The following is a 230686-nucleotide window of genomic DNA, read 5'->3' on the forward strand; positions in this document are numbered from 1 at the left end:
GCAGCGTGCTTGCCGAACGCAAGCCCTCAACGAAATTCCCCGTCGGCTTCGGACGGGTCATTAACATCTTTTGCATGATCGCAGTCATTGTCGTCTCCATCATGGCCTATGAAACGATCAAAGAAGGGTTTCACCTGCTGACGCATCCGGCTCACGCCAGCCATTTCTGGATCAACTTTGCCGTTCTGCTCATAGCCATTGCCGTGGACGGCGTCGTCTGGGTGAAAGCGATGAAGGAAATTGTGCACGAGACAAGAGTCGAGGCCAAAGGCTTGGCGGTCTTCGCCGCTTCGTTCAAGCACGTGGGACGTGCCGCCCCTCCAACCCGCCTTGTATTCTATGAAGATCTGGTAGCAACGCTCGGCTCTGCGCTGGCGCTGATCGCGGTTCTCGTCTCTACCTTCACAAGCGTGCAGGTGCTGGACGGAATCGCTACCATCCTGATCGGCTGCCTGATGATCGGCGTCGTGTTTAAGGTAGGCTACGACAACATGGTGGGGCTGATCGGCGTCGCCGCACCGAAAGTTATTGAGGATAAGATTGCCCAAGTGATTCTGTCCGATCCCCATGTAACGGATATTAACAAAATGCGGATTATTCAAGAAGGCCGGTTCTACCATGTGGAGGGCTACATTGAATTGACCAAGGGGCTCTCCCTCGCGGATGCCGATGATATCAAATTTCGGGTCCGCGACCGGCTGCTGAACGATCCGGACATTTCCGACGTCATTCTGGGCATTATCGAAGACAATGGGATTCAGGACTGGAAGAAGCCGGAGGCGGGCGGGACACCCCCGCTTTTGCAAAAATAATTCCGTACTCACCATTAATTTTGTATGGGCCGCAGGAAGCTCCTGCGGTTTTTTGTGCTGATTTAACAAAATCGCATTGAAACTATACCGTCCAGACGGTATAGTAATGAAATGAAATTCAATCGGAAGGAGCCTTGCAGACAGACTATGACCATGGAACGTGCCCCATTGAATAAACGCGCTGCCATTCTGAAAGCCGCTTGTCAATTCGTCCGCGAGAAAGGCGCAGCCCAGCTGACGCTGGAAGCGGTCGCCAAGGAAGCCGGCGTCAGCAAAGGCGGGCTGCTCTACCATTTCCCCTCCAAGGAAGCTCTCATCCAAGGGGTCATGGAGGATTTCCTCGACCGGTTCGATCGGGAAACCGAGCTCGAGTCGGTCACCAACGCCGCGCTGTCCGTTAACCGGTGGGCCCAGGCTTATATGATTAAGACCTTCCAGCTGTCGAAGGATGGACCTCGACATGAACTCGGCCGTGATCGCGGCCGCAGCCCTGAATCCGGAGCTGCTCCAGCCGATCAAGGACCGCTATGAGATTTGGCAGCGCCGGCTGGAAACGACGGAATCCGATCCTGTCGCCGCTACCGTCACCCGGCTTGCCTCAGACGGGCTATTTTTCTGCGAGCTGTTCGGCTTTGCGCCCTTAACCGAGGAGATGAAGGCCGACGTTCTGAATTACATGATGAACCTTGTTACCAGGGAGAAGGAGTGAGCTATGGCTTGGCTGTATGTCATTATCGGAGGATTGGCCGACGTGGGCTGGGCTACAGGTCTCGCCCTGACCGACGGCTTTACGAAATGGGTTCCCAGCGTGCTGACGCTGGCTTGTATCCTGCTGAGCTTCTATCTCTATGCGCAGTCCTTAAAGCGGCTGCCCGTCGGAACGGCTTATGCCGTATTTACCGGCATCGGAGGGGCGGGAACGGTCATCGTTGGAATGCTCTTCCTGGGGGAGCCGAGAGACGGGCTCAGGCTCTTATTTATCGGCCTATTGATCGGGGGCATTCTTGGTTTGAAGATGGTTACCCCGAGCGAGGGCAATCCGGGTTCCGGCCAATCCCGGCGGGAGGGCTGATACCGACATGTCATGGATTTTTCTGATTGCTGCCGGATTTATGGAAGTCATCTCTGTCATTTTCACTAAACAATCGAACGGCTTTACGCGTTGGAAGCCGACGCTGGCCTGGTTCGCCGCCCTCGGATTAAGCTTGTACTGCCTCTCTATGGCTCTGCTGGACATCCCGATCGGGACGGCGTACAGCATCTGGACAGGCATAGGCGCCGCCGGCGCATCCGTTGTCGGCATCTTTGCCTATGGCGAATCCCGCGATCCGAAGCGGCTTGCCTGCATTGCCATGATTATCGCGGGTGTGATCGGCTTGAAGCTGACCGGCTGATCTCCCGGCCGCGTTCGGTTGAAGGCGGACGTATTGCCCCTCATCCCCTCCTCTCCATGCGGAGGCGATTATATAAAATAAGGCATCCCGCTCCGACAAGGGAGGGGATGCCTTATTTAACGTTCTAAAAGATTCGCACCGTTAACCTGCTTCGCTGCCGGTCGGCTGCGTTACAAGCCGAAGCTCGATACCGGAGGGATCGTGGACTATCCAGGCTTCCGCTTCCTGGTGAACGGGAACGCCTGCGTTCCGAAGCTGCGCCAAAGTGTTCTCCAGCGGCTCCGCTCCGGCAAAGGCCACTGTGAAATAAGCCAGTCCCGCCGCGTGCGCCGGTGCCAGGGGCGCACCTGCGCCAGCCCAAACGTTCAGCCCGATATGGTGGTGGTAACCGCCGGCGGAGATGAACAAGGCGTTGTCCGCATAACGGGAAACTACATCGAAGCCGAGGACTCCGCTGTAAAACGACTGCGACTCCGCAAGTCCGCTCACATGAAGATGAATATGACCAAGCTTCGTTCCCTTAGGCAGGCCGTCCCACGGAGCTTCCTCCGCTTCGACGAGCAGTCCATCCCGGTCCAGCGGGTTCGTAGCCATCAACACATGCCCTGCCGCATCATACTGCCAGCTGGAGCGCGGACGATCGGCATAAATTTCGATGCCGTTATTATCCGGATCGGCAATGTACAGCGCCTCGCTGACGAGATGGTCGGAGCTTCCGATATGAATTCCGGACCGGATCAGGTTCCGCAGCGCAAGTCCGAGCGACCTGCGGTCAGGCAGCAGAAGGGCAAAGTGATACAGCCCCGCAGCGCTCCTTCTCGGCAGCTTCACCGCGTCCGGGAGCTCCTCCAGCAGCACCAGAGGCTTGACGTCATCCGCCGTCAGCGCGGCGGTCACGGCCGTTCTCTCCAGTACCCGAAGACCTACAACTTCCTCGTAAAAAGCGATAGAGTCGTCCAGACGGCTCACTTTCAGCTTCACCTGACCGATCTCTGTTTGCGGATCCAGCTTGTAAGTCATGGGAACCTCCTCCTCCTGATGGCGGCACCGCTACGCAGACTCCCCGCGGTCTCGATGACAGCGTAAATCGGGACATAGTCTCGAGCCGACAGTCAGCGATGGGTTACAGCTCATCCGTTGGCGTTACGCCACAGTTTATTTAGTTACTTTTTGTAACTAAGTATAATTACATGCTTTATTTATGTCAAGTAACTCCTGTGCGACATTATTACTATGTTAGCTCACCGACTTTTGATATAATAAAGTAAGCGAGGTGATTATTATGGACGCATCAACCTTATGTCCCCGTTTTGAGAAAGGCATGCAAATACTGAGCAAACGCTGGTCGGGACTGATTATTCATCAGCTTCTTGCCGGGCCGCAGCGGTTCTGCCATATGGAAGCCGCGCTGCCGAGCATCAGCGGAAGGCTGTTGTCGGAAAGACTCAAGGATCTGGAGTTGGAGGGGATCGTCAAGCGCGATGTTTTCCCGGAAACTCCTGTACGTATAGAGTATTCTTTGACGGAGAAGGGCCGTGCGATCGAGCCGGTCATCCGGTCGATTGAAGCCTGGTCGCAGGCTTATGTGGAGCCGGAGGAAGCCTAAGCTTAGCACGAGGCCACTGAAAAAGCCGTCGCTGCGAGTACGGAGCCTTGTTCCGATCCGCTGTTATCCCTGTATTTCTCCGGTTATATTCCGCACCTATTATTTCACAAAGAATCGACCTCGCCGCATGCGCGGAACAGGGTCGATTCTTTGTGCTGCCGTCAGGCTCCGAAGTGTTCCCGGAACCAGGCTGCCGCTGCATCCGCCTCACTCTGGGAAAGCTGGTGTCCGAAGTTTTCCCACTGTACGGTGACTTGCGCTCCCGCCCCTTCCAGCAGCGATTTCAGCTCCTCCGTCTCTTGAGGGGAGCAGATCGGATCGTTTCTGCCTGCTCCGATGAAGCAGGGTACCGCGCCAAGCTCCGGCAGGCCGATTCCTCGCCGCGGCACCATCGGATGGTGGAGAATCGCTCCTCTAAGCACGTCAGGGCAGTGAAACAGCAGGCTTGCGGCAATGTTCGCTCCATTGGAATAGCCGACGGCCACGAAGTTGGTGCGGTCAAGCCGTGCTCGACGGCGGCATGGTCCAGGAAATCGCTCAGCTCCTTCGTGCGGAAGACCAAGTCCTCTTCGTCGAACACCCCCTCTGCCAGCCGCCGGAAAAACCTCGGCATCCCGTTCTCCAGCACGTTCCCCCGAATGCCGAGCACCGGGGAGCCCGGGGAAATCCGCCGCGCCAGCGGAAGCAGATCCCGCTCCGTGCCGCCAGTTCCGTGCAGCAGCACGAGGACCGGCGCGTTCAAGTCGGAGCCTTGTTCAAATAGATGCCTCATGTTATTGATCCTCCTTCAGTACACGCACCTCAAAAGGCTCCAGGTTCTCTACGATTTGCGGACGGTTGGCTTCGAACCATGCGGGAAGCATCAGCTTTTCGCCCAAGTGCTCCGGCTCCTCATCTCTGGCAAAGCCCGGAGGATCCGTTGCGATCTCGAATAAGATGCCGCCTTCCTCGCGGAAATAAATCGCATTGAAATACTGCCTGTCGACAATCGGCGTCGGTTGGAAGCCGTTCTGCTCCACATGGCTTCTCCACTGCGCATGATCCGCATCGTCCTGTGCCCGCCATGCTATATGATGCACCGTTCCCGAGCCGCCAATCCCATAGCCCATCGGCGTCACGTTCAAATCAATCACATTACCGAGGTCTCCCGTCGATTTAAACCGCGTATAGGCTCCCTCCTGTCCGACCCTGCTAAGCCCCATCACGTGCTCTAGCAGATGCGCCGTGCGGGCAGGCGCGGTACTGTACAGAATCGCTCCCCCGAACCCTTTGACCGCCTTCTCCGCAGGCACGCCGCCGAAGGACCATTGGCTTTGCGGGCCTTCCTCCCGCGCGACGATCTCCAGCTTCAAGCCGTCTTTATCTTCAAATTGCAGATAGGCTTCACCGAACCGCTCCGTACGCTCGAAGGCAATAGCGAATTTGCGCAGCCGCTCCGCCCAGAAATCCAGCGTCCCTGCAGGAACGACATACGTTGTGATGCCGACCTGCCCTCCTCCGATACGTCCTTTGCGCGAATGCGCCCAAGGAAAGAACGTAATGATCGTCCCGGGACTTCCCAGCTCGTTGCCAAGATAAAGGTGATACACTTCCGGAGCGTCGAAGTTGATCGTTTGTTTAATCAGCCGCAATCCGAGCACCCCGGCGTAAAAGTCTACCGTATCCTGCGGATTTCTTACAAAAGCCGTAATATGGTGGATGCCTGCCGTATGTTTAGTCATGTATTCCATCTCCCTTGTCATTTGATTGATTTATTTGAACGTACCGTAGCTGACGAACTCGCCGGTCGGCTTGCGGTAGCCGCGCGGTCTTTGATTGGATGTATCTTCTTTGCCCAGCGTAATCATCAGTGCGGGGATATAGTCTTCCGGGATATGCAGCGCCTCGCGGAGAGCCTCCGGGTCAAAGCCGATCATCGGGCAGCTGTCCCAGCCCTTCTCCTTGGCAATCAGCATGAACAGCATAGCGGATAAGCTTGCATTGCGGATCGCTTCCTCCTGCTGGAACGCCTCTCCTCTGCCCTCATAGAAGTCGAGCACCGATCTGACCGTAAGATCGTACTCCTGCTGATTCATGACCCCAAGCGCCAGAAGGCCTTCGTGGATCCGGCCAACGTCTTGATAGGCGTTCTTCTTGCCAAGTACGATAATGACGGCTGAAGCGGTCTGCACTTTATACTGCTTATGGGCGGCCTCGTACATCTTCTGCTTCAGCGGCTGCTCCTTCACAACGACATAATGCGTATGCTGCAGATTAAAGGCGGAAGGAGCAAACTTAACGAGATGAAATATTTCTTCCAATTCTGTATCAAGTATCTCCACGCCGGGAATAAATTTATTAGCGGACCTGCGTGCTTTCAATAAGGATTCGAACTCTGTCATTTTCATGCGCCTCCTGCAATTCATTTGTCTAATATTAAAGAATCTTAAATTTAAGATATAAGGGAAAAATGGAAGCAGCTCTTTTCAATCCCCAGTGAGCTACTTGTATGTTTCCTGTGCGTGTCTGCCCAGCTTCTTGAGCAGCCGGCTGGCCGCCTGCTTCTCCTCAGATGTCAGCCCTTCCACGGCTTTAGCGATCACCTCGGCATGCTTAGGGAAAACATCCTCGATAAACTGCTTGCCCTGCGCGGTAATCTCCGCATAGACGAGACGCCGGTCTTCCGTCGAAGCTTTCCGCGAAACGTACTGCTTCTTCTCCAGCTTATCGACTACATAAGTGATGTTGCCGCTGCTCATCAGTACTTTTCCGCCGATTTGCTGAATAGGCTGAGCTCCCTTGTGGTATAACAATTCGAGAACCCCGAATTCAGTCCGGTTCAAGCCGTGCGTCCGAATATCCCGGTCCGCATGCGCGTTGACCCATTGGCTTGCCCGCGAGAGCGCAATATACAGATCCAATGCTTCATCCCTTGGGGTCGTCATCGTGTTCCCTCCATCCGTCTATCGTTATGTCGATCAAATATCTTAAATTTAAGATACTTTATTTGTATCTAAATGTCAAGCGGCATTTTTTCAGAATATCTTCAGTTAACATTCAGCCGCTGCTCAGGTTCCTCCCGCCTAAATCATGTACATTAATAACAAGGAACTACATTCATTGTTTAGGAGTGAGAGCTTGAATATCTCATCTGCATCTTCCGGCACTTCTGCCGCATATTCATCGAACAGCCAGGATACCGCAGCGTTGGAAAAACAAAAGGCTCAGCTTCAATCTCAGCTGGATAAAATCAAAGACAGCAAAGAGGACGAACAAACGAAGAGCAAGCAGACGCAGCTCATTCAGAATCAAATTCAACAAATCGAGCAGCAAATCGCCAAGGCCCAAGGGAAATCAAGCAGCACTGCCTCTGCTTCGCAGCAGCCGCAGGCCTCGCCACCGGCAGCCGATCCGCGTCTCGGCAAGAACACTGCCTCCGGCGACCAAACTATCGACATTCGCATCTAATTCAAATATAGAGAGAACGGGCCGCCCGTTCCGGATATGAAAACGCGTTCGAATTGGCGCATGCCTAAGCATCCGCCTCCCTTTCAACCCAAAGAGCGGGTGCCGCCTGTCAATTAGGCGCACCCGCTCTTTGCGATTTGTGGCAGGGATCACTAACTAAAATAAACGCAGATCCGGTTCCCGCCTACCGTCTCGATCGGAATATCCATATCGTACACTTCCTTCAGCACAGCCGAATCGATGATTTCCTCCATAGCGCCTTCCTTAATGACCCTGCCGTTCTTCAGCGCGACTATGTAGTCGGAGTAACAGGAAGCAAAGTTAATATCGTGAATAACGATAATTACCGTTTTGCCCAGCTCATCCACCAGCCGCCGCAGCACCTTCATAATCTGTACGGAATGCCGCATATCCAGATTGTTGAGCGGTTCGTCCAGCAGCACGTACTCCGTGTTCTGCGCAATAACCATCGCGATATAAGCCCGCTGATTCTGCCCGCCGCTCAGCTGATCCAAATACTTATGCTGCAGCTCCTCCAGCTCCATATAAGCGATCGCTTCGTCGACATGCTTCCAATCCTCTGGCGTCAGCTTACCTTGAGAATACGGAAACCGCCCGAAGGAGACGAGTTCTCGAACCGTAAGCCGAACGTTGATATGATTAGACTGCTTCAGGATGGAGATCTGCTTGGCGAGATCCGTGCTTTTGCATTGGCCGATCTCCCGGCCCTCGATATAGACCTCTCCGGCATCCTTGTTCGTCAGACGGCTGATCATCGAGAGCAGCGTGCTTTTGCCTGCGCCGTTCGGACCGATAAACGAGGTGATCTTGCCTTTACCGATACTTAAGGACACGTTATCGACGACGCTTTTGCCGCCGTATGTTTTGGTTAATTGTCTGACTTCAATCATGATTTGTTCTCCCTCAGCAGCAAATATAGAAAGTACAATCCGCCGACCAGATTCACGATGACGCTCAAGGTTGTCGTGAACGTAAACACTCTTTCCACAATAAGCTGGCCGCCGACCAGCGCGATAACGCTCAGCAGGATAGAAGCGGGAATAATCAGCGAGTGCTTGTACGTCCGCATGAACTGGTAAGTCACGTTGGCCACCAGCAGCCCCAGAAACGTAATCGGCCCGACCAGCGCCGTAGCGACGGAGATCAGCGCAGCGATGATCAGCAGCATCCTTTTGATGACATAATGATAATCCACGCCCAGGTTGACCGCCTGATCCTTACCGAGCGACAGTACATCCATATATTTGGCGAACCGGGAGTAGTATGCCGCAATAATGAGCACTACGACGAAGCAAATCGTGGTGAGCTGTCCCTGCACCTTGTTGTAGCTTGCGAACATTTTGCCCTGCAGCACCAGAAACTCGTTCGGATCGATCAGCACCTGCATAAAGGTGGTCAAGCTGCCGAGCAGCGTTCCCATAATGATACCGACCAGAAGCAGGTGGTAAATATGCCCGCCTTCCCGCTTGAACATCATCTTATACAGCAAGCCCGCGAACAGCATCATGAGAAACAGCGTCATCGCGAAGTTCAGATTGTTGTCCACCAGCAGCTTCGTGCTCGAACCGAATACGTAGACGACAGCCGTCTGCACAAGCATGTACATCGAATCCAGTCCGATAATGTTCGGCGTCAAAATTTTGTTGTTCGTAATGGTCTGGAAAATAACGGTGGAAAATGCGATGCAGGCTCCTGTCAAAACCATCGTAGCGATTTTCCAGGCTCTGCGGGGAAGCACATAGTCCCAGTTGCCGCCGGCATTGATCGTCAGGAAAATAGCGATGACCGCCAGTGCCAGTATGGAAAGAAAAGCAAGCTTTGTCTTATACGTCATATGCTTTTCTCCTCAACAGTAAATACAGAAATATGGCGCTTCCCAGCACGCCGACGGTCAAGCCGATCGGAATTTCGTACGGAAAGATGATCACCCGTCCCAAAATATCGCAGAACAGAACGAACAGGGCGCCGAGCAGCGCGGTATGCGGGAGGTTCTTCTTCAGATGGTCGCCGTTATACATCGTGACGATATTCGGAATGATAAGCCCCAGGAAGGGAATCGTGCCCACGGTCAGCATGACAACCGATGAGACCAGGGCGACGATAATCAGACCCAGATTGACTACCTGCTTGTAGTTCAATCCCAAATTAACGGAGAATTCTTCGCCCATCCCCGCTATCGTAAACCGGTTCGCATACAAATAAGCGATGATAACGACCGGGATGCTGATATACAGCAGCTCGTAGCGGCCTTTCATCGTCAAAGCGAAATTGCCCTGCATCCAGGAGGACAAATTTTGGATCAGATCGTATTTATAAGCGATAAACGTCGCAAACGAGGTCACGATTCCCCCGAACATCAAACCGACCAGCGGAATAAAAATCGTGTCTTTGTACTTCACCTTGTCCAAAATTTTCATAAACACAAACGTGCCGAGCAGGGCGAATACGAAGGCGACAAGCATCTTTTGCATCGTCGTCGCGTTCGAGAAAAACAACAGCGAAACCAGAATCCCGAGCCTCGCGGAATCGTCCGTCCCCCCTGTCGTAGGAGAAACGAACTTGTTGCGGGTCAGCTGCTGCATGATCAGCCCGACAACTCCCATGCTGACGCCGGCGATCAGAATGCTGATCAGCCTCGGGAAGCGGGAGATGAACATGACCTGAAGCTGATCCTGATTCATCCGGAACAGATCCCAGGGGGAAATATCTTTCGCCCCGATAAATATGGATACTATAGATAATAGGATAAGTATGACGAATAGGCCTCTAAGTTTCATTGTTAAGCATTCGTCCCATCGATAACCGTAAGCCGTTCGGCTGCAGGCACTCTCGGCTGCGCCGGCGGAATCTTGGCCGGATAGCCCAGATGCAGGCTTCCGATAATTTTCTCTCCGGGGCCAACGCCCAACGCTGCGCGGAATTCCGGGTTATGCAGCAGCGGGTACGTTTCCCAGACGAGTCCAAGCCCCTGCTCCCATGCCAGCAGGCTGAAATTGTGAATGATGCAGCTGGTGGACGCATAATCCTCTTCCCACACCACGGGATGCGTGTTTTCATTCATCACGACGGCGACGAACATAGGCACGGACATGAACCGGTTGTAAAACTTTTGGCCAAGCTCCTGCGCATTGGCAGGGTCCCGCTTCTCCGCTCCGGCCCGGGCAACGCCGGCCAGCTTCCGGCGTCCTTCGCCGTGCACAACAACAAATCTCCACGGCTGCGTCAGCTTATGGTTCGGCACCCATACGGCCGCGTCCAGCAGCTCCGTTACAAGCTCCAGCGAAACGGGACGGTTCATCGAATTGATGCACCGAACGCCTTTCCTTCATGAGTTGGGCTAGCTCCATCGATGAAAAACCTCCTATGTGTCTTCGAAATGACTGAAAAATGCGTTTTCAGCTGTCTCCTCAGGACAAATTTTCCGTACTATATAATGAAAGTGAGAATCATTATCATCTTAATTCATTTTACACAATCATCCCGGTACTGGAATAGACATTTCTTTGAAGCGCATGGATTTTTCTTGACCCGTCCGGAGGCAGCGAGGGACAACCAAGTGCCCCGCATTACCCGATCAGCTGATCGACGAATTGATTCATCAGCCTCTCGTAGAATGACGCATTATATAAAAGCGGCTCCTCGTGACGGATGAAGATACAGCGCTTCTGCTGCCGGCTTCGCTTGAGCTGAAGCCACTCCTCCTCCATCTGGATGCAGTCTTCATCCGAAACCGAATCCGGCGCCAGAATAAGAATGTTATTACAGTCCAGCGAGGCTACCTCGGCAAGCGACTGGACGTCCAAAAAGGTGATCTGCTCGGCCGACGCGGGCGCCTTAACCTGCAGCTCATCGTAAAACAAATCCTTCATCTTGATGCGCTGCAAGCCGTACACCCGATAAAACGGCTCGAAGGCGCTGACGACGAGAAAAGGCTCATCGCCCAAATGCTCCCGCAGGTGCCCTCTGGCATGCTCGACCTTCATCTGGAAATACGCCAGCCACCATTCGGCCACCGTCGGGATTTGCAGCCTGCGGCTGATCTGCAGCAGACGCTCCTTCCAAGAATAGCCCTTCCATTTGATCATGACGACCGGAGCGATCTGCGACAGCGTATTATATACCTCATCGGCTACCGGCGAGGTGAAAATAATACCCGGCCTGCTCTGTTCGATCCGTTGGTAGTACTTGTCCTTGTGGGGATCGCTGAACCATTCCCTCTGCAGCTCCAGCACCGGCGTCAAACCGAGCACCGCCAAATCGCCGCGGAAGACCGGGCACAGGTTGGCTACCCGCGTCTTGGCGCAGGCCGCGTATTCTGTGGGCGACAGCCCCATATGCTTCTTGAACAGCCTGCTGAAGTACAGCTCGTCGGAGTAGCCGACGGAATGGGCCACCTCCATGATCGAAGCGGGAGCATTCGCAAGAAGACGCAGCGATTCATTCAGCCGGGTATTCGTCAGAAATTTAAGGGGGCTGAGCCCGGTGTGCTTTTTGAAGACCTGGTAAAAGCGGGTATAGCTGGAGCCTGATAAGAGGGCAACCTCTTCGATATCGAGCTGCGCGCTGCAGTGCTCCAGAATGCTCTGCTTAATCTGCGTCACATAATCGGTCAGGTCGTCATCCGTTACCTTCGGCTTCTCCAGTACGGCCATAAATTCCGATGCGATGGCGTAAAGATACGACTGCACCTGGAAGTAAAGCGAAGGCTCGGGATGCCGCTGCTGCCCCGCTTGAAGCAGATCCTGGATCCAGCTGCGGCCCGCGGCATCCGGAACCGGTAGAACCGGAGGCTTGGAGTATCTGAAGCAGGCGCATGGAAGGGAGAGCCCCCCTCAGCATCCGTGGCTTTGTCGAACTGAAAGCGGATTTGAATGACCTGCGCCAATTGTTTATCGCTGTTATGGATCGTGCACACACAATCCGGAGGAATATAAAAAATTTCGCCGTAGGCGACCTTGGCCGTTCGCTGCTGCGTACCGGCCTTTATCGTAATTTTGGCGGAGCCCTTCAACACGTAGCCGAACCCCGCATAGGCGCCGTTTAGGATGTCGAAGCTCAGCTGCTTCTCGATTTTGTAATCCTGGGTATCCAGATAATGAAGTGAAAGCCCGTGGGGGGATTGAGCCGAATTCATAGACTCCGCTCCTTTCCCTGTTATAGAATATGAAAATTATAATTGATAATGATTTTCATTAGCAAGGGAAAATTGTTTTTGTACCGCTGGAAATAAAAGCAATATCCCGTGGCCGGCGCTTAAAGCAAAAGGGCTCTCCCCGCCGTACGGCGGAAGAAGAGCCCTTGTATTTTATAGGTTAGAATTTGTATGCCGCTAAATATCCTTATACCCGACGAACCGTTTGTTTTGTTCGCACCAAACCCGGAATTTGAGCGATTTCAAGCTCGTCTTGAGGGTAATCGTTTGAACGTCCCGCAGCGAAGCATTCGCATTATGCGCCGATTCCAAGTAATAATTGGGCACTCGCGGGCTTAAATGATGAATATGATGAAAGCCGATATTGCCGGTAATCCAATGCAGCAGCCGCGGCAGATTGTAGAAGGAGCTGCCCTGCAGGGCCGCGCTCACATAATCCCATTCCTTCTCTTCCTCGTAATACGTCTCCTCGAAGGTATGCTGCACATAAAATAGCCAGATTCCGAGCATACCGGAGACGAAAAACACCGGCCCCTGGACCAGCAAAAATTCCTGCCAGCCGAGCAGCCAGCTTAAGCCCCCGGCTCCGCCCGCGATGCTCAAATTCGTTACATACGTATTCAGACGCTCTTTCCACCCTGCACGCTTGCGGTTAAAGCGGTAATCGATAAGAAAAATATAGATCGGACCGATAACAAACATGACGAACGGATTGCGGTACATCCGGTAGGCGAACCTGCGGAGCCTGGAAGCGGAAACGTATTCCTTGACCGTCAGCGTCCAAATGTCGCCGACGCCTCTTTTGTTCAGATTGCCGCTGGAAGCGTGATGAACGCTGTGACTGTATCTCCACTGGTGATAAGGGCAGCAGGTCAAAATCCCGGTAATCGTTCCGATGATTTCATTGGCCGTACGGCTTTTGAAAAACGATTTGTGGCAGCAGTCATGAAAGATAATAAAGATGCGGATCAAAAATCCGCCTGCCAGCAGCGTAAGAGGCAGTGTAATCCAATAGGATACGGATAGGCTTAAATAAGCCAAATACCAGAGTACGGCAAAAGGAACGAGCGTATTGACCATCTGCCAAATGCTGTGCCTCCTGCGGGGTCTTTCATACGGTGCGATGTCCGTTCTCCATGCACCGGCCGCTTCTAAAGTCATGCTTGCAATCTTCCTCTCTAAGTCAAAGCCTTTGTTATTTGAATCCATTAATATTTAATGGACTCAACTAAGTGTAAAGGATACGCTCCCAAATGGATACGCCCATCTTTTAACTGCAAGGGGAGTTCACAAAGAAAACTTATTTGGCCCCCGGCTGCGGCCGGCTCCATCTCCCTCCTCCGCCCTGCCCGATCCCGGCCGCAGTCCCTGCCAAAAAGGGGAATAGATGAACCGGGCAGGGTTAACCTAATTATACCCGGTTCCTTTTCCCCTCTGACGGCACTTGCCAACGGCATTTGCAGTGTAGCTGCCAAGCAAGCAAAAGCTTGAAGGTATTGACGAAGGTCGTATAATGATTTCTGAAAGCGCTAAAGCTGCCGGTGCGCATTCGAACAAGCGCATGCTGTAAAAGCGAGGCTGTGCCTTCAGTCCTCCGGGCTGTGCCGGCCGGCGCTCAATCGCTTGCCTGATCTATACTTCCGCCGAAGAAAGGATGTCCCTGCGACATGAATATATTGATTATCGAAGATGATCCGAGCATCCAGATGCTGCTCAAGCTGAGCCTGGAGGTCGAAGGCTTCCGGCCGGAGGTGGCCGGTTCGGTCGCTGCCGGGCTGGAAGCGCTGAAGGGCCGGAGAACCGATCTAATTTTGCTGGATCTGATGCTGCCGGACCAATCGGGACTTGAGCTTTTGCAAACGCTTCAGCAGCAGTACCCGATGATCCCTGTCATCGTATTGACAGCCAAAAACGAAATGAACGATAAAATACTCGGCTTTCAGCTGGGCGCCGACGATTATTTGACCAAGCCGTTCGAAACGCGCGAGCTGATCGTCCGGATCCGCGCCGTGATGCGCCGGATGAAGGCGCCGGCCGTATCGGAGGATACGCTGCGCATCCGCGATATCGAAATCGATAAGACGGAGCGTTCGCTGAAGCTGGCGGGGAACCTCATCAAGACGACAGGCAAAGAATTCGACTTTCTATGGCTGCTGTGCAGTCATCCGAAAAAGGTGTTTACCCGGGAAGAAATATTGGAGCAGGTATGGGGCTTCGAATATTACGGCCAGACGCGGTCGGTCGATATGATGGTGAACCGGCTGCGGGAAAAAATGAAGCCCTACGACCATTTGGTCGCCACCGTGCACGGCATGGGCTATAAGCTGGAGGGATAATTATGGGGCTGCGCAACAAGCTGTTTCTTCAGCATACCGTCACGATCGTGATGCTGCTGGCCGCCATGTATTTTATCGTCAACTATACGCTGAGCAAAAGCATGATCGAGCGCGATACGCAGACGCTGAGCCAATACTACGCGCTGCACCGGATCGAGGCTCTAAAAATTGTTAATGATAAGAAAATTAATATCGACCAGCTTTTTTCCGGGGCCTATGCCCCGCTGCTTGCCTCCCATCTGGCGGCGAACAGCAACTTCCAGGTGCAGCTGTTTACGCCGGATGAAACGATTGTCGGCAACAGCGGCGATAAAGAAAACCTGCTGAAGCGGGGCGATATCGAGACCGCGCTGACCGGCAAGACCGCCACGGTGCTGACCGAGGCGGACGATACGCAGTATTTGATCTATGCCGCCCCCTTATGGTACGAGGGCCGGATCGTCGGTGGGTTCCGGTATTTGCTCGATTTGAAGCAGCATGTCGAGACGCTCGTGCAGATGCGCTATTGGTTCATCGGGGTGGCCGTCGGATGCCTGCTGATCTCTCTGCTGGCCAGCTATTCGTTCTTCTCGATTCTAACGAAGCCGCTGCATGACCTGAAGCAGGCGCTGAAGCTCGTATCGGTCGGCGATTTCAGCAAAAAGATCGTCGTCAACAGCCAGGACGAGGTCCGCGAGCTTGCCAAAGACTTCAACCATATGTCCGATGCGCTGCAGCGGCATATCGATATGCTCCATTACGAGCGCGGAAAGCAAAAGACGTTCTACGACAACATGACGCACGAGTTGAAAACGCCGCTGACGTCGATCATCGGCTTCTCGGATCTGATCGCCAAGATGAACCGGCCGGACGATATCCGCACCTGCAACAGCTATATCCGCAAGGAAAGCGGCCGGCTGCTGCACATGGTCGAGGATTTGCTGCAAACCTCGCTGAAGGGCGACGAGGCATGGAGCATTCGCCTGGAGCGGGAAGACCTGGCGGCCGTGATCGCGGACAGCCTGCGCATTCTGGAGCCGACGCTGCAGAAGTCGTCGATTGAAACGACGGTACGGCTCGTGCCATGCGAGGTGTATATGGACTCCCAGCGCACGCAGCAGGTATTATTTAATGTCATTAACAATGCCATTAAGCACAGCGAATGCACCCATCTCCACGTGCAGCTCGATTTGTATGAAGGACAAGGCCGCGTCCGGATCGCCGACAATGGCCGGGGCATTCCCGAAGCCGACAAGGCCGGCTTGTTTCTGCCGCCTGCGCAAAAGCAGGACCCGCGTGATCTCCGCGCAGTCCCACGGGCTCGGCCTGCCGCTGTGCCGGCAGCTGATGGAGCTGCAGGGCGGCAGCATCCGCATCGACAGCGGCGAGGGCCGCGGCACCGAAGTGCAGCTGCTGTTCAGCATGAAGCCTCTGCGGGTCTAAGCAAAGGCTTCTTCCCGGCGGCGGACGGCATGTGAAAGCGCTGTTACAAAATTGATACAAACTTTCGATTTTTTTGAGATAAAAGGAGGTTAAAGTAAATGCCAGAGGAGAAGAAAGGGCTTTCATGGTTTCGTCTTATTCTGCTGCAAGTCGTTGTCGGCTGCATACTCATCGGCATTTGCGCCTATGCTTTTCGCATTCCTGTGGACGAAGTGCACATCGTGCCTCCGCAGCAGGACAGCCGTGAAATGTTTGCCGGCGTTCCCATGCGAGTCGATGTCACCTACCCGGGTTTAGGCACGATCTCGATCGACGATCCGAAGGAGCTGCTGAAGCTGAAGGCTTCGTTCTCCGGGCTGCTTGCTTCCGGCAAGCAGAATCCGCAGAGCAAGCAGCCCCGCCTGCTGCTTACAGGCTCGATCGCCTACCTGGATCAGGAGGACATCCCGTTCCAGATCGAGACCAATGCGTTTCGCTTCGGCGGAGAAATGGTCAATTCACTGAATGTGAGTGCCGATATCCGCAAGCTGCAGAGCACGCTGATCGATAAGACGCTGACGTCTTCGACGATCGGTTCGGCCATCGAGACGGCCGGCAATGAGGTGTATTCCCTGCAGCAAGGCGAGCTCACGCCCCTGCCGCAAGCGGAGCGGGCCAGCCTGACTGCGCAGGTGCAGTCGGCCGTCCGCGTCATCGATTTCAGCCGCTTCGATTTTCTCGCTGAGCAGCCTGACGCCCACTACGTGATTCAGCTGTCGGGCGACGGAGGGGCCAAGAAGCACTGGCTGCATGTGGATCGCTTTAACAACGCTTACATCGTCGTATTCGATTTACTGGATGAGACCAACCAAAGAGCCTATTTCAAACTTAACGAAGCCTCTTAACACACGTTGAAGGGACGGTTTGAAGCTATGGCCAGACAGAAAAAGAACAACTCGGTCATCATGGTATCCGTTATTGCGGTCGTATTGATCGCGGCATTTTTCATGTACAAATCCGGGGTTTTCGGAAGTAAATCGCAAGGAAAGGTCACCGTTTATTCCATTTTCCAAGAGGAAGAAGCGCGCAAGATTCTGGACAAATTCAAGGCGGAGACCGGCATTGAGTACGATATTCTCCGCTTGCCGAGCGGCGAGGCGGTATCCCGCGTTCAGAACGAAATGGGCAAGCCGCAGGCCGATTTCCTGATGGGCGAGCCTGCCGATTCGCATGAGGTGTTGAAAAAAGCGGGCGCGCTGGAAGCTTACGTTTCCCCTAACGCATCGGACATTCCGGACAATATGAAGGACAAAGAAGGGTACTGGACGGGCTTCTACTTGAACCCGGTGGCTATCGGCATCAACGAGCAGCGCTGGAAGGAAAAGTACGGCACCGCTCCTTATCCGCAATCGTTCAAAGAGCTGCTCGACCCTAAATTCAAAGGCGAAATCGGCATGTCCGACCCGGCCACGTCCGGAACCGCTTACACTGCCGTAGCCTCGCTGGCTCAAGTATGGGGCAAGGATGAAATGCTCAAATATATGGCGCAGCTGCTGCCTAACATGAAAGAGCGTCCGAAATCCGGCATCGAGCCGATCCAGAAGGCAGCCAAGGGAGAGTACACGATCGGGATCACTTTCCTCGGGGATCAGTTGAAAATCAAAAACCAAGGCAATCCGATTGTCAGCATCGTGCCGGAAGCGGCAGGCTATGAGGTCGGCGGTCTGGCTATCGTGAAGAACGGCCCTAACACCGCTGCCGCCAAGAAGCTGATGGACTACATGCTGACGAATGAACCGGGTACATTGTACTCGCAGTCCGCTTATGCGGTATCTGTGAAGCCGTCCGTACCGGTGCCTCCAGGCGGAATCGACATCAAGACAACGAAGTACAACAAGACTTACAGCCTGTGGACCGCAGCCGAGCAGCGTAAAGCGCTTCAGGATGCTTTGAAGGATTTGAAATAAAACAGTCCCTCGGATCAGGCATTGCACGGGCATGCGCTCCTTCTATTCAGGCGCAGCCCGGCAATGCCTGTCTATGAAAGAAAAGGAAAGGTGGTATTTCACCCCCTATGAAAGAAAAAACCGGCATCGGGGAGTCGATCGGCAGGCTCGTCAAGGATCCTTCTTCGCTCCTGCTCGTGTTGATCAGTTTTGCACTCTTATTCTTATTCGTCATTTATCCGCTCATCTTCGTCGTCTTCATTCCAAGCGGCGAAAATTGGATCACCTTCTTCAGCAAAGGCCGCTACGGCACCGCGCTGGTAAACACGATTGTCAGCTCCACCCTGTCCGCCCTGACGGCGACGGTGTTCGGATTCATCTATGCTTATGCGATTAACTACAGCAGCATTGCAGGCAAAAAGTTTTTCCGCTTCATCGCTTTCCTGCCTTTGCTGGCTCCTTCGGTCATGAGCGGTCTCGCCTTCCTGCTGTTGTTCGGACGCGGCGGCATGGTCTCGCAATGGCTGAAAGCCTGGTTTAACATCGAGCTCGACCTGTACGGGCTGCCGGGACTGTGGATCGTGCAGACGATCTCTTATTTCCCGCTCGCCTACATGACGATTACCGGCGTGCTCCGCTCCATTTCGCCGAATCTCGAAATTGCGGCGCAAAATCTCGGCGCGAGAGGCTTTACGCTGTTCCGCACCATCACTTTGAAGCTTGCGCTTCCGGGCGTGGTCAACGCTTTCCTGCTTGTGGCAATCAACTGCTTCGCGGATTTCGGCAATCCGAAGCTGATCGGGGGCAATTACTCCCTGCTCGCCGTCGAAATTTACGGTGAAATTCTCAATAACGAGCCGGGACTGGCGTCGGTGATGGGGATCATTCTCGTCATCCCTGCGCTGATCGTGTTCTGGATACAGAACAAGCTGCTGTCCAAGGGCTCTTACTCGACCATCACGGGCAAGCCGGTGTCCGGATTGAACCGGATGACGACATCCCGCAAAACCGATATGCTGCTTTTTGCTTTCAACAGCTTGATGTCGATTTTCATTATCGCAATGTTTGCGATTACGATCTTGTTCGCCTTCACCAAAAACTTCGGACGCGATAACACGTTTACGATGGATCATATCATGAAGGTCGTGTTCAATCCGTCCTCGCCGGCGGTACTGAACAGTCTGGTTTTATCGCTGATCAGCTCGCTTCTGGCCGTAGCGTTCGCGCTCGTCCTGGCCTATATCATTGTGCGCAAGCCGTTTCCAGGCAAAGGGCTGCTTGATTTTACCGCCGTCCTGCCGATCGCCCTTCCGGGCACGTTCGTCGGTCTCGCTCTGATCGTCGCTTTCAGCTCCGGCCCGATCATCCTGCAGGGCTCCGCCGTTCTCATCATTGTGGCGATGCTGCTCAAGCAAATGCCGGTCGGCTACCGCGGACTCACCGCTTCGTTCAAGCAGGTGGACAAATCCATCGAAGAAGCGGCCACCAACCTTGGCGCGGACAGCCGCAAAACGCTGACGACCATCGTCTTCCCGATGCTGCAAAAAACCGTCGTAGCCAATTTCGTCTACGCGTTCATGAAAAATATGAATACGCTGAGCACGATTGTCTTTCTGATTACGCCAAAATGGGTCGTCGCCGCCGTTTCCATCTTCAACTATGCGGAAACCGGCACCTACTATTGGGCCGCAGCCGTCGCCGTAGGACTGATGGCCGCAACGCTCGGAACGCTCGGCGTGATGAAGCTGATCTTCCGGTCCAAAGTAAAAATATTCGATTTCTAGATAGAGGGAGTGGGCATAATGAGCACACAGGTGCTGCTTGATCTCAAGAACGTGAACAAAGTGTTCGGACATAATCACGTGCTCAAACACATTGACTTGCAAATAGAACGGGGGAAATTCATTACGTTTCTCGGTCCGAGCGGCTGCGGGAAAACGACCCTTTTACGCTCGATCGCAGGCTTTTACACGATAGATGAAGGCGAAATCCAAATCGACGGCAAGCGGGTGAACGATCTGCCGCCGTATAAACGGGGAACGCCGATGGTGTTCCAGGAATACGCGTTGTTCCCGCATATGACCGTATTCGATAACGTCGCTTACGGGCTGGATATTCAAAAGCGCCCGGAGGCCGAGGTGCAGGAGCGCGTTCAGGCGGCTCTCGCCAAGGTCAAATTGACCGGACTGGAGGAGCGCTATCCGCACCAAATGTCCGGAGGCCAGCAGCAGCGCGTAGCTATGGCCCGCGCGCTGGTTATGAACTCGCCGATCATTCTGCTCGACGAGCCGCTCAGCAACCTGGACGCCAAGCTGCGGGAGGAAGTGCGGGTCGAGCTGCGCAGTATCCAGCTGGAGCTCGGTCTGACCGTAATCTACGTGACGCACGATCAGCTGGAGGCGCTATCCATGTCCGATTATATCGTCGTCTTCAACAAAGGTGCGATCGATCAGTACGGAACGCCCCACGAGATTTACTATAAGCCACGCACACGCTATGTCGCGGACTTTATCGGCACGACCAACTTTGTCGAAGCGACCGTCCGGGAGACGTCCGGCACTTCGGCGACCGTAACCTACGGCGACCACGGCCACAGCGTGACCGTACAGACCGATGAGCAGGTAGCTGCCGGCGAAAAGGTGCTGCTGAGCATTCGTCCCGAGTCGCTGCGGATCAATCAGCCGGAAGCTGGCGACTTCGTCGTCAAAGCCGTCGTCAAATCGTCCATGTTCCTGGGCGAGAAGGAACGGTATTTCCTCGCAGGCTACAATGGGACCGAGTGGATTGTCGATGCCTACGATATCGGCCACACGTCCTTCGAGGGCAATGTGGAAATCCGCGCGGCAGCGGACAAAATTCATTTGATCAAAGACGACGGCAGCGCCTAAAATAAGCGGCAGGGCTCCTGCGGCGCCGGATTGGAACTTGAACGTCATTCAAAATCCCCCCACAAAGTGGGGGTCATGCTTCGAAGCGGATTCAGGTACTTTGCGGGGACCCCGAAAACATATAAATTCCGATATGTAAAAAAAAAGGAAAACAACCGTTTTCCTTTTTTGGCGTTGCCGGCGGCGGAAGTGCTGGAAGCCCGCATACGGCAGGCGCTGCCGCGCAGGCTTCGGTACTTACTTACGTTTCAGAATCATCGATCATAACAAGGAGGCGGTTGGCATGTGGAAAAAAGGCATCATCATTCTGGCCCTGCTGGCCTGTGTCTTCATAGGCTATCCCTTCTACACGGCCCAGACAAGCAGCCAGCCGCTGAAGGTATATGTCGTGTTTCAGGAGGATGAAGGGCGGGCGCTGCTCGAGAAATTCAAGAAGTCGACGGATCAGTCCTACGAAATGATCCGTATGTCCAGCGGCGAAGCCAGCTATCATCTGATCGCCATGAACAAAAGCGGAATCGATGTCGTGCTCGGGGGCCCGGCGGATTTGCATGAGCAGCTGAAAAACAACGGGAAGCTGCTCCGCTACGCCTCCCCGATGCGGGATAACATCCCTGCCCAATATAAAGATAAGGATGGCTATTGGACAGGAATTTATATGGGTGCGCTGTCCATTGGCGTCAATCAGACGATATGGCGGCAGGACGCCCAGCTGGCCTCGCTGCCGCTGCCTCAGCGGTACGAGGATCTGCTTCGCCCCGAGCTGAAGGGCAAAATCGAAATCCCGGACCCGGAAACGTCCGGCACAGGCTATACGCTGCTGGCTTCGCTGGCCCAGCAGCGGGGCGAGGATGAGGCCGTCCGCTTGATGCTGGAGCTGAAAAAACAGAGCTCCTCCACCACCTTCTCCGGCATTACGTCCGCCCAGCGGCTGGCGGTCGGCGATGTGGCCGCCGTCGTCAGCTTTCTTGGCGACCAGCTTCGCTTCACCAATTCAGGCTACGACATCCGGTCGTATATCCCGCCGCAGGCGGGCTGGGAGATCGGCGCGGTGTCCGTGCTCAAGGGCGGGAACAATGCGGACGCGGCGAAGAAGCTGATCGACTTCGTCCTGTCTCGCGAGGTGCAGACGGATTACATGAACACCGCATTCTCCTTCCCCGTCCTGCCGGGCATTACCGTCCATCCGCTGCTGTCGCCGGTCAAGCTGGAAAACCTGCTGGCGACCTACCGCTTCGATGTCGCGGCCCAGCACCGGGAATCGCTGCTCGGCAAATGGCGGTCAGCGAAGGAATAATAGCTTGCAGCTGCCGAACCCCCGTCTCCTTCTTCCGCAGCCCGGGCTGGGAAAGAAGCTGCGGAGCTGTCGGGAAAAGAGCAGGGCCCGTGTCAGGAGAAGGAATAAACTCTCCTGACACGGGCCCTTAGCGAATCTGCGGATGCCAAGGACCGCAGCTTCGTCCGCTGCCGCGCGGCGCCGTAACGCGGCCGGGATTCGCGCGCGCCGCGGCATCCCGAGCGCAAGGCTGCGCTCGCTTAAGCTTAGCCTGCAATAAACGCATGCAGGCGTTCTTTTTGCAGCAGATGATGCCGGTAATGCATTTCGACCAGCGCGAACCATTCTTCGGCGTTCATACCGCCGAGCCTCGGATGGGCGACCTTCACGTGCGCCGGTATGCTACCCAGCTGGGGTTCAAGCTCTCCGGCGCGGCGAAGCACCGCCTGAAGTCCCTCAACCAGCTGGCGCTTGCTTTCCGCCTGAGCGGGGTCGGGCCGTGCGGAGGCCGGCACCACAATGCGGACCGGCGGAAAGCCGCCCATGGCGAACACCGCCTCCCCGGCCTCGTTTTTGACCGGCATCTCTGCTGCGGAGAGCACTGCTTCTTCACTTAAGGCGCGGCACTTGTCCACATTGGCGAGCTGCAGGTGATTCGCCGTCTCGATGAGGTGCACGTACATTTGCCCGAGCGACCACGCATCCTTCGCCGGCTTCCGTCTCAGCTGTTCATCGCTATAGTTGTCGAGCTCCTCAATATAATGACTTGTCCATTTCTCCAGGCTTTGCAAAACTTCGGTTGAATTCATCCGTAACCACGGCTCCTTTTATATGAAAGATAGCCCTAGTATACGAGACCGCTGCTGACAGCAGTATGTCAGTAGTGTTTGAACATTTTTTCCGCTTCGTCCCGAAGGCGCTGCCGCAGCGATTCCGGCTCCAGCACGACCGCATGGGCTCCCCAGCTCAAGATCCAGTACAGCACCTCCTCCGGCCGTCGGACCCTCAAGGTGACGAGCAGCCCTTCAGGGATATCCTCCATCGACTCCATATAAAAGCTGCCTGCTTCTCTTACCCGCTCCGCCGCTTCGAAATCGAATAGTACCTTCACTGTCATCCCGCGGTCATCGGCAGGGGCATAATGCGCAAGCTGAAAGCCGTCGGGCAGCTGGAAGCCGTCGGCCAATACCGTAAGGCCGCTCATCCGGGATACGCGGAAATGGCGCAGCGCCTGCCGCAGCTCACAGTAAGCAAGCAGCATCCAGGACCCCGCACAAAAATAAGTCCGTAAGGAGCCGCCTCGCGGACGCTGTGGCGCTCTTCATTTGCAGCGGCTATGCCTTTGGCGTAGTGAAAGCGAATCTTCCGCCGCTCCAGGATGGCATCGCGCAGCGCCGCAAAGTTCTCCGCCTCCTCCCCTTGATTCGCCGTCTCGACCCGTGCGCCAAGCAGACGGATCGCCGCCCTTACCCGCTCCGCCTCCGTGCGAGCGTCTGCCGGCAGCGCCCCCTCGATCTTCCTGGCCGCATCCGCCGCCTTAGCCCCGTAGATCCTGTCGAACTGCTGTCCTACGAAATCCGTACCGACCAGCAGCGCTACCGCTTCCTCTGCCGTAAAGCGCAGAGGCGGCAGGAAATATCCCTCCATCAAGGAGTATCCCGTCCCCGGAGCGCCGATAATCGGGACTCCCGCCTCGCTGAGCGCCTGCATATCCCGGTAGATAGTCCGAACGCTCGTCTCGAAGCCTGCAGCCAAATCCTCGGCACGAAGCGTCCCTTTACGCTGCAGCTCCAGCACAATAGCCAGCATACGGTCTGTTTTGTTCATATGTCCCCGCTTCCCGGAGCCTCACCCGAATGATTTCCCCTTCGGTATTGCATCCTATTTCTTATAAATGTGCAAAAAACTGGACCCGGGTCCAGCTGCTTACGCGACCCTGGTACATGTCGCCTATCCTGTGATAACGCTATACTTGCTCTAGCTATGCAATTCAATTCCAAGGAGGCTTGGGAACCATGCAAGATGTCATCATTTCCGTCGCCACCCTGATCATGACGCTGCTTGTCGCAGGTATTGTCTACACTTTCGCCAAACGGGGCTCCATCCGGCTCACCCTGCGCCAAAAAAACGTTTGGCTTGTGCTGCATATCTTCTTCGTCATCATCTACTTCGGAGGTCTGCTCGGCTCTCTGCTGCTCGCCTGGACGACTCACTTCACGTCCGACCGCTCTCTGATCGCAGCCGCACATACGTTCATTCCGTATTGCGACCATTTTATGATTATTCCCGGCGCCTTCGGCTGCCTCATTACGGGAATTTGGCTGTCCGTCCGAACGCAGTGGGGCTTAACCAAACATTATTGGGTGATCGCGAAATGGGTTGGCAATATGGCGATTATCGTCTTCGGCGGCTCGCTGATGCGGATATGGATCAGCCGGACGCTGCAAACGTCCTTAGATCCGGCTGTGCCCCCTTTGCAAAACCCGGCCTATCTCGAATACCGGCTTTGGCTGACGTCAGGGCTTGTATTCAGTCTCGGCGTTCTGTTGTTTCTTGTGGTCATTTCCTATTTCAAGCCTTGGGGCAAACGGGAGAAACGCCGGCAAGCCTAACTATGCTTCGCACGGCCCCTCCCCGCTTGCCGCCGCTATTTTTAACCGGCTCGTTCGCACGCACATACGATACGCAGCTCCATGGCAGCTTCTTCTCTGCTAACGGCAGCCTTAACTCAACACCTTCGGAATTCGGCGGGAGAACGGTTCTTGTGATTGCCATGGAATAAATCGGGATTATTGTATCAAAAACGAGCTTTCCAATAAAGGCTTCAGCAAACTCCGCATAGCGGCACCAGGATACCAGCCGTCACAAGAGCGGTCACAGGTGATAGCTGTCTCGTCATTTATAGGTTATACCTATAATATTCATCTTTTTTATATATTTCAATAACATCCTTCCGTCCTGCTACAATAAGCATATGAACTCTCGTAAGACGCGTTTTTTATTTGGAGGAGGGGTTATATGAACCGGTACCGTTCGGTCAAAGAACAGTTTGATGCCGTAGCTACTGAGTATGATCAGCAGAGAAGACATTTGATTCCTTGCTTTGATGATTTTTACGGGATGGCGCTGAGTCTGGCGGACAGTCCGAAGGAACAGCCGCGTATTCTCGATTTGGGGGCGGGTACCGGGTTGTTCTCCGGCATGATCCTGCAAAAATATCCCGACGCCCGCCTCACGCTGGTCGATTTAAGCGACAGCATGCTGAAGGTCGCCCGTGAAAGGCTGAAGCCGTACCCCCATGTGGAGTTTATTACGGCCGATTATTCCAGCTGTTCGTTCCCGGACTCGTACGATATCGTGATTTCCTCGCTGTCGATTCATCACCTGACCCACCCGGCCAAAAGATCGCTGTTCCAGACCGTTTACAGCGTGCTTGCGGATGACGGCGTATTTGTCAATGCCGATCAGGTGCAAGGCCGCACGCCCGAAACGGATGCGTACTATCGGAAGCGCTGGCTGGAAGCCATCGGGCAAAGCGGTCTCCCGCAAGAAGCGATCAATGCCTCGATCGAGCGCCGGAAGATCGACATTAACGCCACGCTCGAGGACCAGCTGCTGTGGCTTGAGCAGACCGGCTTTGCGGAGGTCGACTGTATGTACAAAAGCCTCGACTTCGCCGTATTCTATGGAAAGAAGCCGATGAATCGCTAAAAGCTTTGCTTCCGGAGCCAGCCCAGATTCACCAAGACACGCCTGACGATTCGATTCATTTGGGTTTGATTCGCTTGGGTTTAGGTACGGTTGAGTTCGGTATAGTTGAGTTCGGTTGATTCTGCACGGTTGGATTCAATGCGGGGCAGCAGGTCTACGTAGTGGTTCTTCATCACGGTTCGGCAGTCCTGTCAATCCGGGCCTGCTCCCGAGAGGACGGCCTGCTCCTCAACCGGGCTAAAGCATACAGGGTCCCTTAGCAAAAATAAGCCCGTCGCAGCTGCTTCCAGCCGTGACGGGCTTATGCTATTTTGGCGGCAGACGCCTGGAGAAGACGCCTGTATGGGAGGCCACTGAAAAAGGTATCGCTCCGAGTACGGAACATTCTTCCGATCGCTGTTGTCCCTGGATTTCTTTGATTATATCCCGCTTGTAGCGGTTGAAATCCAAGGACAAAGGCGAACGCTTTCGCTTCTACAGAACGATTCCGCACTCTCCGCTAGTTTTTTAGTCGCCTCCTGTATGGCCGTCTTTTTTTTCGCGGCAGCAAGAACGCTCCCGCAGCTGCCTCCTGAATCCGGCCGCCGCTATGTCATCGCTTACAGCTTATGCTCGCCTGTGCTTTGGAAAAACTCAAGAATTTCCCCGTTTAGGCCTTTGACGAAAGCAATGCGGACAGGCGTCGGCGGAAACTTGCCCAGCACCGTATCCTTCGGCTCTATCGTCACCTCGGCACCGGCCGCCACGGCAGCCGCTACAGCCGCGTCTACATCATCGCTGCGGAAAGCCACATGGAAGAAGGCCCCTGCCGGCGGCTGCTCCTCCGTACCTCCGGCGAACACTTCCAAATAGTTGCCGTCGCCTGTATCCAGCAGAACAATGCGCTTGTCGCCCTCGCCCCAGCTGTTGGCTTCCTTAAAGCCCAGACCCTCAGTGTAAAAACGGACCGTCGCTTCGAAATCATACGCTCTCAGCGCCAGATGATGAAAGCCGCCGCCGCCGATTTTTGCATTGTTGCCCATTCGTTTGCCTCCTCTTGCATCGTGAATGATTTGTCCTTATTCAGTATATCTGAATTGAGGAGCCAGCGGAATGAGTTACATGGAAGTAACTTAGTATTGCATTTCTAGGGACTGAGCCCTGCCGGGATGAAAAAAGGGTTGAAGTTGACTCCCCATTGATTTACACTAGTTATTGTTCTTTATTAAGAACAATAAAAGGAGGAAGTTGCGTTGATTCATTCATTAACGTCCTTTCGTTTTGCTGCTGCTTTCATGGTGTTTTTATATCATGTGAAGCTGTTTCCCCAGTACGAGCTCGGTACGGCCGGCGTCCAGTTTTTCTTTGTCCTGAGCGGCTTCATCCTCGCCTGGAACTATCACTCGAAATTCAAGTCCTTCGATAATGCAAACATTTACAAATTTTACAAGGCCCGATTCGCCAAAATTTATCCCGTTCATCTGCTGACCTTCCTCCTTGCCGCTCCCCTGGTCATCCTGTATTTTCACCCCAACGGCCTCTACATGCTCAAGCTCGCCTTCATGTCCGTCATTAATCTGCTCTTGATTCAAAGCTACATTCCCAATGAAGGAACCTACTTTAATTTTAACGGCGTTTCCTGGACCTTATCCGTTGAAGCTTTATTTTACTTGAGCTTCCCCTTTCTGTTACGGCTCATGATTAAATGGAAGACAGGAGGACAGGCAGCCGCCTCTTTGACGGCGATCTTCCTGCTGTGGCTGCTTTTATTTTGGCTGAACAGCTACTTAAATGAAGCGAAACCGTTCTCTGCCTGGCTGCTGCACATTTTCCCTTTTACCCGGCTGTTCGAATTTTCCACAGGCATGGTGCTCGGACTGCTGTTTGTCGAGAGGACGGGCAATCCTCCCCGGCTGCAGCTGCTTAACGTATTGGAATGGGTTGGCTTAGCCGCGTTCTTCGGATTACTGATCGCCTCCAAATATATGCCTGCCGGGATGGTTCGAGGCGTTTATTTTGTGCCTGCATGGTGCTTGTTCATCTACGTATTCGCTTTTCAAGCCGGGACGGTATCCAGACTGCTGTCTCATCGGCTCTTCGTTTATTTAGGCGAAATCAGCTTCTCGTTCTATATGATTCACCAGCTCGTTATTCGGTACGCACAGCTTGTTCGGCTGGATAGTCCGCTCGGTATCTTTGTCTGCTTCGCCATTTCGCTCCTTTTAAGCGCAGCCATTTACCGCTGGTATGAAGAGCCTCTGCGTAAAAGAATCCGTTTCGGCTCCCGCAAACGTCCCCAAGCCCCCGCCAATCCGCTGCCGGTGGAATCGGCCTAGCCTGTCCCTAACGGCCTCAGGCAACAGCGCCTGCTTGCTCCAGCTAAAGATATGGCCTTGATCACAGTAAGGCCGCTGAAAAAGTCCCGCTGCGAGTACGGAACATTCCACCGATCGCTTTCGCTTTTACAGAACGATTCCGTACTCTCCGCTAGTTTCAGTGGCCTCGACCACAGTCAGGGTCTTTTTTATGCGCAAACTGCCCTGATAGGGCAAAATTCCGCCCCCTTAATGGTATAATAAAGGCATTTCATACGGGACTCGGCCATAAAGGAGACGGAAGATGAGGGTACTCACGCTGCAAGCTTTTAATAATGACAATAAGATGTTCAGGATTCCCTTTCAGCCCGGCAAAAACATTTTGCAGCTGGCCAACGAAGGCATCGCAGACCCAAGAAGGGACGGTATCCCTTTCTTATGCAACAAAGGCGTCTGCCGGAGCTGCACCGTTCATATTACGGATCCCTGCGGGCTGCTGGCCGAACCGACGAAAAACGAGCAGCGCGCGCTGGGCGTCGGCCGAACCACAATTGCGTCGGGCTACAGGCTGGCCTGTACGAGTTTTTTTAAGGATGACTCGACCTTGACCGTCACAGACGAAATCGAATAAACCGGACCCCGTCTGCCAGCTAATCCATAAAAAGTTACCAAAATAAGAACAGGTGTTCTATTTCGTCCGAATATATGATAAGATAGGATGTAAGAAATCCATTTGTGAAGGAGTTTTGAGCCATGTCCCACAGCAGCGCAGCCGCTCGTCTTCAGGAAATTGTCTACGTCTTTCCAAGCCACTCGGAATGCGAAAAACGATGGAATCGGACGTTCGGCGCGCTGCTGAGCGGCATTCCCCGGTATACCGGTTCAGTTATTTCGCCTTTGCCGCCTCAATCGCTCCCGTCAATCTCCTTCCGGACGGCCGATGTCCGGCTTCCAAGCATCTTCTTGCGAACAGCCGCGTCCATCGAAGCCGCCGCCGGGAAAGTATCCATTTCCAGCAAGGATATGCCGCCTGCCGCTGCCGGCCTTCTTGATCGAGAGGACGAGGCATCCGGGGCGGTTTCGGAGGATGTTCCCGGGGATGCTTCCTCAGTGAATCATACGGGTCCTCTGTCCATGACGGTCCTGTACTCGCTTCTTAACGGGCATATTGCCGACTTGGATCACGCGGGAGTCAATCTTCCAAGCAGGGACATGGAAGAGGAGCAATGGGAGGCGCTCATGCGAAGCCTGTCCCGGATCACGAACTTGTACCGCTATCCGGGCGAGGCTTGGCCTTTTATTATTCCTGCCACCGAGCAGGAATTTCGTGATGATATTTCCGAATTGCATGCTGTACGTATGCCCAAATTCGAGTGGGTATATGACGGATATGCTTCGCTGCCTGTATTTCAGTTCGCTCTGGTCACGGATTTCACAAGAGCGGAGCTGGAGGCGCGCTTTCCCGCCCCCAGCGGCTTCTCGATCCCGGGACTTGAATCTATTTTCCGGTCCGTGCATGTCGATTCCCCTTGGCGCGAAGCTTTGTCGATCCGCGTCGATCTCTACTACAAACGACAGCAGGAGACCCCAACCGATTGGGAGACAGGCGCCTGGCTCGTTCAAGAGGGCGGCCGTATAAACGGCTAGAAGCCCTGCCGGCAAGCATCAGCGGCCCAAACAACGATCCCACTTCTGTACCGCAGAAGCTTGAGGTTGTTCTTTGTGCTGCCGCAAAATCAGGATTTTAAGCAAAAATTAAGTGAATAAATAGACGCAATCGGTTATACTCAATAGGTATAAAGTTACATATATCGACAACTTTTCGCTTATTTCGCTCATTTCACAGATGCTAGGGGAGATCGGCATGTTCAATATATTGTGGCATATCATTGGTATCGGCTTGTTTTTATCGGGGCTGTTCTTCTCGCTTAAACCGCTGTTCGTCGGACAAAGCAACGATCAGTAACAGGAACGCTCCATCTATCCCGCCGCTTATACCGTCTGTATTTTGATTGACGGCTTAAGAAGTCCCGCACGCAGAACCAGTTGACCGGTCTCTGTCCGGGCTGCGGATGGGACTCCGCTCCTTTTCCTGTCAGCCTCAGATGCACGGGGAAACCGGTCACTGTTTCCTGTCTAGCCTTCGGGCGGGAGCCGGATCGATCCCTGGCTTGGCCCGGTAGCCGGGCATATAAATAACCGCAGCGGCCCGGCGTGAAAGCCTGGGCATGCTGCGGTCTTTGCCGCGCTCTACGCGCGGCCTGAGAGCGTAACGCCCGTCACGCAGCGATCAAAGCACATCCTGATGCGCCGTATACAGACGTATACTTTTCAAATGAAAATACAAATGCCTCGGCCGAATGTCTCTTATGAGCCTCTTATGGCTTAGGATTTACCGCTCATGGTTTATGGCCTTTAACGGCTGTCAGCGGCAGGCCGTGCACGGCCTGCAGATTTGCCAATCGCTTCAATACGATGCATACTTACGTTTGTCGGGTGCATCTTCTACAGCTCTCCTGATAGCCCCTTGCCCAGCAGGCTTGCTATTTCCTGCGCTTAGCGATTTCCTCGGTAACGATGAACGCCAGCTCTTCATTACCGAACAGGGACAGTACGCCAAGTACGGTATCGTCGGCGATGTCGCCCGCTTCCTCCTTCGGCACGGTCAGCTCAAGCGCCTGCATTAAAGGCACATTGTTCTCCTGCTGAGGATAAGCTCTGCGGTACAACGCCTCCGGGTCAAGCCCGTGATTGATGCACCACTGGGCGAAGACGAGAATCATCATATTTTCTTCCTGCTGATAGTTGCGGATAACCGCTTCCTCCAGCTCTTTGTTACGATTGCTGCTCACGTATGAAACGCCCCTTTACACAATTCCGAATGATGAACGGAATCATTATATCGAAAGTCCGGGTGATTGCACAAATGATCATTATGAATGAAAAAATTAAAGCCTCGGAGGTTCAACTCACCGGCGTAAACGGCGAACCGCTGGGCATTGTCCCTACCTCCGAAGCGTTGGCGATGGCCAAAGTGCTTAAGGTCGATCTCGTCTGCGAATCGCTGCTGAGCAGTCCGCCGCCGTGCCGGCTGATCGGACGCGGAGCCGCAAAGCAGGCGGCCCAGCAAGAAAAGCAGCAGGAGCGCAAACGCGAGCGGCCGCTCAAAGTAAAAGAACTTCGCCTGACGCCGCATATCGAAGATCACGATTATGAAACGAAGAAGGACCAGGCCGAGCGGCTGTTGAAAAGCGGGGATGCCGTCCTGCTGAACGTGCGCATCCAGGGCAAGGAAGGCGCGCAGGCCAAGGAGCTGCTGGAGCGGCTGCTCCGCGACCTGTCGCATTGCGGAGCCAAGCAGTCCGGCATTCAGCTGAGCGGCAAGCAGGCCGCCGTGCAGCTGAATCCGAAGGCGCTCTAGCTGCATCAGGCAGCCGAGGCATTACCTGCAGCGAGCAACGCAGCCGAAGGTGCTTGGCAGCTGACCGTGCTTTGCACACACGGCCTATTGCCGCCATCGGCAGTACTGAAACGAGCTACCGGGAGGCTATCCGGAAGCACAGCTGTGCCTGTAAGCTGCGGCTTCAGGCAAACTGATCCCGGTACTCCTGCGGCGTCATGCCGAAATGCTTTTTGAACGCATGGTTGAACGAATGCGGCCTCTGATAGCCGAGCTGGGCCGCAATCTCGTAAACCTTGTCCTGGCTGTGCTTGAGCAGGTGCTCGGCTCTCTCCATCCGCATCGTATGGATATAGTCGCTCAGATTGTCCCCCGTCTCCACCTTATATATTTTGGATACGTATACCGGATGCAGGTGCACATGCTCGGCAATCGTCTGCAGCGAGACGTCATCCGCTATCTTATGCTCGATAAACCGCCGGATCTCGTTGATAAGCACCGTGCGGGAGTCTTTCGTCTCCTGGTCCATATCCTCTTTGATCCGAAGCAGCGCGCGCATCGACCACTCCCGCAGCTGATGGACGGAGCGGAACGGATGTCCCTCCGTCAGCTTGTCGTAATCCGAGCCGATCAGCTCGCTCAGCTGCTTGCCGTTTTTGTGGGCGATGTACGCGTAGGCGGAGGCTATGGAGAAATAAGCCTCCAGCAGATGCTCCTGCGACTCCGGGTACGCTGTCTCCAACTGTTGGAACATACCCGTGAGCTTATCGCCGATCTGATCCCAACGCGCGGCTTCCAGCAGATGGATCAGCGTCGGCGGCTCATACAAGCTCGGCAGCGACTGGATTTGCGTCTGCACCGGATCGTCGTCCAGCCGCATGAACAGCTCCTGCTCGCTGCCGATCCGCCGGCGGAAGGCCGCGACGGACCGGTCGTACAGTGCCGTCAAATCGTCCGGGAACCGTCCGCTGCTGCTGACGAGGATCGAAATTTTGCCTTTCAAGTAGGTTTTGACGGCCTGCTGAAGAGAGGACGCCGTCCGCTCTACCCAGGGAATGCCCTCTTTCCCTTCCGCCTCCTGCTTCTCCAGCAGAAGGAATACCAGATACTCATGCGTATCCTTCGTATGCCACGTATCGAAGCGTTCGCCGAACAGCTCCTCCACCATATTGCCGATCGCATATTCCATCAGGGACAAGCTGTGCGGGTCGTATTGGAGGAAATACTCCTCCAGACGCACCATCATGATCACAAAAGGACGCCCATGCTCATCCGAAAGCTCCAGCATCTGCATTTTCTCGCGCAGCGACGCTTCGGCAAATTTACGGCCCTGGAGCAGGTCCGTAAGCAGGTTCGCCCGCAGCAGCGATAAATTTTCCTTCAGCGTATAGGTCAGCCGCTGCTTGGAGAGCACCTCCTCCCATTCCCGCGTCAGCTTCTCCTTCACCCGCCGGACCGTCTCCACGAGATCCTTCTCCGTGACCGGCTTCAGCAAGTAATCTTCCGTCTGGTATTGGATCGCTTCCTTGGCATAATTAAAATCGGAATAGCCGGACAGCAGAATACATTTCGTCTTCTGCCACCGGCTGTCAATTTCGGCAATAAGCTGCAGCCCGGACATGCCGGGCATTTGAATATCCGTGATGACGATATCGATCGAGAACTGCTCCAGCAGAGCCAGCGCTTCTACCGCCGAATACGCCTTATATACCTGATCGATCCCCTCGGCCTTCCAATCGATAGTGGTAGAAAAGCGCTCTACGACATGAACCTCGTCATCGACGAGCAATAGCTGTACCATGATGTCCCTCCCTGCTGTACGAATGTCTGCCCGCTTGCGCATGTATCCTGCTCTGCACCATTCGAGGATCGCCGCGGCTCTCGTTCAGCTGCATAAGCGCTGCCAATCACCGTAGGGATGCCCGCATTCGGCCAATCAGCCTTGCTCCCGCCCCGGCTCCGGCAGCAGCTGCCGGTTCCGGTTCCAGGTCAGCATGACCTGCAGTCCCCCGCTCTCCGCCTTCTGGAAGGTCAGCTCCGAGCCTTCACCGAATTCGTAGTACAGCCGGTGATGCACATTCCACGTGCCGCAGCCGATCTCTTCACTCATCGGCTGCTTTAGCCGCGCACGCAGCTGCTCCAGCTCCGTATCGGACAGACCCTTGCCGTTGTCCTCTACGACGAGACGGTTCCACTGCTCCGACTGCTCGCCCGTGATCCGGATGCGTCCGCCTCCCATCCGCGCTTCGATCCCGTGCACGATCGCATTCTCGACCAGCGGCTGAAGGATCAGCCGGGGAACGGTCTCCTCCAGCATCGATTCCGGCACCTCCATCTCGTAGGACAGCCGGTGCATCCGCAGGTTCTGAATGTTTAAGTAGCTGCGCACCATATCCAGCTCATCCTTCAGCCGGACGGACTGGTTCTCGACCCGCGTTGTGTAGCGGTAAAACTCCGCAAGATTTTGCGCCATCGCCACGACGGACTCCTTGTCCTCCATCTCGGCCGAGTTAATAATGAAGAACAATGAATTATATAGAAAATGCGGGTGAATCTGCGATTGCAGCTGCTTCAGCGTCGCTTCGCGCGAGCGGATTTTTTCCGCGTAGACGTCTTCCACCAGCACTTGGATTTGTCCGGCCATTTCATTGAAATGCTGGATCAAATAATCAAACTCATTCTTGGAGCGGTATTCAATGCGCGCCGACAGGTCGCCCCGCTTCATTTTTTGCACGCCCCGGATGACCTGCACCAGAGGAATCTGCACGTGCCGGTACAGCAGGAAGGAGCCGAGCACGCTCAGCGCGAGAAGCATCCCCATTGAGATATAGAACAGCTTGCTTGACTTGGTAATCGGCGACAATATTTTCTGCACCGGCACATAATCGATCAAGTACCAGCCGAGCTGCGACGACTTCACCGAGCTGACCAAATACTCCTGGCCTCCGATCACGATCTCCCTTTGCTCAATATCGCCCAAAGGCACGTCCCCCAATTGATGGAGAAGCTGCTCCACCATCGCCTTGGAAGACGTGCTGTTATAGATCGGACTGTACCCCGGAGCATACAAAAAGGGATCGCTCTGCTTATCCTTCTTATAAATATCCAGCAGATCGCTTATATTTTGCACCGGAAACCGGACTTCAAATACCGCATTCGCCTGCCGCACGCTCTTGGCGTTAGCCGGCTCCGTAATTTCCCGGATAAACGTGCCCATCACCGTTCCCCTGGAGCTGTCCGTTCCATACGTCCAAGCCGAGTGAATCGGGCCGTCCCAGGCCCAGATGCCGGTGCCGTTCATATAAATACTGGAGGAGACGACCTTCTTCTCCCCCGGAATGACAATCGTCAGATCGTTCGGACCAGCCGCTGGAGACGCTTTGCAGGCCGAGCTTCTCGGTCATGCGCGCCTCCGCCTTCATCCGGTCGGGCATGGAAGCGCCCGGCTTGTCGATAAACTCCCGAATGTACGGGTCGTTCGCAAGAATGACCGGAAACATCGATAAATTATCGATATTGGTATCGAGCTGATGCAGGAAGAACGACAGCTGATTCAGATTCGAGGATTGAATTTGATCCTGCACGACCTGACTCGTCGTCCGGTTGGAGAACGTATACAGCAGCAGGACAGGCAGAAGGAGCACGAAGAGCACGATCACCATTTTGCTGAACATATTTAATCTGTATGGCAGCTTCATCTTCCTTCACTTCCTTCCTGCTGCAACGATGGGCCGTTTGATTCTGCACATTCAGTTATTTTACCCTTTAACCGCCCCTGCAGCCAAGCCGCTCACGATATAGCGTTGAGCCAGCAGAGCGATAATCAGCACCGGCAGTGTAATAATGCACGCGGCAGCCATCAAGGCGCCCCAGTTGATTTCGGAGTAGGACATAAAGTTAAATACCGCGATAGGCAGCGTCTTCGTCTTGTCTCCCGCCAAAATAATCGAGAACATAAAGTTGTTCCAGGAGAATATAAACGACAGCAGCGAAGACGTAATGACGCCAGGTCCAGGAGATCGGCAGAATGATGCGCGTAAACACTTGATGGTGCGTGCAGCCGTCGATCAGCCCGGCTTCCTCGATTTCGGTCGGCAGCGCCTCGAAGAACGAGATCATAATCCAAATAATGAACGGCAGCCCGACGAGCATATGACTCAGAATAAGTGCGGTGTACGTGTCGACCAGATTGATTTTGGAAAACAAAATAAACCATGGAATCAGGAACGTAATGCCGGGAATAATCCGTGCCACAAGAATCACAAGACCCAGCTTGTGCAGATGATGACGCGCAATCGCGTAAGCGGCCGGCAGACCCAGAATCAAGGAAAACAGCGTCGAGCCCAGAGCGACGATCAAGCTGTTCCAAATAAACTTCATGAAGTCGTATTCTTTAAACACGCTGGTGTAGTTTTTCGTTGTCGGGGTGAAGATGAAGAACTGGTCCGTCGACATGATCTGCGCCTGCGTTTTGAAGGAAGCGAGCAGCATCCAGAGAAACGGGAAAGCAAAGACGACCAATACGACGAAGGTCAGCACCGAGTACAGCAAGTTGATCCCTTTACTTTGTCTCATGAAGCTCCCTCCAATCGTTTGCGCATCCAGATCATGAACAAGGTCAAAGCCATCACAATAGCAAAGAAAATAACGAGCAGCGAGGATGCCATCCCCAGCTTAAAGTACTGGAAGCCCAGCACGTAACCGTATAAATTCAACGTTTCCGATGCAAAATTCGGCTCCGCCCTGCGTGGTGGCGTAAATAATATCGAACGTCTTCAGCACATCGATCAGCCGCAGCATCGCTGCAACAATGATCGTCGGCCGCAGCAGCGGCAGCGTGATCGAGAAAAACTTCGTCCAGCGGCTTGCTCCGTCCACATCCGCCGCTTCGTAGGGATCCGTGGGCAGTGTAGCCAAGCCTGCCATCACAATCAGGGCAATCATCGGGGTCCACTCCCAGACGTCGATAATGACCAGCGAAGGGATGACCTGGGAGGTAGAAGCCAGCCACAGCAAAGGCTCGAATCCGAGCGACTTCAGCATCAGATTCGCGACGCCGATCGTCGGCTCGTAGATCAGCATCCAAACCAGCCCCATCGCTACGGGCGTAGCCACCATCGGCAGCAGGAAAATGGTCTTGACGATATTTTTGCCGCGGAACTGCCTGGACAGCAGCACGGCGATGGCGATGCCCAGCACCACCTCGAATACCAAGGCTGCGATAGTAAAGTAGAAGGTCGAGCCTACCGCGTGCCAGAACCGCTCATCCTTGAGCAGCTCCAAATAATTGCTTAAGCCTACCCACTTGGGCGGCGTCGTTGCCGACATGCTCCATTCGTAAAAGCTGATCCGTACCGTATAGATGATCGGAAACAGCATCATCAGCAGTACGAACAATACGGCCGGAAGCGTATAAATCCACTTCAGGTTTCGGTCGAACCAGTTGTACCGCATGAACGTTCACCCTTTCTTTGTGCTTGTGCCGGATCTTGATGAAAGGCGAGCATCAAAAGGGCCATTCATGGAATGACCCTTCCGAATGCCTTGCGGGCCGGGCCCGCCGTCATTTACATTATTGCAAGAACATTATTGCAAGAAGCTCCGCTTACTTCGTTTTGTCTTTGTCAATAATCGTCTGCAGCGCCTGGTTCGCCTTATCCGCAACCTCTTGGATATTCGTTTCTCCAGCCATTACCTTCTGCACGATCTCGCCCACTGCGTCGCGGGCTTCACCTACGCTGATGACCGTCGGACGGTCATGGTCTACCCCGCCTTTGGCGCTTTCTTTAATAACCGGCACCAGCTCCGCCGGGAAGCCTGTCGTGCCCTCCGGCTTATCCCATACGGATGCGCGGGCGCCCGGATTACCTTTTTGCTGCGTTTTCAGGACAATATCCTTGCTGGTCGCCCATTTGATAAATTCCCAAGCCGCGTCCTTGTTGGCCGCTTTGGAGTTCATCGCCAGTCCCCAGGAAGTAATGTTATAAGGCTTGGAACCCGTCCTTGCCCGCAGGGAACGGCGCAAAGCCGACCTGATCCGCAACCTTCGATTTCTCCTTATCCGTCGCATTCTGATAAATCGAGTTCGCATCCGTGTAGAACGCGACCTTGCCTTGAGCGAAAATACCGATCGCCTGCGGCCACGACATGTTCAGCACGCCCGGAGGACCGTAATCCTTCAACAGCGTCCCATACGTCGTAAACGCTTTAACCGCTTCCGGCGTATTGATCGTCGCTTTGTCGCCCTTCAAGAAATCGCCGCCCTCGGAATAAAGGAACGAGGATACCTGGGTTACGAGCGGCGAGCGCTGGCCTCTGGCCACAAAGCCGTACATTTCATTTTTCGGGTCATGCAGCTTTTTGACGGCGGCTACCAGTTCATCGAGCGTTTTCGGCACGCTGATGCCCGCTTTTTGCAGCAAATCTTTACGGTAGTATAAAATTTCCTGCTCCGTAATAATCGGAATGCCGCCAAGCTTGCCATCCACCGTAGCCGTACCGACAGCCGATTTGGAGAAATCGTTGAAGTCGTACGCCGCGTCCTTCTTCGCGTAATCGTCCAGCGGCTGTACCCAGCCGTTCTTGTAGAACAGCTTGCCTTCCTGCAGCGGGCGGTACATGAACACATCCGGCGTCGCCGAGCCCGAAGTAAACTGCACGGTCAGCTTCTGCGTCAGCTGATCCTCGAAGAAGCTTTGGATATTGACCTTCATGCCCGTAGCCGCTTCGAATTCCGGCAGCAAAGGCTTAATCGCTTCTCCCCAAGGGTGGTTGGCCGTAACCAGGGTAATGCTTTTGCCTTCGAACGGCTTGCCTGCCGCAGCCTTATTTCCGGCTTCCGCCGGCTTCTCGCTTGTATTTCCACAGCCTGCCGCAAGCGAAGCTGCCATCATCACGACGGTTCCTGCACCAAGTACGCGCTTCCAAGATTTTTTCATAGCGACCTCCCGAAGTCTTTAATCTGTTCATAAGCTGGTTGTTACTTTTTCTATAACCAGCTTACTTCATGCGGCACCCGGTTGATATAACGAAGATTCAACATTGATAACTACGCCTGAAGGATTTTACCGTGCTGCACCGTTTGCCTGCCGCTCCTTCCTATAGGAAAGCTTCTCGAGGCCCGGCATTCGCCCATGCCATTAGGGCATGCGCCGCATTTACTAAGTGTAGGCAATCTCACTGTATTGAATCCCCCAGGAAAGAGTGGATCGAATGAGACTCAAACCGAAGTTATTTCTGAAACGGCCCATCACCCACAAAGCTCCGCGGAGAAAGCGCGTCCTGGTATATAAAAAAACCATAGTCGGCCAGCGCCTTCCCGTCGTTCGCAGCAGAAACGTCTCCAAGCAAAAAAGCCCGGCACGGCCCAGGCTGTTCTCTACCGGTATACTGCGAAGAAATCCGAACACCAGCTTCGCTCTGGTGGATGTCATGAACCTTGGTTCGGGCACGATCAGCGATATCGCCGTTCAGGTGTTCGACTGGTCGAGCGGCACGGCCGTTCCCCTGAACGTCAGCCCGTGCGAGCTGCCGGTCTGCAAAGTTACGCTGTCGCCCCGAACCTCGGACTTCCTGTATGCCGACGTATCCGGGGTCGAGTTCAAATACGAGGTGCGCATCTCCCTGCCGCGGCACGCCAATGTGCTCCTGAACGTGACCGGCGTGAGCGCTGCCCCCTTCACTCCGCAGGTCGGGGATAACGTTCTCCAGCATAATCTGGTGGAGATTCGTAACTGACTTCCGTCCGGTTCATATATTCGATATGCTTGAAGCCCCAGCCGCACATATCTTTCAGCACCGTACCTAACGTTCTGCCATGGTCCGAAAGCGAGTATTCGACCTTGGGCGGAATCTCGTGATATACCTTTCTTTCAATGAGGCCGTCGCGCTCCAGCTCACGCAGCTGATTCGTCAGCATTCCCTGCGTGATCTGGGGAAGCAGTCGCCTTAGCTCCCCGAACCGCTGCGTCCCCTCATACTGCAGGATGAACAGGATCAGCGGCTTCCATTTGCCTCCGATGATCTGCAGCGTAGCCAATATCCCCTGCGTCGTTACATCGAATTCGCGTGTCTTCTCAGCCATCTCCCTCACTCCTTCACAATTGCTTCTCCGTACACCTTACCAAAGTACCCTGATTTGCAAAAGTACTATTCTTTTTCGTACCTAGTACGATGGAACGTACTATCCCTGTGCATACAGGCAGCTGCCATGAGTACGTTATACAAGACTAAGTACGTACAAACAGCGTACTTTTCAAGCGTTGCTTTCCGCATCATAATGGGGGTTGAACCTTTGAACCTTATTTGAAAGGATGACCCTCATGAAAACAATGGTTATCATTGCCCACCCCGACTTAAACCATTCCCGTGTCAATCGGAACCTTCGCCCAAGCGCTGCAAGGCCGCGAGAACATAGTGGTCCGTAATTTGTATGAACAATATCCGGACTGGCATATGGATGTCGCCGAAGAACAGCGCCTGCTGCTGCAATATGACCGGATCGTATTTCAATTCCCTTTTTACTGGTACAGCTGCCCGCCGCTGTTGAAGAAATGGTTCGACGATGTGCTGACCTTCGGCTGGGCTTTCGGGCCCGGAGGCGACCATTTGAAAGGCAAGCAGTTTATGGTTGCCACAACAGCCGGAGGAACGGATAAAGCGTACCGCTCAGGCGGCGACAACGGCTTCACCATCAGCGAGCTGCTGAGGCCGATTCAAGCTACGCTGATCAAATGCGGCGGCATTTATCTCCCTGCCTTCATCACCTATGATGCAAATCAGGGCAGCGAAGAATATATCGCCCGGGAGGCCGCCAAGTATGCGGAGCATATTCAAGCTTCCGCAGGCGCCTGGCTCATTAATCCGGACAAGCAGCGGCGCACAGGCTTGGCAAGTGTTCACTGCAAAAGCAAAGAGGGAGCTTCCTTGTGAAAGGAGACTCCCTCAATTTAACCCCCTTAAACCTCTGCGCTTACGGCGCTTCGTGATAGCCTTTTTCTCCAAAGGGCTGTATACGCTCAAGCCACTCCGCATGGAGCTTCTTCAAATCATCCTTGGGATCGTAGAATGCCCCCGCCCCTTCCTTGATCTTCATAACCTCCAGAACTTCAATAACAAAAGCTTCCTTGCCGAAAGCTTTCCACTCCTCCTGAAGTTTCCGGTTGCGGTGCGAGCCCATGTCGAGCATAAATTCCTGTCCGTTGATCGTCTTTAAATTCATCGAGCTTTCGATAAACACTTTTCCGTTTACCTTGTTCCTTACCTGATAAATACCCGCCTCGATTTTTATTTCCTTGGCCTGCTGCTGCAATTCTTTTCTGCGGTTCATCCTGTCTCACCCCTATATTATTTTAGGACAATAATCATTATTAACTATTATTATATAGACATAATATAATTTTGTTTGGATTTTATCAAGTTCTACTTATTCCCTTCCCTGCAGGCCCGATCCATGCCTTCCATTAGCGAAGCCTTCTTTCCCGCAAACAGCAAAACAAGCCTATCCCCGCCTCTTTCCGGCAGAAATATGCTTGTTTTCATTTGTCCCCGTTTATGCCGAGCTCCCCGCTGCCCATGTACATCCGGCCGCAATCAGCTTGCGCATCTCCGGAGAGCGGAGCGACGCCTCGTTATGACCGCTCCTAAGCGCGGCCAGCCGGCCTTTGCCCATATGCCGTATCCATGCGGCGGGATAAGCTTCGCCGGCCGGCCAGCCGATAGCGCCGTTTGAGCTCCGCACGGGATGCATTCGCCTGCTCTTCCCCTACCAAGGCAGCGGCTCTCCGGTTTCCGAGTCAATGTAGGCCGGCCTTCCATCGGCCCGCTTGAACTGATCGCATCGCTCGATAATGCCGAGGATGTTCGCCGCGGCCTGATCCGGCGTCAGCTTCGCCTTCGTATTCAGCTCCCCGTGCATATAGCTCTGCACCCATCCGGGATGCAGCAGCAGCAGCCGGAGCCCCTGATCCTTGAACTGGTTGTAAATAAGCGCCGACTGCATGTTCAGCGCCGTTTTGGACATACAATAGCCATACCAGTTCTGCCGGTAGCATTGGCCGATGCTGCCCGCCTCCGAAGAAATGTTGGCAAGCACCGGTCGGTCACTGCCCAGAAGCAGACCGATAAACGCCTGTGCCACGCGAAGCGGTCCCAGCGTATTCACATTGTAGACCTGCTGCATTTCCTGAAAATTCAGCTCATCGTGCAGCGTCGCATCGATATCTCCAAGGATGCCCGCATTGTTGATGACCAGGTCGATCCGGTCCGTCTGCGCCTGTACCTCCGCCGCCGCGGCCTTGACACTCGCATCGTCTCCGATATCCAGCGGAATCAGCCGCAAGCTGTCCTTGTACTCGGCCTGCAGCTGCTCAAGCTCAGCGGTTGGGAGCGCATACCGTCCCGCAAAAACACGCCAGCCCCGCTGCAGCAGCGCCCTGGCAAGACCTAAGCCCAGCCCCCTGTCGACTCCGGTAACCCATGCTGTTTGGTTCGTCATCCTTCCATCGCTCCTTCATAATTGGCATTCACAAGAGGAAGCTCCACCCGAACCTCCGTGCCCCGGTTCAGCTCGCTTCGCACCTCGATCCCGCCTTCAAAATGATCGATCAGCTTTTTCACCATAAAGAGGCCGACGCCCTGCCCGCCGCGTTCCACATTCAGCTTCTGATATTTGACGAACAGCATGCCGAGCTGCGCTTCACTCATGCCGATACCCTGATCCTTAAATTCAAGCAGCAGCTTGTCCGCCGACGCTTGCACCCGAAACCGGACCGTCCCGCCTTCCTCGCTGTACTTTATGGCGTTGCCGAGCAGGTTCGAGACAACAAGCCTAAGCCCCATGACATTGCAGTGCAGCTGCTCCTCTCCCGTCAGCTTGAACTCGGACTCCAGCTTAATATTTTGCGTCCGCGCCTTCGTTCCCATCGTATCCGCTACTTCCTGCAGTACAGGCCGGGGGAGGAGCGCGCTTTTTTGCCACAATGCCTCAGAGGTCAGCATTTCTTCCGTATTAATAATATGAGTGATTTCATTGTCTATGACCGTAACATAATCCTGAATATCCCGAAGCTTCTCCCTCGCCTGCTCGCTCGTCACTTCCTTCTGAAGCATCATGGCATACGCTTTGATGACCGTCAGCGGGTTGCGCACCTCATGGGAGACCACATGGGCGAAATCCAGCTTCTGCTTGTATAAATCCACTTCATTCTGATACTGGGCCTGAACCGATAATGAGGGGAACACCACCTTGGGATCCCGGCGGTGCCGGTACAGCACGGAATGCATCAGCTCTTTGTCCGTCATGACATATTCGTGGGATCGCATCAGCCGCGAGCTCAGATTGACGGATACGCGGTCACCCGAATAAGCGCAGACCGTCAGAACCCCCAGCTCGTTCACCGCCTTTTCGCACAGGCATTCATAGCTTTGGAGCTGATTCAGAATATCGTTCTGGTCCGTCCATTCCACATGCCCCCATGCCCGGATAGGAATTTGCTTTTCAATGAAGGGCCGGGTCGCTTCCATAAAATTTTTGTACACATGTTCAAAATGAAACGTTTTGCCGAGCGAGTAAAACTCTTTATAATCGACATACCGGATAAGGTCTCAGCTCCCGCTCGGACACCTGCGCCCTCAGCCTCTGTTTTACGATTTCGTACCGTTCGCGGCTGTCCACATAAATAATGTGCTGCCCTTGTTGAAAGCCGGTAAGCATAAAGGAAATGGCATTATCCAGGTACGCCTCCATCGTTTCATAAAAGTATAAAATGTGCGTTCCGTTAGTCACATGCATATGTTCCGTCAAAGGGATCGTTGAAGCCGCCATAATAACCTCCTTCTGTCTCTGGCCCAAATCGCTTGTTGAATCCATATTGCACCAATATTTGAACACAGTAAAGGGGTAAAGCGGCTTTTTAGAAGACTGCCCTAATTTTTTTGTCAACCGTTCAGTAAACCAGCCGCGGCTCCATTCCTTATCCTGGATTGGGCGGCCGGGAAGCGCTGCCTCTGGAATTAATTAATAAAAGGACATTCGCCCGGATTTGTCGAATGTATTGAGTTGAACGTCGAAATTAATCACATTATTCTTCAATGACAAGGAGGGATTCCGCTTGAATCCGAATCACCGTCTCACTCAACGGCTGACGATGCTTTCCTTGGCCCTGCTGCTTTGGTGTGCCAGTCTCGCCTTACCTGCTCCGCGTGCCGAGGCTTTTACCTACGGCTACCTGGGAACGCCGAAGGACGTTGTTGGCGTGACCAAGCCTACGGTAACTTTTTACTTCGAAACGGACATGACCGGTGCCGCCCCATCCTATTCCATGACCATAGACGGAGTGAGTGTCTCGCCTTCTTTTGATAAAGCCAAAGGCACCTTCTCCTATACCCCGACAAAGGATTTGGCCGCCGGAAGCCATCTCGTCAATATGTCCATCGCCTTCCCCGGCTATAAACCGATTAACGAGTCGTGAACCTTTACGGTCGCGAAGGATGCCCTCAAGCAGTTTACGCCTGCGGGTACGGAGCAGCTCAGCGGCTTGAAAGCCATTAACGATTACAGAACTATTCACGGTCTGCCGGCCGTGAAGATGAACGATAATTTGAACGCCGCCGCTGCGGCACACGCCAAATATTTGGACGCGAATCAAATTTTGCAAAGCGACGGCAGCCAGGAAAGCCTGCACAGCGAAACGGCGGGAAAAACGGGCTTCATCGGCGCGACGCCGCTGGAGCGCGGAGCTTACTTCGGCTACACCTCCAGCATCGGCGAAGACGCGGCCTTAATCAGCGGCAGCATCGGCGACGCGATTGACGCGCTGTACGACGCCCCGTATCACCGCTCCCCGCTGATTGACCCGACGGTCAAAGAAATCGGCATCGGCCGGGTCGGCGACTATACGATTATCGAATTCGGTATGGAAACCGTCAATACGTCGCAGCTGGTTGTCTCTCCGGCCGAAGGCGACCGGTATGTTCCTACAACCTTTGATGGCAATGAACGGCCGGGCCCGCTGCGGGTGCACGGCAATGAAGCCTATCCGGTCGGCTATCCGATCATGGCTCAATACTACGGGGCAGATGTGAAGAACATCAAGCTGCTCAGCGCCGAGCTGACGGACAGCAGCAAGAAGTCCGTCGAAGTGCTGACGAATACGCCGGATAACGATACCGATCTGGCCAAGACCGTAATTGTGCTGCCGCGCAAGCCGCTGCAGGCCGATACCAGCTATCATGTCAAGCTGCGCCTGCAGGTCATGAAGGATAGCAGTACGGTAACGGAGGAAAAGGAGTGGGACTTCACGACGGAGCCCGCTGCCGGAACAGGCAAGCAGAAGCTGCATCTCAATGCGGCCGATTATAAAAAGTACTACGTCACCGCCGCTCCTACCCTGCGCACAGCCAGCTTCGGGCTGGATGACAGCAGCTACCAGGTGGACGGAGTCTCGTTCCCGATGAGACGGACGCCGGTCATCGTCGACGGCTTCTCGTACCTGTACATCCGCGACTTGGCCGCCGCACTCGGGGCCAGCGTCGATTGGGACGAACAGAAACGCGCCGCCATTTATACCAAAGGCAGCCTCAAAGTCACGCTTTATACGGCGGACAGCCGCTATGAAGTGAACGGCCAAGTAAAAACGACCGATACGCCCGCAAGGCTGATCGGCGAAAACACGATGGTTCCGGTTCGGCTGCTGGCCGAAGTGCTGGGCGCAAAGGTCGATTATATCGACGCCACCCGCACGGTCAAGCTGACGTACTAAGCTAAGAGCGGCGCCTGCCGCTGCATAAAAATAAACGAACACCCGGGAGAAGTACATCTCCGGGGTGTTCGTTTGCGTCCTGCCGCTGTCCGGCTCCATACTCCATGGAGGCTGCTGCAGGGAAGCGAAAGCTTTCACTTGAAAGCAGCGGGGGGGACATGCACGCATTTCAGACCCTGCTGCTGCCCTCGCTGTCACATGTCCAGAACACCCAGCGGCGGCCGGGTGCACAGCTCCCCCTTTAAAAAGCAGGGCCCCAGGGGCATCAAGCCCCCTGCAGCTTGCGATTCTCCGCTTGTCTCCGCGAGCGGGAACGCGACAGCCCCAGCGATGCGGCGGCGGTAGCGGCGGCCACGGTCACGCCGGCGGCGCCGATCCAGCTGATCGATACGAGAGACGCCTGCTCCACAACGACGCCTCCGATCCCCGCCCCGGCAGCCATAGCCAGCTGAAGCACGGAGCTGTTCAAACTAAGCATGATGCCGGACGCTTCCGGCGCCTGCTGGATCAGGTTATACTGCTGGGTCGGGACGGATGAACCAGGCGGCGAAGGACCACAGCATCAGCAGCGGAAGCATCGCGACCGCCGATTGAGCGGCCAGCGAGATCAGCACCAACGAGATCGCATGAAGCAGCATGCCTCCGATCAGCGTGCGGGGAACGCCCCATCTGTCCGTGCTGTAGCCTCCGAACTTGGAGCCGATCAGACTGGCAATACCGAAGGCGAACAGTCCTGCGCTGACCCCCTTCTCATCCATGCCGGTCACGCTGAGCAGGAATGGGGAAATGTACGTGTAGGCGATCGCATAGCCCGCAATCCAAAAGAACGTAATCAGCAAGGCCACCGTGATTCTCGGCTCCTTAAGCAGCGCCAGCTGGCTGCGGAGCGGTACGGGCGCTTCGCCTTCCGTCTGCGGAATCGTGAAGGCTACCGCAAGCATGGCGAGCACGCCGAGCAGCCCGATGCCTCCGAAGATCGTCCTCCAATCGTAGGCCGCGGCGACGACCCGGCCGATCGGCACGCCGACGATCAGCGCCGTCGAGAAGCCCATGACGAGCGTTGCAATGGCGCTGCCCTGCTTCTCCGGCGGAGCCAGCTTCGATGCGACCGTCAGCGCGGTCACGACGAATACGCCCGTGCTGATCGCCAGCACGATCCGCGAGACGATCAGCAACCCGAAGCCCGGGAGCAGCACCGCCATGACGTTGCCGACGATGAACAGTCCCAGCGAATAGAGCAGCAGCTTCCTCCGCTCCATGCGGGCCGTCAGCGCCATAAGAATCGGCGTGCCGAACGCATAGGCAAGCGAGAACACGGTGATCAGCTGGCCCGCCGCGGATAAGGCCACGCCGATATCGGCCGCCACTTTATCCAGAATCCCTGCGATGATAAACTCCGACGTGCCGACCAAGAAGCTGACGGCCGCCAGCATATAAATTTTCCAGGCAGTTGACATGATAGAATTGCCCCTCTCTCCACAACCTATATTTTTATATTTCTAGATTTATAGAAATTAAAACTAAAAAAAGTCCTGCCGCTTCTTTTTCCTTCGTAAAGCGACGAGGCCAAACCGGTTATCGTAACCGATGCAGCCGCTAAGACTCCAGCAAATACGGCGCGTATTTCATGGCGATATCCCGGTTCACGCTGTAATATACATAAGTCCCGTCCTTGCGGAGGTGGAGCAGCCCGCTGTCGGTCAGCTGCTTCAAATGGTGGGACAGCGTCGACCCGGCGACCGACTCCAGCTTGCCCATAATATCGGAACAGCACAGATTGCGTTCCTCGGTCAGCAGCAGAGCAATCTTCAGTCGGGTTGGCTCTCCCAACGCTTTATATACCTTAACCGCCTGACGGACTTCCGTAGTATCCTCCAACATGGCTGGTTCTCCTTTCTGATTCGTTATTTCTAAATATATCGAAATTTAAATTACCACAGTTTCCTGTGGAAGTAAAGAAGTAATTTTCACAGCCTGTCCGTTTCCGCTTGCAGCCTCCACCGCTGTTCATCCTTCTGGAAAGGCCCCGACCGAAACCACGCGCTTACCAATAGTCCGGCTGCTCCTCGTCCGCGATAGCCTGCAAATCGGCAGCCGTAATCTGGATCAGACGGTATCCTCCCGGCTGCTCGGCAAGCCGCTGCGCCTGTTCCTTCATGAATTTGGGCGAGCCCTCCATATCTTCGTCATACACCAGTATGAGACCGTCGGAGTTGCGAAGCAGAAATTTGTTCTTCTCTTTGAACTGCCACGGGCCGTCATACTTGCTCTTCGTCACGCTGTTCATATAATTGGCCCGGCTGACAATACCGCGGTAATATTCCTGCTTCGGCTCGTTCCATTTCTCATCCTGCTCAAGAAAGGGGGTAATGACCGCAAGCTGCAACTCCGGGTAATCCTTCTGCAGCTCCAGCACCGCTTCCGCTGCCCACAGCTCTACACCCCACTGCCCGCTGACGATCACCCACTCCAGCCCCTCGTCCAGCAGGGAAATGAGCCGCTTCTTCACTGCTTTCTTGATCATTTCGATACCCGGGTGCTTCATTGAGAAGATGCCCAGCTCCGAGGCCTTGTAGCCCATTACCAATACCCGATTCACCTTGATCCTGACTCTCCTTGTCTCTATGCCGCGCTATCCCGGCAAATTCGGTCCCGACGTCTGCACCGCATGGCTTCTGGACCAGTAGGCTAGCCCCATCGAGAAAATCAGCAGCAGTCCCGTAATCCAGAATACGCTGTGGATTGAGAAAACACCGCTGATGGCTCCGCCGACCAGCGGCCCCAGCATGCCGCCCAGCTGATTGGCCGTCTGGTTGAGACCGAAAGCGCGGCCGCGGAAATCGGCCGTCGTCGTCCGCACCACAAGTCCGTTCAGTGCAGGAAACACGGCACAGAAGAACGCTCCGTACACAAAGCGGATAATCGAAAAACCCCAAATGTTGTGCACCGGAATTTGCGCCAAATTGCCGATTCCGCCGACGAGCAAGCCGATGATGAGCACCTTCTGGAAGCCGACCTTATCGGCCAGCCTCCCCCACCGGGGAGCGAACAGAATACTCGCGACACCGACCAGCGAGAAGACGATCCCCGCCACAAGCGACGCTTCCTTCACCGAACCGCCGATCTGCACAATATACAGCGGCAGCACCGGTTCAATCGTCATCACCGAAAACTGCGTGAACAGCGTCAGCACCAGAATCATAAGAAACGGCCGGTTGTTCACCGCCATTTTCATCGATTCAAGAATGGAGGTGCGCGTCTTGCTCGGCACGAACTTTTCTTCCTTCACCCATAACACCACGAGCAGCGTGCTGAGCAGAACGAAAACGCCTGCGCTGGCGAAAGCAATCCGGTTATCGAAAATTTTGGAGATGACTCCGCCGAGCAGCGGCCCCATGATGCCGCCCGTCGCCGTGGACGTTGACATCATCGACAGCGCGTAGCCGACCTTATGCTCCGGCGTATTCGTACCGACCAGTGCGATGGAACCTGGAATAAACCCGCTCAAGAGCCCCTGGAGCAGCCGCAGCACCAGCAGCTGATACGGATTCGTGACGAGTGAGGTGAGCAGATAAATAACGCACAGCACGAAGCCTGCACGCACGATCATCGGCTTGCGTCCGTACTTATCCGCCATCGCCCCCCAATAAGGCGAAGATAAGGCCCCCGCAAAAAAAGCGGAGCTGAACAGCAGCCCCGACCACATTTCCGTATGCTCCGTAACGCCGATGTGAATAAGAAATAACGGTAAAAAGGGCACGACCATCGAAAAGCTGGCCGACGTGATAAAGCATCCGATCCATAGGAGCCATAAGTTCCGTTTCCAAGTTTCCATGAGAACCCCCTAAAGCTGTATACTGCACACGTGTGTACTCGCTTGTCTTGTTATGGTAGCACTCCGCTTCCGTTCTGTAAACCTTTACAACCGTTCCCTTTCCGGCAAAAACCTGGATTATCCTGCTTCTTTAACGCTTTAATGAACTTAATCGCCCCCTGTGGTAAACTATTCTCGGCACAGTTTCTGCCCTACCCTATGAGTAAAGGAGTTCTGCCACATGATCGTAGCCGCAGACGGCAGCGGAGACTTCCGCACGGTGCAGGAAGCACTGGACCGCATTCCCGAACACAACGCTGAGGGCGTTGTCATTTACATAAAAAACGGTGTGTACAAAGAAAAAATTCATGTCGAAAAGCCTCACGTTACCCTGATCGGGGAAAGTGCGGAGCAAACGATTCTGACCTATGACGATTACGCCAAGAAAAAGCTCCCGAACGGCGAGGATTACGAAACGTTCCGCTCCTATTCGGTCTTTATCGGCGCGGACGATTTCACGGCCGAGCGGCTGACCTTCCGGAACGCCGCCGGGCGCGGCGGGCAGGTGGGACAAGCGGTCGCCGCTTACGTCGACGGCGACCGGGCCGTATTCCGCGGCTGCCGTTTCCTGTCATATCAGGACACGCTGTTCACCGCTCCTCTGCCGCCCGCTCCGGCCAAGCGTGCGCTTTTCGGGGGCCCCCGGGAGCTGGCGCCCCGGCGGAATACGCGGCAGTATTACGAGCAGTGCTATATCGAAGGGGATATCGATTTCATCTTCGGATCGGCCACCGCGGTGTTCGACCGCTGTGAAATTTTCTCGAAGCGCCGCGAAGGCGCGGAGGACGCCTCGGAGTTCCCGTCCGGCCGCATCCATGGCTGGCTAACCGCGCCTTCAACGCCGGAGGATGTCCGCTTCGGCTACGTGTTCCACGACAGCCGGATCACGAGCGACGCGCCGGCTCAGTCGGTTTACCTGGGCCGTCCGTGGCGCAGCTATGCGAAGGCAGCTTTTCTCAACTGCTGGCTGGGCGGGCATATCGCCGCTGCGGGCTGGGACAACTGGGGCAAGCCGGAGAGCGAGCGTACGACCGCGTTCCGCGAGTACCGGAATACGGGGCCCGGAGCTGACATCGCGGGACGCGCCGCCTGGTCGGGGCAGCTGAGCGAGGAAGAAGCTGAGAGCTATGCTGCAGCCAAGGTACTGGCCGGCAGCGACGGATGGAACCCGCTGGGCTAAGCGGCTGCTGGGCGATGCGTTTCTTTATCCTTGGTTGTATAAGAGGGCTGCCCCAGCATGGAAAGCACCGATTTCGGCATGCCGGCGGGAAATCTGACAAGGGGGTTCGACCGACCGCCGAGCAGTGCCGCAACTCACGAATTCGGATTCGCGCGTACTGGACATCCGGAGACAGGCCCAGTGGAGCAGCCGCTGTGTTATCATAAAAATAGGCTGGCCCGCTAAAGGACACATTTCGAAGACATACTCCAAATCATACGCAAAGACGCCTCCAAACCACGACATACGTGGAAATGGAGGCGTCTTTTTTAAACCTAATTCAGTCAAAGCGGGTACTTCCGAATCACGAGTCGATTCGTGAGACGGCCCTTCTCTGAGACGCAGGTCACTAATCCTTCACCGAGCCCTGCATCAGACCGGCGATAAACTGGCGGCTGAAGATTGAGAAAACGATAATCAGCGGTACGGTAGCCATCAGGGTCGCGGCCATAACCATGGAATAGTCCGTGCTGTACACCCCGTTCATCGAAGCAATCAGCATCTGGATCGTGAACTTATTCTGCACCGAGATGACGACGAGCGGCCAGAGATAATCGTTCCAGGAATTCAGGAACGTGATGATGCCGAGCGTCGCGAGCGCCGGGCGCAGCACCGGAAGCGCTACGCGCCAATACAGGTCGAACGAGTTGCAGCCGTCGATCCGTCCGGCGTTGATGAGCTCGTCATGCAGCACGGAGGCTGCATACTGGCGCATCCAGAAGATCCCGAAGGCGCTCGCCGCGCCCGGAACGATCAAGGCTTTGAGGTCGTTGATCCAGCCGAGCTTCTGCATGATGATAAACTGCGGAATGAGTCCGAGCTGCTGCGGTACCATCATCGTCATCAGCAGGAAGAAGAACAGGAACGGCTTGCCCGGGAATTCGAACTTCGCGAAGGCGAAGCCGGCCAGAGAACAGAAGAACAGAACGAGCAGCGTATGCGTCCCTGCAACGATCAGGCTGTTGCCGAACGAGGTAAAGAAGCCGACATGATCGAGCACCTTGCCGATATTGATCAGCAGCTGGTCGCCCGGAACGAACCGGGGCGGAAAGCGGAACATATCGGCCGTCGTAGCCGTCGACATAACGAACAGCCAGTAGAACGGAAACAGCGACAGGATCGCGCCGATCAGCATGCCGATATGAATGAGCACGGTTCCCGGCGCACGGGACGCCCCTGTCCGGGTTGCGGCTGCGGCAGCTGTGGCAGCGCCTCCCCTGCTGCTTACGGCCGCCTTGGAAGAATCCGCACGCATCAGACGCCCTCCCCTCTCGAGACGAATTTCCAGTTCAGGAAGGAGAACGCCCCGATGATAATGAACAGCATCCAGGCAATCGCGGATGCGTAGCCGAACAGCTGGTTACCGAACGCCTGGTTATACAAGTACAGCACCAGCGTCAAGCCCCCCTTGGTCGCCCCTCCGGTATTGCCGACCAGAATAAGCGGCTCCGTGAACAGCTGCATCCCGCCGATCGTCGAGAGAATGACCGTGAACAGAATGATCGGCTTCAGCAGCGGCAGCGTAATGCTGAAAAACTGCTGCTTGCGGCTTGCGCCGTCAATTGTCGCCGCCTCGTACAAGTCATGCGGGATGCCCTGCAATCCGGCCAAATAAATGATCGCATTATAGCCGGTCCAACGCCAGATGACCATGAGCGAAACCGCCACCTTCACCCAGAACGGGTCGTTGATCCATTCGATACGGGGCAGGCCTAGCGCCTGCAGCACGCCGTTGATGAGCCCGAACTGGCTGCCGAAGAAGGAACCGAAAATAATCGCTACCGCGACGATCGAAGTAATGTTCGGCAGAAAATACACCGCCCGGTAAAAATCCTTGAACCGGACGAACGCCGCGTTCAGCAGAAAGGCAACGACCAATGCCAGAAACAGCTGCGGCACCGTCGACAAAAACCAGATCGCAAAGGTGTTGCCGACCGACTTCCAGAAATCCGGATCGTCGGTCAGCAAATTGCGGAAATTGCGCAGCCCTACATATTCCATCGGGCCCAGGCCGTCCCAGGCATGAAATGCCAAGTACAGCGAGAACAGAATCGGAAACAGGCCAAACACGATAAACAAGATATAAAAGGGCGAAATCATGAGGTAGGGAGCCAGATACGCTCTGAATCCTTTCATCGTATCCACATCCTATTTATTTTTCAATTTGGTCTTGGCCTTCTCGACGAGCGCCCAAAACTCCTTGTCGGGGTCCTTCGATTTATCGACCGAGACCGCCTGCATGCCGTCGCTGATAATGTCTTCCACCGTTTGATAATAAGGACCTTTCCGCTGTACCTTCACGTCCTTGGCCACCTCGGAGAACAGCACGCCGAGCTTCTGGTTGCCCCAGAATTCATAGCCCGTTTCCGTAAATGCCTTGTCACCATACACCGACGGCGTCGACGGGAAGTTGCCGGACAGCTTGAACACTTCGAGCTGCTGCGGCGGAGAGACGAGCCAGCTGATTGCGGTGTACGCTTCCTTCGAGTATTTCGATTCCTTCGGAATGAGCAGGAACGAGCCGCCCATGTTGCCTGTACCTTCCGGAATTTTGGCTGCGCGCCATTTGCCCTTCGTGTCCGGAGCGCGCGTTTCGACGTGGCCTCTGCCCCACGCGGCGGAAATGTATGTAGCGATTTTGCCGGAGTTCAGGGCTGCGGAATATTCCTGCAGCGCGTTCTTTTGGTCATACGTGCCGGCGATGCCCATCTCACGGGCTTTTTTATAATATTCGAGCGCTTTCTTGATCTGCGGATTGGAATCCATGATCAAATTTTCGTCTTTGTCGAAGTAAAGGTTGTCGCCCTGGTCGCGGATCGCGCCGTACAGCTCATACGGATTGGACAGGATGTTCGCTCCGGTCTTCTCCTTCAGCGTCTTGCCCGCGGCGAGGAAGTCGTCCCAATTTTTGATTTTGGCGGATACATCGTTCGGTTCCGAAGGAAGTCCCGCTTGCTGGAACAGGTCCTGACGGTAGTACAGCACCATCGGTCCGATATCCGTCGGCAAGCCCAGCTGTTTGACGCCGGTCGAAGCCTGCTTCCATTTCCATTCGAGATAATCCTTCGCCATATCCTTCGCGCCAAATTCGTTCAGATCGTAAAACTTGTCCGGGTATTTCAGAAACTGGTCGAGCTGCGAAATATCGATCATTGCGATATCCGGCGCTCCCGAGCCGGCCGACATGGCGGTCAGCAGCTTTTTGTGGGCGTCTTCCCACTTGTAAATTTGCGGCACAATTTCGATGTTCGGATGAGTGCGGTTGAACTCCGGTATAATCTTCTCAAACGTTGCCCCCTGCCAAAACCACATTTGAAGCTGTACTTTTTTTCCGTCGCTTCCCCCGGCCTTTTCGTTAGTTGCTGCTCCCTGCGTCCCCGCACCGCTGCTGCACGCACTAAGAAGTACCAGGAGAGAGACCAGCAGCAAGAACATGGACTTGCGCTTCGGCACCCGATTCATTCGTTAACGCTCCCTTCGAAATGTCGCTGGGCTCTAAAAGAAAGCCCTTACAATGAGTATAGGCAAACGGGTATCGCAAGTATATGTAACGCATCTTCGATTTCTTGGACGTATCTCAGGAATGTCCGCAAGTCCGGTAATCGCCCGGCGCCATGCCGATAAACGTTTTGAAAATGCGGCTGAAATACGCCGGATCGCGGTAGCCTACCTTTTCGCAGACCTCGTATATCTTCAGGTTCGTGTCGCGGAGCCACCGTTTGGCCTCCGTCAGCCGGTGCTGCGTCAAATACTGGGTGTAAGTCATACCCGTCTCCTGATGAAACAGGTTGCTTAAATAATTCGCATTGATCTGGTACTGCTGGGCAAAATCGGACAAGTTCACCGTTTCATTCGCGTATTCCTTATGGATGTAGCCTAGCAGCGCCTTGATGATCGGCGGGAATGCCGCCTCCGAGGCCCGCCTCGTCACTTCCGTAAAGCCGAGACTCGTCATGCTGCGGATGTACATCAGCCCAAGGTCGCCGATGTCCCGGGTAAGACCACCATCGCCCGTTTTGACCTCGATGCGCAGCTTCTCCTCCATCCACCGCGACGTTTCCTCCACCTGCCGCTCCCACGCTTGCCCGGCGTCCTCCGCCGCGAACAGCACCACTGTGATCAGCCGGTCCTCCAGGCAGACGGCCGCCGTTCCCAGACGGCTGAACGATTCCTGCGCGCATTCCCGTATGAAATAGCGCACCGAAGCCTCACCTAGCGACCGCAGGTCTTTGGTCGAAAAGGAGACCAGCCGGATCGTCTCGTAGGCGGGAATCAAGCCTTCGTCAAAGGTCGGTACCGGCACGCCCTGCAGCAGATCGTGCATCCGCTTCTCGAGCAGCGCCCGGTTGCGGATGACGTTCACCTGCTCGGACTCTACACGGCGCTTGTATTTGCCGTAGGCCTCGCCGTACACCTCGCGCAGCTTTTCCTTGGACAGCGGCTTCAGCAGATACGCCGCCACCTGATGCTGCATCGCTCGCATCGCATAATCGAATTCCGCGTGGCCTGTCAGCACATATACATCGGTCTGCGGCGAATGCCGCCTCACGTACTCGGCCAGCTCCAGCCCGTCTACCGCCGGCATCCGGATGTCGGTAATAACCAGCTGGACCGGCTGCCGCTTCAGCAGCTCCATCGCTTCCATCCCGTCGGACGCATCCAGCACCTGCCCTACTCCCTCGAACCGGGACAGCGCCCTGCATACCGGCAGACGCACATTCGTCTCGTCGTCGACAACCATCACCGTAAACATCCTCATCCGCCTCCTTCTTCCTGCTGCATGATTTGAAACTGCCGGGTGATCTCCGCCCATACCGCGTCCGGATCCGCTCCGTCGGATTCGACGCGGCGCAGGCCGTCGCGGATCAATTGCTCGATGGCCGCATAATCGTAATCATCGTAGCTTGCCTTGTAGCGGAGCGCCGTGTAGGAATAAATCTGGCCGACCGGCGCGTTATTAAAGAAAGGGTCTTTCACCTGAAGAAACTCCGAAGACGAATAGGATTCCGGCGTTGAAGGAAAATTGCCGCTCGCGATAAACGTGCCCAGCTGCTGCTGCGGTGCCGTCAGCCAGCGCGCCAGCGCATAGGCCGCCTGCGGGAGCCTGCCCGTTCTCGGCATGGCCAGATAGGTGCCCGACAGGTTCGACGGCATGCCCGGCGCCCGGGTCAAATCCCATTTGCCCGCCGTAGCCGGGGCATTCTTCTTCATCACGCCGTGAAGCCAGGACGGCGCGAGAACAAGCGCGAACTTCGCGTGAACCGCCCCTTCCGCCCAAGCGGACGTCTGCGAGGGCAGCCCGGCGCTCAAGCCAAGCCGGTGAAAGGAAATGGCGCGCTCCCACGCTTCCCGCACCCGCGGGCTCAGACCGTTCTCAGCGGGTGCGGCATATTGGCCGTCGTACTGATTCAAATAGCTGAGGAACACATTCGTAATATTATCGAACAGCACAGCGCCCGTGTTCTGCTTAATAATCCGCCCGATCAGCTCCAGATCGTCCCAATCCTTCAGCATAGCGGCCACCTCCTCCCGGTCCGACGGGAGACCCGCGTCCTGCAGCACATCCCGCCGGTAAGCGAGCGCGACCGGCCCAATGTCGACCGGCATCGCATACAGGAAGCCGCTGTCCTTGCTCTCCGCCTGCCTCCACTTCCAGTCCAGGTAATGCACCTTCTCGTCCCCGTATTCGTACAGGTTGTAGAACTGCTGCTGGAACCGTTTCAGCTGCTTGAGCTGCGATGCCTCCAGCAGCACCAGATCCGGCGCGTCGGCCTTCGTTGCAAAAGCGGACAGCACGCTCGGAACCACGTCATCATATTGAAAGATCACCGTCTCCACATCCACCTCGGGATGCTCCGACGCATAGCGCTGCAGGAGCGGCTCCAGGCCGCTCCCGGGCCAGAGCCACACCCGCAAGGCCGCCGAGGCTTTAGGCGCCCTGTTCAGCCCCGGCATCTCCGGCTCCGGGGAACAGGCACTGAGCAGCAGGCTGAGCAGCGTCAGCAGCAGGCACAGCCGCAGCAGACGGAGATGCGGTCGCCGCGCCCGCGGGCCGTAGTGCATCACACTGCAGCCGAGCGGCCTGCGCAGACTGTCTCGCCGCACCCGCTGCCATGTCCGCTGCGGCCGCCGCACGCAGACTGACTGCTGGCCCCGTCCCCTCACATGGATTGATCGTGTGCTTTGCCGCCGCTGCAGACTGTGATCCGTGCATTGCCGCCATTGCCGACAGTGCTCCGCACCTATGCGTCCTACTGAAAAGTAAACGCATTCAATCAAAGCAAACCAATACTCCTGTCCGATGTTAGTAAGCTTACGCAGCGCCATCCTCCCCTTCCCCGCCCAAACGAAGCGTCTTGTCCTCCAGCTCCCGCCATGGGAGCGACAGCACTACCTTCAGCCCGCCAAGCGGGCTCGGGAGCAGCCGAATGCCATGCCCGGCGCCGAAGAACGCCTGCAGCTGCTTGTGCAGATTGCTCAGGCCGATCCCGCTGCCTTTTTTCTCGAAGCCCCGATCGTTATGAATCGACGCTTCCAATAAACGCAGCTCTGCAAGCGGAAGGCCGACCCCGTTATCCTCTACCGAGCAGAGGATGCTGTCCCCCTGCCTCCCGATGCAGACCCGGATTTGCCAGTCCCCCTCCGCTTTACGCTCCAAGCCATGATGGAACGCATTCTCGACCAGCGGCTGCAGCACAAGACGAATGACGCGCTGCTGCTCCAGCCCTTCCTCCACGTCGATGCTTACACTGAACTTGTCGCCGTACCGCGCGCGCTGCAGCAGCAAATACCGGTTCAGCTGCGCCAAATCCTCTCCCAGCGTCACCAGATCCGTAGACGGATGGACGCTGTAATGGAGCAGATCGCTGAGCGCGAGTGTCATCTCCTGCGCCTTCTCCGGCCGCTCGTCCTCAATCGTCCAGTAGATCAGATGGAGCGAGTTGTACAGAAAATGCGGCCGGAACTGAACCTTCAGCGCCACCAGCTCCGCCCGCTGCGCGCTGATCTGCTGCTCTGAGAGCCGCTGCACCACTTCCTCGAGTTCCTGCACCATCGCGTTGTAGTTGGAGTAAAGCTGGACGATTTCCCGGCTGGCAAAAGGCTTATCGAACGGCTGGATGCCCGCCTTGCGAATCCGGTTCATCCCCTCGGCCAACTGACGTACCGGCTTCGTCAGCGTCCAGGTGAAGTACGCCACCAGGGCCAAAGCAATGGCGATGCCCGCTCCCATCGTCAGCAGCGCATGCGCCCACATCTGCGACGCATCGCTGAATACGGCTTCCGGCGTAAAGTAAGCGATAGTCGTCCACCCGCTGTAATTGGACTTCGCATAGGCCACCAGCATCCGCTTCCGGTCCTCGCGCGTCGTCCATTCGAAGAACGGCTGGGCGTTGCCGCCGAATTTGGCGAACAAACCTTGGTCCGCCGCAGTCCCGATTTCGCGGGGCTCCGTCGAATAGACAATGTTGCCGATTGAATCCATCACCTGCACCTTTCGTTCGATCCTCTGTCCGGTCTCGCCGATCAGCCGGCTGATTTTCTCCACCGGAAATACGACGAACTCTTCCCCCAATGAGGTCAGTCGGCGAGGATCCTTCAGCTTGCGTCCTCCGATGATCGCAGGGATTTCCCCATCCCGCCAAGCCGGGCCGTATACCCAGAGCATATGGCCGTCCAGCTCCTCCATTTTCGCATGCCACGTCACCGCACTGACGTCGTCCGCCTGTCTCCAGAACAGCTGCAGCGATTCGTTCGAAGCATAGGCATGACCCTCACGGTCGAATAAATGAATCAGCATATCTCCAGCGATATAGCGGACTTTTTCCGCCAAATACCGGTCTAAATCCGTATCCGCTGGTCTCTCCGTCTTTGGAGGCGGTTCGATGCAACGCTTTCAGCACCTTCTCATCGAAGGCGATCATTTGGGAGGCTTGATCGTACTGCCGCAGCAGCACATCGATTTTGGCGGACAGCTGGTCGACCGACTCCTGCGTATAGTCTGCCGTACGGTTTAACGCAATCCGGGACGTTTGGCGGTAATTGAACCAGTTGGTCAATGCAATGGCCAAAGCGGCAATCAGAAACATCCCGGCCAATAACTGTATAAATATGGGGATCGGTTTACGCCTTCGCAGCCGATTCACCTCGCCTTCACGGTTATTCATCTTCTGACAGGCTGCTTCCTTAATTCTACCTAAGGGCAATTTCTCCCTCCTAGATCATGGAAAATATACCCTCGGAACTAAGAAAACTGGGATTTTTCGACAGTATTCCCACGGCAACGACAAAACGACGCTGTCCGTTCGACACGCGTCTGGTAAACCGTCCTTCTCTTGTGCTACCATTTCGATAGGATGGGAGGGGCCAATTTGACCATGAACTTGAACATGAACAAAACGAAGATCCTGATTATTGAAGATGAAGAAGCAATCTCCGACTTGCTTGCCTACGGATTGAACAAGGAGGGCTTTGTAACGGCTACTGCACGGACGGGAGCTGAGGGGCTGCGGCAGGTCGAGCTTTTCGAGCCCGATCTGCTGCTTCTCGACTGGATGCTGCCGGACATGAGCGGTCTGGACATTTGCAAAAAGGTAACCGCCTCCCATAACCTGCCGCTGATTCTCCTTACGGCCAAATCGGACATTACCGATAAGATCCTCGGCCTGGAATTCGGAGCGGACGATTATATGACCAAGCCCTTCGATGTCCGGGAGGTCGTTGCACGCATTCGGACCATTCTCCGAAGAGTGGCTTCAGCCGACCGGGTTCCCGATTCGACCGGCTCGGCGGAGGATTGCATCCGGCTTCACCATCTCGAAATTAACAAGAGCGAGCGGACGGTTGTAAACCGTCACCGTCATGAACTTATCGAGCTGACCCCCAAGGAGTTCGATCTTCTGCTTACCCTGATCCGCCACCAAGGCAAAGTATTTACCCGGCCGGAGCTGCTCGACTTTGTCTGGGGCTATGAATATGCCGGAGATACGCGGACGGTGGATATCCATATCCAGCGGCTGCGCAAAAAGCTGGACGCGGGCGAGCTGATTTCCACCGTGTTCGGCGTAGGCTACAAATTTGAGAAAACGGCGGATTCCCGTTCATGACCGCAACCATTAAAATCAAATTTTTCATCGGTTTTTTCGTCATCTTTGCCGTTTCCCTGCTGGCATTGAATCATGTTATCGTGCAGATCATCGAAAGCAGCCACGAGAAGATCATGACCCGCGATCTTATCGACCTGAAGAATAACAGCAGCGTCTATGTGAAGCAGACGTTTATGATCAACCATTACAGCAGCGATGAAATTTATTTCGGACAAATGGCCAAGGACATGGTTGAAGAGCTTCGTCGCGTCAGTTCAAGCGATGTGGGCGCATACTCTGTTGACGGGAAGCAGCTGTACTCCTCCAACGAGGCCAAGTTTGCTTCCGCCGCGGCGGACGACCTGGAGCATGCCAAGAACGGGCAGACGGCCTACACGATCCGTTACTCCGAACGTACGGCAGAGGTCTTTTATGCATACCCGGTCGTGATTGACGGCAAAAAGGTCGGCATTTTGCGCTTCGTTAAGGACTTTTCCCTGCTGTACGAGCAGAGCCGGCGCATTCTTGATTTTATTTATTACGCGACCTTGGCCGTATTTGCCGCTGCGTTCGTCTTCTCCTATTTGCTGTCCCGCCATATTACCATTCCGGTTGTCCGTTTAACCCAAGCCACCTCGGAGGTGACGCAGGGCAATCTCGAGATCCGGGTCAACCTTCGCAGGAAAGATGAAATCGGCAAGCTTGCGGAAAATTTCAGCCGCATGCTGGACAAAATCAAGTCGCAGATTCAAAAGATCGAACGGGATCGGGACCGGCTCGAAGAGCTGAACCGGCACCGTAAGCAGTTTTACGACCGCGTGACCCATGAACTCAAAACGCCGCTAACCGCCATTATGGGGTATGCCCGAATGATCCGGGATAACGGTCAGGGCGACGAAGTCTTTTTTAACAAAGGAATGGGCCATATTATCGATGAGAGCACCCGGCTCCAGGAGATGGTTATCAGGCTGCTGGAGCTCTCCGAGGAGAGCGGCGGCGGCCGGGAAGATTTCGAACCGGTCGAAACGGGGCAGATGCTGCAGGAAGTGTGCGATGCCATGAAATTCAAAGCCGAAAGATACGGCAAGACGATACAATGTACGTCCGAGGCCGGCTTGTGGGTTGAGGGGCAGGCGCAGAGACTGCGGCAGCTATGTATTAATCTGCTAGATAATGCGGTCAAATACGGGGATTCGCGTACCGCGATTATCGTCGAGGCCCGGGCCGTTCCCGAAGGCCGTGTGCAATGGACCCTGAGCAACCAGGCGGACGATCTGTCTCCCGGCGAAATCGAGCGTTTATTTGAGCCTTACTCCCGCGTGGGCCGCGGCATGACCGGAGAGCCGGGAAGCCGGGGGCTTGGATTGAGCATCTGCCAAGCGATCGTCGACGAGCATCAAGGCTCCATCCGCATCTCCAGTACTCAGCGGACTTTTACGGTATGTATTCAGCTGCCTTTGGCGGACAAAGCGAGGGATTTGTTATGAGCCATAACCGCATAAAGCCGCTGCTTGTCGTGTCCTTCCTCCTGCTCGCCTTTACGCTAAGCGGGTGCGGCACCGGTCTGACGCCAAGGACGGTCGTCATTCCCGACACCGAAGCGGATTCGGGCCCGGCGCTGCAGGGTGATTTTCAAATCGAGAAAATATACAAGCTGACCGATAACGACCTTGGATATGCACGGATTTGGGGCTGGATCGATCAGGACGAGCTGCTTGGCGAAGCGCCAAGACCTGACCGGTCGAACGAGATTGAGCGCATCGACTATCGCAATAATGCGCATACGACGATAAAGGGATGGAATGAAGCGGCAGAGGTGATCGGCTTTTCCCCTGACGGCCGTTTCGCGGCCTCGTCTGATTATACCGGCGGCGTCGAGCGGATCCGCCTGTTTCAGCTGACGGACGGACAGGAGCTGCCGCTGGGCGGGTCGGCTTCTGGCCGGATGAGAATCACCCCGCTAGCCTGGTCAAGCAGCGGCCGCTATCTTGCCTATGGAGAAGGAACGCGCGCTTCTTCAGCGGGTAATACGCTGACCGTTTACGATACCCAAAGTCTGTCCTCCCGCTCTTACGCGCTGCCTGCAGGAAAAGTGTCCTCAATCCGAATTTCCAACGAAGGCTCCGGCGTTCTGCTCGCAGCTCAAACCGCAAGCCAGTTCATCCTGAGCTACGGACGGCTTGAAGGAGACAGCTGGAACAGCCTTTTCGAGCACAGCCTGAAAATCGATGGCAGCTTCGATTTCATCAATGAAGATCAAATCCTGCTCACAGGGCAGAATGGAGCGCTGCTCGGCTTCGACCGGCGCAATGCAACGACAACCGTGCTGGCGGAGCAGGCCGGAGCCTTCCGGCTTTCACCGGACCGCAGCTATATCGCTTTTACGAAGTGACCGGGAAACCGTCTACGCGGCCAAGCTGCAGGGAAACAACCTGTTGAACGAAAAAGCTCTCTATCAAGGGGCCGATCCCGCCCAGATGGAGTGGAGCCCGGACGGCAAAAAATTACTGATCAACGGCTGGAAGCCGTACGAATCCCGTCCGATGCCATCGGTTCTCTCTCCTTCAGAGAGATCGCCCTTGATCATCGAGCTGAAGTCAGGCTGAAACGGATTGCGAAGCAGCCCGGGTCCCTTTCGAAGGCGCATGTTCAAGATTAGATACACTTTGTTTACAACTTAGAGACGTCCCGGATACATCCTTCCCTTATAAATAAGCAGTAGGCGAAACCACAACCAAGGAAAGGGATGTATTTATGAAAAAAACGATGATCCTCCTGGCAGGTCTCACCCTGTCTCTAACATTAGCCGCTTGCAGCGACAATACTGCCGGCTCTGCTGTCAGCTCGAACAGCGGGAGCGGAGGGAGTGGTGCGAGTGGTGGGGTACAGTCGACCTCCGAGTCGTCAACGACGACGTCAGATACAGCGGGGACAGCGGCAGGCTCCTCAACGGAAGGCGAAGCGAAAACGCAGGATACGACAGCCGGAGCAGAAACGCAAACGGCTGCGGATGCCGGTTCCGCTCAGACCGACACCACCGCTGCCCAAGCCAGTTCGCCGTCTGACGTCACACCGCCGCCCGCGGCATCGCGGGAGAGCGCAGCGGCTCAAGCTCAAGCGGCCGCCGAGCGTTCCGCCGTCTCTGAGCCCCGGCCTGCCGCAGAGCTGCGGGCTGTTCCCGAGCAGCGCTCCGCTCTCCAGCCTTCCTCTGATCGGGCTGCAGCCGCTCAAGCGGCCGCCGAACGCTCTGCCAGAACCGCGCCCCAAGCGGTTTCCCCCGCTGAACCATCCAGACCCGTGCCCGTTCCGGAGCGCGCCGACGCAGTCTCGCAATAATCTATACCTCTCATTAAACGCAAGAAAAGCCGCCATCCCTAGGGACAGCGGCTTTTCTTGCGTATGGCAGCGCTCTGCGTGACAGACGCGCGTTTACGGTTTAGGGGCGAAGGCCCGTCGAACGAAGCCTTCCGCGCCTCCTGTTTATGCTCTACCCGTACATGCATGCTCTATCATCCATGCATGCCTGATCGCTTTAACTTACTCGCCGGAAACCGGCTTTCTCGTTCGATGCCCCGCGCGCTCAAATCCCAAGCGCGCGTTGCAGCACTTCGCAGCGGCCGATCGTCGAACCCGCGGGTACGGAGGCCGGCCTGCTCACGGCGGTCCTAGCGGCTTAAGACTTAGCGCTTCGGCGCCAGCTCGATCGCCTGACGCAGCGCTTCCTTCATGCTCTGCTCGTCGGCAATCCCTTTGCCGGCGATGTCGAAAGCCGTACCGTGGTCTACACTGGTGCGGATGATCGGCAAGCCTACGGTGATATTCACGCCGGCTTCCAGGCCCAGCACCTTGATCGGCCCGTGGCCCTGGTCGTGATACATCGCGACTACGATGTCAAAGTCGCCCCGCGTAGCGCGGAAGAACAAGGTATCTGCAGGCAGCGGGCCGACCGCTTGAATGCCTTCGGCTTGGGCGCGCTGAACGCCTGGAATGACTTTCTCTTCCTCTTCGCCGTAGCCGAACAGGCCGTTCTCGCCCGCATGCGGATTGATGCCGCATACCGCAATTTTCGGAGCGGCGTAGCCCGCTTTTTGCAGCGTTTCGTGAGCCAGGCGGATTACCTTATATACCCGGTCCGGGTTAATCTGCTTCACGGCGTCGATGATGCCGACATGCGTCGTGACGTGAATGACCTTCAGCTTAGGCGCGGACAGCATCATGGAATAATCTTTCGTGCCGGTCAGCTCCGCCAAAATTTCCGTATGGCCCGGGTAAATATGGCCGCCCTTGTGAAGCGCCTCTTTATTCAGAGGAGCCGTGCAGATCGCGTCAATCGCCCCTTGGTTGGCCAGCTCGATAGCCTGCTTCAAATACATAAAAGCGGCATGGCCCGCCTCCGCACTGACAGCTCCGAACGGAAGATCCGCCGGCAGCAGATTCAAATCCAGACAGTCCACAACACCGTGCTCGAACTTGGCTTCCTTCACCGATGCAATGCTTCTTACCTGCAGCTTATCGCCGACGATTTTCGCCGCTCTCTCCAGCAGCTTTGCGTCTCCGATGACGAAAGGCCGGCTTTGCTCATACATTGCCGCATCGTCCAGCGCCTTCATAATAATTTCGGGCCCTACCCCTGCGCCGTCACCCATCGTAATGCCAATAATCGGTTTACTCATGTTCTTGCTCTCCCTTCAATATGCGCATTGCATGTAATAATGATTCCGTATTGCCGAAGGCTCCCGCTTTGGTCACTACAGGCAGGTTGCCTGCTCCGATCATCCTCCCGAGCGGAATGCCCGGCTCCAGCTCAGCCATAAGCTGAATCCCCCGAACGTCCAAATGGCGGCACACGGCCTTCGCCGTATCGCCTCCGGTCAGCACCATGCCCCTCAAGGCATGCCCCGTGCTGAGCTTCGCCGCTACCTCGCCGAGCGCATCCGCGATCGCGTTGGATACGCTGGAAGCATCGAGCCCGACGCTTGCTCCAAGCTCCTGCGCCTGCCGCACCTGCTCCGGAGACGATCCTGCATAGAAGGACACGTCCGAACCGGCACGCAGCGCCTCCGCCAGCAGGGTACTGCAGCGCTTCTTCTCTTGATTGGACTGATCCGGCGAGCTTAACAGCGCCAGCGGATTCAGTTCGACACAGGCGATTCCCTGCTGCTCGTTCACCTTCTGCACCTGTGCGCGCGTTACCCGCGAAATGCTGCCGGCCACCAGCATGACCGGCGCTTTGCCAGACACGAGGCCTGAAGGCTGCCCCTGCTCCTGTGCCGATTGCTCCTCAGCGACGGCAAGCAAATACTCGGCCAAGCCTGCGGAGCCTGCCCACAGATACCGCTCCTTGTACTTTGGCAGCAGCTCGGCGATCAACCGAACGTCCTCGTCCGTCTCGGCATCCAGCACGACCAGCTCGGCTCCCGCCGCAAGGCTTTGCCGGATCCCTTCCTCCAAAGCCGCCATGCTCCCGCGAACGGCCGCCAGCGAAACGCTCACGGCAGTCCGCTTGGACTGCCCCGCCAGCAGCTTGCTGATGTCCGCCTCGGGCACCGGCGTTTTCGGGTCCCTGCCGATCTCCGTTTCATGGATCGGCACCCCGTTCAAATAATGTATGCCGTCTACGGTCGTTCTTCCGATTCTCGGAAAAGCGGGCACGACAATCGCTCCCTCGAAGCCGTAAACGTCCAGAACTGCGTCGAGTTCCTGTCCAAGGTTGCCGCGCAGTGTGGAATCCATCTTTTTATATATATAACGGCAGCCTGTTGCCTTTAAGGCAGCGGCCGCATCCCGGACGCGCCGGTAAGCCTGTTCCCTAGGAACCGATCTGCTGTCCGTATCAATAACCAACGTTTCATCCGAGAAAGACGCTTCCGTCAAGCCGCTCCAGTCAAAAACGACCTGCGCGGGAAGCCCTTTTCTTGCCACTTGAACTCCCGAATCGGAAGCTCCAGTCAAATCATCCGCAATAATCGCCAACCGCAGCAATCCGTTTCCCTCCCTCAACTTGAAAAATAACAGCATGTCCCGACTTGCCTGTCAGGACATGCTTCATTCGGGCTGCTGTTAACGCTTGGCCGTTACGCCGATGCGCTTCGCCCACCATGCCGTTACAATCGGCACGAGAATCGCCGTCACGATAACGCAGGAGGCGACAAGCGCCGTTGCCGTCGGTACGACCGGAGCATAGGCCGCATTTGCAGCCGCTACCGCTGCAGGAACGCCCGCCGCATTGCCCGCCGTAGACGCCGCGGACAGTCCGGCAATGCCGTTCCCGCCGGTCAGGCGGTCCGTAATAAGCAGCGTACATCCGGTGATGACAACAACCCCGATGCCGAGCAGGACGCCGAGCGCGCCGGCCTGCCATACGTTCTGCAAGTTCAAACCGGCTCCAAGCGCAAACGAGAAGAAAGGAACCATCACCGGTACCGCTTTGCTGAAGAACTCGCGCAAATCCTTATCCAGGTTGCCGAGAATCATGCCGACAACCAGCGGCAGGATAGCGCCGACCAGCGTCTGCCAAGGAAATGCAGCCAAGCCGGCCACGCCGAGCGTAATCATACTGAGGAACGGACCTGATTCCAGACACATGATCGAGTAAGCGCCGACATCCTCTTTTTTACCGAACTGCCCCATCAGGGCCATATACAAACCGCCGTTCGTATCGTTCATCGCCGCAACGATCGCCACGACAGACAAACCGGCGAATAATCCGCTTTCAATCATGCCCTCACCGAGGAACTTGGCGGCAATTAAGCCTACGATAACCGCTGTCAGCACTTTCGTCAGAAGCAGCGTACCGCCTTTTTTCACAATGTAAGGGGTTGCTTTAAAGTCAATGGTGGAACCCATACATACATAAAACACAGCCAGAATCGGCAGCGAGCCGGTCATTAACGCACCGGTAAACGAACCGAACGTTTTGGGAATCGACGGAAAAAGCGTGTTAACAATGGCGCCCAGAAGCAAAGGAACGATCATCATCCCGCCGGGAATCCGTTCAATTGTCGCTTTGATTTTCACAAGAAGCCCTCCATGATGTTTTGTATTTGTTTAATTATGCAACAATTTAAAACTTTGCAAGCCTTGCCCATTCATTGTAACAAGGGTCCCGTCGAGTCTCAACTTAAATTATGTTTCTTTTTTAAACATTTTGTTCATTTTTCGCCACAAAGTTGACCGGTTGATGCCGAGCCGTTTACAGGTTTTGGATTGGTTCATGCCTTCTTCCTGCAGCACCTGGCGCAAGATCCGTTCCTCGATCTCCTCATAGGTTCCGCTCAGATCAATCTGCGCATACGAGGCCGTATTGTGGGCGCCGGGATGCTGAACCAGCCGTTCCCATACTTCATTCACTTCTTCCCACTCGGTATAATGCCCTTTGGTCATCAGCAGCATTTCCTGAATCAAGCCTTCGAATTCGGGCAGATTGCCCGGCCAGTCGTAATGGGTCAGCCGCTCCAGCACGGCATCCCGCATGCCTACGATCTGCTTGCCGGATTGGGAATTGTACTCGGCGATCAGCTGTCCGATCATCGGCTCCAGATCCTCCAGATGCTCGCGCAGCGGCGGAACCGCCAGATGTAACTCCCCTACCGCATAAATCAGCTCCTGGCTGTAGTCGCCGCGCTGCGCCAGCTTCGTCATCGCGGTGGAAGAAGACGCGATAAACCGGAAATTCCGGTTGTTGCGGATAAGCTGCAGCACACTCTCCTGCGCAGCCTGGGACAGCCGGTCCGCCCGGTTCAGGCACAGCGTCCCGGCGTAACCGCCCTGCATCAGTCCCGGCGCCCGCGCGGTGCCGAACACAAGCCGGTTCATTTCCTCATCGGCGATTTCGTCGCACGAAATCATATAGAAGCCTTCCTCCTGCCGGCGGCTGGAGGAATGAATGGCTTGGGCGAACATAAATTTGCCGCTTCCCCGCTCCCCCGAAATCCAGATATGCCGGTCGGATTCCGCGAATTTTTTGGCGCGGCTGACCGTTTTTTGCAGCGTCGGGCTTACGCCCGCCAGTTGGGCGAACGTAGCCAGCCGGGATGGAATATAAGCCTCGAACCGCCGCTTGCTGCGCCGGGATTCCAGCGATTCGAGATAAACGAGATAACTCGGCCCCTCATCCGTTTCCTGCATCAAGATGCTGACCTTGTACTGCTCGTCGAACAAATGGATATAATGCTCTGAATCGGACAGCTGTTTGCTCTCGCCGGCCTGCTTGATCGTATTCGCCAAAGCCGGGGAAATCACCACAAGGTTATTCCCCTGCAGCATATCGGCGCTCTGCCTCAGCATCCGGCAGGCCGCCTGGTTCACATAGGCAATTCGCCGCGTCTCATCCAGCGCGACGATCCCCCGGGTATCGGCATCGAGAAGACGCCGGTAAAATCTCATTTTTTCTTGTCCCCTGCGGTACACCTCGTACACCCGGCGGACTTCGCCGAGCGTATCCGAAACCGATTCCCGCCCGGAGGTGACCAAGATTCCCCGGTGGCCCATGGACTGCGCCGTCCGGATCGTCACCATATCTCCGAGCACGACCTGAACGTCCGACTGAAACGCCTGCTGCAGCGCATGGGCGACGTCCGCTTCCCGCTCCACCGCATAGGAAGGAATCGCCATATCCAGCAGGCTGGATACTTCGGCAACCCCGCGGCAGATCGACGGAAAGCCGATGATCGCGACTTTGGCATGGGTGTTTTTCGCCAGCGTCAAAACTCTTAATATATCATACCCGGATACCGGGATATCCACGACCGGAATCTTGGCATGCTCTCGAATGAGCGTAGCCGTACCGCCCCGGCTGACAATGATGTCATAGCCTCTCTGCTCCGCATGCTGAACAAGCGGAACCGCTTCATGCAGGTCGGCTACCTCCACATCCATCTGAATGGCCGGCTCATCGCCCGCAGCTTCAAGCAGCACATCCTTTAAGCCGGGATACGGCGCTATAGCCAATACACGAATATTCATAGGTGTCCTCCAAGACTGTTGCAAAATAGATCACTTTTATCCAGTATACACCATTGAATTGGGAAATACGCCGATAGAACTAAAAAATACCCCGTCTATTGTTCGTTAATACAACGATATTTATTCAGCAAGGACTCCTGTCTGCCGCACGTGCTTTATCCGCCTCCTGCATCGGCTGTAGGCTTGCCGGAGGATAGCAGCTTCCTACGTCTTCTTTGCACTAAAATAACCCCACAAAGTGGAGCTTATGCTTCGAGGCGGACTCAGGTACTTTGCGTGGACCCCGAAATCATATAAATTTTATCATGTCAAAAAAACCTGACGGGACTTCCATCCCGCCAGGCTTTCTTTCCAAACATCTTATTCAAACTTATTAATCCGTATTTATTATTAATGCTCTTAATTATTTACAGCTTACGCGCCTTCAGCATCATATAATCTCCCTGAAAGCTCACGATGCGCCCCTGCTCCGCCACGACGCTAAGCTGCACGCGCAGCGGCTGCGGCCATCCCAGCATAAAAGCCTCCAGCTCCTGCCGGACCGCATCGGGTACACTCATCCGAACGCACCACGAATCGAACAGGAAGGTTTTGCGTGTCTGCACCAGCTGGTCCACCTTCATGCCGGCCAGCTCTATCCGCCGAATCCACTCGGTTTTCTTCCATGCGCGGTAATGGCTCGGGTCTCTGCGCTTTTCGATTTCGTTGTACAGAGCATCCGGCTCATCGGCCTCGGGAGCGACGTTATCCAGCAGCAGGAAGCTGCCTCCGGCCTTCAGCACCCGTGCCGATTCCCGGACGAAGGCGTCCGGGTTCGGAAAATGATGCGCCGCCACCCGGCAGGCGACCATATCGAACGCCCCGTCAGCGAAGCTCAACGCTTCCGCGTCACCCTGCACGTAGCGGACGTTCGTGCGGCCACGGCTGCTCAGCAGCCCTTCCGCCGCCTCCAGCATTTCCGGCGTAAGGTCGAGCGCCGTCAGCTCGCCTGCATGCTCCGCCAATACTAGCGAGGCATGACCGCCCCCCGTTGCAATATCCAGCGCGGCGGCCGGCTGTTCCTGTTGAACCCAAGCCTTCAGCAGCTGAAGATCGTCTCCCTTCGCATGCAGCGGGCTGTCTACATAGCTCGATGCATTGGCCCCGAACTGCAGCCTGACCTGCTCCTTCAAATCCATCGCTCTCGCCTCCATTATTAGTTTCATTAAATGAAACAATATTTTATTTAATGAAATTACAAATTCAGGATACCGCTTTCCTTCCCATTTGTAAATAGGTCTCATTGCAAAAAAAGGGACCTGCGGCAACGGGCTGCAGGTCCAAAATTTTATATATTAAAAAAGGGGGTCGACTATTATTATAGGCCTGTATCATTAAGACAAGATGAAAAACACATTTCATTTGTGTTACAAATTTTAGCAAGGTGCCGGCCCGCTCCCCGTGCCCAGTTTGCGTTCATTTATTTAATGCCGGAATGGATGAAGCTGTTCATAAACTGGCGCTGGAACAGCAGGAAGCCGGCCATCAGCGGCGCAATCACGAGCAGCGTAGCGGCGCTCACTTCCGTCCATTGGGCTCCGATCTCATACGATTGGGCGAAAATAGCCAATCCTACCGTCAGCGGACGGTTTTCCACCGAATTGGTGACAATCAGCGGCCAGACGAAATTGTTCCATTGATAGCTGACCGATACGAGTCCGAAGGCGATATAGGACGGGCGCGCCAGCGGGAAATAAATCCGCCACAGGATACTCCATTTGGAGCAGCCCTCCATCGCAGCGGCTTCGTCCAGCTCCGGCGGAATGGTCATGAACATCTGGCGCAGCAGGAAAATACCGAAGGCGGATGCGAAGTAGGGCAGCATAATGCCAAGTTTCGTATCGAGCAGCTCCAGCTCCTTCAGCACCATATAATTAGGGAAAATCAGCACATCGGCCGGAACCATCATCTGTACGAGAAATAACAACAGCACGATGGGCTTCCCGGCGAAGCCCACCCTGGCAAAAGCGAAGGCCGCCATCGTGGCCGTCACCATCTGAACGCCGAAGACGCAGATAACAATAATGACTGTGTTGAAATAATACTGTGAGAAGGGGGCGGCGAACCAGACCGTCGCAAAATTTTGCAGCGTAAATTCCAGCGAAAAGCCCGGTGAAAGGGCAATTTGTTTAGGACGAAACGCCGTCACCGCCACCCACAGCAGAGGCACCAGCCACAGCAGCGCAAAGAGATAGAGGAACCAGCGCCCCAGTTTCAGCTTTGTGAACAGCACCAGCATAAGATCGCCTTTCTTTCTGCATTAATGATAGTGGATTTTTTTGTCGAGTCCGAGAAAATTCAGCGCGGCGAACAGCAGCAGAACCGCTATCATCACCACTGTCAGCGTTGATGCCGCCCCCTGATCCCAGAAGCTGAAGGCCGTCTCGTAAATGTAATACAGGAGCAGGCTGCTTGCGTTATTCGGCCCGCCCTTCGTCATAATCATGAGATGATCGACAAGCTTGAAGGAATTCGTCAAAGCCACGATCATGACAAACAACGTCGTGGGCATCAGCAAAGGAAACGTAATCCTGCGAAAAATCGTCCAGCGGCCGACACCGTCCACCTTGGCGGATTCATACAGATCGGGCGCGATATTTTGCAGTCCGGCCAAGTAAAAGATCATAAAATAGCCCGCTTCTTTCCAAATGATCATAAATATCATCGCCCACATGACCAGCTGCGGCGAACCGAGCCACGGGAGCTCACCCGCTCCCAGCCATTTCGTCGCCCGGCTCAGCAGCCCGTACTGCGGCGTATAAATGAACAGCCAAATATTCGCCACGGCAATCATCGGAATCATGGTCGGATAAAAAAACGAAGCGCGCAGCAGTCCCGTTCCTCGCATCACCCGGTTGGCGAAAACCGCCATCAGCATGGCCAGCGCTATCGAAGTCGGCACCGTTCCGAGCGCAAACCACAAATTGTTGCCCATCACCTTCCAGAACACCTCATCGTCCATGAGATGAGTGTAGTTGTCCCAGCCGATGAACACCGGCACCGGCACGGCCAGATCGGCTTGATACATGCTGAGCTTGATCGTTTTGGCCACCGGATAGAAGGTGAACAGAAACAGAAATATGAGTGAAGGCAGCAGCAGCAGCCAGGCAAAAGCATTCGTTCTCCAGTGTCTTATCCATCTTGCAGCGCCCAATGAGGTACCTCCTTCATCCTTCACACGCCAAAAGGCCATCGATTATCCATTCATCGCATTAAACATCAACGAGTTAAATCAAAGGGGCGCGGCAGGCGCCCCCTCCCGTCTCGTACCCGCAGTCTTATTGATGAGTCTGCTGTGCTCCCTCAGGCTTTATTTATTAAAAGGAGCCAGCGCCTTGTCCGCTTCCTCCTGCGCCTTCTTCAGCGCCTCCTCCGGCGTCGCGGTGCCGGTCAGGACCGCCTGAACCTGGTCGTTCAGTACCTTCATCACTTTACCGTTGTTGTGCGTGGACAGTTCGGCCGCCGCATACTGCAGCTGATCGCGCGCCACCAGAGCCGCCGGGAAATCGGCCGCATATTTCTTCATCCGCTCGGTGTCGTATGCAAATTTCTTCACCGCCACATACCCCGTGTCGATGCTCCACTGCGCCGCACGCTCAGTTTCGGTCATAAACTTGACGAATTTCCATGCGGCTTCCTGTTTTTTCGGATCGATATCCTTGAAGATGTAAAAGTTGCCGCCGCCCGTCGGGCTGCCGAAGCTTGAATTTTTAGGCAGGAAGCTGACGCCAAGATCGAATTTGGCGTTCTTTTTCACGTTGGACAGGTTGCCTGTCGTGTGGTACATCATCGCCGTCTTGCCCTCCAGGAAATCGGAAGGCACGGTGCCCCAATCGGTTACGCCCTCCGGCATGGACTTGTCCTTGCGGGACAGATCGCTCCAGTATTGGAGGCCTGCGATATTCTCCGGCGTGTTGAACATGACCTTCTTGCCGTCCTCGGTCATCAGGTTTCTGTCGCTCTGCAGCGCGAACGTCTGGAGCATCCAGTAGCCGTAGCCGGTCACCGGAATTTCGAGCCCCCAGGTGCCGTTTTTCGTCAGCTTTTTGGCGTAATCCTTCATTTCCGCCCAGGTTTGCGGAGCTTTCTCCGCATCCAGACCCGCCGCTTTGAACATATCCTTATTGTAGTAAAGCACGATCGTGCTGCGCTGGAATGGAATGCTGTAGGTTTTCCCGCCGGTCTGGGAGTTCGCCATAAACGCCGGGTAGAAATCGGATAAATATTTGTCCCCGCCCTCTTTGGCGATGAAATCGTCCAACGGAATGACCGCATTCATATCAAGCAGGCTGAACAGCTCTGTCGACTGCAGCACAGCCACATCGGGCGGAGTTTTGCCCTGAACGCCCGCCTGCGTCTTCACCGCGGTATCCGCGTAGCTGCCTGTATAGACCGGCTTGACCTTAATGTTCGGATTCTGCTTCGTAAACTCCTGAGCCATCAGCTCGATGGTAGCCGTCAGAGCTCACCCACCGCAATCGGGTAGTAGAAGGTCAGCTCGACCTTCTCGTCCGCCTTCGTCTCCGGCGCAGTCGCAGCCGCCGCTGCGGGCGCAGTCGTCTTGGCTGGGGCCGTGCCGGTTTGGCCGCAGGCCGCCAGGGTCGTGCAGCAAAGCGCAAGTCCGATCATTTTCTTCATCATGAAACGCATGAACATCTCTCCTTATCAAATTTGAATGAGGTTAAGTAACTCCCGCCCGTCTCTGCTTGTTATCACTGTAGCGGATAAGTGTAAACCTGTGATTACAGCCGTGTGAAGCCGGGGTAAAAATCGCTGCCTGCCCGCCAATCTGGCGCCCCTAGACCTCGCAGTCCGTAAGAAGCTCGCTCAGCGTAGCCCACACATAATCCGGCTGAATCGAAGACTGCCGCAGCTCTCCGCCGGAAGTGACGCCGGTCAGCACCAAGGCGGTGCTCAAACCGTTGTTAACGCCGAACAATATATCCGTCTCCAGCCGGTCGCCTATCATCAGGCACCTTCCTGCCGGCAGGCCGCTTGCCTCCAGCACCTTCGCCCCATAATAACGGGACGGCTTGCCGATGACCGCCGACGGCCGCATGCAGCTTGCTGCCTCGATGGCTTTCACGATCGACCAGGTATCCGGGATGATATCCCCCTCTACCGGACAGTACGGATCGGGATTGGCCGCGATCAGCTCTGCTCCGTTGCGTACGGCCTTCATCGCCAGATGCAGCTTCCCGTAGTGAAATTGCTGGTCCATGCCGACCAGGACATGGGTTGCCTCCAAAGCATCTGTCGTATGGCGGATGCCCTGTCCTTCCAGTTCCTCCGTCAATGCCGGTTCCCCCACGACGAAAACGGCCGAGGCCCCCGCCCTTTCCCGCAAATAAAGCGCCGAGGTGTACGCCGCGGTCAAGATTTCTTCCTCATACGCCTCCAAACCAAGCCTTTGCAGCCGATGGCAGCATTCAGCCCGTGTGCGGGTCGTCGTATTAGTCAGAAACCCGATTTGTCTGCCTGCCTGGCGGAGCGCCTCCAATGTTTTCAAAACACCGGGAAGCAGCTGCTCACCAAGCAAAATCGTACCGTCCAAATCAAAAAAATACCCGTCAAATTCCTTCGCAACCGGCAATCTCTGCGCAGCTCCCTTCCGTAGAAAACACAAAAAAACCCTTTATCCATCCGGTAACGCCCAGCCCCGAATCAGGCCAGCTCGTCTCACCGAAATGCATAAAAGGGTTTTCTCCACGTCTCATACCCTTGCATGTTCTTTTTGACTTCTGCTTTAGTATAGCGGCCTTCTGTTATCCCACAGTCAAACCGGGATGAAGATTTTGTAAAGTAACGAATATTTCCAAGGAATTTGAAAAGCTTGCGGAGGGAAAACCGCGATCGGAAGAATGTTCGGTACTCGTAGCGATGACTTTTTCATTGGCCTCCTGCCAATTTGGCCTTGAAATGGTAAAATAGAGGGGATCCAAAGAAAAGGAAAGGAGGGAGCCTGCGATGGACGTCTCCTTCGGCGGCGGATTTCCCCTTATGTTCTCGATCGTACCGGTTTTCATCAGTATCATCTTTATCCTGGTTATTGCAGGTATCGCCTGGAACGTATATCGTTACTTCAAAAATGCGGGGGCGCCCCGCGATTCAGCCTATGCCAAGGTTGTCGCCAAACGGATGGATGTAAGGAATCATGCCAACCAGGATAACACTGCTTTTCCTTCTACAAGCTCCTCACGGACCTACTACTACATCACACTGGAATTCGACGATGGCTCCCGGCGGGAATTTCTCGATGTCAAACGCTTGTACGGGCTCGTCGTAGAAGGAGACACCGGCTACGCGGCCACCCAGGGCGACTGGATCGTCGACTTTCAACGTCAACCGGATAATGCCTGAACTGCTGCCATACGCAAAAAAATCGGCCCGAACCTGATGCAGTTCGGGCCGTTCTTCATTTACAGCTGTAGAGTCTTGCTGTAACTGGTTCTGCTAAAGCCAGCTGACTCACTTCCATTTTAAAGTCAGCAACAATCTAATACTCCATTCAGTTAATATAGCCGGCTTTGCTCAAGAACCGCTTCAGCAGCACGGCTGACTGGGCGCGGGTTGCATGGCTGCCCGGCTCCAGCGTATCGGTCGTCATGCCGTTCAGCAGCCCGGCTTGAAGCGCTGCCGCTATCTCGGCTTGGGCCCAAACGATCCGGTCGGCATCCTTAAAGGAGGCCAGGCTCTCGTCCGTCTTCGCTGAAGTGTTTCCTGTATGGATACCTGCGAAGCTCATCGTCCGGACCATCATCGCAGCCTGCTCCTCACGCGTAATCTCCCGGCCCGGACGGAAAGTGCCGTCCTCGTAGCCCCCGAGCAAGCCTGCTTTGGCCGCCGTCGCTACAGCTTCGGCGTACCAGCTGCCAGCGCTCACGTCGCTAAAGCCTTGGGATGTGTCTGCGGCAGGCATCAGGCCCAGCGCCCGGACAAGCAGCGCCGCGAATTCGGCGCGGGTAATGCTGCGGTCTGCGTCAAACCGTCCCGCATCGACGCCGTCCACAACCAGCTTGTTGGCCAGCAGCTCGACATCCGCTTGAGCCCAATGATCTTCCAGATCGGAGAAGGTCTTATGATTCACTACGATCATAATGAAGCCGCTGCCGCCGCCATCTTTCAAGGCGGCCGTCGTACCGCCGTCCTTTACCGTAAAGACGGCAGGAACAAAGCGCAGCTGGTTCGTTCCGGCAACCAGCTGAACAGCCGTTACCTTATCCGGATCTACAGCCGTTCCCAGCTTGATTTCCCTGGCCGCTGCGTTCGCATCTACGATTATCGCGGCGGATTGCCCCGACTTAGCTACAGCTGCCACTTCAAAGCGAACCGCGTCGGACAACGCCTTGCCTCCGGCTGCCGCAACCAACTGCTGTATAGCCTCGGCATCGGCTCCGCTCGGCTTCTGCAGCGTAAAGCGGATTGAGATATCCTCCAGTCCGGCCCCCAGCTGCTTGGATATAGCATCCAGCTTCAATGCAGACAGCGGCATTGTATAGGCAGCTTGTCCATTGGAGACGGACAAGCTCTTACCGCTCGCTTGAGTGGCGTCCGCAAGACCCGCTGCGGCCAGCTCCACTGTTTCGCCCGCAAAATGCACATGAACCTTATCGTATGTGCTGAAGGATTGCTTCAGCTCATCGGCCCCTGCTGCGCCGTCGCTCGCTGCGATGATTTCGGCCGCCGGAGCCGGTTCCGGTGTCTCTGCCGGCGCTGCGCCGCCGCCATGGCTATGGTTGTTATGGCCGCCAACGGTACCTCCGCCGCCGTTATTTCCTCCATTGCCTCCGTTATTTCCTCCATTGCCTCCGTCGCCGCCGTTATTTCCTCCATTGCCTCCGTCGCCGCCGTTATTTCCTCCATTGCCTCCGTCACCGCCGTTATCTCCTCCATTGCCTCCGCCGCCGCCGTTATCTCCTCCATTGCCGCTATCCGTGCCTTTTACTTCAATGGAAATCGGCTGCGTATAAATATCGTAAGGATTGCTAGCGTCGAACGATGCCGTGTATCTGAGCAGCGCATGCGCCGTGCCCGGTTTTTTGGCCGCTATCTTGGCCCCGCTCACTTCCACGCTATCCTGGCCGTCCAGCAAAATTACGGCCGGCTCTACAGCCGTTTCCGTTCCCTTATACGACTTGACGATTGCAGTCAGATCAGCGCTTCCGTCTGCGGACAGCTCATACTGTTCCTTCCCGGGACGAATGGAAGCCGCCCAATCGGATGCATAGTAGGAATAGTCCGTCGTGATGCCGAAAGCACCCATTTTCATAAATTGAATAAAATCATTTTTCGCGTTCAATGTCCACGGTGAGATGACAAGACCGCGATGCTTCGAGGCCTCCATAAATTTGGGGCCAATTTCGTTATAGCCCGCATTGTACGAAGCATTCAATCCCTGCAGCGCCTTTAACGTCTCGCGCAGCGACTTCTTCACATTCGCTTCATTCGCATACCCGCTGGCCAGCAGGCCGAGCGGCATTTCCGGCATCAGCCCCGCCATTCGCTTCAGCTGATTGGAATCGAACGACATCGTATTGACGATCCCTTCGGCATGCTTGTCCTTCAACAGCTGGACATAAGCGTCTACAGCCTCCGGCGTGGCTGTCTTGATCTCCGCCATCACCATGGCTCCGTACTTCTCGGCGAGCTCGATCTGCTCGTCCATCGTAGGAATTTTCACATCCGGGTAGCCGTCCGGATGCGTCTTGTTGGCATTGAGCCGCTTCAGCTCGGCTAATGTATAATTTTCGATATCGCCCGTTCCGTTCGTTGTACGCTCCAGCGATCCGTCATGGAGAATGACAATGTGTCCGTCCTTGGAAAGGTACATATCGTTCTCAATAAACTCGGCTCCGGCTTTCAAGCCTTCCTCGTTGCTTTCAATCGTATTCTCCGGAGAAGTCGCAGGCATCCCGCGGTGTCCGATAATGAACGGTTTCCGAATCAGCGTTGTTTGATTGGAATATACCTTCAGCGCATCCCACACCGCGGCCGGCGAATCCGCCACGATCCCATTGACGCCCGATGTGATCAGCCGATGCATCGGAACGGAGGAATTGCCGGTTGCCTCCGACTTAGCCCATACCGTCGTCATCCGCTGCTGCAGATAGGCGACGTTTTCCCTCGAGGCAGCGCTTTGCGGCAGCAGCGCAATTCTCGCTTGACTTGCCGCCGTCCTGCCGCGAATGTCCAGCAGTTGGTCCTGCGATACGATTTCAGCGGCGCTGAAATCCATAATGCCGCGAAGGCTCGGATAAGCGGCTCTGGCGCGCTTGATCAGCTCTCCGTTATCCGAGATAACGTCCGCATCCTCCCAGCCGTTGTCTTTCAAAAAGGCCGTCAAGGCGTCTACCGCCGCTTCGTCTTTCACATAGAAAGCAGGGATAATCCGTCCCTCAATGGATCCAAGCAGTGTGTCCAGGCTCGCGATCTCGGTTTGGCCGGACGGATCGGTGACCTTTAGCCCGCTGTTCACATAAACAATGGCAGTGGACGGAAGCGCAGGCTGGCTCAGCTTCGCCAGGTCGTCCGCGCTGCGAATGCCGGTCACGACCGAAGCCGCCATCGCGATTTTCGTATCAGGCTCCGTTACGTCAGCGAAACGCCCATTAGGCACCGGAGGCAGCGGGCCCAGCTGCAGCGTCACGCGCAGGTTGTCCAGCCTCATTTTACTGCCGTCCGCCTGCAGTCCGATTTCTCCTTTCGCATAGGCCGTCGCCGCATCCGTATCGACCGTGATTTTGTTATTAACGGATTCTTGAACCCGGTTGCCATAAGCCTTCACCGTATAATGATACATTTTGGCAGGATCGATAGCTTCGGAATTCGAGCCGCGGTCGATTACGTTCCAAGCATTGGCCGGCGTCCGCTCTGCAAATTCGATCCCGTTGACAGCTGTCGCATCCTGCCTTACGGCCATTTGGTAATAAGGATAGTCGTGGTTCTGGATACGATACATGAGGGAATGCCATCTCGCCGTATTATTCGCCTGCAGATGAGTCACGTCCGCCTCGATTTTGTAATTGCCGAACAATCCGAGGTAGGAAGGCAGCAGCACGCGGGAAGGATTATCCGGCGACGCCAGCGCGTTCATCTCGAAGACGCCGGACTTCACGGCCGCCGCAGCCGGAGTCGTCCCCTGCTTCCTCGTCCAGCCCGCAGGCAGCGTGCCGTCCGGCACGGCATCAAAATTTTCTTCATAAAGCACATATTCCGCATCAGCTGCGTCTTTGGCCACGACCGCAAGCGTAATGGACGCACTGTCCTTCGTGCCCGTGAGCGTATAGATTCCTTTTCGGCTCACGGTAAGCTGTCCGCCGGCTGCAACGGCATCCGGGCTGTCGGAAGTCCAGCTCACCTGATCGCCGCTCACCGTCCCGGTGGTCAAATCGTTGAAATCCGCCTGAAGCGTGACCTTGCTCAGATCAAGTGCTTCGTTGGTTACGGCGAGCAAATAACCATCGTCATGCTTCAAGCCAACCGTCTTCACCCCTGTAAGAGAAGGGGTTACCGTGATTTCCTGCGTCGCTTCCGCATTCGCGTAGACGGCTTTAATCTTCACCTTGCCCGGCTTGAGCGGAACCAGCTCACGGTTCACAATTTTAATGATGCTCTCATCGGCCGAATACAGCTTTATGCGTTCCGCTCCCGGCGATTCGGTTATCCCGTCGGAATAATAGACGCTGCTTGTAACGCTAGCTCCCCCGCTCAATGCTTCCAGCGTGTCAGGCGCAGTAAGGTCGAGCCGGTCAGCGGTAATCCGCGTCACCTTCAGATTGTCGAAGGACACCTTGTTCTGATCGGCCTGCAGGCCTACCTTTCCCCGCTCCAGCAGATTGGAGGTGAAGCTCTTATCCATCAGAAGCGTATAATTCGCATCGTCCTTGGCTTTGATATACTCTTTCACATTGTTATCGAACACCCGGACCTTCAAGGAATAATCCGCGTTCAGGTCCAGCTTCTTCCATGTTCCGGTTACCGGTGTCGGCGAAGCCCAGTTGTTGTCCGGCTTCCGGTAAGCCAGCTCAAAGCTGCCATTGCGCCGGATCGCCATTTGATCGTACGGATTTTTGCCGTTGGCAGGCATACGGAACATGATCGATGCCCATCGGGCGTCGTCGAGCACCTTCTCGAAACGCATATCCGCTTCGATCACATAGTTGTCCCACTGCACCGGCGCCGCAGCCCGGCCCTGCTTCCCGGAGGCACTGCCATCAAAGACCATTCTCCCGTTGCCGTACGTATCTTGAACGACGGTAAACGGCGGGCTTCCCGCATTGACGTCGGAAATCCAGTTAGCCGGCAGCTGGCCTGCGGCTACCCCGTCGAAGTTTTCCTCCAGCAGCACGGGGCTGACGCTTCCGGCGACAGGATTCGCATCGGTCAGATTCAGCACGCCGTACCCCGCTGTATCGTTCCAGAAGGAGGAGGAATGATAGGCGCTCCAGTAGCTTGACCGCTGCTCCGCAGGATCCGCGCCGTACCGGTTCGTCAGCCCGAGCTCCATGCCCAGCTGCTTCTGCAAATTCGGATCGAAATTCAGCATATCCCAAGGAATCGCCACTTCCGCAGCCCATCCCGAAGCTGTCCGGCTGATCGCCCGCAATATTTTTTTCTCGTCCTTGCCGCTGTGCCCGTTCAACGCCGCGCCGAAATGAAATTCCGGCGTGCTCGAATCCGGCTGATACACAAAGCCTGCCTGCAAGTCGTCATTCAGGAACGGAGAAGATTGGTGCAGGGTCGGATCGAGGAAGACGTTCATGTTATCCTGCTCGAACCAGCTGCCGGATCCATTATGTATCAAATTCTTATCGTCCGCCTTGACGCCGATATACAGGTACTGATTGTCCCACAGCAGGCCGAATTTCGATTCCTCAAAAGCGCCCTGACCGACCTGAGCGGTTAGCGGCTGGTCCAATCTCCATAGGCTTTCATCCAATCGGCCGTCGATCACCGGAGCCGTTAACGTCTTGCGGACGTCCAACGATTTCCTCTCATCGGCCGCATACGTTCGGGGCAGTGCCGCTACCGGCTGAAGCAGCCCGCAGATCAATGCCGCTGCCGTAACCAAGCGCAGCGCCTTCGCAGATTTTTTCCTCAACGTTTTTCAGTCCTCTCTTCTCAATGTTAAAACAGGCTGAAGCCATTTCCGCTGCTTGCAAAAGCATCCTCCCGAAGCCTCGTCACCCCCATCCTCTGAACACAACGCAAAAAAACCCTCTATCCATCAAACGGAAATACGCGCCCCATAGGGCTCTCCATTTGCTGCATAAAAGGGTTTTCTCCTCGACTCGTACCCTCGCTATTCACTTGTCTGCTGCAAGGTCTACTTTATCAGCGCATTGTTATCGGAGCGTCAACCTTACATAAAAGAATTGTAAATCTCGGCTATTCCGAATTACGGTGTCCATAAATGCCTGCCGCCCATCGATACGGCGCTGGCGCCTGCCCGCAGCGCGGTCGCAATCTCGCTGTGCTCCTGAATCAGACCGCCTGCAATAATCGGCAGGGAAATGCGGTCCCTCAGCACAGTAATGACTTTGGGGATGAGTCCGGGCATGACTTCGACGGCGTCCGGTCCGCTCTGCTCCACATTCTGAATCCCGTGCTCCAGAGCGGAAGCATCGATAAGAAAAATACGCTGGATAGCTAAAAGTCCGTTCTTTTTGGCGTGCTTGATGAAGTGGCTTTTGGTCGAAATAATGCCCGTAGGCCGGATTCGTTCGGCAATGAACCGCATAACGATCGGGTCGCCGCCCAGCCCGGTAATAAAATCGACGTGCAGGAACACCTTCTTCCCTGCCGCAAGAACCTGGGATACATATTCTTCTACTGTGAACAGGTCGCCGATAAGCAAAAACACCGCAGGCCAATCGCCGCGGCAGGCCGCCGTCAAATCCTCAGGCTTGCGCACGGCTGGAATGATCCTTCTTTCGCCCCAATAATTGTGCAGCTCGTGTTTCACTGTACTGCCGCTCCCCTTTCTCCCCATACAATCATCCTTGAAGCCTGGGCTTCTCTTTCAAATTATCAGATGATTGTTTGTGGAATGTTAAACCCGTGCGCTGCCCCCAAAAATGCATCCGCTTGGCGTACACACACACGCCCTATCCGGCAGCAGTAAGCAGACCCGACGTCTGCTGCCTCTCCCTTTTCTTAACAGGGTGAGGGCTCGGCAGATGGAAATTAAACTTGTGGATAACTATTATTGTGGATATGTTTATAAATGAATTTAAACTTATAGATTGCAAGATTCGATACCCTGTTGATGATGGGGATAATTATGTGGATAAGATACAAATAAGCCTCCCTGGGATTGGAAAAATCGTCTCGATTTGCGCAAGCTGTGTTATTCAACCGGTCGTCTCTCCCCACCCGGTAAATTTGGCGAGATTCGGAAAGCGGGCTTTTAGCGGCACTGCCATCTGTTTACTCGTTCCATGGATGCTATAAACATGTGGATAACTTGTTATGTGAAAATGTGTATAGAGAATAAGCAGCTTATACACATCAAGTTATTTTAGGCTGTGGGGTTTGTGTATAACCGTGTGGATAATCTAAAAAAACCTTTTATGCTATGATAACGGTAACGGCTTTATGGGGAAGGGGGGAAAGAATTGAACTTATTTATATTGGGGGCTTCCGGGCGCGTAGGCTCCTGCATAGCCTCGCTGGCCGCCGGAGACGGCCACCGCCTGAAGCTGCTGGCACGCGACCCGGACAAGATCACCGTAAAGGGAGAGCTTGTTACGGTGATCCAGGGCAATGCGCTGCATGCGCCGGATGTGGAGCTTGGGATGCAGGGAGCGGATGCCGTCATCAGCGCTCTCAGCACCGGCGGATCGGCCGTGCTGTCCGAGAGCATCCCGCTTGTGATCGCCGCCATGAAACGCCAAGGCGTCCGGCGCATCGTCACCATCGGGACGGCGGGCATTCTGCAAAGCCGCGTATCGCCCGAGCTTCTGCGCTATCAGTCCGCAGAATCCAGACGAACGCTGACCCGAGCCGCCGAAGAGCATTGCAAGGTATACGACAGGCTGCGGGAATCGGGACTCGATTGGACCATCGTTTGTCCCACCTATCTGCCGGACGGTGCCTTCACCGGAGTTTTCCGTGTGGAGAAGGCCTGCTGCCGGAGGGCGGCCGGGAAATTTCCGTGCAGGATACGGCGGCATTCGCCTACGAACAGCTTGCCCTGCCGGATTACATCCGCTGCCGGGCCGGCATCGCTTACTGAGCCGCAATTTTCAGGTTGTAATATTTCGTCGAAATCCGTAGGATGTAGATAGAAATAGGAGGATAGCCCTTATTTTATAAAAGCAAAGGAGAAGATCAGCGTGAGCTTAAAAAAAGTGTTAACGATAGCCGGCTCGGATACGAGCGGCGGCGCCGGCATTCAAGCCGATTTGAAAACCTTCCAGGAACGGGACGTTTACGGTATGACCGTATTGACGACCATCGTCACCATGGACCCCGGCAGCGGCTGGTCACACGGCGTGCATCCGATTGCCCTGTCCACGGTGGAAGAGCAGCTGAAAACCGTACTGGACGGCATCGGCATCGATGCAATGAAGACGGGGATGCTCGGTTCGGTGGAGCTGATTGAGCTAGTCGCCCATACGATCAAGACGAAGGGATTGAAACGGGTCGTCATCGATCCGGTCATGGTATGCAAAGGCAACGATGAGGCCCTGCATCCGGAATCGACCGTCGCTTTACGGGAGCTGCTTGTCCCGCTGGCTGACGTCGTGACGCCTAACCTGTTCGAGGCGGCGCAGCTGGCGGACCGTCCGCCGATCCGCACGCTGGAGGATATGAAGGAAGCGGCCCGCATCATTCAAGCGGCCGGCACCAGCTATGTGCTCATAAAAGGCGGGGCCAAGCTGGATCATCCGCAGGCTGTCGATCTGCTGTATGACGGCAAAGATTTCGAGCTGTACGAATCGGCCAAAATCGCAACAGGCTATACGCACGGCGCAGGCTGCACCTACTCCGCAGCCGTCACCGCCGAGCTGGCCAAAGGCAGCGATGTAAAAACTGCGGTGTCCACAGCCAAGGCGTTTATTACCGAAGCGATCCGCAACGGCTTCCCGATCAACCAGTACGTAGGCCCGACCATGCATTCGGCCTTCAGGAAAGCCCAGGCTTAGCCTGCGGCTGGCTGTATGTATAAGCTCTCCATCTATGGGCGAGCCGCTGAAAAGAAGCGGAACATGCGGCATCGTTCCGTCAAAGAGCATGGGTCCCCGATTTCCAACCGCTAAAAGCGGAGAAGCTTAAGGCAATTTGGGGACAGCGGCTGCGCGTCTGCCAAGCAAACGGCTTCCAAAGCAATGACCTTCGGAAGCCCGGGCTTAGTTAGGCTGGATAGAAGGCTTCATACGCGCAGCGAGTGGATTCTCAGCGGCTTCCTCCTTAGGGCGGGAGCTTTTTTCATTTTACGGTATCAGGCTCTGACGGTTCGGTTCGGTCTCGCAGAAGCCCGGCTTATTCGCTTAGTTTAAGAAGCATGATGAATATAAGTATCCTTAGGGATAATCAGGCTGGCTACAAAATATAGCACGACCGTCGTACCGAAGCTGCAGAAGGCTGCGATAATCATCAGCAGACGGACAAACGTCGCGCTGATCCCCAAGTATTCGGCTATGCCGCCGCAAAGTCCGGTGATACGGCTGTTAGTAATGGAACGAAATATTTTTCTCATAAGTTGTGTTCTCCCTTCCAATGTTTCATGTCTTTATTGTAAAGGGAGAAGACATGGAACAAAACGGACCGGCGGCGGTTTTGGAACCTGGCCTTTGGTCGGGGAATCACTCTGACTGCAGTCGGGAGACTCCGGCCGCCGCCTTATCCTGCCATGCTATAAGACAGAGGTACCGCGGGGAGCTCTCGTTTATTTTGATCCGGTATACAGGTCCGGCATCATTTCATCATAGCGGACCGGATCACGGTTAGCCGCCTCATGCGGTTACAGTATGATGCCTTTCCCCTGCCGCAAGGCCTCTCTCGCGTAATAGGCGGCTACGCCGATATCGAACACCGCAAGCCCCATCGGATTGAAAAAAACCGGCTCTTCGGCGTCATAGCCGGACAGTGCGCCGCCGAACAGCGCATCGGCCAATGTGCGGGTGTCGGCCTCCTGCAAGCCGCAGCGCTGATGCAGCTGCTCGATATCGGTATTCTCGCGGCATACCTCGCGCCAGTCGTCCACGATGACGGCCTTGAAGTTAGCCGCATGCTCCGGGATATAATCGCGCAGCGAAACGTTCAGCAGCAGCGCTCCCGCCGCCGGAGCCTCGTCAATATACCGGTTCGCCGAGACGGTGCAGGTCGCGATCACGTTCGAGCCGCGGTAGACCTCACGCCATCCGTCCGCTATGTCGGTGATGCCGCGGACTGCTGCAGGCACACTTTCGGGATCGATGCCGTTCAAGTCGTACAAGGCGATCCGCTCCAGCCTGTCGCCGAGCACATGGATAAACATATCCAGATGCGTCCGGCCCACCGGGCCCCAGCCGATCAATCCGAGCCTGACCTTCTCCGGCTGCCTCGCAGCCAGGTAGGCGCGCAGCATCGTCCCGCTCACCGCAGCGGTGCGCAGGCCGTTCAGAAGCCTGCTGTTCAGAAACGCAAAGGTCTCCCCGGTCGCCGGATCGTTCAGAACGATCGTATTGTGCGCCCGCGGCAGCCCCAAGCTCCGGTTAGGAGGGAAGCTCGCAATCCATTTGATGCCCGCCATCTCCACGCTTCCGCCGACAAAGGCCGGCATCGCAATGATCCGGTTCACCGGGTCGCGGAAGCGCAAATACGGCTTTAACGGCTGAACGCAGTCGCCCTGCGCCTGGATTGCGGTCACCTCTTCAATAATGCCCAGCAGCTTCGTCCAATCGATGCCGATTTCACGGACGGCGTTATCGTCCAGATAAATCATGCTGTCCCTCCGTTCGGGTTCGTCCGGACGATCCGGATCATAGCCCAGCTCCTGCCGCACCCAGTCGTCGTTGTACACCGTATTCAAATACCGCTCGCCGCGGTCCGGCAGGATGGCCGCGCAGACCGCTCCCTTCGCGATCGTTGCGCTGAGGCGGCGGATCGCGGAAATAACGGCGCCCGACGAGGCGCCGGCCAGAATCGCCTCGCGGCGCACCAGGTCCCGGCAGCCGCGGACGCAGTCGAGGTCGGACATGTACAGCACCATGTCCGCCACATCCTGCCGGTGCAGCCCCGGCGTCATTCCGGCCCCGAGGCCGGGAAACCGTCTCGGGCCCTTCGGCCCGCCGAAAATAACGCTGCCCTCCGCATCTACGGCAACGATCTGCGTCGGCCAGCCACGGCTGCGGATATACTCCATGCAGCCGCGGATCGTACCGCAGGAGCTGACGCCGCAAAACAAATAATCGACCGCTCCAAGGCGGTCGCCGATTTCCTTCATCGTCGTTTGCGCATGGGCTAAATAATTGTCCGGATTCGCATACTGATTCGTCCAATACGCATGCGGAATCGTCTGAAGCAGCTCCGCTACACGGCGAATGCGCGCAGGCAGAAATTCGCCGGTCTGCGGATCCGGCTCCGTCACCAGATCGATTTCCCCATGAAAGCTGCGAATAATTTGTTTGTGCTGCTCCGTTGTGCGAGGGTCCACTACGCAGATGAAGCGCACCCCTAAGTAACAGCACAGCTGAGCCAGGCTGATCGCCAAATTACCCGAGCTGGATTCAATCACGACGGTGTCACGCGTAATTTCACCCCGCCTCGCCGCCTCGCGGAGCATATAGAGCGCCGGTCTATCCTTTGCGCTGCCTCCCGGATTCATCCACTCCAGCTTCCCGTATACCTCGAACGCTTCCCCTTCGAACAGACGGTCGAGCCGGACGAGCGGCGTGCCGCCAATGGCCTCCGCTATACCTCCCTCAAGCTTCAAGCTGAGCCCCCCTGTCCGTTTATGCTGTCCGCGTCTTCGTAAGCAATCTTTTTGCTCTTGACGGAGCCCCGGTGCTCCGCATCGTCAAACGTTTCCCCAACGACCTGGATGCCGTCCAAAATACCGGACCGGATCATGATCCCGATTTCGGGAATCCGGTTCTCGACATCATGCCGGATGCCTGCCAGCACCGCCGCGGACAGCGGAGGGCCATAAATATGCAGCGCCAGCGCGTTGCCGTTGATCCGTACACGGACGCTGGCTTCCTTCACATAGCGGAAAACAACGTCCTCAATGTCGTAAATGCTTATTTTTTCGCCGTGCTTGAGATCCGGCCCGATGCGCTTGACCACGCTGTGGAAACTTTGTCTGGGCACGCCGTCCACATCTGTGGTACGAAGGTCTCTGACTACATCGTAGGTGACATAGCGGACCGCCGGGAACGCTTCCCGGACCGTTGAGGTCAGCACGAGCACCCGCTCTTCCTCCGGAAGCGGCTCGAAGTTTCCGTCCAGCGCTTCGGCGGCAATCCCTTCGGCGAAGAGGCCTTCGGCAAATACATACCGCCCAAGCGAATGATCGTAGTAAGCGATGGTGCCGATCTCGATCGAGCCGTACGTGTCCGTGATCCGCTCCGCGCCCAGTCCCAGCTTCTGTGCAGCGCGCTCCTTCCAAGCCGGAGAAGCGATCTCGCCGACCAGGATGACATGCCGGATTCCGTAGGAGGCCGGGTCGCTCGAGGCGAGCAGAATCCGCTCCAGAATCGAAGGCATCGTGTACAGCACCTCCGGCCGAAAGGCAGCCAGGCGCTCCAAGTGATGCTCGATCGGCAGCCGAAACGAGACGGACTCCACCTCCATCCCCAGCCTGCGAAACACCTCGACCGCGGTCGCTTCCGCATGTCCGGTTCCCATATCGGACAATGCGCGGCGGAAGCCGCAATCCCCCAGAATCGAACGAAAGACATCGAGCTTGATCCGAACATAGGCGTCTTCATCCGCAGGAGAATAGCAGATCGACTTCCTTCTGCCGGAGCTGGTGCCCGATGTCTTGTAGCAGTGGACATCCGGCCGCAGCGCCAGCGGCTGATGCTCCGTATAATAATGCTTCTCCAGCAGCGAAGAGGTGACTAGCGGCAGGCTGCTCCAGCGTAGATCCGCAGCCGTATTTCCCTGAAGCCGGCCGCTTAGCTCGGCATACCAGGGAAAATTCCGCTTGATCCGTTCAACGGCCTGCCAGAGGTCTGACAGCTCATGCATTCGCTTTCTTTCCTCTCGATCCGAATTTGCCGGCTCCGTGACGTTCTTTCCGACGCTACATTGTATGCGTTCCTCTTCCTCCGCGTTCGCCTTCTCCTTGCCGTACGTCCGGGAAATAGGCGATTTCCCCGGTTGTCTCACCCCCGGGCACCCTGCGCCGTATGATAGTACGAATACCTATCGTCCGTACGGAAAGGCGGTCTATCTCATGAAGGATATGCGTTCCAATATTTCCAGCAAGCTGTTAAAAACGAGGGTTCTGCTGCGGCACCGCGGGCTGGCGCGGTTCATTCCGCTGACCCGGCTGTTCAGCCGCCAGGTGCTTTATGACATGCTGGAGCGTTACGGCATGGTTTATGTGAAGCCCGATACCGGCTCCCTGGGGATCGGCGTCATGAAGGTCGAGAAGCAGGGGCGCGCGTATCGTTATCAAAGCGGCACACGCATCTTCGCCTTCGCAAGCTTCCCGGCTTTGTTCGAATCGCTCCGGCAGCGGATCGGCCGGCGCAAATATTTGGTTCAAAAAGGAATTCATGTGCTGCGGCACGGCGGACGCCCTTATGACTTCCGGGTCATGATACAGAAAAACCCGGCGCGCCGCTGGGAGCCTACCGGCATTGCAGGCCGTGTCGCGCATCCCCGCAAAGCGGTTACCAACGGGAGTCAAGGCGGAACCATTTTTCCCGCGGGCACACTGCTTCTTCCCCATGCCGGCAGGACCCGGAGTCTGGCTCTGCTTGGGCTGATGAACCGGATGGCCCGCGTCACTGCGGCCCAGCTCGGCCGCGCCTACCCCGCCATGAACGAGCTGGGCCTGGATATCGCCGTCGACGGGCGGCTGCATCCCTGGATTCTGGAGGTCAATACGCATCCGGACCCATGCCCATTTACCAAGCTGCCGGACCAACGGATGATCCGAAAAATCGTCGCCTACGCCAAGAGCTACGGCCGCCGCTACAACCTGACCTGCAATAAAGCGAAAAGAGCCCCGCACCGCAGCCAGTAATAGCCTGCACCAAACCATGCAGGCTTCCCGCCGGAGCCGCGGTCCGGCAAGCCGCTGAAAAAGTCATCGCTGTGCATAAGGAGCGTTCTTATTCAACGCCTGCGAATCCCGAACTCACGTGCCGGTACAGCCATGGCGGCGGCCGAACTCCTCGCTCAGGCTTGTGAAAAGCCTGTTCCTGAAGCCGCTTTGTGATGGTTTACATGCTCGCTTTGTAAGGGAGAGAAGCCCAAGCCGCGTCCGTTTCAGCGCTCAGCCAACCAGCAGCGAGACGAGCCATGTCAATGCTCCTGCAGCCGCAAGGCTGAAGAGAAGCAGCGGCAGGCTTCGCCCTGACGGCCTCTTACGCGGAGAAGAGGCCTCCTCCTCCGGGAGACGCGAGGATTCCGGCAGCTGGAGACCGTGCGCTTGGGTCCGTGTGCCGCCGTAACTTATAGCCGCAAGAAGATACACAATGCAAACGCTGACTCCAAATACGGCCGCCAGATAGACCGGCCGCATCGGCGTGTTCGCCCCTGCTCCCGATAGTGGAGCGGCTGTGCCGGAAACGTCCGGGGCTTTTCCCGCTCCCAAGGCCGCCAAATCGTCCGCCGCCGCGCTGAGCGGCTTCGTTCTGCTGCAAAGCGTCGTCATCAGCCTTCCTTCGTCATCCTGGCTTGCATAAACGAGGTAGTCCTTATTCGGCTGAAAACCATAGCCGCAGCTCGCTTCGCTTAGTGCCGTCCGGACCCGGCTCTCTTGGGCCGGCTCCCCTTTCCAGATACGCTTCACGGACAAGGTCACCGTGACCGGGTCGGCGCTTGAGAAGATCAGCCCCTGCTTCTCTTGAATCGAGATCACCTTGCCCGAAAATACAGCGGCCGATTGCTGTACAGCCTCCTGTACGGACGGCGGCGCCGCGCAGGAGCAGGCGTAGGCCTTCGTAATCGGCAACGCTGCGGAAAGCCCGCTGAACGACAGGAAAATATCATCACGCCAAGCAGAAGCCTTTTCATGGGATCGCCCTCTTTTCCATATGCGGCCTGGTTAGCCGCTTCTTGGGAAGATAGACGATACCCGTCTATTATTTGTTCCGCTTTTCACGAGAAAAAGCAGCTTTGGCTTCACCGCCAAATCCGGTTTTGTCTTATACCAGCAGACAAGCTTATAATAGAATGGAAGGAAATAAAAGGAAGATGCCATCATCGCATGGCAAGCAAGCGCTTGGCTAGCATCCCTGAGTGACGAAGACAGGCGGCATACTGTCAACGAATCACGTGCGCTAGGCGGCCGAACTTAAGGAAGGAGTATCGTGATGAAGGAATCTGTGCAAACGGACAGGCCCAGTCTGGGCGTACTCCATTTGAAGGACAGCGAGACGATCTTCCGGCTTTCCCGGCATGTCCCTTCGCCGGACATTGCCTTTTTCGTCAAGCACTACTGGATCGTCAGCTGGGATTTAACCGGACAGGAGCCGCATCTGCAGGAGGTCGTACCGAATCCGTGCGTCAATCTGGTCGTAGAGCCCGGGAAAACGGCGATTTACGGTCCTGCTAAAAGCAAATTCTCCTACCTGCTGCATGGAAAGGGATTCGTTTTCGGCGTCAAATTCAAGCCGGGAGGGTTTTATCCTTTTACGGGGAAGCCTGTCTCGGAACTGCTTGAACGGCCTCTCAGCCTGCAGGAGGTGTTCGGGGAGGAAGCGGCGGCGGCCGAGTCCGCTATTCTGGCGCAGACCGATGACGAGGAGATGGTGGAGCTGGCGGAACGGCTCATTCGTCCAAAGCTTCCGCCGCAGGACGGGAACATTCGGCTCGTCAATCAAATCATCGACCGTATCAGCCAGGAAGCGGACCTCACCAAAGTGAACCAGCTCGTGGAACAGTTCGGGGTGAACAAAAGAAAGCTGCAGCGCCTCTTCGATCAGTATGTAGGCGTAAGCCCCAAATGGGTTATCAAGCTTTACCGGCTGCAGAACGCAGCCGAAATGATGGACCGGGGGCTGCATCTTGACCGGGCCCGTCTTTCGACTGACCTGGGGTACTTCGACCAGTCGCATTTTATAAAAGACTTCAAGGCCGTTATCGGCCAAACGCCCGAGGAATATGCCAACGCCAAGCGAAGCTCCTCCGGCTAGATGGACGCTTCTCGAAAGGGGCTTGAGGTGATGCGGAGCGGTCGAAAAAGCTGCAGGGGGATCGGAGCATCGCCTCAAGCCCCCTGCCCTGCTTACCTCGCTTCAAGTATCTTTTTCAAGCTATGCAAATCCTGCCCGACCCGGCGGGCGTCATCCGAGAAAACCTCGTCTGTCACACCGGGCAGCTGAAGCAGCGTAAAGACCAGCTCGCTCCCCGCTCCGTTCGGGACGACGCGCAGGGAAATATAATTCTCCAGTTCCGTTCCGCGCCGAGACCCAATGGTCGAGCACACCCCACCGGTTCCTCTCGACGAAGCGGATAACAGCCGGGCCCTCCGGCGTCTCCATCCGGCCTTCATCCCCTGCCACTTGAATCGACAGACAGAAAGAAGTCGCCCAGTCGGGGAAATGCTTCAATTCGTAAATATAATCGTACACCTGCTCTAAGGGGCGATCGATGGAAATTGACAAAATTCGGGACGGATATGTGGAAGTCATTCAGGCTCCTCCTCTCATGCCGCTTAGGCGTACAATACGAAAAATTGCAGCTCATGCCCCAGCTGCTTCAAATAGTTGTACAGCTGGGAACGGTGATGGAACATGTGCGTCACCATCTCGATCAGCCATCGGATCTGCACGGCCCCATGCTCCGCATAAAACGCCTTGGTTGACCGGTAAAGCAGCTCCTCCTCCGGCAGCGAGGTGAAATACCGCTTCGCTTCCTCGAAATGACTTCTCAACCGCAGGGCCAGCGTCTCGCTGTCCGCGACTTCGTCCAAGCTCCGTTCCACTCCTTCAACCTCCTGCTGTGGACTTTCCTTAAGGATCGTCAAGTCCGAGGCCGGAATTAAAGCCAAATGGCGAACCAGCTCCGCCAAGGAGCGCATATTGTTCTGGGGACGGTAATTCCACTGCCCGGGCTCAATCCTCCGGATCAGAGCCTCGCTCGTTCTTACCGCCAGCTCCAGCTCCTCTAACAGCTGATCCCGGATGTGCATCGTTGCGTTCATCATTCAATCCCTCGCTTTCTGATTCGCTTAATGTCAGTATACAGGGACTACACGGTTCCCGGCTTGTACAAATCGGACATACTTCGGTATTCCGCCTGCGCCTTCCCCGGCGTTTCCCCGTAAAAGCGGCGGAATTCACGGATAAAATGAGCCTGATCGAAAAAACCTTGCGCAAGAGCTATCGTCATCCCATCCGTGCTTGGATGCTGCCGAATATCCCGCAGAACCGCCTGGAAACGGACGATTTCGCTGAACCGCTTCGGTCCCATCCCGATCCACTGATCGAATTTCCGGTTCAACTGCCGCGTGCTGATGCCTTCCGTTTCAGCCAGCTCACGGACAGATACGTTACCCGCCGTTATAAAGATGCGATAAAGTCCGTTTTTCAGCGTATCACCGGGCTGAACCGTCACGGCGCCGGAGTCCAGCATGGACAACAGCCAGCCGTCCATGAGCTCCGCTCTGCGCGCTGCCGATGACGCCTCGTTCAAACGTTCGCCAAGCTCCCCTGCCGGCCCGGAGCAGATAGGGCGTCCAGCGGGGCCTGCTGATTCATGAAGCTCGAGGCCTGCAGCTTGAAAAAGACAGGCGCGCCTCCCGGGAAGAAACGGACTCCGAATTTCCGCACCGGCCGGTGCTCATCATACGATATCGTAAACGATTGATCGAAAATACCGCAGTAGCGAAGCTGATACGAGCCTTGAACCAAATCCTGCTCGAATAAAAGGTTCCGTGCAGCCGTCCGGCAGCACCCGGTCGACGGCGCTGCCTCCTTTTTGCAGCAAAGCGGCCTGTAAACCAGCGGGCTCCGAAACCCAGTAGCATGCGACATAAGGCTTTAAAGCCGGAGAGGGCGGCCACTCGGAATAAGTATAGGCAGGATCCCTTCCGTTAGCCTGCATCGGGCGAAACAACGCATGCAGCTTGGCATCCATAGGCGACCCCCTGACATATGATAAAATGACTATAACCCAGAACTTACACCCCGACAATCTTTGACTGATGCTATCAAAAAATGATAAAATCCTAACTACTCCGATAGATTTCAAAGCGAATAAAAAGGGGGGATCAGCTTGGAAAAACATCGGCGGCATCGCTATTGGGTCATTCTGGTATGGGTTATCATCGGCTTCTTTCTGTTTCCGCTGACACCCCCCATTTCTCAGAACATTACCTTCCAAGAAAATGCGTTAAGCCAGTTCAACGAAACGCCCGCATTTGTCCGCGTAAAGCCGGAAACGTCCGATTTCACCGTACCCTTACTTTATCCGATTGACTCTTGGTACGCTGAGGACGAGGAACCCGATCCGTGCTTTCCCTTCCTATATGCTCTTTTTGGCGTATTTCTGTTCTCCAAGCTTCGAGAGCTGCTAAGGAAACGCCTGCTCGCCCCTCTCAAGTTCACCTCGGCCTATGTGGCTTCCCGCTCATTCGATTCTTGCACCCTATAAGAACGCAATGAGTGACGAAAAGAGGAGATACTATTGACAAGCGCATCCACACCGCAAGAACAGCTTTCCGCCCAGCATCAACGGGTAACCCGCATGAAATTTTTACGCAGAGCCTTCTTTATGATTGTCGGCTCGATGCTTTTCTCGGTGGGACTGGAAATTTTCCTGGTGCCCAACCATATCATTGACGGCGGTATCGTAGGTATTTCTATTATTTTATCCCATTTGCTCAATATTCCGCTTGGCGTTTTCCTGGTCGTGCTGAACCTGCCTTTTCTGATGATCGGCTATAAGCAGATCGGTAAAACGTTCGCATTTTCAACCTTATTCTCGGTTCTTATCATGTCCATCGGCAGCTCCCTGCTCCATCCGATTCAACCGATCACTATCGATCCGCTGCTCGCGGCGGTGTTCGGCGGTATTATTCTGGGGATCGGCGTCGGTCTCGTTATCCGGTCCGGCGGTTCGCTCGACGGCACGGAGATCGTAGCGATTCTGTTCAGCAAAAAAACGCCCTTTTCCGTGGGCGAGATCGTTATGTTCTTCAACCTGTTCATTCTCAGCAGCGCCGGCTTCGTGTTCGGCTGGGATCATGCGATGTACTCGCTGATCGCCTACTACGTCGCCTCCAAAATTCTCGATGTGACGATCGAAGGACTGGATCAATCCAAGTCCGTATGGATCATCAGCGACGAGCATGAGAAAATCGGTCAAGCCATTACCTTCCGGCTGGGCCGCGGCGTAACGTATTTGAACGGCGAGGGCGCCTTTAGCGGAGACGACAAAAAAGTCATTTTCAGCGTCATCACCCGTCTGGAGGAAGCAAAGCTGAAATCGATTGTCGATGAGCAGGACCGAACGCCTTTCTGGCCATCGGCAACATCCATGATGTGAAGGGCGGAAGGTTTAAGAAGAAAGACATTCACTAGCGTCCGGCCAACAATACGGCGCACAGCCGAAAAACAGGCGGCTCCACAGGTTGATTCAACCTCGGAGCCGCCCTTTTTTATGCGCACATGACTTTCCCGGAGAAGCGCCGGGACGCTGCCGAGTTACACGATGCCTTCTTTGCCGGCCAATTTGGCCTGCTTTTTATGGTGAAATAAATAATAAATAACGACCGATAAGACGACGACGAACCCTCCGATCAAGTACATAACATGATAATTCGTCTGGGCAGCCACGACGCCGAGCAGGTACGAGCCTAAGCCATAGCCCAAATCAAAGAACACGAAGTACGTGCTCGTAGCCAGTCCGCGGCGGTGCATCGGAGACGCCTGAATCGCGATGGTCTGAAAGCTTGGCAGAATGGCGCCATAACCCAGCCCGATGATGCCCGCAGTGATGAGAAAGACGGGCGCCGAGTAGGCCGCGCTCAGCCAGACCATACCGCCGATGAACAACAGCATGCCCGGATAGACGAGGACGTGCTCTCCTTTGAGGTCGAACAATCTTCCGGTAAAAGGCCTGGAAATAAGAATCATCGCCGCAAAAACGATGAAGAAATAGCTGGAGATTCGCTCAAGGCCGATCGTCTTGGCATACACCGAAATGAATGTGGATATCGCTCCATAAGAGAACGCCAGCACGAAACCGGCCAGCGAAATCGGAATGGCCTTCGGCTCGACGAACCGCTTGATATGCCAGGTGCTCAGCGTACTGGCCTTGGGCGATGCCTTCGGGACGGCTGTCAATGCCCCGCACACGAAGGCAAGCAGCGAAAATACGAAGACCGCGATAAACATCGCGTTATAGCTGATATTCGTCGTCAGCCACAGCCCGATGAATGGCCCTATGACCATCGCAAGGCTCATAAATAAGCTGAAGTAGCCGACGCCTTCCCCTTTGCGCTGCTCCGGAATAACTTCGAGCACGACCGCCGAGGTTGCCGTAGCCGCTATCCCGAATGAAATGCCATGAATAAATCGCAGGGCGAGCAGCACATAGTAATCGCGTACGACCAGGTAGGCTGCGCTGCACACCATAAACAGGATGAGCGAGCCTAGAATGAGCCGCTTCCGGTTCACCTCATCCAGCCATTTGCCGGTCAGCGGACGGAAAATAACCGCCGCTATGACAAAGACCGTCGTCACAAGACCGATTCCCTGTTTGCTGCCATGCAGGTGATCCAGCACAAACGAGGGCAAGGTCACGGCGAGAATATAAAACGTCATAAAAATAAAAAAACTGCTGCAGCAGATCGTCAAAAAGTGACGGCCCCATAAGGTTTCTTTCTCCACTCCTGAATCTCTTCTTTCTCTATAGGTTAGTTTCTTGCGGGCCCGGTTCGTCTGTCTTCGTTTCTTCCAGACCGCCGGCCATATTGCCGTTCATCTGTTCGAGTTGTCCGTAAGACAGGTCAGCTCCTTCTGCGTCAGTCTGTCTCTCTAGGCCACGCGTCTTAGTATGGTCTTAGTATGCTCCCCTGCTCCGGCGCGATATCATACGGGCCTAAATACTTGTGCACAAAAAGGTTCGTATTCCCGCTCGTCTGCGACGTCAAATATCCTGTCGATTCATCGTAGGAAATCATCAACCGCACCCCTCGAAAAAATAAAGTTGTCATGACAATTATATGACTTCGATTGTTTTTAGTCAAACTAATTGTCATATCAACTAAATGAAGCGACAAAAAAAGCACCGGCCTTAATGAGGGGCCGCCGCAAAGATCATCGCTCCGAGTGCGGATTCTTCTATCGATCGCTTGTCTGTTGTCTCCGAATGTCTTCGGCTTCAACGCCTGCGCTTCTACAGCATGATTCCGCACTCCGCTCCTTGTCAGCGGCCTTCCCTAAGGCATAGTGCTTTATTTCCAGTTATTTCGGCTGCTAGCCCCCGCCTACAAGCTGCGGTTCAAGAACGCCTTCGTCCGGTCGAATTGCGGACGGGTAAACAGCTGCTCCGGCGTGCCCGCCTCCACAATCTCGCCGCGGTCGATGAACACGACGCGGTTGGCCACTTCCCGGGCAAAGCCCATCTCGTGCGTCACGACAATCATCGTCATGTGCTCCTCGGCCAGCTTCCGCATCACCTGCAGCACCTCCCCGGTCAGTTCCGGGTCGAGCGCGGAGGTCGGCTCATCGAACAGCAGAATGTCCGGGTTCATCATCAGCGCCCGGGCGATGGCGACCCGCTGCTTCTGGCCGCCGGACAGCCTGGCCGGGTATTCCGACTCGCGCCCGGACAGTCCTACCTTGGCGAGCAGCTCCGCGCTCCGCCTGCGGATGTCCGCGGCGGACTCGCCCTTGACGATTTGCGGGGCGAGCTCCAGGTTTTGCTGCACCGTGAGGTGCGGGAACAGATTAAAGTGCTGGAACACCATACCCATACGGGAAGTGATCCGCTTGATTTCATGAGGCTTGGCGTAGACTCCGTCCTCGGCCAAGGACTCTCCGGCGATGCGAATGCTGCCGCCGTCGATCTTCTCAAGATGGACAAGGCTCCGAAGCAGCGTGCTTTTGCCGGAGCCCGAAGGACCGATCAGAGCGACGACATCCTTTTTCTCTACGTCAAACGACATCTGCTTCAGCACATCCAGCTTGCCGTACGATTTCGTCAGTTTGGAAACTTCAATAATAGCCACAAGCGCCATTCCTTTTAGGTTTATTCGAATTTAAATCTGCGTTCCAGCCATTTGAACAGCGTGGTCAGCAGCAGCGTCATGATCAAATAGATGATGCCTGCGATGAAGAAAGGCACGATCGTAAAGTCGCGGTTCACCGCTGTCTGCGCATAATGCAGCAGCTCCGGCACCGCAACGGCGTAAAGAAGCGCCGTATCCTTGATCAGCGTGATCGATTCGTTGGAGACGGCCGGAAGCACAATTCTGAACATCTGCGGCACGATAATGCGCGTCATCGTCTGCCACCTGCTGAAGCCGAGCACCTGGGAAGCCTCGTACTGCCCTTTATCGATAGCCAGCAGGCCGCCGCGGAAAATTTCTGCGAAATAAGCCGCGTAATTCAGAATAAAACCGACGCAGGCCGCTGTAAACCGGTCGAGTACCAAATATTCCCCGATCCCCGGGATCATCGGAAGCCCGAAGCAGATGACCAGCAGCTGCAGCAGAAGCGGCGTGCCGCGCATGATATAAATATACGTATGCGCGCACCAGGCCAGAGGCTTGCTGCTGCTTTTCACCGCCAGGGTAAGGAGAAAGCCGAGCGGTACGGATATGACGATGGCGATCAGGAACAGCAGCACCGTCATCTCGGCCCCCTCCAGCATGGGCTTGATCATGGAGTCTATATAATTTGCCGACATTCATTATTCCCCCAAAAACAAAACGGGATTTCCAGTAGAAATCCGCAGGCTGTCGAGAAAACCGCCTTCAAGTGAAAAAGGAGTACAGACGCAGGTGGGGTATCCAAGCTTACGAAGCCCGTTTTTCTACGAAAAACGCTTAGTTTACGTCCGCCTTTGAAATCCGTGAAAATACCTTTAAATTTCATCCAATTCACGGGTTTCAACAGCGGCTGGAGGAGGATACCCCACCGGAGTTTCACACAAAGTCAGGGTTGCTCGACAAGCTCGGGATTTCCAGTAGAAATCCGTTTCGTCTTCTTTTCATTCAATTTGCCGTATGGCTTACTTCAAAACCTTGTCTTCGCCGAACCACTTCTGCGAAATTTTGGCGGCCGTTCCGTCCTGGTTCATATCGTCCAGCGCCTTCTGCAGCTTCTGCAGCAGCGCTTCGTTCCCCTTCTTCACGCCAATGCCGTATTCCTCCGGCGCCAGCGACTCGTCCATCAGCTTGAAGGCTCCCTGCTCTTTGGACATATAATATTTGATAACTACCTCGTCAATTACGACCGCATCGACGCGGCCAATCTTCAGATCGCTCAGCGCGAGCACATTGTCCGCATATTCCGTTACGTTCTTGACCTTCGCTTTGACCGGGCTTTCATTCAATGCGTCGGCGGCAGAGGAAAGCGACTGCAGCCCTACGACTTTACCGGCCAGATCGTCCAGCTTGGTCAGGTTCGATTTCGCCAAGGTGACCACCACTTGGGCATTTTTCAGATACGGCTTTGTGAACAAAACCTTCTGTTTGCGCTCATCCGTAATCGTATAGCCGTTCCAGATTAAATCGATCCGTCCGCTCGACAGCTCGGACTCTTTGGTTTTCCAGTCGATAGGCTGAAATTCCGGCGTCATGCCCATTTTCTCGGCAGCCGCTTTGGCATAATCAATGTCAAAGCCGACGATTTCGTTCTTCTCATCCCGAAAGCCCATCGGCGCGAATTTGTCGTCGATACCAATTACGAGCTTTTTCCCGGCGTCCGCCGAGCCCTTGGAGCTGGAGCAGCCCGTAACAACGGATAAGACAAGCGTAATAACCATTACCATTGCTGCAAAACGTTTCATGAATGCCTAAACCACCTTTGAATAAATATCATGTACTTTACTGCGTTACCACTTTATCAAGAATTACATGATATCATACATGGTCAAAAAGTGTCGAGTGCCCCCTTACCAGTAAATGATTTCCTATTGAAAATTCCGAGATAACGCTTTGGATTCGAATAATTCAAATTTTCCTGTGCGGTAAAAAATAAAAAGCATTGACCGACGGTCAATGCTTTTCCGGTAAATGATGAATTATTGCCATGATTTCCGTAAGGGGCTGCTCCTTGAGGGGAAACGCTGCTGCCTTCTAGGAAACCGGCGGGGCCGTCTTCGGCTCGGCCACCGTCCCGTCATAGGCGGCTTGATAAATGATCCGGATGTCCTCCCGGTGAAGCGGCAGCGGGCTGCGCGCAAGGAGCCTTTTCTGCTGAACGCCGTCTTCGGTCAGGCTGTCCAGGGCGCTTTCGGGGATTTGGTATCCGCGCAGCGTGTTCGGAATGCCGACGTCCTTCACGAGGCGCTCCAGCTCCTCCACGCACTTGCGCGAAGCCTCCTCCTCCGAGAGATAGCTCGCATAACCGCCCATCGCCTGCAAAATGTCCGCCATCCGCTTGCGGCAGCTGCTGCGGATATAGCCCATAACGTACGGCAGCAGAACGGCATTGGACTCGCCGTGGGACAGATGGAACTGGCCGCCGAGCGGGTACGCGAGCGCATGGACGCCGGCAACGCCCGCATTGAAAAAGGCGATGCCCGCCATATTGCTGCCGTAGCTCATATCGATGCGCGCTTGGCGGTCCTGCCCGTCATGCACCGCTCTGCGAAGCGAGCCGCTGATCAGGCGGATCGCCTGCAGGGCCAGTCCGTCGGTGGTCGGATTCGCGTTCACCGAGATATAAGCCTCAATCGCATGGGTCAGCGCATCGACGCCTGTCGCCGCGGTCACCCGGGGCGGGACGGATACGGTCAGCTGCGGATCGACGATTGCCGCATCGGCCATTAAGTAGTCGTGGGTGACGACATCCTTGGTCGTTGCGAGCGAAAGCACCGAGATGTTGGTCACTTCGGAGCCGGTTCCCGAGGTCGTCGGAATTAAAATTTTGGGCAGCCCTTTATGCTCCAGCTTACGGGTGCCCGTCAAATTCAAATAGTCGGCCACCCGGCCCTCGTGCCCGGCCAATACGGCAGCCAGCTTCGCGAGATCCATCGCGCTGCCCCCGCCGACGCCGATCACCAGATCGAAGCCGCCGTCGCGCGTATATTGAACCAGCTGCTCGCCGACTGCGAGCGGCGGCTCGGGAACCGTATCGGTGTACAGCGTCACCCCATAGCCCTGTTGCCTCAGCTTGGAGGCTATCGGCTCAATAACCCCCAATTTCTCCAGGATCGCATCGGTAATCAGCAAAATCCGTGAGGGCGAGAACTTCGCAACCTCCGGACCCAGCTGCTCCAGCGCTCCCCACCCGATATATTGCAGCGGAGTAAACACCAGCTTGGATAACGTCATGGGGTCTCCCTCCCTATTCGTAATAGCCCTCTGTCGATTTGCGGAACTGTTTAAACTGGTCGGCGTCATGGCCGAACCATACCTGGGAATTCGTCCGTTTGGCCAAGGTACGAATTTTCTCAACTGTATTCGAGTAACCGATCGAATCATAAATAATACCCGGCGGCTTCACCGGCGGTCCATAGCTTTCCGCGGTGTAGATAGCGTCGGAAGCTAGAATAATGCCGCCCGTTTCAGGCATTTCGATGTGCAGCCCCAGCATCCCCCATGCATGGCCGCTGCCGAAATTCAGCACGGTAATGCCTTCGGCCAGCTGAAGGTTATCTTCGGTGCGCTTGACGGTTTTCCATTGCAGATGATTTTTGACCCAGGCATCGATATCCGCCCAAATGTAAGCGCCTTCTTTTTGGTTGCGGGCATACGACTGCAGCGTGCCGTTGAACTCGTCCTCATGGACGATAACCGTTGCGTTCGTGAACATCTCAAGGCAGCCGGCATGATCCAGATGCAGGTGGGAGGCAATTACATATTTGATTTCCTCCGGCCGCACCTTCAGCTGCTCCAGCCTGTTGTGCAGGTAACACTCCTCGCTCGCTACCCACGGGAACGTTTGCTGCGTCGTTTCGGTTCAGCGGCCCTCCACGCCCATCGAGTCCGGATTGCAGGACGTATCGAACAAAATTTTCCCTTCCGGGTGGTCGATCAGCACCGTGTAGATCGGAAACTCAACAAACTTCGCCGGCGCATTCGGGTTAGCGAGCGTCGCGGGATTGTGCATGGCGATCATCCAGTTTTTGTCCATACTCATACGGCCGTTATCCATCACATACAGCTTAGGGCGTGCTTTAATAATATTCGACATCCGACAGGCCTCCCATGATTTGCTTGATTTGTTTTGGCAATACAAATTTCGGTTAACTTTCGGTGATCCGGATTCATTCATGTATCTATCGTTCCAGGTTACTAATTTTAGAAACAATTAAAGAGCAAGGCTTAGAGCTTCATCGTTACAAATTTTAATTCGGTCATCTCCTGCACGGCATATTTGATGCCTTCCCGCCCGTAGCCGCTTTCCTTCACGCCGCCGTACGGCATGTGGTCGACCCGGAACGTCGGTATATCGTTGACGATCACGCCGCCGGCTTGAATCTCCTTCGCAGCCCGGAAAGCGGTCGTCAGGTTCTGCGTATAGATGCCGACATTGAGGCCGTATACGGAATCGTTGACGCTTTCGATCGCTTCCTCCAAATGCTTGTATGCGACGATCGATACGACCGGGGCGAACACTTCCTTGCAGGAAACGGCCATCTCCCGCTTCACATCCAGCAGCACCGTGGGCAAATAGACTGAATTCTCACGGCGGCCCCCATAACCGATCCGCGCCCCGGCTTCAACGGCTTCCTGCACCCACGAGTGAATCCGCTCCGTCTCCCGCTCGTGAATCATTGAGCTGACATCCGTCTGCTCGTCGGAAGGGTCGCCTACGCGAAGCTGCTTCGTCTGCTCGATAAACCGGTCCGTAAACTCCTGATAGATTGATTCGTGGACATAAATGCGCTGCAGCGAAATGCATACCTGCCCCGCGAACGCGAAGGCTCCTTCTACGCATCTCGGGATAATCGCATCCAGCGCGGCATCCGGCTCCACGATCAAGCCGGAGTTGGAGCCCAGCTCCAGCGTCACCTTGCGAAGCCCGGCTTTGGCTTTAATCCGCTTGCCGACCTCCGAGCTGCCCGTGAACGTAATTTTCTTGACGCGCTCATCCTCCACCAGCGCATCGCCCAGCTCGCGCCCGCTTCCGGTTACTACCTGTAGCGCTCCGTCCGGCAGCCCGGCTTCCCGGAACAGCTCGGCGATGAACAGCGCGCTCAGCGGCGTTTGCTCCGCAGGCTTGAGCACGACGGTATTGCCCGCCGCGATAGCCGGCCCCACCTTGTGGGCTACCAGGTTGAACGGGAAGTTGAACGGGCAGATCGCAACGACAGTGCCCAGAGGCTCACGCCACGTAAAGCCGACCCGTCCTTCTCCTCCAGGCGCCGCATCCATAGGAATCGTCTCGCCAGAGATGCGCTTCGCTTCCTCCGCAGCGAACTCGTAGGTAGTAATCGTGCGCCCGATCTCGGCGCGGGCGGTGCGAATCGGCTTGCCGGCCTCGAGCGACAGCAGCTGGGCCGCTTCCTCCCTCCGCTGTTTGAGCTGGAGCACCACGCTCGCCAAAATTTCCGAGCGCCGATACGCCGGCAGCTTCCGCATGACGTCGAATGCGCTGTGCGCCCCGGCTATCGCTTCCCGTACATCTCCGGCATCCGCCTTGCTGATGTGGGCGAGCAGCCTGCCGTCATAAGGCGCATAAAGCGGATACGTGCGTTCCTTTACCTGCCATACTCCGTTAACAAAAATCCCTTTGGTCATCGTTTCCACCGATGCCCCTCCTTTCCTATGGCTGCACATTTATAATTACAAGCAAAAATCGTGCCAATCATACAAAAAAGCCGGCGAGAGCCGCCTGCTTCTCTTCTCATGCCTGATCCAAGGCGTAAATCAGCTCTGCATTTCGGGAGCGCTGCGGCCTCTGCGCCGCTCTCCGGCAGACCGTAATCAGGTCGATGGTGAAATGTTTCACCATCGACTTCTCTTTTATGCTATTGACTGCGCTAGGACAGGCGGTGAATTCATTCACCGTCCTGCGGACATTTTTCACCGCCGCTGCGGCATCGGTCGAAATCATGCCCGCTTCTCTTTTTCCCAGCGCTGCATCTTCTTGACCAGGGTGGAGTGATCGATACCGAGCTGTTCAGCCGCTTTGCGGATCGACTGATGGTTGCCGATAGCCTCCTGAATCAGCCTCGCTCGAACTGCTGCACCCTTTCCTTCAAAGAAACGCCTGCATCCGGCTGACTCCGATCCTGAATATGCGGCGGCAAATGTACAGGCTCAATCACCCTGGAAGGAACCGAGACGATCATATTCTCGATCAAATTGCGCAGCTCCCTGACATTGCCGGGCCAATGATAGTTTTGAAGCACCTGCCTCGTCTCCTGCGAAATTTGCTTGTCGATCCGGTACTGCCGGCAAAAATAAGCGAAATAATGGTCCGTTAACGGTCCGATATCCTCCTGCCGCTCCGCCAGGGACGGAATCGCGATCTCGACGACCGCCAGACGGTAAAACAAATCCTCGCGGAACCTGCCCGCCTGGATCTGCTTGCGCAAATCCTGATTCGTCGCCGCTACGATACGGATGTCCAACCGGCGCGGCTTCGTTCCGCCGATACGCTGCAGCTGCTTCTCCTGAAGCACGCGGAGCAGCTTAACCTGGAGCGCCAGCGGAAGCTCTGCGATTTCATCGAGCATGACGGTGCCCTGGTCGGCCAGCTCCAGCAAGCCGATTTTTCCGTTGCGGCTCGCACCCGTGAAAGCGCCCGGCTCGTATCCGAACAGCTCCGATTCCAGCAGCGGCTCAGGAATAGCTCCGCAGTTGATTTGAATAAAAGGCTTCTCCTTGCGCTCGCTCAAATCATGGATCAGGTGCGCCAGCACCTCCTTGCCCGTTCCCGAGGGCCCGTACAGCAAAATACTGGTCGGGTAGGGGGCAACCTGCTGAATCTGCTCGTATACTTTTCGAATCGGGGGACTGTGAAAGATGAAGCTTTGCTCCGTATCCCCGCTATGAATCGTGTACCGGTTGTTCTGCATTTGCGAAAAGGTGCGCGCCTTCTCCAGCTCCTGCCGCAAACCGTTCAGGTGCGTGATGTCACGGACGCTGGTGACGATCATCTCCAGCTCTCCCTGCTCGTCGAATACCGGATTGCCCGTGACGATCACATCCTTCTTGCCGCCGATGCGCTGCAGGATCGAGATGCGCTGCCGTTTCTCCAGCACCAGCAGGGAGACCGACTGATCGAAATATCCGTCCGATATCAAATCCTTCATGCGGCGGCCGATCAGCTCCTCCCTGCGGAAGCCGGTAATTTCCTCGTAGGCGGTGTTGACCTGTATCGTCACGCCGTCCTTATCCACTACATAAAGCCCGTCCGTCGAAAATTCAATGACCGACTCCATCTGCTGCAGCAGACTTCGGTAATGATCCATCTCCGAGATGTCCTGGATGACGGCGACCGCCCCAACCCGCTCCCCGTTCTCGTACAGCGGCGTTCTGTTCACCATGCAGGCGCGGCCGGAAATGACCATTTTTTCCCCAATGGAGCTTTCCCCTCCGCTCAGCACTTCATGCATTTTGGAGTGGGGGATCAGCTGCACGATACTTCGTCCCACCCAAGCGTCGTCCTGCACCTGCAGCAGCCGCTGCGCGGACTCGTTCATCAGCAGAATCCGGTTATCGGCATTGACGACAATGACGCCGTTATGCATGGAGGAAATAATGTTTCCCCACAAATGGACTGCGACCGACTCCGTCATGACGCTTCATCCTCCTTTATCATAAAAATATTGTTTCCGTCGTCAGATTCCGGGTTGCGACTAGGTCGATCTATAGCGCGAGGATAAGATATGCATCGCCTCTCTATATTTCATAACGGTTCTTCTGGAAATTTGAATCCCCTGCCGGACAAGCGCATCCGTCAGCTGCTGATCCGATAAAGGCTTGCTTTTATCCTCCTCGCGGACAAGCTGCAGGATGCGGGCCTTGATGCTGTGCGACGACACAAACGCCTCCGGCTCCAGCAGGGAAGGGAGCTTGCCGGAGAAAAAAAACTTCAGCGGATACACGCCCCGAGGCGTCTGCACGAACTTATGCTTTACTGCCCGGCTGACCGTAGACAGATCCAGGCCGACCTCCTCGGATACCGCTTTCAAATCCAGCGGCAGCAGCGGCTCCCCGCTTGACTCCAGGAACGGCCGCTGGGCCTCCATCACCGCAGCGATAACCCGGCTGATCGTCGCTCGTCTCCGCTCCAGGCTGCGAATCAGCCACTGGACCTGCGGGACATACCGGCTGACGAACCGCTTCGTCTGTTCACAGCCGCTCTCTCTTCGCAGCCTGAGATAACCGTCATCCAGCGATACCTTCGGATAGCTGGCCTCATTCATCCGAATCTGCACCTTGCCGTCCGCAATCCAAACCCGTGCGTCCGGCTCCACCCCCGCTTCCGTCCGCTGACCGCAGGCGAGGCCCGGCCGCGGGTTCAAGGTGCGTATATATTGAACGGAGGCTTTCACCGCCTCCACCGATAGCCCCAACGCCTCCGCAATCGCCGTATATTTCCCGGCGGCGACGGCAGGCAAATGCCCGTCTGCGATACGGCCCGCCCAGGTATCCGCATTCGGGTCCCTGCGGATTTGCAGCAGCAGGCACTCCCGCAGCGATCGTGCCCCTACGCCGGGCGGCTCGAGCGCCTGCACATGCGCCAGCGCCGCCTCCAGCTCCCGGACGGGCCGCTTCGCCTGCCCGGCCAGCTCCTCCAGGCTTACGGCAAGATAGCCGCTGTCGTCGAGGCTCCCGGCGATCCACGCCGCCATCCTGCAGGCCTGAGCGGACAGGCCGCTCAGGCGCAGCTGGCTTGTCAGCGTGCGCTCAAGCGTGTCCTCCTGCTCTGCGATGGACTGGAGCAGCCAATCATTGGAAGCGCTTTCTGAAGAAGCCTGCCGAGAACCTTTCGCCCTGCCTACTCGGCTGGGGCCGGGATACAGCGTCAGCTCCATCAGCGGATTGTCCTCCGCCTGCTTTTCCAAATAAGCGGTCAGCTCGACCGTGGACATCTGAAGCAGCTCCAGCCCCTGCACGAGCTTCGTATTCAGCTTCAGCTGCTGTGTTTGAACCAAGGCAGCTTCAAGATACATCAAGATCACCTTCTTCCGCCAAAGTGATTCCCTGCTCGGGCCTTTATCTTTCACCCCGAAGGGCGAAACCCTCCGAAGCGCGTGTTGCGGCTTTGCATGGTAAGCCGGTCGAGTCCATGGGCCCTACAGCGCCGGTGGGGCACTTCCTGCCGGATCATTCCTTCTGCCAGATCGATGCTTTATATTCTCATGTTACACTACTATGAGGCCGAATGAAAAGAAGTGGCGCCATAAGCCGTTCGTCACCGCCCGGCCTTTCAGCTGAACAAGCCCGCTGCAAAACGAATGACGCTTCCCCGCTGAAGGCGCTGAATCCGGGGGAGTTTTCAAGCTGCGGGCTTACACCGATTACTTGTTGAGGTATGCTCTGTCCCAGAGAACTGACGCTGCGCATCATCTTGTGAACTCATGAGTTCTTGAACTGCCCAACTCCTATGCCGCATAACAAAAAGCACCGGCCTGCGGGCCGATGCTCTCCGATTTATGCTATAGCTTTGGCAATTAGTCGTTCTCGCAATGCTTGATCGCCTGCTCCGGCAGCAGCCGGTTCAGCGAGTAAATGTTGGCTAGACGGAGCGGTGTGAAGCTGGAAGCGAATCCGAAGGACAGCTCCGCCTTCTGCGGATGCTTCGCATTAGGCAGATGAATCGCCATGCCTTCCGGCTCCCTGAAGGTCAGCGAATTTCCCGCCGAAATCAGCTGCTTATCGGCCACCGCTCCTGTGCCGAGGTTCACGGCGGTAATGTACGTATTGCCGACAGGCGCGGTCGAGCCGCTGGAGCCGTAGGACGTTCCCTCCAGCAGGTACAGGTAGCCGCCGTAGGAGGCAAAGCCCTGGAAGGTGCCTACACTCGGCTGCGGCACATCTGCGATAGGCTCATACACATGCTGCTTGACCTTCGCCAGCTCATAGACGCCATAGCGAAACGCATTGTCGATCCGGTACCTCATCGTCAGCAGCCCGTTCGCCGGATCGATGTTGACCGTCGTCCGGTCCGCACCTTCCACCGGGCTGAACTTTTCAAGCTCCGGCGAGCTCGGCGTCAAAACCTTGCCGTCCTCAAAGGCGAACCGGGCCAGCTGCGTCCCCCAGCCGTGGTTGTCGCTGCCTGGGACCGAGTCCGTCTCCGTCCATAAATAAGCGGTATCCCCGACGGTTTCCACGCCGATCTGCACCCCATGGCCGAAGCCCTTAAGGAACATATAGCCGAGCTCGTTGCCCGACATGTCCAGCTTGGTCAAAGCCAAGTCCCCGTTCAGGTCCCGTGCCGCTCCGGACACGGGAGCCGTTTCGCCGGGCAGCTGCTGCCCGCCGGCCATCAGCTGAACCAGATAAATATGCTGGTTTACGTTATCGAACGCAAACGACTGCAGCACAGTTCCGTTATGCAGCTCTTTATCCTGAATCAGCGTAGATGCCGGGGCGGAGAGGTCGAACATTTTCGAGTGGAGCGGCGAATGGGCCGCCTGAACGCCGGGCGCAGCGGACAGGAGCAGGCCAAGGGCGGCCGTCAGCGCCGCTACTTTAAGAAGCCGCCGTTTGCTTGCCGGCTTTTGGATCGCTTGGTTATGTTCTTGTCGAGCAAAATTCATCTTTGAACACCTCCGGAGGATTGTACAAGCTTGGCCGAGCCCGGTCATGCCCGGGCGGCCATCCGGCGTAAGATGTATGAGGTCCAAGTCGGTCTGAGGTGCGGCAACATCTGCAGCCATCTTCACTACTCAGCAAAAGCTTACTTCAAAGCGTTCCGCTCGCGGATCTGCATGGCAGGCAGCGGGTTGTTCACGGTCATCATCGTGGAGCCGCAGCCGAGCGCGTAATACACCTGCTGCTCGCTGTCAGGGCAATAACACCAAGGCAGAATGCCCTGCTCCTCGTATTCCTTCACCCGCTCCGGCGTCAGCAGCTTCATGTTGAGGCCGACGGCCCACATTTTGGATACGGTACCTTCGGGGCCGGACACATAATTGGACATCAGCTCGCCGGGGAAGCCCTGTGTTTTTAGCTGATGCGCGTCGTGCATGTACGCAAGCGTCTCCGCATCGAAGCAGGTGAACACGCAGCGCGGGAGATAGCCGTACTTATCCAGCATCGTTACGGCCGCATCCACGACTTCCTTGGCGTCCGGGCTCGGCTTCACCTCGACGTTCAGCAGCACGTCGGGATAGGCCGCAAGCAGCTCGCACAGCTCTTCAAAGGTCGGAATCTTCAAGCCCTCAAAGGCTTTGCCGAACCATCCGCCCGCGTCCAGTCTCTTCAGTTCCTCTACCGTGTAATCTCCGACATTCCCGGACCCGTTCGTCGTCCGGTCTACGGTAGCATCATGGATAACCACCACCACCCGGTCCTTGGAGAAACGCAGGTCGAACTCCAGCATATCTACGCCCAGCTCCAGCGCCTGTTGAAAGCCCAGCAGCGTATTCTCCGGGTAAGCGGACTTCCAGCCCCGATGTCCCGCTACGATCAGCGCGGGATTATTGACGAGTTTGTCGATCATTTCAGATGTTCCCTTCCTTTGATTTGTTGGAGTGCGGCCTGGCGAACCGGACGCCCTCTACTGCTCTTAGCGTAGGGGCGGCGGCGTGCCAGACTGCGGGCTTAGCGGCGGCAAGGCTATTTTTTGAGAATGCGCTCCGCTTCCTTCTTGAAGTTATCGAGCGTGGCATTAATATCTTTGTTGTCATACATAATGGCCTGCATCGCCTTATTGAACTCCTGGTTTAACTGCGGCCATGCAACGCTTTTATTCGTATCAATCGCATACTGCAGCTGATCGTAAGCTACTTTACGGTTCGGCTCTTTAGCGAAAAGCTGCTTGACCGGATCGGATTCCACCATCTTCTTGGTGAAAGGCAGGTAGCCTGTGTCAATGACAAACTGCTGGGCGCCTTTTCCATCCGTCATGACCCAATTCAGAAAATCCCAAGCGGCATCCTTGTTCTTGGAATCAGCCAGCATCGCAACGTTAGCGCCTCCCGTAGGCGTCGCATACACTTGGTCCATAGGCAGAAAGGCTGTGACGTAGTCGAATTTCACGCTGGAGGAAATCCCCCCGATGGAGCCTGTCGATTGGAACATCATGCCGATTTTGCCGCTGGTAAACATCTGATTGACGATATTGCCGGAATCCTGCATCGGCGGATAATAAAGCCCGCCTGTCGCCTGCATATCCTTCAGCAGCTTGAACGCTTTGGCGGCTTCCCCGTTGCCGAAGCCCGTCGAGGTGCCTTGGTCGTTGAGGAACTTCCCTTTGGCCTGCGTAATCATCGCCAGCGGATACCAGGAGTCGTAAGGCATGCTCATGCCGTACCGCTTGAATTCCCCGTTCTCCTTGACGACCAGCGCGTCGGCTACCTTCTTCATCTCTTCCCAGGTTTTCGGTACGGCCAGCCCTTTTTCATCCAGCATCGTTTTGTTGATATGAAGCACCGGCGTCGAGCGGTTAAACGGCAGGGACACCAGTTTGTTATCAAATACGGAATGGCCCATCAAGCCCTGCGTAAAATCATCCTTGCTCAGGTTCGTCTTCTTCATATAAGGCGTCAGATCTTCCAGCACATCGGAGTCGGCGAACATCTGCACATAGGCGCGCTCCAGCATGGTCACATCCGGAGCCGAGCTTGCCGCTACAGCCTGCTGCAGCTTCGTCACCGTCTCGTCATAAGAACCTTGGAAGGTGCCGACCACCTCTACCTTGCTCTGGGAATCGTTATAGCGCTTGATCATCGCATCCAGATACTCGCCGTTTTTGCCGCCAACGGAGTGCCAGAACTGAATTTTCGTTTTGCCTGCCGGTGCGGCAGCGGTCGAATTCCCGGATTGCGGAGCAGCCGGTTCCTGGGCCCCGCCGCCTCCGGAGCAGGCCGTCAATAGGCCGGACATCATCATCGCCGCCAGGGTAATTACCGGAATCGTCTTTTTTATTTTTCTCATGCGGATGTTCCTCCATTTGTTTTAAAAGGTAAACTGCCGTAAAGCTTACTTAATACCCGAGTAGACGAATGCCTTCAAAATCTGCTTGGAAGCAAACAAATAGACGATAAGAATCGGAACGACCAGAATGACGTTGCCAGCCATGATCGTATGCCAGTTGGTAATTCCCTCCGACTCCCGAAGCGTGGCAATCCCCAAGGTAAGCGGCCGGACTTCGACGGAATCGGTCATCACGAGCGGCCAGAAATAATCGTTCCAGTGGCTGACAAAGCTGAACAGCGCAATGGTCGCAAGAGCGGGCATCGACATGGGAATCATGATCTGCTTCATAATTTGAAACTCGCTGGCATTATCCAGACGGGCCGATTCAATAATTTCCTGAGGAATCTGCATAAAATATTGTCTTAACAGAAAAATACCGAAGGCATTGGACATAAAAGGCACAATTTGCGGAAGCAGCGTTTTGATCCAGCCGAAATCGGCCAGCATCAGATACACCGGGATGAACGTTACCTGCCCCGGAATCATAAAGGCAAGCAGTACGATCCCGAACAGGAACTCCTTGGCGAAAAATTTATATTTGGCAAAAGCGTAGGCTGCCGGAATCATAACCGCCATCTGAAGCACAATGACGGAGCACGTAATGATCACGGAGTTTCTGAAGTAGGTTAAAAAGACGGATTTCAGCGCCTCCACAAAGTTTCTCCATTGGGGAACCGCAGGAAACCAGGTAGGCGGGAATTTCAGCGTCTCCTGCAGCGTCTGTAAGGAGGTCGAGATCATCCATAAAAAAGGAAACACGAACGCCAGGAGTATGATCGTTTTCCACACATAGCCCAGAATCCGCCAAGACCGTGTCAAATGCACCTCCTCCTTGACTGCCCGCTGTTCTAGTCGCGCAAGCACCGGATAGCCACCTCCCTTTCGTTAGTATTGAAGCGATCAAGCCGTTATTGGTAATGAACCTTTTTGGACAGTACTTTGAAGTAGACGAAGGTCAGCAGCGCGATGATAGCCATTAAGACGACACCCGTTGCCGATGCGTAGCCGATGCTCGTCGTTCTGAACTCGTAAATATAGTAGACGAGCGTCGTCGTCGAGCCGTTAGGTCCCCCGCCCGTCATAATTTTGACCGTATCGAATACCTTGAAGGAGCCGATCGTCATAATGATCAGGATGAAGAACAGCTGAGGGGAAATGAGCGGCAGCGTAATTTTGTAAAACATTTTGAACCTGCCGGCATTGTCCAGCGCAGCGGCCTCGTAAATCGTGGGCGGAATGCTTTGCAGCGCCGCTACGATAATCAGCGTATAGTACCCGACGTTCTGCCAGACCGAAACGATAATGACGGACATCAGCGAGGTGCTGGAGCTCTGAAGCCAAGGCAGCGCGGGCAGACCGACCGATTTGAACAAATAGTTCAGTATGCCGTAGTTCGGTTCCATCAGCCACATCCACACCAGCGCGATCGATACGATCGAAATGATATGCGGCGTAAAAATACCGGCCTGCACAATGCTGTTAAAGATTCCTTTCTTGTTCAGCCATACGGCGAAGAGCAGAGCGAGCAGCAGCGTGATCAGCACGACTGCAATGGTATAGACAACCGTGTTCAGCAGCGCATTGTAGAAATCGCCCCGGGAAAAAATCTCCTTGAAGTTATCCAGTCCGATAAACTTGCTTTTGGCTTTGTTCAAAATGTTGTATTTGTACAAGCTCAGCTTAATCAAGTAGAAGATCGGGTAAATGACGAACAAAATTTTGCCGATCATGGCAGGCAGAATCATGATATACGGGCGGGCGGCTTCCCAGACGCGTTTCTTATCCATACCGTTTCCCCCGGAGACTGCTCATGTACCTGTCATAGGAAGCATCCTCCTTGGCGATCTGGTGCTCGTCGGCTCCGAAGAAATACATTTTGGACGCATCGACTGAAAGGAATACCTCCTGATCGACGATAAAAGGATCCTCCGTGTATTTCACCATAAAAGGCTGCTCGTCGACCTTAACCTGATAGATCGTCTCCGAGCCGAGCATTTCCCTGGTCACGATCCGTCCGCGCGCCGTATAATGGGCATCGGCCGGCTCAGTCGAGAGAACCGCGCTCTCCGGCCGGAAGCCGAATTTGACTCCGTCGGTGCCAAGCTCCGCTACGTTCATCGGAGGCACACCGATAAATTGTGCCGCAAACAAATTGTGAGGGCGGCGGTAAATGACTTCGGGAGCCGCTTTTTGCTGGATTTGACCTTGATTCATCAGCACAATGGTATCGGCCATCGACATGGCCTCCACCTGATCGTGGGTCACGTAAACAAAAGTAGTTCCCAACTTCTTATGAAGCTCGATCAGCTCAATGCGCATTTGTACGCGAAGCTTGGCATCGAGATTGGAGAGCGGCTCATCCATCAGGAAGACGGACGGCTTCTTGACCATCGCGCGGGCCAAAGCCACCCGCTGACGCTGTCCACCGGATAAAGCCGAAGGCTTGCGGTCCAGGTACGGACGCAGTCCGACGGTCTCGCTGATGCTCTCTACCAAATGGGTTCTTTCCTCTTTGGGCACTTTATTGTTCTTCAAGCCGAATTCGATATTCTCCCGCACCGACATCGTCGGGTAGATGGCATAGTTTTGAAACACCATCGCCACACCGCGCTGCCCCGGAGGAATACGGGAGACGTCCTTGCCGTTAATAAGCACCTGTCCTGAGGTTTGGCGGTCCAGCCCCGCGATCATGCGCAGCAGGGTCGTTTTGCCGCAGCCGGACGGGCCGACCAGTACGGTGAATTTTCCATCCTCGATGGTCAGGTTCAAATCCTGAATGACGACATGCTTGTCAAACGACTGTGTAACATTCACAAATTCAATGGATGCCAACTGGTACTCCTCCCCCGTTCACTTGCACGATTTGCTTGTTTTTGTCATTTCTTTCGATTATTCTCGCGCAACGTTGTTCATTTGTGTTCGTTTTTATTCTATAAAGCTTTTGTCATGGACGTGTTAAACACAAGTTAATGATTTGTAAACTTGAACAAACTGCATGGTTGCGCTTACATTTTAGCCGGCGAACGAAGAGTTCAGCGCTTCTCCTCTGTTCGCAGTATCCCCGCTGCAAGCTTAACTTTGAAAAAGCTTTGTGGTACAATCCTTTATAAGACTTCCACTGTGTCACCAGTGAAAGTCGAGGATTGTTTTTTTCCAGTCCTTGTGAGCCAAGGCAGATTCCATTGCGCCAACAAAGTCTTCTGCCTTGCTCACTACCGTATACTGATCCGGGATCAGCCTTCTCAGCGTCTCCTGACAGTCCGCTTGTTCCATCACCTTCAGCACTTCCCTGAAATCCCGCTCCGAGCTGCGGCTGCTGCCGTACATCGTAATTCCTTTCTCCAGCACGTCCCGCGTATTGATCGGTACGAATTCCTCGCTCACGCCCATCGCAATCAAATATCCGCCCGGCTTCAGAATATCGATGCCTTGATTGATCGCACTCTCGCTAAACCGCCCGCCCGTACATTCCACTACAATATCCATCCGATCACCGGCATGAAAATCATAGCTCTGTACCATCTCGTTCTGTGCAAAAGTGAATTGATCCAGCTTCTCCTGTATCGCGCCGAATACGGTCAAGCGGTCCTTGTCTACGTGAAACGCATGATGCAGCATCGCAGCCGTCAAATAGCCGACAGGTCCGTCTCCGAATACCGCGACTCTGGCATGGCTGAGCAGATCCTTGACTCCCCTCAGCGCCCGGTACGAAACGCTGCACAGCTCAGTCAGCACCGCAATTTCGTCCGGTATCGAATCCGGAATCGGAATGACGCAGGGCTCCGGAAGCACCAGTCGGCTCTGGGCTATGCCGTCCGTGCCGCTGCCGAGGAAACGTCCGCGGGAGCAGTAATTGTCCGGAATTTCGCCTCTGCAGGCAGGGCAGCATTCCTCCGGCTTCAGGCCGTGGAGCAAATATCCGGGAAGGTACGGAACAATAACGACTCGCTGCCCCGGCTTCAGATGCTCGGAGCTTCCGCCCACCACCGTTCCGATCCCTTCGTGAATCAGCGCCATCGGCAGCTTCTTAGCTAAAATCTCGGGCCTTCTGAGACCTCCGAAATAACGAAGATCGGCGTGGCAAATGCTGGCTATCGTCGGTTCGACGACGACGAATCCTTGACGAACGTTTCTGTCCACTTGAAGCTCCTGAACGACATGGGGCTCAGTCAAGCGCAGGGTTCGTGACTGTACAGTTCCTGTTGTTGTGACCATCAACAGAACACCTCCGTTTGAAATATCTATATTATGAATTCCTGACCGCGCATGGCGGCGGGAGAGATTCACCGCAGGTTATACCGTAATGACATTGACGCCGGAATCCTGAAACGGCTTGATGTCATACTCGGGCACTTCTTTACCGGTTATTAAAGTATGAATGGCGCTGTTGGGCGCAACCTCATGCAGCGACAGCTTGCCGATCTTCGTGTCATCGGCTACGACGATGACTTCCTGCGCCGCCGCGATCATCCCCTGCTTCGCCAAAACCAGCTGGGCTTCCGGGTGCATCAGCCCATGCTTCGGGTGGATGGCCGGCGTGCCGATAAACGCTTTGGATACATGGACCGAGCGAAGCACATGGTCGGTGAACATGCCGTTGAGCATAAAGCTGGAAGGGTACAGCTCCCCGCCGGTCACCGTGACCTTCACGCCAGGCGCATCCCTCAGCTCGGCCGCCACATTGATATCGTTGGTCACGACGGTAAGGTTCGAATGGTGAACCAAATTTTTGGCGATATGCAGTGTCGTGGTCCCCGAGTCGATAATGATATGATCGCCGTCCTCCACCAGACTTGCGGCCATCTTGCCGATGCGCATCTTCTGATCCAGCTGAACATTGGTTCTCTCATTAAAGGAAGGCTCGTTATGGGTCACCTTCTCCACAATGACGCCCCCATGCGTGCGCTTGAGCAGCCCTTCCTGCTCCACCTCCGCCAGATCCCGCCGGATCGTCGCTTCATGGACGCCGAATTCCTTGGCCAGCACTCCGACGGAGGCTGCCCGGTGCTGTCTCACATATTCCACGATCTTCATTTTCCTCTCAGCTGCCAGCAACATGCTCATCCTCTCATCCAAGCATAAAAACAAACACGAAACGCATAATAATGTTCATAATTGCTCGTTTTTGCAATTCCAGCTTAACCCCGCGCCAGGCTTCCTGTCAATCGTTCCAATGTTAATATTAAGTAAAGCTAGGACTTGAGCGCAGGACGCTTCGCTGCGAATCCGCGGATGGGTTCGGTCATTCCGTCTATCTCCAGGAAGAGCACGTCAGGAAGGCCGGACAGCTTCTCCAGGGAAGCCCCTGTAATGCCGGCCACCGGGGAGACGATTTGGAGCTTCAGCTCCACAATCGCTAACGCCGGATCGCCTTCCCAGCCTCCCTCCAGCGGGAACGCCTGAATATGCTTGATATGCATGCCCAGCGCCTCCAGCTGCCCCGTCACTCTTCCCAGCATTCCCGGTTTATCCGGGATTTTAATCAGAAGGCCGCAGCTTCGCGATTTGCGGATGAACGCCTTCTCCCATTTGTTCAGAGCGAACAGGCTGATGAAGACGAGAGCAGTGGTCAGCAGCGCCGGAAACCAGAAGCCGGCGCCGACCGACAGCCCGATGGCGGCGACAACCCAGATCGAGGCTGCTGTCGTCAGGCCCGAGATTCTCGAGCCGGTGCGAAGAATGGCGCCGGCCCCCAAAAAACCGATGCCGCTGATGACTTGGGCGGCGAGTCTGGCCGGATCGGAGCGGACTCCCGGCTCCTGCGCGAACGCTTCAAAGCCATAGATCGAAAGCAGCATGATCGACGCAGCGCCCAAACTGACCAGGATATGTGTACGAAAGCCGGCGGCGTGCTGGTTCCACTCCCGCTCCAATCCGATCATCCCGCCCAGCACGGCCGATAAAAGCAAGCGCAGCGTGATATCCCAATCCGTAATATGCCAGATGCTCTCCGTCACTTCGGATACACTCCCTCTTCTTCCCCATAACCCTGCAAGATAGAACAGCGGGATGGCTTTATGTTCATTTTATGCTCGTTTTGTTGTAATTATTGCTCGGTAATGCGATTATATCACGCACAAATGCGCATGACAATACATTTATTGATAGCGCATTCATTTTTTTGCACCCAAAATCCGCGGCACTTAGAACAAAAAAAACAGCCCCGGGAATGAATCGAGGCCGCTGAAAAAGTCATTACTACGAGTACGGAATATTCTTCCGATCACTGTTGTCCCTGTATTTCTCTGATTATCTTCCGCTTGTAGCGTTTGAAATCCAGGGACAAAGGCGAACGCTTTCGCTTCTACAGAACATTTCCGTACCCTCCGTAAGTTTTTCAGTGACCTCGAATGAATCCCAGCGCTGTTCGTCATCTATACGGCTTATTCTTGTTCCTTATGCCTTATTTCCGCAGCACGCTCATAGATAACTCAGCAATGCGGCGGAGCTTTTCTTTAGCTGCCGAGGTCCGCAGCATAACCCTTAATCCGGCCAGCGTATTGTGCACGTACTCGGCCAGCTCCTCCGCATCGGCACGGTTCGTAAACTCGCCGGTTTGCTGACCCCAAGCGATGATCTCTTTCAGCGTTTGTTCGGTGCGCCCGAAGGCGCCGGCGGTTCGGGCATCCACTTCTGCATCCCGCACCGCCAATTCTACTGCCGAGTTCACGATCATGCACCCGGGCGGCGCATCCTCCTCGCCCTCAATCATTGAATCATAAACAAGCCTAAGCGCCTGCTCAGCCGTTTCAGCCTGTTTAATCCCTGCCGCCAGCCGAGCGTTGCTTCGGTTACCGAATCGTTCCAACGCTTTGAGAAACAGAGTATGTTTATCGGTAAAAGTATCGTAAAGACTTCTTCGGTGTATCCCCATATGCTCGACAAGGTCATTCATAGAAGTTTTCTCGTAGCCTTGCTCCCAGAACAGCTTCATCGCTTTTTCCAGAACCTCGTTCTCATCGAACTCCTTGCTTCTAGCCATAATCCCGCCCTCCTCGCTCCATCTTAGCATAATGAGAACGGTCGATAAAGAATCGTGTTCAGTTGAACTGATGAAGAAAGCGATGATCCGAGTATGACAACGCCATATCAACTACGGCTATTTTTCCTCAGCGGGAACAATCGAAATGTCTTCCACCATCGATTGGCAGTGAGGGCAGTAATAGCGAAGCTCGATTTCATGATTACAAGCAGCGTGCCTTATGCTTTTATAGCATTTCTCCAAATGCTTCTCCCCCCAAAGAATGAAAGAATGAAAGACCGTCTCCAAATCGCGTCCGCTTTCCGTCAGTTCATATTCATAACGCGGAGGATGAGATGAATACAAATTGGAAACAATCAATCCATCTTCCTCCAGCTGCCTCAAACGCTCAGATAAAATATTCGCAGAGATTGTCAGCAGACCCTGCTTGATCTCGTTGAACGTTTTCTTACCGGCCAAAATTTCATGTACGAACCAGCAATGTCCAGCGATCACCGAGGATGTTCAGCGTCTGTGCAATATTGCAATCCATCGTATATATATTTTTGGGCACACCCATAGACCCCCTTGCATCTTAATTCAATAACTATGCTGCGGCCATTTAAAACTCCTTCAAGACTACTTTTCCGACCATGCGTCCTGTTTCCAGCAAAGCATGCGCTTTACGCAGGTTGGCAGCATTAATCGGCATCAGCGTTTCGTTCGTAGTTGTCCGAATCACGCCCTTGTCAACGAGCTGGGCGACTTCATTCAACAGCTTGTGCTGTTCTATCATATCCTGCGTTTGATACATGGGCCGGGTAAACATAAGCTCCCAAACAAACGTGACGCTTTTGTTCTTAAGCAAGGTCAAGTTCAGCAATTCATCCGTTTCGACGATCGAGCAAATTTTGCCCTGCGGGGCAATCGCCTCGGCCATGTTCGTCCAATGCTTCTCAGTGCTGTTTAAGCAGAGAATATAGTCCACCTGCTCGATTCCAAGCTCTTTCATTTGCGGAACGAACGCTTCAAAATGATTAATGATGTAATCCGCTCCCAACCCCTTCACCCAATCGGCCGATTCCGGCCGGGATGCTGTCCCGATGACCTTCAAGCCGGAATAATGGGCTAGCTGTGTCGCAATCGATCCAACACCGCCGGCTGCTCCGATAATCAAGATCGTCTTGCCACCGTTGTCCGCCTTTTCTCGTGAAATACCCAGCCGATCATACAGGCTTTCCCAGGCTGTTATCGAAGTCAGCGGCAAAGCGGCTGCTTGTGCAAAATCCAATTTGGATGGCTTCGTGCCTACAATCTGTTCGTCCACAAGGTGAAACTGGCTGTTTCCCCCGGGCCGTGTAATGCTGCCGGCATAGAAGACTTCATCGCCAGGACGAAATAATTCAGCATCCGAACCCACCTGCTCAACAATGCCTGCAACATCCCATCCAAGAACCCTTGGCACACTTTCCTCACGATTTTTTGGCGAACGAACTTTATAATCCACAGGATTTACCGAGATCGCCTTTACTTTAACCAACAGATCCCTGCCTTCCGGTACCGGTTTATCCAGTTCAACATCGATCAGGCTCTGTGGATGCTCGATCGGTAAATACTTGTACAGGCCAACGGCCTTCATTTTCTCATTTGTCATGGTTTTCTCCCCTTAAATGTGATTTTTAATTAGAATTCATTCAAAAAATCCCGGGCTTGCTGCGGTGTTTTCAAATTGGCACTGTGCAAATGAGCGACTTTCTCTCCATTTCTGAAAACCAGCAGACTTGGAATTCCCCGAACATTTTGCAGCTCGGCGACATCCTCTAGTTCTTCCACATTGATGTCATAAAAGCTTAAATTCGGATATTCGCTTACGATCTGCCCAAAATGCTGCTCCAACCGTTTACAGTCCGGGCACCAGTCTGCATAAAATTTAACAACTGTTGTTTGATCGCCCCGGATGCTGCTTTCAAAATCCGATGCCGAATTCAATCTTCTCATGAAAACCATCTCCTTAAACTTGTCATTAACGTTATATTATATTACTTAGTTATTTTTTACAACTTACAATTCAAAAAAATTCTGTTTACCTTTGATCTGCACCGGATATCCACAGAAATAAGCATTACATCTTTTCCAAACAGCAAAAAACCGGTTTCTCTCCCAGTGCGGGTGAAAACCGGTATTTTTCCGTTCAAACCACTCAAAGATATAAATAGCGCTCGCGGTGTTGTCCCACCTTTAGTTCGTGCCAAAGGTAAAGAAATCGGTGACCAAATTTTGCGGCGAAAAGGAAATAAATACGTGGTCGAGCTCGGTCTGGTTAATGAACGCCGCTATATCCTCCTTGTAATACCTGGGGTCAAGCAGATAAACATCGGAGCATATCGTAGAAAAAAACGAGATCAGCGGCACGGCCAGCGAATCCTTAATGAACACAACCTTCGGCCCGTTCGGCTTATCCTTGTTCCGAATATGCACGAAGGCCTGGTTGCCGTACAGGTAAGTAAAATATTTGTCCCCCGTCAGGCCGTAATCACTGCCCTCGACATGCAGCGGGTACGTTGTGAGCAGCGCATCCTCAAACCGTCCGGTTAACGTGCCGCCCAGCTCGTTCGTCTTAAAATAAAATTCATAATCCGTTTTAAATTTCGGATAAATCAGCGTGAAGTCGTCGACGCCCGCATAATACTTTCCCGTCTTCCTCCCCATCGAGCCGATATACGCGTTATCGTATTTGATCTGGTTGTAATTATCGATATTCGTATAAAATCCGGTCGGATCCAGCTTCGTTCCATCCATCGCATCCAGGTGCTTCACGAGCTGCCCGTAGCCCCAGAAGGCGGTTTGGATCTGCCAATGGTGATCTGTGCGGAAGAACAGCTCAGCAATCGGGATGCCGCTTTCCGTCAAGCCTTCCCGCAAATCAAGCGTATCCACCCCGGCCTGCTTCAGCTCCCCAAGAAACTGGTCCGCCGTCTCGTTGCTGTGATGATAAGGAATCCCCTTGGGAAACTGGGTATAGCCCTTGATGTATTTGTCCGGCGTCAGCATATAGGTCAGCTTGACCTGTTTATTTGTGATCTGACTGCTCAGCGTCTTCACCCTCTCGGTCAGCTCCATCGTCGGATTCGGCTTGTCCGTAAAGTAAGTGTAGTGCAGCTGTCCCTGCGTATCCTTCACGACCTCGAAGTTAGATTCCTCGTTCTTGTCCAGCAGCGCTTGCGTGTAGCCGTAAGCCTCAATAAATTTGAGCTTACCGTATACGGAATCGTTCATCGCCTGATCAAGCTTGCCGATCGTCTCCTTCAAGGAGGCGAAACGGAAGCTGCTGGACTGCACAACCTGCTTTAACGGCTCGTAGGAGACCATCAGGTTTTGAATCGAGAAGGCGAAGAGCAGCAGAATAAAGAGGGCTGCGGTGATCATTTTTTTATGCAAATGTCTTTTCATAGCGCATGGATACCCTCTTCTTAGAAATTAAAATAAATAAACGGGTTGTAGGTTCCCTTCACCAGATAGCAGACACACAGCAGGAATAAGAAAAGAATGCCCAGCGGATAAGTAAACTCCAGACTCTTGCTGAACGGCGCCCCATCGACTACAAGCTTATTGATCCGCTTCGCGATCGGCGTTGAGAAGATAATCCCCAGCAGGAAGAATACCCCATATTCCTTGGCAAACATATAGGTGTAGTCGCTCCAGAAGCCGTTATGGTTCAAGCCGAACATATTTCCCAAATAATTTCCCGCCTCCACCAGGTTGTGGGACCGGAAGATCACCCAGCCGATCAGCACGACCAGCATCGCATAAACGTGCCGCAGCCGGTTAAACCTGTTCATTTTATCCAGATTAAAGACCTTCTCCACGGCAATGCAGGCAAAATTAATGAGCCCCCAGACGACAAACGTCCATTCGGCCCCGTGCCAAATCCCCGTAAGCAGCCATACGACCAGCAAATTGCGGATCATTTTATCCTTATTCTTGACACGCGAGCCCCCCATGGGGAAATAAACATAGTCCCGAAACCACGAGCCCAGCGAAATGTGCCACCTGCGCCAGAACTCGGTTATCGTCTTGGAGATATAAGGATAGTTAAAGTTTTCTTCGAATTTGAACCCGAACATTAGGGCCAGACCGATCGCCATACACGAATATCCCGAGAAATCGAAATAAATCTGCAGCGTATAAGCAGCCGCGCCGAGCCACGCGAGGCTTGCCGGAATATGCCCTTCGGCGCCCATGCTGAAAATACGGTCGGCCACAATGGCCATGCTGTTCGACAGCAGCACCTTTTTCCCGAGCCCGGTAATAAAGCGGCAGCAGCCTACCGAGAACTTCTGCCACGTTTCCCTGCGGTGATGCATCTGCTCGGAAATCGTGTTATAGCGAATAATCGGCCCCGCCACAAGCTGAGGAAAGAACGAAATATAGAGGGCAACGTAGAAAAAGTTTTTTTGCACCTTTCCGTGCCGGCGGTACACATCGATGACATACGAGATGGCGTGAAACGTGAAAAACGAGATGCCTATCGGCAGCACGATATTCGGTATCGCGATATGCGCCTGCGTATTTTCGTTAATGATCCGCAGCGTGAAGGTCAAATATTTAAACACATACAGCAGCCCCAGGTTGAAGACGCACATCACGATAAGAATAAAGCGCGCCGTCCGCTTGTTCTCCCTGTACTTATCTACGAATAAGGCAAACAAATAATTGAAAAAAATCGAGCCGAGCATCAGCAGAACAAACCAAGGCTCGCCCCAGGCGTAGAAAAACAAGCTGGCAAACAATAGCACGATATTTTTAAGCAGCAGAGAAAACCGCAGGGAATAATACAGAACCAGCACAACGGGAAGAAAGTAAAATAAGAACACGACACTGGAAAAAAGCACTTCAAAGCCTCCTAGCTCCCAAGGGAGCCGCATAAGTTTGGGAAAGGACCAGCCGTTTTACTTTGACCGGAACCGCTGCCGCCAGCCCAGATACAATAGGCCGATCCCTGCCCCGGCAGCCACGATGACGATTCGCAGAGAGATCAGCATATCGGGCTTGAGCAAAGGATCGGACTTCTCCATCACCTTGGACATTTGTCCGGTTTCGGGAATGGACAGGCTCGTCCCATCCTGTTGTTTGGCGCTTAAGGTCCAGGAAGGCACCAGCTTCACGTCAATATCCTTTCGCCACCTGCCGTCAATATCAACGTACATGGACAGACTGTCCTCGCTGATCTCAGGCGTCAGCGTCAGCCTGCCGTCCGGGGTCAGCGACGCGCCCTTCACGGCCTTCTCCAGCTTGAACGTTTCCTTCAGCTGGGCGCTCTTCGTCTGCAGGCTGTACTCTGCGATCGACTCGCCGATATAGGGCTTAACGACCTGCAAGTCTCCCTGCAGCACAGCCTCTCCCAGCTCATTCGAAATAGCGGCCTGTGCTGCGGGCACAAGCTGAACGCGGCCAATCCGGAAGCTCTGCGTCCCTTCTTCTTCCAGATTCGTCGTCAGCCCCCACGATACGATCGAATCCAGCTCCGGCCGGCTCTCGCCACCGGCTCCCCCCTGAACGTGCAGGCTGGAAAAGGGAACATGCACGGTGCCTTCAAACCGGCCCGCCAGTTCAAGGGAGCCGTAGGTCAGCCCCTGCAGATTTTGTCTGCCGCTGCCCAGAGACTCTACCATCACATTGCTTTTGTCCGTTAATGTCAGGTTGGTCCCATCAGCTAACGTTACAATCACGTTGAGCTTCAGCGGCGTGCCGCTTTCATTAGTTATCGGGACGGACAGCTCACCGTCGGCGGACCAATTTCTTTTTTCCGCTTCAAATACGTACGTAGTGTAGTAGCCTTTCTTCAACCCGTGCGTATCGGAAGTCACCCGGGTCTCCCCGCCCGCCGAGCCTACGGTAACATGGGCACCGTTCGACCAATGCCTGAATGGGGGCTCGATGACCGTATCCGAAGCGTAGGCTGAAAAAACCATGCAGCTCATAAGGAGAAATAGGAACATACCAGCCAGTCGTCTGGCCCGGCGTTTCGTCAGCATCTTTCTTTCCTCCATCTATCGCCGCCAACATCCCGGATCATGGCCCTGCTGCACTTACAGATGGGCCATTTCGTCCAGCTCGTCGGACGGCGCGTTTGCTTGATGCGGCTTGGCAGGCTGTCGTTCCCGCACTTTCTCTTGAAGCCATTCCGCCGCTATCGAATCCAGAATTCCGCTCTCCGCCAATTCCTCATAGCCGGATATGAGATAGAGCGCTCCTTTACTGTGAGGATGGGATGAAACCAAGGTACACTCCAAAGTCATCCCGTCCTGCAATAGAACCGTTAATATGGCCGGCCTCGGATGAGTCCCCAGCTCGAATTGGATATACTGGTAATTAAAATCCGTTAAGGTGACCGTTCCGCATTCCAGCGTCTCCACCGGCCGATCGAGATGAATCCTTGCCAGCTTCCGGTTCGAAAGTCCACGGTTTTTGCTGCGCTGGATAAAATTAATCCGGATGTCCTCGAATGTGCTGCTGTCTTTATCCAGCCGCTGCGGCAGCGTCGGCTCCCGGTCGTAAATCATGTGAAGCAGCTGGCGAAAATCCCCTTCCTCCAGCCCCGTCATATGGAAGGCGTACTTCCACCGCCCCTGGAACTCGTCTACATGGATCACCTCTCCTTGGAAGGAGCTGCGGTACCTGGCGGTGGACAGCTGAATCGAGACCGGCTTGTCCGCCGGAATGTAATGGGGAGCGTCCAGCAGGACGGAGAGCCCGCCCTCTGAAATATCATGCGTGAAGCAATGAATCGTTTGATGCTCCGTCATAATGGTGCAGTCGACCTGCGCCGCGCTGCGTTCATGATTACGGTACACTCTGCGGCCAAGCATAAAAAAGATCGACATAATAATGTTATAAAAATTAATCAGCAGCCAAAAAATAACGACAATAAAGCTGATTGAGCCGGTTGCAAAGGTCAATTGCACGCAATTCACAATACCGATTACCGAAAGGACAGCCAAGACCGCATGAGGCGCCGTCTGTCTCCATTGGTAAGCCCTGTCGTTCTGTGCCCCGTCCTTGCGCGTGACGGCAAACTTTTTCTGGGAGATGCCGAACGTCTCCAGTAAAATCACAGGCAGCAGGGATGGAAACAGAATGGTTTCATACACATTCGACCATTTCGTGTTTCGTATATTCCGGGACAGCATCCGCAAGCATGTATTCATGAGCAGGTACATCGGCAGCCAGAAAATCAGCACCTCCAGAAGCGTACACTTCACGACAATGACGTTAAATACAGTGAACAAAATGGGCGACATGATATAAATCAATCGTTTCAGCCCTGAATACCAGTAGGAAATAGAGGAAATATAGTTCAGCCTCTGAGCGAGCGTAAGACCCTTTATGAAAAAAATATTTAACTTTTTGCCTGTTTGGATACAGCCCCGCGCCCAGCGTTCGCGCTGCTTGATCAAGCTTCTCAGGTCGGCCGGGGCAAGCCCCGAGGCATGAACCTCATTAATGGCATAGCATTTGTAGCCTTTGCTTTGAATGAGGATGCCCGTCGCAAAATCCTCCGTAATGACCTCGGTATAGAACCCGCCGATCTCCTCAAGCGCCTGCCGGGAAATAACCGTGTTGGTGCCGCCGTAAATAACGGAATTCGTCTTGTTGCGTCCCACCTGCACGTCACGGTAGAAATAATCCTGCTCGTTCGGAATCCGGCCTTCGGAATACAAGTTATATTGGAACTGGTCAGCATTATAAAAGCTCTGCGGCGTTTGGACGAAGCCGATCTTCTTCCCTGTCAGAAAGTAAGGAACGCACGCCATCAGGAAACCGTGCATAGGTATCATATCCGCATCAAAGGTTACTATAAGAGGCGACGAAGAATGCTGCATGGCATTGTTCAGGTTTCCGGCTTTGGCGTGGGTTCTTTCCATTCTTGTCACATACTGAATCTTCATGCGGTTCGCGAGCTCTCTCATCTCTGGGCGGTTGGAATCATCGCACAAATAAATATGTACCTTCGATTTATCCGGATAGTCCATATTCAAACAGCCGTTAATCGTTTTATGCAATAGAGTAACAGGTTCGTTGTACGTGGCGATAAACACGTCGACATGCGGAAATTGATCCGCTTCCACCTCCGGCCTCTCCGGATACTCCACACTGACCATGTTATAGAAATGGACACCCGCTTCCAGCATTCCGATGATTTCTACCGTCAGCAAAAACAGCCCCGAGACGACGGCCACGATGCCGTACCCGAAGGGAATCGTAAAGAAGGTGCGCCATATAATATAGAGGAGCGACATCATGACTGTAGCGGTCGCCAGCCACTTATTTCTCGTACTAAGCAGATTCAAACAGCGACATCTCCCGTGACTGAAAATATAAATATATGGAAAATATTGAATTTTCCATATGACTTACATAAAAATAAGGATATGGGATTTATCATAACACCATTCGCTATTTTTCGACATTAAAAAAAGCTGAAAATGCCATGCCAATATATTCCCTCCAATCCCTTCGGAGGGCAAAGAAAAAAGGCCCTGTAAGGGCCTTGAGTTTGTAAGCTTATAGTTAACGCCGCAAATAACTTATTTTTTCTCCGGTAATATACTTATAAGGGGGCTCATGCGGCTGCCGCTTCAACTGGGCGGCTAAATCGTTAAACAGCCGGTGCGCAGCCGAGCGTTCTTTGTCAGCAATACTGAACTGGACTCCGTACTGGAATACATTCTCATCCAGCTCGCAATACCAGACTACAACCCCGTTCAGCGTCACGGGCCGCTGCAAAATCTCCGTCTCAAACTGCAAAATGATTTCGGGATGAACCGCCAGCTTAATCGTGGATAAGAAACGCAAACCGCCAATGCCTATATCTTCAATGGCAACCTCCGTTTGTCCCAGCTGAATGGCCTGTCCTTTAATTTGGATAATAGTCATCGCTGCGGACAAAGGGAATTTCAGCTCCGTCCGGACAAACTTGCGCCGGTTTTCAACAACACGCGGCTGACTCTCAATCTTGGCCGGCTCCATCCGGCCCACGGCCAGCAGCTCTGCAAACCGCTTGGCAGGCACCGGCCTGCTGTACAGATAGCCTTGAATCTCGCTGCAGCGGAGGCTCCGTAAAATCGAGAGCTGTTCCTCATTCTCCACGCCTTCTGCAACAACGGACATTTTCAGATGATAGGCCATATGAATGATGGTGCGGATAATTTCTTTGTCATCGCTGTCCTCGCACAGATCCCGCACAAAGGAGCGGTCAATTTTCAGCGTATCGATCTTGTGCTTGAAGCGCTTGAGATACGACAGGGAAGAATAGCCGGTGCCGAAGTCGTCCAGCGCAATTTTGACACCCATTTCTTTCAGCTCATCAATCGTGGAGGAAGTCACTTCCTCATTCTCCAATAGCGAGCTTTCCGTAATCTCGATTTCCAGGAAACAGCCCTGCAGTCCCGTCTCCCCCAGTACCCTTCGAACCGATTCCACAACATCCTTCTGCATAAAATGCTGCGCCGATAAATTGATCGAAACCGGAATAGGGGGAAGACCCTCAAGCTGCCATGCTTTATTTTGCAGGCATGCGCTTCGTTGAACCCATTCATTAACCGGAGCGATCAGCCCCGTTTCCTCCGCCAGCGGAATAAACTCATTGGGCGAGATCAGCCCCCACTCGGGATGATTCCAGCGGATCAAAGCCTCTACCCCCACAATAAGCCCCGAGCAGGGATCCACCTTCGGCTGATAATACAGCTCCAGCTGGTTTAGCCGCAGCGCTTTGCGAAGATCCTTTTCCAAAGTGAACGTCCTGTACGTCTGAGCGTTCATGGACGGAGTGTAGATTTGATAATTATTTTTCCCCTGATCCTTAGCGCGATAAAGCGCTGAATCCGCATTTTTCATTAAAGCCTCAGGCTCTTCCCCGTCGATGGGAAAGATGCTGATGCCGGCGCTGACCGTAATAAAAAATTCGTATTCCTCAATCTCGAACCGTTCATTTAGCGACTTAATAATCCGTTCGGCAATCCGGATCACGCTTTCAATCCCTTTCATGTCCGGGATAAAAATCGTAAACTCATCGCCGCCCATCCTCGCAATGATATCGCCTTCCCCGACACATTGGGCAAGCCGCTCGCCGATTTGCTTCAACAGCTTATCCCCCATGCGGTGACCCAACGAGTCATTTACATACTTGAACCGGTCCATATCGAGGTACATTACAGCCAGCTGCTGATTATGCGTCTTCGCCACCGCGATGGATTGCCTCAGCTTTTCTTCGAAATATCTGCGGTTGGGCAAGCCCGTTAACGCATCATGATACGCCAAGTACTCGTTAAGCTGCACTGAACGTTTGCGATCCGTTATATCCAGCAAGGTTCCGATCACTGCCGGCCTTCCCTTGTAGTAAATTCTTGTGGTGTGAGCCTCGACGTCAATAACGCTGCCGTTCTGCTTCATAATCCGAAATTGATGGTGGATCGAATCCTGTTCTTTACTCAGGTTGCCAACGTCCAGCTTCACAGCCGGCAAATCATCGGGATGAATGAACCTTCCTGCGTCGGCTCCTTCAATGGATCCATTGCTCCCGAATATCCAGTTCAATCGGGGATTGGCATAAACAAAGATTCCATCCTGAATGATATACACGCCGACAATCGATTCCTCGACGAGACTCCGGTATTTCGTTTCGGCCTCAACAAGCGCTCTCTCGGAACGCTTCTCTTCCGTGATATCTTTGGCAATGCTGTAGACGCCGACAATTTGTCCCTCAATGACGATGGGAAGGTTCGTAACGCTCACATCTATCCAATGTCCTTCTTTATGCACACAGACGATCGCATAATTTTGCGGCTCGCCTGCAAGCGCCAGGGCAAAGTGACTCCAGGTCTTGTCCAAATCATCCGCTTGAATCAAGTGATTGAAGGTAGAATGAACCAGGTCACTGCTTGGAATGCCCTATAATACGCTCTAATGCGGGGTTGCAGTCGACAAAACAGCCCTGGGTATCGAAATAAGCGACGCCATCCGGATGGTGCATAAATAAGGACTCGTATCTTTGCTTGCTTTCCTGCAGCACCCGTTCAATTAGTTTTTGTTCGGTTATATCTTTGGCGATGCCTATAACCCCGACAACCCGGCCGCTTATATTAATAGGAACAGCGGTAATATTGAGTACGATAACATGCCCACCCTTGTGAAAAAGAGAACAATCGATGGTCATCGTTTCGCCGCCCAGCACGCGCTGAAAGCTGCCGAAAACCTTCTCTCTCTCTTCCTCCACAATTAAAGGAATAAACGATTTATCAAGAAGCTCTTCCTTCGCATAACCGCCAACCGTCATGCCCGCTTCATTCACATCGATAATATGTCCGTTCAGATCAAGTATAAAGCCCGCATCCTTGAGATGAGTGAACAACGATTTGTAGCTTTCCCTTAAATACTTATTTTCCGTAATATCTTTGGCGATGCCGTAAACCCCAACCACAGTCCCATGCACTACATTCGGGATATTCGTAACAAGAAATTCCAGAGGATGCCCATCCTTATGGCGTGCAACCAAATGATAATTAAGAGACTCTCCTTGTCTCGCCTTATCGAAGCAGGCATTTCCCCATTCCACCTGGTCCGGCGGCAGGAGGCTTCTGAAATCGCCTTGCACCTCTTCCGCTTCATATCCTAATACTTTATAAAAAGAACCATTCGCTTCAATAAGGTTTCCATCTAAATCCAAATGGAAAACAACATCCGGATGATGCTCAAACAATGACCTGTAAAAGAGTTCTGAGCCTGCCAGTTGCCTATGGGTCGTCGCATCTACCTTATGTAAGTCATTTAAAGAATCGAATAGCTCCATGTTTCCCCACTTTTTTCCTTAATTTATCTCATGAATGTCATGTTTTGTCTGCTGTCATTATATCAAGAATAAGGTCATTATTAAAATTGAAGTATCTTCCAGTTCAGGGGCGGAATACAAAAAAAACACCGGTCTAGGAGCATAGTCACTGAAAAGGTCATCGCTGTGAGTACGGATCTTTCCTCCGATCGCTTCTACAGAACGATTCCGTACTCTCCACAAGTTTTCAGTGGCCTCCTCCGAAGCCGGCGTTAGTCTTAATAGTCCGTATAATAAGGTTTATTTCCGCAGCGCGCTGCGGTACATAAGCAGAAGTAAATACGGGGTCCCCAGCAGCGCCACGACAATGCCGGCCGGGATTTCCTTCGGTGCAAGAACGGTTTTGCCGATCAGATCAGCGGCGACGAGAAGCACGGCGCCCAGCAGCGCAGAGAGCACAAGCGACTTGCGGTGCTCGTGTCCTGCCATGAGGCGGACCGCATGGGGGGCCAGAAGGCCGATAAAGCCGATGGAGCCGACCGAGGATGCCGCCGCCGCTCCCAGCGCAACACTGATCCCTGCAGCCATCAGCCGCGAACGCTGCAGATTCAGTCCGAGTCCGATGGACACCTGATCCCCGAACGTCAGCAGCTCGATCCTCCGGCCCAGCCACCAAGCTATCGGTCCAAGCACCCCCGTGACGGCCGCAAGCCGGAGCCATTCGGCATACCCGCGCGCGTAAGTGCTGCCAGCCAGCCAAGCCAAAGCCGGGGCTGCGGCGATACCGGATTGGATCACAAGAAATTGAATGCCCGCCGTTCCCACCGCGGAAACGCCGATGCCGACAAGAATTAATGCTGTAGGGTTGAGCCCCTTCCGCCACGAGAATGCATATACGCATCCAGCCGCTGCGACAGCGCCGATCAAAGCTCCCAGAGGGAGCATGAAGGCCGGGGCCTGCGGCCACAGCACGATCACCGCCAGGGCGCCCACACCAGCGCCGGAGGTGACCCCGACGATGGAGGGGTCGGCCAGCGGGTTGCGGACGGCCCCCTGCATCATGGAGCCGGCCATGGCCAAGGCTGCGCCGGCGAAGGCCGCAACCAGCATGCGGGGAAGGCGCAAGTCCAGCAGGATGCCGCGTGCGAACGCTTCTCCCCGGCCGAGCAGGACGGCTCCTACCTCGCTCGCGGACAAATGCAGCGTACCGGCCATCAGGCTAAAGGCCATCAATACGATCAATAGGCCGAGCAGCCCGGTCACAAGCAGCGGGTAAGGCACCACCCTGCGGATGGCGCCTATGCTCATAGATGCGCTGCTTTCCTGCGACCCGCTTCCTTTGGTTGCGCGGACCGCAAGCCAAATCAGCCAAGGAGCGCCGATCACCGCCGTGACAGCGCCTGCAGGCAGCTCTCCGAGCGAGCTGTGAAACATTCGCGCGATCGTATCCGCGCCGACGAGAATAATCGCGCCCCATAGGGCGCTCGCCGGCAGCAGCAGACGGTGCCGGCGCAGTCCCAGCAGCCGCATCAGATGCGGGGCGATCAGGCCGACAAAGCCGATCGGGCCGACGACGCTGACCGTCACGCCAGCCAGCAGCACGGCGGCGGCCAGTCCCAGGAAGCGCGCGGCTTCCAGCCGCTGTCCGAGGGAACGGGCCGCTTCATCCCCAAGCTCCAGCAGGTCGAACGAGCGGGCATAGACCAGCACAAGGCCAACGCCCGCCGCGATCCACGGCCAGGCATACTGGACGCCGCTCCAGTCGTTCTGGACGAGGGAGCCGGCTCCCCAGGCAAGCAGCTGCGACGCCTGGGTCTCGAACAGCAGCTGCAGCGCGCTGGTGAAAGCGGACAGCACAAGGCCGACGATCATTCCGGCCACGGCCATGCGCACGGATGTGCTTCTCCTGCCGCCGGCTATCCCGTACGTCATGGCTGCCGCCCCCAGCGCGCCCGCGAGCCCGAGCAATAATGGCGCATTGGCCTTAAGGCCCGGGAAAAAGACAGCCGCCGCCATAATCACAAAGTAGGCACCGGCATTCAGGCCGAATGTAGACGCCGATGCCAGCGGATTGCGCGTGATCGTCTGGAGCAGCGCTCCGCAGACGGCCAGCGCCATGCCGGCTAGCAGCCCCATCACCGCTCTCGGAAGACGAACTCCCCGAATCATGTGATGGGCCGGCTGATCCTGAGGGCTGCCGATCGCTTCCATGACCTGCCGGAACGTGATCTCCGCTTCGCCGTACATCAAGCTGACAAAGAGCAAGACGGCCAGCAAAGCCAGGCCGCCTCCGAATATAAAAATTGTCATCCATCCGATCGGACCGGGCCGGATGCATGGCCGCAGCTTTCATTCGCGTGTTCATCATTGGGTAAGCGCGTTCGTCACCAGGTCTGCGATAGACTTGGCTGACAGCGGTCCGCCGAAGGTCCATGTATTGCCCGGCAGCTTGTAGGTACGCTTCTCCTTTACGAACGTCAATCCGTTCCATACCGCGTTGTCCTTCAGCTGCTTGTCAAAGATGTTATCGTTATCCTGCACGATATAGATGAAGCTGGCGTTTTGAACCGCCGGGAGCGCCTCGACGCTCGTCGTAGCAAAACCGTTCGGTTCAAACTTGGAGGCAACAAACGCGTTTTTCAGCCCGATCCGCTGCATAATTTGAATCAGCATCGAATTGTCGGTAAACATGCGCAGCACAGCGGCGTTTTGCTGGGAATACGCCTGGGTTACCGCAATGGCCGCGCCTTCCTTCCCTTTCGCTTTCAGCTTGGCCTTAGCATCGTCGAACGACTTCTGCACATCGCTCAGCACTTGATCCGCCTCTGCCTTTTTACCGACCAGGTCGGCTACGGTTTTGAACGTCTTTTCCATCTCTTCATATTGATTGCCCGCCCCTTCCGCAGGGTACGGATTAAACGCAACGGTCGGCGCAATTTTGCTTAACGCCTCATAGCTCGATTTGATCCGGAAATCGGGTGCCACAATCAAATCCGGCTTCAATGCAGCAATAGCCTCCAGACTCGGCTCGGTACGCATGCCGACATCAACCACGCTGGCGTCGAGCTGCGGCGGAATATTAACCCACGTTTTGTAGCCCTTGATATCGGCTATACCGACAGGCTGCACGCCCACAGCCAGCAAATGCTCGACGAACGACCAGTCCAGCGCAATAACGCGCTTCGCCGTACCTTTGATTTCAGCGGTTCCCAGCGCATGCTGAATCGTCCTGCTGCCCGCTTGGGCCTCCTGGCCGGCCGCCGGGGACGAAGGCTCCTTGGCGGAATCCGTTTTGGCTCCGCAGGCAGCTGTCAGCACCAAAAGCATCATAGACAAAATAAGGATAAGCGGCTTGCTTATTGACTTCATAAAGTGACTCCCCCTGATTTGTATAAAAGTAAATGATGTGCGATGAGCACAAAATTACTGATAATGATTATCATTATCTAGGTGAAAATGATAATCATTATCCTACTTATTGTCAATAGTTTCAAAGTCGCATGTCGAGTATATCCGGCTCCCTCCCCAACAAATAATGACCTGCAGGAGCCTCGCTTCTAGCAAGCGAGGTTCCCGCAGGTCATCTGTCGTGATGTCTGACTTCCGTGTACTCTATTCAAGATCCCACTCATGCACATTAATAAACATACCCAGCACCCTCGGCTCTCCTACTTTAACCTTCTTCGATATCGCCTTAAGCCGGGAGTCGGCATACAATGTCACCTGTGGCAGATCCTTTACGATCAGCTGCTGAATCTGATCATAAATCACTTTGCGTTTAGCCGGGTCGGCCTCATTTTTACCCTGCTGCAGCAATTGATCCATTTCCGGACTGCTGTAGCCGGAGCTGTTGTTCGGGCCATTCGTCTGGAAGAACGGACTGACATCCGGATCCAGATTAAACACCATACCCGACAAAAGTAAATCGAAGTCATGGCTTCTGCCTTTTTGCAGCAGTGTCGGGAAGTCATATTTCTGAATTTGGGCCTTGATGCCGACCGCCCTCAAGTTTTCTGCAATAATGTCGGCCGACTGCTCGCGCACCTTGTTGCCTGTCGGTACGGCGAAACGCAATGTCGTGCTGCTGTCCCAGCCCGCTTCTTTTAACAGCTGCTTCGCCTTCTCAGGATCGTACGGGTACACTTGAAGATCTTTGTTATAGTAAGGGTGAACGGACGTATACGGCACATCTGTAATTTCGCCTTCGCCCTTCAGCAAGTTGTCGACCATCAGCTTCCGGTTGATCGCATACAGGATGGCCTGGCGTACCTTCGGATTGGCAATCGTCTTCACGTTATACACCATAAACTGGGAGTTAAACGGTTTTTCCATTTTGGTGGTCACATTGGACATATTTTTGACTCTTTCGAAGTCTTCTACCGCAATATTTCCAATCCCCGTCACATTCATTTGAATCTCCCCGGTTTGCAGCTGCGCTACGAGGTTGGAGGCCGGCATAATTTTGAAATAGAGCTTATCCAGCTTTGGCGCACCAAGGAAATAATCTTTATTGGCTTCCAGCTCTACATATTGGTCTTTGGCATAGTTTACAAATTTAAAGGCTCCGTCGGAAACGTTCAGCTTCTGGGCAAACTCAGCTTGATGGAACGCCGCCGGGCTCACATCCTTTAATACATGCTGAGGAAGCGTCCTGACATTCTTGGCTACCTGCTCTTTAAAAAAAGTCGGATCGGTCGGCTGCTTCGTATGGAACTCCAAGGTATGATCGTCTATTTTTTTAACGCCCGGAACCTCGGTCTTTCCGTCCTCATATTTCCCCGCATTGTTAAAGCCGTCCAAAATGGACAGGAAGGTCGTGTTTCCTGTAATGGTTTTGGAATTGCCCATAATGGAAATCGTAAAAATGACATCCTCCGCCGTAACAGGCTGCCCGTCCGTCCATTTCACTTTCGGATTGAGTTTAACGGTGTAGGTCTGATTATCCTTCGTTTCGATGCTGTCGGCTAATCTCGGCTGAAATTGAAACGACTCATCCGGCTCCATCAGCGGCATAAAAATAATATTGTCAATGTAGATGGCGCTGTTATCCGTTAAGTTCACAGGATTCATTGACCCCGGCGCGCTGGAAATTCCGATGTACATGGATTTGTTCCCAGCCGCTTGTTTCGCCGGCTCCGTTCCGCCGGCCGATGCAGGCGCCGCTTCCTTTGCGGCCGGACCGCAGGCCGACACGAGCAGCAGCGACATAATACTGCTGACCGCCATTAATTTGCTCCATTTTTTATTCACGTGAATTCCTCCTGCATGTTTTTATTTAATGCTTTTCGGGTCGACAGCATCGCGAAGCCCGTCGCCAATAAAGTTAATAGACAATACCGTCAGAACGATCATGCTTCCGGCCGGTACCCAAAGCCATGGCTGCGAAGTTAACACGGTCAAAGACTGCGCTTCGGTTAGCATATTCCCCCAGCTTGCGGTAGGCGGCTGTACGCCCATACCCAGATAGCTGAGCGAGGCTTCCACCGTGATGGCCTGCGCCATTCCGAAGGTCGCGTGAACGAGCAAGGGTGCGATCGCATTGGGCATAATATGTAGAAACAGGATACGCGGGGCACTTAGCCCCAGCGATATACTCGCCTTTACAAAATCCATCTGCTTGAGCGACAGCACGCTGCCCCGTACCAGCCTCGCCACACTCGGCCATCCGAGTACTCCGATAACCATAGTCACATTAGCCAAGCTCGGGGATAAGATGCTGACAATAACCAAAATGACCATTAAATATGGAAAAGACATAAATATATCGGTGATGCGCATAATGAGCATATCTATCCATCCGCCAAAATAAGCCGAGACCGCTCCAAGCAGCGTTCCTATCGTCACATAGATCGCAACCGCCCCGATACCTACGATTATCGATACGCGGGAAGCGTAGATCAGACGGCTCAGCACGTCTCTTCCGACCTGATCGGTACCCAGCCAATGCTCGGACGAAGGAGCTCCGCTGAACGTGTTGGATACATGGTAAGGATCATCCGGAGCGAGCAAGGGGGCAAACACAGCCATCAGTACGATCAGGAACATGATCACAAGTCCTGCTGCGGCAATCCGGTGTTTCATGAACCGCTTGGCAATCATCTGGACATAGCTTTCTTCTTTGCCCAATTCTTGAACGGTTTCACGGAACAATGTTCCCTTTGGCGAAGCCCCTGGGGAAAGATTCAATTCGGCCATGACTCATTCCTCCTTTCCCGTCTAATCATATTTGATCCGAGGATCCGCAACGGAGTAAACGATATCCGTAAACAAATTTCCTGCCAGCACCATTAGAGCCGCAACCAGATTCAGCGCCATTAAAGTAGGGTAGTCCCGCGACATAATCGATTGTATGGTTAACATCCCCATGCCCGGCCACTGAAAAATCTGCTCGGTAATGACCGCTCCGCCCAGCAGCATTGGTATTTCCAATCCCACAACGGTCACAATCGGAATGAGCGCATTGCGCAGCGCATGCTTATTGGTGACCACGAACTCCGGCAATCCCTTCGCTCTTGCCGTGCGCAAGAAATCCTGGCCCATAATTTCCAGCATACTCGCCCGGACATAGCGGACCTTCTTGCCTGCGATGCCGGTGCTCAATACAAGCACAGGTAATATCAGATGCTTGACCTTATCCCACAAGCCGCCGTCTCCGCCCAGCGTGGTCATTCCGCCCGTAGGCAGCAGCCTCAGCTCCAAAGCGAAGATATAGATCAATCCCAAGCCCAGAAAAAAGTGCGGGATGGATATTCCCAGAAAGGAAGCTCCCGTTGTGAGATAATCCAGCTTGCCATACTGCTTCGTCGCGCTGAGAATTCCTAGAGGAATGGCAATGAGCAAACCGACCAGAAGCGAGACGCCCATCAGCAGAAAGGTAGGTCCGAGCCGCTCGCTTATCAGATGCTGAACCGGAGTGAAATTGCTTAAAGAAAATCCCAAATCGCCGTGAAGCAAATGATTCAGCCAGCTTACGTACTGCATCCACAACGGATCGTTCAGCCCCAGCTGTGCCTTACGCGCTTCAATCATTTCCTGGGACATCGTCGGATCGACGAACAGCTCGACCGGATTGCCCGGAGCCAGATTAATAATGAGGAAATTGAAGACCGTTACTCCAAACAGAACCGGAATCGCAACAAGAAATCGCTTGATGATGTAGGATAACATAACTATCCCCCTTATTTATATGAGGTGCTAGACTGCAAAACAGGCTACCTTATGCTCTTCACCCATTAAAACAGGCTCTTGTTCGCGGCAGATGGCTTTGGCGAGCGGGCACCGGGTATGAAAACGGCAGCCGCTCGGGGGATTCGCCGGGCTCGGAACGTCTCCCTGAATAACAATCCGCTCCTGTGCGCGCAAATGCGGGTTGGGTACGGGATAAGCGCTTAAGAGCGCTTGGGTATAGGGATGCCGCGGATTCGCGAAAATCTCCGCCGTCTCGGCTATTTCGACGATTTTGCCAAGATACATCACGGCTATTCGATCACTGATATATTTAACAGCCCCGAGTCCGTGAGCAATAAATAAGTAAGTGAGCTGCAGCTCCTTTTGCAAGTCCTTCAGCAGATTGAGGATCTGCGCCTGAATCGATACGTCCAACGCCGAAACCGGCTCGTCGCAAATGACCAGCTTGGGATTCATCGACAAGGCGCGCGCAATGCCGATCCGCTGACGCTGCCCTCCGGAGAACTCATGAGGATAGCGGTTCTTGTAATGGCTCGGCAGACCGACAAGCTCCATCAGCTCATCGACGCGCCTGGACACGTGCCCGGGCTCCACGATTCGGTGAACCTTGAGCGGCTCCGCCAATATATCCTTAATCCGCTTTCTCGGATTTAAGGAAGAGAAAGGGTCTTGAAAAATCATCTGCAGATTGGAACGAATTTGTTTAAACTCCCGGTTGGACGAGCTTAGAATGTCTTTATCCTCGAAAAAAGCATGACCTTCCGTCGAAGCCTCCAGCCGGATCAGCGTTTTGCCGATCGTTGATTTGCCGCAGCCCGATTCCCCTACCAGCCCAAGCGTTTCCCCTGGATAAATGTCGAAGCTGATGCCGTCCACCGCTTTGACATAGCCGACCGTTTGCGAGAAGATGCCTCTACGAATCGGGTAATACGTTCTCAGATGCTCGACGCTAAGGAGCGGAGAGAGCTGGGCATTCGCTATTTCATTCATAACGGCCTCCTGTACTCGATGGGTTCCCCTGCGGGTCCGGCTCCACTAGCCAGCATCTCGACCGGTGATCCCTGCCGGCTATAAAGAGAGGCGGCTGTTCTTCAACACAGCGGTCTGTTGCGTAGGCGCACCGGGCATGAAAGCGGCATCCTTTCGGCATATGATGCAGCGAGGGCACGGTGCCCGGAATGGATGCGAGGCGCTGGCCGGCTTCGAATTCGAGATGAGGAATCGAAGCCATCAGCCCCTGTGTGTAGGGGTGCTTGGGATCGTCGAACAAGGTGAATACGTCCGCTTCTTCAACGACTTGTCCCGCGTACATGACCACCACCTTATCCGCCATTTCCGCGACCACGCCGAGATCATGCGTAATCAGCATAATGGCTGTCTGAGATTCCTTGCGCATCTTCTTCATCAGCTCAAGGATCTGCGCTTGAATGGTCACGTCCAGCGCGGTGGTCGGCTCGTCCGCAATCAGCAGCTTCGGCTTGCAGGCAAGCGCCATCGCGATCATCACCCTCTGCCGCATCCCTCCGGATAAAGCGTTCGGGTATTCGTCCATAATCGCCTCGGCCCGCGGGATGCCTACCTTCTTCAGCATCCCGATCGCATAATGGCGGGCTTCCTTCTTCTTCATCTTCAGATGAAGCATAATGCCCTCCGCCATTTGGTTGCCGATCGTAAAGACAGGATTGAGCGAGGTCATCGGCTCCTGAAAAATCATCGAAATCTCGTTCCCGCGGATTTCTCTTTTCCTCTCCTCGGACAGTACGACAAGGTTATCCCCGTTGAATCGGATTTCCCCGTTTCTTACGCTTCCGCTGCTCCCGAGAAGGCCCATGATCGACAGGGACGTCACGCTTTTGCCGCAGCCCGATTCCCCTACAATGCCGATCGTTTCCCCCGGCTTCAATTGAAAACTGATGTGATCCACGGAAGTGATCTCCCCGTGCCCCGTCCGGAAAACAGTTTGTAAATTTTGAACCTCCAGTAACGGTTTCATGTCTTCACCTCGCAGTTAAGGTTCTTTACTTTCTCGCCGACGGCTTCACATCTTTCGGAATCGGGCATACATAAGCTTCATTGCCTAAACGCGCCTTGAGCTCTTCTTTCGCTTTCCGGATGATCTCCGGGTTGGTCAGCAGGTCGACTGCGGTAGCCGCCATCACTTTGCCTGCATGCAGCATGCCTTTATGGCCGACGGAGCTGCCTCCCATCGTCACCCACTGCCAGGAATGAGGCTGCGTGCCGACCGCAAAACAGGCCGTATAGCATTGAACGGTAGGCGCGATCCAGCTGACGTCCCCTACATCTGTGGAACCCGCAAGCTGCTTGGTTTCAAGATACGGATTCAACATATCCGACATCTCTTTGTCCCGTATTTCCCGAGGGTCGTTTAGGGTGCTGTTCTTTTCCCCCTCCGTCAGCGTGGTTCTTACCTCCTGAGCCAGCCGCTTCTCCGACTCATCGTGAACCGGCACACCCAAGGCGGTAAAATTTTTGTACATGGCCTCGCCCAGGACCGAGTTAGGAATCACATTTGAGCAGGCTTTATCGAAGATGAACTCGACTTCGGTTCCCGTCATCATCGCGGCGCCTTTGGCTACAGAGCATACTCGTTCATACAGCTCTTTGACCTGGTCGATTCTAGGCGCCCGGATCAGGTAGAGCACATCGGCTTCGGCCTGGACCACATTCGGCGAGAACCCGCCGGTGTTCGTTACCGCATAATGCACTCTGGCCTCAGGGATGATATGCTCCCTTAAATAGTTAACGCCGACGTTCATTAATTCCACGGCATCCAGCGCGCTGCGTCCCAGGTGCGGGCTTGCCGATGCATGCGAGCTTTTGCCTTTAAATTTATAGTAAATTTGGTAATTCGCCAGAGAAGAGGAGAACGTCACCCGGTTGATATGTCCCGGATGCCAGCATAAAGCGGCGTCGATGTCGTCAAACAAGCCTTCTCTTGCCATGAACGCTTTGCCGGAGCCGCCCTCTTCTCCCGGACAGCCGTAATACCGGATCGTGCCCGGCAGGTTGTGCTCTTCCATGTAGTAACGCAAGGCGACAGCCGCAGCCAGAACTCCCGAGCCCAGCAGGTTATGCCCGCAGCCGTGCCCGTTGCCGCCCGGAACGACCGGATCCTCCTTCGGCGTTCCTCTCTTTTGGCTCAACCCCGACAAAGCATCATACTCGCCCAAGATAGCGATAACGGGATGTCCGCTGCCATAGCTGCCGATAAAAGCCGTCGGGATTCCGCCTACGCCGCGCGCTACATCAAAGTCCTCCGCCTCCAGCGTGCTGCACAGCAGCTCGGCCGACTGGAATTCTTCAAACCGGGTTTCGGCGTATTCCCAAATTTTATCGCTTACCTGAATAAACAGCTCCCGCTTTTGCTCGATAATATCGGAGATACGTTCCTCATGCTTGATCATCGTTCACTTCTCCCTTGTGAAAGTTTCTAACATTAATATAACAATTATTTTATAGATGAACCTAGGGATACCGCTTGGCTATTTGGTATCATCGTTTAGCGGATGTAAAGGCGGCTTCTGAAAATGGTGTCTTTTTTTAGGGAAAGGAATCATTTTTAGCGATGTGGTGTCAATTTGTACCGTTATGTCCCATAATGTGATTATGGTATGATGGAATGAAAGCTTTTTTCACATAGACATAAGGAGGACACCATGTATAAGCTTCTGATTGCTGATGATGAATCCGAGATTAGAAACGGCCTAAGCAGCTACTTTCCTTGGTCTGAAATTGGTTTTGAAGTAGTGGGACAAGCTCAAAACGGGCTTGAGGTACTTCAATGCATCGCGGAGTGTCACGTAGATGTAATATTATGCGACATTAAAATGCCGATGATGTCCGGAATTGAAGTGGCTCAAACGCTTTTTAAGCAAAAATCATCCATTATCATTATTTTTCTGAGCGGCTACAAAGAATTCGAATATGCCCAGCAAGCTTTGATTTACGGCGTTAAAAACTACATCGTCAAACCGACCAAGTACTCGGAGCTATTCCAGGTGTTCAGCGAAATCAAGGAACGTCTGGATTACCAAAGAAATGCCGATCCGCTTCAAGCATTGCCCGGCTTGGACGAAGAATGCGAAGCCTGCGAGGACGCTTCCTTTTCCGACAAAATCATTAAACGCATTAAAGAGCATGTGGAAGCGAACTTTCAAACGGCTACCCTGCAGAGCTTATCCGAGCTTGTACATATGAATCCTTATTATTTAAGCAAATATTTCAAACAAAAGACCGGCGAAAATTTCTCGGAATATATTTTACGCGTCAAAATGAACAAGGCTGCGGAGCTGCTGCTCGACATCAACTACCGGACCTATGAGATCAGCGAAATTGTCGGATACAGCAACACCAAGAACTTTACTCGCACCTTCCGCAAATATTACGGAAAAAGTCCGAGGGAATTCAGAAATTTTGAGACGATAAAGGATGACCGATGAAAAAGATATATCATATATTTTTCTTAAAAAACCTGATGACCTTTCTAATTCCCATGCTTGTGCCGCTGCTAATCTTGGGTACGCTTTCATCTCTTTTGATTCAACAGAACGTCAAAGAGCAGATTAATCAAAACAACCTCAACTTTCTCAAGCAAACCAAGGATAATGTAGAGCTGATTTTTACCGAGCTGGACTCTCTGCATTTGCAGATCGTAGCCAGTGCCATCCAGTTCGTTCACTTAAAGAACATGCTTCAAAAGCCTTTGCCGGATGTCAATGATTTCGTGGAATTGGCTACACTCAAAAACTTTATCGATTCTCCGGCGATAGCGAGGCCCTATATCAATTCGATTTATATTTACATCGATAACGACAGAGAAAGGTTTATTACCTCCTCCACGGGCGGCCTCGTCAGTCTTGACGATTATCCCGATACTTCCTGGTATGACAGCTTTCGCAAGCATTCCAGCCAGGAGGACATCTGGTCGGAGAAAAGGACCGTTCCCAAAACAGGCTCCGGTGACAAGCAGCCGATCGATGTCATCTCCATGTACCGGACTCTTTCCGTCTCGGCGGAACGGGATGGCGTCATTGCCTTGAACGTCGATCCCTCTTATATCGAGAAGCGCCTTGCCCAGCTGACTACGCTGGAAAATCAAAGCCTGCTCGTTATTGATAAGAATAATGAGGTGCTTTTTAAGAACAAGTCGCCGCAGTATTTGCAGCATCTCGATATTGCCGGCATCATTTCAAATCCCAACTCCCTGTTCTCAACGGAGCTGAATCATGATTCTTACGTCGTAACCAAATTAAAGTCGGAGAAATACGGCTGGTCATTTCGTTTCCATCGTGCCGAACTCATCGCTCTATCAAGTACCGAACCGGCTGCGGAACGTAACGATCTTCCTGTTGATCTTATCGTTTCTCGGCGGGATGATTCTGGCCTATCACTTTACCAGGAAAAACTTGAGGGATATTCAAACCATCATCAAAATATTGGAGCATGCGGAGCACGGGCGCTCCTTGCCCCCGCTTCCCTCCAAGGTCACGGATGTATACAGCCATATCGTCAACCGTATCCTGAAAAATTTTATCGAGCAAAACTACCTGAAGATTCAAATGTCAGAGCGAAAGTTCAAGGCTCAAGCCATGGAGTTTACGGCTCTGCAGTCCCAGCTGAACCCGCATTTCCTGTTCAATACTCTTGAGACGATCAATTGGAAAGCGATCAGTATTACTCACAAGCCCAGCGTGCTGAACACTATGGTGGAAAATTTGGCGGATATTTTAAAATATTCGTTGGACGGGCACCACCGCATGGTCATCCTGCAAATGGAAATTAAATATACGAAGAGCTATATCGATATTCAAAAGGTCCGGTATGCCGACCAGTTCCAGCTTATCTGGGAATATAATGAAGAGGTCCATAAATACCATGTGATGAAGCTCATTCTGCAGCCGCTGATTGAGAACAGCTTGTACCACGGGATTAGAGAGAAAGGAACCCCGGGACTGATCAAAATCAAAATCCGAATCATCCAATCCCATCTGACCCTCTCCATCATCGACAACGGTCTGGGTATGAAGCCGGAGAAATTAAGCGAGCTCAGAGCCAACCTGGATAAAAACTACGAGAAATCGAAGCATATCGGCCTTTATAACACGCATAAACGGCTAAAGCTTACGTACGGCGAACAATACGGCGTCGTTGTGCGAAGCAAATTCGGCTGGGGCACGGCTGTCCATATCTCCATTCCCATCCATTAAAAGCAGCCTGCCGAGAGGCAGTCTCTCCGGCGTTCGGGATCTTCGCCAGAGAGAAGGCTACCTCTTTTCTCTTTACTGCTCCCTGCTTGGCGGCAGGCTGAAGTTTCCCGCCGAGTTCCCTCCGTCTACCGTGATTGTAGTTCCCGTAATATAGGAGGCTGCCGGCGAGCACAGAAATAGGATGGTCTGCGAAGCATCCCCGGATTCCGCCGGCCGCCCTAACGGAATGGTCTTAATGACCGCTTGAACATAGTTGTCATCCAATACATTGAAGGTGCTGCCGGGAGTAAACCCCGGACTGACCGCGTTAACACGAATATGATAGGGCGCCAGCTCCAGAGCAAAAGCACGCGTCAGCATTTCCAGGCCCGCTTTGGAGACCGCATAATGCCCGGCACCGACCCGGGGAACGAAGGCCGACTTGGAAATCAGATTTACGATCGATCCCTGCACCTGATGGCGGATCATCATTTGTCCCATAGCTCTTGTCAACTCGAACGGCGCGGTCAAGTTCAGCCCGATCACATGATTCCACTGCTCAATGGACATATCAACGAGCATTTGGCTCGGATACACGCCGGCGTTGTTAATCAGAATATCCGGCGCTCCCCATGCCTGCCCCACCTCTTGTGCAAATGCAGCGATCGCTTGGCTGTCGCGCAAATCCAACGGCTGCCGCTTGATATCCGCAGCTTGAACGAAGACCGGATCCGAGACGAGGCGGTCCAGCGCCTCCGGGTTGATGTCGACAAGCCACAGCGCTGCGCCTTGCCCGGCAAACGCTTTGGCGATCCATGAGCCGATCAGTCCGGCGGCCCCGGTAATAATCACCTTTTTACCGTTAAAGGGGTTGTTCATGGCTAGCCTTCTTTCCGCTTTCATGCAGCTGCTTCAATTGCTGAATATTATCCCAGGACATCTGCCGCGTTCCTTCCTCAATGTCCTTGATCATCGACAGGATCGTTCTCGTCAGCGGCATCTCCACGCCGAACTGCTCCGCCTGCTCCAATACCGGACTCAGCTGGTGCCCGATCTCCGTCTTCCGCTTGCGGACAGCCAGGTCGCGCCAAATCCCGCTCTTGACCTTTTTGTAGGAGCGGAGTCGCTCGATGTGAATGTTCCACTGCTCATGAAGCTTGCGGTCATTCCCTATTCCCGGGCGGATAAATCGAGGCAGGCTCCCAATCGTCGAAGGCTTCGGGGGTGATCCGCAGCCGGTGTGCGACCGCCAGCGTTTCGCTTGCAACGGCAAACATCAGCTCCCGGTTCTCCATAGGCTCCATGACGTTCGCCATCGTCTCATCGACCAGAGCGGTCGCCGTCAGTACCGCGCCGTAAGCAAGCTTGCTCCATAAGTAACCCCAGATGTTATCTGTCATTTGAGCGGGGCCCCATGCTTGCAAAAGCCGGTGGACTTGTTCCAATCGGGGCGAGATTTCGCCGTTCAGCTCGCCGATATATAGGCTGCCTTGGCCTCCATATTGGATCCGGCCCGGCTCCAAATAGTCGGCGAACAGATTTACGAAGCAGCCGATCGTTCTTTCCTCTCCAACCATGGAAGCGATGACCCGTTCACATAATCCGTTCTGCATGGAAAGGACGGCAGAGCCGGGATGCAGGCGATGAAGAATAGGGCGCAGGGCGTCCTCCGTATGCTGTCCTTTCACTGCAAGGATAATGAGATCTATCTCACTTTCCAATGCGGCAAACTGCTCCATCTCGATGGCTTTCACCGGGATGGTCAGAATCTGGCTGCCGATCTCAAGCGTCAGCCCCGCCTGCTGCATCGCTTCGACATCGTCCTTCGCAATATCGACTAACGTGACGTCATTACCGGCCTGCGTCAAATATCCCCCTACGACGCCGCCAATCGCGCCTGCGCCTACAACTGCAATTTTCACCGTAATTCCCCCCTTGTATGCGTCCGTAAGCTGTGAAGCAGTGCTTCTGTCAGCTGATTCGCCTTCTTCAAATGCATATTCATTCGGTTCAGTCTTCTCGTAAGCAGGGTAAGCAGCATGTAGTATTCATCCGAACCGGCCTCGGTTTCGCTCAGAAGGCTGACTTCGGCCAGCGAAGGGATCGCGTCCTGCCTTAGAGCCGCATCATGATCGAAAATATCGCCTCTCACATAATTTACGGGGATCAACAGACGGGACATGTCCTGGCTCCATTGATTCATCAGCTGAATCTGACCGGGGTGCAGTTCTTTACTCTCTGCTATACGGGCAGCCTCGCCGACTCGCTCTTCCAGGGTGGCAAGCCTTGTAAGCGTGCGTTCCCAATCCAGCTTATCCGCCGCTTTGGCTTGATAGCTCCGAATAAAGCCTGCCAGCTCCTGAACGGCAGCCGTCTGGTCCACGGGAATAATCGCCGCTGCGCACGCTCTCAGAACCGTAGTCAAATAAATTCGGCAATCGCGGGTTAGCAGGTCCGGGTCGATCTTGTCCAGCGTATCTTCCGTCGTATGCCACCACCAGCCGAAGCCGCTTGCCTTCGCCCCCCCGAACGATGACGCGGAAGCATCCGGCAGGCCCGGCTGTTCGGACAATCCCATAAATAGCGATGGAATGCCGGTTCCCCAGAACGATTGGTCCCCCGCACGGGCGTAACGCGCACCTTCATACGGCTCCTCACTGTAGGGGCCAACGGCGTTAGTCGCTAAAACCTTGGTTTCCGCCATACAATTCGATTGGCTCAACACCGTTGCGCCTTGACCGCCAACCGAATCAATATTGACATGCAGCACACACCGCTCGTGAAGCTCTTCCCAATGCCGGTCGCAGTACCAGGCCGATCCGGCGTAGCGCCCATGGGAGTGCCCCGACCAAAAGGCCAGCCGAAGCGATCTTCTAAGCTGATTCCGATGGGCGGACAAAATCCGCGCCACCTCCACCATCACGGCATTCGCCGAGCCGTTATCCATCGCTCCGTAATGCCAGGAGTCGATATGGCCGCTGAACAGCACGAACCTATCAGGCTCTAGCGTCCCCGGAATATCTGCCGTCAGCACAGGGATATCCCGCCATCCCGTATCCGTCGCGGTCTTCATCCACACTTCGGCGGCCCGGTCTGTGCTCTCGCTCAGCGCAAGCTTAATGGACCGTCCATCGGCGGCATTGACCGAGACAACGGGGATTTGAGGCAGCCGGTTCACGGTTTCCGGTGTCGGGTTTCCCCAGACCGGAGAGACGATCATTTCATGAGTATAGTCTCCCGCGTTGATAAATACGGCGCCTGCGGCCCCCTGCTGCTGCGCAAGCCGCACGGCTCCAGGAACAGCGAGGCCGTCGATCAGCGCCACTTTCCCTTTCACATCCTTATGAAGGTAATCTTCGCCGATTCCTTTATGTACGTAGACCAGCTCGGCGGAAATGCCCTCTTCCGGCGTCGACGCCGCCATGGAGTGAGTAATACAGCGGAAGGATTCGGCATTCACCCGCAACTGCGCCTCGCCCGGCAGACTGATGTAGGCCTTGCAGAACATCAGGTTCGTCGCTAAACCGAACCGTTCCAGCGTCTCCTTCACGTAGGTAAAACTTCTTAGTTCCTCCGGCGAGCCCGACAGCCTGACTTCCTTCGCAATTTCCCGGTTATACTCCAGCAGCCGGGCCGTATCCACCTCGGCCAAGCAGGCTGCTGTCTGTGCCTGCAAATCTTCAAACTTCAATGGACTTCCTCCTTCCGTTGGAGCAGCTTAACATCCGGCTCCGAGAATTGTTCGATCAGCAAAGCGACGAGCGCGCTTCTCACAGGCATTTCATGAATGATTACATGCTCGTGCCGGGCATGAGCGCCATCCCCGACAGCTCCCAGCCCGTCCAAGGTCGGCGCAATCGGAGCCGTAAAGTTAGCGTCGCTGGCCCCGCCCGTGGCTGACTCCGCAAGCTCGAACTGCAGACTGTCTTTGGCAATCCGGCGTGCGGCTTCAAACAGCTGCGCCACCTGGCCGGTTCAGTTCCATCGGCGGACGGCGGATACCGCCCGTCACCTCTACCGAGGTGTCCTTCTGCAGCGGAGCCGCCCCAAGCATCAGCTCGAACATGCGCTTCGCCTCGGCCTCGTTCTGTATCCTCAGATCGATCTCCGCCTCCGCTTCCTCCGCCACCACATTGGCGGCGGTTCCGCCTTTGATCACGCCGACATTAACCGTGCTGCCCGCTTCCAGATCCGTTAAGCCGTGAAGATAAATAATTTGGCGGGACAGCTCTTCAATCGCGCTTCTGCCTCTTTCATAATCGATCCCTGCGTGCACGGGAACTCCCTTCGTTTTGAGACGGAAGGACCCGATCCCTTTACGCGAGGTCTTAAGAGCGCCGTGCGGGGAAGCGGACGGCTCCAGCACAAACACGCACTTGCTCCTGGCGGCTTCGCGTTCAATCCACTCGCGGGAGGTCGGACTGCCGATTTCTTCATCCGAAGTGAACAGAAAAACGACTCTGCTTTGAACCGGTTTCTTCATGGCAGTTAGAGCGTGAAGCGCATAGATGCCTTGAACCAGCCCGCCCTTCATATCGAAAATTCCAGGTCCGTAGGCCTTACCGTCTTCCACGCGGAACGGCATCTCTTCTAAAATGCCTTGCTTCCATACGGTATCGAAATGACCCAGCAGCAGAATCTGCTCCTCGCCGAATCCCCATTCTCCCCGGACATGGTTGCCGTAGGTCTCATTAGGAATGATTTCGGCTCTGCCGCCGGTCAATCTCTCAAACAGCTCTGCAACCGATGCGGCGATCGCGTCGATCAGCACCTTATCCTTTGTAGGCGATTCCTGCTCGACCAGCGCCTTGAGCTCAGCCAGCATCTCTTCATTTTTTTGCTGCAAATAGCGCATGATATCGTTCATAAGCCATCTCCCATTAATGGTATATATCTATTTATATTGTATTAAAGGGAGCGGCTCCCGACCTAGGGACGCTGCTTGTTATTAGGTATCATCCTTTAGGTGATTTCGGAACGCATTTTAAAATTAGTATCTTTTTTTGGCAAAGGAATCACTTTTCACCTGTACAAGATGACACCTTCCTATAAACGAAGCTCCAGCCTTCGCCCAAGCTACGCCTTCTTCAAATGCCTTCTGACCTTCTCAGCACCCCATCCGGTACAGCACGATTGCGCATAAATATGCGATAAAGGAAAGTTTGTCGGTTTCGACAATTTCCAGCATTTTGCGCTCTTCTGTAATGAAGTAAAAAGTTGTACTATATTTGTAGCAGGATAAATAACAATAAAATACGGAAGCGTTGAAACCTGACCTGTATCTGGGCACTTGGGTCAGGATGAGCTAGTAGTGCACCCGGCCATCTTTCAGTTGAAGGATGGCTTTTATTTATGAAAATGAGAATGAAAATAATCGAGGCAAGAAGAGACGAAATGGAGGTTTCCGATCGTGGGCAAACAGCTAAACCTGGAGGATATCATTTCGCAGACTGGAATTGATCCAGAGCGCTTCCAGCAGTGGAAGCAGGCGAACTTGGGCAGCGACGCTGCCGAGAACCGTGAACCGATAGACCGAGTTTCTCCTATTTTTATCGATTTAGAAATTGCTTGATTCCCTGGATACGCAAACAGACCCTAATACAATGGACTTCATCATAAAAAGATTTACCGGCCGGCGGCTTAGCGTTACAGGGAGGAAGCCGTCTGACCGTTCTCACGGATACAAATAAAGCGGCGTTACTGTTCCAAGTCGAGTGGACTCGATGAACAGTAACGCCGCTGAATATTTTGAAATGATGCATGCAGCACCGACTTGCGCTTAACTCTGCTGCAGAACCTTCTGAAGCATCGTACCCGATTCCGCGTAGCGTGCATGCCACGAAAGTGCCTTCTCGAGGACATGAGGAGTTTGCCCGCCGCGGGTCACAGCCTCCTGGTAATACTCAGCCAAGCTCTCGCGGTACATCGGGTGAACACAGCGTCCGATAATAAGCTCCGCGCGTTCCCTTGGCGCCAGTCCGCGCAAATCCGCATATCCCTGCTCCGTCACAACCACATCCACATCGTGCTCCGTATGATCTACATGAGAAACGAAGGGAACGACGCTTGAAATATCCCCGTTCTTGGCTATCGACTTGGTCACAAAAATAGAAAGACGCGCATTCCGCGCAAAATCGCCCGATCCGCCAATGCCGTTCATCATTTGCGTTCCCATCACATGGGTCGAATTGACATTGCCGTAGATATCGAACTCCAATGCCGTATTAATAGCGATTAGCCCCATCCGGCGGATCACTTCCGGATGATTTGAAATTTCCTGCGGCCGCAGCACCAGCCGGTCCCGATACTTCTCCAGCCGAGGAAACACCTGCTCCATTTTCTTCGCCGACAGCGTGATCGAGCAACAGGAGGCAAAGCTGACTTTACCCGCGTCCATCAGATCAAATACCGCATCCTGCAGTACCTCCGAATATACCTCCAAGCCGGAAAACTCCGACTGCAGCAGGCCATGAAAGACGGCATTGGAGACCGACCCGATGCCCGATTGAAGCGGAGCCAGCCGGTGCGTTAAGCGGCCTGCGCTCACCTCGCTCCGGAGAAAATCGATGAGATGCCCCGCGATCGTCTCCGTGTCCCGATCCGGCGCTGTAATGGTGGACGGAGAATCATATTGATTCGTAAATACAATCCCTTTGATTTTGTCGATATCCACCGGAATGCCCTGGATGCCGATACGGTCATCCGGTTTGGTTATAGGAATTGGCGACCGCTCTCCCTGCTTGCCGGGCTCATATAAATCGTGCAAACCTTCCAGCAGCTGCGGCTGGGCCAAATTTATTTCCACGATGATGGACTTCGCATGCTGCGCAAAAACCATCGAATTGCCCACCGATGTCGTTGGGATAATTCGATGATCCTCGGTGATCGCAATCGCTTCCAAAATGGCAAAATCAATAGGCTCAAGCACGTCGCCCCGTACCATTTCCGCCGTTTTGGATAAATGCTGGTCTATAAAATACAATTCCCCTTGGTTAATTTTTTTACGCATGGTGGGATCCGCCTGAAAAGGAAGGCGTTTGTGCAGCAGGCCCGATTCTGCAAATAATTTATCGATATCCGATCCAAGCGAAGCACCGGTATATACGTTCACCTTCAATTTTTCATGCTTGGCTCTTTCTGCTAAAGCCATAGGAACCGCTTTCACATCGCCTGCACGAGTAAAGCCGCTTAAACCCAACGTCATCCCGTTCTGAATCCAGGAAGCAGCTGTTGCAGCAGTAACTACCTTCCCTTGAAGACGGCCGTTTCGAATTCTCTCGTAACCGTTTTCCATCAGGCTTCCCTCCTACTCCGTATCGTTGAAATTATTTTAACAAACGGCTTGCGGAAAGGGCGTTTTTTCGGACGAAACGGGATAAATTCAGGATAAACCAACTAAAAACCGTCATGAAAGCGTTATTTTTTAGAACCCGAGCAGCTTGCGGAAGTAGCTGGCATACGACTGGCTCACTGAAATCCGGCTCTGATTATCCATGATCAATACAAGCGTCGAATGCGTATCCGGATAAATTTCCTTAATATAGTTTACATTGACGATGAACGATCGGTGACACCGGATAAAACCCTCCCGCGGCAGAAGAAACTCAAACTCATTGAGCGTATATTTATGCGTCCCGGTCAGCTTCTCGGTTACCACATGGGTTTTCCGTTCACTCGCTTCCACATACATCACCTTCGTAAAAGGAACCGGGATCCAGCTGTCCTGATGCTTTATCGTCACTACCGATTTGCCCGTGGCGAGCGTCGGGAAGATGGCGGATACGCAGCCCCGCACTTCCCCTTCATGCCATAAGGGTACGGCCACGCCGTAGTAGGGAACACCAAATAGATCCCGGTCGATAAACTCCGAGACCTTTCGTTTGTCGCTCAACGCTTTATAGGCAATCGTGCCCTGCTTCACCGGATCGCCTACTTGAATCTTCAGATCGATCCGCTTACTCGGCTGGTAATAAATATATTCCTTCGTGTCCGACACGGCTATAGAGGTTTCATCGGAGAACAGCTCGCCGACCGCCTCGAAGATGGAGTTGAACGGAATGGGAATCATGAAAAGGCACCTTCTTATCTGCAAAGGATGTTCGTGTTTGTATATTATAGCATGAACAACCTACCGCTCATCCAGCGCGCAGTACGGATATCCCTGAAAAGCCATTTCGTTGATGCAGCCGCCTTTTTACAGTAAAATGAGAACGCATAGTGACAACAATTCTCATTTACTCGACCTGGGATTGAGGTGATATAGATGCCGGACCTGAACGCTGTCATCGGACAATATGCGGAGCAACAGCTGACGGTCGTCGGTGTGTTTCACGCGGTGCTCCCGATGAACCGAATATTTCGCCCCTATACGGAGGCCCGGCCTACTCCCAGCCCCGGCTTTGTGTTTACCCTCCGAGGGAGGCTTGTTCACCTTCAACGATACCGGCTACTCGTTACAGCCCGGAACGGTCGTTCACGGCGGCGGGCAGCCCTTCCTCCCAGTCTCCGTCTCCGGTATCGAAGACTCATTTCGCGCTCACTCCCGGAGCAAGCCCGGCCATCGCGGAGCTGCTAAGCCAGCTGAACGAATCCTTTTACACTTCAGGCCATCTGGCGCTTCTGCGGACAAGCTATTTGTTTCAAATGGTTTTGCACGAAACATTCACCTCCTGCCTGAATCGGCTTAGCGGCAATAACCGGGAGATCATCGAGCAAGCCCGTGCATTCATTCATACACACTACATGGAACCGTTAACCCTGAGCAAGCTGGCTGAGCACTGCGGGATGAGCGTCAAATCTTTCTCCTATCTGTTCAACAAATATATCGGAGTGTCTCCGATCGAATATTTGATCCAGCACCGGATGAAGCGGGCGCGCGAGCTGCTCATGATGAGCCATTACAGCATCAAGCAGGTTGCCGCGAGCGTCGGCTATGAGGATGCGCTTTATTTTAGCCGGCTGTATAAAAAGCTTTATGGCGTCGCTCCCAGCCAATCCACGCGAAATTAGGGAATAATCCATACCGGTTTCAGGATTTGTCCATTTCAGACATGGCCCTTCTCTGATATAGTCGAATGGAATTGAAAATCATTCTAGAGGAGAAAAGCCCATGCTTACCTTACCCAAAAGCTGGATGACTCTGTTCAGCGTTATTCTGATGCTCGCTGCCATGCTGGCTGGATGCGGCCCGGGCAGCAATACCGCCGCTACGGAACAGGAAAATTCCCCTTCATCCGCCTCGCCTTCGGCATCCGCACCTGCGGCCAGCAAAGGCCCCGCTAAAATCGTCGTGACCTATTTCCCTTATGCCGATCACTTATTCGCTCTGGGCAAAGCGGATGCGGTCGCAGGAGTCGTCAATTTGAAATCGCTGCGGGATTTCACCGTGTATGATCCTTTCCTAAAAGACGGACGGATTGCCGATCTGGGCGATCAGGCCAATTTCGAGAAAATCGTCGCATTAAATTCCGATTTGATCATAGCTTCACAAGCGGACGCCCCTAATCTCGATCAGCTGTCCAAAATCGCCAAAACCGTCACGGTCAATGCCACGCTCAACTGGCAGGAGACGATCCGCGGCGTTGCTGCCGCTGTCGGCGAGGAAGCGCAGGCTGAACAATACATCAGCCAATTCCTTAAGAAGCAGGCCGAGGCTTCCGCAGCCATCGAGCAGTCCGGCGAGAAGGGCAAAAGCGCCTTGTTCCTTATGCCCTGGAAAAAGTCCTTTACCTATTGGAGCGGCTCCCGGATGTCTCTCTACTATGAAAAGCTGGGATTTCGTCCATTCGAAGGCATGTCCAACGTAGGCGAAATTACGATCGAGGGCATCAGCAAGCTCGATCCCGAATACATTTTCATCGGCAAGGACTATACCAACTCCAGCGAGATTACCCTGAAGGATCTCGAAACGAATCCGGTCTGGAATTCCCTCTCCACTGTCAAGAATAAGAAAATGTTTGTCGTCGATACGGAAATTTTGGGCCCTCTTGCCATGGGTCAGTTCAAAGGTCTAACTTACATGCAGCAGTTATTTACAGGCGGTAAAGCTAAGTAACTGCATTCTGTCTTCTGCAGGCTTAGTGAAATTACCATGAAAAAAGCACCGGCCTCGCCAGACGGCCCGTGCTTTTTCTGCATACTCCGGCGCGCTTCAGCTGGAAAAGATCCGATCCCGCTTCGCCTGATCTTCAGCGGATGATCCACTTCCATTGTACATGGCCGAAAAATAGCTTCCCTCAACTTTAACCACGCTTCCGGTTTTATAGCAATGCTCACAATTCCAGTGTCATAAATACACTATTCGGGTCTTCAATGTAATCTGAGAATGGCCCGCAATATTGAAAACCGAAGCTTTCATAAAGCCTTCTTGCCGGTTCAAAGGCTTCCATGGAGCCCGTCTCCAAGCTTAGACGCTGGTAGCCGCGCCGTTTGGCTTCCTCAATTATATGGGCGAGGACTTTCTTCGCGACACCTTGTCTAAGATGTGAGGAAGAGGTTCGCATTGACTTCACCTCTCCCTGTTGGCGGTCAAGCTCCTTAATTGCCCCGCACCCCACTAATTGATCTTGCTCCCATGCGCTCCAAAATGTAATTTCCGGTTCCTTCAACCCCTCGAGATTTAAGGCATGTATGCTTTCGGGCGGAGAATGAAGCGCCATGCCCTGGAGATGCTCCCCGATCAATGAAATCACCTCGGGCCCCGTTAAATCGTCTAGTTTAATATCCAGAACGATCACTCCTTTACCGTCGTAACGTTCGATTCATTCTACCACTTTCTATAAGGGCTCCACCTGCCGAGCAGATCGGGCACCTTCGGCTACGCGTTCAGCTTTTGGCCGCAATTCGGGCAGAAGTTAGCTCCCTCCGTCTTTGTACCGCAGTTCGGGCAGAAGTTGGGCTTTTTGCCTCCCTCAGCCGGAGCAGGAGTAGAAGCAGCAGCAGGCTGATTTTCACCCGATGTCTTGGGAGCCATATTCTTCATCATTTCATTCGCCATATTCATGCCCATCATCATTCCGGCCATATCCGAGGCGGTGCCTCCACCCTTAACACGACCGGATGCAATGCCGTCCGTCATCGTAACCTGCTGATATTTTTGCAGATCGCCGATCATGCCATGGGAAGCCGTCTTTGTAATCATATCCTGAATTTCTTGCGGATAATTGAAGCTCATCACATGGAAGCCTGTAATCGTAATGCCATTGTCCAGCATTTCCATATCGAGATCTTCCTGAATCCCTCTCGCAATATCGAAGGCATTCGCCTGCAGGTTAAACATGTCCTTCCCTTCTTTGCTGATCCACTTCATAAGCAGCTGATCCAATTCGGAGGTGATCCGGATTTTGACGTCCTCGACCAGGTAACTGTCCTTCATCCCGGCTATCTTATCGATGAGCGTAACGTAATCGTTCACTTTAAAATTAAAGGTGCCGTTGGCGCGAATCGGCATGCCTCCAGGGAGACCGGGAGTCGGAATCAGCACCGGATTCTGCGTCCCCCATTTGACCGTAAACTCCTTCGTATTCACGAATAATACTTCCACCCGCATCCCGCTGTTAAAGCCGAACTTAAAGCCTTTTAATGTGGACAAGAACGGGATGATCTCGGAATCGATCCGGTATTCCCCTTCATTCTCGAAAATCCCTTCGATTTTGCCGTTATTCACGAAGATCGCGTCTTGTCCGGGGCGAATGATTAATTTACTGCCTTTCTTGATCTCACGGTTGCTCCACTTCCAAAATATCATATCGTCTCTAAATTCTTCCCATTCCACTACATTCGCAAATTGCTTTCCGAAAAACACCATGCCGTCTTCATCCTTTCCGAATTAGAATGATCCTCTGCTGCCGCTATGCGAGTGTCCGCCGCCGGTCCTCCCGCCGCCTCCAGAGCCGCCGCTTTTGCTTTTCTCAATCTTCTGTTTAGTCGTCGTAGTATGAAGATAACGATCGCCCGCCTCCAGAACCTCCGAGCTGCCGGAATCCTCGTACGTCTGCCTGTTCACCGTTACGCGGCCCCCGGAGCGGTATGCCATCATGCCAACAACGATTCCCCCTATGCCAACTGAAATGAGAAGCGGAAACCAGGTGGTAAACAATAGATTATCCGGGTTTATCCCCGGGCGGAATCCCATATACCTGTAAGCGGTTTGGATGTACGTTTGGAAAGCCTCCTTATAGCTGCCGCTCGTTAACTTCGGACTCATTCGGGTGCGTATCTTATTCAGCCGGCTGTCATCCAGATACGTCTCCCCTTTATAAAAGCCTGCCAAATAAACCTCTCTATGCTTCATGTCTACCATCAAAATTACCGCATTGCCGTGAGGCTTATCGTAGCCGGGCGCATGCTCGTCGTAGAAATCCTCCGTCATTTTCATCACATCTTTGTTTGCCGTATTATTGGAAGTGACAATGATAATGTCCGTTTCTCTCTGGGCTCCGTATTGATTAGCCATCCGGTTCAACTCATCGTATTCGGCCGGACTGAGCAGGCCCGCATCGTCATAAATCAGCTGCTTGGCTTGCTGCCCCGCCGGAGCCGTTTCCCCCCATGCCGCTTGGATGGGAAAGGCCCATAGAACCGCCAAGAAGAATAACACCGTCCACATGCCTCGGTTCCTTCTCACCAGAATCCTCCTCCCATCATCCACGAGATCAGCTTCAGGGAAATGAAGGAGATCCCGGAAACAGCGGCGAACCACGCGGTCACTTTCCCCTTACTGATGGGAGGCCTGCCAACCACCTTGCCGGTTTGACCGTTCATCGCAAAGGTATGCTCCAATTTATTATAGTCATAATGCACCACCCAAACCGGGAGCAGAACATAGTTGGCTTGTGCCATTCGGGAGTCGATTTGTTTATTGGCATAAGTCACGGCGGTATAGGAGCTCATGGAGGAACGAATATAAGCTTCTATATATTCGCTGATTTTATGTTTAGCCCGGGAGAAAAGCTCATCCTCGTTATAACTGTATTTCTCCGCAATATAGCCGGCGAGATAAGGAGTCTTAAACTCCTTTAGCTGGTCGTACGGAAAGGGCTCCAGCTTATCCATAAGCTCATCATTCATTTTCTCTGCGGCATCAATCGGAACCTTCACATAATTCAGGCGGATTTTGCGGTATACGTCGTAATGCTGGGTTTCCGTATATCGGTAGTCGCCTCTTATATAAGTGCTGACTCTCGTCCCCGCCGCTTGAACCTCGATATTGTTATTTATGTCGTACAGCCAGAAGGGCACATACATCCCGGTGATCCCCTTAATCCGGTCTGCGGTCATAAACCCGCCCGGTGTCAGCCGGCCGTTCCCGCACCATTTCTTGAAGGCTTGCATCGCTTCTTCCTTGCTGATCGAGAACGGGAGAACCCAAGCCGGAGCCAGCTTTCCCGTCAGCCGATCCCCAAGTACAACCGCCGATCCGCAAAAGCTGCATGTCGTTGCCGTCGTCACCGTCTCTGCTATAATAACGGCTCCACAGCTCGTACAGTGATATTCGTTCGCTTCATCTTCCGAGAAAACGTTCCTCGTCAGAGGATCCGGATTATTCTCGATGCTGTCTTTTCTTCCACAGCTTTCACAAGATAACATCCCTGTCTCGCTGTCAAAAACCATGCCGCTGCCGCAGTTTGGACATTTATACTCAATAACCGGCATCTGCCCACCTCCCGCGATAAAGTCATATTATCTCTTGTTTTCTCGTTTCATCTTATGCCTGTAATTGTGAAGCCGACGGGATTGGCAGTAAAACGGATACCTGCCTGTCGCACCAAAGGCTGCCGTGAAGCGGCAGCCGCAAGCGCAGCCCTCCTTTGCCGCCTTCCACCGAACGGTCAAAACGGGGATGGTGACTGAAATAGTTGACCGGTCTGGCGATCAAACTAAACCTCAAATACTATCATAACAAAGCGGCTCTCTAGTCCTTCTCATCCCGTGTTTCCTTGCGTGCCGCAGGCTCATCTTCTGTCTTCGCGCTCATACTGTTCTCATTAGGAGCCTGCGGAGCATCCAAGCTGTCCTTCCTTTCCGCTCTAAGCTCAGCTAACGCCATGGCTTCATAATAAGCGCTGTTCACCTGCTCTTCCATGGAGGAATGGGCTTTGTCCATCGAGTTCAGTCTTTGTTGTACTTTGGCAGCCGCCATTCTGACTTTCAGGTCGGCACGCGGCGCTTCCAGCTCACCAATATCCGACATCAGCTTATCCTGCAATTGCTTCATCTTTACAGCAGCTGAAGAAGCCGCGTCATAAGAAGCTTGCAATCGAGCCTCTTTCTCGGTCAACGGAGCCTTTGCCTCCAAAAATTTTCTCGCATCCCGTTCATTTCCGGCTTCTAAGGACTTCTCCGCGTAACGCTGCAGCTTAGCGATCTCCGCTCTGCATGCATCCCATTCTTTCCTCGCCCTTCTCTCTTCCACCAGTACCGACGCGGTTTCCGCTCTCACTTCTCCCAGATCACTGTTCAAGCTCCGCATGAAATCATCCATCGTCTTTTCCGGATCTTTCGCCTTATCCAATAAATCATTCATCCTGCTCGCCATAATGTCTCTAAACCTGGATAGGATCCCCATTATGAACCCCCTCGAAAAAAGAATTGCAGTCTTTTTAAGTATACCTTAAATAATACCCTAAATGATGGGAATGGGTCATTTCTCTAAAGGCTCGGTTCAATCTGGGGGTGAATGATTGTGACAAAAATAAAGGCAATCCTCCTTCGGCTGCCTCATCTGCCGGGGGGATTGCCTTTACTTTTACTACTCCTTTAACTTAACGAAAAGATCTTAAGTTTCTACGCTCATCTCTTTAGCGGCTTCGGCAATTTCGACCCGTGTCACTGTTGTAAGAAAAGCTAAATCTTTGCCGAGCGCCTGCTTCATCTGCTCTGCGGCCTCTTCTCTCTTCCCGAGTTTGTTAAGGGTCAGCGCGTAGTAATAGTAAGGCTCAGCGTACTTCGGTGATTTGGATATCAGCTTCTCGAACATCGCTTCGGCCTCCGTCATGCTGCCAAGCAGGTAATAGTTCAATGCGCAGTTATCCAGAATCGTCTTGTCATCACTGTTGAACGCATAGGCTGCGAGATTAAAAGCTAGCGATTCGTTCAGGTCGCCGTGCATCAGCTTGAAATAACCCAGATTGCCGTATACCAGCGTGTTTTTGTATTGTTCGAACACACCTTCCAGTTCCTTGACGCTTTCGCCCCGCTTTCCTTGCAGCCAGTAGGCGGTAGCCAAATTGCAGCGAGCCTGCATCCTAATCTCGTGATTCACGGTACGGCCAAGCAGCTTCTGCAGCACAGCTTCCGCTTGCTCCGGCTTGCCTGTCCTCATTAGCAAATAGGCGTAGCCGATCTGATGCTTCTCCGGACACGGCTTGCTGGCATATGCTTTCCGGTACCAGGCAAGCGCCTGCTCGAACTGGTCGGCGGCGAATGCCGAGCTTCCGCGAATCGCATAGTAGCTCGATCTGGAGGTATACACCATGGCTCCAATCAGCACGATAATAAGTCCCCACCCGAGCAGCGTATGTAAGCGAAATGCGATAATCATAATCAGTACAAGTACAACGCCGGTAAGCGCCAGTTTGAGAAGCAGCTTCATTAAACCATCTCCTTATTTCACATATTACTATAATAGCCGGAAGCGGAGATCTAGCCAAATATAATGTGAACCCAATGGAAAAGACACCCTATCGAGTGTCTTCTTGTCTTACACATATGAAGAAACCGTGGCTTGAGTGCGGGGGAGTATACCTCATTTTCTTATTGCCACAGTCAAATCTTTAGAGTCTATCACCAATGCAGCGGTTTGAATGAAATCAAAGCCCAAGATACCATCTATCTCCATACCATAATTCATTTCTCCAATCTCCACTTCAAAGCCTTCTAAAGAAGTTCCACCAGTCCTTACAAAATCAAAAAACTTGGAGTACACGACTTCTACTCCGCCCCCACCCCTAATCTTGTTTAGAACATCCTCAGGCTCAACTTTAACCCCGATGGCATCCACCACGTCGGCGCTAAATATCGTTCCCGCTGAACCAGTATCAAGCAAAACATGCTTCAAGTGAATTTCTTCTCCACGATAACAAATTGTAACTCCCACAAATGGCAGCCCGTATTTCACTTCAATATTCATCTGGCCCCTCTTACCCCCGCCCATTTCTCGCGGAGTTTCAGCGTTTCACGAGATGTGTGAAAAAAAACATACTCCCGGTAAGGCTGTTCCCTATGCAATTCGTAATAACGCTTCATTGCCACCGTGGAATCGTCAAAACGATCAATAAGTGCCACTTCTTCAATATACCAATAGCCGTCTTCCGAACGAGACTTTAAAGCTTCACATACAACCCACTCATCTGGGAACTGATCTCTAACATCTTCCCAACGCACCCTCGTCACCTCCGAAAGGTACTCCTTCTTTTATTAAGTATGGCATATACAAGGCCAGTCATAAAAACAATTGGCAGACTAGACCCCATTGAACTCTCTCCGACATTGGCGTCATCCTATAATGCTAACTCCCTATAACCCGCTAATCCCAGGGTAATGTTTTTGTGTGCCCTCCACTTGCTTCTTCACTGACTTACCAATTTTATAAGAAACATATTATCCTAAAATATATTATTATATCCAATTACAGATCATTTGTTCCCATGTGTAAATCATTTGCTCCTTCTTGCCAATCTGTTGGCTACTTTACTCCTTAGTGGGGAGTGCCCCTTCAAGCTGCGGCTTGGCAAAACGCCGCTGAGTGATATTACGGAAAGAAATAACTTCTGCTCTCCTACAAAGGCAGGCGCACCGTAAAGGTAGTGCCTCGGCCGACGACACTTTCCGCATGAATCGTACCGCGGCTGGCACTCACAATATTGTTAGCGATTGCGAGTCCCAGGCCGTGACCGCCCGTTTGCCGCGTCCTCGACTTGTCCTGTCGGTAGAAGCGGTCGAATATGCGGGGAAGCGCTTCGGGCACGATGCCGATCCCATTGTCCTTGACCTCAACGGTTAGTATCCGTTCCCCTTTTACCGTCATATCCGCGAGCCTGACTTGCACAGCCCCGTTCTCGGGTGTATATTTCACAGCATTGTCGACAAGCAGAGTAAGCAGCTGCGCGAACTTTTCTTCGTCCCACTCAATCATGAGGCCCGCCGGAGCGTCCAGCTCGATCGCCAGGTGCTTAGGCTCCGCCAACGGCCGGAGACGATCGACCACCTTCTCTGCTGTCAATCCGGCATTAAATACCGATCGACTTAGTACAAGCTCGCCGAAATCGGAACGGGCCAGCTGCAGCAAATCCCCGGCTAGATTCGTAACCGACCCGACTTCCTGCTTCATTCCGGATAGGATGTTATTGACGAGGGGCGTGTCTGCGGCGCTTTCCTCGAGCTCCAGCTGGAGCACTTCAATCGAGGTTAGAAGCACACTGAGCGGCGTTCTCAGCTCATGGGAAGCATCCGCTGCAAACTCCTTCTGTCTCGCGTAGGAACGAGCGATCGGGACCATCGCTTTGCGCGACATCCAATAACTGAACCAGATAGCCAAGACAAAGAACAGCAGCGCCATGCCAACCAGCAGAATGAGCAGCCAGCGGAACAAATTGTGCTGGAATGTAACTTCTTTCCCGATATACAGCGTGCTGCTCTGGCTTCCATTCAACACCAGCTCGCGGGCTGTGACCAAAAATTGCGCATCGTGAGCCGTCCCCCCGCTGAATGTCTGCATAGATATTTGGGTGTAATCGTCCTTCTCGAACAGGCCTAACGAAACCGCATGCATCACCTGCTCGCGCAGCTGAGACTGAAGCTCGCCGCCCAGTTGGACATTATCGCCATCGCCGATCAAATAATAGAACGACTGATCGTTGCTGATCAAGAAAGCATCCTCCACCTCACGAGGGGGCGGCCGTCTCGAATCGCCGCCATGCTCGATCCATTGCTTCAGCACTTGAAATTCGCTATCGGCGATTTTGCCCAGAGCAGCCCGCTGCTCCCTCCAAATAACCCCGTACAGGAGTATATACACCACGATAATGAACAGACTCAGAAATAAAATAAGCATGCCGCTGTATTGAAGCGTCAACCTATTGCGCGTCATAGCGAACAGATCCCCGTCCGCCCTCCTCCAGTCGATCCAGCTCCCTTTAAGCTTCAACTCGATATCCAACGCCTCTCACGCTCATAATGAGCTCCCGCGAAGAGGAAGATCCGAGCTTCTTGCGAATTAATTTGACGGTCGCATCAATCGTCTTCAAATTCACGTCGGCGTCGAGCCCCCATACTTTGTCCAAAATAACTTCCCGCGTCAACGTGAGTCCCCTATTCTGTACGAGTAGGTCCAATATTTGAAACTCGCGGGGAGACAATTTCATCTCTTGACCGTCACTCTTGACGATCTGGTTGTTTCTGTGCAGCTCCAAATCGCCGATCCGGATAACGTCCTCCTTAAGCGGAACGAACGATCTGCGCATCAATGCCCGCAACCGCGCAAGCAGCTCCTCAATCTCGAACGGCTTCACTAAATAATCGTCAGCCCCCGCATCAAGGCCTTCAACGCGATCCTGCAGCGTATCTTTCGCCGTCAGCATCAGAATAGCCCCGGCATACCCGTGCTTGCGCAGATTCGCGCAGGTATCGCGCCCATCCCCATCAGGCATCATCCAATCGAGGACGACCACATCATAGCTCGAAGCGGTTGCGTAAGCAAAAGCGTCGCGTCCCGTCGTCACCCAGTCCACCGTACAGCCGGCTTTCTTCTTCAGCATGTGCGTGGTCAACTCGCCTAACCGGACATCATCCTCAGCCAGCAATATTTTCAATTCGCTCCCCCATCTCCGACCGACTCCTTCTTCAAAAAAAGTATAGCTGATATCGATTCGGCTTTCACTATATTTTCACCAAAGCCAGGTAACATCGAGATCAAGAAAGAACAAATCAGATATAGAAGGAAGAGGATGAACATGAAGAAGACGGCCAAATGGATGGCAGTGTTGTTTGCAGCATCGGTAATCATCGGCGGGGAGACGGTTCTTGAACATTCCAATTATACGATGGCTGCTCCAGCCGGGCAGAACGATTGTGGTTCAAGAGGCAATGGCCAAGCAGCACCGCCGCCAAAAAGAAACGATGGCCAGAGCAATCAAGGCCAAGGAAAACCGCTCCCGCCTAAAAGGCCCGAAGCCGCGAAAGGAAATCAAGCTACCGCTCCGATGCCCCCCCCTTCGTCCGGCAACCTGACTACAGTCACTACCACAGAGGACGGTACCGTATCCGTCACCATCTCAGGAGGTTACGAGACCGATCCGCAAGATCATGGCCGGCCGGTCGTTCTCATTGCCGCCGCCCTCGGGGTTCCGACCGAAGTATTCCGCGAAGCGTTCAGCGGCGTAACGCCAGCCGGACTGAGCAGCGGCGGCCCGACCGTCGATGAAGCGCAGCACAACAAAGCGGCGCTGATGAAGGTGCTGGCGCCTTACGGCATTACCAACGACCGATTGGACGAAGTGTCCAACTACTATCGGTATAACGGACAGCAATCGAGAACATGGCAAATCACTCCGGCAACCGCCACCGCGATCGTGCAGAACGGCGTCGTAACGGGAATAGCCATAACGAACCCGGGCTCCGGCTATTCTTCGGCACCGACGATAACGATCAAAGGTGCCGAGCGGCACGACAACAGCCATTGCGACCGTCTCCTATTCTACAGATTTTGCGACGAACGGAAGCATCTCTTCCATTACACTCAACTAAGGGGGATGTGTGGCGATTCTAATAAAAAAGAGCTTTGCCATATCAGAAGGCAAAGCTCGTTTTTAGTTGGCAAATCTACGATTTGCCGAGGTGTAACGTAGCATGAAAATAAAAGGAGGATGTCCTTGGTGGACATCCCTTTCTGATATATTTATGGCGACCAGGGGAGTATCGAAATCCCTATTGAACTTGCTCCCGAAGCCCACTCAACGATGACCACCCTAGCGGTAGATTTCGATGCCGTGCTCCCTCCGCTTCGCTTCAGTCCGCACGGGACTGAACCCCTTAGCGGGGGTCTCCTCCCCTCAAGGTCTTTCTAAAGCAAAAAGCACCGACCTCGGAAGGTCGATGCTTTTTGTACTTTATGGAGACGAACCGTGGCTTGGTAAATCCACGGTTCGAAGTGATATGTTGATTTGACTGTTTGAGAAACAGATGCCCATTATTCATACTACTAATATATTTATCCTATTTAACATTATCATCTTCTGAATAACTGTATGATCTCTTTCGAAATTATGAGCATTAATGTTAAATCAATTTTTTCAAGTTCACTAATTTCAGGGCTATTGGGTTTCAGTCTCCAATCAAATTCTTCTTTTGAATGAGCTATTGCGTTTCTTATTTTGTAAACCCTCTCACCTAATTTCTCTAAGATTCTTTCTTCAGAAGAATCTTGATTGTTAACCTTACATTTTTTTGAGCTTAATGCAAATTCAATGGAAATTTTAGGGAGTCGCTCAACGTTCCCACTCTTCACCTGAGGAATGACCAATTCAATCCCAGTTTCATTTCTAACACCTACAAGTTGAAGTATCCGTTCTAAACCAATTAGTTTTAATATCAATACCAGTGAGTGTTCCTCAGCGTATTTTTTTCTATCAACTATTATTATTTCTTTAATATCTCTAGAAAGTTTGTGTATTTCAGAATCTTCAAAGAATAAGGCTGGGTTATTTAGCCCTTTCTTAAGAGAACTATGAATACTGTAAAGTGCTGCCCTTTCAAAATAATACTCAAGGACATGATACAAATCCAAATATTCGAATCTAAAATCATCATGTGACCCTGAAGCTAAATAATAAATTAGACTCTCCAGATCGTAATGATATAGTGGCAATTCAATTACCTCAGTAGTAACTTCCCCTTGAGTTAATATTTTAAAGAACCTTAATCCACTATTACTCACTAGACCTTTCGGAATAACTAGTACACTAAGCAAAAGATTATATTGATATATGACATTAAGCAGCACTTGAATTTTTTCAGCATCTGATGGGTCAGGTTTTATATAATTAGTTAAATCAGTGACTATACAATTAAATTCAGAAAAACAAGAAGCCAGATCTGTCTTATAAGTGTCATGCTCTTCATTCATGGGAACAAACTTTAGTTTAAAATTATTCTGTACTAAAATAACCAACATTCTAAGCGAAAGTTGTGAAGTTATTTTTGCTGATACTTTATGAACCGAATCTTTGTCACAGATGAAAGTTAACACTTGTTTATTTGCTTCTAATTGTATTTCCCTTGAATCAGATACTAACGGACAAAATATTGTTTTTTCCTCATAAGCATATACACTTCTTAATAATTCTCCATTCACTTCCATTTGAGAATTTCTGTGGATCTCGCTATTAATTAGAGCAATTTCCTCGATTTCTTCTTTTGACAGAACGATATCAAAATCTGTCTCCAATAAAGTAAAAGTGATGTTTAAATCATCAGAATGTTCTTGTACAGCTAGAGAAACTGAATTGTTTTGGTTCCTTAACCAAGTAATGAACTTGTCTTCTAACCACGACTTAACTATGTTCTTATTAGCATCCAAAACAATCACCCATCTTAGTTAAATAAAATTGTTCCCCAAATTCCAATCAATCTTGTCTACAGTTGTAAAGAACATGTAAAAAGTAAAAAATATCATCTTTCTTCTTTTCTGCCCTATATCAGATTTAATCTTACTATTATTCTCTTCATAAGTAAGTAAATCCCATGGATCAAGTATATCTTGATCTAAAATACTTAATAAAAGTTCTTTCTTAGCCTCAAATCTCTCCTCAGATAATTCTTTTCTTGCTTTTCCTAAAGCTGCCATAAAAGGTATAAAGAAAACATCTGCTTCTGAGAGAATTCCTCGAAATTTAATAATTTCTTCACTTGAATACTTTTCAATTTGTTTATTGTGCAAACTATCAATAACCCATACCAAATCTTTCATTAAGTAGTCATTTTTTATAAAGGTGGACTCTCTTTGCTTATTATTAATATCCAAACTATTCATTATCGATATAGCCGTTGCTTGTTTTCTAGGGAATATACTTTCTGTATTATATGCTATTATCCCTTCAACAAGATTTGAAATATTAAATCCAAGTGCGTCGTTTCTTTCCCTTTCTTGTTCCTTTGTAAATATATTTATTTCATGAGTATCTTTAAGTTCATTTTTAAGAGGTAATTCTAATATTTCAAACTGATGGTTTAAATCCATAGGAGTTTGCCCAGCATTTAGTGAAACCATTTTATATAAAATGCCATTAACAGTAAGGCCCACCCAGATCTCTACTCTTAGTTTTACTTCATTTAAAAATTGTTCTTCTGTTAGAATATCATCCGATGATAATATATTTAGGTCGTCCACGACCTCTTTTTTTAATAGCTTAATAGCATATTCAATACAGTTTGTTCTTTGTAAACCATCCAATATTTGCACGTTTTTATCATCAATTTCGATGCTTTTATGTACAGTCTCAACATTATCGAAAAACAAACTAATTGTAGGTATTACAACACCTCTTAATAGGTCTTTAACGAGCTTTTGATAAATTAAACTTTTCTTAATATTAATGACTCGCCTTTGGAACTCGTTTGAGGTTTTATAAACATCCTTTGTTAATTTCAAATACTCCCCAATTGTCAAGTATGCGTTATAACATTTTCCTCCCGTTGCCTTATCTTCTAAAATCGTATTAGTTATTTCAAAAAAATCAATTTTTTTTAAAGTCATTTTATACACCTCTTAAAATCAATTTCATTGATCCGACTGAAACTTAAGACCCTATTATTCATTATATCATGATTATGCCTTATTTATAGGTAAATATACCTTTGTAAAAAAAGGAGCCTGCCACCGTACTTCAGTGGCTAAGCTCCTTTCATTTTTGTGGATTTACCATATGGAGGTGAGGGGAGTCGAACCCCTGTCCGAAGATAACGCCACATAGGCTTCTACGGGTGTAGTCACAGATTTGATGTCACCCTAGAGGCGCCCAACAAAAATTTATATGTTATTAGGGTAATACTAATGTATAATTGTTATAACAGTTGAATAGTATGTATAAGGAGTGAATACGATGGCCAAGGTGATCGAAATGGAACGGAAGGTTTCTAAGTTTGGTAACAGTCTAGGCATTACTATGACAGAGGCGTTAAAACAGATCGGCCTAGAAGCTGGTGATTCAGTTCAAGTAGATGTTAGAGAAAAGGATGGGGAAATCGTCATCAAGAGGCTAAACAAGGTATCCCTACCATCTGGTATTAGCCCTGATTTTCTCGATACTCTAAACCAAGTAATAACGGAGTATGACGAAACATTGAGAGGTCTTAAGGATCGATAATGAATACTTCTCGATATTTATCCAGTCAAGAAGTCATCGCGATCAATGTCGCTATGATTCAGCGTTATAGTTCTGGTGAACAGATCGGCGTAAAGAGCAGCAACTTATTAGAATCAGCCGTTCAACGCCCCATGTCCTCGGCCTTCGGAGAGGATGCATATCCTACTATCTTCGAAAAAGCAGCAGCACTATTTGAGTCATTAGGACAAAATCATCCCTTCCAGAATGCCAATAAACGAACAGCATTCGCAGCACTCGTCATTTACCTGAGATACAATGATTATGTATTCACCATGGAGGCAATAAAAGCGGAGGACTTTACCGTAGATATGGTGAATCATAAATACTCATTTACCGAACTTGTTGAGACCATTAGGAAGCATTCTCATAAAAGTGTATAAAAAAACACCATCTCATCGGATGGTGTTTCTTGTCTTTATGGAGACGAGGGGAGTATCGAAATCCCTATTAAACTTGCTCCCGAAGCCCACTCAACGATGACAACCTTAGCGGTAGATTTCGATGCCGTGCTCCCTCCGCTTCGCTTCAGTCCGCGCGGGACTGAACCCCTTAGCGGGGATCTCCTCCCCTTAAGGTCTCCTTAAAGCAAAAAGCACCGACCTCGGAAGGTCGATGCTTTTTGTACTTTATGGAGACGAGGGGAGTCGAACCCCTGTCCGAAGATAACGCCACACAGGATTCTACGGGTGTAGTCACAGTTTTGATGTCACCCGAGCAGCGCCCCGTAACCGGCTCTGCGTTGGGTCAGCCTGATTATCTTCTTCAGCTAGCCCCAGGCGGAGACTAGACAGCGTATCCCACTATAGGTTGAGCCCCTATCCCGGCACATGGGCGATACAGAGTAGGAGCACGCTCACAGGTTATTAAGCTGCGAAAGCGTAGTTTTGTTGTTGTTTGCCATTTAATAGGCTTTAGCGTTGATGAAGTGGACGCGTCCCCACTACCCGCTACCCATGCTCGAACTATCCCCGTCGAATCCAAGAACGTCCCCGCATAGGTGGGCTTTCTGCCAGGAAAGCCGCAAAAGTAAAACGGTGCATCCGCTTGTGATGCTTACTTAGTATAACACATTTTGATATAAAATGAAGCATGTCTTCTTGGAAGTGAATCCAGCTTGTAGCCAAGATAGATAAGATCACCATAATAGCCAGCCAACTCAAGCGCTTGCCCGTTTCAAATAAAACAAGCATGCGATCCCAAAACCCTAAAGTCCCGAAATAAGAACCAGGCCAGCTTCCATACCGCTCGCTTACCGCGCCACCTTCTGCTTCTCGCGGAGCACGCGCTGAATATCGCGTTGAGCGTCCCGCTTCGCGGCGGATTCCCGCTTATCGTATTGCTTCTTGCCTCGCCCGAGCCCGATCAGCAGCTTGGCGTAGCCGTTGCGCACATAAATCTTCAGCGGCACCAGCGTATAGCCTTCCTGCTTGGCCAAACCGAACAGCTTCTTGATCTGCTCTTTCTTCAAGAGCAGCTTGCGCGTCCGGGTCGGATCGGTAGGATTATACCGGTTGCCTTGCTCGAAGGGGCTGATATGCACGTTATGGATAAAGGCTTCGCCATTACGAATCGTGGCAAAAGCATCCCCGATATTCGCACGGCCCAGCCGCAGCGACTTGATCTCCGTGCCGGTCAGCACCATGCCGCATTCGTAGGTATCTTCAATAAAATAATCGTGCGACGCCTTCTTGTTCTGTGCCAGAACCTTGCCGTCCGCTTTCTTCACCATACCCAGTCCACTCCTTCCCCCACACTTTCACAAAAAGGGATTGGAGTCCATTTTACCAAACTCCAATCCCTTGAAGCAAGCGCGAAAAGCTACTTTTTCGCGGCTTTGCGCTTGCGCTTCTTCGCCCCCGGCCGCCCGCCGTCGGCTCCGGCGCTCTTGCCGGCGGCTTCCAGCGCCCGCGCCTTGGCGGCATCGACCCCGGTACCCCGCAGGGTACCGCCGCTGCTCGCCGCCCCGGCGCTCGCGCTGCCGCTCTTGCGCAGCCGGCCGACCTTGCTGCTCGAAGCGGCTGCGCTGCCCGCAGACAGCGCGTCTGCGCGGCTGCGACGGCTGCCTGCAGCTTCGGCCGCTCCGCCGGTCGCGATCCCGCCGCGGCCGCGGACGTCGGCGCCTGCTGCACCGGCCTTGCCGCGTTTGCCGCCGCTGGCGGCCTTGCGCTTGCCTACGCGAGGCGCTTCAGCTCCGCCGCGGCCTTTGCCCCCGCGTCCGGCTGCTTCGCCTTGGCGGCCCTTGCCGCCGCGCTTATCGCGCCGAACCGCCTTGAGCGCGTCAACAAGGCTTACTTTTTGCTTGCGCGGCTTCATATCGACCAGCTCAAAATCGATCGTATGCTCCTCCGTGCTGACGCGGGCTACGCGGACTTTGACTTCGTCGCCCAACCGGTACATTTTCGAAGTACGCTCCCCGATCAGCGCATGCTGCGCCTCATGGTAGTGATAGTAATCGTCATGCATATCGCTAAGACGGATTAAGCCTTCCACCGTATTGTCCAGCTCGATGAAAATGCCGAAATTCGTGACGCTGCTGATAAGGCCCTCGAATTCCTCCCCGACTTTATCCAGCATAAACTCGGCTTTCTTCAACGCTTCCGTTTCCCGCTCGGCGTCGACCGAAGCCCGCTCCCGTTCGGAGGATTGCTTGGCTATATCCACCATCCGTTCGGACAAATACTCATGACGCTTGTCGCTCATCTGCCCCTGCTCCAGTACCTCGCGGATCACCCTGTGAATAATAAGGTCCGGATACCGGCGGATCGGAGAAGTGAAGTGCGAATAAAACTCCGCCGCTAAGCCAAAGTGCCCGGTGCTTTGCGCGTCGTATTTCGCCTGCTTCATCGAACGCAGCATGACCGTGCTGATGACGGTTTCTTCCTTCGTCCCTTTAATTTCCTCCAGCAGCGACTGAAGCGCGCGGGGGTGAATCGTATTCCCTTTTCCTTTGACGACATAGCCGAAATTCGTGATGAACTCCATTAAATGCATCAGCTTTTCCGAATCCGGATCCTCGTGAATCCGGTACAGGAACGGCACCTTCATCCAATGAAAATGCTCGGCTACCGTCTCGTTGGCAGCAAGCATAAATTCCTCGATAATCTGCTCGGCGATGCTGCGCTCTCTTTTGATAATATCCGTCGGTTTGCCGTTCTCATCGACCAGAATCTTCGATTCCTGGAAGTCGAAGTCGATAGCGCCGCGCTTCATTCTCCGATTCCGCAGCTTCATCGCCAGCTCTTCCATCAGCTTGAAATCGTCCAGCAAGTATTCGTATTTTTCTACCAGCTCCGGCTCCGCTTCATCCGAAAGCAGCTTGCGCACATTCGTATAAGTCATCCGTTCGCTTGTTTTAATTACACTGGTGAAAATATCGTGGCGAACGACATTTCCTTCCTCATTGAACTCCATCTCACAGGACATCGTCAACCGGTCCACCTGCGGATTCAACGAGCAGATTCCGTTCGATAGACGGTGCGGCAGCATCGGAATAACCCGGTCGACCAAATACACGCTGCAGCCGCGGTTATAGGCCTCACGGTCGAGCGGAGAGCCTTCCCGGACATAGTAGCTCACATCGGCAATATGAACGCCCAGCACGTAATTTCCGTTCTCCAGACGCTCGACATTGACCGCATCGTCCAAATCCTTGGCGTCTTCGCCGTCGATGGTGACAATTCTTTTGCCGCGCAAATCCCGGCGCCCCTTCAGATCGCTTTCATCGATCACTTCCGGTACGGAAGACGCTTCTTCCATAACCTCCTCCGGAAATTCCTCCGGCAGCTGATGCTTACGGATGATGGAAATAATATCGACGCCGGGATCGTTCTTGTGCCCCAGAATCTCAATAACCTCACCCTCCGCCGCAGCGCGCCCTTCCGGATAAGTAACAATTTTCACGACGACCTTATGCCCTTCCATCGCTCCATTGAAAGCATGCTTCGGAATAAAAATATCCCGAATCACCCGCTTATCGTCCGGAATGACGAAGGCATAGCCGTCATGCGGCTGAAACAGACCGACCATTTGCGTATTCGCACGGCTGACGACACGGACGACCTCGCCCTCCAGCTTGCCGCCTGCGGCGCTTTTCGTGGTGATCCGAGCCAGAATAATGTCCCCGTTCATAGCTCCGCCCATATCGTTGGCATGGATGTATACGTCGGGATGCTCCTTCTCATCGGGAATCAAGAACCCGAAGCCCTTCGCATGCGCCTGCAGCTTGCCTCGAATCAGATTCATCCGCTCGGGAACACCGTACCGTTCCGTTCTTGTCCGCAGAATTTGACCTTCATTCTCCAGCTCGTTCAACAGCTTAAGAAAATCTTTGAAATCCTGCGCATTGCTGATGCGAAAATGCTTTTCCAGCTCCTGATATGTCATCGGCTTGTAAGCCGTTTCTCTCATAAAATCCAATATATCCTCGCGATTGATCAAATCTCTCACCTTCCTTCTCTTTCTCTTTTTAGTTTTACCCTTTTTTCCTCTAGGGAAACACGCTATCGTTCAAACCGGTGCTTGAATATTAAAAATCATTTTGGCCTTCCGGCCTCATCGAGCGGCATCCGCAAAATATCGTGTCATGCAATTCCGCATTGTTCATTCAACCGTATGCATCTTCCATAGTATACACAGCCGCCCTTCCAGGATGGGCAAGCCTGTCCATTACACCCCGTCCGGCTACATACACCGCATTCCCGCCCAATCCAAGTCCAATCGCTGCCGCAGAATCCTTATAAGACAATCATATACGGAAAGAAGGCTCCATATACGCTCAGGCAGCTTCGATTCCATGCGAGCCGAGAAAGGAAAAGGGCTTTTCTCCAATATATTTCATCCTATCCTGCTAGAGCACGGCGAATACCTTCCTTAGGCTCATGAAAACCATTAGCGCGTCCAGCACTTACACCATCAGCCTCGTACCAGAGCTTCCTTGCATGCCCCAAGGGCAGCTCATGTATGCCAACGCCTAACCAATCTGCGCAAATCCCAAAGCCTGCGTTCATCGCTGCAGGGTTGCCGGTCGAACCCACGCCGATTTCATGTTTTTCCTATGCTTGTATCTCATCATACCTTGTTAGAACATGTCCCGTCCATTATACTTACCCGATTCGAGCCAGACTTCTCCGCATCGCTCCAATCGGCGAGAATCGTTCGTTCCTCATACGCAAAAAGCCCCGACCTGTTCAGTTACCCGAACTCGAATTTGAAACCATTATGTACTGAACCGTTCAAGCTCCCGCTCGTATAGAAAAGTCCAAGCGAGAAAGCTTTCTACGAACAAAAAAGCAGCAGGAGTATCATTCCCCTGCTGCTTTGCTTTTATGTTACAACTGCTTTACGAAGTAGGCAACAACAAGCGACAAGATAAAGAATGCAGCCGCCAAGCCCATCGTCAATCTCGATAAAAACAATTCCAAGCCACGCGCTTTTTGCTTTCCGAACAAATGCTCCGCACCTCCGGAGATGGCACCGGACAACCCTGAGCTTTTACCTGGTTGAAGCAGTACCGCTGCGATCAGACCAAGCGAAGCGATGACCAGTACAATTTTCAAAGCAATTTCCATAATTCCACCTCCTGCGAGCAAGTCGAAATAGACAGCATCTGTATTATATCACAATCCTGTCCTACTGACAAACTTCGTCAAGGGAAGAATGGACTATTCGTAATTCGGATACGGCTGCTGCGGTTTGGCCGGTCTTGGTTTCCTTCTTCCGAGGAACGCTTGAATGGCGCTTTTCGCGCATAACAGCGAGAATACCGTAAACAATCCTGCCCAAAAAATCGCAGGCAGAAAGGTTACTCGGGCCAGGTTGGTCGCGTCGCCGGCCGAGGCCGGATTTTGCAGCGCATAGATGACAAGGGAGATCGGCACCATGACGGATTCCTCCAGTGTCAGGAAGGCGAGCAGCAAGTAATACGCATCCCGGAGCCAGCGGGGAACAAGCGCCAGCATCACGATATTCAACGCGATAAACCCGACCAGCCACATGATGCCGAACTCGTTTCTTACAAAAAGCACCAATGCCACAATTCCGATCAGCGTCATGATCTGCAGCCCGAGACGCTGGTTGTCTCTTGCGCGCATTTTAAACAGAAATACCGCAAACAGCGAAGCGGTCATATACCCCGCCAGCGAAATCGGAATGACGCTCCAGTTGTTTGCCACCGAGGAGTAAGTGACACCGCTGTGGTTGGCATACAGCTCAATCGACATGACCCTTCCCGACAGCGCAAGAGTGACGATAGCGTGACCGAACTCATGAATGGTCGTATCCAGATTGCGAAAAAACGAAGAAAAGGGAATCCAGCGCGTGAGAAAGGCTGACCCTATCAGAAGAACTATCGTCTTTAACCAGTTGCTCATTGGCGGATTCCCCCTGGGAATGTAGATTGTATTTCATACGCTGCTTTGGGAAAAAGGTTGCCGCTGTCTCGGAAGGGGCGTGGTGCAGGTCTCCAGCGAATTTTTTCAAAAGCCAAGCAACGTAAATAAATACAATTATATTCATTTATTTAGCGTTCGAGAACCGATAACTGATCGCTTCGCTCCAGCCTTCAACCCCCAAAACCCCTAAAACCCAACTTATCAAACCAAATCGTTTTTCCGTACGCTTTAACACCTGCATACAAGACCAATTATAACAAGCTTACACTAAAAGAATAGGAGATGAAACCGCCTCCTATTCAAGCCGGAGGATAAAAGAAAGAAGCATCCCGAAGGATGCTTCCGCTTTGATCGACTCTATTGAATGGATCGGCTCTGAGAGCCGTCAAATTCAATAGTTCAACCCGTTCTTATTTGAAGTTCTTCAGGTTGAAGAACGCTTTTTTGCCCAGGTATTGAGCGGTTTCAGCCAATTGATCTTCAATACGAAGCAATTGGTTGTATTTTGCTACGCGGTCCGTACGGGAAGGAGCACCCGTTTTGATTTGGCCAGCGTTCGTAGCTACAGCGATGTCAGCGATCGTGCTGTCTTCGCTCTCGCCGGAACGGTGGGAAATCACCGCAGTGTAGCCGGCACGGTTAGCCATTTGGATAGCGTCGAACGTTTCAGTCAGCGTACCGATTTGGTTCACTTTAACCAGGATCGAGTTACCGATGCCTTTTTCGATACCTTCAGCCAAACGAACGGTGTTCGTTACGAACAAGTCGTCGCCAACCAATTGTACTTTGCTGCCCAATTTCTCAGTCAACAGCTTCCAGCCTTCCCAGTCGTCTTCGGAGCAGCCGTCTTCGATCGTAACGATCGGATACTTGTCTACCCAAGAAGCGAGGAAATCTACGAACTCAGCGGATGTGAAGGATTTGCCTTCGCCTTCCAGGTGGTATTTACCGTCTTTGTAGAACTCGGTGGAAGCTACGTCCATACCCAGGAATACGTCAACGCCCGGCTTGTAGCCTGCGCGCTCGATCGCTGTCAGGATGGAAGTGATTGCTTCTTCGTTGGATGCGAAGTTAGGAGCATAGCCGCCCTCGTCGCCAACAGCTGTGTTCAAGCCTTTTTCCTTCAGAACGGTTTTCAAGCTGTGGAAAATCTCTGCGCCGGTACGAAGAGCTTCTCTGAATGTAGGAGCGCCTACAGGAAGAACCATGAACTCTTGTACGTCTACGCTGTTGTCCGCGTGAGCGCCGCCGTTGATGATGTTCATCATTGGAACCGGCAATTGTTTCGCGTTGAATCCGCCAAGGTATACATACAAAGGAATGTCCAAAGCTTCGGAAGCAGCGCGGGCTACAGCCATGGAAACGGCCAAAATCGCGTTAGCGCCCAATTTTGCTTTGTTAGGCGTACCGTCCAAAGCGATCATTTTGTTGTCGATGCCGACTTGGTCCAAAGCGTCCAGGCCGATCAGCTCAGGAGCGATGATGTCGTTCACGTTCTCAACAGCTTTCAGAACGCCTTTGCCCAGGTAACGGGACTTGTCGCCGTCACGAAGCTCAACAGCTTCGTATGCGCCTGTGGAAGCGCCGGATGGAACGATAGCGCGGCCTCTTGCGCCGGACTCCAGGAATACTTCTACTTCTACTGTCGGATTACCGCGGGAATCCAATACTTCGCGGGCATATACGTTAGTAATCATTGTCATGATCGATAAACACTCCCTATATTTGAATTTGCAGCTGCAAGCTGCGAAATGAACAACGTGATTGGTACAAGCCTCTACTCGACGATCGATGCGCCCGTCATTTCTGCCGGCTGCTTCACTTCAAGCAGCTTCAGAACGGTCGGAGCGATATCCGCCAAAATACCGCCGTCTCTTAGTGTAACATGTTTGCTTGTCACAATAAAAGGGACAGGGTTGGTCGTATGTGCCGTATTGCGGGTACCGTCCGGATTGGTAACGACATCTGCATTACCGTGGTCGGCTGTAATCAACGCTACGCCGCCTTTGGCCAGGATTGCTTCAACGACTTGACCGAGGCATTCGTCCGTCGCTTCGATAGCCTTCACCGTAGGCTCCAGCAGACCGGAGTGGCCTACCATGTCCGGGTTGGCGAAGTTCAGGATAATCACATCGTGATTCTCCGCTTCGATTTCCTTCACGGTAGAAGCCGCAAGCTCATAAGCGCTCATCTCGGGCTGCAGGTCATACGTAGCCACCTTCGGCGAGTTGACGAGAATGCGGGTTTCGCCCGGCAGCTCTTTATCGCGGCCGCCGCTGAAGAAGAACGTCACGTGCGGGTATTTCTCCGTTTCAGCCGTGCGCAGCTGCTTCAGGTTGTTTTGAGCCAATACCTCACCCAGCGTGTTATCCAGGTTCTTCGGCTTGTAGGCTACGAAGCCGTCCACCGATTCGCTGAACAGCGTCAAGCAGACGTAGTAAAGGTTCGACGGGCATTTCGGCCCGCGGTCGAAGCCGCGGAAATCGCTGTTCGTGAACACCTGAGACAGCTGAATCGCGCCGGTCCGGACGGAAGTTGAAGAATACGACGGAATCGCCGGACTCTACCAAGCCTACAGGCGATCCGTCTTCTTTGACGATGACCGTCGGCATGACGAATTCGTCGAAGACCGATTTCTCGTAAGACTCGATGATCGCTTTCATCGGATCGGTGTACTGAGGTCACTTCACCGTAAACCATCGCACGGTAGGACTTCTCCGTACGCTCCCAGCGCTTATCGCGGTCCATCGCATAGTAGCGGCCCTGTACCGTAGCCAGCTTGCCTACGCCTACCTCAGCGATTTTGGCGAGCAGCTCTTCCATGTACTTCTTCGCGCTGTCCGGAGCCACGTCGCGGCCGTCCAGAAATGCGTGTATGTACACTTCGCTGAACTCTTCTTTCTTGCACACTTCAAGCAAGGCGAACAAGTGGGCGATATGGCTGTGAACGCCGCCGTCGGACAGCAAGCCGTACAGATGGAGCTTGCGTCCGTTCTGTTTGGCATTGCGAATCGCGCCGAGAATCGTTTCGTTCTCGAAAAATTCGCCGTCGCGAATCGATTTCGAAATCCGGGTCAGATCCTGGTACACAATCCGGCCTGCGCCGATGTTCAAATGGCCCACCTCGGAGTTCCCCATCTGGCCTTCCGGAAGACCTACGGCTTCGCCGCAAGCGGTCAATGTCGTATGAGGGTACTCCGCCCAGTAACGGTCATAGTTCGGCTTCTTCGCTTGGGCAACCGCATTACCCATCGTTTCGCCGCGAAGGCCGAAGCCGTCCAAAATAATCAGTGCTACCGGTTTTGGTCTGGACATGATTACTTGGCCCCCTGAACCAGCTGAATGTAGGAAGCAGGCTCCAAGCTTGCGCCGCCTACCAGGGCGCCGTCGATATCCGACTCAGCCATGTATTCGGCAATGTTGTTCGGCTTCACGCTGCCGCCGTATTGAATGCGCACGGCATCCGCCACGTTTTGGCTGTACAAGCCAGCAATCAGCTCGCGGATGTAAGCAATGACTTCGTTAGCGTCAGCCGCCGTCGACGATTTGCCTGTGCCGATAGCCCAGATCGGCTCATACGCTACGACAACTTCAGCCGCTTGCTCTGCGCTAAGACCCGCAAATGCCGCTTCGGTTTGCACTTTGCAAACCTCTTTGGTTTGGCCCGCTTCACGCTCTTCCAGCTTCTCGCCCACGCAGACGATCGGCGTCAAGCCGTGCTTGAACGAAGCGTGTACTTTTTTGTTAACCGTTTCGTCGGTTTCCGCGAAGTAGGCGCGGCGCTCGGAGTGCCCGATGATCACGTAGTCTACGCCCAGGTCCTTCAGCATGACGCCGCTGATTTCGCCTGTGAACGCACCGTTATCTTCCCAATGAAGGTTTTGTGCTCCAACTTTTAGGTTGGTGCCTTTTACTGCCTCTACCAGAGCCGGAAGATTGGTGAATGGCGCGCAAATCACGCTGTCCACACCGTCCACTTCCGCTTGGCCCTTCACTTCGTTAACGAAAGCCGTCGCTTCGCTAACCGTCTTGAACATTTTCCAGTTGCCTGCAATGATCGGTTTACGCATGAAAATTCACTCCTTTTCTATCGGTTTATTTATCGTTAAGAGCTACGACGCCGGGAAGTGCTTTACCTTCCATGAACTCCAGGGAAGCGCCGCCGCCTGTGGAGATGTGATCCATTTTGTCAGCCAGATGGAATTTCTCAACCGCAGCCGCCGAATCGCCGCCGCCGATTACCGTGTAAGCGGAAGTTGCCGCGCAAGCTTCAGCTACCGCACGCGTACCGTGGGAGAATGGCTCGATTTCGAATACGCCCATAGGTCCGTTCCATACGACCAATTTGGATTCCGCGATGGTTTTAGCGTAAATTTCACGCGTTTTAGGACCGATATCGATACCTTCCCAATCCGCAGGAATAGCGTCACGCTCTACAATTTGCGTGTTGGCGGTAGGGCTGAAATCGTCCGTTACTACGATATCGACAGGAAGCAGAAAGTTAACGCCTTTTTCCTTCGCTTTGTTGATGAAACCAAGCGCCAGGTCGATTTTCTCGTTGTCCACAAGGGATTTGCCGATTTCATGACCAAGTGCTTTCAGGAACGTATAGGACAAGCCGCCGCCGATGATGATGTTGTCGGCAAGGTTCAGCAGGTTGTTGATAACGTCGATTTTATCCTTAACCTTCGCGCCGCCTACGATCGCCGTGAAAGGACGCTCAGGGTTGTTCAACGCTTTACCCAATACATCCAGCTCTTTCTCCATCAAGAGGCCGGAAACCGCCGGCAGGTAATGCGCAATGCCTTCTGTGGAAGCGTGAGCGCGGTGAGCTGCGCCGAAAGCATCGTTTACGTACAGATCAGCCAATTCGGCAAAAGCTTTCGCCAGTTCCGCATCGTTCTTCTCTTCGCCTGCGTAGAAACGCACGTTCTCAAGCAGCAGCACATCGCCATTGTTCAAAGCCGCAACCTGCGCTTTAACGGCGTCGCCGATCGCCTCATCCGCTTTTGCTACAGGCTTGCCGAGAAGCTCGGACAAGCGGGCAGCCGCAGCTGTCAAACGAAGCTCTTCTACAACTTGGCCCTTCGGACGGCCCATGTGGCTTGCCAGAATGACTTTTGCGCCTCTTTCAGTCAAATATTGAATCGTTGGTACGGTCTCGCGAATACGCGTGTCATCCGTGATTTGGCCGTTTTCCATCGGCACGTTGAAATCTACCCGTACAAACACTCTTTTGCCGCTTACTTCTACGTCACGAACGCTTTTCTTATTCATCTATTCCCACGCCTCCTATGTTTTCTTACCCGCACACAAAAAATGTGGTAATGTCTGAATTCCGTTTCAAGACGTCTTTGCCAAAAAAGCAAAAGGGGATGTACTTAAGAGCGCCACCGAGGTTCCTTTGAATCAAAAGAATACAATCTCAACAGAACCCGGAAGTACATCCCCTTTGCGTAAAAAGCAAAACGTTGTGAAACTCTTCAGTTCATGACCACAATTTTTCTAACTTACAGACCTTTTTTCGCGATGAAAGCTACCAAGTCAACAACGCGGTTGGAGTAGCCCCACTCGTTGTCATACCAGGAAACCACTTTAACCATGTTGTCGCCAACCACCATAGTGGACAAAGCGTCGATTGTGGAGGAAGCTGGGTCTCCGTTGTAGTCGCTCGATACAAGCGGCTCTGCGGAGTAGTTCAGCACGCCTTTCAAAGAACCGTTAGCAGCTTCTTGCAGTGCTGCGTTAACTTCGTCAACTGTTACATTTACTTTCAATTCAGCAACCAGGTCCGTAACGGAAACGTTAGGAGTTGGTACACGGAAAGACATACCGTTCAGCAAGCCTTTCAGTTCAGGAAGCACCAAGGATACGGCTTTAGCAGCACCTGTAGTGGATGGAATAATGTTCTCAGCCGCTGCACGAGCGCGACGAAGATCTTTATGCGGAAGATCAAGAACGGATTGGTCGTTTGTGTAGGAGTGAATGGTAGTCATCATCCCTTTAACGATGCCGAACTTGTCGTTCAATACTTTTGCGAATGGTGCCAAGCAGTTCGTTGTGCAAGAAGCGTTGGAGATGATTGTATGGCTAGCTGGATCGTATTTATCTTCGTTAACGCCCAGAACGATCGTGATATCTTCGTCCGTTGCAGGTGCGGAGATAATTACTTTTTTAGCGCCGCCTTTCAAGTGAAGGGAAGCTTTTTCTTTCGCTGTGAAAATACCAGTGGATTCAACAACGATTTCTACACCGTTAGCAGCCCAAGGCAGGTTCTCAGGGTTACGCTCAGCGAAAACTTTTACTTCTTTGCCGTTAACGATCAAAGCGCCTTCCGTAGCTTCTACAGTACCGTCAAATTTGCCGTGAGTTGTATCGTATTTCAACAGGTGAGCCAATGTTTTAACATCAGTCAAATCGTTGATTGCTACGATTTCAACTTCCGGATTGCTGAAAGATGCGCGGAATACGTTACGACCGATACGACCAAAACCATTAATACCAACTTTAGTTGCCATGTGAGATAGCCTCCTAATAATAGTTAATTTGGATTTATGTCAAGACAGGCAATTGCCCGTCAAGATGTCAATGTATTTACAATTTGCGTGGCTGCCGCCTCGTCGGTGACCAGAATGTCCTCGTGACCGAAACGCAGCACCGAAGCAATAGCTTCCCCTTTACTTTTACCCCCCGCGACACCGATGACGCAGTCCATCGCCTGAATATCTTCGATGCGCAGCCCTACCGTCGGCGTCTTGTGAAGGATTCTTCCTTCGCGGTTAAAATAATACCCGAACGCTTCCGCGAGCGCCCCGTCTTGCTGCAGATTCGAGGTCGTGTCGGCGTCGACTTTACGCCGCCGAGCCATCACCATAGCTTCCCCGATGCCATGAACCACAATACGGGCCTTGCGGATAAACTGGATGATCTCCAGGATCGTGCTGTCCTGCATCAAAGACTGGTAAGCTTCCTCGCCCAGATGGTCAGGCACGTGAAGCAGCCTGTACTTGGCTCCCGTCTTCTTCGCCATCGTCGAAGCGATCGTGTTCGCCTGAAACTCCAGGCTTTCTCCGAGTCCGCCCCGCGCCGGTACAAACCAGCTGCCTTTAAGCAGATTGGAAGAGGACAAGTGATAGGCGACCTCGGCCGTTGTAGAGCCTCCGGTAACCGCAATGACCTCGTCCTGGGAGATGTGCTTGAGAAGTACGGCGGCACCTGCCCGGCCCAGCTCCTTCTTCGTATGCGACGATGTATCCGAATCACCCGGAACGATCACCACCTGCTTCAAACCGAAGCGCGAGCGGATTTGTTCCTCAAGCTCCGTCAGACCGAATAGATCCTTGACTAGAGGCTCGATGCTTTCCAGCAGCTGTCTTCCTGCAAGGCTGATTCGAATGCCGGACGTTTCCACCTCCAGCAAGCCTTGGGCCTTCAGGAAATCGACCTCCGCACGCATGATGCGCTCCGTCGTATTCAACGAACCCGCCAGCGTCCTGCGGCCTACAATTCCAGATACCATGATGTGGTGAAGAATAGTGTAGCGTTTCTTCATCGTATCCATTAAGTCCGGCAGAAGCTGCTTTTGAATATTGAGCATATCTCGCATCGTTTTTCACTCCCGCCAAAACGTGGACACCTTTCGTCCCGCCACTACATTTTCAGTCCCACATACTCCAAAGAAAGAGCTAAGCATTCACTTAGCTACTTCATTATATAAAATCCGTCTGACGTTTTCAACTCGGAAATCACAAATTAGACAAAAAAATAGTCAGACGTGCTTTTTTTGTCGAGAAAAGGCTTATCAATGCACGTTTTAGGTGATTGTGTCATGAGCAGATGCGTTCGGTTACAACCGAACCGGATCCCGCCCCTCCCTGACCTCTTGGAGCAGCATATTTCCAAGGCGCAAAAAGGCTTGTACGAAAGTTTTGAATAGAGGGTTGCATTTTCCATGCAGGTATCATATAATAACTCTTGCTTCGCTTAATACAGCGTGCGCCCGTGGTCCAATGGATATGACGTAGGCCTCCGGAGCCTGAGATTAAGGTTCGATTCCTTACGGGCGCGTACAAGCATAACAGATAACCTTTGATTTGTTTATAGTTCGATTATCGGGCTGGATGCAAATCGAAGGTTTTTTTGTATCTGTTGTTTGACCTTTCTTGACCTTAGTTTGTTTTTCCGCTATGATGGTTATAGTGTTACCATATATGAACTTTAAGGAGGCTGCAGCTTATGAGTTTCATTCCCATGGTCGTTGAACCTGATGCAAGAGGAGAACGTGCATATGACATCTACTCCCGCTTGTTGAAGGATCGCATTATCTTTCTAGGTACGCCGGTCAATGATGTTGTGGCCAACGCGATTATCGCCCAACTGCTGTTCTTGGCGGCACAAGATCCGGATAAGGATATTCATTTGTATATTAACAGCCCGGGCGGTTCCATTACGGCGGGGATGGCTATTTACGATACGATGCAGTTTATTAAACCGGACGTATCGACGATCTGCGTCGGTATGGCCGCTTCGATGGGCGCGTTCCTGCTGGCTGCAGGCGCCAAAGGCAAACGCTTCGCGCTGCCTAACAGCGAAGTCATGATTCACCAGCCGCTTGGCGGCGCGGAAGGTCAAGCGAGCGACATTGAGATTCGCGCGAAGCGGATTCTCAAAATGCGCGACAAGCTGAACCACATCCTGGCCGAGCGCACCGGCCAATCGTTCGAGCAAATCGAGAAGGATACCGACCGCGACAACTTCATGTACGCGCAAGAAGCTGCCGCTTACGGCCTGATCGATAAAGTGATCGAGAAGGTGTAAGCCGGCTCGATAAAACAAACCCACCGCATGGTCTCGCTGACCGGCGGTGGGTTTTTGATTTGGTACAATTAATTTTTATGGGAGATCCTCTTACTCTTTTTCATCCAGCGGATAGAAAATCAAATCGATCGGGAACGCCGAACCGGCCGGCGGGGTGAACTCGATATCGAGCGAGTCCTCGTTGCCCGTCGTTTTGGCCAGAATCTGCATGCCGTCAAATGCCGTCAGCACGCCGGATTCCGGAACGAGCCGCATCTCTCCGTTAATTTTGAACGGACCTTTGAAAATACCGCCGTACGGCATAATCATAACCGCCATTTTGCGCGGCTTGTCCGCATGAATTTTATATACGACGCCGTAGTTGCCCTCGTTCTTCACGTTTTCCTTCCGCATCGGGTCATAGCCCGGCTGGAACGGATCGGATTTGCCATCCCCGATAATAAGACGGGACGGGGTCGTAAACGAGCTTGCATCGATATTCCAGTTCACCTGGGATACCGGGAACGATCCGCGCACATGACCGGTAAACGGCAGCAGCGGAAGGCTCAATGCGTTCTGATTCACTTCCGGCGCAGCAACGAAGGAGAACTGAATCTCGCCATCGGTTTCCACATCATAGAACAGGTTGACGCCTTGGCTCGGATAAAACTCCGGCATTTGCGAGTAGATCAGCGTTGTTTTCGGAGGAATGACCATGCTGCCGTTTTGCGGGTCGTTCATTAAGAACTCGACGCTGGCTTCATTCCCGATCAGGTTCGCGTACACAGAAGGCCATACTTCGCCTTTGTTGGTTGTTTTCACCGTCACCGGCTTATCGGTCGTGTTCTTCGCCAGAATGGCCAGCGTGACCTTTTCCTTCGTCCCATTGACGTGATCTGCGTAGAGACGTCCTTTACCATTGACGGTATCCTGATACAAAATACCCGTTTCCGTAAATTCCTCCGGACTGTCGCTGACCAGCAGCTTGCGCGAGGAATCTTCCGTTACATTTTTTGGAAGCTCCGGCAGCTTCCAGAAGTTGCCCCACAGCGTGCTCCAGTCAGTTTTAATAAATCCGCCGACAGGCTTGGTATAGATCGGATACTCGATTGCGCTCAAATACGTTTCATTCGAAATCGTAATGACCCGGGAATAAGGCTCGCTTTGGTTGCCGTGCCCGTCCCATACCGTCAAAGTCACATTGTATTTGCCCGGCTGGAAGAAGGCTTCTTCTTTGTTCGTCCATTCGGTCCGTACAATGCCTTCAGCATCCGGATCGTAGCTCAAGTCCACATATTTCACCGGTTCCCCGATTTTATATGTATCCTTGGCAAAGGAGAATTTCGCCACAGGCTTGGAATTGCCCGTATTCGGAATATAAATTCCGTTAGGAACTTGCGTATGAATGACTTCTACCCGACGAAGCTCGTCGTTGTACGTATAGCGTGCTCCCATATAATCAGCCAGCCAGGTCAGCTTCACCAGCAGCTTCCCTTCCGGGCTAATGGCCGCTGCAGAATCAAACGGCTCCATCACTCCGTTGATCCACACCGACTTATGGTCGCTGTCCAAAATAATATTGTAGCCCGGAGTCGTCATCTCGATTTGTCGAGTTTTGTCGTTCCACTCGACCTTCAACCCCATCGCATCCCCCAAAAATTTGGCGGGGACGAACATTTTATCATTAATGATCGTAGCCGGGGACTCCAGCTTCACCTGCTCGCCGTTCAGGAAAGCATCCGTCTTGTCCACATACAGTAGTACATAAGTCGAGGTTGACGCAATGCCGGCCGCGGAGGCCAACGGTGTAAAGAGAACGGTGCATAACAAGGTGATGAGGACCAATAAAGACATTTCTCTTTTTAACTGTTTCATCTCTCTTACTCCTTTAGAATAATAAATAAGGACAGCAAAAAACCTTTCCTGCAGAAGACACGTCATAATAGACGCTCTACTCGAGAAAAGGTTGCGCTTTTATGGACATCCCATACAATCCATCATCTGGAACCCAGCATTAGCAGCCTCTGCCAGAGAAAAATAACCCCACAAAGTGGGGCTCATGCTTCGAGGCGGACTCAGGTACTTTGCGGGGCCCCGAAAAGTTATAAATTCTGATAGGTAAAAAAAGCTTCCTTAACGGAAGCCCATGGCAGTATTATTGATTCTCCAGTTCCTCTTTGCTGACCAAAGTGACTAAAGCGTTTACAGCCTGCTCGGCGTCCGAACCCTCTGCACTAATGTAAACTTCAGTACCTGTACTAATGGCTAGGCTCATAATACCCATGATGCTTTTGGCGTTTACTTTCTTCTCATCCTTCTCCACAAAGATCTCGGAAGAGAATTTGTTCGCTTCCTGAACAAAAAGTGCCGCTGGTCTGGCATGAAGGCCTGTTTTCAACTTCACAACTACTGGGCGTTTCGACATTCCAACCCATACCCCCTACAATCATAAATTGCAAATGACCATTTCGTTAAATGACCATGAAAAAGCGATTTTTCAACTATTATATCATTTTTCCATGCATTGCACTAGAAATATTGTAAAATTACACAAAAAATCTACATTTACCAATGTGGACTACGATTTTCGGATCTTTTCGGCCATTTCGTCAATTTTACGCAGGCGGTGATTCACGCCCGACTTGCTTACCTGGCCCTTGAGCAGATCCCCGACTTCCTTCAAATTCATATCCGGGTGCTTCAGCCGGATTTCAGCCACCTCGCGCAGCTTATCCGGCAGGTTCTCGAGGCCAAGCTCCTTCTGCAGCAATCGGATATTATCGATTTGACGGACGGCTGCCCCGATCGTCTTGTTCAAATTCGCGGTTTCGCAATTGACCAAGCGGTTAACTGAGTTGCGCATATCTTTCATGATACGCACATCCTCGAAGCGAAACAACGCTTGATGCGCTCCGATCAGGCTGAGAAACTCAATGATTTTCTCGCCTTCTTTAATGTATAGAACAAAGCCCTTCTTGCGCTCGATGCAGCGGGCATTCAAGTCAAATTCATTGGCCAGATCGCACAGCGCATGGCAGTGCTCCTCATACATCGATGAGATTTCAAGGTGGTAAGACGATCCCTCCGGATTGTTCACCGATCCTCCGGCAAGAAAAGCCCCTCTCAAATAAGCGCGCTTACAGCAGTCATCCTCAATAATGTCTCTCTCGATCCCCGGCGTAAAAATAAAGCCTTCGGATACGATCTTCATCCGCGATAAAATTTCCTGCACCTGACTCGGTATCCGGACGATATAGACATTGTTTTTTTTCAGGCGCATCTTCTTACGAACCAGCAGCTCCGTATGCACGTTAAACTCTTTTTTCAAAAGCGAGTAAATCCGGCGCGCAATGGCCGCATTCTCTGTTGAAATATCCAGCACGATGCGCTGATTCGTTAACTGCACAGAGCCGTTCATCCGGATGAGCGCGGACAGCTCCGCCGTCTCGCAGCACGTCTCGGACTGAATCATGGTCAGTTCTTTCTTCGTTTGCGCGGCGAAGGACATGGTAAATCACCCCTTCTTGAGCATCCAGCTCTCCACCAGTTGATAAATATGCTGACTCAGCTTAATCGCATCATGTCTTAAATAAGTGCGGAATAACACCAGCTGATCGGCAATGACTTTGTAGCCCTTCTTGGTCACCTCTTCCAGATCCAGGTGGACCACCTTAGCGCCCTTTTCCGCATAACGGTCCTGTACCTGAGGAGGAATTTCCCCGTTGTTGACGATAACGTAATCGAATAAATCCTGGCCGACATGCTCGCGGACAGCCCGCAAGTGATCGCTCACCGCATAATGGTCCGTTTCCCCAGGCTGGGTCATCACGTTGCAGATAAACATTTTGACCGCCTTCGATTCCACAATCGTCCGTGTAATCTCAGGAACGAGCAAATTCGGCAAAATGCTCGTATACAGGCTTCCCGGACCTACGAGGATCGCATCCGCTTGCTTCAGCGCCTCTATCGCCTCCGGGAGCGGAGATACCAGCTCCGGTTCGATAAAGACCCGCTTAATCGTTTTGCCTGCCCGCGGAATTTTGGACTCGCCTTCGACGATAGTGCCGTCCGTCATTTCCGCTTTCAATACGATAGCGTGATTCGCAGCCGGAAGCACCTGCCCCCGAACGGCAAAAACACGGCTCAGCTCCCGAACCCCGGTTACGAAGTCACCGGTAATATCGCTCATTGCTGCCAAAATTAGATTGCCCAAACTATGCCCGGCTAATCCCTGCCCTTTCTCAAAACGATACTCAAGCATTTTGCCGAGCATCGGCTCCACATCCGCCAATGCCGTCAACACGTTGCGGATATCGCCCGGCGGCACCATCTCCAGCTCAGAGCGCAGAATGCCGGAGCTTCCTCCGTCATCGGCCACCGTTACGATAGCCGTGATGTCGAGAGGCTTCTCCTTCAATCCGCGCAGCATCACGGAGAGTCCGGTGCCTCCGCCGATAACGACGATGCGGGGCCGTCCTTTTCTCCCTTGACCGGTTGTCATTTTTTCACCTCAACCCGATCCCGCTCGGCATCGCGGTGATTCACTCTGACGATCTCGGTCTCGCTGTTTCCCATCACTTTACCCAAATATTCGGCAATAGCTACCGAACGGTGCTTGCCGCCCGTGCAGCCGATGCCGACAACGACCTGGCTCTTGCCTTCCTTCTTGTACTGCGGTACCAGAAAGTTGAGCATATCCAGCAGCTTCGCGAGAAACTCCTTCGTCTCGCCCCACTTCATGACGTATTCATAGACGTCGGGATCCTGCCCGGTGTTAGGGCGCAGCGTCTCCACATAATGCGGGTTCGGCAAGAAGCGCACATCGAAAATCAGATCGGCGTCGATAGGAACGCCGTACTTAAATCCAAAGGAGATGACGTTGATCGAAATCCCGTTGGACTCCAGATTGGTAAAACGGGCTACGATTTTCTCTTTCAGCTGGGCCGGCTTCAGGCTGCTCGTATCGATAACCTGCGTCGCCACGCCCTTAAGCTCCTCCAGCAGCCTGCGCTCCTGGTGAATGCCTTCCAACGGCGCGCCCGTAGGCGCCAGAGGATGCTTGCGCCGGCTTTCCTTATACCGCTGAACCAGCACCCCGTCCGTTGCGTCGAGAAACAGAATCTCGTACGTCAGCGTGTGATTCTCCTGAACATAGCGAAGCGATTCCGACAGCGAAGTGAAAAACTCGCGTCCCCGCAAATCTATCACCAGCGCTACCTTACCGATCCGGCCTTTCGACTGCTCAATCAATTCGGCGAACTTGGGAATCAAAACGGGAGGAAGGTTATCTACGCAGAAGAAGCCCAAGTCTTCCAAGCTCTGCACTGCGATGGTTTTGCCTGCGCCCGACATGCCGGTAATAATGACCAGCTTGCCTAAGGTATGCATTTCTTCCATGGGATGATGCCTCCTCCGGATTCGCCGGAGTCCAATTCCTGCGACTCTGTCTTCCGTCCCAGCACGCCTGAACTCCCGGCGAATTTGAATGGTGTTAACGAAAAGCTAGCAACCTATCTACGAACAATACCGCTACTACTTACTATAAAGCACATTGCAAAACAAGCCAATCGAATAAAATTCGCCTGAGCATCCATATCCATCCAGCCGTCTCTTCAGATGTCCTGTTATATCATATGCGGATAAAGGCGTTTGCTCACACGAGCTTTATAAAAAAACTTACTCCGTGCCTACGACCGAAGATTCAAGCCGGCCGCACCGACAACGCCCGCATCATTCCCCAGTGTTGCAGGAACGATATCCACGCCTTCCCTGGCGGATTCCTGAGCGAACTCATTAAAATATTTGCGAATCGCATCGAACAAAATATCGCCGGCTTTAGACACGCCGCCGCCAACGATAAAGCGCTGCGGATTCAGCACCACCGAAACGGCCGCCATCGATTTGCCGAGGTACAGCGCCGCGCGGTTGATGATACGGATCGCAACCTCGTCGCCGGAGTCCGCCGCTTCGAACACTTCCTTGGCCATAATGTTCTCAACCAGAGCCAAGGAGGTATGCTCTCCGCGCTCAACGGCTTCCTTCGCCATACGGATAATTCCGGTTGCCGAAGAGACCGTCTCCAGACAGCCCTTCAAGCCGCAGTTGCAGTTGATGGCCTCCAGATCAGGCACGACGCTCATATGTCCGAGCTCGCCGGCCATGCCTTTGTAGCCTTGAAAAATATTCCCATTTATAATGATTCCGCCGCCAACGCCCGTTCCGAGCGTATAGCATACAACATTCGGTATTCCTGCGCCCGCACCGCTCCAAGCCTCGCCCAACGCAGCAACATTAGCGTCATTGTCAATTTTCACAGTTTTGCCGAGCTTTTCTTCAAGTATTTTCTTCACAGGCACGTTGCGCCAGCCCAAATTCGGGGACAGCTTGATGAAGCCTTCGGGAATGTCCATGAATCCGGCGATCCCTGCTCCGATTCCGGCAACCTGTTCCCACTCGTACGGGGATTCTGCTACCAGCTTGCGAACATATTGGGCGATGTTCTCCAATACGACATCCGCGCCATGCTCCGTTCCGGTCCGGACCTTCATAGGTTTGCAGCAGCTTGCCATTCTCATCGCAGAGTCCCACCTTGATGGTCGTTCCGCCTAAATCGACTCCAACGTACACTTTTTCTACCATGCCTTGGTCACCTCATAAACATATGATCACGTAATGAACAAAAAAGCTCCATTTTAACTATAAGCCAACCCTAACCACAGGTCAAGCCAGCATTAGCAAATATTGAAAGCGGTTTCCAGCCTTATGCCCGTAAGGGAGCAGGGCGCCGGACAGTTCGGCGGAACCGCTCCGGCAGCCCGCCAACAATAGCTATTCCTGCTTATCCTGAAGATGGCGTCGGGCCTTTCCGGCGGAAGCGCCGTAACAGCTAAGCAAGAGAAAAAACGTGGAACCGTCGTCCCACGTTTTCCCATCTATTAAAGCGATTGGCTCCAGTCATGCACCGCATGTCCGTCCAGAAACTTCTCGCAGTCCAATGCCGCCATGCAGCCGCTGCCCGCAGCGGTAATAGCTTGACGGTACTTGCTGTCCTGAACGTCGCCGCAGGCGAAGACGCCTTCCACGTTCGTAAGCGACGTTCCCGGCTTCACGACGATATAGCCGTGATCGTCCGTCGTAATTTGGCCGCCGAGGAAATCGGTGTTCGGCTTATGGCCGATGGCTACGAAGATCCCGTCCGTTTCGATGATTTCTTCCGCGCCGGTTTCGTTGTTTTTCACCTTCAAGCCGGTAACGCCTTTATCTCCGGAAATGACGGCGAGCGGCGTCCGGTTCAAGCTCCAAGCCACTTTGGCATTCTCGCGTGCGCGGTCCTGCATGATCTTGGAAGCACGCAGTTCGTTGCGGCGGTTCACGATCCGAACCTCTGTCGCAAAGCGCGTCAGGAAGTTCGCTTCCTCCATCGCCGAGTCTCCGCCTCCGATGACAATGATTTTTTTACCGCGGAAGAAAAAGCCGTCACAGGTTGCGCAGGTGCTCACACCGCGGCCGATGCTTTCTCTCTCATTCTCGATACCGAGCAGCTTGGCGGAAGCGCCTGTCGAGATGATCAGGCTTTCGGTCTCGATTTCTCCGACGCCTTCCACGGTCAGCTTGAATGGACGTTTGGACAGATCCACCTTGGTGACCCAGCTTGTTTTGAACTCGGCGCCGAAGCGTTCCGCCTGCTTGCGCATATTGTCCATCAGCTCGGGACCCATGATGCCTTGAGGGAAGCCGGGGAAGTTTTCCACTTCCGTGGTGGTAGTCAGCTGTCCGCCTGGCTCCGGCCCTTCGATGACCAAAGGATTCAAATTAGCGCGAGCCAAGTAAATGGCTGCAGTAAGACCCGCAGGTCCGGTTCCGATGACGATTGCTCTGTACATGTAAACTCCTCCTATCAGGTTTCATATGTATTCGGGTGGCATTTCGTAAGATGCAGCGGACACGCACAGCGGGGAGGAACGCGTTCCTGTACGTTGCTCATAGGAACGTTCCCTCCCGGTCTGCTGCGGTCAGCGGATTACAGCTACAGCTTGAGAAACGTCGGAAAGATGGCTTCCATCTTTTCCTTCAGTCCGCAGGCCTGGTCAATGATCTTCACATTCTTGCTGATGGTTGCTACCGATACGTCGTACCGATGTGAAAGCTCATGGAAGGAGATCGCTCGGCGATGCATCTTGGCCGTCAAATATTCCAGCGCAGCCGCCCAGCCTTCCACCTTGGCGATCTTCGGAACGCCCGGATACACACGGGTGAGGAATTCAACCCACAGCGTCTGCAGATCATACTGCTGTACCATATCGTAGCGCCGGGTCATCTCCCGGATCGCCATATCCATCACGGCCTGCCATCTAGGCTCCCATACCGGCAGATTCGGCGAGAACGGCGACGCCGGTACGGTCAGCTTCTTCCCGTCCAGCACCGCTGTGATAGGGTCCTGCAAGCCCATATTCCGCAGCACGAAGATGGCAACCTTTTTCAAGTAGTCGTCTTCGGCCGGCTCCTGAATAAATTCAAGCAGAGCTTCCTTCACTTCATTGTCGGCAATCAGGCCGAACGCCTGGATCACCTGCAGCTTCGTATCCGTATCGCCATGGCGCAGCGCCCAGAAGAAGGACGAGCGCACCAACGGATCGCGCTTCAAATGATCGGGCAGACCTTCGGTCGACTTCTCCAGCCCCCGGAACTGTTCTTCGAACGGGAGATGGTAGTGGTAGCTCACCGGAGGCTTCACCTGCTCGTGGCGGGATTTATCCAATATGTTCAAGTAAAACTTCGGAATTTCCGAGCCCGGATCGAACTTATCCGCCTGACGCCACTGACGCTCCGCCTCATCGTATCGTCCGGTATTATATGCCGCTACGGCCGTATAGTGGAACAAGCAGGGGTCCAGGCCGGCTTCGCCCGTTTTGATCAGCCGTTTGAACAGGCGGAACGCAGTCTCATGCTCACTTAAGATGCCCATTGTAGTGGCCAGCTTAAACACATGATCTTGATGGAAAGGATACGTCTTGCGCAGTACCAAGAGCAGCTCGCCCAGCTTCTCCTTATCGCCGAAATGCTGATAAAAGATAGCCAGATTGCACAGCGCGTGCAGATTCCCGTGGTCGAGCTCCAGCACTTCTTTAATCATTTCGACGGATTTCTCAAAATGACCCATATAGTAATAAGCCAGCGCAAGATTGTTGCGTGCGGCCATAAAATCGGGATGCTTCTTAATAATTTTCTCTAAAATACGGACCGCTTCCCCGAACTTCCCTTCCTCCAGCATACTCCGGGCACGGTCATGCTCGAAGATGCCTTCGCGGCTCTTGATCGAGGTCAGCTTGGTCGGACGGTCCAGCTCATAGCTCAACAGCTCGATCATTTCCTCGGATTCCTCAAGAAATTGACCGGTCTCGTCATGCTCCAGGTAATGGATGATGGCCTTCTCCGCCGATTCATAGTTTTCCATATTCGCGAAATTGTTAGCCATATAGAAATAGCATTCCGTCATGGCCGGGTCGATCTGATCTAACACGTGCTGAAGAACACGGTTGGATTCTTCGTAATTCCCCATCTCCGAGAGCAGCCCCGCCAAATTACAATGATTGACCGGATTTTCCGGCTCGTATTCGGCAGCGCGACGAAAATATTTTAATGCCTTATCATAATGATACCGGTCCAGCGACTGAACAGCGCGTTCGAAAAAGAACGTGGCATCCATTTTCATCGGTATGACTTTCGCAGCTTGGGTTGGGGTGGCACGCTTTTTCTTTTCCATTAGTAAGGCACCTCCGGTTCTGTATGGAATTGTAAGAAACCAGCGTATTCATAAGCAAGTATAGCACAAAAAAGATAAATGCACATGGAGGACAGGCGCAGGCAATCTCTGCCTACGCCTGATTTAGGTTCATTAAACGCCGCCGTATTTAAACAAGGAGCTGATCGAACCGCCGTCTTTGATAATGCGGATCGCATTGGACAGCAGGCCTGCAATGGAAAGCACCTTGAATCTCGGGGAATGGTCGTCCGGAATCGCGATGGAGTCCGTGATGATGACTTCCTTGATGTTCGGATGGTCCAGACGCTGCAGCGCCGGTCCCGAGAAAACAGGGTGCGTCGCACAGATATACACATCGTTCGCTCCGCGTTCCTTCAAGCCCTCGACCACGTTGACAATCGTCGTACCCGTGTCGATCAAATCTTCTATAATGACCGGTGTTTTGCCTTTGACGTCGCCGATGACGTGCGTGACCACCGCTTCGTTGTGCGCATACCGTTTCTTAAACATCATCGCAATAGGAGCTTCCAGCACGTTAGCCAGATTCTCAGCCCGGGTCACGCCGCCCGCATCCGGGGACACGACGATCAGGTCAGGAATATTTTTCTTCTTGATATGATCGCTTAACAAATCCATCGCCGTCAAATGATCGACAGGAATATTGAAGAAGCCCTGGATCGCCGGAGCGTGCAGATCGAGTGTAATCACACGATGGGCGCCTGCCGCATTCAGCAGGTCTGCAACCAATTTCGCCGAAATCGGCTCACGCGGTGCCGCTTTACGCTCTTGACGGGAATAACCATAGTAAGGCACGACAAGATTGATGGTTCTGGCCGACGCACGTTTGGCCGCATCCATCATTACCAACAGCTCCATAAAGTGCTCGTTGATCGGATGGGAAAACGTCTGAACCAAAAATACATCACAGTTACGAATCGTTTCTTCAAAAAGACAGTAGATTTCACCGCTTTTGAATCGGGAAAGCTTGATTTGGCCAAGAGGAACATCCAGCTCCTTACAGATGGCTTGAGCCAATTTAGGATTGGATGAACCCGAGAATACTTTAACTTTGTCGCTGTACATGGTTACCTCCGCAATGGATTGTTTACGTTTACGTTATGATACCTATGGGGCAGTTGTCCGATGCATCTATAACATCAAAAGTTATTATACAATAAAAATGCTCTCAACCCCATTATACATGAAAAGATTCGATTAAGAAAAAGGCATTTCCGTGAATTGAAGGGGACATTTCCCCATTTTTTACGCACAAAAATCGTTTGGGTTACACATTTTTTCCGGGTAGTCCTAATATTGGTTCTTGACTTCCTTACATAGAGCAAGGGCATGGATCGCCCCTCCTGTACGGAGTTCCGAGCCCGATGCCCTTAAGCTGAATGAGCTTATTTTTTGGAAAGATGGCGCCGTTCCAATTCCTGCATGACATCGTCCAGCGGCAGCTTCTGCTCGCGGAGCAATACCATCAGGTGAAAAATCAAATCGCTGGCTTCATAACGAAGCTCGTCATGATCGCGGTTCTTGGCGGCAATGATAACCTCGGCGGTTTCTTCGCCGACCTTTTTCAGGATTTTATCGACGCCCTTCTCGAACAGGTACGTCGTATAAGCCCCCTCCGGACGCTCTGCCTCACGCGAAGCGATCGTCGCTTCGAGCTTGGACAAAATCGCGAAGCGGTCAGCCGCCGGCTCTGCAGCTTCTGCGGAAGCCTGACCGTTAACCGCTACTTCATTGAAGAAGCAGCTGTAGCGGCCCGTATGGCACGCGGGACCCGTTTGCTGTACCTGCACCAGCAGCGTATCGCCGTCGCAATCGTATTTAAGCGATTGTACCTTTTGCAGGTGTCCGCTGGTTGCGCCCTTATGCCACAGCTCGCTGCGGGAGCGGCTCCAGAACCAGGTCTCTCCCGATTCGACCGTAAGCTTGAGGGAATCCTGATTCATGTAAGCCATCATCAGTACTTCTTTGCTGACCGCATCCTGAACGATGGCAGGCACCAATCCGTGGGCGTCCCACTTGATAGCTGCCGTTAGCTGTTCGATTTGTTCTGTACTCACCGTACCTCCACCCCTTTGGACCTCAAATTGTCTTTTACATCGCTGATCGTCAATTCTTTATAATGAAAAATGGTTGCGGCCAGACCGGCGTCCGCCTTTCCTTCCGCAAACACGTCGTAAAAGTGCTCTTTCGTTCCCGCGCCGCCTGAGGCGATCACCGGAATCGACACGCTCTCCGATACGGCTTTCGTTAAAGGAAGATCAAAGCCGTCCTTCGTGCCGTCCGCGTCCATGCTGGTCAGCAGAATTTCGCCTGCGCCCAGCTCCTCGACCTTCTTGGCCCATTCCAGCGCCTTGATTCCCGTGCCGTTGCGTCCGCCGTGGGTAAACACTTCCCATTCTCCCCAGGCTTCGTTAAAGCGGGCGTCGATGGCAACGACGATACACTGCGAGCCGAAGCGGCGGGCGCCGTCGGAGATCAGCTGCGGATTGGTGACCGCTGCGGTGTTGATGCCGATTTTATCGGCGCCTGCGCGCAGCATCCGCTTCATATCGTCCACGCTGGAGATGCCGCCGCCTACCGTGAAGGGAATCGTAATTTCCCCTGCGGTTTGTCTCACGACCTCAACCATCGTTGCGCGGCCCTCGACGGAAGCGGAAATATCGAGGAACACCAGCTCGTCCGCGCCCTCGCGGTCATAAATCGCCGCCAGCTCGACGGGATCGCCGGCATCGCGCAAATTGACGAAATTGACGCCCTTCACGACTCTGCCGTCCTTCACGTCCAGGCAGGGAATAATCCGTTTTGCCAGCATGCTAGCCGTCCCTCCTCTCACACAGCTTCAAAAAGTTGCCGAGCAGCTGCATCCCGATGGCGCCGCTTTTCTCGGGGTGGAACTGCATGCCGAACACATTGCCGCGTCCTACAATCGCCGTCACCTGCTGGTAGTAATCGGTGACCGCCAGCAGGTCCGACGCCTGCTCCGGCTGCACATGATACGAGTGCACGAAGTACACGTGCCCCGGCTCGATGCCTTCGAACAGCGGGCTCGGCTGCACGAACTGCAGCCGATTCCAGCCCATGTGCGGCACCTTGTAGTCGCCGCGGAAGCGAACCACCTTGCCTGGCAGCAGGTTCAGCCCTTCGTGGGAGCCGTGCTCCTCGCTGTGGCTGAACAGCAGCTGCATGCCAAGGCAAATGCCGAGCAGCGGCTTGCCGCTCTGCGCATAGCGGGCGGCTGTGCCGTCCAGGCGCGACTCGCGCAGATGCTGCATCGCGTCGCCAAACGCGCCGACGCCGGGCAGAATGGCCCCGTCGGCCGCCAGAATCTGCGCCTCGTCCGAGGTGACGACGGCTTCGAAGCCCAAACGCTCGACCGCCTTCGCCACGCTGTGCAGATTGCCCATGCCGTAATCGAAGATAGCGATCATGCTACAGCACTCCTTTCGTGGACGGCACGCCTTTCACGCGCGGATCGATGGTCGTTGCCTCGTCCAGCGCGCGTCCGAGCGCTTTGAACACCGCTTCGATCATGTGGTGCGTATTTTTCCCGTAGTGGACGATAACGTGCAGCGTCACGCGCGCTTCCAGCGCGAACTTCCACAGAAACTCGTGCACAAGCTCCGTCGAGAAGCTGCCCACCTGAGCGGCCGGATACTCCGCCCGGTATTCGAAGTGCGGACGGTTGCAGATATCGATCACAACCTGCGCCAGCGCCTCATCCATCGGGATGAATACGTTGGCATAGCGCTTGATGCCCGCTTTGTCCCCGAGCGCTTCGCGAAGCGCCTGACCAAGGACGATTCCGATATCCTCCACCGTATGGTGGTCGTCGATCTCGATATCGCCCGTCGCTTCTACTTTCAGATCAAACATGGCGTTCTTCGTAAAAGCGTGCAGCATATGATTCAAAAACGGCACATCGGTTTCGAGCTCTGCGTTTCCGGAGCCGTCCACGTTCAAGGACAGCTTGATGTCCGTCTCGCCGGTCTTGCGCGCAATGCTCGACGTTCGGGAGGATTGCAATTGTTCAGCCACGGGCGTTCCCTTCTTTCTCCAATCGTATTTGAATCGCTCTGGCGTGAGCTTCGAGCCCTTCGTGCTTCGCCAAGGCAATAATTTTAGGTCCGTTCTGAAGCAGCGCTTCCTTGCTGTAATAGATCACGCTGGATTTCTTCATATAATCATCCACATTAAGCGGCGACGAGAAGCGCGCCGTACCGTTCGTCGGAAGCACGTGGTTCGGACCCGCGAAGTAATCGCCGACCGGCTCCGAGCTGTACGGTCCGAGGAACACGGCGCCCGCGTTCTCAATGGCGCTCAAGTACTGGAACGGCTCGCTGGCGATCACCTCAAGGTGCTCAGGCGCCAGCTGGTTGACGACGCGCACGCCTTCGTCCAGGCTTGCGACCGTCAGAATCGCGCCGTAATCGCGGATCGATTGCGAAGCGATGTCTTTCTTCGGCAGCGTCTCCAGCTGGCGGGCCACCTCCGCCTGCACGGCTTCGGCAAGCGCCTGCGACGGCGTAACGAGAATCGCCGAAGCCATCTCATCGTGCTCCGCTTGAGACAGCAGGTCTGCCGCGACATAAGCGGCATCGGCCGTATCGTCGGCGAGCACGACGATCTCGCTCGGCCCGGCAATGCTGTCGATGTCGACAGCGCCGAACACGTAGCGCTTAGCCAGCGCCACGTAAATATTGCCGGGCCCTACGATCTTGTCCGCGGCGGCGATGCTCTCCGTGCCGTAAGCAAGAGCCGCAACAGCCTGCGCTCCGCCGACGCGGTAAATTTCGCGCACACCGGCTTCCGAGGCCGCTACCAGGATGTGCGGGTCAATGCCTTCGGTGCCCGCCGTAGACGGCGGCGTCACCATGACGATCTCGGGCACGCCGGCCACCTGGGCCGGGATCGCATTCATCAGGACGGAAGAAGGATAAGCCGCCTTCCCGCCCGGCACGTACAAGCCGACCCGGCGCAGCGGCCGGATCACCTGGCCCAGGATGCTGCCGTCCGGCTGCAGATCCATCCAGGACGTGCGCTTCTGCTTCTCATGGAAGCGGCGCACGTTGTCCGCCGCCTCGCGGATCGCGGCAAGGAAGCTGTCGTCCACCTGCGAATAGGCGGCCTTGATCTCCGCTTCGCTGACGCGCAGCTCGTCGACGGTCACTCCGTCGAATTCCCGGGCAAAGCGCTTAAGCGCCCCGTCGCCTTCGCGGCGCACGGCTTCAATGATGCCCTTCACCCTTTCGTTCTGCTCAGGAGAGCCGTACTCCACCTCGCGCTTGAGCGCAAACTCGTTAGCCGGCATGATTTTCATCCCGCATTCCTCCTTCAACCATTCAACCAAGTAGGGATCAGCCCTATCGGTTCGTTTCATCTATACATCACGAATTGCAAAACATCTATTTATTTCGCAGCTCCTGCCATCATCAGCTGGAGCTTGTCGCACAACGCCTGGATCGTCTCGTTCTTCATCCGGTAGCTGACGCGATTGGCAATCAGCCGGCTTGTAATCGCAAAAATTTGCTCCTGCTCTACCAGACCGTTCTCGCGCAGCGTTTGCCCGGTTTCCACCATATCGACGATCCGATCGGCCAAGCCGATCAGCGGAGCCAGCTCAATCGAGCCGTTCAGCTTGATAACCTCCACCTGCTGGCCTCTTTCGCGGAAATATTGGGAAGCGACGTTCGGATATTTGGTCGCAACACGCGGGTTCAGAACCGGCTCCCAATCCGGCAGTCCGATGACCGACATGCGGCAGCGGGCGATGCCCAGATCGAGCAGCTCATACACGTCGCGGTTTTCCTCCATCAGCACGTCTTTACCTACGACGCCGATATCGGCTACCCCGTATTCCACATAGGTAGGCACGTCGACGGGCTTGGCCATGATGAACTCCATATTCGCTTCCGGCACCGGGATAATCAGCTTGCGGGAATCGTCCATCTCTTCCGGAATCGGGAGTCCCGCTTCGCGAAACAGCTTGGAGGCCTGCTTATAGATCCGCCCTTTGGGCATTGCCACTTTCAATACATCCTGCATGCTTCACGCCTCCTTTATCCTAATTGTATGATGTCCTTGTACGTCACGCCGTTCACACGGAACGACGCATCGCCCGAACGGACAGCCTCTATTTTACCATCCGGCGTCAACCGCGTCTCTACCATCACGCCTTCACCGGAACGCAGCTCCTTCGCCTTGGCGAAGGCTTCCGCTCTGCTTGCTGCCGTATAAGTAATCAACAGACGCTCCGGCGCCTGGGTCGGCTGCTTGCTGACCACCTCGAGAATCCGGTTCGTCTTCAAAGCAAAGCCGGTAGCCGGGGCCGGGCGGCCGAACTGCGTCAGCAGGTTGTCGTACCTTCCTCCGCTGCACACCGGGAAGCCCAGGTCCGCTGCGTAGCCTTCGAACGTCATCCCCGTATAATACGAAAAGTCACCGATCATCGTTAAGTCGATCAGCACATGCTCGCTGACACCGTAAGCCTTCAGCACGTCCCATACCTCGCACAAATGCGTGATCGACTGCTGGGCCGTCGGGTCCTTGGTCACCTGCTTCGCCTGATCGCAGATCTCTTGTCCTCCGCGGAGTCTTAAGATGCCTTCAAGCTCCTTTTGAACCTCCGGCGCCAAATCAAGCGAACGAATCGTGTCCCGGTAGCCGACATAATCGCGGTTCAACAAGCACTCCTTCAGCGCTTGCTGCGCTTCCGAGCGGTTATTCAGCGTTTCATCGAACAATCCGGTCAAGAAGCCTACGTGGCCGAGCGCAATCTTGAATTCCTTCACTCCGGCCGCCTGCAGGCTGGCGATCGCAAGGGCAATCACTTCAGCGTCCGATTCCGAGGAAGCATCGCCGACCAGCTCAACGCCGGTTTGGAAAAATTCCGCGTCCCGGCCCGCCTCCGCTTCAAAAGCACGGAAAACGTTCGCGTGATAAGACAGCCGGATAGGAAACGCCTCTTCCTTCAATAAAGATGCCACTACGCGGGCGATCGGCGCCGTAATATCCGAGCGCATGACCAGCGTGGTGCCGTTGCGGTCGAGCAGCTTGAACAGCTTGCGGTCCTCGGTGGAGCTAGCCACACCGACCGTATCGTAAAATTCCAACGTCGGAGTCATAATTTCACGGTACCCCCACCGTTCCATACATTGCAGTACGTTCGTTTCAATGGTACGTAATTTGGCTACCGCCTCGGGAAGGTAATCCTTGACACCGGTCGGCTTTTCAAACACTTTCGGTTTCGACACCAATCCTCACCGCCTATATAAACATAAATGTTATTCACTGTATTTGCTTTAGTTCGCTAATATGCTACCATGCTAACAAATTAAAGAATGTATTCGTAAGTTTATCATCGAAACCCGTTTCCGTCAACAAGGTTCCGGCTATTCCGGCCATGGTTTTCACGCATTTTCACAGCATCCGGATATCTCATAAATTAAAACGAAACATGGCATACTGAACCCGTGCTTCCATTATGCCGGAAGGGAGAGTCTGTCTTGGGCGTTCATCTGATTCCCATTAAAGCCGCTATGATTACTTTCCCCTTAATCGCCGCCCTGCTGACCATTCCTTTCCTAATCTATAACTATCACCGGTACGGCTATATCAACAAATTTAGAGTACTGCTCACCTACTCGTTCGCCTTGTTCATGCTGACCGCTTTTTATCTTGTCATTCTCCCTCTTCCGGAGACAAGAAATACGTGTTCAGGCATTGCGCCGGGAACAAAGTATTATACACTGGAGCCGTTTACCTTTGTCAGAGATTTTCTGAAAGAAACGCAGGTCGTCGGGTCCGATCCCGCCACCTATCTGCGGGCCGTGCATGAAAGAGCTTTTCAGCAGACCGTATTTAACTTCATTCTCCTGCTTCCGCTGGGTGTCTACATCCGGTATTATTTCAGACAAAAGTGGTACGCCGCGCTGGCCGCCGGCCTGCTTGTGTCGCTCTTTTTCGAATGGACTCAGCTGACCGGCCTGTACGGTATTTATGCCTGTCCTTACCGGATTTTCGACGCGGATGATCTGCTGTTGAATACCTGCGGAGCCGTTGCGGGATTTTTTCTTGCGCCCGTCCTGTTATTTCTCTTCCCGCCGAAGGAACAGCTCGATCATCACTTTGACTGGGAGACCCAGCCTGTAGGTTATATTCACCGGATGCTGGCGTTTGTCCTGGATTGGAGCCTGGTCGCCGCGGGGACCCGATTGGCTGTCACTCTTCAGCATATCCGGCTGGACAGCGTAAAAGGGCTGCTTCAGTTCCCGTTGACGACACTCGCCGTATTTGCGGCTTATTTTATCGCACTGCCCTATGTGACCAACGGGCGCACCTTCGGACTGTGGCTGCTTCGCCTCCGCATCGCCGGCATCGGGCCTCGTCTTAGCCTGAAGGCCATCACGCTGCGCAGCAGCTCGTTGTTTTTCGGCTACGGCGGCATCAGCTTCATCTTCCTCAGCAGCGCTTCGGCGAGCACCTCCCCGCAGCGGTATGTGCTGATTGCCTGGACCGTATGCTTCGCAGCGATTCAGCTCGTCTTTGCCGCTCATTTTGTATGGATGATTCTGCGGCGGAAACGGCTGTTCTTCTACGAATTGTTAAGTGAGACTCACATCGAACGCATCAGTATACCCAAGCCCAGACTTGAGCCGGGCGACAAAAAGACTGACCTAGCGCGTCTTACGACTGCACCCGGGCCCTCCACTAAAGCATCCGTGCTAACTGCCGTTCTCGTATCGTCACGAATAACGCGAAGCGGATTGCCCGCCACAAAGCTGTACGGCGCCACGTCCTTATGAACGACCGAACCGGCTCCGATCACCGCGTGATCGCCTATCGTCACACCGGGCAGTATCGTCGTATTCGCTCCGATCATGACATGCGAACCGATACGAACCGTACCGATGCGGTATTCCTTAATCAAATATTCATGGGTCAGAATCGTCGTATTGTACCCGATGATGCAGTTATCCCCTACCTCAATGCGTTCCGGGAAAAAGACGTCCACCATGACCATTAACGCGAAGGAGGCCTGTTCCCCCACCTTCATCCCCAGAATCCGCCGGTAAATCCACCGCTTGAACGGCAGCGAAGGAGCGTACCTGGATATTTGGATAAAAATAAAATTACGCACCGCTTTCCAGCGGCTGACGGTCCGGTACACCTGCCAAAGCGAGTTCGGCCCCTCTACCGGAAACCTATCTGTGTTTCTCAACAGGAATCCCCTCTGTTCTTAAAGCTTGCCGCTGAAGTCCGGCAAAAGACCGGATGATCCTCGCCTTCAGCCTGTCCATCGCCCGTTAGCGGAGCTTGATGCTAGCCTTGGAGACCGACAAGCGGAAGAACCTCCCGGATATCGTCGATGATATACGTTGGCTTATAGCTTTTTAAATACTCGATCCCCTTCATCGACCAGGCAACTCCCGCCGACTGCACGCCGGCATTATGCGCCGCCTCAATATCATAATGGCTGTCGCCAACCATCAGCGTATGCTCCGCGCTGGAGCCCAATGCCTGCATCGCTTTACGGATTCCTTCCGGATCCGGCTTGGCTTTCTGCACGTCATCGACGGAAACGATCGTTTGGAAAAAGTCGGAGAGACCGCACAGCTTCAGCCCCATAAGCGAGGTCATCCGGACCTTGCTTGTGACAATACCCAATTTAATGCCTGCGGTATGAAGCTGAGCTATCGTCTCTCTAACGCCCGGAAATTCGGTCACCAGCTCGTCATGTCTGCCGACGTTGAACGCGCGGTATTTTTGCACCAAATCCTCAACCTCGGTTCTTCCCGTAAAATACTGCATCTGCTCCACCAACGGGCGTCCCATATTCGGGATAATGTGCTCGCGGGTCACAGGCTCCTGCGTGACGCCTTCAAAAGTATGCAAGAACGATTGAATAATCAGCTCGTTCGTATCAATAATGGTTCCATCCAGGTCAAACAATACCGTATCGATCATGCTGCTCCTGCTCCTTTGTGTTTCATCTCTAGCTTGCTTGTTACGGCACATGTGCGCTGATTGAGCGGATTATCCTTGTTCTCCCGGCTTGCCTACGATATCCTTCGCAGCCTGCTCATCCGACTCCCTTGCGTGAATGCTGTCCTGCGCGGAAAAATCTTCTGTAGTCTCGGCATGGTTTCCTCCGGCTCCCTGCAGCGGCTCGACCGGATCTGCGTAGCGGACCGAAGCCAGCCCGGTCTTCCTCCGGTAGATGATGAACGCAATAGCGAAAATGACAATAAGCACAGCCAGCAGCTGGGATATGCGCACATTGCCGCCATACGTCATAAATCCTTGCTCGAAACCGAACCAGGTCATTGGGGACCACAGCCCGTTCATCAGACCCGCCAGCCAGGCAGGGCCTGTAAAGTCCAGACTGTCCGTTCTCAACGCCTCAACGAAGAACCGGCCGATCGAATACCATATGAAGTAGCTCATGAACAGCTCGCCTGCGCGCAGGAACGGCCTGCGTCGCAGCCAGAACAGCAGGAGCAAGCCTGCAATGTTCCATAACGATTCGTACAGGAAGGTCGGATGATAGTACTGGCCTTCGATGTACATCTGGTTCACGATGAAGTCGGGCAGGTGCAGCCCGCTGCGCAAAAACGTTTCGCTTACCGGCCCGCCGTGCGCTTCCTGGTTCATAAAGTTGCCCCAACGGCCGATCGCTTGTCCTACAATAAGGCCCGGCGCGCAAAAATCCGCAATCCGCCAGAAGGAGTAGCCTTTGCGGCGGACATAAATGACCGCGGCAATGATGGCGCCGATCAGCGCCCCGTAGATGGCAATGCCCCCGTGCCAAACCTTGTAAATTTCCGATAAGTTATCCTTATAATCTTCCCATTTGAACGCGACATAGTAGATCCTTGCGCCGATAATCGCCGACGGCACGCCCAGCAGGACCAGATCCATAAAGAAATCGGGATTCATCCCGAACCGTTTGCCCTCCTGAATGGCAAGCATCAGGCCGACCAGCGCCGCGGTTCCCAGAATAATCCCGTACCAGTGCACTTGCAGCGGACCTATTGCAAAAGCGATCGGATTAATTGCGAGTAGCATGTCCTTCCCCCTCAAACTTCTTCATTATTCGGTATCGTCCATGTCCTCGGACAACGATTCCGTCAGCTTGTTGGTAAACTGCAGGGCGGCATTATAGCCCATCCGCTTCAAGCGGTAGTTCATCGCCGCCACCTCGATAATGACCGCCAGGTTCCGTCCGGGACGTACGGGAATCGTGACGAGCGGAATATCGGTATCGATAATGCGCGTAGTCTCTTCATCCAGGCCCAGCCGGTCGTACTGCTTATCCTGCTGCCAGGTTTCCAGCTTGACGACCACGGAAATTTTCTTAACGTTGCGCACCGCTCCGGCACCGAACAGGGTCATCACATTAATGATACCGACCCCGCGGATTTCGAGCAGATGACGGATCAATTCAGGCGCGTTCCCGTTCAGCACGTGATCGGCCGTCTGCCGGATCTCCACCGCATCGTCGGCAATAAGCCGGTGTCCGCGCTTGACCAGCTCCAGCGCCGTTTCGCTTTTACCAATTCCGCTGCTGCCCGAAATAAGCATCCCGATACCGTATACATCCACGAGTACGCCATGAATCGTTGTGCTTGGGGCCAGCTTATTCTCCAGGAAGCCGGTAATCCGGCTCGCCAAAATCGTCGTGGAAATCGGCGTCCGCAAAACGGGAATATTGCGTTCGTTCGCCGCTGCAAGCAGCTCAATCGGCACATCCAGCCCGCGGCTGATTAATATGCAGGGCGTCTCTTCGGGGGCGCAAAGCCGGGTCATGCGGTCCATCCGCTCGGAAGACGAGAGGCCGTCGAAAAAGGTCAGCTCCGTTTTTCCCAAAATCTGCACCCGCTCGGTCGGATGAAATTCGTAGTAGCCTGCCATTTCCAGACCGGGACGATACAAATCGGCTACAGTGATCGGGCGCTTCAGCCCGCTCTCGCCGCAAATGACTTCCAAATGAAATTCCGCTACCAAATCTGACACTTTTACTTTTTTGGGCATTGTCGTTCCGTCTCCTTTTGTTTTCCCAATATCCCCATCGTATAAAAAATACAAGGATAAATCAACCAACCGGCGGGACTTCCGTACCCGCTGTCTTCAGTTTCTGTAAAAACATGATCAATGCCATCGTCTTCACCGCTTCTCGGCTCCGCACAATCGAGAACGTCCTAGCCTCTTGGCGGCGATTCAGCCGAATTTCCGCCAGCTCGCCGGACGCCAGCTCTTTGCGAACGACCCAGCGGGACAGCACGGCAATGCCAAGTCCGGCGATGACCGCCTCTTTGACCCCCTGGCTGCTGCCAAAGACAAACGTCCGCTTGGCGCTAAGGCCCAAATGCTGCAGCAGCCGGTCGCTGTATTCCCTTGTTCCCGAGCCGCCTTCCCGCATGATCCACACTTGATCCTGAAGGCTGTCAGCCGTCGCCGGTCGTTTGGATTTAGCCAGCGGATGCCCGATTGGCGCCACGATCGCCATTTCATCCTTCATAAAAGACTCCACGTACACATCCGTGAACGGAACCTGCCCCTCCACCAGCCCGATATCGAGCTCATGCGCCCGGACGCCGCGCAGCATCTCCTCGGTGTTGCCGATCTGCACTTGTACATCCACCAGCGGATACTGGTCTACATATTCAGCCAACAGCCGGGGCAGCACATACTCGCCGATCGTGAAGCTGGCGCCGACATGCAGCGTTCCGGTCACGACCTGCTGCAGCTGCTGGATGCCCTGCTTCGCTTCCTCGTAGCAGGCCAGTATTTGCTTCGCCTGCTTATACAGCAGCGCTCCCGCTTCCGTGAGCTTCACCTGCTTCGAAGATCGGTGCAGCAGCTTCGCGCCGAATTCATTCTCGAGATTACGGATATGCGAGCTGACCCCCGGCTGGGACAAATGCAGCGCTTCCGCGGCTCTGGAGAAATGCTGCTGCTCCGCAACGGTAACAAATACCTTTAAATGCTCAACACTCATGCCGTCTTCCTCCCCCCTTGCGAGTCCTGCCCTGCCTGCTGTCCTGCCATTAAGCAAAATAAGAAGTCTGCGGGCTGCTCCCTGTCATTCAGGCCAAGCACTCCCTCGCCCCAGCTTAGGCGGCGAAGCCTCCATCCAATCGGCCTGTTGTCCCCCGGATTTATTCATGTCCTGCCGATTATACCATTTTCGCGGTTACAATCCGGAGATTGGGAGGGAATTGCTGCGTTTTCTCAGGACAGTCTGTTAGTTCGGCCACCTTCATGCGATGCCGGGACACGCACTCGGGACTCGCTTGTTGGGATTTCGCTCTTTTACTAGTTCACCCGACCGGAAAAAATTCGCCCAATCATTCGTTTTTGTTATGCTCACCATTGCGTATTCGTATTTCCCCTCGCCGCAGCCGAGCCATTATAGTAAAGCTAACCGCTGATGCACTGATATCGAAATCAGCCTAACCACAACCTGACCACAGGAGTGATTACTATGACGCTTCATCAGATCAAGCCTCACCAGACCGCCGAGCCGTTCACCGCCGCGCTGCGGAAGCGATTCGGCAGAGCCTCCGGCTTCCTGCTCGGCCTTCTGCTCACGCTGCTGCTTGCTGCCGCAGGCAAGTGGCTGGCATCCTTTTCCGCGCTTGCCGTGCTCGGACCGCTCGTGCCGGCCCTGCTGCTCGGCATGCTGTGGAGGCTCGCGCTGCCGCTGCCGGCATCGTCAGCTCCCGGGATCGCCTTCGCCGGCAAGAAGGTGCTGCGGTTCGGCATCATCCTGCTGGGACTCCGGCTCAACCTGCTGGACATCGTTCACGCAGGGCTCGCCAATGTGGCGATAGCGGTCATCTGCCTCGCCACAGCCTTGCTGGCCGCCTACCGGCTCGGCAGGCTGTTCGGCGTGGAGCCGCGGCTCGCGCTGCTCTCAGCCTGTGGGACCGCTATCTGCGGTGCCGCGGCGGTGGCTGCGCTGGCGCCGCAGCTGAAGGCCAAGCAGCAGGAGATCGCCGTCAGCACGGCGACAGTCGCGCTGCTCGGCACGTTGTTCACGCTGCTGTATACGTTCCTATACCACGTACTAGGACTAAGTCCTACAGCATACGGCATGTTCGCCGGAGCCACCCTCCACGAGGTGGCTCATGTCGTTGCCGCCGCAGCTCCCGGTGGGGCGGCGGCTATGGATGCCGCGGTCATTATGAAGCTGACCCGCGTAGCTCTGCTGATTCCGGTCTCGCTGCTGCTCACCGTATGGAACCCCGCCGCTGCCGGACCAACCGGAGCCGGCGGGGTCCAAAGCGGCGAAGCCGGGCCAACCGCGCGGGACGAAGAGACTCGCAAAGCCCGCCCGCCTATTCCCTGGTTTTTATTCGGCTTCCTCTTGATGAGCGGCGTGCATACTTTGCAGCTGCTGCCCGAAGCGTTGACAGCCCGTTTCGTAGATCTCGCTTACCTGTTCCTGGCCATGGCTATGGCCGGGCTCGGCCTGCAAACTCACTTATCCTTATTTCGCCGGGACGGAGTCCGTTCGATCGTCTCGGCAGGCATAGCCTCGCTGCTGCTGTCCGCCGTGGGCTACGTACTGGTAAAATGGCTGCTTTCGATTTAAAAACAAGAGGATGTCCCAAGTGAACGATGAACTTGGGACATCCCCTTCTTTTATTAACGGTTCGCTTCAGAACGCATTCGCGCGCCGTACCCGCAACCCGGGAAGGCTAGACTCTCCCGTTTCTTTGCTGAATGACATGCGTCAGCTCGTGACCCAGCAGCTCCTGACCGTCCCGGCTGCTAGGGTTGTACTCACCCTGCCGGAAAAAGATATCGTTGCCCGTCGTAAACGCTCTGGCACCTATCGACTGGTTCAGCTGGTCCGACTGGCCATCCGTATGGATGTTCACCGAGCTGAGGTCGGTTTGAAAGGCTGACTCCATCTTGGCCTGAATATCGGCGTCGAGCCTGCCTCCGCCGCCCTTCTTGGCCTGAATGTCCTGCTCAATGGACGGCCCCGCATCAAACCCGTCGCCGGAGCTTTTCATCTGCAGTTCTTCTTCCTCGGACTCCATACCTTCCATTCGTTGGATTCCTTCGGAGGCTGACTTCATCTGCAGCTCTTCCTCCTCGGATTCCATACCCTCCATCCGCTGAATTCCTTCGGATGACGGCTTCATCTGCAGCTCTTCTTCCTCCGCTTCCGTGCCTTCCATCCGCTGGATTCCTTCGGAGACCGGCTTCATCTGCAGTTCTTCTTCCTCTGCTTCCGTGCCTTCCATCCGCTGTACCGAAGGCTCGCCTGCCGCAGGGGCCGGCGCTGAAATCTTGTCGACCACCATTTTGGCCATCTGGTCGGCCTCCTGCTCGAACATATCTCCCGCCGGTCTTACCGTCATCTTGGCCTGGACAGCCAGCGAAGAAAATCCGGGTACACCGGGACCGGCGTTGGCCTGCATACCCAATAGAGCGCCCACCGCATGGTTGCCTAAAGCGCGCTGCAGATGCATCGAATCATTCCCCGCCGCGGGGGAACTGTTTTTTCCCGAAGAGGTTACATTGTGCGTAATATCCTGCTGCTTGCGTTGAGGCGCTTGATACATCGGCATACGGATCCTCCCGTTCCTATTTTCCTTAGCTCATTATTTCAATAATATCATAAGTAGATTCGTTTTTGGCTAATTCATCCAACTTCATTCCGATGGATAAAACGGCAATATCGTCGGACTGCTGGGCCCCCGCCGCAAAGCGGTCTACCTCCGTGACTAACCGGTGCAGCAGCTCTCCTGCATCCGCTCCGCTCTTATCCGAGAGCAGCTGCTGCAGCCGGGCCGATCCGAATTGACGGCTTTGCGGATCCTCCGCCTCGGTAATGCCGTCTGTGTACAGGATCAGGAGATCGCCCGTATCGAGCTGCAGACGGTTGTCCGCATAATCCATTTCATCCATAACGCCAAGCGGCAGCCCCTTCTGCCCGCGCACCGGCTCCACCTGACCGGTGGCCCGCACAATATACGGCGTACAATGCCCCCCGTCACTGAACTGCAGCTCGCCTGTCTGCACATTCAGCAACCCGCAAAAAATCGTGGCAAACATCGTAGAATCTTCCTTGTACAGCTCCTGATTAACGTCACTTAGCAGCTCGCCGGGCGTCATGTCCGCCTTCATCTTGCCCCGGATGAGCGTCATCGTCACCATCATAAACAGCGCTGCGGGAATCCCTTTGTCCGATACGTCGCCCAGAGTGAAGAACAGCTCCGTATCATTGATCCAGAAATAATCGAAGAAATCGCCGCCCACTTCCCTTGCAGGGCGAATGATCGAATGAATGTCGACCCGCTTCCGTTCGTCAGGGTCCGTGCCCGGGCGGCACAACCGCACTGGCCGAGGTGCCTATCCCCGCATCATCCATAACGACTTCCGTCACGAAGTTGCTAACGGGCGTACCGGAGGGCAGCAAGCCCAGCTGGATTTGCTGAGCGATCCGCAGCTCGCTTTCCATCCGCTCCTTGGCCTCGACGGTCGTCCGCAGCGCGTGGATCGATTTTTGCAGCGCATCGTAAAGCATCGCATTTTCCAAGGATACCGCCGTCGGCGCAGCAATCGATTCCAGCAGCCAAAGATCCTTGTCCGTAAAATGCGCTCCCCCCGCTTGTTCAGCACCTGAATCACGCCGATCACGGCGCCTTTGCTGAGAATCGGGACGCACAGCATGTTCCTCGTCGAATAATCGACCGTATCCGCCACCTTGGACGACCAGCGCGGGTCGATCGTCGCATCGTCGATTTTGACCGATTTTCCCGTCTCCGCTACCCAGCCTGCGATGCCTTCCCCAAGCTTCAGCCGAATCTCCTGCAGCTCTTCGCTTTTTTCGCCTATCGCCAGCTCAAAATAAAGCTCGCTTCGCTCCATATCCACCAAAATGACGGAAGAAGCCTCCGCATTCATAACACGCGCCGTCGTCTCCATAATTTTGTGCAACAGGTCCTGCTTGCGGATGGTCGAGTTCATCTCCAGGCTGACCTCAAACAGCTGCATCGTCCGGTTGAGCTCGAGCTCGGCCTCACGGCGTTTCTTGTGACTGTACCGCCAGCCCGCCGCCAAGGCCCCTACGACCAATAGATTGACGATTCCATATCCAATGCCCGGGAGCATATCCATACCGTTCACTTCCCAAATGGTTTTGCCTTGCTCCTTGCGCTCACTGCACCGCTGCTACCGCTTCCGACTCCGTATCATAAATAGAGAAAATCGCGCTGAAGCCCGACATATCGAACACTTCGCGCACATTCTCATTCATTCCAAATAGCGCAAGCTTCCCCCGGTTCGCTTTCGTTTTCTTCGCTGCCAACAGCAGGCTCCGCAGCCCTGCACTGCTCACATATTCCAGGCCGTTCAGATCGAAAACAAATTGCAGACCGCCTTGGGCTGCCAGTTCATTAAACCTGCCTTCTAACACAGAGGAGGAATTGGCGTCCAGCCTGCCTTCGATCGTGACGATCGTGATGCCGCCGCCGTCCACCGTTTTTTCCGAAATATTCATCCGTAAGCCCTCCTTTATTTCGACTGCTTCCGCCTCTTGATCAGGCGAATCACATTTTTCCCTTCGCTTCTTTCATAATATAACTCATCCATCACCTGACGGACAAAATGAATGCCCAGCCCGCCGACCGGCCGTTCCTCGACGTTCAAATCAAGATCCGGCTCCCCCCGCTCCAGCGGATTGAAAGGGATCCCCCCGTCCTTCACCCAAACCTCCAGGCAGTCCGGAGAGCTCGACACCTGCAGTTCGATCAAATGCCGTCCCTCTTCCCCCGGCTCATACCCGTACAAAATCGTGTTGGTAATCAATTCATCGCAAATTAAGTTTAGCTGAAACAGCATTTTCTCATCGATTGCCATCTGTTCGGTCAGGCCGGTCAAAAAAAGATTCAACCGATGCAGCTCTTGCAAGTCGTTTCTCAGATCCACCCGGGATACGAGCATCCGCAAGCCTCCTTAGACTACCGTTACGATTAACCCATCTTCAACAGCATATTTTCAAGCAGCCGCACCCGCGCACTTGAAGCGTGCAGCAAACCGATGCCGATTTCCGGATACAGCCTCATGAGCCGGGACAGCTGCTCTCCCTGCAGGGCCAGTACGGTGACTTCGTCGAAAATGGCTTGAGCCGTCACCGAGGAAGGAAATCCGTCGAGAGCCGTCGTCTCGCCCAAAGAATCCTTCGGCCCCAGCACGCCAATGGTGCCGCCGCCGCCTTCCTCCGTTTCGTTGCTCAGCTCAATTGTGCCGTCCACAATCAAATACATGCACAGACTCGGGTCGCCCCTGCGCAGCAGGTAGGCTTGATCCGGGTGAACCTCCTCCTGGGCAATGCCTGCAAGAAGCCCGAGCTCGTCGACGGATAGGTTCGAGAACAGCGGCACCTGCTTCATAAACATCACTTTATCCATCATAGATAAAAATTTACGTTCCTCCTTCACCCGGTTCCCCTCCCCTCTGTCTAAAGCATATGCGGCGATCCTTGCCAGCCATTCGTCCGGCCACGCCACAGCCTCGCTCAATAAGACCGCAGGCTCTGCGGCGGTAAGCTGTTCGCTCACTCGTTCCTGTTTGTACAGCTCCATCAAGGCTCCGGCCAATCTCCGGTCCCCGAAGCCTTCGGATAAAATCTCCAGGCCGTTCTCGCGAACCTCCTCATTCTCATCCTGAATCGTCTCGCGCAGCGAGGCCACGACACGCTCGTCGGTCAACCGTCCGAGCACCGCCCAAGCGCCGTCGCATAAGGCGTCGTGAATTTCCTTGCAGCGTTTGGCGGCCAAATCGGCAAGCTCACTATGCCCCAACCCGCTTAAAGCCAGAGGCAGCGCGCCTTCCTTGGTCGAAGCAAGCAGCCGGGCGGCGGCAAGCTCGATCAGAGAGGATTGCAGTCTGCCTTCGTCCAAAAGGCGTGCCAGCGCCGTAACGCATACATTCCAGGTAAACGGATTGGGATGCGCAGCCCCTTCCAGCAGGAGCGGCACTGCGGGCTCCCCCATCTCTACCAGAGCCTCCCCGATCGCTCGGCGAAGCTCTTTATCGGCCATCGGGTACATGCCGAGCATCACATCTACCGCTTCAAGATGCCCCAGCTTGCCTAAACCGTACACGGCAGCCACCTTCACAGCGGGACGCGGCTCTTCCAGCAGGGACATCAGCCATGGAGCGTATTCCGACAGCTGCAGATCCGCCACTGTGCGGCAGCCGTAAACCGCCCATTCCCCGCCTTTGTCGAGCATTTGTACGATCGCTTCCTGACAGGCAGGGTAGCTCTCCTCACTCTCCAGCGCGTACAGCGCCTTCACTCCCTCAGAGACTACGAGCGGGTGCGCATCCAGCAGCTTGATCCGCAGGAAGAAATGAGCCTGGCTCTTCATATGCGAGGCCTTGGCGATCAGCCTCACGCATTCCGCACGCACCTCGAAGTCCTCATCATCCAGCAAAGCTGCGATTTCCACAAGATCCTGAATGGATGCGCCCTGCAGATGCATCGCCCGCAGCGCACACACCCGGATTCGCGGCGTACTGTCCGCCAGCAGCGCAATCAGATGAGGCAGGAACGAGGAGTCATTGGCTTTACCGATCAGCTGCAAAGCTACCTCGCGGACGTAATCGTCCGGATGCCGCAGGTAATCCAGCATCACCGCAAACGTTTTGGAGCCTCTCAGATTCCCGAAAAACGAAGCAGCGCTGTCCGATATATCTTTGTACAGCGACTGCACGCTTTTCACCAGCTCCTGGACATAGAGGTGACGGCCGTACCAAGCCGCCGCCAGCAGCAGCACCGCCAGCGCCACGCCAACCCAGGCAAGCGTACCCAGTTCAAGCAGACGGGACGAATGCAGCAGCGAGAGCAGCGAGCCGATCAGGATGCCCCCCGAGGCGGCAATACCTTGGGCAAAATAGCGGAAGCCGTCCCGTTCGGACAGCGGCATCATTTTAAAGAACAGCTGGTAGCACGGCTCCGCGATAAAATACAGAAAAATATAAAACAACGCGTAAGACCCCGACACCGCATACAGCCCGAAGGAGCTGCCCAGGAGGCCTGCCGTCAGTACGAAGCCGCCGAAGAAAATGACCGAGATGGACAGCAGCATATTGCTCGCTCCCAGCCAATTCATCAGCCGGCCCGACACGCTCTGCAATAACAGGCAGAAGGTGAACTGAAGCGCCGTAATGATCCCGTAGAAGGAGGTCAGCTCCCGCTCATTGGGGAACCGGGCTTCCGCCGCCGTAAAGTATTGATATTCCATCAGAAAATAAAGCGCCGGCATCAGCGTCATCAATGCGATCGCGGACAGCAGAAACGGGCTGCGCAGCGTTTCCTTCAGAAAGTAGCTGCCCGGTCGCTCCGGCGCTCCGGACGCAGCCGAGGCGGCGGCATGCTTTTCTTCCATTAGCGATAAAGGAGCCAGATAGCTGGCTATCGCTTTGCGAAAAGGCCAGAAGCCGGCCAAGAGCATCAGCGGCGCCAAAGCGTACACCGCCTCCGTTCCCAGCAGGCTCCCTATCCAGTGGGCGATGAGCCCGGCTGCAATCCCGCCTGTCGTTGTCGAGGCGACGAACAGCGGCATCAGCCGTTTGGCCTGCTGGGTCGGGCACAAATCAAACGCTACGCTCCACAGGAGCAGCGTCAGCTGACGCACGACGAAATTGGAGGATAAGAAAAGAATCGGATAATAATAGCGGAAGTCCAAGCCGGCAAATTTAAACGTCAGCAGAATGATGCCGTTCAGCAGCAGGATCGAAGTCATAAGCAGATACAGCGAACGCATCATTTTCGATTTCGACATCGATCCCGTCAGCTTGGCAAGCAGCCATCCCTCCAGCGGCATAATCGCCGCCTCCGCCAAATAAACGTACGGCAGGAAGGCGACGCCGAACCGGAGATTGAACAACGCCATAAAAGCGGTGTAGTTGAGCGATTCCGCGACCCCGCCGCAGAAAAAAATCGGCGCCATGCTCCACAGCTTCCGTTTGTCTTCTCCCCGGATCCCGAGGAAACGTCCTATTGCAGCCTGCATGAAATCATGTCCTATCTAAATTAGTCTGAAGTCCCAGTGAGTATCGATGGAACGGAAGAATATGGCGAGGGGCCGTTTGACCGTACGTCTACAGAAGCCGTTACTCATTTCTGTACAATGGCATGACCCTCCCGCCGCTCCATTCCATTATCTTCACTTTGTGTCACCGGACTTCCGTTAAGTTAAGTTAAGTTAAGTGAGTCTCTTGAAGTAAGCGAGGCGATTCTCCCCGTCGTAGTAATAATCCGGATACGTTCCGATCAGCTCGAAGCCGCGCTGCCGGAACATATTCTGGATTGGTCCGTATTCCGGCAGGCTGCAGGTGTACGTAAGAATAAACCGGGCTCCCGCTTCCTTTACATGCCTCTCCAGCTCCTCATACAGCCGTGCGGCGATACCCAGCTTGCGGTAATTCCGGTGCACCGCCAAGTAATCCCACAGGTAACCTCCGGTTTGATGCTCGTTCTCCTTGCAGCTGGTAGCGCCGACAATGATTCCGTCTTCCGTTTCCGCAAACCAATGGAAATGGTTGCTCTGGACCAGGCTCTCCCTGGGCGCCTTGCGAAAATGCTCCTGCTCCCCCGGCGTATGATTCGTATCGTCGAAGGATCGGTCCGATAAGAAAAATTCGGAGACCCGACGCGCGTCTTCCTCCGTAGTTAACAGCTTGATCTGAAGTTTGTCTCCGGCACTGCCAGTACTCATGCGTATTTCGCCCCTCTTAATCTAGGATACGGATAACGTTCCGTTCCAATCTTTGGTGGTGCCTGACTGAAAGTACTCATCACATACGTAGAAATACAACTGAGCCGCCCTATCCTGGCGATTCTGCTTGATAACCATCAGGAAGGCTTCCCGCGCATCATAGAAGCGCCCTACCTGGTAGAGCATAACGGCTTCTTCAAACCGCGCCTTCGTCCTTTCCTTGAGCGTCCGGATCGTATCCGGGTCTCCCTGATACACATCGTACAAGTGCAGCGGTTCCTCCAGCCCCTCCGCCCGGATCAGGCCGAGATTCCTATACTGGAACGGCACGGTACCCGATAACGATTTGACCACACTGTCCGTAATTAGAATGGACGACCCGAGCGGTCCTGTCAGTTTCTCCAGCAGCGTAGCCAGGTTGACGTGATCGGAAATAATGTTATTCTCCAGCCGCTGTTCTTCGCCGATGATGCCGAGACGCAGCGGTCCTTTATGAAGACCGATCCCCAGATCGACCGGACTGTAGCCGGATTGAATCCGGTGCTGGTTATATTTATCCAGCTCCTTACGGATATCGATGCAGGCGTTCAGCGCATCATCCCCCTCTCCGGGGAACAACGCCATGAAGCCGGGGCCCATATACTTGTTCACCATACCCTGATGCTTGCGGACGAACGGCCCGAAGCGCTTCAGAAAGGAATTGACGAAATTGAAGTTTTGTTCCGGCGTCAGCCGCTTGGAGAGGAGATAAAAGCCCCGGATATTGCAAACCAATGTGCTCATATTCTCTTCCACCTGGTCTCCCAGCCGGACATCCAGAATCGTCTCCTTGTGCAGCAGGCGCAAAAACTGCTGGGGAACAAACCGGTAATACGCCTGGTTGAACCGCTCCAGTCTGGCGATGTATTCCCGGATATGGGCCGCCATCGCGTTGAAGCTGTCCCCCAGTTCCGAAACCTCATCCCGGGTATTGATTTGCACGACCGTATCCCACCGGCCTTTGGCGATCTCCCCTACGCTGTTGCGCAGCTTACGGATCGAGGAAAGCAGCACATAGGTCATCAGGACGAACACGAGCACGATCCCTGTGGTGAACAGGATAATATTCTGAATCACCTTCTGCATCACCGTACGGCGGTGCGCCATAATGCCTTCCATGTTCTTACTGGCCTCGAAGACGCCGACAATCTTGCCCGAGCCGTTGTAGATCGGAGCAATGCCGTACTTCCATTCCCCCGTGTCATCGCTCCATTCACCCGACTCAATGCTGCCCTTGGTAATAACAAGCGTATTTTCGGGGGATTTGGGGAACGGGTTAAACATATGCATCTCGTCGTCATCTTCCATAATGCGGTAAATATCGCCATTCTCTACTTTGTACACCGCTTTGTAAAAGCCTTGATTCTCAATGCTCCCCGGCCGGTAGAACACCGAATCGATCTTGCTTCGGAATTGATTGTAGGTCTTGCCCTCATACTCCTCGGGCGACTGAATCCGCTCCAGCAGATCGCCGTCGATCAGACTCGCCCCGTTACTTGCCAGCAGCTTAAGCTCCTGGAAGGTTTCCCCGTCCATTTTGTCGACGAAGTTATTATAGATAACCGTGGAGAGCAGGACCATGGAGCCCGCAATAATCGGCACGAACACAACGATTTGCTTGAGCACCAGCGGCAACCGCCGCCCCATCAGATTGAAATAAAGCAGCTTTAGGGCATACAGCACCAGCAAGCCGCCAACCGCTGCTACCGCCCAAACGAACCACAAGTGCCCCTGATAAGCCGATGAATAGCGGCCGCTGGTTATCGCAGTCCCGAAGCTGCCGTCCGGCAGACGTCTTACGATTTGGCCATCCTCCGCGATCAATAGTTCACCGCTCGCCGTCAGGCTGAGGTCGTCTTTGAAAAAAGTAAGCTCTACGCCCTGCTGCGCCGCTTTCGCTTGCGTAACAAGCTCTTCAATAATATAGGGCTGCCCGGGATCCAGGCGATTGATGGACAAGGAATTATAATCTACAAAAAGCAGCCTCCCCTGCGTATCTAGCCTTAGGCTTTCCGGGAAATTCCTGCGCGTACGATCGACGCCCGGCAGCGGATAAATCAGCGTGGAACCGCCCTCTGGACCGGCTTTATACATTTCACCGCTGCGTGTCGTATAAAATATGCGGCCGGGCTCGGTTCCCTCAATCTCCGAAAGCACTTTATTCGCCGGCAGCTGGATGCTGTAAACCGGCTTCGGCTCCGAGGCTCCCGCTCCGATCCGGTACAGCGTCACCTTCCCCAAATCGTCGACGAAAAAGCTGACCTGCCCGCCGGATGCCTCCGGCGACTTGAGCCCGCCAACCCGGTACCGCTTCTTGGCCGGGTCGTTATAGCTCTGCTCGAACAGCACCTTATCGAACTTGCCGTCCGATGTGTAGCGGACCAGCTGCTCCGTCTTCACCTCAATATCATAGGTATCCATCAGCGCCCGGATCACGTACAAATTTCCTTCTTCATCCGAAGTAACGTCGTTAAAACGGTATACGCCGTCCTCACCGCTTTGGATGGAATATTGAATCGTACCGTCCGGAGCCAGCTTGCGAATCGTCTTTTTCGTATTGTCGATCATGTACAAATCATTCTGCGAGTCGGCAATCACCCTGGACAGGCTTTGAAAAGACCGCTCCCGCTCAAACGGGTTTTTGGTGATAAATTCCTTCTGCTGGGCCGCATAAAAGCCTGCGGCCGAGGCCAGCAGCACGACCAGGAGCAAGAGCGCTACCGGCTTTTTCATGCTATTGGATCCCCTCCCCTTCAACATGCTTGCGGATCTGACTATTTGCAAATCTATATCAAGGCTTCGATATCTGAATCGTTCCGGCCGCTTCATACCATTGAATTTGTAAACCAATGGCTTCCCCGATAAACCGCAGAGGGACATAGGTATATCCTGCTATCAGAACGGGCGGCGCGTCGAGCTCAGCGGCTGCCCCATCCACGTAAGCGGTTGTGCTGCCGACAGTGCATTCCGCCGTTCCCTCCTCGGAGGACACGGTCACAGCCAGCCGTTCAGGGTCCCAATCGACCGATGCCCCTAACGATTCGGACAACGCCCGGACAGGAACGTACGCCCTGCCGTCCAGCAGTATCGGAGGCGTATCCAGCACAACCTGGAAATCCTTCGATACAAGCTGCTGGATCGGCATCGGCACAGCCTGTTCATCAGCCGCCTTCACTTCATCCGCCTGGGCTGACAGCGCCTGAAGCTGCGCCTCGCTGTATTTCTCCAGCTCCTTCTTGCCGATGTCGGCAAGAAGCGCGGCCTCCTGCTCCGTCAGGTAGCCGTCGAGCTGCCGCTTCGCTTCCGCCTGCGGCGTACCCGCTTCCGGCGGAGCCGCGCTTGCCAGCGCTGCACCTGCCGCCTCCAGGGCGCCCAGCTTGCCGAACAGCGCATCCTTCTCCGCCTGGACCGCCGCTTGCCGGACGCTCTCCAGCGTCCGGCCCAGCGTCTCGGCTTGGGCGGCGTCGTGCGCCTGCTCGGCTGCGGCAAGCGCTGCCTGCAGCTTGCTCTGGGCTGCTGCCAGAGCCGCCTGCTCGTCGGCGGAGCCGTCCTCGAGCGCCGCCAGCTGCTGCGCAGCGGCCAAGAGCTGCTTCGCCTGCGCCAGCGCGGAAGCGGCATCGCCGGCCGCCAAGGCCGCCTGCAGCGCCTGCTTGCTGCGCTGCTGCTCGGCTTCGAGCGCCGCCTGGCTCGGGATACCGGAGTCTGCCGCGCCCGGCGTACCGCCTCCAGCGGCGGTACCTGTCCCGGCGCCGCCGGTGTTCGCGCCCGTGCCCGTTGCTCCGCTGCCAGACGCGCTGCCGTCCGCTCCGCCACTGCCGGTTCCGGCTCCGTCTCCAGCCGCCGTGCCGCTATCCTCTGCCGCGATCGCCGCCATCAGCGCATCCGCATTATGCACCAGCGCCATCTGCTGCAGCGCTGTCCCGGTATCGCCTTTGCTCAGCGCATCCAGCATCGCGATCTGGGCCGCAGCATCCTTCTGCTGGATTTCCAGCTCAGCCGCCGCTGCAGGCTGATGCGCTTCAACAGCCGCTTGGCGCGAGGCTTCGAGCTGTTCCTTCGCTTTGCTCAGCTCCGCTATGGACTGCTGCAGCTGCTCCGCACTGAGCGGAGTGGTCAGCTGTCCGGGCGCGGGCAGCTCCATCGTCACTTGGAGCGCAGCCGCCTGCTCCGGCGGCAGCGCCGCGGAATCCGGCCCCTGCATGGTAAGCGCCGACGAATCCAGCGCCTGGTCCAGACCGAACCACCTGCCTTCCGCCCAAGCCGGGGCGAAGTAAACGCCCTGTCCGCTTCCCGCCATCGTTGCCGCAGCGGCGTTATACACTTCCGGTGTCAGCGCATCCAATGCCATCCGGTAGGTGCCGATCATGATTTGGTCCTGCTTGATCGTTGTATCGTCCGTCCCGCTTGGCGCCGTAGTCGCCGGCAGCGGATTCCCTGACGCTGCGTCCTCCGGCCCGGCGAGCTTCAGCTCACCGGACGAGCCTCTGCCTTCGAGGCGCGCCTCACCCAGCAGCTCATCCCCGTTGTATAGCTGGACCCGCAGCTTGGACGGCTCACTGAAGCTTAGCGAAAGGTGTCTTAACGGCTTGCCTACCGGAGTCTTGCCTCCAAGGGGATGGCCCTCTGCCGTATACAAAGCATAGTCCGTCGCTTTCAGCTTGCCTTTCGCCTTCAAGGTCAGCTCGCTAAGGACAGTGCCGACAGCCGGCTTCAGCTCCCACGTTCCGTCGGGCAACTCCGCCGCTGCAGCCTTCACCGCATCCAGGCCGCTGTCTACCTCCCGGTACGGCAGCACGCCGGGCCGGACGGTCCGGCTGACCGCTCCACCCGAATCCAAATCCAGCTTACCGGCGGCAACCTTGTAAGCGATATAAGCCGTAAGCACCTGCTGCTTCGCCTGCTCCTGCGCATCCTTGGCTGCTTGAAGATCCTCTGTCTTCAACAAACCTGCTTTCAGTGCCGCATTGACCTTATCCAGCTTTGCCGATGCTGCTTCCTGATCTCTCAGCGCCTGCGCGTAGCTCTCTTCGGCCCCTTTCGCCTCAAGATACGATTGTCTCACCTTATCGGTCACGGCCGTCCGGCTTTCCTGCTCCTTCAGCTGCGCCTTGCCCTGCTCCATCAGAGCAATGGGGAGCCCGTTGCGAAGATCATCCAGGTAGCGGAGTCCGTCCCGCTCCCCTTGAAACAGCGACTTGGGGATAGGAAACAGTCCCGGCAGCTGGAAAAACCCTTCCCACTCCTGCCGAATCTGCTCCAATGTCGCATCGTATTGGGCCATGAACAGCTCCGTGTCAGGCGCTTTCGATTTCGCCATGCGTTCAAGCGCCTTCATGCGGCCCGCTCCGAACTTCGCGGTATACAACTGCTGCGTAACCCGCAGCTTTTCATCCGCCAAATGAAGCTTCTCCACATCGTTTAACAGCGTTCCGTCCGTTTTTTGAGCATTGGCGATATAAAGCGGGAGCGTTTTTTGAGATAAATCGACATAGTCCGTCGTTTCCTCCAGCTCGAACCGGATCCTCCATCGTCAGCTGAACCTTTTGGCCCAGAGCCAGCCGGCTCGCCTTCGCGGTCAATTGAGCCTGCTTCCATTCGGAGGCCGCCTTCTCCAGCTTTTTATCCGCTTCTTCCTTGGCGGCCGCGTCCGCAAACCCGTACTTCAGCTTTGTTCTCACGGCTTCCGCCTCCTTGCGCGCCGCTTCATAGCGTGCGGCTGCCGCCTGCTCGGCGTAGCGGTCCTGCAGAGCCTGCAGGTAGGCCTTTTCGACTTCATACTCCGTTTTTTCCGCCGCCTGCTTATAGGCTTCCTGCGCCAAAAAAAGCCCGGACTCCGCCTCCGGCACCTTCATCCGGCTCTGCACGTCCTGACTCAGGTTGCTCGGCTTGGCGAAAGGGCCTGCCGCCTTCTCTTCCTCGCTTTTGGCGGCGAACCGCGCCTGCTGCAGCTCCAGCTTCTTCTTGGCGATTTCCGTTCCAGCATCCCTTACCTCCGCGCTTGCATCGGCACCTCGCCGCAGCGCCTCCTCCAGCGTCAATGACTTTACGACAGGACCTGCGGCATGAACCGATCCGAAAGGAAGAGACGCCGACAGAACCACAATTATTCCCGAGCGGACACAGCTTTTGAACCCCAATGTCGAACCCTCCGTATGCCAATCTTCCTATAATTTATAGTACAATACTTTACCTTATCCTGCACTCAGTTTTTTGGAAAATGACGGATGCGGGCGAAGGCAGGAATGTATTGTCGAGCCTTGTTTTTTCTAGTACTATGAAACTAAATAACTACCAATTTGATCCGGTTTTCGGACTCAGAGGAAAAGAGGAATTATGGGAAATCTCGTCTGCGGCGGGGCCATGCTGCAATGCTCCTTCGGAGCGGCGCCGAGCTCGCTTATGGTGCTCCCGGCCAATCGCGTTCTTACCTCCATGCCGATCGCCAACATTATGGATAACAAGCCGATGGTGAACATCCTTCCGTTCGGCATGTGCAGCTCCATGGCCAATCCCACGGTATCCGCCGCCACAGCCGCCAAGCTGGGAGTGTTCACCCCGATGCCCTGCGTGCCTGTCGTCGCAGCCCCATGGGTTCCGGGATCTCCGACGGTTCTGGTTGCCAATATGCCAGCTTTGAACAATACGTCCAAGTGCATGTGCAACTGGGGCGGCGTCATTCAAGTCGTTCAGCCCGGACAAATGACCATTCAGGTTCCTTAACATTCGATATTCAGGAGGTGAACTGACCCGCCATGAACAATGAACCCGCCAAAATGGTGGAAACGGTATTCAAGCCGATTATGAATCCGTTTGTTGTCAAAGCGTTAAAGCCGATTCAGGATGCCAAGAAGCTGCCCGGCATGGTCATCAAGCAGTTTCAGACGGTCGTCAACGCAACACTCCGTACCAGGGAAACGTCCCTGCGCAATTATGTACCGATCGGTCAATATTACGTTTCCAAGCGCCTGCTGCTCTTTATCTCGCTGCTGGTCGTTCTGATCGTTTATGTCATCCTGTGGCCGCCGGCAATCGTCAGGCATTATCTCGGCATTGTACCGACCGTTCAGCAGAATACGCCCAAAATGGCCGCTTTCTCCGGACAAGCGAAGGTGATTGACGAAGGGAAGAAAGCCCGCTACGTCGGAGATCTCGACGGAGGCCTGTATTCCGGCAGCGGCAAGCTGTATAACGCCGACGGGTTTCTGACCTATGAAGGCCAATTCGAGAAAGGGCTCAAAACCGGAAACGGCGCTTTATATGACGATAAAGGATCGCCGATCTACAAGGGGCTGTTCGCAGCCGATCTGTATAACGGTGCCGGAACCCTATACGGCGAAGGCGGTAAAGCGCGCTATACCGGCGAGTTCGTCAACGGCGTATTCGGCGGTCAAGGCAAGCTGTTCAGAGCCGACGGCACGCTGATCTACGAAGGCGCCTTTCAGAACGGCTTGTATCAAGGAGCAGGCAAGCTGTTCTCTACTTCGGGCCGCGTCCTCTATGAAGGGGAATGGGCGGCAGGCGAGTATCAAGGCGCCGGCAAGCTCTTTGATGCTCAAGGCATGCTGATTTACGAAGGCGGGTTTATCAGCGGCCGTTATTCCGGAGAAGGCACGGAATACTATCCGAACGGCTTTATGAAATACAAAGGGGCTTTCCTAGCCGGAGCCTACAACGGCGAGGGCGGCCTGTACAGCGAAAATGGCGTCATACGCCTTAAGGGCCCGTTTCAAAATGGCGCGCTGACCGGCCCCGGCGAAGCTTACGACGAGTCCGGCAAGCTGTTTTATAAGGGCAATTTCGCGAACAGCGCCTACGACGGCTTCGGCACGCTGTACGACCCCGACGGCACGCCGATGCTGAAGTCGTTCTTCGCGGCGGGCCATACCCGCCTGGATCTCTTCCTCGGGCTGCCGAGCAAAAAGGCGGAGGCACTCCTCGGCAAGCCGGGCGACGTCGTGCTGCTGGACGACGCCCTCGCAGGATCGGGCGCGCCGGAAGCAGCCGGTGCCGCAGCTGCGTCTGCCGGCTCCACAGGCAGCGGCAGTCCGTCCGCGGACACTGCAGCCGCGGCGGCGGGCGATCCTTTAGCCGTCCTTGCGGCGGCAGGAGCGCCGGTGAAGCTGCAGATGAACTATCCGGAGCTGCAGCTGTCGCTCATCGCCGAGCCCTCCGCTTCCAACCCTAAGGAAGCGGTAATTACTTCGGTCAGCGTGTGGGGCAGCAAGCCGCTGGCGTGGCTGCAGCCCGAGCTGGAAACGTTCGCCGAAGGCGCCACGGTGAACGATGCCGGCTACAAAAAGGTGGCCTCCAAGCTGCCTGCCGGCGACAGCCTCTATTTGAACACTTATGCCAAAGATTCGGAAGTGCTCTTCGGCCTAACGGTCACAGTCCAGGGCCAAAAGCCGCAGCTCTTGGAAGTTCAATCGCTGCAGCCTTTGCCATAACTCATAAGCAGGCCTAGCAGGCTCTGACCTGTAATCGAGGAGCCACTGAACAAGTCAGTGCTGCCAGTGCGGATCCTTCTTCCGATTGCTGTTGTTTGTTGCCGAGTTTCTTTCATTTCTCTCGCTTGCAGCGGTTGAAATCTTGTACGGAACGATTTCACACGCTCTATCCGTTTTTCTGTGCCCTGCCTGTAGTCGTCGGCAGGGCTCTTTTTCTTCGACCGCTCCATGCCCGCTCAACTTGCACCATAAGCTCATGCCAAACAGGCCCTGCTGCCCCAGCAGGGCCTTGCACATTACATCGTCGGATCCGACCCGATGGCCGCTTCGGACATCAGAGCCAGCGCCTCATCCAGGGCACCCTTGGCCGCATGACCCTGCTCCGTACGGCAGGCCCACCAGCGGATGCGGACCTTGGTCGCTTCCGTTGCCTGCTGCAGCCGGATACCGATACGGAACGTTCCTTTTTTCGGATAGACGACCGTCCCGATTTTCAGCTCCGGCAGGCTCGCCTCCACCTCACTGCCTTTAAACACGTCGGCAGCGCCGAAATAGACGCGCTCCCCTGTACTCAGCATATCCGAGATGACGTCGTCATCGGATTCCTCGACGGCGGTGACAATCCAGACGTTCCCTTCCCCTAGCCCATGCTCCAGCTCGGGAGAAAGGAAATTACGAGTCGCCTTCCCGAACGGTACCGAGAAGCTGGAGAACGGAATAATCGGAATATCCACAACACCGGATTTGATCGTATCCTCTATCTTGAGCACCGGCTCAGGGAGGGCAATCGGTTTGCGTTCCGGCTCCGCCGCCTTCAGCGCTTTGGGCGAATCCGGCTCGGGTAAAGCCAGCCTCTCACGCTCTGCGGACAGATCCTGTTCCCCACCGGCTTGACGCGCGGCGGCGCGGGCCAGCCTATACTGAACGGAGGCATTGTACACATACTCCTGGAAGGGGACTTGCTCGACCCTCTCAATCACATAAGTCGGACCCATCTGGAGCAGCCCGATTTTGGCCAAATAAATGCACGGATCCGAGGGAGCGTCCAGCGAAGCGTCGAGAGAGCTTTTGACGTAATCATCCATCCACTGCTCCTCAACGGAGCCGTCGATCATTTGAATGATGCCGTTCTCTGTTGAGATCGCATCCACCTGCTTATCGCCGATGCGCAGTGCAGCGGATCCTCTGCGGACACCGACGAGCGCTTTCGTGGACGCAGCTCCGTCTGCCTGCAGGCGGACTTTGAACTCATATTCCGTCTCCTGAGCGTCCTGCGGCTCTTGAAACGACACCTTTTCTCCATCCAGCAGCTTCAAGCGCTCGATGGCCGGCTCGAACTCGAGCTGGATCTTCCCGGCTTGCAGCGTCTTCTCAATCCGTATCGTCATATTGAACGTCTGTCCGGGATTGACGTACTTCGGCGTTACCTGCAGTACGCGGACCGAGCTGTCCTGATACAGCACCACCGTCTGCTCGATGATCGATCCGTAAGGGAAGGACGAAGGATCCGGCGCTTCTTCGCGAATAAACAGCCGGTACGATTCGAGCGTCCGGTTATACTCGCTGATCTCGTCGGAGCGAACGGAGGCATTGGCAACCGAATGGACCGGCTCTTTTCCCTTCTCGTCATAAGCGATACAGAGGTATACGTTTTTGGCATATTCGTTGTTCGTGAAGCCTTCCATCATCGACAGCTTGAACGTCGCAGGCGAGGGCACAATGATTTCCCGGCCCAGCGCGTCGATCGCAGCCCCCATCTCCACCGATACACTTTTATCGTCAACCGCAATAACCTGCAGGCCGGTAATCACACCGACGCCATGCAGCAGACGGTTCATCATGCGCCGCTTGTCATTAAAATATTTTTGCTCCGATTCGAAATCGCGGACGGTCAGCAGCTTGCCATAAAAATAACGATTGCGTTCAAACGGGTAATAGCGTGTTTTTTTCATGAGGGTATTCCTCCCTTTCCCAGTCCATTAGTTATTCCAGCTCCGAATCGAGCCCCAAGCGGGTATGCTGATCCATCCGTTTGTCCATATCGACGTCGATCAAGATGGTGTTATAAGGCATGGATGAACCGTTCGTCCAGCGTAAGAAGCGTCGGTTCCGATAAGTAGGTATTGACGCCCAGGTACGTGTGCATATCCGCATACATCCATGGCTGCAGCTCGATCAGGCGTCCTTCCGTATATGCCGGCTTCTGGTCGTCGATGATCCGTTCAATCATAAGCCGATCGGTGTCGGTACGAATCGTCTCGGGCGGGAGCATCACGCAGAAGGTGTACGGATTGTCGCCGTACAGCCGGGTAAACAGCTGCCATAAGCCGGATGACTCCTGCATGCTCTCAATCTGGAAATACTCGACGATGAAAGGCTCGACGCCCGTATACAGCTTAAGCATCCGCGTCAGACCCAGCCGGGTGCCCCTCAGCTTATACAGCTCCGGCGCTTGCTTGATCAGCAGACGAAGCTTGCTCTCCTCCCACATCTCTTCCTTGGAGACGGCCAGCCAGCCGCCAAGCCATTTTAAAACGTCACCTGCAGCGGTATCCGGATCGAAATAAGCGCTCACTCTATCGATCGACTCTTCCATTTCATCAAAAAACGTGCCGAACATCGACAAGAAGCGGTTCAAAAACGAATCCGTCCCCTCCTGATACAGCGGCGGGAGATAAGAAATCAGAGACGTTCGCGGAAAATAAACCCGCAGCTTGCGGATGACCGGAGCACGCGTTTCGCTGCCGATCAGATGGAGCTTGAACCATAAGTACCTTCCCACAGCGTGCATCAGCAGCGCATCCTTCGGGTTGATAATGGGTACGGACCACAGCCCCTCGGTTGCCCGCAGCTTTTCCCTAATCGGGATATCTTCGTTCCTCCAGTAGTCCTCGTAATCCACATATTGACCGTTCACCCACCCGGACGCTTCATCGGAGGCAAAATACGATATACGAATTTGCGTCTCTTCGGGAATGTCGGCATCCAGCCATACCTTGTGCCACTCCGTCTCCGATTCGGTCGTATCCATCATTGAAGAAATGTAGAAGGCTTCAAGCAGGCCGCTGTCCGTCCAGGGCATCGTCCGTTCCTGCAGCTCCAGCAGACGAATATCCCCCGCCTCCCGGTTCAGGACAGCCATCCGGTTCCTGCTGTCGTGAATCATTTTATCCGCCCGGCCGCGAAGCCCGACCACTCTGTTGCGGAAAATGCCCTGCTCATCAAATTGCATAATAAAGCGGTCCGCCGTCCCGCTTTCCCCCACAAAGACATGATGGTTCGTATCAATGGAAAGACCTGCGCTGCCGCCTGAGGAAGGTACGGAATACATCGCACGGACGGTTCCGTCCGCCTCGAAGGAGACGATCAGCTTCCGCTCCGCATCCAATACTGCGACACCGCCTTCCGGGTCCGCCGCTGCATAGTAACGCTGCGTCATCAGCTCAACCGGCAATGTTTGGTCCAGAACCAGTGCCTCCTGCTCGTAAACACGGACCACTTCTCCCGCGTTCCATTCCAGTACGGCGATTCTGCCGCCTTCCGGCACTTCAGGGTTTCCATTCACGCCAACCATAATATCTAAAGGCACTACCGTATATACCCGCTGAGACCGGTCTGCGGTAATGGCTAAGGGATACAGCTCCCGTCCGTTCCACGTCTGGGCCGTCCACAACAGCTGGCCGTTCGATGCGGAAATGGCCGCTATTCTCCATTCTCCCGCAGGATCGGCAATGAACAGTACGTCCGAACAGGCTGCGAGTTTTGCTTGGGGCGTAAACAGCCGATGCCCTTCCCGGAACAACGCTTCTTTGTGGCGGCTGTCCGGATCGTAGACCCAAAGGTTCGCCCGTTCATCCATTAAGAACAGCCTGCCGCCGGCCCCTACCGCCAGATCGGCTATCGAGCCGATGCCCTCCAATTCATCCAAGGTAACCGTTCGATAAACCCCGTATCTATGCGTCCCGGCAATCGATACCGCGCTGTCGCCGATCGCCAGATTGGCTGTACCGCTCCTCCCCCAATCCATCGGTTTATTAAAAGAAAAAAACTTCATGGGCTCTGCCACGCTCCAGCCTCCCTTGACGGCATCCAACCGTTATAATTACAAATCGTTCAAGCCGATCAGCTCTACCTCATGCTCTCCGGAGTAGACCAGACTATACGGCGGAATATGGATATCTCCCCCGCCGTCCTTGCGGATGCCGGTTCCTTCAGCATCCAGCCACAGGTCCTGTACATAGACGACTCCGTTCATTCGGCTGATCAGGCCGTAAATGTCCCCTTTGTAGACAGACCTGCCGAAAGGCCAGCCTTCGGCCCCTTCCGCATGCCCCATCGGGCGCAGCAGCCGCTTCAGTTCCTTAATGAAACGGGCCTGCTCCTGCTTGACCGCGGGCTCCACCACGACGACGGCATGCACGGTCACCTTGACATAGGCCGCCGGAATAACGTGCACCTGCGTCGCCAATAGCCGATGCCGGTCCAAATGGCGGCTGACCGTTTCCAAAAAGCCCTGCCCCGCTTCCGGCCGTTCCCGTTCGCTGTAAGGAACGATAACGACCGTCATTTGTGCCGGCGCCTTGGTCTTCGGGTAATCCTTCAAGCCCGGTCTATATAAAGGAATCGCTTTGACGCGAGCGACTCTCAGCCCGGGCGTTGCACGCGCGATGACCTCGTAATCTTCCGCCGTGACGGCACGGTGCGGCAATTCGGACTCCCGCCGGGCACGAAGTTTCGCCTCCTGCAGCGACTCGGCGTCTTTGCCCCCTTGGGCCGGATAGGCTTGGGCCACCGCAAGGCCCTGCCACTGCTCCTTATCCGTATCCTGAAAGGAGCGGATCATCCCCTGCTTGACGTTGCCTTCGCCGCCTTCGGTGCTCCGCAGAGCAACCCAGCGTAAATTGGGCGTGTCCAGTGATTTCGGAGGAATCCAGCCCTCCTCGTTATTTCCGAAGCGTACCGTAAAGGTGCCCGGATCATAGACGAAGTGACGGTCGGTTGCTGCGGAGTTGCCCAAATCGGCCACCGGCTCCCAGTCTTCCCAGACCCAATCGCCTGTCCGCAAACGGTAACCCGCCTGCAGGCGCATCCCTTCCCTGAGATAGGCACGCTGCTGAGGCACTTCGAACGCTTGCTCCGGCAGCCCGCTGCTTCTGCCCAGGAAGCGGTCCGCTTCAAACTCGGGCTTATAGGCGATGAGCCGGATGTTCTTTATGCCGGCGGGCGGAATGCGTCCATGCACGCCATCCCCGAACCGCAGCCTCAACGCTCCTTCCCGCTCCTCATAAACCGCCTCGTAACACGGCGCATCCGGTGCGCAATCGTTCAGCCGCTGCGTCCGGCTCCAATCGGACCATCGCCCCTGCCCGTCTTGAACCTGAACCAGCACGCTGCCGTTCACCGCCAAATGGGTATCCTTGCGCCATGTCAGCCCCGGCTCCCCTGTCCCGTCAAACAGATAGCTCTCGCTTAGCGTCTCCTGCTGGGCCGCCAGTACTGTATTAAGTGACAGCCTTTCAATTTTGGGAGCGATCTCGTAGCCGGGCTGTATCAGCTCGCAGCACAGCCAATAACGCTTCTTATCATCGGCCGGGTAAAAGGATATCGCCTTCATGGGAGCATCCAGCCTGAATACAAGCTCCCCGCTTTGGGAGAAATGTACCGTACTGTCCCGCACGATCTCCAGCGGCCTCCAGCTTTCCGAATCTTCATCCGCGGCATAGCTCCATGCGACGGAAGCCGTCGCAACGAGGTTCGTTCCGGCAGAATCGCCCCGGGATACCGGAACGGGATAATCGTCCGACAGCCGGATGAAGAGCTTCAGCTCCTGCTGTTCAGGCAGCAGGCGGTCCAAGCCGATCAGCAGCCGGCTGCCTTTCTTCGCCTCTGCACCGAACGCATAATAGGCAACGCCGGCCCGTGGATTGGAGGTGAATCCTCCCGCCGCGCCTTCCGTGCGGACGATTACTTTGTCCGGTACAGCCTCGACCAGGCGGACCGTCTCCATCGTTTCAAACACATGATGAGCCGCCAGCAGCGGCGTTCCTTTAGGAATCACCGTGTTCTGACTCGGTCCCGAGAACGTGACCTCGGCCCGTGCGGATACCGGTTCCAGCGGTTCGATGCCGAGCAGCTTAAGGAACTTGCGTTCGTTCTTTTCCGTCACCCGGTTTAAGTAATACTGCTGAAGCTCCGTCAGCCAAGACATCAGCTCCAACAAAGTAACTCCCGGATCATGGGCATTCTCATCCGTCCATTCCGGCAGCAGGTTAGGAATCAGCTTCCTCGCATCCTGCAGCATTTGTTCAAAATCGCGGTCATCCAAATTCGGCAGCGGCAGCAAGAGCATTCACCTCCTTTACATTATTTTATAGGTCATGCTTTAGGCATCATTCCCACTATACGGCGCGTACGGATATTTTATGTTTCCCGCTTATTACTACGCCGTGAGGCAATGCCGACAGGCTGTTGCCGTCCAATTCCGTTCGCTGGCCCCTTTCCAGCTTATAGACGGTCATATATAATTTCTCTATATATTGGATCGTGTGAATCGATTTTAAAAGCGCGTAAAACACCGAGGCGTGAATATGCTGTCCGATATCCCAGCCCTTTCCGTCGAAATTACCGGTCAGCGGATCCAGAAAACGGGTCAGCTTTTCAATGGCAAGCAGCTCCGTAGGAAGCACGGCTTCCATTTCCTCGACCGCTACGACGGCGGCAACCGATATTTCCAGGAACACCGGCTCGATCACCCGAATCGATTCGGGAAAAGCGACGACGCCCGATGCGCGTTCCAGCACGTATTTCTCTACCTGCTTCTTCAGTGCCGGGAACGCGGGCATGCCCCGCTCGCCTTCTTTCGGGAGCACGATCAGCGTCATGCAGCCGATCTCCCGTTCCATTCTTACATTGCGGTTCGCCAAGCATTTCACCTTGGCAATGTTCGGGTAGGCTTCCCGGGCAAGCCATTCAAAATCCTCAGCCGTCACCGCACGATGCCGGTGCTTCAGCCGCTGGGGCCCCCTGCGGACAGCGGATTCCACCGTTTCGTGGGAACAACCGCCCGCAGCCATTTCCCTATTGCTTACCGCTCCTACAAAAGCGATCGAGTTTTGCAGGCTCACAATTTGTCCTGCCGCAACGTTGCCCTGATCCCCCAGCGTTACTTTATAGGAAACCTTCAGCTGGTCCGCGCCCGCCTTGGGCGGTGCCATGCCATGAACCCCGTCGCCAAAACGGAGCTGTCCGAACGTCCGGTCGATTACATAATGCCGGTCCTTCACGCCGGAATCCGCCAGGCTGTTGACGCACGTCCATTGTATCCAGGCCCGCTGGATATGGCCCTCGCTGTCGCGAATGACTTGGCAGGGGGGAAATCCCTGCTCCTCGAACCGGCTCACTTCTTCCTCCGACAGCGATTCCGTTTCATTCACCCATACTTCCTCGGACACAATGTGGACCCTGGACAGCTGATAAAAAGGCATTCCATCGCGACGCAGCTCAGGGATTTCCTCCCTAACGGTTTCCTGCTGCACCGCTTGTATCGTGTTTGAGAAGATCCCATTCACCTCCGGCACGCCCGCCGGATCGTCGTCATGGTCATACCGGTCATCGCGGTTAACTGCGCGAATCCAGAAGGCCCCCACATTGAGCAGCTCCGCCCCAAGGAAGTCGGATGGCCCCGCAAACCTCAGCAGACCGCTCTGCTGCAGACCAGCCGTACCATCGGACAGCTTTAACGGCGCCCAGGACGGCACATCGCCTTGAAATGCTCCGGCACGCAGGTACTCCCATTCCAAATAGGGAGACGCGCCTGCCGCTTCCTTATGCGGCGGCACCGAAACGTATAAAGAGATCGGCCCCCGCAATGGCGGCTGGTCAAAGCCGAGGTATAAGGCTGGATGGCTGCACTCCAGCGGCAGGAAGGGCTCGATCGCCCGGGATTCCTGAATCCGCTTGGTGCAATCGACCGTGACGGCGTTATTGACCGCCAGACAGCCTTCCACGGGATACACTCTATCCTCGTAGCCGTAGGCCAAGGAAACGTCGGCAATCCACGGGGAAATATACACGGCATTTGGCGCATATGCATTCTCTATTTGTATAATGCGGGCGCGCAGCCAGTAATTATAAACCCCATTGACGAAGGTCGGCTCCAGGTTCGGAGGACAACGGAATTTCAGCTGCCTCCGTCCTTCGGAGGCTTCGTAAAATACGGCCTCGGCCTCCTTGCCCGCCTGCAGCCGAACCCAGGCAGCCCCGTTCCAGTACTCCCATGCCACTTGGGCGATGCATACCAACGGTGTGTCCGGCTTCTGGAATTGGGATTTTTTCATAACAAGCTTCCAGTCGACCGGCTGCTCGTATTCGGGCTGGAACCGGTTGCGCACCGCCGATAATTGGAAGTCAACCGTGATCCAGCCGTCCCGCTTACTGAGTGCCTCCCGGCTGCCGACATAGAACATACCGTACAGGGCAAACTGATCGCCGAACGGATAAAATCCCGTCGGATCGGCCTGCAGATCGTTATAAAACATCAGATCCGGCTGCAGGCCTCCCCGGTCCAAGGTATCGGCATAGTCCGTCTTCAATCGGATATGGTCCAGCACGATCCCCTGTTCGCTCAAATGCCTTGCCTCGCCGCTTGCCTTATGCTCCGGGTCTGGGTCTGCCTTTGGCCGCAGCCTGCATTTGATCCAACGGCCCGTCGCACCGCCAATCTCGCGCTCCACCATCTCTCCCAAATGATCCTTGGAAAGAATCACACGGCTGCCTTCCGCTTCTACCCTGTCGAATGGAGTCCAGCCTTCGGCAGACGCGTACAGCCACTCCGTCAGCTGAGTGTCGGCCAAATCTTTGACCAGCTTCTCTTCCTCATAGCGCTTGGCTGAATTGCCCAGCTCCACTTCGATCCGGGCCGTTTCGAACACGGTGAAAAGCGCATTGTGTCCGATCAGCAGCGCGTGCTCCTGCACATTGTCCGAGGCTGTAAACCGGAACAACGGGATCGGGTTCAGCCGGCCCTGGCGGCTGGACTCGATGAAGTCGTCCGGCAGCCGGATAATCGCATCCCGCCGCCGGCTCGTCACGAACCCCGCCTTCCAGGAAGCAGGCGTAAGCAGCAGCGGACTGTCCGTTTCGAACGGAATCGGGCCCTCCGCCCCTTCCGCAGCCACCTGCGTTCCGGCAGGTATAAATACAGGCTCGGGCGTCCCTTCGTTTAACTGGAAGGTGACATACGCTGTGGCAGGCCGGGCCGGCAGCAGAGTGATATCGAACATATTCAGAAAAGCGATTAGATTTTTTGCAGGGACCCGGTTCAGCCGTTTAATGTTCTCATGGAACATTTCGGCGAACAAAAGAAACAGTGCCGTCCCGGGGTCGGGCGATTCCGGTGTAAACCGCCACTCCGGCGTATAAAAAGGCGCCATCTCTTTCATGCGTTCAATCAGATCGGGCAATTCACGCTTATCTATTTTCGGAGGGTGCATCATCATCGGCCCCGCCCCCTTTCTGCACCTCTGCGGTTTATCGTTCTCAGCCTCTTTAACCTTCTCCGCTCGCATGCCATCGCAGCAAGCCGGTTACTGAGCGCCATCCTGCAAGTAATATGGATATACCAGATTATAGACACTGTTCGTCGTGCGTACGACATACTGAATGCGGATATCGACCCTGCCAGGTTCTTCACTGCGCGGTACGGCGGTAACCTCCACATTTTCGACCCGGTGCTCCCACTTTCGGACAGCATCCAAAATGCTCGTTTCCAGTAGTCTGAGGGTGGTCTCATCGGTCTGTCCGAATACGAATTCCCTTACGCTGCTGCCAAATGAAGGACGCATAACCCGCTCTCCTTTGGTCGTACCGAGAATAATCCGAATCGCCTCGGAGATGTCCTCTTCATACTCGGACAGCC

General features: G+C 54.1%; 203 protein-coding genes, 1 tRNA gene, 1 other RNA gene, 13 pseudogenes and 1 riboswitch (2 of these 219 only partly in view). Of the genes and pseudogenes, 52 read left to right on the forward strand and 166 right to left on the reverse strand.

Translation table 11 applies throughout. The features are described 5' to 3' along the window. From ACHHV8_RS34430 to ACHHV8_RS34450, 5 genes are all read left to right on the forward strand, one after another. Positions 1 to 812: the 3' portion of a cation diffusion facilitator family transporter gene (locus ACHHV8_RS34430; RefSeq protein ID WP_395163958.1), read on the forward strand. 181 nt of this gene lie to the left of the window's left edge; only the last 812 of its 993 coding nucleotides appear in the window; its start codon lies off the left edge, out of view; the stop codon is at positions 810 to 812. Positions 813 to 959: 147 nt separating this feature from the next. After that, complete coding sequence (locus ACHHV8_RS34435) at positions 960 to 1343, forward strand: TetR/AcrR family transcriptional regulator (RefSeq protein ID WP_395163959.1); 384 nt, start codon at positions 960 to 962, stop codon at positions 1341 to 1343. After that, positions 1273 to 1521: a hypothetical protein gene (locus tag ACHHV8_RS34440; RefSeq protein ID WP_395163960.1), complete on the forward strand. Its 249-nt coding sequence runs from the start codon at positions 1273 to 1275 to the stop codon at positions 1519 to 1521. The genes ACHHV8_RS34435 and ACHHV8_RS34440 overlap by 71 nt, the downstream gene beginning before the upstream one ends. 3 nt (positions 1522 to 1524) lie before the next feature. Beyond that, the gene (locus tag ACHHV8_RS34445) at positions 1525 to 1884 is read left to right on the forward strand and encodes a DMT family transporter (protein ID WP_395163961.1); all 360 of its coding nucleotides are present in this window, start codon (positions 1525 to 1527) and stop codon (positions 1882 to 1884) included. A gap of 7 nt (positions 1885 to 1891) precedes the next feature. Further along, on the forward strand, positions 1892 to 2206 hold the full coding sequence (locus tag ACHHV8_RS34450; protein WP_395163962.1) for a DMT family transporter: 315 nt from the start codon (positions 1892 to 1894) through the stop codon (positions 2204 to 2206). Positions 2207 to 2347: 141 nt separating this feature from the next. Here ACHHV8_RS34450 and ACHHV8_RS34455 read toward each other — a convergent pair whose 3' ends face one another. After that, positions 2348 to 3226: a VOC family protein gene (locus tag ACHHV8_RS34455; RefSeq protein WP_395163963.1), complete on the reverse strand. Its 879-nt coding sequence runs from the start codon at positions 3224 to 3226 to the stop codon at positions 2348 to 2350. A gap of 262 nt (positions 3227 to 3488) precedes the next feature. On the opposite strand from ACHHV8_RS34455, the gene ACHHV8_RS34460 reads away from it, so the two are divergent. Continuing rightward, positions 3489 to 3812 (forward strand): winged helix-turn-helix transcriptional regulator, encoded by a 324-nt coding sequence (locus ACHHV8_RS34460; RefSeq protein WP_395163964.1) that lies wholly within the window; start codon positions 3489 to 3491, stop codon positions 3810 to 3812. A gap of 161 nt (positions 3813 to 3973) precedes the next feature. Here the strand turns inward: ACHHV8_RS34460 and ACHHV8_RS34465 are convergent. From ACHHV8_RS34465 to ACHHV8_RS34480, 4 genes and pseudogenes are all read right to left on the reverse strand, one after another. Next, a pseudogene (locus ACHHV8_RS34465) lies at positions 3974 to 4584 on the reverse strand (alpha/beta hydrolase). Between the two features lies 1 nt (position 4585). After that, entirely contained in the window at positions 4586 to 5533 is a 948-nt protein-coding gene (locus tag ACHHV8_RS34470) for a ring-cleaving dioxygenase (RefSeq protein ID WP_395163965.1), read from the reverse strand. A gap of 30 nt (positions 5534 to 5563) precedes the next feature. Continuing rightward, positions 5564 to 6193 (reverse strand): nitroreductase family protein, encoded by a 630-nt coding sequence (locus tag ACHHV8_RS34475; protein WP_395163966.1) that lies wholly within the window; start codon positions 6191 to 6193, stop codon positions 5564 to 5566. Positions 6194 to 6292: 99 nt separating this feature from the next. After that, a complete protein-coding gene (locus ACHHV8_RS34480; RefSeq protein ID WP_395163967.1) occupies positions 6293 to 6736 on the reverse strand; it encodes a MarR family winged helix-turn-helix transcriptional regulator in 444 nt (147 codons plus the stop codon). 193 nt (positions 6737 to 6929) lie between these two features. On the opposite strand from ACHHV8_RS34480, the gene ACHHV8_RS34485 reads away from it, so the two are divergent. Further along, positions 6930 to 7259 (forward strand): FlxA-like family protein, encoded by a 330-nt coding sequence (locus tag ACHHV8_RS34485; protein ID WP_395163968.1) that lies wholly within the window; start codon positions 6930 to 6932, stop codon positions 7257 to 7259. 152 nt (positions 7260 to 7411) lie between these two features. Here ACHHV8_RS34485 and ACHHV8_RS34490 read toward each other — a convergent pair whose 3' ends face one another. The 7 genes from ACHHV8_RS34490 to desA form a co-directional block, all read right to left on the reverse strand. Continuing rightward, a complete protein-coding gene (locus tag ACHHV8_RS34490) occupies positions 7412 to 8170 on the reverse strand; it encodes an iron ABC transporter ATP-binding protein (protein ID WP_395163969.1) in 759 nt (252 codons plus the stop codon). Continuing rightward, on the reverse strand, positions 8167 to 9114 hold the full coding sequence (locus tag ACHHV8_RS34495; RefSeq protein WP_395163970.1) for an iron chelate uptake ABC transporter family permease subunit: 948 nt from the start codon (positions 9112 to 9114) through the stop codon (positions 8167 to 8169). The genes ACHHV8_RS34490 and ACHHV8_RS34495 overlap by 4 nt, the downstream gene beginning before the upstream one ends. Then, positions 9104 to 10057, reverse strand: coding sequence for an ABC transporter permease (locus tag ACHHV8_RS34500; RefSeq protein ID WP_395163971.1), 954 nt, complete (start codon positions 10055 to 10057; stop codon positions 9104 to 9106). Before ACHHV8_RS34500 ends, ACHHV8_RS34495 begins: the two co-directional genes overlap by 11 nt. A 2-nt stretch (positions 10058 to 10059) precedes the next feature. Beyond that, positions 10060 to 10578 (reverse strand): nitroreductase family protein, encoded by a 519-nt coding sequence (locus tag ACHHV8_RS34505; protein WP_395163972.1) that lies wholly within the window; start codon positions 10576 to 10578, stop codon positions 10060 to 10062. A 268-nt stretch (positions 10579 to 10846) separates the two neighbouring features. Continuing rightward, positions 10847 to 11968, reverse strand: coding sequence for a helix-turn-helix domain-containing protein (locus tag ACHHV8_RS34510; protein WP_395163973.1), 1122 nt, complete (start codon positions 11966 to 11968; stop codon positions 10847 to 10849). Next, positions 11905 to 12414: a hypothetical protein gene (locus ACHHV8_RS34515; protein WP_395163974.1), complete on the reverse strand. Its 510-nt coding sequence runs from the start codon at positions 12412 to 12414 to the stop codon at positions 11905 to 11907. Before ACHHV8_RS34515 ends, ACHHV8_RS34510 begins: the two co-directional genes overlap by 64 nt. Positions 12415 to 12609: 195 nt before the next feature. Further along, on the reverse strand, positions 12610 to 13593 hold the full coding sequence (gene desA, locus ACHHV8_RS34520) for a Delta(5) desaturase DesA (RefSeq protein WP_395163975.1): 984 nt from the start codon (positions 13591 to 13593) through the stop codon (positions 12610 to 12612). Between the two features lie 506 nt (positions 13594 to 14099). Here desA and ACHHV8_RS34525 point away from each other — a divergent pair. From ACHHV8_RS34525 to ACHHV8_RS34560, 7 genes are all read left to right on the forward strand, one after another. Beyond that, positions 14100 to 14768, forward strand: coding sequence for a response regulator transcription factor (locus ACHHV8_RS34525; RefSeq protein ID WP_395163976.1), 669 nt, complete (start codon positions 14100 to 14102; stop codon positions 14766 to 14768). A 2-nt stretch (positions 14769 to 14770) separates the two neighbouring features. Then, positions 14771 to 16225: a sensor histidine kinase gene (locus tag ACHHV8_RS36880; protein WP_483874903.1), complete on the forward strand. Its 1455-nt coding sequence runs from the start codon at positions 14771 to 14773 to the stop codon at positions 16223 to 16225. A 63-nt stretch (positions 16226 to 16288) separates the two neighbouring features. Further along, entirely contained in the window at positions 16289 to 17074 is a 786-nt protein-coding gene (locus ACHHV8_RS34540) for a DUF3919 family protein (RefSeq protein ID WP_395163977.1), read from the forward strand. Positions 17075 to 17101: 27 nt separating this feature from the next. Further along, complete coding sequence (locus ACHHV8_RS34545) at positions 17102 to 18136, forward strand: ABC transporter substrate-binding protein (protein ID WP_395163978.1); 1035 nt, start codon at positions 17102 to 17104, stop codon at positions 18134 to 18136. A 107-nt stretch (positions 18137 to 18243) separates the two neighbouring features. Beyond that, positions 18244 to 19899 (forward strand): ABC transporter permease, encoded by a 1656-nt coding sequence (locus ACHHV8_RS34550; protein ID WP_395163979.1) that lies wholly within the window; start codon positions 18244 to 18246, stop codon positions 19897 to 19899. A gap of 18 nt (positions 19900 to 19917) precedes the next feature. Next, positions 19918 to 21003 carry an ABC transporter ATP-binding protein gene (locus tag ACHHV8_RS34555; RefSeq protein ID WP_395163980.1) on the forward strand — a complete coding sequence of 362 codons (1086 nt, stop codon included), beginning with the start codon at positions 19918 to 19920 and terminating at the stop codon, positions 21001 to 21003. Between the two features lie 283 nt (positions 21004 to 21286). Then, positions 21287 to 22300 carry an extracellular solute-binding protein gene (locus ACHHV8_RS34560; RefSeq protein ID WP_395163981.1) on the forward strand — a complete coding sequence of 338 codons (1014 nt, stop codon included), beginning with the start codon at positions 21287 to 21289 and terminating at the stop codon, positions 22298 to 22300. 245 nt (positions 22301 to 22545) lie between these two features. Here ACHHV8_RS34560 and ACHHV8_RS34565 read toward each other — a convergent pair whose 3' ends face one another. Beyond that, positions 22546 to 23088, reverse strand: coding sequence for a DinB family protein (locus ACHHV8_RS34565; RefSeq protein ID WP_395163982.1), 543 nt, complete (start codon positions 23086 to 23088; stop codon positions 22546 to 22548). Between the two features lie 68 nt (positions 23089 to 23156). Beyond that, positions 23157 to 24106: pseudogene (locus tag ACHHV8_RS34570) on the reverse strand (helix-turn-helix transcriptional regulator). 188 nt (positions 24107 to 24294) lie between these two features. On the opposite strand from ACHHV8_RS34570, the gene ACHHV8_RS34575 reads away from it, so the two are divergent. Beyond that, complete coding sequence (locus ACHHV8_RS34575; protein WP_395163983.1) at positions 24295 to 24891, forward strand: DUF2269 family protein; 597 nt, start codon at positions 24295 to 24297, stop codon at positions 24889 to 24891. Between the two features lie 406 nt (positions 24892 to 25297). Continuing rightward, positions 25298 to 25990 carry a class I SAM-dependent methyltransferase gene (locus tag ACHHV8_RS34580; protein WP_395163984.1) on the forward strand — a complete coding sequence of 231 codons (693 nt, stop codon included), beginning with the start codon at positions 25298 to 25300 and terminating at the stop codon, positions 25988 to 25990. Between the two features lie 599 nt (positions 25991 to 26589). On the opposite strand, the gene ACHHV8_RS34585 is transcribed toward ACHHV8_RS34580, so the two are convergent. Beyond that, on the reverse strand, positions 26590 to 27012 hold the full coding sequence (locus tag ACHHV8_RS34585) for a VOC family protein (protein WP_395163985.1): 423 nt from the start codon (positions 27010 to 27012) through the stop codon (positions 26590 to 26592). Positions 27013 to 27222: 210 nt separating this feature from the next. On the opposite strand from ACHHV8_RS34585, the gene ACHHV8_RS34590 reads away from it, so the two are divergent. The 3 genes from ACHHV8_RS34590 (at position 27223) to ACHHV8_RS34600 (ending at position 29931) form a co-directional block, all read left to right on the forward strand. Continuing rightward, a complete protein-coding gene (locus ACHHV8_RS34590) occupies positions 27223 to 28305 on the forward strand; it encodes an acyltransferase family protein (RefSeq protein ID WP_395163986.1) in 1083 nt (360 codons plus the stop codon). A gap of 283 nt (positions 28306 to 28588) precedes the next feature. Continuing rightward, positions 28589 to 28915: a 2Fe-2S iron-sulfur cluster-binding protein gene (locus ACHHV8_RS34595; RefSeq protein WP_395163987.1), complete on the forward strand. Its 327-nt coding sequence runs from the start codon at positions 28589 to 28591 to the stop codon at positions 28913 to 28915. A gap of 122 nt (positions 28916 to 29037) precedes the next feature. Next, positions 29038 to 29931, forward strand: coding sequence for a hypothetical protein (locus ACHHV8_RS34600; protein WP_395163988.1), 894 nt, complete (start codon positions 29038 to 29040; stop codon positions 29929 to 29931). Between the two features lie 896 nt (positions 29932 to 30827). Here the strand turns inward: ACHHV8_RS34600 and ACHHV8_RS34605 are convergent. Next, a complete protein-coding gene (locus ACHHV8_RS34605) occupies positions 30828 to 31070 on the reverse strand; it encodes a hypothetical protein (protein WP_395164305.1) in 243 nt (80 codons plus the stop codon). 140 nt (positions 31071 to 31210) lie between these two features. Between ACHHV8_RS34605 and infC the strand changes: the two genes are divergently transcribed. Continuing rightward, positions 31211 to 31705 carry a translation initiation factor IF-3 gene (infC, locus tag ACHHV8_RS34610; protein WP_395163989.1) on the forward strand — a complete coding sequence of 165 codons (495 nt, stop codon included), beginning with the start codon at positions 31211 to 31213 and terminating at the stop codon, positions 31703 to 31705. A 163-nt stretch (positions 31706 to 31868) separates the two neighbouring features. On the opposite strand, the gene ACHHV8_RS34615 is transcribed toward infC, so the two are convergent. From ACHHV8_RS34615 to ACHHV8_RS34640, 6 genes and pseudogenes are all read right to left on the reverse strand, one after another. Further along, on the reverse strand, positions 31869 to 33485 hold the full coding sequence (locus ACHHV8_RS34615) for a response regulator transcription factor (protein ID WP_395163990.1): 1617 nt from the start codon (positions 33483 to 33485) through the stop codon (positions 31869 to 31871). Positions 33486 to 33620: 135 nt separating this feature from the next. Further along, positions 33621 to 34901: a sensor histidine kinase gene (locus tag ACHHV8_RS34620; RefSeq protein ID WP_395163991.1), complete on the reverse strand. Its 1281-nt coding sequence runs from the start codon at positions 34899 to 34901 to the stop codon at positions 33621 to 33623. Continuing rightward, the gene (locus ACHHV8_RS34625) at positions 34864 to 35382 is read right to left on the reverse strand and encodes a hypothetical protein (protein WP_395163992.1); all 519 of its coding nucleotides are present in this window, start codon (positions 35380 to 35382) and stop codon (positions 34864 to 34866) included. The genes ACHHV8_RS34620 and ACHHV8_RS34625 overlap by 38 nt, the downstream gene beginning before the upstream one ends. Positions 35383 to 35442: 60 nt before the next feature. Continuing rightward, a pseudogene (locus tag ACHHV8_RS34630) lies at positions 35443 to 36259 on the reverse strand (carbohydrate ABC transporter permease). Between the two features lie 99 nt (positions 36260 to 36358). Beyond that, positions 36359 to 37138: a carbohydrate ABC transporter permease gene (locus tag ACHHV8_RS34635; protein WP_395163993.1), complete on the reverse strand. Its 780-nt coding sequence runs from the start codon at positions 37136 to 37138 to the stop codon at positions 36359 to 36361. A gap of 151 nt (positions 37139 to 37289) precedes the next feature. After that, positions 37290 to 38622: pseudogene (locus ACHHV8_RS34640) on the reverse strand (ABC transporter substrate-binding protein). 274 nt (positions 38623 to 38896) lie between these two features. On the opposite strand from ACHHV8_RS34640, the gene ACHHV8_RS34645 reads away from it, so the two are divergent. Continuing rightward, positions 38897 to 39421, forward strand: coding sequence for a hypothetical protein (locus ACHHV8_RS34645; RefSeq protein ID WP_395163994.1), 525 nt, complete (start codon positions 38897 to 38899; stop codon positions 39419 to 39421). On the opposite strand, the gene ACHHV8_RS34650 is transcribed toward ACHHV8_RS34645, so the two are convergent. After that, positions 39363 to 39767, reverse strand: coding sequence for a winged helix-turn-helix transcriptional regulator (locus tag ACHHV8_RS34650; RefSeq protein ID WP_395163995.1), 405 nt, complete (start codon positions 39765 to 39767; stop codon positions 39363 to 39365). The two genes, ACHHV8_RS34645 and ACHHV8_RS34650, sit on opposite strands and share 59 nt — an antisense overlap. A 238-nt stretch (positions 39768 to 40005) precedes the next feature. Here ACHHV8_RS34650 and ACHHV8_RS34655 point away from each other — a divergent pair. Next, a pseudogene (locus tag ACHHV8_RS34655) lies at positions 40006 to 40525 on the forward strand (NAD(P)H-dependent oxidoreductase); the annotation flags it as partial. 130 nt (positions 40526 to 40655) lie between these two features. Here ACHHV8_RS34655 and ACHHV8_RS34660 read toward each other — a convergent pair. The 5 genes from ACHHV8_RS34660 to ACHHV8_RS34680 all read right to left on the reverse strand — a co-directional run bounded on the left by ACHHV8_RS34660 (position 40656) and on the right by ACHHV8_RS34680 (position 43508). Next, complete coding sequence (locus ACHHV8_RS34660) at positions 40656 to 41012, reverse strand: GIY-YIG nuclease family protein (protein ID WP_395163996.1); 357 nt, start codon at positions 41010 to 41012, stop codon at positions 40656 to 40658. 222 nt (positions 41013 to 41234) lie between these two features. Further along, positions 41235 to 41423 (reverse strand): ThuA domain-containing protein, encoded by a 189-nt coding sequence (locus ACHHV8_RS34665; protein ID WP_395163997.1) that lies wholly within the window; start codon positions 41421 to 41423, stop codon positions 41235 to 41237. Positions 41424 to 41447: 24 nt separating this feature from the next. Beyond that, complete coding sequence (locus tag ACHHV8_RS34670) at positions 41448 to 42179, reverse strand: SDR family NAD(P)-dependent oxidoreductase (protein ID WP_395163998.1); 732 nt, start codon at positions 42177 to 42179, stop codon at positions 41448 to 41450. Further along, positions 42176 to 43222, reverse strand: a complete 1047-nt coding sequence (locus ACHHV8_RS34675) for an ATP-binding protein (protein ID WP_395163999.1) — start codon at positions 43220 to 43222, stop codon at positions 42176 to 42178. Before ACHHV8_RS34675 ends, ACHHV8_RS34670 begins: the two co-directional genes overlap by 4 nt. 40 nt (positions 43223 to 43262) lie before the next feature. Continuing rightward, positions 43263 to 43508: an MEDS domain-containing protein gene (locus tag ACHHV8_RS34680; protein ID WP_395164000.1), complete on the reverse strand. Its 246-nt coding sequence runs from the start codon at positions 43506 to 43508 to the stop codon at positions 43263 to 43265. A 286-nt stretch (positions 43509 to 43794) separates the two neighbouring features. Here ACHHV8_RS34680 and ACHHV8_RS34685 point away from each other — a divergent pair, with 286 nt between their 5' ends. Together ACHHV8_RS34685 and ACHHV8_RS34690 are read left to right on the forward strand one after the other, a co-directional pair. Beyond that, positions 43795 to 44154 carry a hypothetical protein gene (locus tag ACHHV8_RS34685; protein ID WP_395164001.1) on the forward strand — a complete coding sequence of 120 codons (360 nt, stop codon included), beginning with the start codon at positions 43795 to 43797 and terminating at the stop codon, positions 44152 to 44154. A gap of 66 nt (positions 44155 to 44220) precedes the next feature. Continuing rightward, positions 44221 to 45444: a stalk domain-containing protein gene (locus ACHHV8_RS34690; RefSeq protein ID WP_395164002.1), complete on the forward strand. Its 1224-nt coding sequence runs from the start codon at positions 44221 to 44223 to the stop codon at positions 45442 to 45444. A gap of 265 nt (positions 45445 to 45709) precedes the next feature. On the opposite strand, the pseudogene ACHHV8_RS34695 reads toward ACHHV8_RS34690, so the two are convergent. The 4 genes and pseudogenes from ACHHV8_RS34695 to ACHHV8_RS34710 form a co-directional block, all read right to left on the reverse strand. Beyond that, positions 45710 to 46901: pseudogene (locus ACHHV8_RS34695) on the reverse strand (MFS transporter). A gap of 139 nt (positions 46902 to 47040) precedes the next feature. Then, the gene (locus ACHHV8_RS34700; protein WP_395164003.1) at positions 47041 to 47325 is read right to left on the reverse strand and encodes an ArsR/SmtB family transcription factor; all 285 of its coding nucleotides are present in this window, start codon (positions 47323 to 47325) and stop codon (positions 47041 to 47043) included. Between the two features lie 163 nt (positions 47326 to 47488). Beyond that, entirely contained in the window at positions 47489 to 48043 is a 555-nt protein-coding gene (locus ACHHV8_RS34705) for an SLOG family protein (RefSeq protein ID WP_395164004.1), read from the reverse strand. A 33-nt stretch (positions 48044 to 48076) separates the two neighbouring features. Then, positions 48077 to 49279, reverse strand: coding sequence for an MFS transporter (locus tag ACHHV8_RS34710; RefSeq protein ID WP_395164005.1), 1203 nt, complete (start codon positions 49277 to 49279; stop codon positions 48077 to 48079). Between the two features lie 220 nt (positions 49280 to 49499). On the opposite strand from ACHHV8_RS34710, the gene ACHHV8_RS34715 reads away from it, so the two are divergent. Next, on the forward strand, positions 49500 to 50498 hold the full coding sequence (locus ACHHV8_RS34715; RefSeq protein ID WP_395164006.1) for a pectinesterase family protein: 999 nt from the start codon (positions 49500 to 49502) through the stop codon (positions 50496 to 50498). 388 nt (positions 50499 to 50886) lie between these two features. Here the strand turns inward: ACHHV8_RS34715 and ACHHV8_RS34720 are convergent, their stop codons facing one another. From ACHHV8_RS34720 to ACHHV8_RS34750, 7 genes are all read right to left on the reverse strand, one after another. After that, positions 50887 to 51672, reverse strand: coding sequence for a carbohydrate ABC transporter permease (locus tag ACHHV8_RS34720; RefSeq protein WP_395164306.1), 786 nt, complete (start codon positions 51670 to 51672; stop codon positions 50887 to 50889). A 119-nt stretch (positions 51673 to 51791) separates the two neighbouring features. Beyond that, positions 51792 to 52673: a carbohydrate ABC transporter permease gene (locus tag ACHHV8_RS34725; protein WP_395164007.1), complete on the reverse strand. Its 882-nt coding sequence runs from the start codon at positions 52671 to 52673 to the stop codon at positions 51792 to 51794. 12 nt (positions 52674 to 52685) lie between these two features. Then, a complete protein-coding gene (locus ACHHV8_RS34730; RefSeq protein WP_395164008.1) occupies positions 52686 to 53999 on the reverse strand; it encodes an ABC transporter substrate-binding protein in 1314 nt (437 codons plus the stop codon). 115 nt (positions 54000 to 54114) lie between these two features. Then, positions 54115 to 55290 (reverse strand): response regulator transcription factor, encoded by a 1176-nt coding sequence (locus ACHHV8_RS34735; RefSeq protein ID WP_395164009.1) that lies wholly within the window; start codon positions 55288 to 55290, stop codon positions 54115 to 54117. A gap of 2 nt (positions 55291 to 55292) precedes the next feature. Further along, positions 55293 to 56864, reverse strand: coding sequence for an ABC transporter substrate-binding protein (locus tag ACHHV8_RS34740; protein WP_395164010.1), 1572 nt, complete (start codon positions 56862 to 56864; stop codon positions 55293 to 55295). Next, positions 56851 to 58335: a cache domain-containing sensor histidine kinase gene (locus ACHHV8_RS34745; protein WP_395164011.1), complete on the reverse strand. Its 1485-nt coding sequence runs from the start codon at positions 58333 to 58335 to the stop codon at positions 56851 to 56853. The genes ACHHV8_RS34740 and ACHHV8_RS34745 overlap by 14 nt, the downstream gene beginning before the upstream one ends. Then, the gene (locus ACHHV8_RS34750; protein WP_395164012.1) at positions 58310 to 58702 is read right to left on the reverse strand and encodes a hypothetical protein; all 393 of its coding nucleotides are present in this window, start codon (positions 58700 to 58702) and stop codon (positions 58310 to 58312) included. The genes ACHHV8_RS34745 and ACHHV8_RS34750 overlap by 26 nt, the downstream gene beginning before the upstream one ends. Before the next feature lie 222 nt (positions 58703 to 58924). Between ACHHV8_RS34750 and ACHHV8_RS34755 the strand changes: the two genes are divergently transcribed. The 5 genes from ACHHV8_RS34755 (at position 58925) to ACHHV8_RS34775 (ending at position 62956) form a co-directional block, all read left to right on the forward strand. Next, on the forward strand, positions 58925 to 59641 hold the full coding sequence (locus ACHHV8_RS34755; protein WP_395164307.1) for a winged helix-turn-helix domain-containing protein: 717 nt from the start codon (positions 58925 to 58927) through the stop codon (positions 59639 to 59641). After that, a complete protein-coding gene (locus ACHHV8_RS34760; RefSeq protein ID WP_395164013.1) occupies positions 59638 to 61107 on the forward strand; it encodes a sensor histidine kinase in 1470 nt (489 codons plus the stop codon). Before ACHHV8_RS34755 ends, ACHHV8_RS34760 begins: the two co-directional genes overlap by 4 nt. Then, positions 61104 to 62012, forward strand: a complete 909-nt coding sequence (locus ACHHV8_RS34765; protein ID WP_395164014.1) for a WD40 repeat domain-containing protein — start codon at positions 61104 to 61106, stop codon at positions 62010 to 62012. The genes ACHHV8_RS34760 and ACHHV8_RS34765 overlap by 4 nt, the downstream gene beginning before the upstream one ends. Positions 62013 to 62055: 43 nt before the next feature. Then, a complete protein-coding gene (locus ACHHV8_RS34770) occupies positions 62056 to 62226 on the forward strand; it encodes a hypothetical protein (protein WP_395164015.1) in 171 nt (56 codons plus the stop codon). Between the two features lie 148 nt (positions 62227 to 62374). Next, positions 62375 to 62956, forward strand: a complete 582-nt coding sequence (locus ACHHV8_RS34775; RefSeq protein WP_395164016.1) for a hypothetical protein — start codon at positions 62375 to 62377, stop codon at positions 62954 to 62956. Positions 62957 to 63300: 344 nt separating this feature from the next. Here the strand turns inward: ACHHV8_RS34775 and pdxA are convergent, their stop codons facing one another. From pdxA to ACHHV8_RS34820, 9 genes and pseudogenes are all read right to left on the reverse strand, one after another. Beyond that, positions 63301 to 64293: a 4-hydroxythreonine-4-phosphate dehydrogenase PdxA gene (gene pdxA, locus ACHHV8_RS34780; protein ID WP_395164017.1), complete on the reverse strand. Its 993-nt coding sequence runs from the start codon at positions 64291 to 64293 to the stop codon at positions 63301 to 63303. After that, positions 64286 to 65602 (reverse strand): four-carbon acid sugar kinase family protein, encoded by a 1317-nt coding sequence (locus tag ACHHV8_RS34785; protein WP_395164018.1) that lies wholly within the window; start codon positions 65600 to 65602, stop codon positions 64286 to 64288. The genes pdxA and ACHHV8_RS34785 overlap by 8 nt, the downstream gene beginning before the upstream one ends. Before the next feature lie 78 nt (positions 65603 to 65680). After that, positions 65681 to 66637 carry a 2-keto-3-deoxygluconate permease gene (locus ACHHV8_RS34790; RefSeq protein ID WP_395164019.1) on the reverse strand — a complete coding sequence of 319 codons (957 nt, stop codon included), beginning with the start codon at positions 66635 to 66637 and terminating at the stop codon, positions 65681 to 65683. 108 nt (positions 66638 to 66745) lie between these two features. Then, entirely contained in the window at positions 66746 to 68584 is a 1839-nt protein-coding gene (locus tag ACHHV8_RS34795; protein ID WP_395164020.1) for a sigma-54-dependent Fis family transcriptional regulator, read from the reverse strand. A 407-nt stretch (positions 68585 to 68991) separates the two neighbouring features. Further along, positions 68992 to 69762, reverse strand: coding sequence for a class I SAM-dependent methyltransferase (locus ACHHV8_RS34800; RefSeq protein WP_395164021.1), 771 nt, complete (start codon positions 69760 to 69762; stop codon positions 68992 to 68994). A gap of 281 nt (positions 69763 to 70043) precedes the next feature. Further along, positions 70044 to 70862, reverse strand: a complete 819-nt coding sequence (locus ACHHV8_RS34805; protein WP_395164022.1) for a carbohydrate ABC transporter permease — start codon at positions 70860 to 70862, stop codon at positions 70044 to 70046. A 21-nt stretch (positions 70863 to 70883) separates the two neighbouring features. After that, the gene (locus ACHHV8_RS34810) at positions 70884 to 71777 is read right to left on the reverse strand and encodes a carbohydrate ABC transporter permease (RefSeq protein WP_395164023.1); all 894 of its coding nucleotides are present in this window, start codon (positions 71775 to 71777) and stop codon (positions 70884 to 70886) included. A gap of 156 nt (positions 71778 to 71933) precedes the next feature. Continuing rightward, positions 71934 to 73273: pseudogene (locus tag ACHHV8_RS34815) on the reverse strand (ABC transporter substrate-binding protein). A gap of 148 nt (positions 73274 to 73421) precedes the next feature. Beyond that, complete coding sequence (locus ACHHV8_RS34820) at positions 73422 to 74216, reverse strand: HAD-IIA family hydrolase (protein ID WP_395164024.1); 795 nt, start codon at positions 74214 to 74216, stop codon at positions 73422 to 73424. A gap of 374 nt (positions 74217 to 74590) precedes the next feature. Here ACHHV8_RS34820 and ACHHV8_RS34825 point away from each other — a divergent pair, with 374 nt between their 5' ends. Beyond that, the gene (locus ACHHV8_RS34825; protein WP_395164025.1) at positions 74591 to 74983 is read left to right on the forward strand and encodes a DUF2500 domain-containing protein; all 393 of its coding nucleotides are present in this window, start codon (positions 74591 to 74593) and stop codon (positions 74981 to 74983) included. A gap of 148 nt (positions 74984 to 75131) precedes the next feature. On the opposite strand, the gene ACHHV8_RS34830 is transcribed toward ACHHV8_RS34825, so the two are convergent. Both ACHHV8_RS34830 and ACHHV8_RS34835 read right to left on the reverse strand, forming a co-directional pair. Further along, positions 75132 to 80723, reverse strand: coding sequence for a glycerophosphodiester phosphodiesterase family protein (locus ACHHV8_RS34830; protein WP_395164026.1), 5592 nt, complete (start codon positions 80721 to 80723; stop codon positions 75132 to 75134). Between the two features lie 297 nt (positions 80724 to 81020). Beyond that, positions 81021 to 81587 (reverse strand): glycerol-3-phosphate responsive antiterminator, encoded by a 567-nt coding sequence (locus ACHHV8_RS34835; RefSeq protein ID WP_395164027.1) that lies wholly within the window; start codon positions 81585 to 81587, stop codon positions 81021 to 81023. 652 nt (positions 81588 to 82239) lie between these two features. On the opposite strand from ACHHV8_RS34835, the pseudogene ACHHV8_RS34840 reads away from it, so the two are divergent. Further along, positions 82240 to 82859 (forward strand): annotated as a pseudogene (locus ACHHV8_RS34840) (NAD(P)-dependent oxidoreductase). 100 nt (positions 82860 to 82959) lie between these two features. After that, positions 82960 to 83772, forward strand: a complete 813-nt coding sequence (gene pdxK, locus ACHHV8_RS34845; RefSeq protein ID WP_395164028.1) for a pyridoxine/pyridoxal/pyridoxamine kinase — start codon at positions 82960 to 82962, stop codon at positions 83770 to 83772. 350 nt (positions 83773 to 84122) lie between these two features. On the opposite strand, the gene ACHHV8_RS34850 is transcribed toward pdxK, so the two are convergent. The 3 genes from ACHHV8_RS34850 to ACHHV8_RS34860 all read right to left on the reverse strand — a co-directional run bounded on the left by ACHHV8_RS34850 (position 84123) and on the right by ACHHV8_RS34860 (position 87802). After that, positions 84123 to 84326, reverse strand: a complete 204-nt coding sequence (locus ACHHV8_RS34850) for a PspC domain-containing protein (RefSeq protein ID WP_395164029.1) — start codon at positions 84324 to 84326, stop codon at positions 84123 to 84125. A gap of 264 nt (positions 84327 to 84590) precedes the next feature. Beyond that, positions 84591 to 86543 carry a 2,3-diaminopropionate biosynthesis protein SbnA gene (gene sbnA / locus ACHHV8_RS34855; protein ID WP_395164030.1) on the reverse strand — a complete coding sequence of 651 codons (1953 nt, stop codon included), beginning with the start codon at positions 86541 to 86543 and terminating at the stop codon, positions 84591 to 84593. Beyond that, the gene (locus tag ACHHV8_RS34860; protein WP_395164031.1) at positions 86540 to 87802 is read right to left on the reverse strand and encodes a phenylacetate--CoA ligase family protein; all 1263 of its coding nucleotides are present in this window, start codon (positions 87800 to 87802) and stop codon (positions 86540 to 86542) included. The genes sbnA and ACHHV8_RS34860 overlap by 4 nt, the downstream gene beginning before the upstream one ends. A gap of 208 nt (positions 87803 to 88010) precedes the next feature. Between ACHHV8_RS34860 and ACHHV8_RS34865 the strand changes: the two genes are divergently transcribed. After that, positions 88011 to 88808 carry a YheC/YheD family protein gene (locus ACHHV8_RS34865; protein WP_395164032.1) on the forward strand — a complete coding sequence of 266 codons (798 nt, stop codon included), beginning with the start codon at positions 88011 to 88013 and terminating at the stop codon, positions 88806 to 88808. A gap of 252 nt (positions 88809 to 89060) precedes the next feature. Here the strand turns inward: ACHHV8_RS34865 and ACHHV8_RS34870 are convergent, their stop codons facing one another. After that, the gene (locus tag ACHHV8_RS34870) at positions 89061 to 89741 is read right to left on the reverse strand and encodes a hypothetical protein (RefSeq protein ID WP_395164033.1); all 681 of its coding nucleotides are present in this window, start codon (positions 89739 to 89741) and stop codon (positions 89061 to 89063) included. 361 nt (positions 89742 to 90102) lie between these two features. Here ACHHV8_RS34870 and ACHHV8_RS34875 point away from each other — a divergent pair, with 361 nt between their 5' ends. After that, complete coding sequence (locus ACHHV8_RS34875) at positions 90103 to 90924, forward strand: DUF6597 domain-containing transcriptional factor (protein ID WP_395164308.1); 822 nt, start codon at positions 90103 to 90105, stop codon at positions 90922 to 90924. A 150-nt stretch (positions 90925 to 91074) separates the two neighbouring features. Here ACHHV8_RS34875 and ACHHV8_RS34880 read toward each other — a convergent pair whose 3' ends face one another. The 5 genes from ACHHV8_RS34880 to ACHHV8_RS34900 are packed head-to-tail and all read right to left on the reverse strand — an operon-like array spanning position 91075 to position 93028. Continuing rightward, a complete protein-coding gene (locus ACHHV8_RS34880) occupies positions 91075 to 91422 on the reverse strand; it encodes a hypothetical protein (protein WP_395164034.1) in 348 nt (115 codons plus the stop codon). Positions 91423 to 91445: 23 nt separating this feature from the next. Continuing rightward, positions 91446 to 91934 (reverse strand): DinB family protein, encoded by a 489-nt coding sequence (locus ACHHV8_RS34885; protein WP_395164309.1) that lies wholly within the window; start codon positions 91932 to 91934, stop codon positions 91446 to 91448. Positions 91935 to 91981: 47 nt separating this feature from the next. Continuing rightward, on the reverse strand, positions 91982 to 92425 hold the full coding sequence (locus ACHHV8_RS34890) for a helix-turn-helix domain-containing protein (protein WP_395164035.1): 444 nt from the start codon (positions 92423 to 92425) through the stop codon (positions 91982 to 91984). Continuing rightward, positions 92422 to 92643 carry a DUF6597 domain-containing transcriptional factor gene (locus ACHHV8_RS34895; protein WP_395164036.1) on the reverse strand — a complete coding sequence of 74 codons (222 nt, stop codon included), beginning with the start codon at positions 92641 to 92643 and terminating at the stop codon, positions 92422 to 92424. Before ACHHV8_RS34895 ends, ACHHV8_RS34890 begins: the two co-directional genes overlap by 4 nt. Further along, positions 92576 to 93028, reverse strand: a complete 453-nt coding sequence (locus ACHHV8_RS34900) for a DUF6597 domain-containing transcriptional factor (RefSeq protein ID WP_395164037.1) — start codon at positions 93026 to 93028, stop codon at positions 92576 to 92578. The genes ACHHV8_RS34895 and ACHHV8_RS34900 overlap by 68 nt, the downstream gene beginning before the upstream one ends. Between ACHHV8_RS34900 and ACHHV8_RS34905 the strand changes: the two genes are divergently transcribed. Together ACHHV8_RS34905 and ACHHV8_RS34910 are read left to right on the forward strand one after the other, a co-directional pair. Then, entirely contained in the window at positions 93008 to 93385 is a 378-nt protein-coding gene (locus ACHHV8_RS34905; RefSeq protein WP_395164038.1) for a hypothetical protein, read from the forward strand. The genes ACHHV8_RS34900 and ACHHV8_RS34905 overlap by 21 nt on opposite strands. Positions 93386 to 93478: 93 nt before the next feature. Further along, positions 93479 to 94314: pseudogene (locus ACHHV8_RS34910) on the forward strand (YitT family protein). 123 nt (positions 94315 to 94437) lie between these two features. On the opposite strand, the gene ACHHV8_RS34915 reads toward ACHHV8_RS34910, so the two are convergent. The 39 genes and pseudogenes from ACHHV8_RS34915 to ACHHV8_RS35105 all read right to left on the reverse strand — a co-directional run bounded on the left by ACHHV8_RS34915 (position 94438) and on the right by ACHHV8_RS35105 (position 139416). Continuing rightward, positions 94438 to 95625, reverse strand: coding sequence for an MFS transporter (locus tag ACHHV8_RS34915; protein WP_395164039.1), 1188 nt, complete (start codon positions 95623 to 95625; stop codon positions 94438 to 94440). A 161-nt stretch (positions 95626 to 95786) separates the two neighbouring features. Next, positions 95787 to 95918 carry a hypothetical protein gene (locus ACHHV8_RS34920; RefSeq protein WP_395164040.1) on the reverse strand — a complete coding sequence of 44 codons (132 nt, stop codon included), beginning with the start codon at positions 95916 to 95918 and terminating at the stop codon, positions 95787 to 95789. 306 nt (positions 95919 to 96224) lie between these two features. Next, positions 96225 to 96968 carry an amino acid ABC transporter ATP-binding protein gene (locus tag ACHHV8_RS34925; RefSeq protein ID WP_395164041.1) on the reverse strand — a complete coding sequence of 248 codons (744 nt, stop codon included), beginning with the start codon at positions 96966 to 96968 and terminating at the stop codon, positions 96225 to 96227. A gap of 20 nt (positions 96969 to 96988) precedes the next feature. Continuing rightward, positions 96989 to 97648 carry an amino acid ABC transporter permease gene (locus ACHHV8_RS34930; protein ID WP_395164042.1) on the reverse strand — a complete coding sequence of 220 codons (660 nt, stop codon included), beginning with the start codon at positions 97646 to 97648 and terminating at the stop codon, positions 96989 to 96991. A 324-nt stretch (positions 97649 to 97972) separates the two neighbouring features. Next, a complete protein-coding gene (locus ACHHV8_RS34935; RefSeq protein ID WP_395164043.1) occupies positions 97973 to 98752 on the reverse strand; it encodes an amino acid ABC transporter substrate-binding protein in 780 nt (259 codons plus the stop codon). 289 nt (positions 98753 to 99041) lie between these two features. Continuing rightward, positions 99042 to 100241: an iron-containing alcohol dehydrogenase gene (locus ACHHV8_RS34940; RefSeq protein WP_395164044.1), complete on the reverse strand. Its 1200-nt coding sequence runs from the start codon at positions 100239 to 100241 to the stop codon at positions 99042 to 99044. A gap of 13 nt (positions 100242 to 100254) precedes the next feature. Next, positions 100255 to 101103 (reverse strand): annotated as a pseudogene (gene ahlS, locus ACHHV8_RS34945) (AhlS family quorum-quenching N-acyl homoserine lactonase). 131 nt (positions 101104 to 101234) lie between these two features. After that, the gene (locus ACHHV8_RS34950) at positions 101235 to 102653 is read right to left on the reverse strand and encodes an aldehyde dehydrogenase family protein (RefSeq protein WP_395164310.1); all 1419 of its coding nucleotides are present in this window, start codon (positions 102651 to 102653) and stop codon (positions 101235 to 101237) included. Between the two features lie 106 nt (positions 102654 to 102759). Then, complete coding sequence (locus tag ACHHV8_RS34955) at positions 102760 to 102969, reverse strand: hypothetical protein (RefSeq protein ID WP_395164045.1); 210 nt, start codon at positions 102967 to 102969, stop codon at positions 102760 to 102762. Further along, positions 102966 to 103085 carry a helix-turn-helix domain-containing protein gene (locus ACHHV8_RS34960; RefSeq protein WP_395164311.1) on the reverse strand — a complete coding sequence of 40 codons (120 nt, stop codon included), beginning with the start codon at positions 103083 to 103085 and terminating at the stop codon, positions 102966 to 102968. The genes ACHHV8_RS34955 and ACHHV8_RS34960 overlap by 4 nt, the downstream gene beginning before the upstream one ends. Further along, positions 103082 to 104659 carry a sigma 54-interacting transcriptional regulator gene (locus tag ACHHV8_RS34965; RefSeq protein ID WP_395164046.1) on the reverse strand — a complete coding sequence of 526 codons (1578 nt, stop codon included), beginning with the start codon at positions 104657 to 104659 and terminating at the stop codon, positions 103082 to 103084. Before ACHHV8_RS34965 ends, ACHHV8_RS34960 begins: the two co-directional genes overlap by 4 nt. Positions 104660 to 104719: 60 nt before the next feature. Further along, the gene (gene rpoN / locus ACHHV8_RS34970) at positions 104720 to 106039 is read right to left on the reverse strand and encodes an RNA polymerase factor sigma-54 (protein ID WP_395164047.1); all 1320 of its coding nucleotides are present in this window, start codon (positions 106037 to 106039) and stop codon (positions 104720 to 104722) included. Positions 106040 to 106540: 501 nt separating this feature from the next. Then, a complete protein-coding gene (locus tag ACHHV8_RS34975; protein WP_395164048.1) occupies positions 106541 to 107632 on the reverse strand; it encodes a phage baseplate protein in 1092 nt (363 codons plus the stop codon). Between the two features lie 140 nt (positions 107633 to 107772). Beyond that, a complete protein-coding gene (locus tag ACHHV8_RS34980) occupies positions 107773 to 108537 on the reverse strand; it encodes a glycerophosphodiester phosphodiesterase family protein (protein WP_395164049.1) in 765 nt (254 codons plus the stop codon). Between the two features lie 116 nt (positions 108538 to 108653). After that, positions 108654 to 109973 (reverse strand): ABC transporter substrate-binding protein, encoded by a 1320-nt coding sequence (locus tag ACHHV8_RS34985; protein ID WP_395164050.1) that lies wholly within the window; start codon positions 109971 to 109973, stop codon positions 108654 to 108656. A gap of 45 nt (positions 109974 to 110018) precedes the next feature. Next, positions 110019 to 110756: a carbohydrate ABC transporter permease gene (locus ACHHV8_RS34990; RefSeq protein ID WP_395164312.1), complete on the reverse strand. Its 738-nt coding sequence runs from the start codon at positions 110754 to 110756 to the stop codon at positions 110019 to 110021. Positions 110757 to 110923: 167 nt separating this feature from the next. Further along, the gene (locus tag ACHHV8_RS34995; RefSeq protein ID WP_395164051.1) at positions 110924 to 111802 is read right to left on the reverse strand and encodes a carbohydrate ABC transporter permease; all 879 of its coding nucleotides are present in this window, start codon (positions 111800 to 111802) and stop codon (positions 110924 to 110926) included. After that, complete coding sequence (locus ACHHV8_RS35000) at positions 111795 to 112847, reverse strand: ABC transporter ATP-binding protein (RefSeq protein WP_395164052.1); 1053 nt, start codon at positions 112845 to 112847, stop codon at positions 111795 to 111797. Before ACHHV8_RS35000 ends, ACHHV8_RS34995 begins: the two co-directional genes overlap by 8 nt. A 291-nt stretch (positions 112848 to 113138) precedes the next feature. Further along, positions 113139 to 114230: an alcohol dehydrogenase catalytic domain-containing protein gene (locus tag ACHHV8_RS35005; protein WP_395164053.1), complete on the reverse strand. Its 1092-nt coding sequence runs from the start codon at positions 114228 to 114230 to the stop codon at positions 113139 to 113141. A 78-nt stretch (positions 114231 to 114308) separates the two neighbouring features. Continuing rightward, the gene (locus tag ACHHV8_RS35010) at positions 114309 to 115070 is read right to left on the reverse strand and encodes a DeoR/GlpR family DNA-binding transcription regulator (RefSeq protein ID WP_395164313.1); all 762 of its coding nucleotides are present in this window, start codon (positions 115068 to 115070) and stop codon (positions 114309 to 114311) included. A 137-nt stretch (positions 115071 to 115207) separates the two neighbouring features. Beyond that, entirely contained in the window at positions 115208 to 115972 is a 765-nt protein-coding gene (locus ACHHV8_RS35015; RefSeq protein ID WP_395164054.1) for an MgtC/SapB family protein, read from the reverse strand. 446 nt (positions 115973 to 116418) lie between these two features. Continuing rightward, positions 116419 to 116997, reverse strand: coding sequence for a TetR/AcrR family transcriptional regulator (locus tag ACHHV8_RS35020; RefSeq protein ID WP_395164055.1), 579 nt, complete (start codon positions 116995 to 116997; stop codon positions 116419 to 116421). A 117-nt stretch (positions 116998 to 117114) separates the two neighbouring features. Beyond that, a complete protein-coding gene (locus tag ACHHV8_RS35025; protein ID WP_395164056.1) occupies positions 117115 to 117492 on the reverse strand; it encodes a winged helix-turn-helix transcriptional regulator in 378 nt (125 codons plus the stop codon). A 106-nt stretch (positions 117493 to 117598) separates the two neighbouring features. Continuing rightward, positions 117599 to 118630 carry a zinc-binding alcohol dehydrogenase family protein gene (locus ACHHV8_RS35030; protein ID WP_395164057.1) on the reverse strand — a complete coding sequence of 344 codons (1032 nt, stop codon included), beginning with the start codon at positions 118628 to 118630 and terminating at the stop codon, positions 117599 to 117601. Positions 118631 to 118659: 29 nt separating this feature from the next. Next, on the reverse strand, positions 118660 to 118974 hold the full coding sequence (locus tag ACHHV8_RS35035) for a thioredoxin family protein (RefSeq protein ID WP_395164058.1): 315 nt from the start codon (positions 118972 to 118974) through the stop codon (positions 118660 to 118662). A gap of 240 nt (positions 118975 to 119214) precedes the next feature. Then, positions 119215 to 120426, reverse strand: coding sequence for an alginate O-acetyltransferase AlgX-related protein (locus ACHHV8_RS35040; RefSeq protein ID WP_395164059.1), 1212 nt, complete (start codon positions 120424 to 120426; stop codon positions 119215 to 119217). A 20-nt stretch (positions 120427 to 120446) separates the two neighbouring features. Continuing rightward, entirely contained in the window at positions 120447 to 121868 is a 1422-nt protein-coding gene (locus ACHHV8_RS35045) for an MBOAT family O-acyltransferase (protein WP_395164060.1), read from the reverse strand. 57 nt (positions 121869 to 121925) lie between these two features. After that, a complete protein-coding gene (locus tag ACHHV8_RS35050; RefSeq protein ID WP_395164061.1) occupies positions 121926 to 123011 on the reverse strand; it encodes a hypothetical protein in 1086 nt (361 codons plus the stop codon). Positions 123012 to 123065: 54 nt separating this feature from the next. Then, positions 123066 to 125327, reverse strand: coding sequence for a glycosyltransferase (locus tag ACHHV8_RS35055; RefSeq protein ID WP_395164062.1), 2262 nt, complete (start codon positions 125325 to 125327; stop codon positions 123066 to 123068). A 220-nt stretch (positions 125328 to 125547) separates the two neighbouring features. After that, positions 125548 to 127866, reverse strand: coding sequence for an EAL domain-containing protein (locus tag ACHHV8_RS35060; protein WP_395164063.1), 2319 nt, complete (start codon positions 127864 to 127866; stop codon positions 125548 to 125550). A 43-nt stretch (positions 127867 to 127909) separates the two neighbouring features. Then, entirely contained in the window at positions 127910 to 128824 is a 915-nt protein-coding gene (locus tag ACHHV8_RS35065; protein ID WP_395164064.1) for a PAS domain-containing protein, read from the reverse strand. A 279-nt stretch (positions 128825 to 129103) separates the two neighbouring features. Further along, positions 129104 to 131080 carry an iron ABC transporter permease gene (locus ACHHV8_RS35070; protein WP_395164065.1) on the reverse strand — a complete coding sequence of 659 codons (1977 nt, stop codon included), beginning with the start codon at positions 131078 to 131080 and terminating at the stop codon, positions 129104 to 129106. A gap of 87 nt (positions 131081 to 131167) precedes the next feature. Continuing rightward, complete coding sequence (locus ACHHV8_RS35075) at positions 131168 to 132172, reverse strand: ABC transporter substrate-binding protein (protein WP_395164066.1); 1005 nt, start codon at positions 132170 to 132172, stop codon at positions 131168 to 131170. A 243-nt stretch (positions 132173 to 132415) separates the two neighbouring features. Continuing rightward, a complete protein-coding gene (locus ACHHV8_RS35080; protein WP_395164067.1) occupies positions 132416 to 134053 on the reverse strand; it encodes an ABC transporter substrate-binding protein in 1638 nt (545 codons plus the stop codon). A gap of 21 nt (positions 134054 to 134074) precedes the next feature. Continuing rightward, positions 134075 to 134998: an oligopeptide ABC transporter permease gene (opp4C, locus tag ACHHV8_RS35085; RefSeq protein ID WP_395164068.1), complete on the reverse strand. Its 924-nt coding sequence runs from the start codon at positions 134996 to 134998 to the stop codon at positions 134075 to 134077. A gap of 21 nt (positions 134999 to 135019) precedes the next feature. After that, a complete protein-coding gene (locus ACHHV8_RS35090) occupies positions 135020 to 135970 on the reverse strand; it encodes an ABC transporter permease (protein ID WP_395164069.1) in 951 nt (316 codons plus the stop codon). Between the two features lie 27 nt (positions 135971 to 135997). Then, a complete protein-coding gene (locus ACHHV8_RS35095) occupies positions 135998 to 136981 on the reverse strand; it encodes an ABC transporter ATP-binding protein (protein ID WP_395164070.1) in 984 nt (327 codons plus the stop codon). Beyond that, complete coding sequence (locus tag ACHHV8_RS35100) at positions 136974 to 137984, reverse strand: ABC transporter ATP-binding protein (protein WP_395164071.1); 1011 nt, start codon at positions 137982 to 137984, stop codon at positions 136974 to 136976. The genes ACHHV8_RS35095 and ACHHV8_RS35100 overlap by 8 nt, the downstream gene beginning before the upstream one ends. A 25-nt stretch (positions 137985 to 138009) precedes the next feature. Further along, the gene (locus tag ACHHV8_RS35105; protein WP_395164072.1) at positions 138010 to 139416 is read right to left on the reverse strand and encodes a M20 family metallopeptidase; all 1407 of its coding nucleotides are present in this window, start codon (positions 139414 to 139416) and stop codon (positions 138010 to 138012) included. Between the two features lie 252 nt (positions 139417 to 139668). Here ACHHV8_RS35105 and ACHHV8_RS35110 point away from each other — a divergent pair, with 252 nt between their 5' ends. From ACHHV8_RS35110 to ACHHV8_RS35120, 3 genes are read left to right on the forward strand one after another with little or no spacing between them, the layout of a single operon-like run. Continuing rightward, the gene (locus ACHHV8_RS35110; protein ID WP_395164073.1) at positions 139669 to 140451 is read left to right on the forward strand and encodes a response regulator transcription factor; all 783 of its coding nucleotides are present in this window, start codon (positions 139669 to 139671) and stop codon (positions 140449 to 140451) included. Continuing rightward, the gene (locus tag ACHHV8_RS35115) at positions 140448 to 141659 is read left to right on the forward strand and encodes a cache domain-containing protein (protein WP_395164074.1); all 1212 of its coding nucleotides are present in this window, start codon (positions 140448 to 140450) and stop codon (positions 141657 to 141659) included. The genes ACHHV8_RS35110 and ACHHV8_RS35115 overlap by 4 nt, the downstream gene beginning before the upstream one ends. Beyond that, positions 141601 to 142218, forward strand: a complete 618-nt coding sequence (locus ACHHV8_RS35120) for a sensor histidine kinase (protein WP_395164075.1) — start codon at positions 141601 to 141603, stop codon at positions 142216 to 142218. The genes ACHHV8_RS35115 and ACHHV8_RS35120 overlap by 59 nt, the downstream gene beginning before the upstream one ends. A 72-nt stretch (positions 142219 to 142290) precedes the next feature. Here the strand turns inward: ACHHV8_RS35120 and ACHHV8_RS35125 are convergent, their stop codons facing one another. The 6 genes from ACHHV8_RS35125 to ACHHV8_RS35150 are packed head-to-tail and all read right to left on the reverse strand — an operon-like array spanning position 142291 to position 147064. Next, positions 142291 to 143076 (reverse strand): SDR family NAD(P)-dependent oxidoreductase, encoded by a 786-nt coding sequence (locus ACHHV8_RS35125; protein WP_395164076.1) that lies wholly within the window; start codon positions 143074 to 143076, stop codon positions 142291 to 142293. Then, on the reverse strand, positions 143060 to 143464 hold the full coding sequence (locus tag ACHHV8_RS35130) for a ketopantoate reductase C-terminal domain-containing protein (RefSeq protein WP_395164077.1): 405 nt from the start codon (positions 143462 to 143464) through the stop codon (positions 143060 to 143062). Before ACHHV8_RS35130 ends, ACHHV8_RS35125 begins: the two co-directional genes overlap by 17 nt. Continuing rightward, positions 143361 to 144119 carry a ketopantoate reductase family protein gene (locus ACHHV8_RS35135; protein ID WP_395164078.1) on the reverse strand — a complete coding sequence of 253 codons (759 nt, stop codon included), beginning with the start codon at positions 144117 to 144119 and terminating at the stop codon, positions 143361 to 143363. Before ACHHV8_RS35135 ends, ACHHV8_RS35130 begins: the two co-directional genes overlap by 104 nt. Further along, positions 144116 to 145888 (reverse strand): M28 family peptidase, encoded by a 1773-nt coding sequence (locus ACHHV8_RS35140; protein WP_395164079.1) that lies wholly within the window; start codon positions 145886 to 145888, stop codon positions 144116 to 144118. The genes ACHHV8_RS35135 and ACHHV8_RS35140 overlap by 4 nt, the downstream gene beginning before the upstream one ends. Beyond that, positions 145885 to 146163, reverse strand: a complete 279-nt coding sequence (locus ACHHV8_RS35145) for a M20/M25/M40 family metallo-hydrolase (protein ID WP_395164080.1) — start codon at positions 146161 to 146163, stop codon at positions 145885 to 145887. Before ACHHV8_RS35145 ends, ACHHV8_RS35140 begins: the two co-directional genes overlap by 4 nt. Further along, positions 146147 to 147064 (reverse strand): M20 family metallopeptidase, encoded by a 918-nt coding sequence (locus ACHHV8_RS35150; protein WP_395164081.1) that lies wholly within the window; start codon positions 147062 to 147064, stop codon positions 146147 to 146149. Before ACHHV8_RS35150 ends, ACHHV8_RS35145 begins: the two co-directional genes overlap by 17 nt. A gap of 381 nt (positions 147065 to 147445) precedes the next feature. Next, a riboswitch (cyclic di-GMP riboswitch) is annotated at positions 147446 to 147529 on the forward strand. 78 nt (positions 147530 to 147607) lie between these two features. Between ACHHV8_RS35150 and ACHHV8_RS35155 the strand changes: the two genes are divergently transcribed. Further along, entirely contained in the window at positions 147608 to 147769 is a 162-nt protein-coding gene (locus ACHHV8_RS35155) for a hypothetical protein (protein ID WP_395164082.1), read from the forward strand. 207 nt (positions 147770 to 147976) lie between these two features. Here ACHHV8_RS35155 and scpC read toward each other — a convergent pair whose 3' ends face one another. Both scpC and ACHHV8_RS35165 read right to left on the reverse strand, forming a co-directional pair. Then, positions 147977 to 149491, reverse strand: a complete 1515-nt coding sequence (gene scpC, locus ACHHV8_RS35160) for a succinyl-CoA:acetate CoA-transferase ScpC (protein ID WP_395164083.1) — start codon at positions 149489 to 149491, stop codon at positions 147977 to 147979. A gap of 129 nt (positions 149492 to 149620) precedes the next feature. Further along, positions 149621 to 150265 (reverse strand): LytTR family DNA-binding domain-containing protein, encoded by a 645-nt coding sequence (locus tag ACHHV8_RS35165; protein WP_395164084.1) that lies wholly within the window; start codon positions 150263 to 150265, stop codon positions 149621 to 149623. Between the two features lie 575 nt (positions 150266 to 150840). Between ACHHV8_RS35165 and ACHHV8_RS35170 the strand changes: the two genes are divergently transcribed. Beyond that, complete coding sequence (locus ACHHV8_RS35170) at positions 150841 to 151206, forward strand: helix-turn-helix domain-containing protein (RefSeq protein WP_395164314.1); 366 nt, start codon at positions 150841 to 150843, stop codon at positions 151204 to 151206. A gap of 100 nt (positions 151207 to 151306) precedes the next feature. Beyond that, a complete protein-coding gene (locus tag ACHHV8_RS35175) occupies positions 151307 to 152251 on the forward strand; it encodes an ABC transporter substrate-binding protein (RefSeq protein ID WP_395164085.1) in 945 nt (314 codons plus the stop codon). 217 nt (positions 152252 to 152468) lie between these two features. Here the strand turns inward: ACHHV8_RS35175 and ACHHV8_RS35180 are convergent, their stop codons facing one another. The 11 genes from ACHHV8_RS35180 to ACHHV8_RS35230 form a co-directional block, all read right to left on the reverse strand. Then, the gene (locus ACHHV8_RS35180) at positions 152469 to 152924 is read right to left on the reverse strand and encodes a GNAT family N-acetyltransferase (RefSeq protein ID WP_395164315.1); all 456 of its coding nucleotides are present in this window, start codon (positions 152922 to 152924) and stop codon (positions 152469 to 152471) included. An 89-nt stretch (positions 152925 to 153013) separates the two neighbouring features. After that, positions 153014 to 154003 carry an SPFH domain-containing protein gene (locus ACHHV8_RS35185; RefSeq protein WP_395164086.1) on the reverse strand — a complete coding sequence of 330 codons (990 nt, stop codon included), beginning with the start codon at positions 154001 to 154003 and terminating at the stop codon, positions 153014 to 153016. A gap of 21 nt (positions 154004 to 154024) precedes the next feature. Then, positions 154025 to 154822: a TPM domain-containing protein gene (locus ACHHV8_RS35190; RefSeq protein ID WP_395164087.1), complete on the reverse strand. Its 798-nt coding sequence runs from the start codon at positions 154820 to 154822 to the stop codon at positions 154025 to 154027. Then, positions 154819 to 155850, reverse strand: a complete 1032-nt coding sequence (locus ACHHV8_RS35195) for a TFIIB-type zinc ribbon-containing protein (RefSeq protein ID WP_395164088.1) — start codon at positions 155848 to 155850, stop codon at positions 154819 to 154821. The genes ACHHV8_RS35190 and ACHHV8_RS35195 overlap by 4 nt, the downstream gene beginning before the upstream one ends. A gap of 52 nt (positions 155851 to 155902) precedes the next feature. Then, the gene (locus ACHHV8_RS35200) at positions 155903 to 156073 is read right to left on the reverse strand and encodes a hypothetical protein (RefSeq protein ID WP_395164089.1); all 171 of its coding nucleotides are present in this window, start codon (positions 156071 to 156073) and stop codon (positions 155903 to 155905) included. Positions 156074 to 156109: 36 nt separating this feature from the next. Beyond that, complete coding sequence (locus ACHHV8_RS35205) at positions 156110 to 156763, reverse strand: PspA/IM30 family protein (RefSeq protein ID WP_395164090.1); 654 nt, start codon at positions 156761 to 156763, stop codon at positions 156110 to 156112. Positions 156764 to 156973: 210 nt separating this feature from the next. Continuing rightward, on the reverse strand, positions 156974 to 157789 hold the full coding sequence (locus ACHHV8_RS35210) for a tetratricopeptide repeat protein (protein WP_395164091.1): 816 nt from the start codon (positions 157787 to 157789) through the stop codon (positions 156974 to 156976). A gap of 153 nt (positions 157790 to 157942) precedes the next feature. Continuing rightward, a complete protein-coding gene (locus ACHHV8_RS35215; RefSeq protein ID WP_395164092.1) occupies positions 157943 to 158326 on the reverse strand; it encodes a retropepsin-like aspartic protease in 384 nt (127 codons plus the stop codon). Continuing rightward, positions 158323 to 158580, reverse strand: a complete 258-nt coding sequence (locus ACHHV8_RS35220) for a hypothetical protein (protein WP_395164093.1) — start codon at positions 158578 to 158580, stop codon at positions 158323 to 158325. The genes ACHHV8_RS35215 and ACHHV8_RS35220 overlap by 4 nt, the downstream gene beginning before the upstream one ends. 394 nt (positions 158581 to 158974) lie before the next feature. Next, complete coding sequence (locus tag ACHHV8_RS35225) at positions 158975 to 160354, reverse strand: sensor histidine kinase (protein ID WP_395164094.1); 1380 nt, start codon at positions 160352 to 160354, stop codon at positions 158975 to 158977. Then, entirely contained in the window at positions 160332 to 161006 is a 675-nt protein-coding gene (locus ACHHV8_RS35230) for a response regulator transcription factor (protein WP_395164095.1), read from the reverse strand. The genes ACHHV8_RS35225 and ACHHV8_RS35230 overlap by 23 nt, the downstream gene beginning before the upstream one ends. 135 nt (positions 161007 to 161141) lie before the next feature. On the opposite strand from ACHHV8_RS35230, the gene ACHHV8_RS35235 reads away from it, so the two are divergent. Next, the gene (locus tag ACHHV8_RS35235) at positions 161142 to 162041 is read left to right on the forward strand and encodes a hypothetical protein (protein ID WP_395164096.1); all 900 of its coding nucleotides are present in this window, start codon (positions 161142 to 161144) and stop codon (positions 162039 to 162041) included. 380 nt (positions 162042 to 162421) lie between these two features. On the opposite strand, the gene ACHHV8_RS35240 is transcribed toward ACHHV8_RS35235, so the two are convergent. Both ACHHV8_RS35240 and ACHHV8_RS35245 read right to left on the reverse strand, forming a co-directional pair. Next, positions 162422 to 163771: a hypothetical protein gene (locus ACHHV8_RS35240; RefSeq protein ID WP_395164097.1), complete on the reverse strand. Its 1350-nt coding sequence runs from the start codon at positions 163769 to 163771 to the stop codon at positions 162422 to 162424. Between the two features lie 18 nt (positions 163772 to 163789). Further along, positions 163790 to 164947 carry a hypothetical protein gene (locus ACHHV8_RS35245; protein WP_395164098.1) on the reverse strand — a complete coding sequence of 386 codons (1158 nt, stop codon included), beginning with the start codon at positions 164945 to 164947 and terminating at the stop codon, positions 163790 to 163792. Positions 164948 to 165293: 346 nt separating this feature from the next. On the opposite strand from ACHHV8_RS35245, the gene ACHHV8_RS35250 reads away from it, so the two are divergent. Together ACHHV8_RS35250 and ACHHV8_RS35255 are read left to right on the forward strand one after the other, a co-directional pair. Next, the gene (locus tag ACHHV8_RS35250; protein WP_395164099.1) at positions 165294 to 165557 is read left to right on the forward strand and encodes an AbrB/MazE/SpoVT family DNA-binding domain-containing protein; all 264 of its coding nucleotides are present in this window, start codon (positions 165294 to 165296) and stop codon (positions 165555 to 165557) included. Beyond that, positions 165557 to 165958, forward strand: a complete 402-nt coding sequence (locus ACHHV8_RS35255; protein ID WP_395164100.1) for a type II toxin-antitoxin system death-on-curing family toxin — start codon at positions 165557 to 165559, stop codon at positions 165956 to 165958. Before ACHHV8_RS35250 ends, ACHHV8_RS35255 begins: the two co-directional genes overlap by 1 nt. A gap of 246 nt (positions 165959 to 166204) precedes the next feature. Here ACHHV8_RS35255 and ssrA read toward each other — a convergent pair. The 11 genes and pseudogenes from ssrA to ACHHV8_RS35310 form a co-directional block, all read right to left on the reverse strand. Continuing rightward, positions 166205 to 166569: a transfer-messenger RNA gene (gene ssrA, locus ACHHV8_RS35260) on the reverse strand. Between the two features lie 258 nt (positions 166570 to 166827). Beyond that, positions 166828 to 167307 carry an SsrA-binding protein SmpB gene (gene smpB, locus ACHHV8_RS35265; protein WP_395164101.1) on the reverse strand — a complete coding sequence of 160 codons (480 nt, stop codon included), beginning with the start codon at positions 167305 to 167307 and terminating at the stop codon, positions 166828 to 166830. 89 nt (positions 167308 to 167396) lie between these two features. Further along, positions 167397 to 170015, reverse strand: coding sequence for a ribonuclease R (rnr, locus tag ACHHV8_RS35270; RefSeq protein WP_395164102.1), 2619 nt, complete (start codon positions 170013 to 170015; stop codon positions 167397 to 167399). Between the two features lie 890 nt (positions 170016 to 170905). After that, positions 170906 to 171145, reverse strand: coding sequence for a preprotein translocase subunit SecG (secG, locus tag ACHHV8_RS35275; RefSeq protein ID WP_395164103.1), 240 nt, complete (start codon positions 171143 to 171145; stop codon positions 170906 to 170908). 93 nt (positions 171146 to 171238) lie between these two features. Further along, positions 171239 to 171946 carry a M50 family metallopeptidase gene (locus ACHHV8_RS35280; RefSeq protein WP_395164104.1) on the reverse strand — a complete coding sequence of 236 codons (708 nt, stop codon included), beginning with the start codon at positions 171944 to 171946 and terminating at the stop codon, positions 171239 to 171241. 431 nt (positions 171947 to 172377) lie between these two features. Beyond that, positions 172378 to 173670 (reverse strand): phosphopyruvate hydratase, encoded by a 1293-nt coding sequence (gene eno, locus ACHHV8_RS35285; RefSeq protein ID WP_395164105.1) that lies wholly within the window; start codon positions 173668 to 173670, stop codon positions 172378 to 172380. A 74-nt stretch (positions 173671 to 173744) separates the two neighbouring features. Next, positions 173745 to 175282: pseudogene (gene gpmI, locus ACHHV8_RS35290) on the reverse strand (2,3-bisphosphoglycerate-independent phosphoglycerate mutase). Positions 175283 to 175284: 2 nt separating this feature from the next. Then, positions 175285 to 176037: a triose-phosphate isomerase gene (gene tpiA / locus ACHHV8_RS35295; RefSeq protein WP_395164106.1), complete on the reverse strand. Its 753-nt coding sequence runs from the start codon at positions 176035 to 176037 to the stop codon at positions 175285 to 175287. Between the two features lie 25 nt (positions 176038 to 176062). Further along, on the reverse strand, positions 176063 to 177244 hold the full coding sequence (locus ACHHV8_RS35300) for a phosphoglycerate kinase (protein WP_395164107.1): 1182 nt from the start codon (positions 177242 to 177244) through the stop codon (positions 176063 to 176065). A gap of 233 nt (positions 177245 to 177477) precedes the next feature. Next, complete coding sequence (gene gap, locus ACHHV8_RS35305) at positions 177478 to 178485, reverse strand: type I glyceraldehyde-3-phosphate dehydrogenase (protein ID WP_395164108.1); 1008 nt, start codon at positions 178483 to 178485, stop codon at positions 177478 to 177480. A gap of 59 nt (positions 178486 to 178544) precedes the next feature. Next, the gene (locus ACHHV8_RS35310; RefSeq protein ID WP_395164109.1) at positions 178545 to 179573 is read right to left on the reverse strand and encodes a sugar-binding transcriptional regulator; all 1029 of its coding nucleotides are present in this window, start codon (positions 179571 to 179573) and stop codon (positions 178545 to 178547) included. A 389-nt stretch (positions 179574 to 179962) separates the two neighbouring features. Here ACHHV8_RS35310 and ACHHV8_RS35315 point away from each other — a divergent pair. Together ACHHV8_RS35315 and clpP are read left to right on the forward strand one after the other, a co-directional pair. Then, positions 179963 to 180034, forward strand: a tRNA-Arg gene (locus ACHHV8_RS35315). Positions 180035 to 180202: 168 nt separating this feature from the next. After that, complete coding sequence (gene clpP / locus ACHHV8_RS35320) at positions 180203 to 180784, forward strand: ATP-dependent Clp endopeptidase proteolytic subunit ClpP (RefSeq protein ID WP_395164110.1); 582 nt, start codon at positions 180203 to 180205, stop codon at positions 180782 to 180784. A 90-nt stretch (positions 180785 to 180874) separates the two neighbouring features. Here the strand turns inward: clpP and ACHHV8_RS35325 are convergent, their stop codons facing one another. The 16 genes and pseudogenes from ACHHV8_RS35325 to ACHHV8_RS35400 all read right to left on the reverse strand — a co-directional run bounded on the left by ACHHV8_RS35325 (position 180875) and on the right by ACHHV8_RS35400 (position 197794). Beyond that, positions 180875 to 182638 (reverse strand): stalk domain-containing protein, encoded by a 1764-nt coding sequence (locus tag ACHHV8_RS35325; protein WP_395164111.1) that lies wholly within the window; start codon positions 182636 to 182638, stop codon positions 180875 to 180877. Between the two features lie 280 nt (positions 182639 to 182918). Beyond that, positions 182919 to 183188: an HPr family phosphocarrier protein gene (locus ACHHV8_RS35330; protein ID WP_076230567.1), complete on the reverse strand. Its 270-nt coding sequence runs from the start codon at positions 183186 to 183188 to the stop codon at positions 182919 to 182921. Between the two features lie 153 nt (positions 183189 to 183341). Next, positions 183342 to 184271 (reverse strand): DNA-binding protein WhiA, encoded by a 930-nt coding sequence (gene whiA, locus ACHHV8_RS35335; protein WP_395164112.1) that lies wholly within the window; start codon positions 184269 to 184271, stop codon positions 183342 to 183344. A 6-nt stretch (positions 184272 to 184277) separates the two neighbouring features. Then, the gene (locus tag ACHHV8_RS35340; RefSeq protein WP_395164113.1) at positions 184278 to 185264 is read right to left on the reverse strand and encodes a gluconeogenesis factor YvcK family protein; all 987 of its coding nucleotides are present in this window, start codon (positions 185262 to 185264) and stop codon (positions 184278 to 184280) included. After that, positions 185261 to 186160 (reverse strand): RNase adapter RapZ, encoded by a 900-nt coding sequence (gene rapZ, locus ACHHV8_RS35345; protein WP_395164114.1) that lies wholly within the window; start codon positions 186158 to 186160, stop codon positions 185261 to 185263. Before rapZ ends, ACHHV8_RS35340 begins: the two co-directional genes overlap by 4 nt. 290 nt (positions 186161 to 186450) lie before the next feature. Further along, a pseudogene (locus ACHHV8_RS35350) lies at positions 186451 to 187402 on the reverse strand (ROK family glucokinase). 296 nt (positions 187403 to 187698) lie between these two features. Further along, positions 187699 to 188646 carry a thioredoxin-disulfide reductase gene (gene trxB / locus ACHHV8_RS35355; protein WP_395164115.1) on the reverse strand — a complete coding sequence of 316 codons (948 nt, stop codon included), beginning with the start codon at positions 188644 to 188646 and terminating at the stop codon, positions 187699 to 187701. Positions 188647 to 188789: 143 nt separating this feature from the next. Next, positions 188790 to 190526 carry a tetratricopeptide repeat protein gene (locus ACHHV8_RS35360; protein ID WP_395164116.1) on the reverse strand — a complete coding sequence of 579 codons (1737 nt, stop codon included), beginning with the start codon at positions 190524 to 190526 and terminating at the stop codon, positions 188790 to 188792. A 132-nt stretch (positions 190527 to 190658) separates the two neighbouring features. Further along, positions 190659 to 191609, reverse strand: a complete 951-nt coding sequence (locus tag ACHHV8_RS35365) for a ribose-phosphate diphosphokinase (RefSeq protein WP_395164117.1) — start codon at positions 191607 to 191609, stop codon at positions 190659 to 190661. Positions 191610 to 191929: 320 nt separating this feature from the next. Then, a complete protein-coding gene (hisIE, locus tag ACHHV8_RS35370; protein WP_395164118.1) occupies positions 191930 to 192601 on the reverse strand; it encodes a bifunctional phosphoribosyl-AMP cyclohydrolase/phosphoribosyl-ATP diphosphatase HisIE in 672 nt (223 codons plus the stop codon). Then, a complete protein-coding gene (hisF, locus tag ACHHV8_RS35375) occupies positions 192598 to 193356 on the reverse strand; it encodes an imidazole glycerol phosphate synthase subunit HisF (RefSeq protein WP_395164119.1) in 759 nt (252 codons plus the stop codon). Before hisF ends, hisIE begins: the two co-directional genes overlap by 4 nt. Before the next feature lies 1 nt (position 193357). After that, on the reverse strand, positions 193358 to 193972 hold the full coding sequence (gene hisH, locus ACHHV8_RS35380) for an imidazole glycerol phosphate synthase subunit HisH (protein WP_395164120.1): 615 nt from the start codon (positions 193970 to 193972) through the stop codon (positions 193358 to 193360). A 1-nt stretch (position 193973) separates the two neighbouring features. After that, positions 193974 to 194579 (reverse strand): imidazoleglycerol-phosphate dehydratase HisB, encoded by a 606-nt coding sequence (gene hisB, locus ACHHV8_RS35385; RefSeq protein ID WP_395164121.1) that lies wholly within the window; start codon positions 194577 to 194579, stop codon positions 193974 to 193976. After that, positions 194572 to 195861 (reverse strand): histidinol dehydrogenase, encoded by a 1290-nt coding sequence (gene hisD, locus ACHHV8_RS35390; protein ID WP_395164122.1) that lies wholly within the window; start codon positions 195859 to 195861, stop codon positions 194572 to 194574. The genes hisB and hisD overlap by 8 nt, the downstream gene beginning before the upstream one ends. A gap of 89 nt (positions 195862 to 195950) precedes the next feature. Then, positions 195951 to 196586, reverse strand: a complete 636-nt coding sequence (gene hisG / locus ACHHV8_RS35395; RefSeq protein ID WP_395164123.1) for an ATP phosphoribosyltransferase — start codon at positions 196584 to 196586, stop codon at positions 195951 to 195953. Positions 196587 to 196600: 14 nt separating this feature from the next. Further along, positions 196601 to 197794 carry an ATP phosphoribosyltransferase regulatory subunit gene (locus tag ACHHV8_RS35400; RefSeq protein ID WP_395164124.1) on the reverse strand — a complete coding sequence of 398 codons (1194 nt, stop codon included), beginning with the start codon at positions 197792 to 197794 and terminating at the stop codon, positions 196601 to 196603. A gap of 405 nt (positions 197795 to 198199) precedes the next feature. Here ACHHV8_RS35400 and ACHHV8_RS35405 point away from each other — a divergent pair. Continuing rightward, positions 198200 to 198616, forward strand: a pseudogene (locus ACHHV8_RS35405) (VanZ family protein); the annotation flags it as partial. 539 nt (positions 198617 to 199155) lie between these two features. Here ACHHV8_RS35405 and ACHHV8_RS35410 read toward each other — a convergent pair. The 5 genes from ACHHV8_RS35410 to ACHHV8_RS35430 all read right to left on the reverse strand — a co-directional run bounded on the left by ACHHV8_RS35410 (position 199156) and on the right by ACHHV8_RS35430 (position 203541). Next, positions 199156 to 199761, reverse strand: a complete 606-nt coding sequence (locus tag ACHHV8_RS35410; protein WP_395164125.1) for an acyltransferase — start codon at positions 199759 to 199761, stop codon at positions 199156 to 199158. 101 nt (positions 199762 to 199862) lie between these two features. Beyond that, positions 199863 to 200507 (reverse strand): pyrophosphatase PpaX, encoded by a 645-nt coding sequence (gene ppaX / locus ACHHV8_RS35415; RefSeq protein WP_395164126.1) that lies wholly within the window; start codon positions 200505 to 200507, stop codon positions 199863 to 199865. Between the two features lie 69 nt (positions 200508 to 200576). After that, positions 200577 to 201608, reverse strand: a complete 1032-nt coding sequence (gene lgt, locus ACHHV8_RS35420) for a prolipoprotein diacylglyceryl transferase (RefSeq protein WP_395164127.1) — start codon at positions 201606 to 201608, stop codon at positions 200577 to 200579. A 24-nt stretch (positions 201609 to 201632) separates the two neighbouring features. Continuing rightward, a complete protein-coding gene (gene hprK / locus ACHHV8_RS35425; protein WP_395164128.1) occupies positions 201633 to 202574 on the reverse strand; it encodes an HPr(Ser) kinase/phosphatase in 942 nt (313 codons plus the stop codon). A gap of 61 nt (positions 202575 to 202635) precedes the next feature. Next, positions 202636 to 203541: a LysR family transcriptional regulator gene (locus tag ACHHV8_RS35430; RefSeq protein WP_395164129.1), complete on the reverse strand. Its 906-nt coding sequence runs from the start codon at positions 203539 to 203541 to the stop codon at positions 202636 to 202638. 486 nt (positions 203542 to 204027) lie between these two features. Between ACHHV8_RS35430 and ACHHV8_RS35435 the strand changes: the two genes are divergently transcribed. Further along, a complete protein-coding gene (locus ACHHV8_RS35435) occupies positions 204028 to 205140 on the forward strand; it encodes a YeiH family protein (protein WP_395164130.1) in 1113 nt (370 codons plus the stop codon). A gap of 106 nt (positions 205141 to 205246) precedes the next feature. Here the strand turns inward: ACHHV8_RS35435 and ACHHV8_RS35440 are convergent, their stop codons facing one another. The 10 genes from ACHHV8_RS35440 to ACHHV8_RS35485 form a co-directional block, all read right to left on the reverse strand. Next, the gene (locus tag ACHHV8_RS35440; RefSeq protein ID WP_395164131.1) at positions 205247 to 206128 is read right to left on the reverse strand and encodes an eCIS core domain-containing protein; all 882 of its coding nucleotides are present in this window, start codon (positions 206126 to 206128) and stop codon (positions 205247 to 205249) included. A gap of 25 nt (positions 206129 to 206153) precedes the next feature. Beyond that, positions 206154 to 206900, reverse strand: coding sequence for a PP2C family protein-serine/threonine phosphatase (locus tag ACHHV8_RS35445; protein WP_395164132.1), 747 nt, complete (start codon positions 206898 to 206900; stop codon positions 206154 to 206156). A 42-nt stretch (positions 206901 to 206942) separates the two neighbouring features. Next, positions 206943 to 207680 (reverse strand): GAF domain-containing protein, encoded by a 738-nt coding sequence (locus ACHHV8_RS35450; protein WP_395164133.1) that lies wholly within the window; start codon positions 207678 to 207680, stop codon positions 206943 to 206945. 40 nt (positions 207681 to 207720) lie between these two features. Further along, positions 207721 to 208062 carry an STAS domain-containing protein gene (locus tag ACHHV8_RS35455; RefSeq protein WP_395164134.1) on the reverse strand — a complete coding sequence of 114 codons (342 nt, stop codon included), beginning with the start codon at positions 208060 to 208062 and terminating at the stop codon, positions 207721 to 207723. Positions 208063 to 208076: 14 nt separating this feature from the next. Then, positions 208077 to 208505 (reverse strand): ATP-binding protein, encoded by a 429-nt coding sequence (locus ACHHV8_RS35460; RefSeq protein WP_395164135.1) that lies wholly within the window; start codon positions 208503 to 208505, stop codon positions 208077 to 208079. 29 nt (positions 208506 to 208534) lie between these two features. Then, positions 208535 to 211582, reverse strand: coding sequence for a HEAT repeat domain-containing protein (locus ACHHV8_RS35465; RefSeq protein WP_395164136.1), 3048 nt, complete (start codon positions 211580 to 211582; stop codon positions 208535 to 208537). Between the two features lie 192 nt (positions 211583 to 211774). Next, positions 211775 to 212287, reverse strand: a complete 513-nt coding sequence (locus tag ACHHV8_RS35470; RefSeq protein WP_395164137.1) for a GNAT family N-acetyltransferase — start codon at positions 212285 to 212287, stop codon at positions 211775 to 211777. Positions 212288 to 212308: 21 nt separating this feature from the next. After that, positions 212309 to 215059: an adenylate/guanylate cyclase domain-containing protein gene (locus ACHHV8_RS35475; protein WP_395164138.1), complete on the reverse strand. Its 2751-nt coding sequence runs from the start codon at positions 215057 to 215059 to the stop codon at positions 212309 to 212311. Between the two features lie 58 nt (positions 215060 to 215117). After that, positions 215118 to 217724, reverse strand: coding sequence for a stalk domain-containing protein (locus ACHHV8_RS35480; RefSeq protein ID WP_395164139.1), 2607 nt, complete (start codon positions 217722 to 217724; stop codon positions 215118 to 215120). Beyond that, a complete protein-coding gene (locus ACHHV8_RS35485) occupies positions 217714 to 218463 on the reverse strand; it encodes a hypothetical protein (protein WP_395164140.1) in 750 nt (249 codons plus the stop codon). The genes ACHHV8_RS35480 and ACHHV8_RS35485 overlap by 11 nt, the downstream gene beginning before the upstream one ends. A gap of 196 nt (positions 218464 to 218659) precedes the next feature. On the opposite strand from ACHHV8_RS35485, the gene ACHHV8_RS35490 reads away from it, so the two are divergent. Both ACHHV8_RS35490 and ACHHV8_RS35495 read left to right on the forward strand, forming a co-directional pair. Further along, complete coding sequence (locus ACHHV8_RS35490; protein WP_395164141.1) at positions 218660 to 219046, forward strand: DUF4280 domain-containing protein; 387 nt, start codon at positions 218660 to 218662, stop codon at positions 219044 to 219046. A 32-nt stretch (positions 219047 to 219078) separates the two neighbouring features. Continuing rightward, positions 219079 to 220770 (forward strand): hypothetical protein, encoded by a 1692-nt coding sequence (locus ACHHV8_RS35495; RefSeq protein WP_395164142.1) that lies wholly within the window; start codon positions 219079 to 219081, stop codon positions 220768 to 220770. Positions 220771 to 221066: 296 nt separating this feature from the next. Here the strand turns inward: ACHHV8_RS35495 and ACHHV8_RS35500 are convergent, their stop codons facing one another. From ACHHV8_RS35500 to ACHHV8_RS35520, 5 genes are all read right to left on the reverse strand, one after another. Next, complete coding sequence (locus tag ACHHV8_RS35500; RefSeq protein WP_395164143.1) at positions 221067 to 222722, reverse strand: hypothetical protein; 1656 nt, start codon at positions 222720 to 222722, stop codon at positions 221067 to 221069. A 110-nt stretch (positions 222723 to 222832) separates the two neighbouring features. Next, a complete protein-coding gene (locus tag ACHHV8_RS35505) occupies positions 222833 to 224836 on the reverse strand; it encodes a phage tail protein (RefSeq protein ID WP_395164144.1) in 2004 nt (667 codons plus the stop codon). 36 nt (positions 224837 to 224872) lie between these two features. Further along, entirely contained in the window at positions 224873 to 227113 is a 2241-nt protein-coding gene (locus tag ACHHV8_RS35510; protein WP_395164145.1) for a putative baseplate assembly protein, read from the reverse strand. 55 nt (positions 227114 to 227168) lie between these two features. Further along, entirely contained in the window at positions 227169 to 230267 is a 3099-nt protein-coding gene (locus tag ACHHV8_RS35515) for a baseplate J/gp47 family protein (RefSeq protein WP_395164146.1), read from the reverse strand. Between the two features lie 87 nt (positions 230268 to 230354). Then, positions 230355 to 230686 carry the 3' portion of a GPW/gp25 family protein gene (locus ACHHV8_RS35520; RefSeq protein WP_395164147.1) on the reverse strand. It continues 70 nt past the right edge of the window, so only the last 332 of its 402 coding nucleotides appear in the window; its start codon lies off the right edge, out of view; it ends in the stop codon at positions 230355 to 230357.

The organism is Paenibacillus sp. TAB_01 (assembly GCF_043945595.1).
Classification (GTDB): Bacteria; Bacillota; Bacilli; order Paenibacillales; family NBRC-103111; genus Paenibacillus_S.

Excerpts from the sequence above, each read along its gene's own strand:
- ACHHV8_RS35475 (WP_395164138.1), bottom strand. The coding sequence starts at position 215,059 with ATGAAAAAGCCGGTAGCGCTCTTGCTCCTGGTCGTGCTGCTGGCCTCG.
- ACHHV8_RS34595 (WP_395163987.1), top strand. The coding sequence starts at position 28,589 with ATGAGGGTACTCACGCTGCAAGCTTTTAATAATGACAATAAGATGTTC.
- rpoN (WP_395164047.1), bottom strand. The coding sequence starts at position 106,039 with ATGTATCTTGAAGCTGCCTTGGTTCAAACACAGCAGCTGAAGCTGAAT.
- ACHHV8_RS35185 (WP_395164086.1), bottom strand. The coding sequence starts at position 154,003 with ATGGTGTTTTTCGGAAAGCAATTTGCGAATGTAGTGGAATGGGAAGAA.
- ACHHV8_RS34585 (WP_395163985.1), bottom strand. The coding sequence starts at position 27,012 with ATGGGCAACAATGCAAAAATCGGCGGCGGCGGCTTTCATCATCTGGCG.
- ACHHV8_RS34470 (WP_395163965.1), bottom strand. The coding sequence starts at position 5,533 with ATGACTAAACATACGGCAGGCATCCACCATATTACGGCTTTTGTAAGA.
- ACHHV8_RS34825 (WP_395164025.1), top strand. The coding sequence starts at position 74,591 with ATGGACGTCTCCTTCGGCGGCGGATTTCCCCTTATGTTCTCGATCGTA.
- ACHHV8_RS35110 (WP_395164073.1), top strand. The coding sequence starts at position 139,669 with ATGTATAAGCTTCTGATTGCTGATGATGAATCCGAGATTAGAAACGGC.
- ACHHV8_RS34505 (WP_395163972.1), bottom strand. The coding sequence starts at position 10,578 with ATGAACCGTCCCGTTTCGCTGGAGCTTGTAACGGAGCTGCTGGACGCG.
- ACHHV8_RS35170 (WP_395164314.1), top strand. The coding sequence starts at position 150,841 with ATGGTTTTGCACGAAACATTCACCTCCTGCCTGAATCGGCTTAGCGGC.
- ACHHV8_RS34550 (WP_395163979.1), top strand. The coding sequence starts at position 18,244 with ATGAAAGAAAAAACCGGCATCGGGGAGTCGATCGGCAGGCTCGTCAAG.
- rapZ (WP_395164114.1), bottom strand. The coding sequence starts at position 186,160 with ATGGAAGAAATGCATACCTTAGGCAAGCTGGTCATTATTACCGGCATG.
- ACHHV8_RS34860 (WP_395164031.1), bottom strand. The coding sequence starts at position 87,802 with ATGCATGAGCTGTCAGACCTCTGGCAGGCCGTTGAACGGATCAAGCGG.
- ACHHV8_RS34765 (WP_395164014.1), top strand. The coding sequence starts at position 61,104 with ATGAGCCATAACCGCATAAAGCCGCTGCTTGTCGTGTCCTTCCTCCTG.
- smpB (WP_395164101.1), bottom strand. The coding sequence starts at position 167,307 with ATGGTGAAGAAAGCGGACGGCAAGGTTCTGGCACAGAACAAGAAGGCG.
- ACHHV8_RS35035 (WP_395164058.1), bottom strand. The coding sequence starts at position 118,974 with ATGAGAAGATTGAATTCGGCATCGGATTTTGAAAGCAGCATCCGGGGC.
- ACHHV8_RS34935 (WP_395164043.1), bottom strand. The coding sequence starts at position 98,752 with ATGAAACGTTTTGCAGCAATGGTAATGGTTATTACGCTTGTCTTATCC.
- hisG (WP_395164123.1), bottom strand. The coding sequence starts at position 196,586 with ATGCAGGATGTATTGAAAGTGGCAATGCCCAAAGGGCGGATCTATAAG.
- ACHHV8_RS35205 (WP_395164090.1), bottom strand. The coding sequence starts at position 156,763 with ATGGGGATCCTATCCAGGTTTAGAGACATTATGGCGAGCAGGATGAAT.
- gap (WP_395164108.1), bottom strand. The coding sequence starts at position 178,485 with ATGGCAACTAAAGTTGGTATTAATGGTTTTGGTCGTATCGGTCGTAAC.
- ACHHV8_RS35245 (WP_395164098.1), bottom strand. The coding sequence starts at position 164,947 with ATGACTTTAAAAAAAATTGATTTTTTTGAAATAACTAATACGATTTTA.
- ACHHV8_RS35255 (WP_395164100.1), top strand. The coding sequence starts at position 165,557 with ATGAATACTTCTCGATATTTATCCAGTCAAGAAGTCATCGCGATCAAT.
- ACHHV8_RS34755 (WP_395164307.1), top strand. The coding sequence starts at position 58,925 with ATGAACAAAACGAAGATCCTGATTATTGAAGATGAAGAAGCAATCTCC.
- ACHHV8_RS34700 (WP_395164003.1), bottom strand. The coding sequence starts at position 47,325 with ATGTTGGAGGATACTACGGAAGTCCGTCAGGCGGTTAAGGTATATAAA.
- ACHHV8_RS35215 (WP_395164092.1), bottom strand. The coding sequence starts at position 158,326 with ATGAATATTGAAGTGAAATACGGGCTGCCATTTGTGGGAGTTACAATT.
- ACHHV8_RS34980 (WP_395164049.1), bottom strand. The coding sequence starts at position 108,537 with ATGATCGACAAACTCGTCAATAATCCCGCGCTGATCGTAGCGGGACAT.
- ACHHV8_RS35515 (WP_395164146.1), bottom strand. The coding sequence starts at position 230,267 with ATGATGATGCACCCTCCGAAAATAGATAAGCGTGAATTGCCCGATCTG.
- ACHHV8_RS34880 (WP_395164034.1), bottom strand. The coding sequence starts at position 91,422 with ATGACTTCCACATATCCGTCCCGAATTTTGTCAATTTCCATCGATCGC.
- ACHHV8_RS35360 (WP_395164116.1), bottom strand. The coding sequence starts at position 190,526 with ATGGAAAAGAAAAAGCGTGCCACCCCAACCCAAGCTGCGAAAGTCATA.
- ACHHV8_RS34615 (WP_395163990.1), bottom strand. The coding sequence starts at position 33,485 with ATGGTACAGCTATTGCTCGTCGATGACGAGGTTCATGTCGTAGAGCGC.
- ACHHV8_RS34635 (WP_395163993.1), bottom strand. The coding sequence starts at position 37,138 with ATGCGGTACAACTGGTTCGACCGAAACCTGAAGTGGATTTATACGCTT.
- ACHHV8_RS35365 (WP_395164117.1), bottom strand. The coding sequence starts at position 191,609 with ATGTACAGCGACAAAGTTAAAGTATTCTCGGGTTCATCCAATCCTAAA.
- ACHHV8_RS35105 (WP_395164072.1), bottom strand. The coding sequence starts at position 139,416 with ATGATCAAGCATGAGGAACGTATCTCCGATATTATCGAGCAAAAGCGG.
- ACHHV8_RS34920 (WP_395164040.1), bottom strand. The coding sequence starts at position 95,918 with ATGATTTCCTACGATGAATCGACAGGATATTTGACGTCGCAGACGAGC.
- ACHHV8_RS34940 (WP_395164044.1), bottom strand. The coding sequence starts at position 100,241 with ATGACGTTATCCAAGCTGGTGTTTACTCCGCTGCAATATATCGGGTGG.
- ACHHV8_RS34750 (WP_395164012.1), bottom strand. The coding sequence starts at position 58,702 with ATGAATAACCGTGAAGGCGAGGTGAATCGGCTGCGAAGGCGTAAACCG.
- ACHHV8_RS35470 (WP_395164137.1), bottom strand. The coding sequence starts at position 212,287 with ATGAGTACTGGCAGTGCCGGAGACAAACTTCAGATCAAGCTGTTAACT.
- ACHHV8_RS34930 (WP_395164042.1), bottom strand. The coding sequence starts at position 97,648 with ATGTCGGCAAATTATATAGACTCCATGATCAAGCCCATGCTGGAGGGG.
- ACHHV8_RS34645 (WP_395163994.1), top strand. The coding sequence starts at position 38,897 with ATGAGACTCAAACCGAAGTTATTTCTGAAACGGCCCATCACCCACAAA.
- ACHHV8_RS35455 (WP_395164134.1), bottom strand. The coding sequence starts at position 208,062 with ATGAATATTTCGGAAAAAACGGTGGACGGCGGCGGCATCACGATCGTC.
- ACHHV8_RS34455 (WP_395163963.1), bottom strand. The coding sequence starts at position 3,226 with ATGACTTACAAGCTGGATCCGCAAACAGAGATCGGTCAGGTGAAGCTG.
- ACHHV8_RS34745 (WP_395164011.1), bottom strand. The coding sequence starts at position 58,335 with ATGCTGATTCATTTATTCGACCGTGAGGGTCATGCCTATGCTTCGAAC.
- ACHHV8_RS34495 (WP_395163970.1), bottom strand. The coding sequence starts at position 9,114 with ATGACGTATAAGACAAAGCTTGCTTTTCTTTCCATACTGGCACTGGCG.
- ACHHV8_RS35030 (WP_395164057.1), bottom strand. The coding sequence starts at position 118,630 with ATGACAAATGAGAAAATGAAGGCCGTTGGCCTGTACAAGTATTTACCG.
- ACHHV8_RS34735 (WP_395164009.1), bottom strand. The coding sequence starts at position 55,290 with ATGTTTACGGTGATGGTTGTCGACGACGAGACGAATGTGCGTCTGCCG.
- ACHHV8_RS34710 (WP_395164005.1), bottom strand. The coding sequence starts at position 49,279 with ATGGAAACTTGGAAACGGAACTTATGGCTCCTATGGATCGGATGCTTT.
- ACHHV8_RS34440 (WP_395163960.1), top strand. The coding sequence starts at position 1,273 with ATGAACTCGGCCGTGATCGCGGCCGCAGCCCTGAATCCGGAGCTGCTC.
- ACHHV8_RS34775 (WP_395164016.1), top strand. The coding sequence starts at position 62,375 with ATGAAAAAAACGATGATCCTCCTGGCAGGTCTCACCCTGTCTCTAACA.
- ACHHV8_RS35490 (WP_395164141.1), top strand. The coding sequence starts at position 218,660 with ATGGGAAATCTCGTCTGCGGCGGGGCCATGCTGCAATGCTCCTTCGGA.
- ACHHV8_RS35100 (WP_395164071.1), bottom strand. The coding sequence starts at position 137,984 with ATGAAACCGTTACTGGAGGTTCAAAATTTACAAACTGTTTTCCGGACG.
- ACHHV8_RS34995 (WP_395164051.1), bottom strand. The coding sequence starts at position 111,802 with ATGGATAAGAAACGCGTCTGGGAAGCCGCCCGCCCGTATATCATGATT.
- ACHHV8_RS35280 (WP_395164104.1), bottom strand. The coding sequence starts at position 171,946 with ATGAGCAACTGGTTAAAGACGATAGTTCTTCTGATAGGGTCAGCCTTT.
- ACHHV8_RS34560 (WP_395163981.1), top strand. The coding sequence starts at position 21,287 with ATGTGGAAAAAAGGCATCATCATTCTGGCCCTGCTGGCCTGTGTCTTC.
- ACHHV8_RS34955 (WP_395164045.1), bottom strand. The coding sequence starts at position 102,969 with ATGATTTCGACCGATGCCGCAGCGGCGGTGAAAAATGTCCGCAGGACG.
- ACHHV8_RS35440 (WP_395164131.1), bottom strand. The coding sequence starts at position 206,128 with ATGCCGATGTATCAAGCGCCTCAACGCAAGCAGCAGGATATTACGCAC.
- ACHHV8_RS34865 (WP_395164032.1), top strand. The coding sequence starts at position 88,011 with ATGAAGGATATGCGTTCCAATATTTCCAGCAAGCTGTTAAAAACGAGG.
- ACHHV8_RS34545 (WP_395163978.1), top strand. The coding sequence starts at position 17,102 with ATGGCCAGACAGAAAAAGAACAACTCGGTCATCATGGTATCCGTTATT.
- ACHHV8_RS34950 (WP_395164310.1), bottom strand. The coding sequence starts at position 102,653 with ATGACCAAAGGGATTTTTGTTAACGGAGTATGGCAGGTAAAGGAACGC.
- ACHHV8_RS35325 (WP_395164111.1), bottom strand. The coding sequence starts at position 182,638 with ATGAAACAGTTAAAAAGAGAAATGTCTTTATTGGTCCTCATCACCTTG.
- ACHHV8_RS35090 (WP_395164069.1), bottom strand. The coding sequence starts at position 135,970 with ATGTTATCCTACATCATCAAGCGATTTCTTGTTGCGATTCCGGTTCTG.
- secG (WP_395164103.1), bottom strand. The coding sequence starts at position 171,145 with ATGGAAATTGCTTTGAAAATTGTACTGGTCATCGCTTCGCTTGGTCTG.
- ACHHV8_RS35340 (WP_395164113.1), bottom strand. The coding sequence starts at position 185,264 with ATGACAACCGGTCAAGGGAGAAAAGGACGGCCCCGCATCGTCGTTATC.
- ACHHV8_RS34605 (WP_395164305.1), bottom strand. The coding sequence starts at position 31,070 with ATGATGATTCTCGTCTTCGCCCAGTGGTGCATCAATCACGGGCTTGAC.
- infC (WP_395163989.1), top strand. The coding sequence starts at position 31,211 with ATGATCATTATGAATGAAAAAATTAAAGCCTCGGAGGTTCAACTCACC.
- ACHHV8_RS34795 (WP_395164020.1), bottom strand. The coding sequence starts at position 68,584 with ATGAATATTCGTGTATTGGCTATAGCGCCGTATCCCGGCTTAAAGGAT.
- scpC (WP_395164083.1), bottom strand. The coding sequence starts at position 149,491 with ATGGAAAACGGTTACGAGAGAATTCGAAACGGCCGTCTTCAAGGGAAG.
- ACHHV8_RS34965 (WP_395164046.1), bottom strand. The coding sequence starts at position 104,659 with ATGACGGAGTCGGTCGCAGTCCATTTGTGGGGAAACATTATTTCCTCC.
- ACHHV8_RS34715 (WP_395164006.1), top strand. The coding sequence starts at position 49,500 with ATGATCGTAGCCGCAGACGGCAGCGGAGACTTCCGCACGGTGCAGGAA.
- ACHHV8_RS35310 (WP_395164109.1), bottom strand. The coding sequence starts at position 179,573 with ATGCGAGATATGCTCAATATTCAAAAGCAGCTTCTGCCGGACTTAATG.
- ACHHV8_RS34725 (WP_395164007.1), bottom strand. The coding sequence starts at position 52,673 with ATGAAAGGATTCAGAGCGTATCTGGCTCCCTACCTCATGATTTCGCCC.
- ACHHV8_RS34760 (WP_395164013.1), top strand. The coding sequence starts at position 59,638 with ATGACCGCAACCATTAAAATCAAATTTTTCATCGGTTTTTTCGTCATC.
- ACHHV8_RS34575 (WP_395163983.1), top strand. The coding sequence starts at position 24,295 with ATGCAAGATGTCATCATTTCCGTCGCCACCCTGATCATGACGCTGCTT.
- ACHHV8_RS34500 (WP_395163971.1), bottom strand. The coding sequence starts at position 10,057 with ATGAAACTTAGAGGCCTATTCGTCATACTTATCCTATTATCTATAGTA.
- ACHHV8_RS36880 (WP_483874903.1), top strand. The coding sequence starts at position 14,771 with ATGGGGCTGCGCAACAAGCTGTTTCTTCAGCATACCGTCACGATCGTG.
- ACHHV8_RS34525 (WP_395163976.1), top strand. The coding sequence starts at position 14,100 with ATGAATATATTGATTATCGAAGATGATCCGAGCATCCAGATGCTGCTC.
- ACHHV8_RS35095 (WP_395164070.1), bottom strand. The coding sequence starts at position 136,981 with ATGAATGAAATAGCGAATGCCCAGCTCTCTCCGCTCCTTAGCGTCGAG.
- ACHHV8_RS34680 (WP_395164000.1), bottom strand. The coding sequence starts at position 43,508 with ATGGCGGCTTCAACGATCCCTTTGACGGAACATATGCATGTGACTAAC.
- ACHHV8_RS34600 (WP_395163988.1), top strand. The coding sequence starts at position 29,038 with ATGTCCCACAGCAGCGCAGCCGCTCGTCTTCAGGAAATTGTCTACGTC.
- ACHHV8_RS34720 (WP_395164306.1), bottom strand. The coding sequence starts at position 51,672 with ATGCTGATCGGCGCGATCCTGTCGCTGTTTCCGTTCTACTGGCTGTTC.
- ACHHV8_RS35330 (WP_076230567.1), bottom strand. The coding sequence starts at position 183,188 with ATGTCGAAACGCCCAGTAGTTGTGAAGTTGAAAACAGGCCTTCATGCC.
- trxB (WP_395164115.1), bottom strand. The coding sequence starts at position 188,646 with ATGTACAGAGCAATCGTCATCGGAACCGGACCTGCGGGTCTTACTGCA.
- ACHHV8_RS35165 (WP_395164084.1), bottom strand. The coding sequence starts at position 150,265 with ATGATTCCCATTCCGTTCAACTCCATCTTCGAGGCGGTCGGCGAGCTG.
- ACHHV8_RS34730 (WP_395164008.1), bottom strand. The coding sequence starts at position 53,999 with ATGAATCGGGTGCCGAAGCGCAAGTCCATGTTCTTGCTGCTGGTCTCT.
- ACHHV8_RS34900 (WP_395164037.1), bottom strand. The coding sequence starts at position 93,028 with ATGCCGCCGATGTTTTTCCAAGCTGATCCCCCCTTTTTATTCGCTTTG.
- ACHHV8_RS35300 (WP_395164107.1), bottom strand. The coding sequence starts at position 177,244 with ATGAATAAGAAAAGCGTTCGTGACGTAGAAGTAAGCGGCAAAAGAGTG.
- ppaX (WP_395164126.1), bottom strand. The coding sequence starts at position 200,507 with ATGATCGATACGGTATTGTTTGACCTGGATGGAACCATTATTGATACG.
- hisF (WP_395164119.1), bottom strand. The coding sequence starts at position 193,356 with ATGCTGGCAAAACGGATTATTCCCTGCCTGGACGTGAAGGACGGCAGA.
- ACHHV8_RS35020 (WP_395164055.1), bottom strand. The coding sequence starts at position 116,997 with ATGGCTAGAAGCAAGGAGTTCGATGAGAACGAGGTTCTGGAAAAAGCG.
- eno (WP_395164105.1), bottom strand. The coding sequence starts at position 173,670 with ATGACAATGATTACTAACGTATATGCCCGCGAAGTATTGGATTCCCGC.
- lgt (WP_395164127.1), bottom strand. The coding sequence starts at position 201,608 with ATGCTACTCGCAATTAATCCGATCGCTTTTGCAATAGGTCCGCTGCAA.
- ACHHV8_RS34660 (WP_395163996.1), bottom strand. The coding sequence starts at position 41,012 with ATGAACCGCAGAAAAGAATTGCAGCAGCAGGCCAAGGAAATAAAAATC.
- ACHHV8_RS34480 (WP_395163967.1), bottom strand. The coding sequence starts at position 6,736 with ATGACGACCCCAAGGGATGAAGCATTGGATCTGTATATTGCGCTCTCG.
- ACHHV8_RS35235 (WP_395164096.1), top strand. The coding sequence starts at position 161,142 with ATGAACATGAAGAAGACGGCCAAATGGATGGCAGTGTTGTTTGCAGCA.
- tpiA (WP_395164106.1), bottom strand. The coding sequence starts at position 176,037 with ATGCGTAAACCGATCATTGCAGGCAACTGGAAAATGTTCAAGACGGTT.
- ACHHV8_RS35075 (WP_395164066.1), bottom strand. The coding sequence starts at position 132,172 with ATGAAGTCAATAAGCAAGCCGCTTATCCTTATTTTGTCTATGATGCTT.
- ACHHV8_RS34450 (WP_395163962.1), top strand. The coding sequence starts at position 1,892 with ATGTCATGGATTTTTCTGATTGCTGCCGGATTTATGGAAGTCATCTCT.
- whiA (WP_395164112.1), bottom strand. The coding sequence starts at position 184,271 with ATGTCCTTCGCCGCGCAAACGAAGAAAGAACTGACCATGATTCAGTCC.
- ACHHV8_RS34540 (WP_395163977.1), top strand. The coding sequence starts at position 16,289 with ATGCCAGAGGAGAAGAAAGGGCTTTCATGGTTTCGTCTTATTCTGCTG.
- ACHHV8_RS34985 (WP_395164050.1), bottom strand. The coding sequence starts at position 109,973 with ATGAGAAAAATAAAAAAGACGATTCCGGTAATTACCCTGGCGGCGATG.
- ACHHV8_RS34975 (WP_395164048.1), bottom strand. The coding sequence starts at position 107,632 with ATGAATTTTGCTCGACAAGAACATAACCAAGCGATCCAAAAGCCGGCA.
- ACHHV8_RS35050 (WP_395164061.1), bottom strand. The coding sequence starts at position 123,011 with ATGCTGACGAAACGCCGGGCCAGACGACTGGCTGGTATGTTCCTATTT.
- ACHHV8_RS34800 (WP_395164021.1), bottom strand. The coding sequence starts at position 69,762 with ATGGATTTGAAGGAGCAGGTCAGGCTGCAGTTCGGGGCCAATGCATCG.
- desA (WP_395163975.1), bottom strand. The coding sequence starts at position 13,593 with ATGACTTTAGAAGCGGCCGGTGCATGGAGAACGGACATCGCACCGTAT.
- ACHHV8_RS34460 (WP_395163964.1), top strand. The coding sequence starts at position 3,489 with ATGGACGCATCAACCTTATGTCCCCGTTTTGAGAAAGGCATGCAAATA.
- ACHHV8_RS34515 (WP_395163974.1), bottom strand. The coding sequence starts at position 12,414 with ATGAATTCGGCTCAATCCCCCCACGGGCTTTCACTTCATTATCTGGAT.
- ACHHV8_RS34625 (WP_395163992.1), bottom strand. The coding sequence starts at position 35,382 with ATGAAGCTGCCATACAGATTAAATATGTTCAGCAAAATGGTGATCGTG.
- ACHHV8_RS35120 (WP_395164075.1), top strand. The coding sequence starts at position 141,601 with ATGGAGTTTACGGCTCTGCAGTCCCAGCTGAACCCGCATTTCCTGTTC.
- ACHHV8_RS34580 (WP_395163984.1), top strand. The coding sequence starts at position 25,298 with ATGAACCGGTACCGTTCGGTCAAAGAACAGTTTGATGCCGTAGCTACT.
- ACHHV8_RS34740 (WP_395164010.1), bottom strand. The coding sequence starts at position 56,864 with ATGGCGCTGCGTAAGCTTACTAACATCGGACAGGAGTATTGGTTTGCT.
- opp4C (WP_395164068.1), bottom strand. The coding sequence starts at position 134,998 with ATGGCCGAATTGAATCTTTCCCCAGGGGCTTCGCCAAAGGGAACATTG.
- ACHHV8_RS35465 (WP_395164136.1), bottom strand. The coding sequence starts at position 211,582 with ATGCAGGCTGCAATAGGACGTTTCCTCGGGATCCGGGGAGAAGACAAA.
- ACHHV8_RS35460 (WP_395164135.1), bottom strand. The coding sequence starts at position 208,505 with ATGCTCGTATCCCGGGTGGATCTGAGAAACGACTTGCAAGAGCTGCAT.
- ACHHV8_RS34885 (WP_395164309.1), bottom strand. The coding sequence starts at position 91,934 with ATGAACGCAACGATGCACATCCGGGATCAGCTGTTAGAGGAGCTGGAG.
- ACHHV8_RS34875 (WP_395164308.1), top strand. The coding sequence starts at position 90,103 with ATGAAGGAATCTGTGCAAACGGACAGGCCCAGTCTGGGCGTACTCCAT.
- ACHHV8_RS35005 (WP_395164053.1), bottom strand. The coding sequence starts at position 114,230 with ATGGTCACAACAACAGGAACTGTACAGTCACGAACCCTGCGCTTGACT.
- ACHHV8_RS34850 (WP_395164029.1), bottom strand. The coding sequence starts at position 84,326 with ATGAGAAAAATATTTCGTTCCATTACTAACAGCCGTATCACCGGACTT.
- ACHHV8_RS35125 (WP_395164076.1), bottom strand. The coding sequence starts at position 143,076 with ATGAACAACCCCTTTAACGGTAAAAAGGTGATTATTACCGGGGCCGCC.
- ACHHV8_RS34670 (WP_395163998.1), bottom strand. The coding sequence starts at position 42,179 with ATGACGAACCAAACAGCATGGGTTACCGGAGTCGACAGGGGGCTGGGC.
- pdxA (WP_395164017.1), bottom strand. The coding sequence starts at position 64,293 with ATGAGTAAACCGATTATTGGCATTACGATGGGTGACGGCGCAGGGGTA.
- ACHHV8_RS35150 (WP_395164081.1), bottom strand. The coding sequence starts at position 147,064 with ATGAACGATATCATGCGCTATTTGCAGCAAAAAAATGAAGAGATGCTG.
- ACHHV8_RS35065 (WP_395164064.1), bottom strand. The coding sequence starts at position 128,824 with ATGGAGCTATTCGATTCTTTAAATGACTTACATAAGGTAGATGCGACG.
- ACHHV8_RS35040 (WP_395164059.1), bottom strand. The coding sequence starts at position 120,426 with ATGAAAAGACATTTGCATAAAAAAATGATCACCGCAGCCCTCTTTATT.
- ACHHV8_RS35430 (WP_395164129.1), bottom strand. The coding sequence starts at position 203,541 with ATGAGTGTTGAGCATTTAAAGGTATTTGTTACCGTTGCGGAGCAGCAG.
- ACHHV8_RS34475 (WP_395163966.1), bottom strand. The coding sequence starts at position 6,193 with ATGACAGAGTTCGAATCCTTATTGAAAGCACGCAGGTCCGCTAATAAA.
- ACHHV8_RS35210 (WP_395164091.1), bottom strand. The coding sequence starts at position 157,789 with ATGAAGCTGCTTCTCAAACTGGCGCTTACCGGCGTTGTACTTGTACTG.
- ACHHV8_RS35115 (WP_395164074.1), top strand. The coding sequence starts at position 140,448 with ATGAAAAAGATATATCATATATTTTTCTTAAAAAACCTGATGACCTTT.
- hprK (WP_395164128.1), bottom strand. The coding sequence starts at position 202,574 with ATGCCCAAAAAAGTAAAAGTGTCAGATTTGGTAGCGGAATTTCATTTG.
- hisH (WP_395164120.1), bottom strand. The coding sequence starts at position 193,972 with ATGATCGCTATCTTCGATTACGGCATGGGCAATCTGCACAGCGTGGCG.
- ACHHV8_RS34445 (WP_395163961.1), top strand. The coding sequence starts at position 1,525 with ATGGCTTGGCTGTATGTCATTATCGGAGGATTGGCCGACGTGGGCTGG.
- ACHHV8_RS35175 (WP_395164085.1), top strand. The coding sequence starts at position 151,307 with ATGCTTACCTTACCCAAAAGCTGGATGACTCTGTTCAGCGTTATTCTG.
- ACHHV8_RS34650 (WP_395163995.1), bottom strand. The coding sequence starts at position 39,767 with ATGGCTGAGAAGACACGCGAATTCGATGTAACGACGCAGGGGATATTG.
- ACHHV8_RS35450 (WP_395164133.1), bottom strand. The coding sequence starts at position 207,680 with ATGGATATGCTCCCGGGCATTGGATATGGAATCGTCAATCTATTGGTC.
- ACHHV8_RS35195 (WP_395164088.1), bottom strand. The coding sequence starts at position 155,850 with ATGCCGGTTATTGAGTATAAATGTCCAAACTGCGGCAGCGGCATGGTT.
- ACHHV8_RS34805 (WP_395164022.1), bottom strand. The coding sequence starts at position 70,862 with ATGCTGGTGCTGTTCACAAAGCTGAAACTGGGGCGCTGGTTCCTCTAT.
- ACHHV8_RS35250 (WP_395164099.1), top strand. The coding sequence starts at position 165,294 with ATGGCCAAGGTGATCGAAATGGAACGGAAGGTTTCTAAGTTTGGTAAC.
- hisD (WP_395164122.1), bottom strand. The coding sequence starts at position 195,861 with ATGAAAATCATGCCGGCTAACGAGTTTGCGCTCAAGCGCGAGGTGGAG.
- clpP (WP_395164110.1), top strand. The coding sequence starts at position 180,203 with ATGAGTTTCATTCCCATGGTCGTTGAACCTGATGCAAGAGGAGAACGT.
- ACHHV8_RS35435 (WP_395164130.1), top strand. The coding sequence starts at position 204,028 with ATGACGCTTCATCAGATCAAGCCTCACCAGACCGCCGAGCCGTTCACC.
- ACHHV8_RS34620 (WP_395163991.1), bottom strand. The coding sequence starts at position 34,901 with ATGGGCACGTTTATCCGGGAAATTACGGAGCCGGCTAACGCCAAGAGC.
- ACHHV8_RS35500 (WP_395164143.1), bottom strand. The coding sequence starts at position 222,722 with ATGAAAAAAACACGCTATTACCCGTTTGAACGCAATCGTTATTTTTAT.
- ACHHV8_RS34565 (WP_395163982.1), bottom strand. The coding sequence starts at position 23,088 with ATGAATTCAACCGAAGTTTTGCAAAGCCTGGAGAAATGGACAAGTCAT.
- ACHHV8_RS34555 (WP_395163980.1), top strand. The coding sequence starts at position 19,918 with ATGAGCACACAGGTGCTGCTTGATCTCAAGAACGTGAACAAAGTGTTC.
- ACHHV8_RS34990 (WP_395164312.1), bottom strand. The coding sequence starts at position 110,756 with ATGATCTCGACCTCCTTACAGACGCTGCAGGAGACGCTGAAATTCCCG.
- ACHHV8_RS35495 (WP_395164142.1), top strand. The coding sequence starts at position 219,079 with ATGAACAATGAACCCGCCAAAATGGTGGAAACGGTATTCAAGCCGATT.
- ACHHV8_RS34435 (WP_395163959.1), top strand. The coding sequence starts at position 960 with ATGACCATGGAACGTGCCCCATTGAATAAACGCGCTGCCATTCTGAAA.
- ACHHV8_RS34490 (WP_395163969.1), bottom strand. The coding sequence starts at position 8,170 with ATGATTGAAGTCAGACAATTAACCAAAACATACGGCGGCAAAAGCGTC.